Here is a 230,686-nt window from a genome sequence, read left to right as displayed (position 1 = left end):
ATAGAATTTAATTCGCTTTCTAAAAACAGTAAGCTTTTAGAAGTTTATTTGTAACGTGGGTTTTATGTAATGTATCGACTATATTACCCATTATTTTTATTTTTTTCAAAAGCAAAATTTTCAGACCTTTCTGGTTTTAAAAATATAAAAAACACTTTGTAGGCAATATGAACAAATACATAGACCTCATAAAAAAATCTTATTCCGATTATTGGAATTATCTCAAAAATTCTGTTTTGATGGAATTAAACTGGGAAAATTATTTTTATGGTTTGATTATTATTTCGCTAGTTGTTTGGGCTTTAGAAGCTATTTTTCCTTGGCGTAAAAACCAATCGTTATTTCGAAAAGATTTTTGGTTAGACACTTTTTACATGTTCTTTAATTTCTTTTTATTAAACCTTATTGTGCTTGTTGCTTTGTCTAATTCAGCCGCCGAAATTTTTAATGATATTTTAGGAATTATTGGTTTATCTATTTCTAATTTTCAACTATTAGAAATTAATAAATTACCTTTTTTTGCAAGAATTTTTATCTTTTTTATTGTGGTAGATTTTGTACAATGGTGGACACACAGATTGTTACATCGATCTGAATTTCTTTGGAATTTTCATAAAGTGCATCACTCTGTAAAAGAAATGGGCTTTGCTGCACATTTACGCTATCATTGGATGGAACCCGTGGTTTACAATTCTTTACGATACATTCCTTTGGCAATTATTGGAGGTTTTTCTGCACAAGATGTGGCATTGGTACACTTTTTTAACATAGCCATTGGGCACTTAAATCACGCAAATATCAATTGGGATTATGGTTGGTTAAAATATGTTTTAAACAATCCTAAAATGCACATTTGGCATCATTCTAAAAAATTACCTGAAGAGAGAAAATATGGAGTAAATTTCGGGCTAACTTTAAGTATTTGGGATTATATTTTTAAAACAAATTACATACCGCATTCTGGAAAAGATATTGAGTTGGGTTTCGAAGGTGATGAGGATTTTCCGAAAGATTTTTTTAAACAAGAATTGTATCCTTTAAGTAAAAAATAAACCTGTTATTCCGAGCGAAACGCAGTATAGTCGAGAAATCTTGGAATGTAATTTAGATTGCTAAATTAAAGATTTCTCTACAAGTTAGAAATGACATTGAAATTGATAGATTTTTTTTATAACTTGTATTTACATTATTTATTCCTCCCTTTTTCATTAGGATATAAACTTGGCAATTTATCGCTTTGTACATATTGTTTTGTTGCGACATTCATCGCACAAATTTTTCCCGTAAAGGCAGCTCCAGTATCAACATTCCAAATATTTAGAGCATTCATTGGTGTTTCTACATTAAAATTTAAAGTAGGTGTATGCCCTATAAAAATTTCTTTATAATGTTGCACTCTTTTGGGATAAAAAGTAGAATTGCTATCTATTTTTTGATTTGCAGCCAAAGCCATTTCCCATAAAGTTCTATCGAAATAAAAATTTTCTTTAAAAATTTCTTTTTCAACGCCATGCATAGAGGTAAAACCTGCGTGTAAAAACAAACGATTTTTATCATCTAAATAATACAAGGGCATCTTCTCGAAAAATGCGAAATGTTGCTTTTTTTCTTCTGCCGAAAAACCTTCGTAGCTATCTATGGTTTCTTTTCCTCCATGCATATACCAAGTAGGGTTTACTTGATCTTTTTTTAACCAATTTTCACACCAAACATCGTGATTTCCCTTAATAAAAATACAATTAATTTTTTCTGATAAATCTATTAAAAACTCAATAACTTGGGCAGATTCGCTCCAACCATCTACATAATCTCCTACAAAAATTAAAGTATCTTCTTCTGTAACTTTAATTTTATTTAAAACTTGAAGTAAGGCTTTTAAACCTCCATGAATGTCGCCGATTACAAATGTGTTTTGCATACTATTTTTTTACAAAACTAAGTGTTTATTTTATAACTAAACTTGCGTTAGGGATAGAAATGGCATCCTTTTTAGTTGCTAGTTCGAGTGAATTTGTGAAGAATGAACAAATTTATATCGAGAACAAAACTAAAAAGATATAATGGATAGCCCGTTAAAACGCCCTAAAAATATTGACCAATTCCAAAAACCAAACCGCCTTTAGAGTTGTTTTTTGAGTTTAAAAGACTAAAACCATAATCGATTCTAAAGGTGGCATTGTATATTTTTTTGCTGATAAAACGCAAACCAATGCCAGAGTAAATTCTGATATTTTTTTCTTTAAAAAAGTCGTTTAATTCGCCTCCAGGATTTCTCCATGAACCTGCATCTGTAAACATATTGGTTTGTATGGCTAGCCAACCTTTGTCGTAAATTGTGTGCCGATATTCTGTATTTAAAACAATACTTCCTGTACCTCTATCTACTAAAATACCTACACCCCGTAAATTTATATTGTTGTCTAGGGCAAATGGTGCAAAAGGGGTTTTGTCATTAGAAGACAAACCAAAGCGAAGTCTATTGGCCCAATTGCCTTTTGCTCCTATTCTTCTGTAATAAAAAAAATCGTTCCAAGCAATTAAAAAATCGTTTTGAAAATCGTTTTCTGTAATTACATATTGGGCATATAAGACGCTTTTAAAACCAGTAACATATTGGAAAAAATAATTTAAACTATCGTAAGAATAAACCAGTTTTAAAAGAATTTTATCTAAATCTAAATTTTGAGGGATGGAAGCATCTGTAGCTCCTGATAGATATTTGTATTTTTCTGAAAAAAAGTTGAAACCAAAATCGAAGCTGTTTTTTAAATTGATTTGGTGCAAAGCTAAAACTTCAAAAGAAATATTATTGTATAAATAATTTGCTGTTTTGTCTCCAAAATACAGGGGTTCTTCGCTTTTCCAATCTTGATGATTTATTGCGACACCCCATTTTTTAGAGAATAGGTTGGGTGCTCTAAAGTTAATGGCGTACGAATCGAATCCGTTGTTTTGGTAAAAACCGCCAAAGGTAATATTTCTTCCTAAAAAGTTGTAATCATAAAGTCCTAATTTATAGGAAAACTGATTGTTTGTGGTGGTCCAAAGGTTAATTTCTGGAATTATTGTAAAGTTTTCTTCGATAGTAAATAATACTTCGTAATTGTTCTCTTGAATTTTGTTTACTTGATAAGAAACATTGCTAATTGCAGGCAATCTTTTTAGAAAAATAATGTCTTCTTCTATTTTTAAAGAGTCTAAAGGTTTATTTTTTTGGGTTAAAATAACACTCTGTAAATAAGAAATTTTTAACCTTTTATGACCTTTAATTTTAACTTTTGTAATTTGATTTTCTTGTGCGTGTATAAAACTTACTAAAAGCAAAAAGGGAATTATAAAAATGCTTTTATTAACCTTCATTACTGCACAATAAAAATTTTCTGAATTACTAAATTTACCCAATTATCTTCACTAATTCCGAATAAAGTAAGGGTGTTTTCATCATCTAAAACAAATGCTGGTGGCGTACTTTTATTTAAATTTTCGGTTACATTAGAAGTATCGTAATATTTAAATGTTTTTTCTGTTGTGTAAGTACCAGATAAAAAACTATCGTCTTTTTTCGTAAAAATTTGAAGGTATTTTACATTATCTGTATGTGTGCCATCTGTCCAAGTAAATCGTGGTTTTAAAGTTTCGGAATCGTCGATTGTAATTTCGCTTTTCCACTCTGTAGTTTTTGTTTGATTTTTTGTTTTAATAGGATCCGAAACATATAACTTATCGCCAGAAATAAAGGTAACTATGCACCAAACTTCTTTAGAACTATTGTTAGAAAATCTTCTAAACTTATTTCCTAAAGCTGGTGTAGATGTAAGGTTTTTTCTTCTGTAGTTAGAGAAATCTGTTTTAAGAACACTTGTATCTTCTGTTTCGTAATATCTAAAATCGTAGGCATCTGCAACTGGCTGGTAATAAATATAGGTAGTTTCTTTATTGCCATTTGCGTTTGCTGCAAAAGCTCTTGCTGTATTGATTGTTTTATCTGTATGTACAGCAATATATTCCTCTAAACTTCTTGGTATGAATTGTTTTTCGATAATTAAGTTTACCCAATTGTCTTCACTTACCCCCATTAATGTAAAATTGTAAATCTCGTCTTCTACTAAATCTTTTGGTTTTGTGGTATTTATATTTAAAACTACATTAGAAGTATCGTAATATTTAAATGTTTTCTCTTTGGTATATGTTCCAGAAATAAAGTTGTTTTCTTCATCGGAAATTACCTGAAAATAAATTTCATTTTCTTGGATAGTTCCATCTTTCCAAGTAAATCGTGGTTCTAAGGTTTTGGTATAATCGATAGCTACTTCCGAGTTATACTCTGTATCTTTCGAGGCGTTTTTTAAACGAATAGGGTTAGAAATATGTAATTTACCTTCTTTTATATAAGTTACCAGACACCATGTTTCTGTGGCACCAGATCGCAAAAATCGTTGTAATTTTCCTCCAAAAACATCTTCTTGTCTTAACGTTTCTCTTCGGTAATTAGAGTAGTCTTTCTCGTTAACATTTACATCTTTAGTTTCGTAGTAACGAATATCTGTTGCGCCAGCTTCTGGGTAATAGAAAATATAATTTAAGCTTGTATTTCCATCTGCATTTGCAGCGCAGGCAATTAAATCGTCTAATTCTAGGTTCGAATTTTCATCTACATATTGTTGCAAATTTCTAGGGACGATAACATCACTATCCTCTGAACACGAAAAAAATGTTGCAATAAAAATAAAAAAGAATAAAAAACGCTTACAATTCATTAAAAATCTAAATTTTAAAAGTCATAATTGGTAAAGTAGCATGGTTGCTTAAATCTTCGGAAATGCTTCCAGAAAAAATATGCGACAATCCTTTTCTACCATGTGTTGCCGTTGAAATTAAATCGGCACCAACTGCATTCGAAAAAGTTAAGATACCATCTTCTATCGATCTAGAACAAACAAAATGAACGTTTATCAAACGGTCTGCATTTCCTTCGGCTTCCATTAAAAATTGGTAAGCCAATGCATCCATTTCTGGTGTTGTTTTAAAGTTTTCGTTTGGTAAATTTACGTACAAAATATGTTTTTTTGCATTAAATAATTCTAAAGTTTTAAGCATTTTTTTAAATGCAGGAATCGATTCTTTTGAAAAATCGGTTGCAAATACGACATCTTTAAAGTTTACGTCGTGCAATTCGTTTTTAATTACCAACACAGGAATTTCGGAATAACGAACTACTTTTTCTGTATTTGAGCCCATAAAAAACTCTTTTAAACCGCTAGCACCATGTGAGCCCATAATAATTAAATCGGCATTTACCTCTTTGCCAACAGCATTTATTTCGCTAAACACTTTGTAATGTTTTATAATTGGCACTACATTTACCTCTTTTAAATAGTCTTTTTCTAAAAAGGTTTTAAATTTTTTTTCTGCTAATTTTAAGAAAAAAATGGCTTTTTCTTGCTGATAACTAGGGCTTTCTGCTAGATTAACTTCTTGTATATCTAACATATGCAATGCAATTATAGATGCATTTGTTTTTTTTGCCAATTGTGCTGCAGTTTTTAATGCATTTTCTGAGTGATTTGAAAAATCTACGGGTACAACTATTTTTTTCATAATGATTATTTTTAATTTACTCAAATTTACAATCGATTTTTTGAAAAGAAAACGATAATTATCATGTTTTATTGAGCATATAATTTTCTTAGCAATTCTTCTGCAGGTTTGTTTTGTGGTGTAAATCGGTTGTTTTTTTCTCCTCCAACTCGATCGTGGCTATGAAACCATTTCCAAACGAAACCGCCTGCAAACCACTCTTCTTTCCAAAACTGATTGTGTATTGCCTGCAAGCCATTTACTTGTGCTTCTAAATTTACATTTTCTGTTACTCGATTAGAATTCCAAGGTTCTTTTCCTGAAAAATCGATGCTTCTATAACCGAACTCTGTAAATAAAATAGGTTTTTTAAATTGTTTTTGTACCTGTTTAATTTCGTTTTTATGTGGTTTCCATCCTGCTTCAAAATCTGCAACTGATGGTGTTTTTTTATCTGTTAAAGGAAAATAAGCATCAATGCCTATGTAATCTAATGCACTCCAAAAAGGCACTCTTTTAAATTCGTCCCAATTTGCTGCGTATGTAAGTTTTCCTTTGTAAACCTTTCTAATTTCTTTGATTAATTTTTGCCAATAAACGGGCCTATTCATTACAAATTGCTCTAATTCTGTTCCAATGCATAAAATGTCTGCTTGTAAATTTTCGGCGGCTTTTGCATAGGTTAAAATAAATTCTAAATAAGAATTTTCTAAAATTGTCCAATTTTTTTCAGAAGTCATTTTTATATTTCCAGTAAACTCTCCATGATATACCCAAATATGTGGTTTTACCATAATTTTTATGCCTTCTTTTTGAAACTTTTTCGCATATTGTAGCAAGCCATTTTTGGTTTCTCCAAACCATTGCCTGTTTGTATTATAAATTATTTTGGGCGTAGCTAATTTTCTAATAAAGCCAAAAGGCATCAAAGCAACATAATTGCTTTGTGCCTTTAGTACAGGTTTTATATGTACTTTGTGTATGGTATCTCTTGATGCTACAAAACTAACACCATTAATTTTTTTAGTTTGACTTTTACAGGAAAAACATAACGATATTAAAAGAGATAAAAGGAAGTTTTTTGTTTTCATAAAATCTCCCTAAAAATAGTTCTTTTTGTTAAAACAATGCTCTTAAACCAATGTTAAAACTTTGTCCTAAGCCAGTATTTTCTCCTCTTACAAACTTACTATACAAAACTTCTAAGTTTAAAACCTCGTTTAATTGATATTTGCCTCCAAAACCCAATGCTGTAAAATCTTGAGTAAAATCTCCAAAACGTTGCGAATGTTGTACAAAACCTAATACTGTAGATTTATCTGATGGAAAATAACTCATAAAAATTCCTGGAGCTAGTACAAATGTATTGTTTGCAAAACTTGCCTCTTCTCCAAAATGATACTCTGTATTTAGTTCTGTAAACAACTGCCAATCTCCACTTGGCAACGTATAATCGTAGAAAAATCTATTCTGAAATGTGTATGCTGTTTGGTCTAAAAAGACTCCGTCTGTATTTTTCTCTCCTTCAAATAAAGGAATATGAAAAGCACTCTGAATAGAAAAATTACCAATATTTTCTATTGGTTGAATTTTAATCGCTGGTGCAAAAGAAGATAATCCTTTTCTTGAATTAACATCATTTCCTAAATCAAAAACGGCTAAAGCACTTCTTCCATTTATGGTATTTGAACGATATTCTAAAATTGCACCAACATTTATTCTATTATTATCGGAAACACCAGTAAAAACCTCTATCGTAGATGTAAAATAATTTTCTCTTGGCTTATCTTTTTTAACTCCTTCAAACTTTCCTTTTGTTTCTGTATATAAATTATTAAAAAATTTAATGTCCCACTGGCCTTTATTTAATAATTTAGAAGGTGTGTAGGTTTGAATGTTACTTTTTGCGTCATCGTCTTCTTGAGCAAATGATTGCAAGCTTATAATTAAAATAGCTGCAAATACGAGTTTAGAAATTGTTTTGTTCATTTTTTTGATTGAATTTAATTTTATTTCGATATTAAAAATTTTCTAACTAAGTCTTTACTTCTTTCGATAACTTACAAAAAAAAATAATTCCTTATTTAAAATAATTCTAAACTACATTTAAATTTTAAGTTCTTAACTTTAGCTTCGACATAAAAGCAACAATCAATTAATTATGGAACACATCGTTATTATTGGTAATGGAATTTCTGGAGTAACTGCAGCCAGACATATCAGAAAAAATTCTGATAAAAAAATTACCATTGTCTCTGCAGAACACAAATATTTTTTCTCACGAACTGCACTTATGTATGTATATATGGGGCATATGAAGTTTGAGCATACACAACCTTACGAAGATTGGTTTTGGAAAAAAAACAACATCGAATTAAAAAAAGGTTATGTTGCAAAAGTAGATACCGAAAATAAAAATTTACAATTCTCTAACGGAACTTCTTTAACCTACTCTAAGTTAATTATTGCAACAGGTTCTAAACCCAATAAATTTGGCTGGCCAGGGCAAGATTTAGAAGGAGTTATGGGAATGTACCATAAACAAGATTTAGAAAAATTAGAAAAACATGCACCTAATAACAAAGTTTGTAAAAGAGCCGTAATTGTTGGTGGTGGTTTAATTGGTATAGAATTGGCAGAAATGTTAAGAAGTAGAGACATTCCTGTTACTTTTTTAGTGCGCGAAAATAGCTTTTGGAACGGAGTTTTACCAGCACAAGAGTCTGCAATGATTAACAATCACATTAAAGAACATCATATAGATTTGCGTTTAAATACAAATTTAAAAGAAATTAAAGCTGATGAATTTGGAAAAGTACGTTCTGTAATTATTGAAGAAACTGGCGAAGAAATTTTTTGTAACGTGGTTGGTTTAACTGCAGGAGTTACACCAAATATCGACTTTTTAAAAGATAGCAATATCGAAACCAAAAGAGGTGTTTTGGTTAACCGTTTTTTAGAAACCAATGTTAAAGATGTTTACGCTATTGGCGATTGTGCAGAACAACACGAAGCGATAGGTCAAAGAAGAAATATCGAAGCAGTTTGGTACACAGGACGTATGATGGGAGAAACACTTGCACAAACGATTTGCGGAAATAAAACAGAGTACAAACCTGGGCATTGGTTTAATTCTGCAAAGTTTTTAGACATCGAATACCAAACTTATGGTTGGGTTTTTAGCGAAAAAAGCAAGCAAGAAAACGAAGCTTATTTTCAATGGAAACACCCAAAAGAACATAAATGCATTACCATTTCTTTTGATAAAAAATCCAACAAGTTTTTAGGAATAAATACTTTTGGCATTCGAATGCGTCACGAAATTTTCGACCAATGGTTAACCGAAAACCAGTCGATTGAACATGTATTGGAACATTTAAAAGATGCCAATTTCGATCCTGAATTTTACAAACTACATGAAGCTGAAATTGTTAAAAAATTCAACAAAGAAAACAATACAAACATTCAACTAAAAAAGAAAAGTTTAAAAAGAATTTTTAGCAAAAGTTACTAAAAAAACCATATCAAATAATACTTAATTCCCACAAAAAACTATCATTTTGAAAATCATAAAAAATCTAGGTCTAATTATCTTTTTAACAGGATTGGCCATATTTATAGGAACTATTTTTTCGGGCTCATTCAACTTAAAACAAGCCGAGTTAAATTCTTTTTTGAAGGAACAAAATTACAAAAACGCACTAATTAAAGAGGCTTTACAAGAAGCTGTTGTGACAGATGAAGCGTTAAACATCTTCGAATTTTCGAGTCGTGTGCGAAAAGCATATCAAAAATCTAACGATTATTACGATAAGCAAATTGCAAAATACGATGCAGAAAAAAATTGGGACGCGAAAGGCGAACAATATCAATATAAAATTAATGGAAAACCACATACATTAAGTTTTAATTTGGCAAAAAAAGCAGGAAAAGGTTTTGTGACTAAAAATCCTGGTTTGGCTTGGTTTTTAACTTTTGGCTTAGGTATTATTGGAGCTTTATTATTTATTCTTCCGAACTTTATTTTATTAGGAAAACCTGGAATTAAAAACGATCATATTTACCACGAATCTGCAACAAACAGAGGTTTTATTGCATGGTTAGTACTTATCTTTTTAGTTGCCTTTTACTTGGTTTTATATTTCTTTGCAGATTATGTAGTAAATTGGACCTTTATTTTAGATCCAATAAGCCAGTTTTTAGCAGATCGACCTGCAAGCCAGTGGTTTGTTTATGGTTTTTTATACTGTACAGTAATGCTAACTATGGGTGTTCGAATGTTTATAAAATATCGACACAATAAGTATCAAATTGTAAGAACCATTTCTGTTTTATTCTTTCAAATAGTGTTTGCTTTTTTAATTCCAGAAATAATGGCAAGCTTACAAATGCCAGAATACGATTTTAAAAATGCGTTTCCTTTAGATTACGATTTTTTCTTTGAGTGGAATTTAAAAAGCTTAACAGAATCTGGTGGCATTGGAATTTTTATCTTAGTTTGGGGTATTGTTTTAACCCTAGTTATAGTGCCAGTGATGGTTTATTTCTTCGGAAAAAGATGGTATTGTAGTTGGGTTTGTGGATGTGGTGGTTTGGCAGAAACTTTAGGAGATCCTTACAGGCAGCATTCTAATAAAAGTTTAAATGCATGGAAACTAGAAAGATGGTTAATTCATTCTGTGTTAGTTTTCTCTTTAGTGATGACGCTAGTAACGCTTTATTGTTATTTTACAGGGACACAATCGTTTTTAGGAATCAATTCTCAATGGATTAAAGACAGTTATAGCTTTTTAATTGGTGCGTGGTTTGCAGGTGTAATAGGTACCGGTTTTTACCCAATTTTTGGAAACAGAGTTTGGTGCCGTTTTGGCTGCCCTTTGGCTGCATATTTAGGTTTGGTACAACGTTTTAAATCGAGATTTAGAATCACTACAAATGGTGGGCAATGTATTTCTTGTGGAAACTGTTCTACTTATTGCGAGCAAGGAATTGATGTAAGAGCCTACGCACAAAAAGGAGAAAATATCGTTCGTGCAAGTTGTGTAGGGTGTGGAGTGTGCTCTGCAGTTTGTCCAAGAGGCGTTTTAAAATTAGAAAACGGTCCTGAAAATGGAAGAATAAATTCGACTGAAATTTTGCTTGGAAATGATGTAGATTTAATGAAATTGGTAAATGAAAAATAATAAATTAGGTTTCAGTAACAGTTTCTAGTCTCAGTTATGGTTTTAGTTTGTTGTTTGCGGTAGAATTTAATATAGAATAATGAAAAACAGTAAATTTATTCGTAAACTTTTTCAAAAGAATAAAAATTTTGCACCTTTGCGATTTTGTATAACTCTTTTATTAACAATCGCGTTTTCAACAAACATTCTTGCTCAAAAAAAATACCATAAAGAATACTACAAAAATGGGCAACTAAAGCAAGAAGGCTGGCTTTTAAATGGAACAAAGGTAGATTACTGGAAGTATTATTACAAAAATGGGAGTTTAAAAAAAGAAGGACGTTTCAAAAACAATTTTGAAGTAAAATATTGGTATTTTTACCGCCCAAATTCGAATGTAGAAAAAGAAGGGCATTTTAAGAAAGGCAAAAAATATAACTGGTGGTTATTTTATGATGAAAAAGGAAATATAAACCATAAATGTCAACTGAAAAATAATCAAAAAAATGGATATTGCTTAATATACAACAATAAAAAGTTAGTAAAAGCAAGCAAGTTCAAAGATGGAAAAAAAATAAAAGAATGGACAGATTTTTCATCCTTTAAAGATGAAAACAATCTAAATGATTTAAGACAATGACCCCAATTATAAAAGTTATTATACCTGCTTACAACGAGCAAGATTCTATTGAAAATGTTATAAAAGATATTCCTAAAAACGTACAAGAAATTATTGTTATTAGTAATAATTCTACAGATAATACAGAAGAAAACGCCTACAAAGCTGGTGCTACTGTTTTATCTGAAAATAGAAAAGGGTATGGCTATGCTTGTTTAAAAGGAATGGAATACATTGCAGACCAAGAAAAAAAACCAGACATTGTTGTTTTCTTAGATGGCGATTATTCCGATTATCCAGAGCAATTAACAGAAATTATTTCTCCAATTATTAACAAAAATATCGATTTTGTAATTGGTGCTCGTGTAAAACGACTGCGTGAAAGCGGTTCTATGACTCCACAACAAGTTTTTGGAAATTGGCTTGCAACCTTTTTAATGAAATTATTTTTTGGTGCAAAATTTACAGATTTAGGTCCTTTTAGAGCCATTAAATATAATAAATTACTAGCCTTAAATATGGAAGACAAAACCTATGGCTGGACCGTAGAAATGCAATTAAAAGTATTAAAACAGAAAATGTCTTATGTAGAAATTCCTGTAAAATACAGAAATAGAATTGGTGTTTCTAAGGTTTCTGGAACCGTAAAAGGAAGTATTATGGCCGGAATTAAAATTTTAGGCTGGATTTTTAAATATAGTTTTAAATAATGATATTAGATATTATCATCTTCATAATAATTACAATTTATTCAATTTCGCTATTGCTTATTTTTATGTATGCTTTGGCACAATTAAATCTACTTTTTAATTACTTAAAAGCAAAAAAAGAAACAGATACTTCAAAAAAATTCGATTTTACAAACCCTAACGAAATTCCGTTTGTAACCATACAATTGCCCGTTTATAACGAGTTGTATGTAATGAAACGTTTGTTAAAAAATATCGCAAAATTAAAATATCCTTTAGACAAATTAGAAATTCAGGTTTTAGACGATTCTACAGACGAATCTATTGAAACCACAGCAAAAGAAATTCAAAAAATTCAAGAAAAAGGAATCGACATTACGCACATTAGAAGAAGTAATAGACAAGGTTTTAAAGCAGGTGCATTAAAAGAAGGCTTAAGAATCGCAAAAGGAGAGTTTATCGCTATTTTCGATGCCGATTTTTTACCTCATAGCGATTGGTTATACCAAACGGTTCCTTATTTTAAAGATGAAAAAGTAGGCGTAGTTCAAACACGCTGGGGGCATATTAATAGAAATTATTCGACCTTAACTAAAATTCAAGCTTTTGCTTTAGATGCGCATTTTACATTAGAACAAGTGGGTAGAAATAGCAAAGGACATTTTATAAATTTTAACGGAACTGCTGGAATTTGGCGTAAAGAATGTATTTACGATGCAGGCAATTGGGAAGGAGATACACTTACAGAAGATTTAGATTTAAGCTACAGAGCACAACTAAAAAAGTGGAAGTTTAAATATTTAGAAAATGTAGAAACCCCTGCAGAATTACCCATTGTAATTAGTGCAGCAAGATCGCAACAATTTCGCTGGAACAAAGGTGGTGCAGAAAATTTTCAAAAAATGATGCATCGTGTAATTCGCAGTAAAAACATTTCTTTTAAAACCAAAATACACAGTGTTTTACATTTGCTAAACAGCTCTATGTTTACCTGTATTTTTTTAGTTGCTGTTTTAAGTATTCCTATGTTATACATTAAAAATGAATTCGAACATTTAAAAATTTATTTTTATGTAATGAGCTTTTTTGTAATCAGCTCTTTTATATTTTTTGTATGTTACTGGCACATGTATAAAAATATTTATGGAGGCGGATTCTTAAATTTTATAAAATATATTGGTGCATTTTTTACCTTCTTTTCTATTGCAATGGGCTTTTCTTTACACAACACAATTGCTGTTTTAGAGGGGCATTTTGGCAAAAAAAGCGAATTTGTAAGAACACCTAAATTTAATATAAAAAACATTAAAGACGCTTGGAAAACCAACAAATACATTAAGAAAAAACCATCTGGTAATGTAATTATAGAAGGTATTTTAGCCATTTATTTTGCTTACGGAATGTACAGTGCTTTTGTTGTTGGCAACGAAGATGGCGATTTTGGTCTTTTTCCTTTTCATCTAATGCTATTTATTGGATTTAGCTATGTGTTTTTTAAATCTATTTTTTCTAAAGCATAATGTCTTTTTCAGAAAAAAATAAAGCCGTTTTTTTAATTAGCATTAGTGTAATTCTGTATTTTTTCTTTGCCTATTTTTTAGAAAGAACGGCTTTTTATATGCTTTTATTTCTTTGGCTTTCTTTGTTTGCTGCTTTTTATTTTTTAGTAAAAAATAAAAGTATTTCTTTTGCCACTTATGTGGCAATTATGTTGCTTTTTAGAATTGTTTTCTTATTTTCGATTCCGAATTTGTCACAAGATTTTTATCGATTTATTTGGGATGGGCGCATGATTCTTAATGGATTTAACCCCTATTTATCGCTACCAGAAACTTTTATACAGCAAAACTTAACACCAGTTTCAAATACGGTTGAATTGTATCGTGGAATGGGCGAACTAAATGGAAGCCATTATACAAATTACCCTCCACTAAACCAGTTATGTTTTTTAATTGCAGCCCTTTTTGCAAGCAAAAGCATTTTTGGCTCTGTAATTGTGCTTAGAAGTATTATTATTTTGGCAGATATTGGTATTTTATACTTCGGAAAAAAATTACTCGAAAGGTTAAATTTACCAATTAAAAATATTTTTTGGTATCTTTTAAATCCGTTTATCGTTATAGAAATAACAGGCAATTTGCATTTCGAATCTGTCATGTTATTTTTCTTCGTTTGGGGTTTGTACAAATTACACCAACAAAAATGGATTTGGGCAGCGGTTTTAATCGCTTGCTCTGTTTCTGTAAAATTAATTCCTTTGTTGTTTTTGCCCTTGTTTTTTCAATGGTTTGTGCCACTTTTCAATTTTAAAAAAGAAGAAAATAGCGAACACAAATTAATGTCTGTTCGAGCATTATTGAATTTAAAAGATCTTTTAAATGAAGATAGTAAGCCAAGTTTATCGAGAACGACACAGTTCTTAAAACTAACTGCTTTTTACACAATAATTTTGGCAACCACACTCTTATTATTTCTTCCTTTTTACTCTTCAGAATTAATAGCAAATTATTCCAACTCTGTTGGTTTGTGGTTTCGAAATTTCGAGTTTAATGCTAGCTTTTATTATATTTTTAGAGAAATTGGCTACTTGTTTAGAGGGTATAACGAAATTGCAATTATTGGAAAGATTACACCAATTTTAACAATTTTGGTCTTAATTTACATTTCTTTTTTTAGGAAAAACAACAATTTAACACAACTAATAACAGCCATGTTGTTTGGGTTGTGTTTTTATTATTTTACAGCCACTACAGTGCATCCTTGGTATTTGGCAACACCTTTAATTTTATCTGTTTTTACAAAATATAAATTCCCAATCGTTTGGACCTTTGTGGTTATTGTAACCTATCAAGCCTATGCCAATAATCCTTGGAAAGAAAATTTATGGTTGGTTGCTTTAGAATATTTAATTGTATTTTCGGTCTTAATTTTAGAACTTCAACAAAATTATAAGATAAAGAAAATGTAAAATCTTTAGACGATTCTCTATTTCTAATGAGATTTTTGTATTTTAGTCGCTTATATTTTATTATATATGAAAAGACTTACCATAAAAGACATTGCTAAAGAATTTGATGTTTCCATTTCAACAGTATCTAAAGCGTTGAACGATAGTTATGAAATTAGCGTAAGTACGAAAGAGAAAATTCAGAAATACGCTAAAGAGAACAACTACAAACCTAATTTTAATGCGCTAAGCTTAAAAAATAGACAAACAAAAACAATTGGAATTTTAATACCGAATATGTTAAACTATTTTTTCGCACAAGTTTTTAACGGAATGGAAAAAGTAGCCAACGAAAAAGGGTATAAAATTATTTCTTGCATTTCTAACGAATCTTTTCAAAAAGAGGTAGAAACCATAGAAATGCTTTCTAATGGAAGTATAGATGGTTTTATTTTATCGCTTGCAGAAGAAACCGTATTAAAAAACGACTTTAAACATTTAAAAGAATTAATAGATAATGGCACTCCAATTGTTATGTTCGATAGAGTTGCAGAGTCTATAAATTGCGATAAAGTAATTACAGACGATTTTGATGGCGCTGCAAAAACCGTAAAATATTTAGCAAAAGCAGGAAGCAAAAACATCGCTTTTATTTCTACCATTAGTAATTTAAAGGTAGGTAAAAAGAGACATCAAGGATATTTAAAAGGTTTAGAAGACGCAAATTTAACAGTCGATAACAATATTATTATTAATATTATTGATGAAGATTATAAAAAATACGAAAGCATTTTAGAGCCAATTTTCGACAAAAATAAAATAGATGCCGTAATTGCAACCGACGAATCTTCTGCAATTGCAGCGATGAAAGTCGCGCAGAAAAAAGGACATAAAATACCAGAAAACTTCGCTGTAGTTTCTTTTTCGAACGGAATTTTAGCAAGACACTCTAGCCCAAAACTAACAACAGTTAGCCAACATGGAGAAATTATGGGAGTGACTGCTGCAGAAATGCTAATTAATCGATTAGAAAGTAAACCCGAAGCAAAACAAGCACCACAAACAGTAATTATAAAAACCGATTTGGTAGAGCGTAACTCTACAAAAAAAACTTAGTTTTCAACTAATTTTTGTACTAATAAGAATAAGAATTTTATTTATGAATTTAGAAAAAATAAAGTTAGTTGTTACAGATATGGATGGAACTTTACTAAATTCTAAAAATGAAGTAAGTTCACATTTTTTTAAATTATTTCAGAAATTAAAAGAAAAAAACATTCATTTTTGTGCCGCAAGCGGAAGACAATACAACAGCATTGTAGATAAATTAGCCCCTATTAAAAACGAAATTTATGTAATTGCAGAAAATGGTGCAATTGCCAAAAAAGGAAACGAAACTTTGCTTTTAAATTCTTTAGACGCTCAAAAAATTATAAATATCATTCCTGTTTTACGAAAAATTAATGGCGCAAATATGGTTTTGTGTTCGCAAGATGCTGCTTATATCGAAAGTAAAGATGCGCGATTTATCGATTTATTTCAAGAATATTACTACAGTTATCAAGCGGTTGACGATTTAATTGAAATTGCAAAAACAACACCTATTTTAAAAATTGCTGTCTTTCATTTTAACTCTTCGGAAGCATTTATTTACCCTGAAATAAAACACTTAAAAAACAAGTATCTCCTAAAAGTCTCTGGGCAAAATTGGTTAGATATTTCTACAGACAAAGCCAATAAAGGAAACGCTTTAAGAGAAGTTCAAAAAATATTAAATGTAACCAAAAAAGAAACCATGGTTTTTGGCGATTACCACAATGATATTGAAATGCTAAAAGAAGCCGATTTTAGTTTTGCGATGGAAAATGCACACAAAGACATTAAAGAAATTGCAAATTTCGAAACCAAAAGCAATAACGATTTTGGTGTTGAAAATGTTTTGGAAAAGTTGATCGAAAGTAAAATCAAATAACCAGGGTCTTCTTAAGCGCAGTCGAGAGGTGATTTAAGATTTATAACACCTTCTAATATAACAAAACATTTTTGGTCTTCGACAAGTAAAAACCAACAGACGTTTTTATCAACGGAACGTATAAGAATAGTAGCGGATTTCTAAGCACTTACTTTTCGGTTTGCAACTGTCGTTCGATTTATAAATTTCATTTCGTTTTAGCGATTAAACCGCCATTATTTTTATACAATGTTGTAAATAGTGTTTTTCTCATCGTTCCACCCAGTTTTCAATTTCGATATCAGATATTCGCTTGAATTCTTTTACGTTTTCCGTAACCATAATCAATTCGTTTGCAATTGCGGTTGAACCAATTAATAGGTCAAAATCACTTATCATAATTCCTTTCTTTCTCAAACGGACTTTTTCCTTTGCATAAATATGAATTGAATTAAAAATCGGAAGTATTTTAACTTGCTCCGAAAACTGGTCAATAATTTTGGAGTTCTTTTTTGGGTTTGGACTGTTTTCCGCACCAAATATTAATTCGGCAAGGGTAATTTCCGAAATGGCGCAGTCATCAAGTTTTACTTCCTGAAATTTTTCTATCAAATTATATTTACCTCGAAAAAGGTGAATACAAATATTTAGTATCTAATAAGTATTTCATACGAAACTTGGATTATCTCGTTTTTCAATTCGTGAAGATTTAATTTCGTTAATTATTTCATCCGAAGTTCTATCATCTTCCCACGCACCGAATATTGATTTAATGTCAAACGCTTTTTTCGATTTGGTTTCGATGGATTTGGTTAATTTAATAATCAAGCTCTTTTTGGCATTATTGTCTAAATTCTTTAAATAACCAAAATACTTATCTAGAATTTTATTTGATATGACTAAACTTCCCATTTTATTCTTTTTTTGCAATATACAAATTTATAGTACATTTTTTTTCGCATTATTTGCAACAGACATTATTAAAGTAAACTAAAATTACGTAAACTTACAATATACGCTAAGCATTTCGATAACCTCAGCATAGGCCTGTAGTACGTTTAATTGTCATAAGAAACTGTACTTTGCCTCTCTCTATTTACGTGCAACTTAGTAACATCTGGTCTTGAATAATGCCCAACAGCATCAAAATTTTGTCTTTCTTCTAAAACACGATTAAAATCGAGCGTTTCTATAATTAAACCTTCTTTATACAAAACTGGGGCTACCAACCATTCTCCATCTGGAGACGCAATACAAGAGCCTCCATTTGCTAAAATATCTGGAGCATCTTTTACAATTTTATGATAATGTGGTATTTCTTCTGGAAAATCGGTTTTTGCCATTAAACTAGAAACAGAAATTACAAAAGACCGAGATTCTCTTGCAATAAAACGTGTAATATCTTTGGTATTATGTTCGCTTCCAGGCCAAACAGCAATGTGTAAATTTTCACCTAAACCATATAAAGCTGTTCTTGGCAAAGGCATCCAATTTTCCCAACAATTTAAACCACCCACAGTAAAATCTTTTAACGAATGCACTTGCAAACCATTTCCATCTCCTGGAGCCCAAGTTAAACGTTCTTCGAAAGTTGGTTGTAATTTTCGATGTACAGATTTTATTTCTCCTGCTTCGTTTATATACACTAAAGAAGCGTAAATGCTATGTCCGCCTCTATTTTGTGCACGTTCCATCATACCTAAATAAATAGCAATTTTATTGTTTTTTGCCAATTTACAAATGGAATTTAATTCGCCTTTTTCTATGGTAATTGAATTTCTTACGTAATGCGCATGAATTTCTTTTTGTGTTTTAGAATTCCACGCTGCACCATTGGTTAACGAAATCCAAAATGGATATCCTGGCAATAATGCTTCTCCAAAAACAATTAATTCGCAATTTTCTTTGGATGCATCTACAATTGATTTCTCGATTTTTTCAATTGTTTTTTCCTTATTTAACCAAACTGGAGAAATTTGCGCTAATGCTACTTTTAATAAATTGTTTTTCATGTTTTTTTAATTATTTCTCTGTAAACTTTTGTGGCGTTATTTTACAAAGTTGTAGGTATTAAACCTCAATCCTTACCACCAAACCTTCATTACTTCTAATATTAAAAACGGTTTCATCTTCAAAAATTAAATATTGGCCTTTTATTCCGACTAATTTTCCTGAATAATTGGGTGTTTTTATCAAATTTAAACTTTTGGGTTTAAGTGGATATTTTTTAACTGGAAAATTTAAATTCGTTTCAGCATTACTATTAATAAAATAGGCTTTGGCCTCTTCTGGAATGTAAGGTTCCAATTTGTTTCTCCATTCCACTAAGTTTTCATCATCTACATCGTTCTTTAACATTTTTCGCCAATTGGTTTTGTCTGCAACATGCTCTTTTAAAGCAATTTCTGTAATTCCTGCTAAATACCTATTTGGAACCTCTACAATTTCTATGGCTTCATGTGCGCCTTGATCTATCCATCTGGTTGGAATTTGCGCTTTTCTGGTAACACCCACTTTAACGTTACTCGAATTTGCCAAATATACAATATGTGGTTGCAATTGTACCGATTTTTCGTACACCAAATCTCGGTCTTCTTGGTCTAAATGTGCTGTGCTTAACTCGGGTCTAATAATCCAATCTCCTGCAGAAGGAATCTCAAAAAAACACGATTTACAAAAGCCTTGTCTGTATATTTTTTTTTCTAAATGACAATTTAAACACTCGTATTTTACGAAAGAAATCGTAAACGTTTTATTTAATAGCTGATTCATGTTTAAAAAATCAGAATTCATGTCTAGGTAATACTGAATTTCTTCTGCATTTTCCGTTTTCATTTTTTTTAAAACTCCTTGGTAGGTCATCTCACAAATTTTAGTATTTTTAAACTTCGGTTTTAAAGCGCTTTTTGTTTTAAAACTCAACTAAACAAACTTACGAATTTCTATGGCGTTTCAGATTATCAATTCTATTATTTCTTGGTTTTTAAAGAAGCGAAAACATCAAATAGAGCTTTTTCTTAAATATCCTATTGATGTTCAAAACGAACTGTTGTTAAAACTAATTAGTTCTGCTAAAAATACAGAATTTGGAAAAAAAAACGAGTTTTCGTCCATAAAAAGCTATCGAGATTTTATAGATAGAGTTCCCATTCAAAAATACGAAACTTTCGAGCCCTTAATTGAACGTTGCAGAAGAGGAGAACAAAACCTTTTTTGGTCTTCGCCGATAAAATGGTTTGCAAAATCGAGCGGAACTACAAATTCGAAGAGTAAATTTATTCCTGTGAGTGACGAAGCTTTGGAATATTGCCATATGAAAGCAGGAAAAGATATGTTGTGTTGGTACATTAACAACAACCCCAAAACACAATTATTTACTGGCAAAGGCCTGCGTTTGGGCGGAAGTTCGGACGTTTATAGAGACAACGATTCTTATTTTGGAGATTTGTCTGCAATTATTATAGAAAACATGCCTTTTTGGGCAGATTTTAGTTCTGCACCGAGCCAAGAAGTTGCTTTAATGAGCGAATGGGAAACCAAAATGGATGCAATTATTGACGAAACCATTCACGAAAACATTACCAGTTTGGCAGGTGTACCAAGTTGGATGTTGGTTTTATTAAACCGAATTTTAGAACGAACTGGAAAAGACAACATTCTAGAGGTTTGGCCAAATTTAGAGGTTTATTTTCATGGTGGTGTAAACTTTAACCCTTATCGAGAGCAATACAAAAAAATAATTCCCAAAAAGGAGTTTAAATATTACGAAATTTACAATGCTTCTGAAGGCTTTTTCGCAATTCAAGATCGAAATGGCTCTAAAGAATTGTTGTTAATGTTAGATTACGGAATTTTCTACGAATTTATTCCTATGGATAGCTATGATGGCGAAAACTCGGTGGCGATTCCACTTTCTGAAGTAAAAAAAGAGGTAAATTATGCCATTGTAATTACTACAAATGGAGGTTTATGGCGTTATTTAATTGGTGATACTGTAAAATTTACAAATTTACATCCGTACAGAATTAAAATTACGGGTCGTACAAAACATCATATTAATGTTTTTGGCGAAGAATTAATTATTGAAAATGCTGAAGATGCTTTGCGATTGGCTTGCGAAAAAACCGAAGCAACCATTAAAGATTATACTGTTGGCCCAATTTTTATGGAAGGAAAAGAAAAAGGGGGGCATGAATGGATTATCGAATTTGAAAAATCGCCAGAAAATCTTTTATTTTTTACAGAAATGTTAGACAATGCTTTAAAATCTATAAATTCTGATTATGAAGCAAAACGCTATCAAAACATGACGTTGATGGCGCCAAAAGTTCACAAAGCAAAAAAAGGGTTATTTTACAGTTGGTTAAAGAAAAAAGACAAATTAGGGGGGCAACACAAAGTGCCACGCTTGTCTAATTCTAGAGAATTTGTGGAAGAATTGTTAGCGTTATAAATCTATTCTTTAACACAATTCTCACAATAAGTAGCTCTTAAATATTTGTTTTCTAATAATTGAAAAGTAACTCCTTTGTTTAAAGAAGAATTAAATAATTTACAGAAACGTTCTTTGTTCATTTCAATGGCATTTAACATTATGGTTCTGTAATTTTGTGTTTCTACTGCGTAAGAATCAATTAAAGTTAAGTTTAAATAATAGTACAACAAATCTTCATCTACTGTAATGGTTCTTACTTTTTCGTCTAAAAGTTCGGTGGCTTCGTCTGTATTTGCGTAGTAAGCTAAAAATTGTGCCAAACTTAAATAATCGAAATTAGAAAGGTTAAAATTCTCGTACGTATCTATAATAAATTCTATAGATTCGTCTTTTGCCTCGTACTTTCTTTCTCGCATATTTTTTTCTGCTTTTACGATGTGAAAATTTACCAACATTCTGTCGATTAAATTTTTAGTAATTCCATAGTTTTTTAAGGCTAAAATTTGTTTTTTAAAATCGGTCTCATTTATTTTTTCCCAATTGTTTCTCCATATAATAAACTTTACAACTACAATATTGTACTTAATGCCTTTGTTTTTGGGGTCGATTTTCTCTAACTTTTTTAATTCTGCATATGCAATTTTCGCATAACTTAAATCTAACACATATTTAATAATGCTATTTTTATTTAAAATTGGCGAAAACTTTAATTGTTTTGGAACGTTTAGTTTGTTTAATAAATCTGGCGATTTCTCTTCTTTTAACTTATCGAAAATCGAATTTTGTACCACCAAAGCCTTATCTACAAAGCCTTTTAACACAAAATCATTAAAAATTTCTACTAATTTTTCTTTAGACATGTCTTTATATCGATCTTTCTTGTCTAAATCTAAAATAACAACTGCTTTTCTATGATTTTTTAGGTACTTTTCTAAATCTTTAGAAGTTGCTCCAACTACTTTTTGCTTGATTTCTTTCTTCGATAGTTTCTTTAAATCTTTATATTTTGTGTTAGAAATGTCGTTTAAAAACTCTACCCAATTTTCCGAAGAAGAAATCTCGGTAACAATGTTGGGTTTCTGAAAAGATTGTAACGATTTTGCAATACTATTGGCACGTTTTTCTTGCAATTCTAAGTTCCTCTTTAAACTACCTTCTATGGAAGAATAGGCTTTTATGTGTATTTTTTTGATGTTAAAATCGGTCAGTTTTAAACTGTCGTACAAAGGTTTTATATCTTCCTTAGAATATACTGCTTTATTTTTCTCGAAAGGAATTACAAATTTTAGGGTTTTATATTTTGTTTCAAACCTGTCGGAAGTCGTTATTTTCTTATTTTTATAAGTCAGCGAATCTAAATAAACACCCATGTCTAACAAATCCCAAGCATAAGCTTTTAAGTTATAAATACGTTGATAACGACACAACGTTTTGTTATTTAAAAACAAAATATTAAACTCTAATTCTTCGTCTTTTAAATTTGTAGGAATCGTTCCAATAAATGTTTGTACTCGATTAGACCTAGGCGTTTTTTTAAAACCTCTTATTAATTTTTGAGCAAAAACAGGTGGCAAAACAGTGCCTTTTATTTGAGATTCACTCACTTCTTTATCGCAATTGTATATCGATTTCGGTACCACATCTATGGCAACACCATCTCCAGAATTTTTAAAAACGTTCGAAAACCAATTTTTATCGTTGGTACTAAAAAAGAGTTTGTTACCTTCTTTTACAATGCTAAACTGAACTTCCTTTGGTTTTTGTTTGAAAGCATTTGCAAAATAAGTACATTTTTGAGTTCTCTCTGCGTTTGAAGTCGGCAAAGTAAACCCTAAGTGATTTTGTGAAAATGTAAAATTTGAAAATAATAAAGCAATAAATAGGATTGAAAACTGGGCAATCTTCATAGTTTTTTCTTTTATTAGAAATCCAAAAATAGAAAAACTTAAGTAGTAAAAAAACTAAATCTTGCGTGCTACCACATAATCTATCATTGTAAGTAATGATTTTTTGTATTCAGATTCTGGATAATCATCTAAAATAGCCAATGCTTTATTTTTGTAGTCGTTCATTTTGGTGGTTGTATATTCTATTCCACCATTTTGTTTTACAAATGCAATTACTTCTTTTACACGTTTTTTATCTTTATTGTGTTTTTTAATCGAATTAATTAACCAAGCCTTTTCCTTTTTAGAACAGTTATTTAAAGTATGAATTAAAGGCAAGGTCATTTTTTGTTCTTTGATATCAATTCCTGTTGGCTTTCCAATTTTATCGTCGGTATAATCGAATAAATCGTCTTTAATTTGAAAAGCCACACCAATGTATTCTCCAAATTTTCGCATTTGTTGCACACAATCTTGATTTGCACCAACAGAAGCAGCTCCAATGCCACAACAAGCCGCGATTAAAGTGGCTGTTTTTTTACGAATAATATCAAAATAAACAGTTTCTGTAATGTCTAATTTTCTAGCCTTTTCGATTTGCAATAATTCGCCTTCACTCATTTCGCGAACCGCGATAGAAATGAGTTTTAACAAATCGAAATCTTCATTATCAATCGATAATAATAAGCCTTTAGACAACAAAAAATCGCCTACAAGCACAGCGATTTTATTTTTCCACAAGGCATTTATAGAGAAAAAACCTCTGCGCCTGTTGCTATCGTCAACCACATCGTCGTGTACCAAAGTTGCTGTGTGAATTAACTCTACCACAGATGCGCCTCTGTAAGTTCGTTCATCAAAACCGCCATTAGAAACCATTTTTGCTACTAAAAAAACAAACATTGGGCGCATTTGTTTTCCTTTTCTGCGAACAATATAATAGGTAATTCTATTTAACAACGGAACTTTAGAAAGCATCGATTCTTTGAACTTTTCTTCAAAGCGCTCCATTTCATTTTTAATGGGTAGTTTTATTTGCTCTACAGGCTTCATGTATGCTGAAGTTATTTTCGGTATGGAACTGCGAAAATACGAAATTTAAACAAGAAGTTATTGGATTTTGATGTTGGAAAAAAAGACGCAGATTTTACAGATTTGAATAGATAAAATTGCACAAAAAATCCGTGAACTCTGTGTCTATATTTTATCCTTTATTCGCTAATTGCCCGCAAGCAGCATCGATATCTTTTCCTCTTGAACGTCTTACATTTACGGTAATATCGTTCATTTCTAAATTAGAAATGTAATTATTTATGGCAGATGCACTTGCTTGTTGAAACTCGCCATCGTCAATTGGGTTGTATTCTATTAAATTGATTTTGCAAGGCACATATTTACAAAATTCAACCAAAGCTTTTATGTCTTCTTTTCGGTCGTTAATGCCACCCCAAACAATATATTCGTAGGTAACTGCTCGTTTTGTTTTTTCGTACCAATATTCTAAAGATTCTCTTAAATCTGCTAAAGGAAAAGTGGTGTTAAAAGGCATAATTGAGGTTCGAACTTCGTCTATTGCTGAATGTAGCGAAACTGCTAAGTTGAATTTTACTTCTTCGTCTGCCATTTTTTTAATCATTTTTGGCACTCCAGAAGTAGAAACCGTTATTCTTTTAGAAGACATTCCTAAACCTTCTGGCGAAGTAATCATTTCTATCGATTTTAGCACGTTTTTATAGTTCATTAAAGGTTCTCCCATTCCCATAAAAACAATATTGGTTAGCTTTTTATGGTAATACAATCTGCTTTGTTTGTCGATTACAACGACTTGATCGTAAATTTCATCTGGATTTAAATTTCGCATTCTTTTTAAACGTGCAGTTGCACAGAATTTACAATCTAAACTACAACCAACTTGGCTAGAAACACAAGCTGTGGTTCTTTTAGGTGTTGGAATTAAAACAGATTCTACAACCAAACCATCGTGTAATTTTATGCCATTTTTTATGGTACCGTCTTTACTTTTTTGCATAGAATCTACCTTAATATGGTTGATTACAAAGTTTTCTTGCAACATTTCTCTGGTTTCTTTAGAGATGTTTGTCATTGCTTCGAAAGTATGTAAAGACTTGCTCCAAAGCCATTCATAAACTTGATTTCCACGAAATGCTTTATCGCCATTTTTTACAAAAAAATCTCTTAATTGCTCTTTTGTTAAGGCTCTTATGTCTTTCTTTTTGGTCAAGTTTTCTATGATTTTGAAAAGTTAAAATAATACAGCTGCAAAAATACGCATATAATTTGAAGTTATGTATAAAGCTGGCAAATAGGTGCGTTAGCGATTGAAATGGCATCCTTTTTAAATGGGGAAATAATGGGTGCATTTTAATAATAAGATCGCCACATAAAGCAAAAAAAAGGCCGTCACGAAGGCAAATGTAACTGTTATTTTAAGCGAAGTTGAAAAAATATAAAATACTGAAATACAGTAAATAAGATTTCTCTATTACAGTCGAAATGACAAATGTTAATACTTTCGAGACAGCTTCTTGATTGTAAGATTTTCGTTTTTACTGAAAATGACAGTTTTAACGGTTACTTTCAAAATTAAATTTTGAAGAACATTGGTTAGATAATTAACATTGCGTCTCCGTAAGTTGAAAATTTATAACCTTCTTTTATGGCTTCTTTGTAAGCTTTCATTAAAAAATCGTATCCTGCAAATGCAGCAGATTGCATCATTAAGGTAGATTTTGGTGTGTGAAAATTGGTAATCATTGCATTGGCAATACTAAAATCGTGAGGTGGAAAAATAAATTTATTGGTCCAACCTTCAAATGCATTTAATTCTTGTTTCGAAGAAACCGAAGATTCTACGGTTCTCATAACTGTGGTACCTACAGCACAAATTCTTCTTTTTTCTTTCTTTGCTTTGTTAATTTTATCTGCAGTTGCAGCCGGAATTACAATTTGCTCAGAATCCATTTTGTGCTTCGATAAGTCTTCTACTTCAACTGGGCTAAAAGTTCCTAAACCAACGTGAAGTGTCATTTCTGCAAAATCGACTCCTTTAATTTCTAAACGTTTCATTAAATGTTTAGAAAAATGCAAACCTGCTGTTGGGGCTGCAACAGCGCCTTCGTGTTTTGCAAAAATAGTTTGGTAGCGTTCTTCGTCGAGTTCTTCTACCTCTCTATTAATTTCTTTTGGTAAAGGGGTTTCTCCTAATTCTAACAATTTAGCTCTAAATTCTTCGTAAGAACCGTCGAATAAAAAACGTAATGTTCTACCTCTTGAGGTGGTATTGTCTATAACTTCTGCAACTAAGCTATCGTCTTCTCCAAAAAATAATTTGTTTCCAATTCTAATTTTTCTTGCTGGATCTACTAAAACATCCCACAATCTGTTTTCGGCATTTAATTCTCTTAAAAGAAAAACTTCGATTCTGGCACCCGTTTTCTCTTTATTTCCATACATTCTTGCAGGAAAAACTTTGGTATTGTTTAACATCATAACATCACCTTCGTCAAAGTAATCTATAACGTCTTTAAATTGTTTGTGTTCTATAGTTTGCGTTTTTCTATCCAAAACCATTAAGCGAGATTCGTCTCTGTGTTCTGCTGGATAGACTGCTAACAACTCTTTTGGTAAGTCAAATTCAAAATGCGATAATTTCATATGTATATTTTGCTATAAGGATGGCAAATATACGATATGGAAATAGGGGTTGTCAAGTGTTTCGACGTTTAATTTATAGTTTATCTATTTTAATACCAATTTGTTGCATATCGTCCCAAAATTTTTGATACGATTTTGTAACCACTTCTGCATTTAATATCTTAATAGGAACTCTTAAAGCCAAAGGCGCAAATGCCATAGCCATTCTATGGTCGTTGTAGGTTTTTATAGAAATATTTTCTTTAATTTCTGATGATTTTTGTAAATGCAAACTTTTGTTTGTTACTAAAATTGAAGCTCCTAAATTGGTTAATTCTTCTTTTAAAGCTTCTAATCTGTCGGTTTCTTTAATTTTTAAAGTATGTAAACCTGTTAAATTACAAGCAATTCTTTCAGAAAAACAAGTTACTGCGATGGTTTGTGCAATGTCTGGTGCATCTCTTAAATCGATTTCTAAAATATTTTTACGGGTTTCTTTTTCTTTTTTAAGGATGATAAAATTCTCTCCAAAAGTTGTTAAAACCCCAAAATGTTGATAGATTTCCGCCAAACAAGAATCGCCTTGTAAACTTTCTTTTTTATAGGCAGATAATTTTATAGACGAACCAATTTCTGAAGATGCCATAATCGAATAAAAATAACTTGCAGAAGACCAATCGCTTTCTACGACAACTGTTTGATGATCGACTTCTTTTTTCGGAAATACGTTTATAATAGTTCCTTCGAAATGGGCTTCAATACCTAATTGATGTAGCAAACTCAACGTCATATTTATATATGGAATTGAGGTAATTTCTCCTACCAACTCAATTGTGAGTCCATTTTCTAATTTTGAAGCAATTAATAATAAAGAAGAAATATATTGGCTACTTACATTTCCATTTATTTGTACTTTATTTGCTGTTATTTTTTTTCCTTTGATGCGAATGGGAGGGTACCCAACTTTGTCTTCGTAAGAAATAGTTGCGCCTAAATCTTTTAAGGCATTTACCAAAATTTCAATCGGTCTGTTTTGCATTCTTTTAGAACCTGTAAGCACAGTTTCTCTGCCTTCTTTTACTGCAAAATAAGAAGTTAAAAACCGCATTGCGGTTCCTGCATGCCCAATATCTACAGTTTCTTTATCTGTAGAAAGTGCATGTTGCATATGAACAGAATCGTCTGAATCTGATAAGTTTTCAATTGAAATTTCAGGAAATAAGTTTTGTAAAATTAGCAATCTGTTCGATTCGCTTTTAGAACCAGAAATTGTTATTTCTTCTGTTATTTTTCTATCCTTTAAAACATTTAACAATATATCCATTCTAAAAACTGATTTTAATTCTTACTTTTAAACTCCTAAATTACAACTTACCAAACATGAAAAAATATATTTTTCTAGCCATTTGTATGATTTCTTTTGCGAACGCCAAAGTTAACGCACAAAAAAATGCTAACAAAGTTTCTAACGAATATTTTAGTGAAATAAAATGGCGAAATATTGGTCCTTTTCGAGGAGGAAGAAGTGCTGCTGTTACTGGTGTTTCTGGCAAATTAAATCTTTTTTATATGGGCGCTACTGGTGGTGGCGTTTGGAAAACTACAGATGCTGGTAACACTTGGCAAAACATTTCCGACGGATTTTTTGGAGGTTCTGTAGGGGCTGTAGCCGTTTCTGAATCGGATAATAATGTAATTTATGTTGGAATGGGAGAGAAGACCGTTCGTGGAAATGTTTCTTCTGGAGATGGAATTTGGAAATCGGAAAATGCAGGAAAAACATGGAAACATATGGGTTTAAAAAACTCAAGACACATTCCAAGAATGAGAATTCATCCTAAAAACCCCGATGTTGTTTTTGCAGGAGTTTTAGGAGATTTATACAAACCAACACAAGAAAGAGGGGTTTACAAATCTATTGATGGTGGAGAAAACTGGAAAAAAGTGCTGTTTTCTGATGAAAACTCTGGAGTTGTAGATTTAATAATCGACCCCAATAACCCAAGAATTTTATATGCAACTACTTGGGATGTTCGCAGAACTCCTTATAGTTTATCTTCTGGCGGAAAAGGTTCTGCTATGTTTAAAAGTACCGATGAAGGAGAAACATGGACAAACATTTCTGCAAATAAAGGTTTGCCAAAAGGCATTTGGGGAATTTCTGGTGTAACTGTTTCACCCGTAAATTCCGATATTGTTTGGGCTTTAATTGAAAATGAAAAAGGGGGTGTGTACAAATCTACAGATGCTGGAAAAACATGGAAACTTATCAATTCTGAAAGAAAATTACGTCAAAGAGCTTGGTATTATACACGTTTGTATGCAGATACCCAAGAGGAAGATATTTTATATGTATTGAATGTGAATTATCATAAATCTACAGATGGAGGAAGAACATATACCACTTATAATGCACCTCATGGAGATCATCACGATTTATGGATTGCTCCAGAAGACAACCAAAGAATGATTATTGGAGATGATGGAGGAGCACAAATTTCTTTTGATGCTGGCGAAAATTGGAGTACGTATATGAATCAGCCAACTTCGCAATTCTACAGAGTAACTACAGACAATCATTTTCCATATAGAATTTTAGCTGCACAACAAGACAATTCAACAATTCGAATTCCTCATAGAACTGCTGGTGGTTTTATTACAGAATCGGATTGGGAATCTACTGCAGGTGGAGAAAGTGCACACATTGCTGTAGATCCTTTAAATGATGATATTGTTTATGGAGGAAGTTATGGTGGTTTGCTAACCAGAAAAAATCATAAAACAGGAGAAACTAGAGCCATAAATGTATGGCCAGACGATCCTATGGGGCATGGAGCCGAAGATTTTAAGTATCGTTTTCAATGGAACTTCCCGATTTTCTTTTCGCCAAATAATAAAAAACGTTTGTATGCAGCTTCCAATCATTTACACGTTACAGAAAATGAAGGACAATCTTGGAAATTAATTAGTCCAGATTTAACAAGAAACGCCCCAGAAACTTTAAAATCTTCTGGTGGCCCAATTACACAAGACAATACGGGTGTAGAATATTATGGAACTATTTTCGCAGCTACAGAATCGCCTTACGAACCTGGTTTAATTTGGACGGGTTCAGATGATGGTTTGGTGCACATTTCTAAAAACAATGGCGATTCTTGGGACAATGTAACTCCAAAGAAAATGCCAGAATGGATGATGATAAATTGCATTGAAGTAGATCCGTTTACAAAAGGTGGTGCTTATATTGTAGGTACAAAATACAAATCTGGAGATTACAAACCTTACATCTACAAGACAGAAAATTACGGAAAATCCTGGAAATTAATTGTAAACGGTATTGGAAACGAAGATTTTACAAGAGCTTTAAGAGCAGACCCAAAACGTAAAGGTTTGTTGTATGCTGGAACAGAAAGAGGCATGTATATTTCTTTTAACGATGGAAAAGATTGGGAATCTTTTCAACAAAATTTACCAATTGTACCGATTACAGATTTGGCCATTAAAAACGATAATTTAATTGCGGCAACACAAGGTCGTTCGCTTTGGATTATTGATGATTTAACGCCAATACATCAATTAAATTCTTCAACTTTAAAAGAAAAAATTGTTTTATACAAACCAAAAGACGCTTATAATATGGGTGGTGGTCGTGGAAGAACTTCGAGAACTGCTGGAACAAATCATCCTGGAGGTGTTGCTGTAAATTATTTCATCAAAGAAAATGGAGAAAATGATGTGGTTTCTTTATCTTTTTATGATGCCAATGATAATCTCATTAAAAAATATGCTACAAAACCAGATAAAGAAAAGAAGGAAGAAACTTTAAAAGTAAAAGACGGAAATAATATTTTCTATTGGAACATGATGTATCCTGGAGCTGAAACTGTAAAAGGAATGATTCTTTGGTGGGCTTCTTTAAGCGGACCAATGGCATTGCCTGGAAATTACAAAGTTGAATTGGCTGTAAATGATAAAAAAATGACTCAGAATTTTAATATTTTAAGGAATCCAACTTCGGAAGCTACAGAAAGCGATATGAAAGCTCAGTTTGATTTTATTAACGATATCAACACAAAAATGACAGAGATTCATAAAGCATTAAAAAATGTAAAGAAAGTTAGAAGTCAGGTTGGGTTGTTAAAAAAAGCGATCAAAGATAAAGAAAAACACAAAGCATTGTTGGAATATGCTGATAATTTGGTAAAAGACATGACTAAGATTGAAGAAACCTTGTATCAAACAAAATCTAAGAGTAACCAAGACCCTTTAAATTACCCTATTCGTTTAAATAATAAATTGGCGCATTTAAACTCGTTAACCAGAATTGGAAATTACGCACCCACGCAACAAGCCATTGATTTTAAAAAAGAAATTACCCAAAAAATTGATGCTGAATTGGCAAAATTAAATGCTTTGTTTGTAAACGGAGTAAAAGAGTTAAACCAAAAAGTAAAAGAAAGCGATATCGATTTGATTCAGTTGGATTAAAAATTATATTTTCAGTTTATAAAAAAAGTCAGTTCTAAAAATTTAGAACTGACTTTTTTTATGTCATTCCTGCGTAGGCAGGAATCCATAATTGATAAATAAACAAAACTGTAAAACTTCAATTAGAAAGTTACTTTTTTAAGAAAAAGGTTTTTGAATGTTTTGAAAGACTATTTTTAGATTCCTGCCTACGCAGGAATAACAAAAACCTATTTCATTTTCTTATTCGTTACCCAAATACCATAAAAAGTACTAATTACCAATTTTAACCCCCAAAAAGTTTTCCACTTTCCATTGGCAAAATTCACTTCGTTTACTTTTGTAAAATTACCCGCAAAAATATCTCGCCAGCTATTCATAAATAGTGAAATTAAGGTTACTAAAATAAAAAAAGGAATGGCAACTTTGGCAAAATTCGTCCAAAAAAGGGGCTGTTTTATTTTTTCTAAAAAAGTCATTTTATTTTAATTTTTGGTTGTTGTGATGGCGATTGTGATCACGTTTTGTTTTAATGTTTAACTTCTTCTCAAAAGCATCTTGCAAATCGATTCCTGTTTGATTTGCCAAACATAAAACAACGAATAAAACATCTGCCAATTCTTCGCCTAAATCTTTATTTTTATCCGATTCTTTTTCACTTTGTTCTCCATAACGTCTTGCAATAATTCTTGCCACTTCACCAACTTCTTCCGTTAATTGTGCCATGTTGGTTAATTCGTTAAAATAACGAACTCCGTGATTTTTAATCCAATCATCTACCTGTTTTTGTGCGTTTTCTATGTTCATTTTTTGTAGTTTCAGAATTACAAAGTTACAAAGTATAAAAGAGAGTTTTAGCAGAATAATTTAGTTTGTATTTAATTATTTTCAACTAAATTTGTTAATGTATAAGTCGTTAAAACGACCAATAAAAAACATAAAATATGGCAATTTGGCTTTTCAGAGCAGGAAAATCAGGAGAATATGAAAATAAGTTTTTGAATGATGAAAAAATTTACTTGACGTGGGATGAGCTCAATATAGATTTATCAAAACTATCTGATAGACAAGAATTACTCGACTATTTACTGAATCTCTACTCTGACGCTAAACGAAATACTGTCAGAAATTGACTTGGTCAGATATATCCGATTGCTCACAGAATAAAAAAAGGAGATTGGATAATACTGCCAAGCAAACTTAAATCTGCTATTCACATCGGAAAAATTTTTGGAGAATATGAATATCACCCAAATGCCAACAACCCCTTTTTTCACTCAAGGAAAGTTAATTGGTTTGCTAAAGACATTCCTCGTTCAAAATTCGACCAAGATTTACTCTATTCATTTGGAGCATTTATGACTGTCTGCCAAATAAAGCGAAATAATGCTGAAGAGCGTATTAAATTTATGTCTAAAAATAATTGGAGTTCTAAACATTCTGACATATTAACTCATCAAAATGAAATGATGGAGGATGATACAGCAATAGATTCTTCGCAAATTGACCTTGAAGAATTTGCCAACGACCAAATAGCAAAACTTATCATTCGTAAGTTTAAAGGTCACAGAATGGAGTTCTTAATCCAATCTATTTTACAAGCAAAAGGTTATACAACATATCATTCACCAGAAGGAGCAGATAAAGGAATTGATATTTTGGCAGCTCCTCAACCAATGGGTTTCGGACAACCAAGATTATGCGTTCAAGTTAAATCAAGTGATTCTCCAATTGATCGACCAACCTTAGACCAATTAATTGGAGCAATTCATAATTTTGGAGCCGACCAAGGATTATTAGTCTCTTGGAGCGGATTTAAAAGTTCAGTTGAAAAAGAAAGACCAAATCAATTTTTTAAGGTTCGACTTTGGAGTCAAAAAGAAATAATAGATGAATTTTTAAGAAATTACGACAAATTAGATGAAGAAATTAAAGCAGAAATTCCGTTAAAGAGAATTTGGGCTTTATCAATACCAGAAAACGAATAAAAAAAATTGCGCAACGATGCCAGTTCTCGACTGCTTCTAAAAATCTACTCAGCAAAATTTAAACAAAACCTATGATGAAAAAAATTAGACTTTTACTATTATGCTTTTTCTGCATAACAATTACTATGTGTACCGATGATAATCAAATCGAAAAAACAAAAACTGAAATAGAACTATTGACCCAAAAAAAATGGAGTTTTAATTATTTTGATTTTACAAGTTCGCCATCAACTAATTTCAACTTTACAGACAAAGAAGTTGAACAACATGTTAATAATTTAGCAAAAAATTGGTTCATTAAATTCAACGATGATATGACAGGTTATATGGAATACCCTGATGGAACAAAAAGTGTTTTTAATTGGAAAAAAAATCAAGAAATTTTAAATTTAGAGCACCCGAATGAACCCAACAGAAGTACTGAATATGTATTAAATTCTGTTAAAGAGAACGAATTAAATATAACTTATAATCATTTTGCAGTTTACATTATTAACGGAATTGAAACGGATATATTCGGTAATTATATATTTAAGTAAAACTATTTATAACAACGAAAAAATTAAATACTTTTTCGAGCCTGCTCACAAAAATCCTTTTAAATTTTCTATTCGGTTTGTATTTGCAAATTTAATTATTGAAACACACAACAAAACCATAGGCAAAAACGTTAACAAATATCAAAAAAAACAATATTATTAATTTAAAAACCCAAAAAATGATTAAAAAAACAATTTTATTATGTGCAGTATTACTAGCTTTCAGTAACTTAAAAGCTCAAGAGAATATTGTAAAGGCTGGTGCTATTCTCGGAAATTTAGGTGTCCAATACGAACGTTCTCTTTCTGACCATTTTTCTGTAATTGGACAATTAGGTTATTCTAATATCAAAACTACTGTAAATAATGTCGATTCGAAATCAGATGGTTTGGGTTATTATTTCGAAGGAAGGTATTATTTTTCTTCAAATAAAGATTTAATGGAAGGATGGCACATAGGACCATATTATAACAGTATAAATACTAAAAACGATAATGATGTAAAAACGAACATTTCTTCCTTTGGTCTTGCTACTGGATATCAATGGGTTTTAGATTCTCAGCTAACAATAGGAATTATATTCGGAGGAGGAACTTTAAACATCGATAGCGATAATTCTGATATCGAATTCTTGGGCGATATTGGGTTCCTTCCCCATTTAGGATTTACTTTAGGATACAGTTTTTAATAAAAACATTTGCCAACACCATACAAAATAATGGTGGTTTTCTACAATAAAGGTACTTGTAGTGTTAGAGACAAAATACCTAATTCGTCGAGCCTTAAAAAGGTGTTTTTCCTTTTTTAAGGCTCGATTATAAAATAGGAAAACAAAAAATAACCTTCTTACGGTTTCTTTTTTATAATGAAATCGTAAGTAACTTCAAACAAGAAAAAGTCTTATATTTTACTTTCCTTCGAAAAATTCTCACACGCAAACCTGCAACTTTCCATATACATCATTTCCACTTAATACCGCAACCAACGCTTGGTTTTTGGTTTTCTAAAACAGGTTTATTTTGCAATAAATTATCTAAAGCATTTCTTATATCTTTTCCTGTTAATGGCACTCCATTATTGGGCCTGGAATTGTCTAATTGTCCATGATAAACAGATTGTAGGTTTTCATCAAACACATAAAAATCGGGTGTACAAGCAGCATCGTAATTTTTTGCTACTTCTTGAGTTTCATCAAACAAATACGGAAAAGGATAGTTTAACTTTTGGGCAACTTGCTTCATGTATTTTGGCGCATCTTGTGGGTAATTTTCTATCTCATTAGAGCTTATTGCGATAAAACCAATACCTTTTTTTTGATATTCATTCGCCATTCTTACCAACTCATTATTTAAGTGAATTACAAACGGACAATGATTGCAAATAAACATAATTACGGTTCCTTTTTCGCCTTTTGCCTCGGTTAAAGAAACCATTTTATTGTTTACTGTATTTCGTAAAGTAAAATCGGGTGCTTTTGTTCCTATTGGAAAATTATTGGATTCTGTTAGTGCCATAAAAATGGGTTTTAGTTTTTTATTTTCAACTTTATTATTGCATGTCATTTCGACTTTATAGAGAAATCTAATATAAAAAAAAATAATTTTTAGATTTCTCAATTCCGTTTCATTTCATTCGAAAAGACAATATTATTTTTTAATTTTCAGCCAAAGCTTTTGCACAGATAAAACCACCTGTCCATGCATTTTGGAAGTTGAAACCACCAGTAACAGCATCAATATTTAAAACTTCGCCTACGAAAAATAGGTTTTTGTGTTTTTTACTTTCAAAACGCTTAAAATTAATTTCTTTTAAATCGATTCCGCCAGCAGTTACAAATTCATCTTTAAACGTAGTTCTACCATTCGCATTGTACACTCCCTTTGTTAATTGATTTGCCAAATTTTCTAATTGACGAGAATTTAAATCTGCCCAATTCTGGTTTGCATCAATATCTGAAAACTTTACAAAACGTTCCCACAATCTTTTAGAAATTTCCGCAAAAGGCGATTTTAATATTACTGTTTTTCGAGGTTCTTTCTTTTTCAAATTCAATAAAATATTTAAAATTTTATCAGTAGGTCTTGAAAGCCAATTTACTTCAATATTATATTGGTACTTTTTATCCGCCAAAATTCTTGCGCCAAAAGCAGAGAGTTTTAAAACGGCTGGTCCACTCATGCCCCAATGTGTAATTAACAAAGGTCCTGAAGCTTCTAATTTTGTGCCTACGATATTTACAGTTGCATTTGGAACAGAAATACCTAATAAATCTACAATTCTTTTATCGTTGATATTAAAGGTAAACAAAGACGGAACAGGCTCAATAATAGAATGCTCTAAGTTTTCGCATAATTGCCACATTTTTTTAGAACTTCCTGCAGCAACAACCACTTTATCGGCTTTAAACACTTGTTCTTTTGTGTTAATAACCCATTGATTATCTTGTGGATAAATAGAATTTACACCATGGTTTGTGAACACTTTAATACCTAACTTATCAACAGCTTTTTGAAAACAATCTATAATTGCTTTACTTGTATTTGCTTCTGGAAAAACACGATTATCGCCTTCTATTTTTAATGGAACTCCTCTACTATCAAACCATTCAAAAGTATCTCCCGTCATAAATTGATGAAAAGGACCTAACAGTTCTTTTTCTCCTCGTGGGTAAAATTTTACCAATTCTTTGGGTTCAAAACAAGCATGAGTAACATTACACCTTCCACCTCCAGAAATTTTAACTTTCTGTAAAACATTTTTTCCTTTTTCTAGAATTGTAATGTCTAAATTAGGGTTATTTTCTTTCGCGTTTATCGCTGTAAAATATCCTGCGGCTCCACCTCCAATAATTATTATTTTATTCATTTTCTGCATAAAACCTCTCGACTGCGCTCGAGGAAACATTTAGTAAGTTAATTGTCAGGTCGAACGCAGTCGAGACCTAAAAAATCTTTTATAAAATCATTTCTGAATACGAAAAAAATGTTTCAAACCCTTTATTTTTAAAATAAGCTGGTGTTGTTGAGTTTCCTGTAGCTAATACAAAATCGCCACCCCAAGCTCCCAAACTTTTAATTTCTCCAAAATAATCTGGAAATAATTTTTCTTTTACAGGTTGTAATTTGATGATTGAACTGATAATTTGTTCGTGTTCAACAATTAAATTGTTAAATTCTGAAATCGTTTTTGCAGTTAAAAATTCATCAGAAATTGTAGAAATTCTTTCTATTTCTTTATTAAAATTATTACCCCTTTCTCTAAATTTTGCAATCCCTTCTTTAGAATCTTGTTTCTGATTCAAATACACAAAAAACAAATTTTCTTTAAAGCTGGGATTAAATTCAACTTGTTCTACTTTCGGTGTCATTTCGAGCATTTCGACTTCGCTCAATACAGGCTGCGTTGAGAAATCTCTTTTAATTTGATAAAAAATGGGCGTATTATTTTGTGCACAAGCAATATCGTAACCACTTCCTTTAAAAGAATTCCACAATAGTTGAAATGCATCTACTTTTGCCCAATTTGCAATCGAATTTATTAAGGTTGATGAGCTTCCTAAACCCCAATCTCTTGGAAAAGTAAGTTCCGTTTTTACAAGAAAACCGTTTTCTGTTTCTAAGAAATTAGGGTTCATTTTTTTGGCTTCCTTTAAAATATCTAACAACGTTTCTGCAATTGTATCTGCACTACCTTCTTTATTAGAATTAAAAGTTGCAGATGTTAATCGTAACTTTTTTAAATCGAAAATTGCTTCAAACCAACATTTGCCTTTGTTTGTAAAACTTCCCCAAATGATTTCTGGTTCTTTGATGCTTTCTACAATTAAATTTTGCCCAAATTTGGTGGGTAAAGCCAACGATTTAGCACCATCTAAAACAAGGTATTCGCCTGTTAGTAAAAGTTTTCCGTTCGAGTAATAGTTTTTCAAAATAATTGTCTGGTCGAGCGCAGTCGAGACCTAATTTAAATACGTAATATTATTAACCTCTCGACTGCGCTCGAGGAGACATTCTTATACCAACCCAAATTGTTTAAAATGATGTGTAAAATGCTTTACATGAAATTTCTGCCAATATTCATAATCTAGCTCCCCAAAAAATGGATGATTTTCAATTTTAGCAGTTTTAAAATGCTCCGTAAAATCTTCAATTTGTAAAATTAAATCATTTATCGACTCTTCAAAACTTGCAAACTTTACTGGAATTGGCTCTTCAGACAACATAGGCGCTTTAAAACCAACTTGCAATTCGCCTTCTGTATCTAAAAAAGCTTTTCTTCTTGCCGATTTTTCATCCTCTACAAAGAAGTCTGCATGTACTTTTCCGTTAGAAACTTTCATTAAAAAAGCCAAATGCTCTACCATTTGTTGTCCGTTCATTTTTCCAAAAAGAGGTTTTGCATCTGCTTTTAAAGCTGAAAGTGTGTGTTTTAATTCATCGAAATTTAAAAAATTTACCCAATGTACTTTTGAGGCTCTTAATGCTGCAAACTTTGTTTCAACTGCACTATGAGATATCGTTTTGGTATCGAAATATTTTTCGATAGCTGCTTTTTCGGCATCATTTGCACCTAATTGGTTTAAGATATTTTGCAAGTGCATTTTCATATGCCCATGTTGTATTCCTTTTGTTGTTAATGCTCTTAATGCTGCAAAATTCTGAGCCAAACCAGCAGCAGCCATAATTTGCATTAATTCTCTTGCAGACGGTTTTTGTAACATTTCTAACGATAGTTTTGCCATCGGGTGCAAGGCTGTTAATCCGCCTACGGTTCCTAAAGCCAAAGGAAGTTCTATCCAAAATTTAAAAATTCCGTTTTCTATGGAACAATGAGACAAACTTGTGTATTCTCCAGATCTTGCAGCATATGCATGAACGCCAGCTTCAACCGCTCTAAAATCGTTTGCAGTGGCTAAAACTACGGCATCTACCCCATTCATAATTCCCTTATTGTGTGTAACTGCTCTATAGGGCTCTACTTCTGCAATTTGCACTGCTTGGTAAAATTTCTCTGCAAATTTTTGAGGGTTTTCTCCACCCAAATCTTCTATTTTACAACTTACTTCTGCTCTTACCAAACACTCTGGAACGTAGTTAGAAAGGATGCTCATAACCACTTCAATTTCTTCGTTTTTAAACGCATTTGCCATCGCCTCTAAACACGAATTTATAAAGTTTGCCCCCATAGAATCTTTGGTTTCAAACGTTACATGAAGCTGATAATAGTTAGGAATTTTATCGGTTTTATCTTTTAATTCTATATCTAAAATGCCTCCACCACGTTTTTCCATATTTTTAGTAATGGAAGCTGTTGCTGCGAATAATTCTGTTTTATTTTTATTAAAATAAGTTTCTAAATCGGCTTTTTTACCAGCATACATAAAATGGATTTGACCTATTTTGGTTGTCGAAATTACCTCCGTTTTAAAACCGCCTCTTGTACTCCAAAATTTTCCTACTAACGAAGCTGCAGCCACTACAGAACTTTCTTCGATTACCATTGGCAAAACATAGGTTTTATTGTTAATTACAAAATTGGGCGCCACACCAAATGGTAAATAAAAATTTGTGATGGTATTTTCTATAAAATCGTCGTGCAGTTGTTGTAAATGCTGTTCTTCGTTCCAATATTGCGCTAAAATAGATTTCGCATTGGAATTCTCCTGTAAATAATTCTCTGCTAGCCAATTAATTTTTTCCGCTTTTGTAAACTTGGAAAAACCTGATATTTTTTTGCTCATTTATCTTTCTCTAATCTATATTGAACAAATATAAATGAATCCTCTAAAACATCGTACAATATTCAACTTTTCTCATTTTTTAACCTATATTTTGCCGATTTTTCCGTAAACTTGGCAAACTTTTATTAAATATTAATGTCTGTAATGAAAAAACTATTCATTTTAGTTACTATTTTACTTTTATCTAGCTGTAAAAAGAAAGAAACAACCACTTTAAACGATGCTGTAGGCACAAAAGAAATATCCTTAGAAGAAATTTGGGATGGCACTTTTTCTACAGATAGAATGAATGCTTTAAATTCTATGAATGGCGATTTTTATTCGCTTTTAAATTACGATAAAGAGACCAAAGAAACAACTGTAGATAAATATAGCTACCAAACTTTAGAGAAGGTAGAAACGATTGTAAATAGTAAAAATTTACAAGACTTAGAGGATTTTTCTTCTTACAGTTTTAATAACGATGAAACCAAGCTGATTTTAGGAACCGATTTCGAAAAGAAATTTAGACGCTCTTTTAAAGGTACTTTTTATGCCTATGATATTGCTTCAAAAAAATTAAGTTTAATTGGTAAAGGCATTCAAGAGCCTATTTTTTCTCCTGATAACAAAAAAGTTGCCTACGCTAAAAACAATAATATTTTTATTAAAGATTTCGCAAATAATGCTGTAATTCAAGTGACCAAAGATGGCAAAAAGAATTGTATAATTAATGGAATTACAGATTGGGTTTACGAAGAAGAGTTTGGTTTTGTAAGAGCTTTTGAGTGGAGTAAAGATAGTAGAAATTTGGCTTTTTTACGTTTTGATGAAACCAATGTACCTACTTTTTCTATGGATATTGTAGGCACAGGAAATTACCCAACGCAGCAAGTTTTTAAATATCCAAAAGCAGGAGAGAAAAATTCAGAGGTAACCCTACACATGTTTACACTTTCTTCTAAAAAAACAAAGAAAATTGGTTTGGGAGATTATGAGTATATTCCAAGAATTAAATGGTCTAATGATGCAAATATTTTAGTTGCTACGACTTTAAATCGCCATCAAAACGATTTAAAGCTATATAAGGTAAATGCCTTAAAAGGAAATGCCACTTTGCTTTTAAATGAAACGGATAAAGCGTACGTTAATATAGATGATAATTTAACTTTTTTAGCCGACAATAGTTTTATTTGGACAAGCGAAAAAAGTGGTTTCAATCATATTTATCATTACGATTTCTCTGGAAAGTTAATCAACCAAATCACAAAAGGAAAATGGGAAGTAACCAATTACTATGGTTTTAACAAAGATAAAAAAACGATTTATTATCAATCTGTAGAAAATGGCTCTACAAACAGAGGCATATATTCTATTGATTTAGATGGAAATAACAAAAAACTTTTAAGCAAAAAAGAAGGCACAAATCGCGCTGCTTTTAGCACCAACTTACACTATTTTATAAACACGTACTCATCAGCAAAAACACCTCCAATTTATTCTTTATATACTGCTGAAGGAGAAATGCTAAAGGTTATAAAAGAGAATTATAAACTCCAAAAGAAATTATCGGATTATAAAATGAGTCCGAAAGAATTTTCTACTATTACAATCAACGGAAATGAGTTAAACATGTGGATGATAAAACCTGTAGATTTTGATGAAAATAAAAAATATCCATTATTAATGTATCAATATTCTGGTCCTGGTTCGCAACAAGTGGCAAATCGTTGGAATGCTAGCAACGATTATTGGCACAATATGCTAGCCCAAAAAGGAATGATTGTGGCTTGTGTAGATGGACGTGGAACTGGTTTTAAAGGAAGTGATTTTAAAAAATCTACTTATTTAAATTTGGTAAAATACGAAACCGAAGACCAAATTGCCGCCGCAAAAAAATTAGCAGAACGTTCTTATATCGATAAAAATAATATTGGAATTTGGGGTTGGTCTTTTGGCGGTCATATGAGTACCAATTCGTTATTAAAAGGAAACGATATTTTTACTACTGCAATTGCTGTTGCTCCTGTTACTTCTTGGCGTTTTTACGACACTGTTTATACAGAGCGTTTTTTAAGAACTCCACAAGAAAATCCGGCTGGTTACGATGAGAATTCTCCAATTAATTATGCCGATAAATTACAAGGTAACTATTTGTTAGTGCATGGAACTGGGGATGATAATGTGCATGTGCAAAACTCTTATAGAATGACAAATGCTTTAATTGAAGCCAATAAACAATTCGACCAATTTATTGTACCAGATAGAACACATGGTATTTATAAAGGAAAAAACATGCGTTTGAATTTATATACAAAAATGACAAACTTTTTAGAAGAAAATTTGCTGAATAAAACAAAATAACAAACCGAAATAAATAATAATTATGTTAGACAAAGGAGTTAGTACAACCATAGAAGAACCACAAATGTTTGGGCACCCAAAAGGGTTATTTTACTTGTTTTTTGCAGAATTATGGGAACGTTTTAGTTTCTATGGAATGAGAGCGTTGTTAACGCTTTATATGGTGCAAGAAATATTTAAAGCAATTGTAGAACGAGATGCAGCAACAGCAGCTGTGTATGCTTCTTATGGTTCTTTGGTTTATGCCTCTACAGTAATTGGCGGGCAAATTTCTGATAAAATATTAGGAATGCGTAGTTCCATCTTTTTAGGAGGAATTTTAATGGCAATTGGTCATTTTGTACTAGCAATCGAAAACGACATTGCTTTCTTTTTAGCCTTGGCATTTATTATTGTTGGTAATGGTTTCTTCAAACCAAATATATCAACTTTTGTTGGTGCTTTATATAAAGAAGGTGATATTAGAAAAGACTCTGGTTTTACCATTTTTTATATGGGAATTAATATTGGTGGGTGGATAGCACCACTTTTATGTGGTTGGTTAGCTGCAGAATATGGTTGGCATTATGGTTTTGGTTTGGCAGGAATAGGAATGATGGCTGGTTTGATTTTCTTTTGGAGTGGAATTAAAAAGCATGTTTTTGGAGACAAAGGTATGCCACCTAGCAAAGAAGTTTATGAAAAAGCAATAATAGGTATTCCACAAAAAACTCTTATTCCTATAATAGCAGTATTATGTGTACCTGTAATTGCTTTTGTCTTATCTTCATATAAATCTATAACTTCAGAAGACACCTTTTTAATTGGAGAAAAAAACTTAGTGGGTATTATATTTTTAGCGATAGGTATTGCTATAGGTGTGTATCTAGTTAATATTTTAATTAAAGTTACTTTAGAAGAACGTAAAAAATTAATTATGGCAATTTTAATTACTTTTTTTATGACTCTTTTCTGGGGTTTCCATGAATTATCTGGAAGTGTAATTACTTTATTTGCATCGAGAAATGTAGATTTAACGTTTATGAATGCGAGCCAAACTAATTCATTAAACTCTATGTTTATTATTATTTTAGCAATTCCAATTTCTATGCTTTGGGCATATTTAACTAAAAAGAATATGAACCCAAGAACACCTTATAAATTCGGTTTTGGTTTAATTTTAGCAGGTTTAAGTTTTTATATACTATCTATAAGTAAAGGAAGCGCAAATGCAGAAGGCATGGTGCCTTTTGCATATTTAATTGCGATGTATTTAATCATTTCTATTGGAGAATTATTTATGTCTCCTGTTGGCTTGTCTAAAATTACAGATTTATCTCCGAAAAATATTGTTGCTTTTATGATGGGGATTTGGTTTTTATCGTCTGCATACGCATTTCAAATTGTAGGCTTTATATCTAAGCAACTAGCTGTCGAAAGTACAGATGCAAATGTTGGTGGTTTAGACACATTAGATATTTACACAGACGGATTTTTACTAATCGCAAAATATGCTTTAGGAGCAGGATTAATTGTAATTGTATTCTCTCCTTTAATGAAAAAATTAATGGGTAAAGTTCATTAATTAAAATATTTTAAAAACTCATAAATTTAATTTTATGAGTTTTTTCTTACATAAAATTTTAAAAAATGAATACAAAAATTGAACATAAAGAGTTTAGTTTATTAGGGCATAAACCTGCACTATTTGTCCTATTTTTTACAGAAATGTGGGAACGTTTTTCTTATTATGGAATGCGTGCTATTTTCGTGTTATTTTTAACTGCTTCTTTCTCTGATGGTGGCTGGGAATGGACCAGAGAAAGAGCTTTGGGGCTGTTAGGAATTTATACTAGCTCTGTATATTTAACCCCTTTAATTGGTGGTATTATTGCAGATAAACTTTTAGGCTACCAAAAAGCAGTTGCACTAGGTGCTTTTGTTATGACTTTAGGGCATGCAGCAATGTCTATGGAAACAGAAATTACTTTATACATTGGTATTGGTCTTTTAATTATTGGTAATGGATTATTTAAACCAAATGTAACCTCTATCGTTAGCGGTTTGTACGACAAATACCCTGAACGTAAAGATGGCGCTTTTACTATTTTTTATATGGGAGTAAATGCTGGCGGATTTCTAGGAGTCTTGTTATGTGGGTTCTTAGCCAATAATTTAAGTTATTCTTGGGGATTTGGTTTAGCTGGTGTTTTTATGTTTTTAGGAACGCTACAGTTTTGGTTTGGTAGAGAAATTTTCGAGAATATAGGAATTTTACCAAGCAAAAAAGTAAATTTATCAGATGCTGTTGCTAAAATCGAAATTACAGCAGATAAAGTACCTGATAATATTCAAACTCATAGATACATTGTTGTAGGAATTCTAGCATTCTTTACAGTATTCTTCTGGTGGGCTTTTGAGCAAGCTAGTGGATCTATGAATATCTTTGCCAGAGATTATACACAAAGGGCATTAACTGGCAACGCTGCACTGGTATTTAAAATTGTAGACATTTTAGTGTCAACAGTGCCATTACTTATAATTTCTTGGGTTTTATTTAAACTATTTTCACAAACTCTAAAAAAAATCACACTCTCTAATACTGTTCTAGGAATAAGTTTTTTAAGTATTTGGGCAATTGTTATCTGGAAATTAAGTGTAATAATTCCACAACAAAATGCAGAAATTGAAGCTTCTTGGTTTTTAATTTTGAATTCGTTATTTATAATTTTTCTAGCTCCTTTATTTTCTAAGTGGTGGGAAAGTAAGTTCAACCCTTCTGCTGCTGTAAAGTTTGGTATAGGTATGATTTTGTTAGGAATAGGTTTTGGCGCATTAGCTTATGGTGCTAGTTCTATTCCTCAAGGTGCAAAAACTGCTTCTGTTAGTTTAATATGGTTAGTTTTGGCATATTTATTTCACACAATGGGAGAGCTATGTGTCTCTCCAGTTGGTCTTTCTTATGTTTCTAAATTAGTTCCCGCAAAAAAAATAGGAATGATGTTTGGAATATGGTATTTGGTAAATGCTTTAGGAAATTATTTGGCTGCAAAAACAGGAAGTTATATAGATCCAATAGTCGAAGAACATTCCATGTCTTATTTCTTTTTAATTTTTACTATAATACCAGCGTCTGTTGGTTTAATTTTCTTGCTAATAAACCCTATCATAAAAAAATTAATGCATGGTATTAGATAATATTTACAGTTTAATGTAAATTACAATTATTAAGAAAAACAGTCTTTTCTTAACGCATTTTAACTAACGTTATAAAAAAAGCACAGTTATATATTGTTTTATTTTTTGTAAGTTTGGCATACGATTTGCGAACCAAAATAACATGAAAAAATTAATAACACTTATAGCAATTATTACTTTTGCTTTTCAAACAAAAGCGCAAGAAATAAATTGGATTACCTTAGAAAAAGCGGTAGAACTGCAAAAAACAAATCCTAAAAAATTATGATGGATATGTATGCGGTTTGGTGTGGTCCTTGTAGGATATTAGATAAAAATACTTTTCAAAATAAAAGCGTGGCAGCATACGTAAATAAAAACTATTATGCTGTAAAGTTTAATGCAGAGGGAAATGACGAGGTTTCTTTTAAAGATAAGGTTTTTAAAAATCCAAATTACGACCCTAAAAAAGCAAAAAGTAGAAATTCTGGACACGAATTATCTACCTACTTTGGTGTAAGAGCCTATCCAACAATTGTTTTTTTAGATGAAAAAGCAGAGTTTATTGCTCCTATTCCTGGTTATAAAACACCCAAACAATTAGAGTTGTTTTTAAAACTTTTTAAAAATGACGACTACAAAGAAATCAAAAGCAAAGAAGATTTTGTTAAGTATCAAGAAGCATTTCAATTCGAGTTTACTGAATAATTTTTCTTAAAAAGAATTAATTTTTTAAAACATAAGCTCCATTTTTACCAGTATAATAAAATGGAGTTTTTTGTTTTCTAGACGTTTCTTTCCACCTAAATATATAACTTTTGTAATTAGACCCGTCTGCAATTATCTGCCTTGGTTTTAAAGCCCTAATGAGCCTTTCTAAATTTATTTTTGGCGAATATTGTAAAATAATAATTGGGTTTTCTACATGTTTTAATGCATACACCCCTAAACTATCTACCAACATAATATTCTTGTTTTTAAACCGAGTAAAATGTTGAAAGTTTACAGATTTTATTTCCGAAATTCCCTCAGAAATTCGGTAAGATTTAATGCTAAAATCATCTTTAAAACCAATCGAATCTAAATTGTGTTGCAATAATAAATTACTTCCTATTCTTTTTCCGATAATAGAAGATTTACTTTTATGAAAAACAATAATTTCTTCTTTATTTAGGTTGATTTTCTTTTCAAAAAAATAGATGCCTTGTACTCCTAAAATAACGATTAAAACAATTATTAATTTTTTAGCTTTTTTGTGCATTAAAAAATCTACCCCTAAAATAATAAAAGCATACCAAGCCAACATCCATAAAAAAGACATAGATATTTCTTTAAATAAAAAGGTTTCTTGTTGCGAAATCCAGCGTACAAAACTATTCATCCAAGAAATTACAACTCCATATAAATCTGCCAAAAATTGCGGTAAAATATTTAATAAAGAAGTAAAAATTACTAAAATGCCACCAATTAAAATATACATCAAAACAGGGATAATTACCAAATTCGAAACCAAAAACAATCCAGGAATTTGTTCAAAATAATAGATACTTAAAGGTAAAATACCTACTTGAGCAGCTATAGAAACTGTAAATAACTGCCACATTTTATCTAAAATTTTTAGTTTGGGTTGCATTAATTGATACAATTTTGGTTGTACCCAAATAATTGCAAAAACAGCCAAATAACTTAATTGAAAACCAACATCAAAAAGAAACATTGGTTTTATAATTAGCAATAAAAATAAAGAAGAAACTAAAGAAAAGAAAACAACATTTTTCTTTTTAAAAGTGAAACCAACCGCTAAAAAAGTAAACATGGTAACCGCTCTTAATACAGATGCAGAAAGACCCGCTATAAAAGCAAACATCCATAAAAATAAAATAATGATAAATAGTTTTAGGTATTTTCCGTTTTTGAATCTTTCTAGGGGCTTAAAAATAAAGGAAAGGATTAATAATATTACACCAACATGTAAACCTGAAACCGCTAAAATATGAATGGCACCTGCTTTGGAATAATTTGCAATTAATTCTTTAGAAATATCTTGTCTTTGACCCAAAAGCAATGCATTTATTACAGACAATTCATCTTCTTTAAAATGATATTTCTTTAACGAAGCTTGTACCAAACCTCTAAATTTAGCAGACAAACCTAAAGGCGAAAAGTTTTTTGATTCTAATTTTAAAAAGCGATTATTTTCTGTAAATATTTGTTGATGAATGCCTTGTTTTGCCAAATATGCTTTATAGTTAAATTGATGCGGATTTAAAGGTAGATTTATTTCTAAAAACTCTGGCTTTAAGCAAATTAAATCATCGACATTTAGCAGCTTACCAAAACTATCTTTTTGCACGTTTAATAAAACAGTGCCCATAGTTTTTTGCTGTTTTATTTGAATTACTTCAGCTTTGTATTTATTTGAATAATTACCAGATTTTAATACCTTTTTTATTTTAAGAACAACGCTTTCTTCCTCTTTTAGATGATGCTGATAATAGTTGTCGTAATTTACATCATCTGTAATAAAAACAGCAAAAACACCCAAGTTAAAGAAAATAAATGCGGTTAAAATAGTGGTAAAAAAACGGTTTTTAATCAATAATAGAAGTGCAAAAAACAAGAATATTAGAAAAGATTCCTGAAAATTAAATTGCCAAAATTGTGTGTAAAATTGGACGAGGATTCCAATAATTAAAAACACAGTAAAATGCATTGGCAAATAATTCTTTAGCTTTCTCATGGCTAGCTAAAAGTACTATTTTTTTTTCTAAATAACTAATAAGCAGTAAATTAAAAATAAGTCAATCTATAAAATAGCCATTGCTTTTACAAATGCTTTTTTCCAGTATTTTTCTGATAATGAAGAAATTATAACTCCTCTAGAAGTTGTAGAGTGTATAAATCGAATACTCCCTTTATTTACAGAAACGATTAAACCAACATGGTTTATTCTTCTTCTTGTTTTAGAGGTTTTAAAGAAAAGCAAATCTCCTTTTTTGGCTTTTTCAAGCGGAATTTTCTTTCCGCTTTTTGCCATATCTCTAGAAATTCTTGGCAGCTGTACATTCTCTTCTCCAAAAGCAACGTAAACAACTCCAGAGCAATCCATTCCTCTTTGGGTAGTGCCACCAAATTTATACCTTACACCTTTATATTTTAGCGCATTTGCAACGATTTTATCTGCTTTTGAGGCAGGTTTACTAGTAGTTTTTACAACTTTTTTAGAAGACGAGCAACTCATCAATATAGAAAAGAAAAGTACTAAAAATACACCTTTTTTCATCTAATTAAATTGTTTTACAATTTTTGTGGCGACCTTTTTAGAAGCTCCTTTTCCGCCTAATTTTTTTTCTAAATCGAAATACTGTAAAAATAATTCTTCTCGATGTTTTGTTTCTAGAATTTTAGAAAGCTCTTTTCGAAGGTTTTGGGTTGTAAAATCGTTCTGAATTAATTCTTTAACCACCTCTTTGTCCATTATTAAATTTACTAAAGAAATAAATTTTAGCGTTATAATTCTTTTTGCAATTTGATAAGAAATTGCACTTCCTTTATAACACACTACTTGTGGTACTTTAAACAAAGCGGTTTCTAAAGTTGCAGTTCCTGAAGCGACCAAGGCAGCATAAGAAATGCTTAACAAATCGTGTGTTTTGTTATTGATAAATTTTACTTCTTTGCCTTTAATAATATTTTGATAAAAACTTAAATCTTGACTCGGAGCTCCTGCAATTACAAATTGGTAATCTTCAAAATCATCAACAATCGATAACATTACAGCCAACATTTTCGAAATTTCTTGCTTTCTACTTCCTGGTAATAACGCAATAATGGGTTGTTTACTTAAATTATGTGCTTTTCGAAATTCTATTTCTGATACTTGATTTCTATCTGCAATTGCATCAATTAAAGGATGCCCTACAAAAGAAACTTTATAGTTGTATTTTTTGTAAAACTCTTTTTCAAAAGGAAGAATTACAAACATTTTATCGATGTCTCTTTTAATATCTTGTACTCTTGCAGCTCTGCTTGCCCAAACTTGTGGCGAAATATAATAATTGGTTTTAAAACCAGCTGTTTTTGCCCATTTTGCAACACGTAAATTAAAACCAGAATTGTCTATAAAAATAATTACATCGGGTTTAAAATTTGCAATGTCTTTTTTACAATATTTAATAAAACCTAAAACTTTACTTAAATTTCTTAATACTTCTACAAACCCCATAAAAGCACGTTCTTTGTAGTGAGTTACCAAAGTTCCGCCAACCGCTTGCATTAAATCTCCACCCCAAAAACGAATGTTTGCTTTTGTATCTATTTTGTACAATTCTTTCATTAAGTTAGAACCGTGTAAATCTCCAGAAGCTTCGCCTGCAATTATATAATATTTCATAATAATTAATATGTCTGCTCGAGCGCAGTCGAGACTTAATTAAACTCTCGCAAACTGCTCTATTATCTTTAAATTAAAAAAACTTTAAAATTAAAGTGGTTAATGCAATTAAAATGGTAGCTATTAGAACTCCTTTTGCTCTATTATCTTGTTTCTTTTTAATGAAAACAAAAAACACAAATAAGTTTGGTATTGCAGCTAAAGAAAGTACTTTCCCGTATAAATTTCCTTCTTTTATCATTTGTAGAGTATCTGCAAAACTGTATTTAGAAAAATATTCTAAGTACAAGAAAATGCCACCAAAAGTGGCAAATAAGGCGACTAAAATGCCAATTAAAACATCTTTTTTTACAGTTCCCAAGAATTTAATTTTTGAATCATGTGGTGTGCAGTCATATCAAATTGAACAGGTACCACAGAAATATACCCATTTTCTAAGGCATAAATGTCTGTATCTTGTCCTTTGTCTTTATTTACAAACTCGCCAGAAAGCCAATAATATTCTTTTCCGAACGGACTTTTACGTTTGTCGAAAATTTCTTTCCAATAACCATTTGCTTGCCTACAAATTTTTACTCCATTAATTTCTTCTTTTTTTAAATTAGGAATATTTACATTTAAAACAACACCATCTGGTATTCCGTTTAAAAGTGCGTTTAAAGTTATATTTTTTACAAATTCTTCTGATGGTTTAAAATCTGCATGCCATTTAAAATCTAATAAAGAAAAGCCAATTGCAGGAACCCCTCAATACCAGCTTCAATTGCAGCACTCATGGTACCAGAATAAATAACATTTATAGACGAATTTGCTCCGTGGTTTATGCCAGAAACACACAAATCTGGTCTTCTATTTAATATTTGATTAATTGCCATTTTTACACAATCTGCAGGAGTTCCAGAGCAGGTATATTCTAATTGTGGTCCCTCGTCTATAGTAATTGGGTTACAAGTAAGCACATTATCAACAGTAATGGCATGTCCCATTCCGCTTTGTGGACTGTCTGGAGCAACGACTACAACATCTCCAATTTTGTTCATTATTTTAATTAAAGCTCTTAATCCTGGAGCTGTTATTCCATCGTCATTGGTGACTAAAATTAATGGTTTTTCTTGCATTCGAATTGTTTTAAATACAAATGTAATTTATTTTTACCGATTTTGTTTTTAACATTTTGTAAAGAATGTTGTATTACATTTTTATGTAACATTGTAAGAAACTAATTTTTAATGAAATGAATCGTCTATTTTTAAAATTAATAATAGTTTTATCGTTCTTTTTTTCAGATAAATTTACAGCGCAATCGAGCTCAAATAAACCTTGTGCTGGAGTAGTATACAATCAATTTGATTTTTGGATAGGAGATTGGAAAGTCTATGACACAAAAGGAAATTTAATTGGAAAAAACAGCATTTTAAAAATACAAGAAAATTGTGCTTTACAAGAAAATTGGGTTTCTAACACTGGTACTAATAAAGGTACAAGTTATAATTTTTACAATAAAGTTGATAATACTTGGAACCAAGTTTGGATAGATAATACCGGATTTTCTTTAATTTTAAAAGGGGGGCTCGTAAACGGAAAAATGGTTTTAAAAAGCAAATTAATTGAATCTAAAAAAGGAAATTATTACAATAAAATTACTTGGAGTAAAAACAAAGACAATTCTGTCACTCAAATTTGGGAGTATGTAAATGAAAATGGAAAAGTACTCTCTGAAGTATTTAAAGGAATCTATAAAAAATAATGTAAAAATCAATTTTTTAAATTTTTTGGCATTATTTTAGTAATTTAGAAGTTAAACATATTATTATTCAATACAAATCACGATATATTATTTTATGAACAAGAAACAAAAAATTAACATTTCGATATTGGCATTTTTTATGCTGTTATTTAGCGTAGGGTTTCAAGCGAATAACGACGTTGAAATTAAAGACCCCAACAAAGACAAAATTCTTATTTATGTTTTAAAAAATATACTTACAAGAGGGCATTTTGTTGTAAAAGACATGAATGACGATTTCTCTGAAAAAGTATATAAAAACTTTATAGATGGCTTAGACCCTAGTAAACGCTATTTTACACAAGAAGATCTTAAAGAATTTTCGAAATACAAATACGAAATCGACAACCAACTTCTAAAGGACGATGTTTCTTTTTACAATTTAGTATATGGTCGTTTTTCAGAGAAAATAAAAGACGCAAAATTATACTATGCAGATATATTAGCGAAACCCTTTAACTTTAATAAAAAAGAAGTTATAGATGTCGATTACGATAAAGTACCATTCGCAAAAAACGAAAACGAATTGATTGATTATTGGAGAAAGCAATTAAAATTAAGTACACTAAGCAGAATACAAGACAAGCTAGAAAAACAAAATAGTAAATTAAAAAAAGATAAAAAGTACAAGACAAAATCATTTAAAGAATTAGAAAAAGAAGCTAGAGCAGAGGTTCTAAAAAATATGAACGAATTGTACTTAAGAATCGAAGAATTAGAACACGAAGACTGGTTTTCTACTTTTTTAAACAGTGTTGTTGGGGCTTTTGACCCACATACAACATATATGGCTCCAAGAACAAAAGAACGTTTCGACCAAGACATGTCTGGAAAATTAGAAGGAATTGGAGCTCGCTTAGTAAAAAAAGGAATTTATACAGAAATTTTTGAATTGGTTTCTGGCGGTCCAGCATGGAAACAAGGAGAGTTAGAAGCAGGAGACATTATTTTAGAAGTTGCCCAAGGAGATAAAGAACCTTTAGACATTGTAGGCATGCGTTTAGATGATGCCATAAAATTTATCAAAGGTAAAAAAGGAACAGAAGTAAGGTTAACTGTTAAGAAAAAGTTAGACGGTTCTACCAAAATAATTTCAATTATTAGAGATGTTGTAGAGTTAGAAGAAACGTTTGTAAAATCTACAATTGTAGAAAAAAACGGTAAAAAATACGGTTTAATAGATTTGCCAAGATTTTACATCGATTTTTCTGACAGCAATGCCAGAGATTCTGCCAAAGATATGGAGAAAGAAATTGAGCGTTTAAAAGAAGAAAATGTTGCTGGCTTATTAATCGACTTAAGAAATAATGGTGGTGGTTCTTTAAAAACGGCCATTGAAATTGCTGGTTTATTTATTACAGAAGGCCCTATTGTTCAAGTAAAATATCGTGGCCAAGACCCAATTGTAAAAAATGATGTAGATCCAAAAATGCAATGGGATGGTTCTGTTGTAATTTTAGTAAACGAATTATCTGCTTCTGCTTCAGAAATTTTTGCAGCAGCAATGCAAGATTATGGGCGTGCCGTTATTATTGGAGGAAATCAAACCTATGGAAAAGGAACCGTACAAAGTGTAATTCCTATTAACAACTTTTATCCAAAATTTGAAGATGATTTAGGCGCAATAAAAATGACCATTCAAAAGTTCTATAGAGTAAATGGAGGTTCTACCCAAATTGAAGGAGTTTATTCTGATATTGCTATGCCAGACAGATATAGTTATATGAAATTTGGAGAGCGAGATTTAGAAGGTGCTTTAACTTGGGACAAAGTTCCGCAAGCAAAATACACACGAACAAATTCCTACGAAAACTTTTCTGAAGTTGTAAATAACAGTAAAGAAAGAATTGCAAATAATCCAAAATTTAATTTAATAAACGACTATGCAAAATGGTTAAAACAAAACCAAGACAATACTTCGTTTTCTTTAAATTTTAAAGAGTTTTCCAACCATAGCAAACAACAAGAAAATTCGGCAAAAAAATACAAATCTGCTTTCGATTACAAATCGAATTTAAGTTTTAACTCTCCAAAATACGAACTACCTTTATTAAAAAAAGATTCTATTTTAGAACAAAAAAGAGAAGATTGGCATAAAAATCTCTCTAAAGATGTTTACGTTGCAGAAGCACTAAATGTTTTAAGTGAGCTAAAGCTTAAAAATAATAGACAAATTGTAAAAAACTAAATTAAAACACCTTATTTACCTGATAAAATTTTAAATTTTATCAGGTTTTTTATACTACAAACCATGAACTTTAAAATTGAATTTGCAACAAAATGGTCCGATTTCGACCCGAACAGACACATGCGTCATACAGCATATAACGATTATGCTGCAGAAGTGCGTGTTCGTTTTTTTGCTGCTTATAATTTTTCTATCGAAGAATTTACAAAACACAATATTGGTCCGATTTTATTTACCGAAGAAACTTCATTTCGAAAAGAAATTCATTTAGGAGAAAACATTACTGTAAATTTAAAAGTATCTGGTATTTCTAAAAACAACGAACGTTGGAAATTAGTACACGAAGTTTTTAATGAAGCAGGACAATTATCCGCAGTTATTAAAGTTTATGGTGCTTGGATAGATTTAACAAAAAGAAAACTAACAGTTCCACCTAAAGAAACCGAAAGCTTGTTTTTATCTGCAGAAAAAACCGAGAATTTCGAAATTATTTCTATAAACTAAATTATAAACCTGATTTCTAGATAAAAAGTACACATAAAAACAGCACATCTTGCATTAAATTACCGAAAAGACCCTTCAGGTTTTTAAAAACCTGAAGGGTCTGAATAAAAACCTGAAGGGTCTGAAAATAAAAATAACGAATGTTGGAAATTAGTACACGAATTTTTTAATGAAGCAGGACAATTATCCGCAGTTATTAAAGTTTATGGTGCTTGGATAGATTTAACAAAAAGAAAACTAACAGTTCCACCTAAAGAAACCGAAAGCTTGTTTTTATCTGCAGAAAAAACCGAGAATTTCGAAATTATTTCTATAAACTAAATTATAAACCTGATTTCTAGGTAAAAAGTACACATAAAAACAGCACATCTTGTATTAAATTACCGAAAAGACCCTTCAGGTTTTTAAAAACCTGAAGGGTCTTAATAAAAACCTGAAGGGTCTGAAAATATATTTACCTGAGTTCGATTAATAAATTGTCAACTGATTAGACTTTACAGTCTGATATTTTATAGCAGGTTTTTTTGGTAAAAAGCTATATGCAATAAGACCTGCGATTATGTTTGACAAGAAATTAGTAAAACTTCTATGTCTAGAATGTTCAATTTGACAAATATTTTTGAGTTCGTCATTTACGGTTTCAATAACAGAGCGTTTACGCAGTAAAATTTTATCACTCATTGTCATTAAAGAATTCTTCATATTGTTTTTAATATGAGTAATTAAATGCAATCCATCAGCAAAAAGTAACTGCATTAAATCTTTTCCAACATAACCTTTGTCCGCATATAACTTACCATAAATTTTATCTAAAAAAGACTTCTTTTTTAATGGCGTTCTATCATCAACATTAGCTTGGGTTATGCAGAAGTTTAGGATTTCACCTTTATCATTTATAACGATATGCAATTTAAAGCCATGGAACCATCCTATAGTGGATTTTCCAGTGGTTGCAATGCCTTTAAATACTTTATTATTCTTAATTCGTTTGGGGCTGCAAACTCTAACAGGTGTAGAATCTACAAAAGAAATACCCGTAGAATTACCTAAACAACATGTCTTTAAAAATAAAGTCATTGGCATGAGGTTTTGCTGCATGAGTTCTGTAAATCTATTGTATGAAACTGTAGCAGGGAAATCATCTTGCATATGCTTTTGCAAGTAATACACGTAAAAGTGTTTAAAGGTCCTAAAACCACTAAGCTGAAACAAAATGGTAATGGTAATTACCTCGCTATTTGACATAACACTGGGACGTTTTGATGGATTGCCTAAAAGGTGTTTACTTACTATTTGGTCATATTCTTTACAAAATTCATCAACAAGACAGAAAATTTCAGTAATTTTAGAGTAGATTATCATAGATAGATTTTTAGATTAATAAATTGAAATTCAATACTTTAATTTACTGAAAATCTATCTTTTTTACTAGAAAAAAATGCCTAAATTTTAATCGAACTCAGGTTATTTACTCCAAAAAAAGTTGTTTATTCTTGTTGTTAATAAAAACTTTTCTTTGTTCGTGAGTTGAAATAAAGTTTTCAAGTCCATCAAACAAATCTAAAACTTCATTTCTATCGAGACTTGTCTCTTTTGAAGATAAAAAAGATTGGTATGATGAAAATTTATAACGACTAAAATTATTAGAAATTTGATGGTTTTCAGGATTCAAATGAATATAAATAATTAATGTTTTTAAATAATTTTCATCAGTAATGTTTATTCTTTTAAACGGTTTTTCTAACAAACTTCCAGTTCTTTTGTATTTCTTATTTATGGCTTTGGTGTAAGCATTAAATAAGTTAGAAAAGTATTTTGATGGTTTCTCACAATCATCATTAATTCTTAAAAGAATGTGAAAATGATTTTTAAGTAAACAATAACAATAAATTTTAGAAATTGGTAACAAATATTTTTTAATTAAATTGAGAAAATAATCATAATTTAATTCTTCAAAAAAAATATCTTGACTATTATTACCTCTATTGTAAATGTGATAATAAAATCCGGAATTTATTTTTTCTATTTGCATATTTTCTAAAATAAGCCCCTCAGGTTTTCAATACACTATATCACTTTAATCGCTTCTTTAAAAAGTGTTATCATTTTTGGTTCTGCTTCATTAGCAATGGCAATAATTTCTGAAATATTTACAGGTTGTAGATTTTCAGGATCGCACTCGTCTGTTAACACAGAAATAGCTGCACAAGGCAAATTTAGTTGTTTGGCAACAATTACTTCTGGCACTGTGCTCATTCCAACAGCATCTGCTTCTAAAATTTGCAACATTCTGTATTCTGCTCTGGTTTCTAATTGTGGTCCTAAAACACTTGCATAAACCCCTTTATGTAATTGAATTTTTTGTTTTGTTGCAATTAAATTTAGTTTTGTGTTTATTTCTTTTGAATAGGGTTCTAACATATCCGCAAAAATATTTCCAAAATTATTGGCTCCGTTAAAAGCTAATGGAGAAGTTCCTTGTAGGTTAATATGGTCTTCAATTAGCATTAAGTCGCCTTTTTTATAATCGAGATTTACTGCGCCTGCTGCATTTGAAATCAGTAAAGTTTTAATTCCTAAACCCTGCATTGTTCTTATTCCGTAGGTAACTTCCCAAGCATTGTAGCCTTCATATAAATGAAAACGACCCGACATTACCAATACTTTTTTGCCAGATAATTCGCCATAAATTAATTTGCCAGAATGAAACTCTACAGTTGCCTGCGGAAAATGTGGTATATCCGCATATCCAATTTCTAATTCGGTGGAAATCTCATCAACCAATTTCCCCAAACCTGTACCTAGAACAATTCCTATTTCTGGAGTTGTAATTCCCTTTGATTTTAAAAAATCGATTGTTTCTTGTAATTGTTGCTTTTTCATTAATACTGAATTTATTTTATAATAATTCAGCATTAAAAAATAATTACTGAATCACTAATTTTTGAGTTTTAGATGCATTTTCAACAGAAACATTAATCATATAAATTCCTGGTGGTAAGAAAGAAACATCTATGGTTTTTTCTTGTTTTTCTTTTGATAGAAAACTTGTTTTCCTAAAACATTAAAAATACGAATTTCTGCAGAATTTGCCTCTATATTTTCAATATGAATTTTGTTTTTTGCGGGGTTTGGGTAAACTTTCGTTTTTTCTAAAACAGTATTTTTTACAGATAATACAGAACAGGTATTATTATTAAATGGCGTTATAGAACCAAAATCCCAAAAAGCATTAAATTGAAGGCAGTAAAAGAAAACAGTATCGAATTTTGTAATGTCTTTTCCTGATGGAATTGCAACCGTAAAAGTTTGTGCCCCACTAGAATTAATTAATCCGAATTGAAAATTATCTAAATTATTTATCAAAGAATTTCTTAATTGTGCATCTGTTTTTCCATTTCTGTTTACCAAATACGCTCTAACATCTGGTCCAGAAGCAGTTTTAAAATTGCTTGCTAAATTTAATGTAACTGTATTATTTGTATTTAAAGTAACAGATACATTGCCAGAAATATTATAAGAAGTAATGGAGGTGTTGTTGCCAAAGTTTGTGACATTTTCGGAACATTGCCCATTTATTTGAGAAAAAATAAGCGAAAAAAACAGTGTAAGTAATGTTGTTTTCATGGAAAGCTATTTAGAGTTGATAAACGTATTCATAATTTCTGGGATATTTTCAATATCCCCATATACATCTATGTCGTTTTTAAACTCCAATAATTTCACTTTTTTGTTTTTTAAATCTGCTAGCGTATTTTTTAGAACCGTTTCTGTACCCCATTTTTTATTTTTGAAGATATTTTCTTCCAAAGAATTCATTCCTAGTAAATAATAACCACCATCTACTGCAGGGCCAATAACTACGTCGTTGTTATCTAATTCATGAAACGCTTTTTCAATATTTTTAGACGATAAATCGTACAAATCGCTTCCAATAATTAATACTTTTTTGTAGCCAGCATCAAATCCGTTTTTGAAAGCATTTTTCATTCGAATGCCTAAATCTTCGCCAAACTGTTGATATTTTTGATAAATTTCTGGATTCCAAATATCGTTTTCTCGAATTTTTACGGAGTAATAAACGGCTTTGTCTGCAGTTTTTACTTCCGAAGAAATATTTCTGGTTCTTTCTAATAAAAATTTATAAATTTCTAAAGCAGTTTCGTCTCCAACCCTTTTTGCCAAACGTGTTTTTGCTTTGCCTAATTCAGGATTTCTTGTAAAGATTAGTAGTAGGTTTTTGTTCATTTTCAATAAGATTATTTGGATTCGTTTATCTGAATTAAAGATTCTTTAAGAATAAGGTTTAGCAAATAAATAATTAAAAGAAATGACAAGAAAATCAAGATTGCTTCATTTAATTAAGGTTTATAATGTTTTTTCATTGCAGTGAAAACTGCGACTGCCAACTGAAGACTGAAATACTGCCAACTGAAGAATTACTCATAAACTTTTTTTCCTTTTTTAAGCCATTTGCTCCAGCTTTTACTAAAAGCATGTACCTTTTCAGTTTCGTTCCCTAAAGTGTCAACCACTTTAAAATCGGCATTTTTCCATTCAAAAATACCTCCATACAAATTGTAAACATTTGTGTAACCTTCTTGTATTAATTTATGAGCAACAGTTTCCGAGCGAATTCCTAAAGAACAATACACCACTATTTTTGTGTTTTTATCTTTTGGTATTTTTTCTAAGGTTTCTTTTAATTTAAAATCGTCATAACCCACACGAATTGCATCTTTTAAATGACTAACATTAAATTCTTTTTCTTCTCTAGCGTCTAGTAAAATAGCTTTTGTTTTTGGTAACGCAAGTGTTTCTACAGAAATGTAAGGTACATTTCTGGTATTCCATTTATCTAATAATTTATCTAGTTTTTTTTGTGCAGAAATTGTTGAAGGAACCAATAATAAAAGGATGAATATTTTTTTCATTTTTTAAATTTTAAAGTTGAATACCAAAACCTTGCAAACCAGTTTCTATGGGTGGTAAAATTTCTGTATTATCCCAAATACCTGTAACAATCGTTCTTGAATATTCTTCTGGAAGCAAACCATTTTGCATTAATTTGCTGGTTAATTTGTAATTGTATTCTAGTGTTTTATGTGTAAAGTTAAAACTATTATTTGAATCATTTAAAATTGCATACCAAACAGTTGGGTTTCCATCATTAGCTGGCATTCCAATTACTCCTGCATTCAACCAAAGTTTGTCTTTTTCTTGATGATTGAAAGGCAAACCACAATGTCCGCCAATTATAACATTAGCATTTGTTGCTTCAAAATTGGGTTCTTTTATGGCCCAATCTGTAGATTTAAAAATAAATTCTGATACATTAAAAAAAGAACCATGTACAACAGTTACTCTCTTTTTTGCATAGTTAAATGAAATGTTGTTCGGAATCGTTTTTAAAAATTCCATCGAATTTTCAGACAATTTACTTTGTGCATAAGGGTACCATAGTTGAGAAAATTCATCACAACGTGAACCTTCTCTAAAATCGCAACCACAATCTTCTGCATTTTCTCGTAACTGAATTTCTACATTTCCAGCAATACTTCTAACTCCCCATAATTTAAAAAGTTGCACTGTTTCTTCGGGTTGTGCACAATACCCCACAATATCTCCAGTGCAAATACAATTTTCTGGCGGGATATTTTCCTTTTCAGCAATTTGTTTTAAAGCTTCTAAAGCTTGTAAATTGCTATAAACACCTCCAAAAACGAGTATTTTACCAGATATTTCGCCTAAATGCGTTATTTTTTGATCCATTTTGGAATAAAATATAAAATGATACAACTTAAAATTCCCCAAAGATTTACCCAAAGCAAATCTGCATATTTTCCTTTTGTAAAAATTAATGATTCTGGGAACGACTTCAACACTAATAAGATTCCAAAAATTAAACCACAAATTACGCTTGCATAAAAACTAATTTTTGGCACTTTTACCTTCCAAAAGATAAAAACGGGTGTTAGCCCGATAACCATGGTTCCAGAAATGGTGGTTGCCGATAAAATTTCTGCACCAAAAAATACGGGTAATGTTCCTAAAACGGCAACAATTATCATCGAAATTCTTCCGAAAGAAACCGTTTTTCCTAAATTTAAATCCACAGATAATAATTTAGAAAATGAAGAGAAAGTAGAATCTAATGTGGAGGCTGCAGAGGTGATCATAATAAAATTAATCACCAGTAAAATTACAACACCCAAGGCTTTACCTACTTCTACAGCTGCTTGTCCTTTCATGCCTTGTGATTGTGCATACACACCAATTACACTAAATAAAATAATACAAATTGCACCTAAAATACTTGCCCATAAAAAACTTTTACGCGTTACTTTTGGTGAACTTATAAAACCTCGATCTGTTAAAACAGGATCGTGAAAAGGATAACTAAAAGATTGAATAAGAGCCGCAAAAAAGAGGTTTAAACCCAGTTCGAAACTCCATGTTCCTGACGAAATGATTTCTTTTGTAGTAAATTCTTCCGCAGAAAAAATAGTTGCTAAAATAATAATTAGCAAAACAGAAAATAAAACCATTTGAATTACATCTGTAAAAATAGAGCTACTCAAACCACCTTTTAAAGCATAACCTAAGGTTAAAATTGTAAACACAAGAATCGACCAATAATAAGATGCGCTTTCTTGTTCACCAAAATAACTTCCAATAACCATGGTGTTACTCCAAACTTCATTAAAAAGCCGAAAAGCTATTAGAATAGAGAAAACAGCCACTGCTTTTTTTCCGAATCTAGATGTTAAAAATTGATGAATACTTGTAAAACCACCTTTTACTCGTAATTGATAAATAATAACACCAGCAACTGCAAAAGAAAGATAATAACCAGCATAAGCAACTCCACCAACAATACCAAAAGACAACCCTAAATTTGCGGCATTTGTAATGCTTTTTGCAAAAATCCAAGAAATGATTAAACTTCCAGTTAATACTAAAGTATTAGGTGCTTTTTTTTGGTTTACAGCCTTAAAAAACTGGTCTGTTGTTTTTGCGAGCGGAGATAAAAAGAACAAGATTAAACTTGAACTTATTACCAAAAGCCATTGCCAATTAATTACATCCATATTTTTATAGATACTCCTTTAGATTTAAAAACAAAAAGAATTTATTTTTACTCGTTCCACCAAACTTTTACATCTAAACTATTTCCGTTTGTTGCGGCTTCTGCAACTTTATAATTCTCTGCATTTAATGTAGCTGCATCAGCAGGATAAGGCATTCTTACAGGAATTAATCCATTATTTAAACTGGCAGCAACATTTTTTAAAGCTGGAAATCCTGTTCTTCTGAATTCAATCCAACTTTCGTAACCGTTAATTGTATTTGCAATCCATTTTTGCGTGATAATTTGCTCTAATGGTGTTTTTCCTACTGCGTTTAAATTGGCATTTCCAGCTAAATATGTTGCTGGTAAATTTGTATTCCAATACTCAAAAGCCAATGTAACTGCATTGTTGTATAAAGTTTCCACATTTGTGGTAATCAAACCTTTTTGAGCAGCTTCTGCTAATAAAAAACTGGTTTCCCAAGCAGTCATAAAATTTGCGTCTAAAGTAGAAGTATCTTCTCTAAAAATTTTACCCACTAAAGAATAGTCATTTGGAGATGGAGTAGTGGTAGAGGCATTAATTCCGTTAATTAAACCATTAAATTCGTTAGAATTAGAGTTTTTAAAAGGTTGATAAAAAGTAGCAACTCTATTGTCATTTAAATCAGCAAAAATTTCTTCAGCAGTTTCCGACATTACAAAATTTGTAAAATCGCCATCTCTTAATTGTGCAAATCTAAAATTATTTGGAGCCGTATTTGTAAAATCGAAAGTGGCGTTTTCGCTATTATTTTTGATGTAATTTCCACTCGTAAATATGGCTTGTAATTGATTTGAAACATCAACTTTATTAGAAATACGCATTAAATATTTAATTTTTAAAGAATTTGCAAAACGTACCCAAGCGTTTAAATCGCCATTAAATAGAATATCTCCTTCCAAAGGAATTGCAGCTGTATATGCGTTAATGGCAGCAATTGCTTTATCTAAATTATCTAAAATTCCGTTTTCTTTTTGATAAATGTCTTCCTGTAAATCGTATTTTGGAGTTACAGTGCCTCCAACACCATTAAATGCTTCAAAATAAGGAACATCACCAAAAATATCTGTTAATGCTGCTGCCATATAAGCTTTTAAAATTAATGCGGGTCCTTCATAAACCGCAAAAGCTGGTGCTTCACGAGATTTTTTGAGTATAATTTCATTGTCACGTAAATTGGTAAAAAATATGGGCCAAGGATTTCCACCTAATTGTGGAGATTTTAAATCGTGCCTGTCAAATAAATTAAAATCTAAAAGTGCATAGTGTTGTGATAATAAGTTTCCTGCTGCAAAACCTTCATAACTCATTTGTTCGCCATAATCGTAAATAACTTGTCTTAACAATAAGCTTGGTTGTACAGAAACTGGCGAATTTTGGTTGGTATTAATTTCTTCAAAATCTTTGGTGCAACTGGCAAACGTAATTGCAAAAATTGCGATGATATATATAATTTTTTTCATTTTTTATGTTTTCTGTCATTTCGACCTTGTGGAGAAATCTTAACGTATATAAAAGATTTCTCCACAAGGTCGAAATGACAAATTTGTTATTAAAAATTAAACCCTACTTTAAATCCTAAACTTCTACTGGTAGCATAACTCATATCTTCTACACCACTTACAAAACCATTTCCTTGAACCGCTAATTGTTCTGGATCGAAATGAGGGTTTTCTGTAATTACAAATAAATTGTTACCAATAACAGAAAAGTTTAGAGTTGAGGTATCTTTTAAACCTAAAAAACCTTCTTTTAAGTCTAATTGATAACCAATGGAAAACTGACGTAATTTTAAATAAGAAGCGTCATACACATTGTTTTCTTCGTGATTTCTGTCGTAAAATTGTCTGTAATAACTTTCTGCACCAACTGCAACTGTGTTAGGTCGTCCTGTATTTACATTAATTCCTTGGGCTACAATTCCAGCATCTGGTCTAAAAGCAGTTTCTGCCAATTGTCCACCAACGTTTCCTAAAGCACGTGTTCTAGATACGATTTCTCCACCATGTCTCCAGTCGAATAAGAAACTTGCATTCCAATTTTTATAGTTGAAATTATTGTTCCATCCTAATGTAAAATCAGCATTGTAATTTCCTATTTTCTTTAAAGTATTATCAGCAATATAAGTTCCATCATCATTTATTAAAAAATCTCCGTTCTCGTTTTTTAAATATCCAGTTCCGTACATATCTCCAACTCTGCCACCTTCTTCAACTTGAAAAAATACAGTTTGGTTAGCACTATCGTAAATTCTGCTATAAGCTAATGTTAAACGACCATCTTCTTGAGGTAAATCTTTAATAATAGCCCTGTTTGTTGCAAAATTAAAAGTGGTATTCCATCTAAAATTTTCATTTTTAATGGGGGTTCCTCCTAAAATAACTTCAACACCTTGTGTATTTACACGCCCACCATTTACAACTTGTTGATTGTAACCTGATGAGATTGCAATTGGCAAAGAAATAATTTGGTCTTTTGTTGTGGAGTTGTAATAGGTAAAATCTACATTCAAACGATCCTTAAAAAATCTTACATCAGCTCCAATTTCATATGAGGTAGTAATTTCTGGTTTTAAATTTGCATTCGGAATAAAATCTTGATTGCTAAAAGTAGGCTGTCCATTAAAAGGAGTTTGCGATACAAAAGCACCAGAAGTTTGGTACGGATTTGTATCATTACCAACCTGAGCAACACTGGCTCTCAACTTTGCAAAAGAAATACTTTCTGGCAATTCTGTTGCGTTCGATAAAATAAAACTTGTAGAAACTGAAGGGTAAAAGAAAGAAACACCATCCACAGAAAAAGGAGTTGCCAAAGCACTCGACCAATCGTTTCTTCCAGTGATATCTAAATATAAATAATCTTTATATCCAAATTTTGCAATTCCGTATAAAGAGTTGATTCTTTTTTTAGAATTAAATTGAAAAAACTCAACAGGCGAAGCAGCATTATTTAAACTAAAAATACCAGGTTGTGCCAAATTGGTCGTTTGTGCTTGTTTTGTAGATGCAGTTTGGTCTAATCTGTTTCCTCCAAAAGAAGCATCAAAAGAAAAATCTCCAAAATTATCGGTATAATTTAGCAAGAAATCTGTGTTTATTTCTCTGTAAAAAACATCGTGTTCTGCATAGGCTCCATTGGCAAAGCGGTTTGAACTAAAATTACGTTTAAACTGTCTTTTTTCTGAAGAATAATCCATTCCAGATCGTAAAGAAACACTTAATTTATCGGTAAACTTATGATTTACAGCAATGTTTCCAAAAACACGATCTCTATTAAAAGAGTTGGTATTTTCTTTTAAAATGAAAAAAGGATTGTCAAAAAACCTATAGTTAAAATTGTATTGTTGCACGCCTTCTAAACCAGGTTGCCAATAATCTCTTAAACTATCGATATTTAAAGATCTTGGCCCCAAGCGACTAAAGAATAATTTACATTTTCGCTACCATAACCGTTAGAGGGTCTATTATCGCTGCTTGAATTTACATAATTTATGGTAGAAGTAATTCTTGTTCTTTCTGTCGGATTAAAATTTGCTTTTAAAGCGACCGTTTTACGTTCTAAATTCACACCAGGAATAATAGATTCGCTATCTAAATCTGTAAAAGACAATCTGTAAGAACCTTTTTCGAAATTATTATTTATAGAAATATTATTGATGGTGGTCACGCCAGTTTGATAAAAATCTTTTAAATTATTGGGGTTCGATTTGAATAATGTTGGCGTAATTGTATTTCCACTATATAAAGAAGTATCGCCACCACGAACCACAGTTCCATCTGCTAAAGTTACAGGAGAATCGAATTGAGGAATTAAATTTCCAATATCTAATTTAGGACCCCAAGAGTAGGTAATTTCATCATTAACTCCAGCTCCATCTCCGTTTGCATATGCAAAATTTCCGCCATTTCCTTGCCCATATTTATTTTGAAATTTCGGCAAACGAAAAGGACTATCTAAGGTTACAGAAGAATTGATACTAATTCCCAAACCTTTTTTCTTGCTTCCATCTTTTGTTTTTATTACAATCACTCCGTTAGAAGCTCTTGTACCATATAAAGCAGCAGCACTTGGTCCCTTTAAAACAGTTACAGATTCAATATCATCTGGATTTACCTCCATGGCTCCGTTTCCAAAATCAATTTCTTGAAAACCATTTGCAGATTCATCTGTAAAGTTAAAAACTGTATTGTTATTTATTGGAGTTCCATCTACAATAAAAAGCGGATTGTTATTAGAGAACGAAGCTTCGCCACGAATGGTAATTTTTGATGAAGAACCCACACCTGTTGCGCCTTGAGAAATTGTTACACCCGCTAATTTCCCTGATAAATTATCTAAAAAATTCGCAGTTTTAACTTCTGTTAATTCTTTCGCTTTTAATTCTTGAACCACATATCCTAATTCTTTGGTTTTTCTATTTAAACCCAATGCCGTAACAACGATTTCGTTTAAATTTGTTTCGTCTTCTTCTAAAGAAATATTGATAACAATTCGATTGCCAACTGTAGTTTTTTTGGTTTTATAACCTAAATAAGAAAAGGTTAAAATATCTGTAGATGAATTTACGTTGATGGTATAACTCCCGTTTTCATCTGTAGTGGTTCCATTGCCTTGTTGGTTGGTAACACTTACCACTGGTAATTTTTCGCCAGAATTTTTATCAGTAACTGTTCCAGTAATTTTGATTTGTGAAAAAGTTATGCTAGCAAATAGCATAAAAATCCACATAAAAATATGTTTCATTTAGGTTTGATTTTTTGTGTAAAATAAATTTTGAAATTTTAGTATTGAATTTTATCAATACAATGGCTATTTACGCAAAAACAATAGGTGAACCTTTATTGAAGTTTGGAGCATGAAATACTTTTTTTATGTTGAAAAAAGTAGAAAAAACAAATATTTTTTGAAGTTTTATATATCTTTTTAAAAGATGTAAAATTGAAGCTGAAAGTGTTTTAAAACTATCGATTATTAATTGAACATCTTCTAGTTTGTCGATATCACTTAGAATTTCTAAAAAAGTAATTTCTAAATTTTTAGATTTTGAAATCGTGGAAATACACTTCTGTAAACGACTGGTTTGCCAAGGTAGTTTTAAAAAGGTTTTTTTATTGAAATGAGCCTTTTTAATTCCCATTAAATAAAAACCACCATCTTTTGAAGGACCTAAAACCAAATCGTTAGAAACTAAACTCTTTTCAGTTTCTAATAAATGGCGAACTTTTAAGTGAGGTGTGTCACTACCAATAGTAATTACATTATCGAAACCTTTATTAAAAAGGGTTTCGATGGCATTAGAAAAACGTTCTCCAAAATTGTTTCCAACTTGTTCTTTTTCAGAAAAAAGAAAGTATTTAATTTTAGACTTTTTAACTATTTTTAAAGTTTGCCTATTTAACGCAGAAAAAATTTCAGTAGAAAGAAACGATTTTCTTTCCACTTCTTTTTCAGCAGAGTTTGCAAAAATTAATATGGCAGTTTTGTTTCTCATTTTATTTATGCAAGGGGTTTAAACCCCTTGTTGTATTCAATTTTCCCCTTTAGGGAAATGTCCGAAGAACAAAGGGGATTTAAGCTACAACACCTTGACAACTACTTCCTGCGCCAGCAGTGCAACCATAACAATGTTGATTGATAATAATGTTTCTGTCTTGTAACAATTCTTCGTTATAATCTTTAATGTGTTTTACCTTACTTGCTACTTTTAAATTTAGCATTTGGTTAAAATCACAGTCAAACAACCAACCATCCCAACTTACGGATAATGTGTTTGTACACATTACATTTTCTACAGCTGCAGGATTGTATGCGTCTAACAAAGAGTGCATATAATCTTCATAATTATCTGAAGCAATTAAATAATCTAAAAAACGGCTAATGGGTAAATTGGTAATTGCAAAAAGACTATGAAAATCGATATCAAAATCTTCTTTCAATGCTTTTTTAAAATCATTTTCTAAAGCCATTTGATCTCCAGGTAAAAATGCTCCTGATGGATTATATACTAAATCTAATTTTAGATGAGATCCTGGCATTCCATAACCCACTGCATTTAATTCTTGCAATGCTTTTATAGATAAATCGAAAACACCTTTTCCACGTTGTTTGTCGGTTTTTCCGCGAGTCCAATGTGGCATAGACGAAACTACGTGTACATTGTGTTTTTTAAAAAATTCTGGTAAGTCGTAGTATTTTTTATTCGCTCTAATTATGGTTAAATTAGATCGTACAATAAAATCTTTAATTCCGGCTTTAGATGCTTCTTCTACAAACCATCTAAAGTTAGGGTTCATTTCTGGAGCTCCACCAGTTAAATCTAACGTGTGTGCTTCTGTTTTTTTGATGACTTCCAAACACTGCTTCATGGTCTCTACAGTCATAATTTCTTTTCTGTCTGGTCCAGCATCTACATGACAATGTTCACACACTTGGTTGCACATATACCCTAAATTTATTTGTAAAATTTCTAGTTTTTTAGGGCGCAGTGGAAAGTGACCTGTTTCTTTAATTTTTTCTGCAAATGTTGGTAATTCTCCGTTTGCAAAAATTCCGTTAGAAAGAATTTCCATTTGGCGAGACGTATTTGCAATATCGTTATTTCTTGCTTTTAATGATTTTGTAGCCATGTATTTTAGTATTCAGCTGTGCAGTTACAATTTTCAGTTAGCTGGTTTATGGCTACTGAAACTGTAAACTGTTTGCTTTTTTTACTTCTTTTTAAAATAATTACTTTTTAATTTAAAAATAAATGTATTTATAGTATTTACGAAGAAATTTGTGTTTTGGTTTTTTTGAAATTAGAGATTTCGCTAAAAAACGGGATAAGCGACCTCTAAAATTTTTTTCAAAAAGCAAAATTCACTTGAACTTATAGATACCCACTTTCGTTGGCATAAGCGATTCACACATTTTTTGCAAAAGCAAAAAATGGTTCTCTGTTTACATTTCTAATTTATTTACTTTATTCATCATTTGAACTCCATGCACCAAAGTTGCACCACTTTTAATGGCTGCACCCACATGAATTGCTTCCATCATTTCTTCTTTGGTAATACCTCTTTGTAAGGTGTCTTTAGTGTATGCATCTATACAATAAGGGCATTGTTCTGTATGTGCAACTGCCAAAGCAATTAAAGATTTTTCACGAGCAGTTAGTGCACCTTCTTCAAAGACTTTTCCATAATAATCGAAAAACTTGTTTCCAAGTTCTTCGCTCCATTCAGTTATTTTTCCAAATTTTCTTAAATCTGCAGAATCGTAATATGTTTTAGACATTATTTTTTTATTATGATTAAAAAGTGAAAGATAATAAATTTATTTTCCGTTCAAACTCCAATCGTACTTCAAATAACTTATTCTTGCATTTTTATTAATTTCTGTATTGGAATATTTGTTTAAATAATCGATTACAGAACCATTTTTAGTAAAATCTTTTTTAAACCAATCGAAAATTGAAGAAATTTGAACTTTTTTATTCGATATTTTATTTCTTGAAGAATCGTTTACGAATTCTTTCATTAATTTTTCTAAAGTAGCATCTACATTTTCTTCTGTAAACGCCATGTTTCCTAATTTCGGACAAGAACCAGATGCACAATTTACACCTACATGAATTCGAGGATCAAACAATTTCTTGCGTAAAATTTCATGTTCTATATGATCTAAAGTATAGGTTTTTCCACCAACTTTAGCAAAAGGGATTTTCCAAGCGGTTTTTCCTTTTTCTTTAATATTCATAATGCTTTTTAGTGGATAGTTTTCTAAAATAAGTTTAATGGTATAAGCATTGTACGCATTAATCCAAAAAGCTTTTTTCTTGTTTTCTGACCAAGAACTCTCTGGAGAGGTTTTTTCTAAATAAGAAATGTAACTGTCTAATTTAGCTTTGTCTTCTTTAAAAGCCTTGTAATCTACAACACCATCTTCGGTAACGTGCTTTTGAAGTAAATTGTTAAATATAGATGTTTGTGCGTTTGTTTGTGCGAATGTAAAAACGGTAATTAATGTTAAAAGTATTTTTTTCATTGTATATTTTTATTTGTTGCTCTTTTAGACGAAGGTTTTTTAAGTTGATTACAATAATAGTTCCAAAAGTTGTTAAATATACTGTTTGAGCTAATTTTTCTTTTGTTTTTTGAGAAAAATTAGCTCAAATTGAATCTTTCGCCTTCAATAAAGCCGTTAACCTACCTGTTGACTAGCAGTTACCTTCAAATAAAAATGATTATTTTTGCCGACAACTAAACAAATAAAAATACTAAAAATGAAAGCATATATCTTTCCGGGTCAAGGAGCACAATTTACAGGAATGGGGTTAGATTTGTACGAAAAATCTGCATTGGCACAAGAATATTTCGAAAAAGCAAACGCTATTTTAGGGTTTTCTATTACAGATGTTATGTTCGAAGGAACTACAGAGCAATTAAAAGAAACGAAAGTTACTCAACCTGCTATTTTCTTACATTCTGTAATTTTAGCGAAGGTTTTAGGAGATTCTTTTCAACCAGAAATGGTTGCTGGACATTCTTTAGGAGAATTATCGGCATTAGTTGCAAACGGTGTTTTGTCTTTTGAAGATGGTTTAACCTTAGTTTCTAAACGTGCTTTGGCCATGCAAAAAGCATGTGAAGCAGCACCATCTACAATGGCTGCAGTTTTAGGTTTAGAAGATCATGTTGTAGAAGAAACCTGCGCAGAAATAGATGGAGTAGTAGTCGCTGCAAATTATAATTGTCCTGGGCAATTGGTAATTTCTGGAGAAATTGAAGCAGTTGAAAAAACCTGTGCAATTTTAACTGAAAAAGGAGCAAAAAGAGCCATTTTATTGCCTGTTGGAGGTGCATTTCATTCGCCAATGATGGAGCCTGCAAGAGAAGAATTAGCAGCTGCAATCGAAGCAACTGAGTTTAAAGAACCATCTTGCCCTGTTTACCAAAATGTAACTGCTAGTGCTGTTACCAATGCAAATGAGATTAAGAAAAATTTAATGCTTCAATTAACTGCGCCTGTAAAATGGACCCAATCGATCCAGGCAATGATTGCTGATGGAGGTACCGAATTTATAGAAGTAGGACCAGGAAAAGTGTTGCAAGGTTTAATGCGTAAAATCGATAGAAGTGTGGCTGCAAGTGGAGCTTCTTTCGAGTAATTTTAATGATTATTGTGTCTGTTCGAGTGCAGTCGAGAACTATAGTTTTCGTTACATAATAAACCTTTCTTTAAATTACGTTTAGCTACTTTCAATTAGAATTATTCTAAATTTCAGTAATGCTCAAGGAGGCATTTAATAATAAAAAAAATCCCACTTTCTAAACTAGAAAATGGGATTTTTTTGTGAGATTTAACTCATAACTCATAACTCATAACTCATAACTCATAACTCATAACTCATAACTCATAACTCATAACTCATAACTCATAACTCATAACTCATAACTCATACTCTTAATTCTTAATTGGTTTCTGCGTTTCATTTAACAAGATAGGTTCTCCATATCCTAATTGTTTCATCCTTTTTAATTGTGTTTCTGCATCACCAACCACTAACCAAATCATTTTATCTGGATTTACATATTTATTTGCCAATTCTTTAATTTGCTCTTTGGTCATGTTATTTACAATGGCTTCTCTATCTTTTACATAGTCTGGCTTCCAACCATAATCGCTAATATTAGCGAGCATTCTTAATTTTGCACCAGCAGTTTCAAAAGCTCTTGCATTGCTTTTTATTAAGAAGCTTTTTGTAGTTTCTAAATCTTTATCAGAAAAAGTTTCTGGGTATTCTTCTAAAATTTTCTTTATTAATTGTGCAGATTCTAATGTTACATTGGTTCTTACTCCGCTAGAAATCGTAAAAGCACCTTTTGCTTTCGAACCAGAAAATCCAGAACGAATTCCATAGGTATATCCTTTTCCTTCACGTAATTCTTGTGTTAAGCGAGAAGCAAATCCGCCACCACCAAGAATGTAATTCATCACAGAGGCTGGATAAAAATCTTTCTCTGTAGCCGCTAAAGCTGGTGTACCAAATTGTAAAATAGATTGTTTTGCATTTGGAATGTCGTAAAAATAAACTGTAGGTTTTGTTGGAGCATCTGGAGTTTTATATTCAGGAATTGTTACTTCTTTACTTTTCCATTTAGAATTTAAATTGTCTAAAGATGTTATTAATTCTTTTTTAGAAATGTCTCCTACCACTAACATTTTGGCAACAGAAGGCGAAATATAATTGTTGTAAAAATCTTTTACGTCTTGTAAAGTAATCGATTTTACAGAAGAAACGGTTCCTAAAGTATTTTTAGAACGAATGTTGTCTTTTCCGTAAATTAACTCGTTATAAACATTTCTAGCTACAGAATTGGGGTTTGCTTCTTGTTGATTTAAGCTTGCAATGGTTGCTTTTTTAAGGAGATCGAATTCTTCTGCATCGAACCTTGGTTCTAATAACATTTCTTCGACCAAAGCTAATGTTTTGTTGTAGTTCTTAGAAAGTGTTATTCCGCTAATTGTTATTTCTTCTTTTCCAGAATAGATATAAATAGAGGCTCCTAATTCTTGAATGGCTTCTTCTAATTCTTGTACAGTTTTGTTTTTTGTACCTTTATTTAATAAATCTGCTGTTAAATTAGCGACCCCTAATTTATCCATAGATTCTAATAATTGCCCACCATCAATAGTAATATTAAATCTAACCAAAGGAACTTCGTTGTTTTCTATTCCGTATATTTTTAAACCATTCTCTAAGCTACTTTCATACACTGTAGGCACTGCTAAAGAAGGTGTTTTTCCGTAAGGAGGTTCTATACTTCTATCAAAAGAAGAAGGTGTTTTTTGGTATGTTGCAGCGATTTTTGGATCGAATTTTTCTTCTGCACCTTGTACAATTTTTTCTTCTACAACTTCGGCTAATTTAGAACCCTTTAAGGCCAGTGCTGCACTGTTTTTAGGTACAAAACTAGTGGCAATGTAATTTTTGTCTTTAATATAGGTATTATAAACACGCATTACATCTTCTGTGGTAACTGCTAGCGTTTTTTTAATATCTTCGCTTACATAACCTGGGTTTCCTGTATAGGTATTGTAAGAAGCTAAATTGGTTCCTTTTCCTAAAACGCTAGATAAACTTTGATAAAACTCGGTTTCTTGGCCTGCTTTTATTCTTTTTAAATCTTTTTCTGAAATTCCTTCTGCTTCAAATTTTGCAAACGCTTTTTCAACTCCTGCTTTTACTTCATCTAGACTTACATCATTAAAAGCTCGAATAGAAAGTTGCGTAGAGCCTGCTAATTCAGAAATATAGTTATACATAGAAGTGTAGGAAGTAAGTTTTAAATCATCTACCAAAACTTCATTTAAAGGAGCCGATTTTCCGTCAGATAAATACTGTGTTAATACTTCTAAAGCGTAAGAATCTGGATGATAAGATTCTACAGTGGGCCAAACCATTGTTAATTGTGGTACTCTTGCAAAATTATCTTCGTAGTATAAAAGTTTTGTTTCTTTTACAACCCCTGGTCTTTTATTTAAAGGAGGAATGTCTTCGCCTCTTGGAATTTCATCAAAATATTTATGTACCCATTCTTTTGCTTGAGCAACATCGATATCTCCAGATAAAACCAGAGTAGCATTATTAGGTACATACCATTTTTTAAAGAATGTTTTTACATCGTCTAAGGTAGCGTTTTGTAAATCTTCTAAAGAACCTATTACTTGCCAATTGTATGGATGATCTTTTGGATACAGGTTTTTTCCAATAACATATTGGTTGTGCCCATAAGGTGCGTTATCTACTCTTTGTCTTTTTTCGTTTTTAACCACTTGTTTTTCTTTCGCTAGCACTGGCTCTGTAACTGTGTTTATAAACCAACCCAATTTATCGGCTTCTGCCCAAATCATTTTTTCTAAGGCGTCTTTTGGCACGGTTTGTAAATAATTTGTTCTGTCTCTAGAAGTTGAACCATTTGCTCCAGAACCACCAATTCTTGCACTCATTTTATCTAAACCTCCTTTTCCTAAATTCTCAGATTCTAAGAAAAGTAAATGTTCAAATAAGTGGGCAAAACCAGTTCTGCCTTCAATTTCTCTGGCAGATCCAACATGTACCATTAGCTCTACAGCTACAACTGGGTCTGATTTATCTACGTGAAAAATAACATCGAGTCCATTGTCTAACTCTATTTTTTCATATTTAATACTTAGCTCTTTTTCTTTGGAACTAGTTTTTTTGGTTGAATTATCGCAAGCAATAAATAATAAAATACTCGCAAATACAAGGGTGATTTTTTTCATTTTTATGATAGATTTTAAAGACTAAAATTACTAAAATGAAATGAATAATGCTTTGGAATAGTGTTAAATAAAGGCAAAAAAAAACCTGAACTTAAAATTCAGGTTTTCGATTAAATTATTTTGCTAAAACGCACTCTTCGCAATCTTTTATTTCTCCGTAATACGTTTCTCTATATTTGTGTAAAGTTGCTAACGGAATTAAATTGAAGAGCATTTTTTTTATATACGTTACGTTGGTGGTTAGAACGCCCATTTCTCGGGTATGACGTTGTTCTAATTGAGTCTTTCTTTTAATGTTAATCAGTTTCATTGGTGTTCTTTTATCATTAATAATATCGGTTACAAAGTTAAGGTTGATATGTGTTGATGTCAATTTAGAACTGTTAAAACCTTAAAAATGAGCAGAGAAATGTAGAACTAAAAATGATACTGAGGTATCTTTAACAATTTGATAATTCAAGTACCTTATCATTATCATATAAAAAATAAAAAAAGATCTTTTTTAGTTGAAAAAAGCAAAAAATCACTCAAAATTAACTAAAAACGAGCTAAAATTGAGTGATTTCTGCGTAAAAACGACTTGTGATTTAAAATGATACAAGACTTAAATTTGACTTAGGACTTAGGACTTAGGACTTAAGACTTAGGACGTAAGACTTAAGAGGTAATGAAATGACCTAAGACGTAAGACAAAAGATGGCTTATAGTTTTAAATGCACTTGAGCCTAAAGCTAAAAAAAACGGTGCCCACGACTGCTAACTGAAGACTAAACACTGCCAACTGACTTACTGTTTCAACTGCCATTGCCAAGCAGAAGCCAAAGCTTCATCTAATGTTTTTTCTGTTTTCCAGTTTAATTCTTTATTTGCAATGGTTGTGTCTGCATAGGCAGCTGTAATGTCGCCTTCTCGTCTTCCAACAATTTTATAATTTAAAGGTTTTCCAGATGCTTTTTCGAATGCTTTTATTACTTCTAAAACAGAACTTCCTGTTCCTGTACCTACATTAAAAAATTCGAAACTTTTTTTATTTTTTTTGTTGATTAAACGCTGCAATGCTGCAATGTGTGCTTTCGCCAAATCTACCACGTGAATGTAATCTCTTACAGCTGTTCCGTCTGGAGTTGGGTAATCGTCGCCAAAAACCGATAATTCTTTACGAATTCCTGCTGCAGTTTGTGTAACAAATGGAATTAAATTTTGAGGCACTCCTAAAGGTAATTCACCAATTTTTATACTTTCATGAGCACCAATCGGATTAAAATAACGCAAAGCAATTGCGTTAATTCCATGTGCTTTGCTGGCGTCTTCAATAATTTCTTCACCAATTTGTTTGGTATTTCCATATACAGATTCTGCTTTTTTAACAGGTGCTTTTTCTGTAATTGGCAATTCATCTGCTTGCCCATAAACGGTGCAAGAAGAAGAGAAAATAAAATGATCTATTTTTCGATCTCTCATTTCTTGTAAAAGATAAACCAAAGCACTTAAATTATTTTCGTAATAATCTAAAGGCTTTTGCATGCTTTCTCCTACAGCTTTAAAGGCTGCAAAATGTATAATTCCATCTACTTTATTAGTATCGAAGAAGTTTTTTACATCATTTTTAATACGCAAATCAATTTGATAAAAATCTGGTTTTTTACCTGTAATTTCTGTAATACTATCTAAAACTTTTAAGGTTGTGTTCGATAAATCGTCTATAATAACCACTTCGAAACCTGCATTTTGCAACTCTACAACGGTATGTGAACCTATAAAACCTAAACCTCCTGTGACTAATATTTTTTTCATACTATTTTATAAATTGATTGATTGTTTCCGTTATAAACTCTAATTGCTCTTTTTCTAATTCTGTATGCATTGGTAAAGAAATTACTGTTTTTATCAACTCGTTTGTTACAGGAAAATCACTTTCTTTATAACGAGTGTCTTGATATGCTTTTTGAGCATGCAACGCAACTGGGTAATAAATGGCATTCGGAATTTCTTTGTCTAACAAATGTTTGTGTAATTCGTCTCTCTTGCCATTGGTAATTTGCAGTGTATATTGATGAAAAACATGGCAATCGCAAGTATCGCAAATTTCGCCACAACTGTTTGTTGCATTCGATTTTGTGGTTGGTGTAATAATATTTGGGTTATTTTTAAACGCATTATTGTAAAAACGAGCGGCATTTCTACGAGCATTACAATACCCATCTAAATGCGGTAATTTTGCTTTTAAAACTCCAGCTTGTATCGAGTCGAGTCGAGAATTTACTCCAACTACGTCATGGTAATAGCGAGTGTACATTCCATGATTTACAATGCCTCTTAACCTGTGTGCTAATTCATCATCATTTGTAAAAATAGCACCTCCATCTCCATAACAACCTAAGTTTTTTGATGGAAAAAACGAAGTTGTACCTACATTTCCAATGGTTCCTGCTTTTTGTTTTTTGCCATTTTTAAATGTGTAATTGGCGCCAATTGCTTGTGCATTGTCTTCAATTACAAATAAATGATGTTCTTTGGCAATTTCTAAAACAGCTTCCATATTTGCCACTTGACCAAATAAGTGAACTGGTACAATTGCTTTTGTTTTTGGCGTAATTGCTTTTTTTAAAGCATCAATATCTATGTTAAACGTATCTTTTTCAACATCTACCAAAACTGGGGTTAATTTTAATAAAGCAATTACCTCTACTGTGGCTGCAAATGTAAAATCGGCAGTAATAACTTCATCACCTTGTTTTAAACCTAAACCCATCATTGCAATTTGCAAAGCATCTGTTCCGTTAGCACACGGAATTACATGTTTTACGTTTAAATATTTTTCTAAGTCTGCTTGAAATTCGTGCACCAAAGGGCCATTTATGTATGCAGAAGAATTTAAAACTTCTTGAATTGAAGTGTTTACGGTTTCTTTTATCGGTTCATATTGACCTTGTAAGTCAACCATTTGAATTTTTTTCATAAAGAAAATTTTGAACCTCAAAAATACAAACAAACTTTCATTGTTTTTGTATGAAAACAGAAATAATAAATCGTTTATCTTTGGTAAAAATCAATATTTATGAAGATTTTAAAGAATTTATTAAAAATACTTGTAATTCTAATGATACTAGTCGTTGCTTTTGGATGGTATTATAAAACAACTTTAGAGCCCCAATATGCAGGAGAATTAGAAATTAAAAATTTAAAAGAAGAGGTAACTGTTTATTTTGATGAAATTGGTGTTCCGCATATAAATGCGAGCAATCAACAAGATGCTTATGTGGCTTTGGGGTATGTGCATGCGCAAGATAGATTGTGGCAAATGGAGTTGGTTCGTAGAATTGCAGCAGGAAGATTGTCAGAAATTTTTGGAGAAAAATTAATAAGAACAGACAAACTTTTTTCGGGTTTAGGAATCGAAGAAGCCGCCGCAAAAACAATCGAAAATTTAGATAAAAACTCAGAACCCTACAAATTGGCAACTGCTTATTTAAAAGGTGTAAACGATTATATAGAAAATGGAAAAACGCCTATTGAATTTACTTTAGTAGGTGTAAAAAAAGAGAAATACACACTAAAAGATATGTACAATGTTTTGGGGTATATGGCTTTTAGCTTTGCAGTTGCTCATAAAACAGATCCAATGTTAAACGAAGTGAAAGAAAAATTAGGAGATGCTTATTTTAATGAATTAATTGGAGTTGAAAAAGAGAATTTAACCCTTATTAAAAACGAGAAAAACCCCGAAATTACAGGGGCTTTTTCTTATGCAATGCATCGTTTAATGGAAACTTTACCAATTGCGCCATTTATAGGAAGTAATTCTTGGGTTCTTGGCGGAGATAAAACCAAAAACGGAAAAGTAATTTTCGCAAACGACCCTCATATTGGCTTTTCGCAACCTTCAGTTTGGTATCAGGCACACGTAAAAACACCCCATTACGAAATGTACGGTTTTCATTTAGCTTTGGTGCCATTTCCATTATTGGGCCATAATAAAAACTATGCTTATGGTTTAACAATGTTCGAAAACGATGATGTTGATTTTTATATAGAAGAAAATAACCCTAACAACGAAAATGAATACAAATACAAAGACTATTTTTTGAATTATACTATTGTTGAAAAACGTTTAAAAATAAAAGATAAAAAAGATTCGCTTTACACAATTAAAACAAGCAAACACGGGCCTTTAATGAATGGAATTGTAGCGCATTTAGAAGACAACCGCCCAATTGCAATGCAGTGGATTTACACCAAATTAGAAAATAAAATTTTAGAGGTTGCTTATGAGATTTCACATGCGAAAAACTTAACAGAATTTAAAAATGGGGCCAGTAAATTACACGCTCCAGGCTTAAATATAATGTATGGCGATTCTAAAAATAACATTGCTTGGTTTGCTTCAGGAAAATTGTATAAATACAGAGATTCTTTATACACAAAAACTTTTTTAAATGGTTCTTCTGGTAAAGATGAAATTGTAGAATATTTAAACTTTGACCAAAATCCACAGGCTATAAACCCAAGTAATAAGTATGTGTATTCTGCAAATAATCAGCCAGATTCTATTGCAAACATGTTGTATCCTGGTTATTATTTGGTAGAAGATAGGGCAAAAAGAATTGTAGAGTTGCTGGCTCCAAAAAACAATTGGACAAAAAACGATGTTGCTAAAATGTTGTTAGATAATACTTCGCCAAATGCACCCAAAATTGCTAAAAATTTGCTAAATTCTTTAAACAAAAGTAATTTGTCTGCAAGTGAAAAAACAGCCATACATATTTTAAAAAATTGGAAAGGAAATTTCGATAAAAATGAAGTTGCACCCGTAATTTACAATCGTTTTATTTACGAGTTTCAGAAAAACACTTTTGCAGATGAAATGGGAAAAGGATACAGTCAATTGATAAATACTCCTTTTATAGAAAAAGTTTTGCCAGTGCAAGCTAAAAGAGAAAATTCGGTTTGGTGGGATAATGTTTCTACAAAAGATAAAATTGAAACCAAGCAAGAAATAGTTACAAATTCTTTTAAAAACGCGTTTTCGTTTTTAGAAAACCAATTAGGCACCAATGTAGAACGTTGGAAATGGGAGCGCGTAATTTCTGTAGAATACAAACATGCAGTTGGCGAGGTTGCCGTTTTAAGAAGTTATTTTAATGTTGGTCCATTTGTAACTGCGGGTGGAGATCAAGTAATTAACAATCAAATTTACAATATCGATTCTACAGGAGTTTATAAAGTGCTTGCTGGGCCTTCTACAAGAAGAATTGTCGATTTTTCTGACGTAGATAATAGTTGGGCAATTGTACCAACAGGACAATCTGGGCGCGTTTTTAGCAAGCACTACAAAGACCAAGCTAAACAATATTTAAATGGAGAATTTGTAAAAATGAATCTCAATAAGGCAGATGTTGAAAAAAGCAAGAATGTTTTAATTTTGAAGCCTAAGAAAGAATAGTTGCAATTACTGCTATAAATACCACTGTAATTATTAAATTATTGAATTGATGCCCATGAACATCAAAATGATTTTTAGAATTTTCGACGCCAAAAACGTACTCATTATACCTGTATTTTGACTTGTTAAAAATGGTTCTCCAAATGGTTCCGTAAACCCATCTTAGAGTTCCTCCAATAAAATTGCACAATAAATACATGATTTCTAACCCCAAAAAATCTCCCATTTTTAAATTTCTCTATAAACTTCATCAAAAGGAATTCTAAACCGCTCTCCGTAAACACCTTTTTCGTCTCTAATTCCGCAAGAAACAATCATATTTATTTCAGAACCAAAAGGTAAATTCAGTAAATTTTTAACTCGTAAAGTGTCAGAACCTTCCATTGGGCAAGTATCATAACCTTCTGCAGCCATAGAAATCATAAAATTTTGTGCAGCCAATCCACAACTTTTATGGGCAACAATTCTCATGTCGCTATTTCTTACTTGCCTGTATATGGGTTTAAAAATTCCAATACTAATAACTAGTAAATATTTTAGAAAACCTAGAATTCTTAAAAAATCTGCATACGCAAACGGAATGATTTTTCCATAATAATTTCTAGCTACTTTTTCTCTGCTACTTTGTTTTTCTTTTGGATTGTTTTTACCAAAAACAGCATCCATAAATTGTAAGTTTGCTTTTGCTCTTTTTTTCCATAAATCTTTTCTGGTAACAAAAATAACCAATTGTTGTGCGGTTTTTGCTGCATTTTGGTTGAAGCAAAATGGCGCAATTTTATCGATGGTTTCTTTAGAAACCTGAGTTCGATTAAAATTTAGGCATTTTTTTCTAGTAAAAAAGATAGATTTTCAGTAAATTAAAGTATTGAATTTCAATTTATTAATCTAAAAATCTATCTATGATAATCTACTCTAAAATTACTGAAATTTTCTGTCTTGTTGATGAATTTTGTAAAGAATATGACCAAATAGTCAGTAAACACCTTTTAGGCAATCCATCAAAACGTCCCAGTGTTATGTCAAATAGCGAGGTAATTACCATTACCATTTTGTTTCAGCTTAGTGGTTTTAGGACCTTTAAACACTTTTACGTGTATTACTTGCAAAAGCATATGCAAGATGATTTCCCAGCTACAGTTTCATACAATAGATTTACAGAACTCATGCAGCAAAACCTCATGCCAATGACTTTATTTTTAAAGACATGTTGTTTAGGTAATTCTACGGGTATTTCTTTTGTAGATTCTACACCTGTTAGAGTTTGCAGCCCCAAACGAATTAAGAATAATAAAGTATTTAAAGGCATTGCAACCACTGGAAAATCCACTATAGGATGGTTCCATGGCTTTAAATTGCATATCGTTATAAATGATAAAGGTGAAATCCTAAACTTCTGCATAACCCAAGCTAATGTTGATGATAGAACGCCATTAAAAAAGAAGTCTTTTTTAGATAAAATTTATGGTAAGTTATATGCGGACAAAGGTTATGTTGGAAAAGATTTAATGCAGTTACTTTTTGCTGATGGATTGCATTTAATTACTCATATTAAAAACAATATGAAGAATTCTTTAATGACAATGAGTGATAAAATTTTACTGCGTAAACGCTCTGTTATTGAAACCGTAAATGACGAACTCAAAAATATTTGTCAAATTGAACATTCTAGACATAGAAGTTTTACTAATTTCTTGTCAAACATAATCGCAGGTCTTATTGCATATAGCTTTTTACCAAAAAAACCTGCTATAAAATATCAGACTGTAAAGTCTAATCAGTTGACAATTTATTAATCGAACTCAGGTTAGAAGTGATGTGATAAAATTCCCACAACTGCATATTGCTACTGTTGGGAGCCAAAGTAGCTTGCTTTAAACATTTTTTTACGAGGGTTTTATCAATAGATTTTTTAGCATTGTATATTCTAACAGAGCGTCTGTAGTAGATTGCTTCTGAAACCGTTTTTTCTGTATTCATAGTTTTTAATATGCTTTTGTATTTAAAAAAAGAAGATAATTTCTTCCTTTTAAAATTAATTATTTCAAACAAGCGTTCCAAATAACTTCTGTTGGTGTAGGGGCTAAAACATTAATTTCTTTCTTTGTAACAGGATGCATAAAATTAATTTTTCTGGCATGTAAAGAGATGCTTCCATCTTTATTACTTCTATCAAAACCATATTTTAAGTCGCCTTTTATAGGGCTTCCAATATGCGCTAATTGTGTTCTAATTTGATGATGTCTTCCTGTTTCTAAATCGATTTCTAATAAACAATAATGGTCTAATTTTTTAAGAACTTTGTAATGTAAAATGGCTTTTTTACAACCTTCTATCTCTTTTTTATAAACAAAAGATTTATTGTTTTTAGGGTTTTTCTTTAGAAAGTTAATAAGGGTATCGCTTTGTTTTTTGGGCGTATTTTTTACAATTGCCCAATATGTTTTTTTAATGGTTTTTTTACGTAGCATTTTGTTTAAGCGTTCTAGCGCTTTAGAAGTTCTTGCGAAAATAATAATTCCAGAAGTAGGCCTGTCTAACCTGTGAACAGTTCCTAAAAAAACATTCCCAGGTTTGTTAAACTTGTCTTTAATGTACTCTTTTACAACATCACTCAAAGGTGTATCGCCAGTTTTATCTCCTTGGGTAATATCGCCAGCGCGTTTATTAACAATTATAAGATGATTGTCTTCAAATAAAACCTGTAAGTTGTTTTTTGTAGATTGCATTTGTTGTGTCGAACGCAGTCGAAAGGTTATTTAAAATTATCTTTTACATCTTCGTTAACACTATTAATAAAATCTAAAAACTCTTTTCTTCCAAGTCCTGTTGAAGATGATGTTAAAAACGTGTTAGGTAAAGACTCCCAGTATTGCAATAGTTTTTTCTTATAAGAAGTAATTTGTTTGTTTAATTTAGAGCTTCCTAATTTATCTGCTTTTGTAAAAACAATACAAAACGGAATTTGGTTTTCGCCTAAAAACTGCATAAATTCTAAATCTATTTTTTGTGGGTCGTGCCTAGAATCAATCAGTACAAACGTACAAACGAGTTGTTCTCTTTCTTTAAAATAATTTTCTATAAAATATTGAAAAATAACTCTTTTTTTCTTTGAAACTTGTGCATAGCCGTAACCTGGTAAATCTACCAAAAACCACTCGTTATTAATTAAAAAATGATTGATAAGTTGTGTTTTTCCGGGTTTTCCAGAGATTTTTGCCAAATCTTTTCGCTCCATTAGCATGTTAATAAGAGAAGATTTACCAACATTAGAACGCCCAATAAAGGCGTATTCTGGTTTTCTGTCTTTTGGAGCTTTTGTAACATTACTGTTACTCATTACAAAGTCTGCAGATTTAATTTTCATCTTACTGGGTTCAATTTTTTCGATAAATTTCTCGTTGAGAGAATTATATTTTTCTTGCAGTAAACCAGTCCATTAGAATTTTATTAAACTCTTCTGGTCTTTCCATCATGGCTGCATGGCCACATTTATCAATCCAAAATAAATCGGAATCTGGCAATAAATTATCAAAATCTGTAGCAACTTCTGGAGGTGTAACTGTGTCTTGTTTCCCCCAAATAAGGCAAGTAGGCTGTTTCATATCTGGTAAATCGTTTGCCATATTATGTCTAATAGCACTTTTTGCAATCGATAAAGTTCTAATTACAGCACTCCTGTTATTTACAATTTTAAAAACATCATCTACCAACTCTTTGGTGGCAATTGTTGGGTCGTAAAAAACAGCCTTGGTTTTCTTTTCAATATATTCGTAGTTTCCTCTTTTTGGAAAACTATCACCCATGGCTTTTTCATACAGTCCAGAACTACCTGTAAGCACTAAAGCACTAACTTTTTCTGGATAATGTTTTGTAAAATACAAACCAATATGCCCGCCTAAAGAATTTCCTAATAAAATTGCTTTGTCTAGTTTTTTAAATTCCATAAAATCTTTTAAAAAAGAAGCCATGCTTTTTACATTCGTTTTTAAAAGTGGTAAAGAATATAGAGGCAATTCAGGAATTAAAACATGATATCCATTGTTAGAAAAATGATTAAAAGTTGCACCAAAATTACTTAAAGCCCCCATTAATCCATGTAAAACAATGATTGCAGGTCCCTCTCCAGCTTCTGCATATGTAAATTTCCCTTCGGTTTTTAACTGGTCAGTCATTGATTTTTTTTTCATTTCACTTAAACGCAAATGTAATTCTTTTTTATTAGAAAGTTGGCGTTTTTGTAAATCACTGGTATTCATTTTTTAAGGTCGAAATGAATCTCTTTTTTTCAAAATAAAGAAAATTTATTAACAATGTGGTAAAAAGTGGTAAAAAGTGGTAAATTTTATATATTTTTGATTCTTAATTAAGACCTAAATTTCTTGTGATTAATTTAATTGGTACATACGAATGTAAAGCAGATGCAAAAGGTAGAGTGATGTTTTCATCGGCTCTAAAAAAGCAATTGCAACCAGTTTTAAATGAGGGTTTTGTAATTAAAAGAGCTGTTTTTCAACCTTGTTTAGAGTTGTATTCGATGAAAGAATGGAACTTGATGATGGAGAAAATAAACAAGTTAAACCGTTTTGTAAAAAAGAACAACGATTTTATTCGAAGGTTTACAGCGGGTGTAAAAATGGTAGAATTCGATGCGACAGGAAGAATTTTAATTCCAAAAGATTTGTGTGAATTTGCGTCCATTAAAAAGCAAGTGGTTTTGTCTTCGGCAGTAAATATTATTGAAATTTGGGACAAAGATAAGTACGAAAAAGCGATTGACGATGCAACAGTAGATTTTGCAGATTTAGCAGAAGAAGTAATGGGAAATACAGATTTCGATGAATTATCATAATCCAGTTTTATTGCAAGAAAGTGTAGATGCACTGGCGATTAAAGAAGATGGTGTGTATGTAGATGTTACTTTCGGAGGAGGAGGGCATTCTAGAGAAATTTTAAAAAGACTAGGAGAAAAAGGAAGGTTGTTTGGTTTCGATCAAGATCCAGATGCTTTAGAAAATGCAATCGATGATGATCGTTTTACATTAATTCCAGAAAATTTTAGATACATAACAAGGTTTTTAAGATTTTATGGAGTTCGTAAAGTGGATGGTATTTTGGCAGATTTAGGGGTTTCTTCTCATCAGTTTAATGAGGCAGAAAGAGGGTTTTCAACACGTTTCGATGGCGAATTAGACATGAGAATGAATCAAAAATCGAAAGTATCTGCGCAAGAAATTATCAATACATATTCCGAAGAAAAATTAGCGAATATACTGTTTATGTATGGAGAGTTAAGAAATTCTAGAAACTTGGCAAAAACCATTGTAGAAGAAAGAGAGAAAGCAAAAATCGAAACGAGTTTTCAATTAAAACAAGTTTTAAAACGCTATTTACCAAATGCAAAAGAGCATAAAATATTGGCTCAAATTTTTCAAGCGATAAGGATAGAGGTAAATGAAGAATTGGATGTTTTAAAAGAGTTTTTAGAGCAAACACCAAATTTATTAAAAGAAGATGCAAGGTTAAGTGTAATCTCATACCATTCTTTAGAAGATAGATTGGTAAAAAGATTTATAAGAACAGGAATGTTTAGTGGCGAGCCCGAAAAAGATTTTTTTGGAAATACAAGTGAGCCGTTACAAAAAGTTGGAAAGTTAGTAGTGCCTACCCCGCAAGAAATTAACACAAACAACAGGGCTCGTAGCGCTAAATTAAGAATTGCAACTTTAAAAGTTAAAAAGTAATTTAAATAGAAAATGTCTAAAGTTAAAAAAGGTATTTACGGTTTTTTACGAGGTAGTTTTCTTACAGACGAATCGGCTTTTAAAAATTGGCGAATCATCATTTTTGTGGTTGCGCTTTTGTTAATTATGATTTCAATGGGGCATAGTGCAGAAAAAAAAGTGTATAAAATTTCTGAACTAAATAAATTAAAAAGAGAGTTAAGGGCAGAATATGTAGATGTAGGAACCATTTTAATGAGAATGAAAATGGAATCGAATATCAGAGAAAAAGCAAAAGCTAGAGGACTAAAACCTTCGCAAACCCCACCAAAAAAAATAAAAGTAACCTATAAAAAATAAACAAATTGGCAACTCATAAAAAAAGCATACTTACAAAATTCTACTTGGTAGCTGCTTTTATGACGCTTTTATTGTTGGCTGTTATATTTCGTATAATAAACCTACAATATGTCCAAGGAGATAAATATAGAAAGTTGGCAACCGAGCTTACAATTAGACCAGATACTATTTATGCAAATAGAGGAAATGTATATGCAGCAGATGGCAATCTTCTCGCAACATCCATGTCTAAATTTAATATTTATATGGATTTGGTTACTGTAGATAGTAAAGTGTTTGAAGAAAACATTGCTGGTTTGTCTAAAGAGCTTTCTAAAATGTTGGGGCGTTCTGTAAATTACCACCAATCGAGATTGCGCAATGCTAAAAATAGAAAAAAACGTTATTTTTTAATTGCCAGAGATATTGGTTATACCGATTATTTAAAAATGAAGAAGTTTCCAATTTTTAATTTGGGAGTTTATAAAGGTGGTTTTATCGCAAAACACAGAACAGAGCGTGCGCATCCAATAGGTAAAATCGCAGAAAGAACAATTGGGTATGACGATTTTAGAGGAGAGGCTGGTATAGAAGGAGCCTTTGCAGATTATATGCAAGGGAAAAACGGGTTAAGATGGGTGCAAAAAATCGCAAAAAACCAGTGGAAACCAATTAGCGATTATAACGAAAAAGAACCCATTGACGGCGACGATATTATAACCACCATAGATGTTAATATGCAAGATATTACACACCATGCTTTGCTGGCTCAATTAGAAAATTACGAAGCGGACCATGGTTGTGCAGTAGTTATGGAAACCAAAACCGGAGAAATTAAAGCAATTGCGAACTTAGGAAGAACGTCAAAAGGAAAATATTACGAAAAAAGAAATTATGCAGTTTGGGAAAGTCACGAACCAGGTTCAACATTTAAGTTGGCGAGTTTAATGGCGGCTTTAGAGGATAAAAAAATAGATACATCTACAGTCGTAGATACAGAAAAAGGAAGAATTTTTATTCATGGTTCTAAGGTAGAAGATTCTCATAGAGGAGGTTATGGAAAAATTTCTGCGGCAAGAGTTTTCGAAGTCTCTTCGAATGTTGGTATCGTAAAGTTAATTCAAAAGCATTACGACCATCAACCAGAAAAATTTATCGAAAAAATCGAATCTTATGGTTTTACAAAACCGATTGGTTTTAAAATTAAAGGAGAAGGCATGCCAGTGGTACCAAAACCATCAGACAAAAGATGGAATAAAATTTCTTTAGAATGGATGTCTTGGGGTTATGGAATTTCTATAACACCAATGCAAACATTAATGTTTTACAATGCTGTTGCGAATAATGGAGTCATGGTAAAACCACGTTTTATTAAGGAATTAAGAAGACAAGAAAAAACAGAAGAAGTTTATGAAACCGAAATTGTAAATCCTAAAATAGCTTCAGAAGAAACCTTAAAAAAGATTCGAAAAGTAATGGAAAATGTAGTTATTAAAGGAACTGCAGATAATATTTACTCTCCAAACTTCTCAATGGCAGGAAAAACAGGAACTGCTAAAAAGTTTTTACCAAAACATATAGACGAAAACGGAAAAACAGTAAATGCAGGGTATTCAAACAAACACTATGTCGCTTCTTTTGCGGGCTTTTTTCCTGCAGATAAACCTAAGTATTCTTGCATTGTGGTAATTCATGACCCTAAAAAGGAAAAAGGATATTATGGAGCAACCGTGGCTGGACCTGTGTTTAAAGAAATTGCGCAGAAAATTTATACAACAACGCCAATCGATAATCAATCTGTAGAAGATAAAATTCAGTTTGCACAAATCGATAAGGAGTTTGCGGCATACCATTCAAAATTAAATAAAAACTATACAAAAATTCCTAATGTAAAAGGAATGTCTGGAATGGATGCAGTATCTCTTTTAGAAAATTTGGGGTTAAAAGTAAAAATATCTGGAGTAGGTAAAGTGCAATCTCAATCTTTAAGCAAAGGAGAGAAATTAGAAAAAGGAAAAACCATCGTTTTAAAATTATCGTAGTCTGAAAAATTTAAAAGACATATTATATAAAGTTTCTATAAATCAAGTATTTGGTAGCACCAATATTGCGATAAAAAATCTTGTTTTCGACTCAAGAAAAGTAGAAGAAAATGCTGTTTTTGTTGCACAAAAAGGGGTTTCTGTAGATGGACATTTATTTATTGAAAAAGCCATTTCTTTCGGGGCAATTGCAATTATTTGTGAAGATTTTCCTGTTGATAAAAAAGAAGGAATTACCTACATTCAAGTTTCAGATGCAAACGAAGCTTTGGCGATTATGGCTTCTAATTTTTACGATTGTCCTTCCGCTAATATTCAATTAGTGGGTGTTACAGGAACAAACGGAAAAACAACAATAGCATCACTTTTATATCAATTATTTAAAAAAGCAGGTTACAAAGTTGGTTTGCTTTCTACAGTAAAAGTTTTGGTAGATGAAACTGAGTTTAAAGCAACACACACTACTCCAGATTCTGTAACCATAAATCGTTATTTAGATAAAATGATTGATGCTGGTGTAGAGTTCTGTTTTATGGAAGTGAGTTCTCATGGAATTCATCAAAAAAGAACAGCGGGCTTAACATTTTCGGGAGGAATTTTTACAAACCTTTCTCACGACCATTTAGATTATCATAAAACTTTTGCAGAATATAGAGATGTAAAGAAATCGTTTTTTGATGCTTTGCCAAAATCGGCATTTGCATTAACCAACATCGACGATAAAAACGGTGTTTTTATGTTGCAAAACACCAAAGCAAAAAAAGCAACTTACGCTTTAAAAACCTTGGCCGATTTTAAAGTAAAAGTTTTAGAAAAACAACTTTCTGGAACGTTAATCTCTGTAAATAATACAGAAGTTTGGACGAAGTTAATAGGTGTCTTTAACATCTATAATTTAACCGCAATTATTGCAACTGCAACATTATTGGGCTTAGAAAAATTAGAAATTTTAACCATAATTAGTGAACTAGAAAGCGTAAGTGGGCGTTTTCAGTACATTGTTTCAGAAGACGGTGTTACTGCAATTGTAGATTATGCACACACACCAGATGCTTTAAAAAATGTATTAGAAACCATTAATGATATAAGAACAGGAAACGAAAAAGTAATTACCGTTGTTGGTTGTGGTGGAGATAGAGATAAAACAAAAAGGCCTAAAATGGCACACATTGCTTCGCAATTAAGCAATCAAGCCATTTTTACTTCAGATAACCCAAGAACAGAAAACCCACAAACGATTTTAGATGAAATGGAAGCTGGAGTTTCTCCAGAAAACTATAAAAAAACAATTACAGTTTTAGATAGAAAGCAAGCAGTAAAAACGGCTTGTAAATTTTCTGAAACAGGAGATATTATTTTAATTGCAGGAAAAGGACACGAAAATTATCAAGAAATTAATGGTATTCGAACTTATTTTGATGATTTAGAGGAAATACAAAAATGTTTCAATCAACTAAAAAAGAACTAGAATGCTGTATAATTTATTCGAATATTTAGAAAGTCAGTTTAATTTTCCAGGAGCGAGTTTGTTCCAGTTTATTACATTTAGAGCAACAGCAGCTTTTCTTTTATCACTTTTAATTAGTGCCATTTATGGAAAAAGAATTATCAACTATTTAAGTAAACAACAAGTTGGAGAGTCGATTAGAGATTTGGGTTTAGAGGGGCAGGTTCAAAAAGCAGGAACCCCAACTATGGGTGGTTTAATTATCATTTTTGCAACTTTAATACCAGCGATTTTATTAGCAAGGCTAGACAATGTTTATGTAATAATTCTGCTAATTACCACAGTTTGGATGGGTTTAATTGGTTTTTTAGACGATTATATTAAAGTATTTAAAAAAGACAAAGGAGGCTTAAGTGGTAAGTTTAAAGTTTTGGGACAAATAGGTTTAGGAGTTATTGTTGGTGCCATGCTATATTTTAACGAAGATGTTGTAATTAAAGAGCAATTGCCAATAGAACAACAAATTGTTCAAGAAAATGGAAAGAAAAAAGTTTTTGGAGAAGCGCATAAATCTACAAAAACAACAGTTCCTTTTTTTAAAAATAACGAATTAGATTATTCCAAAGCATTGAGCTTTTTAGGAGATGATTACGAAAAATATGGGTGGATTGTTTTTATATTCATCGCAGTTTTTATTATAACCGGAATTTCTAACGGAGCAAACCTAACAGATGGCATTGATGGTTTGGCAGCAGGTTCTTCTGCAATTATGGTGGTTACACTCGCCGTTTTTGCATGGGTTTCTGGTAACATTGTTTTTGCAGATTATTTAGATGTCATGTACATTCCGAATTCGGGTGAAATGACAGTTTTTATTCTTGCTTTTGCAGGGGCATTAATTGGTTTTTTGTGGTACAATACCTATCCAGCACAAGTATTTATGGGAGATACAGGAAGTTTAACCATTGGAGGCATTATTGCTGTAATCGCAATTTCTATTCGTAAAGAATTATTGCTTCCAATTTTAGCAGGAATTTTTGTGGTTGAAAATCTATCTGTAATCCTGCAAGTTTCGTGGTTTAAATACACTCGAAAGAAATTTGGTGAAGGAAGAAGAATTTTTAGAATGTCGCCATTGCATCATCATTATCAAAAATTAAGTTATCACGAAAGTAAAATTGTTGTTCGCTTTTGGATTGTAGGAATTATGTTGGCAGCACTAACGATTGTTACCTTAAAATTGAGGTAAATGAAGAGGCTGGTAATACTTGGTGGAGGAGAAAGTGGTGTGGGAACTGCAATCTTAGGAAAACAAAAAGGATTTGATGTTTTTGTATCTGATAAAGGTAAAATATCAAAAAAATATAAAGAAGTTCTTTTACATCATAAAATAGATTTTGAGGAGAAAAATCATACAGAAAGCAAAATTTTAAAGGCAGATGTGGTGATGAAGAGTCCTGGAATTCCAGATAAAGTTGCTTTGATTTTAAAGTTGAAAGAAAAATCAATTCCAGTAATTTCTGAAATTGAATTTGCAGCTACATATACAACAGCAACAATGGTTGGTATTACGGGTTCAAATGGAAAAACCACCACAACTATGTTAACGCATCATATTTTAAAAAAAGGGAATTTAAATGTTGGTATGGCTGGAAATATTGGAGACAGTTTTGCGCAACAAGTTGCAGAAAAATCTTACGAACACTACGTCTTAGAATTAAGTAGTTTTCAGTTAGATGGTATTGAAAAGTTTCGACCACATATTGCCATAATTACAAACATTACACCAGACCATTTAGATAGGTACGAGTATGATTTTAATAAATATATCAATTCAAAATTTAGAATTACAAAAAATCAAAAAACCACCGATTATTTAATTTATGATGCAGATGACGAAGCAATAAATAATTGGTTATCAAAAAATAAAACAGAAGCAAAATTAGTTCCGTTTTCGCTCGAAAAAGAGGTAGCATATGGAGCGTTTATAAAAAATAACAATATAATTATCAACCTTAACAAAGATAAAATTAACATGCCAACATCAGCTTTAACACTAAAAGGAAAACACAATACAAAAAATGCTATGGCTGCAGCTATGGCTGCACAATTATTAAAAGTAAGAAAGCAAAAGATTAAAGAGAGTTTAGAAGACTTCGAAGGAGCAGAACATCGTTTAGAAAACGTAGCGAAAGTCTATGGAGTAGAATACATAAACGATTCTAAAGCAACAAATATCAATGCAACTTTTTATGCTTTAGAATGCATGGATAAACAAACAGTTTGGATTGTTGGTGGTGTAGATAAAGGAAACGATTACAGCGATTTGTTACCATTGGTAAGAGAAAAAGTAAAAGCAATTGTGTGTTTAGGTTTAGATAATCAAAAAATAATTAAAACGTTTGGCAACGTGGTTGATATTCTTGTGGAGACAGCTGGCGCAGAAGAGGCTGTTAAGGTGGCTCGTAAATTATCAGAAAAAGGAGATGCAGTTTTATTGTCTCCAGCATGTGCAAGTTTCGATTTATTTGAAAATTACGAAGATAGAGGCCGTCAATTTAAAAAGGCGGTTAGAAGCTTATAAAATGTTTAAACTGGTAACTGTAAACTAAAAATATTTAAGAACAAAGAACAAAGAACAAAGAACAAAGAATTAAGAACAAAGAATTAAGAACAAAGAATTAAGAATTACGAATGAAAACCATTTTTCAGCATATAAAAGGAGATAAAGCTATTTGGGCAATTGTTGCTGCTTTGGCAATATTCTCATTTATGCCTGTCTATAGTGCAAGTACAAACTTGGTATATGTAGTTGGTAATGGTTCTACTTTAGGGCATTTGGCAAAGCATGCAGCGTTGTTAATTTTTGGGTTTTTAATTATTTATGGAGTTCATAAAATTCCTTATCGATATTTTTCTGGAGGTTCTGTTTTAATGCTGCCAGTTGTATTTGTTCTATTAATTTTTACCTTATCACAAGGAACCACCATTGGAGGTGCAAATGCCAGTAGATGGATTCGTATTGGAGGTATTGGTTTTCAAACATCTACTTTAGCAGGCTTGGTTTTAATGGTATATGTAGCAAGATATTTAGCTAAAAATAAAGAAAAAGAAATAAAGTTTAAAGAAAGTTTGTGGCAATTATGGTTGCCAGTAAGTTTGTTACTAATTTTAATTTTACCAGCCAATTTTTCTACCACAGCAATTCTCTTTTTTATGATATTGGTAGTTGCTTTTATTGGAGGTTATCCACTAAAATATATCGGAATTATTGTAGGAGCTGGTATTTTAGCACTCGCATTTTTTGTGTTAATAGCAAAAGCATTTCCAGATGCAATGCCAAATCGAGTGCAAACTTGGCAAAATAGAATCGAAAATTTTTCGCAAGAAGGAGGCAAAGAAGCTTATCAAGTAGAAAAAGCTAAAATTGCAATTGCAACAGGTGGTCCCATTGGTGTTGGACCAGGAAAAAGTGTTCAGAAAAACTTTTTACCACAGTCGTCATCCGATTTTATTTATGCAATAATTGTCGAAGAATATGGTTTGGTTGGAGCCGTTTTGTTAGTAGCCGTTTATTTTTTATTGCTATTTAGAATTTTTGTTGTGTTAAAAAAAACAACAACAATTTTTGGAACTTTATTAGTAATTAGTGTGGGTTGCCCTATTGTTTTTCAAGCAACCATAAACATGGCAGTTGCCACGAATTTATTTCCAGTTACAGGACAAACTTTACCATTAGTTAGTAGTGGAGGAACTTCTATTTGGATGACCTGCTTCGCATTAGGAATGATTTTAAGCGTAAGCGCTTCCAAAGAAGAAACAGAAGAAGATATTTTAGATGATAATCCTTTAGATATTTTGCATGAAACACTGGACTAAAATAAAAATAGAAAAGAGGGTATGAAACAATCGATTAACATACTAATTTCTGGCGGAGGAACAGGTGGGCATATCTATCCTGCAATTGCGATTGCAAACGAAATAAAACTGCGATATCCGAATGCTAATATTTTATTTGTAGGTGCAAAAGATAAAATGGAAATGGAAAAAGTTCCGCAAGCGGGATATGAAATAGAAGGCTTATGGATTTCTGGTATTCAAAGAAAAATCACAAGAAAAAATGCAAGTTTTCCTTTTAAACTTATAAATAGTTTATGGAAAGCAAGAAGAATTATTAGAAGGTTTAAGCCTGATGTTGCTATTGGAACTGGTGGTTTTGCAAGTGGCCCAACATTAATAATGGCAAACAGAAGAAAAATACCAACTTTAATTCAAGAACAGAATTCTTACCCAGGAATTACAAACAGATTATTGGGTAAAAGAGTACAAAAAATATGTGTTGCGTATGATAATTTAGAGCGATTTTTTCCAAAAAATAAAATCGTAAAAACAGGGAATCCTGTTCGACAAGATTTATTAACAATTCATTCTAAATTACAAGATGCCAACGATTTTTATCAATTAGATAAAAGTAAAAAAACATTGCTTGTTTTAGGAGGAAGTTTAGGAGCCCGTAAAATAAATCAATTAATAGAAAATAATTTAGGCTTTTTTAAAAACCAAAACATCGAATTGATTTGGCAATGTGGAAAACTGTATTTCGATGAATATAAAAAATACAACAGCCATAAAAATGTGCAAGTACACGCGTTTTTAAATAAAATGGATTTAGCCTATGCAACTGCAGATTTTATAGTCTCAAGAGCAGGTGCAAGTTCGGTTTCAGAATTATGTATTGTTGGTAAACCTGTAATCTTTGTACCCTCGCCAAATGTCGCAGAAGATCATCAAACAAAAAACGCAAAGTTTATTGTAGATAGGCATGCAGCTTTAATGATAAAAGAAAGTGAATTAGAAACATTTTCTGTAGTTTTTGAAAGTTTATTAAAAGACATTGGCAAACAACAAAGCTTATCAGAAAATATAAATGAATTAGCATTGCCAAGTGCCACAAAAAACATTGTAAACGAAGTAGAAAAATTAGTACCCCATCTTTAATCTTCCCATTTCGTCTGTAATCAATGCAGGCTCAAGGAAGAAACACGGTTGTGTTCGTTAAAGGTTCTAAATTAGATTGATAAAAAATGAGTAACTTATATCAAAATACCAATAAGAATAAAAAAGTCCTTCCTAAAGGAAAGGATTTAAGATGGGCTTCTTGCGTATTTTTTATTGGAATTGGTGGTATAGGAATGAGTGCAATTGCACGTTACTTTGTTGCCAATGGAAAGCAAGTTGCGGGTTACGATAAAACAGCTTCACAGATTACAAAAGATTTGGAAGGTTTGGGTGTAGAAATTCATTTTGAAGATGCTGTAAAAAATATTCCGATTTCGTTTTTAGACTCAAAGAAAACATGTGTTGTTTATACACCAGCCGTTCCAAAAAATCACGAAGAGTTAAATTATTTTAAAAATAATAATTTTAAGATTTTAAAAAGGGCAGAAGTACTCGGTTTAATTACAGAAACTACGTTTTGTTTGGCAGTTGCAGGAACACATGGAAAAACAACAACTTCTTGTATTTTAGGGCATATTATGCAACAAGTAAATGCAACTTCTTTTTTAGGTGGCATTTCAGAAAATTACAATTCGAATTTAATTTTAGGAGAAGATAAAATAAGCGTTGTAGAGGCAGATGAATTTGATAGATCTTTTTTGAAGCTGAGCCCGAATATTGCTTGTGTAACTTCTATGGATGCCGATCATTTAGATATTTACGAAAAGCCAGAAGCGCTAACAGAATCGTTTGTAGAGTTTGCAAATAAGGTTTCAAATACATTAATTGTCGCAAAAGGGTTGCCTTTAAAGGGGTTAACATATGCTATTGAAGAAGAGGCAGATTACAAAGCTTTCCATTTAAAAATTGAAAAAGGAGCGTATGTTTTTGATGTACAAACACCTTCAGAAATTATAAAAAACATTAAATTTTATTTACCAGGAAAACATAACGTTATGAACGCTTTAGCTGCGTTTGCAATGGCAAATGTTTACGGGGTTTCATCAACAGTTATAAAACAACGTTTAGAAAGTTTTAAAGGTGTAAAACGCAGGTTTTCTTATAAAATTAAATCAACAGATTTTGTGTTGATAGACGATTATGCACATCATCCAACAGAAATAAATGCTGTGGAAAATGCAGTAAGAGAAATGTATCCGAACGACAAAATTATGGTTGTTTTTCAACCACATTTATTTTCTAGAACAAGAGATTTTGTAGATGATTTTGCTGCTGCTTTATCAAAATTTAATGAAGTTTTGTTGTTAGATATATATCCTGCAAGGGAAGAACCCATTTTAGGGGTTACCTCTAATTGGTTGCTAGAAAAAATCAAAGGCACGCATAAAAAAATAACACAAAAAAATAATTTGGTAAAAGATATTAAAAACTCAACTGCAAAAGTAGTGGTTATGTTAGGTGCAGGCGACATTGGCGTATTGGTAAACGAGGTTACAAACAAACTTTTAAAACTCTCCAAAAATGAAGTTTAAAAAGTTATTAAAATATTTGTTATTTGCAGTGTTAACAGGGTGTTTAGCATTTTTGTATAGTTTTTCTTCAAAGAGAAACGAACGAAAAAAAATATCGAAAATAGAAGTTGAATTTGAGGCTGGAGACAATCATTTTTTAACACACGCCATGGTTAATAAATTGTTAATACAAAATGATACCACAGTGAAAAACCAAGCAAAATCTGTGATAGATTTATACAAATTAGAGAATAACGTATCCAAAAATCCTTATGTAGAAAAAGCGGCAGTGTTTTTAAGCATCGATGGCGTGTTAAAATCTACCATAAAACAACGTACGCCAATTGTAAGAATTATTACAGATAAGGGTTCTTATTATGTTGATAGACAAGGGGTAAAAGTACCGTTATCGAGCAATTATTCTGCAAGAGTATTGCTTGTTTCTGGTGTAAAAAGCGATAAAGATGTAAAAGAAATTTTGCCTTTAGTTCGCTATATATTAGCAGATAATTTTCTGCAGAAAGAAGTTGTCGGAATTCAAAAATACGACACTAACGAGTATGAATTTTCTGTTAGAAGCGGAGATTATAAAATCGATTTTGGAACATTAACTAACGTCGAAGTGAAATTTAAGAAGTTAAAAGCATTTTACAACACGACATTTAAAGACAAAACGATTCAAGAATATAAAACCATTAATGTAAAATATCACAACCAAGTTGTGTGCACAAAATAAATCAAAATGGAAAACAATAAAATAGCTGTTGGTTTAGACATTGGTACAACCAAAATTGTTGCCATGATTGGTCGTAAAAACGAATACAACAAAATAGAAGTTGTTGGTATTGGTAAAGCGAAAAGTTTGGGTGTAAAACGGGGTGTTGTAAGTAACATTACACAAACAATTCAATCGATTCAGCAAGCAGTAGATGAAGCAGAAAGTGTATCAGGAGTTAAAATAGAAGATGTTGTTGTAGGTATTGCTGGCCAACATATTAGAAGTTTACATCATTCAGATTATATTACAAGAAACAATGCAGACGAGGTAATAGAAGATTTAGATATCGAGAATTTAGTAAACCAAGTTCATAAGTTAGTAATGTTGCCTGGAGAAGAAATAATTCATGTACTACCACAAGAATTTAAGGTAGATTCTCAAGCAGATATTAAAGAACCCATAGGCATGTATGGAGGCCGTTTAGAAGCGAATTTTCATGTAGTTGTTGGGCAAGTTTCTTCTATTAGAAATATAGGGCGTTGTGTAAAAAGTGCAGGTTTAGGGTTAAGTGACATTACTTTAGAACCTTTGGCTTCTGCAGATGCCGTTTTAAGTCAAGAAGAAAAAGAAGCAGGAGTAGCATTGATTGATATAGGTGGTGGAACCACAGACTTGGCCATTTTTAAAGACGGAATTATTCGTCATACAGCAGTAATTCCGTTTGGAGGAAATGTAATAACAGACGATATTAAAGAAGGCTGTTCTATTATAGAAAAACAAGCAGAGTTGTTAAAAATTAAGTTTGGTTCTGCTTGGCCAGGAGAAAATAAAGAAACAGAAATCGTTTCAATACCAGGTTTAAGAGGTAGAGAGCCCAAAGAAATTACACTTAAAAATTTATCTAAAATTATACATGCGAGAGTTCAAGAAATTATAGAACATGTGTATTTAGAAATAAAAAATTATGGACACGAGACCGCAAAAGGAAAATTAATTGCAGGAATTGTGTTAACAGGTGGTGGTTCTCAATTAAAACATTTGCGTCAATTAGTAGAGTATATCACAGGTATGGACGCAAGAATTGGTTTTCCTAACGAACATTTGGCAGGAGATTCCGATGATATTTTATCGAGCCCTGCTTATGCAACTGCAGTTGGTTTGCTAATGGAAGGTTTAAACAGACATACCAAAGAAGAAGAGGTAGAAATAGAAGAAGCAATTGAGCAAATTATAGAGGTAGAAAGTTCACAAACTTTAGAAGAAGAAACCCCGCCAATTGTAGAAGAACCAAAGCCTAAAAAGAAAAAAAAGAAATCTTTTTTCGAAAAATTTACAGAAGGCTTAAAAGATTTCTTAGACAATGCAGAGTAGAAAAAAGTTTACAGTTTTCAGTAACAGTTTTCAGTTAAAAATGTAACGTTGAAAAGTTGGAAGTTTGAAATCTGAAACAGATTTATAAGAAAAGAGTAAAAAGAAAAAAATATTAAAATTACGTTATTATGAGCGCAGAATTCGATAACATTTCATTTGACATGCCCAAAACACAATCGAACACCATTAAAGTAATTGGTGTTGGTGGTGGTGGAAGCAATGCAGTAAACCATATGTACACACAACAAATTAGAGGGGTGGACTTTGTAATTTGTAATACAGATGCACAAGCTTTAGAGAACAGTCCAGTGCCTAATAAAATTCAGTTGGGGGCTAACTTAACTTCGGGTTTAGGAGCAGGAGCAAATCCAGAAATAGGTGCACAAGCAGCCAAAGAAAGTTTACAGGAAATTCAGCAAATGTTAAATACCCAAACAAAAATGGTGTTTATTACTGCAGGAATGGGAGGTGGAACAGGAACAGGAGCAGCACCAATTATTGCCAAAATTGCAAAAGATATGGACATTCTTACGGTTGGTATCGTAACAATGCCATTTGCTTTCGAAGGTAGAAGACGTTTAAAACAGGCCCAATTAGGTATCGATCAACTGCGACAAAATGTAGATTCTTTAATTGTAATAAACAATAATAAATTACGTGAAGTTTACGGAAACCTTGGTTTTAAAGCAGGTTTCTCGAAAGCAGACGAGGTTTTATCTACAGCTTCTCGTGGAATTGCAGAAGTAATTACACATCACTACAAACAAAATATCGACTTGCACGATGCAAAAACCGTACTTTCTAATAGCGGAACTGCCATTATGGGGTCTGCAAAAGAAGAAGGCCAAGACAGAGCGAAAACAGCCATTATAAAAGCATTGGATTCACCACTATTAAATGACAATAAAATTACAGGCGCTAAAAACGTATTGCTATTAATTGTTTCTGGTTCTAACGAAGTTACTTTAGATGAAATAGGAGAAATAAACGACTTTATACAAGATGAAGCTGGTTACGATGCCAACATTATTATGGGTATTGGAGAAGACGAAGAATTAGGAGATGCCATTTCTGTAACAATCGTTGCGACTGGTTTTGCAGCCGACCAACAAAGTAGCATTACAAATACAGAAGTAAAGAAAATTGTACACACGCTAGAAGACGAGCAAAAAGCAACATACGATTTTGGAGAGAAAACAATCACAAAAGCGCCAACATTAAATCAGCCAATTTCTAATGCTCCAGAACAGAAAATTATACACACTTTAGAAGATGATGTAGAAACGGTTGCAAAGCCAAATTCTCCGCAAATGGAATTAGTTCCAACTTCAGAAATTATTGCAAATATGCCAGTCTCTTATGATGAAATTTCTTTAGAAACCCTTTCTGATGACGATTTTATTATTACAGATGTTACATCAATTAACACCAGTTCAAACGAAGTCGAGAAAGAGGAAGCTCCACAACAAATGCAGGCAGATTTATTGTTCGATTTGCCTTTAAATTCTTCTAAAACAGAAGCAAAAGAAGAAGATGAAATTAAATTTGACTTACAAGAAAAAGAGGCAATAAAAGCACTAAAAGTTTCTGAGCCTGAAGAAATAAAGGTCGAAAAAAGATACGTTTTAGAAGATTTTGATGCACAACCAACTATTGGAAAAAGCTCTCATATCAAAGAAAATAAAACGATTGTAGAAGAAGAGGAAATTCGTTTTGAATTAAAAACAGCAACTTCGCAATCGGAAATAAACCCAACTGAAACGAAAAGCGAAGAAGTTTCTCCTTTAGATTTAACAATTTCGGAATTACAACAAAGAGCTGAAGAAAGACGTAGAAAAATGAAAGGTTTCAACTATAAATTTAACGATCAGTTAAATAAAAATATAGACGAAATTGAGCGTCAGCCAGCCTATAAAAGGCAAGGTGTAGATTTAAATGTAAATGCTCCAATTAGCCAATCTAAAACAGCAATTAAAAAAGAAGACGACCCAATAGATTTTAAATCGAACAACTCTTTTTTACATGATAATGTAGATTAAACTCATTTTTCTCATTTAAAAATAGTTCGATTTTTTTTCTCGCTTCAGATAAGCAAGCTTTCTAAAAAAAAAAATCGAACTATTTTATTTTTAAAATAAGCCCCAACAGCAGTTTTGTGTACTGTTTTTTAAGGTACTAATATCTAAGAAACTCAGCTGTATAATTGTTAAAAAGCAGAATAAAAATTTTATTAATTATTAGATTCAATTGGGTTTTCATTCGTAAACTCTGCCAATACTTTTTCTATAGAATTGGCAATTCTTTCTTTGTCTGTATTGTATTTTGGCAATAACCCATTTTTCTCTGGAAACTGTTCTATGGTTACAGTAGTAGAAGGAAAAGCAAAATCGACCCCCAATTCTTTTGCTAATTTTACAATGGCAATGTGTAATCTATGTTTCGAAGATTGCTCTACACCCCAAGCTAAACTTTTAAAGTAAACGTTTACCATTATTAACAAAGCAGAATCTCCAAAACCTGTAAACTCTACATTGTAAGAATCGGACCTTGTTTCTGGATGCGCAATTACAATTTCTCGAACTCCTTTTACAAAAGCTTCAATTAATTCTGGTGGTGTATCGTAACGCAAACCTAAATTGGTATTATATCTTCTAAACAATCGTAAACCCTTATTATTTATAACAATTTCCGATAATTTACTGTTTGGTATTTTATATACAGACGTATCTGCTGCGCGAACGCTAGTAGAACGAAAACCTACTTTTTCGACAGTTCCTACAACTTCTCCAGCTTCAATCCAATCTTCTATATGAAAAGGTTTGTCAAGAAAAATCATTAAAGTTCCTATTAGGTTTTTAACGGTGTCTTGAGACGCCAAAGCCACAGCCAAACCACCAATGGTAGCTCCTGCCAAAATTGTGGTTGTATTTACGCCAAATAAAGTAAGCAATTTAAAAATACCAAGTACAATAACCAATCCAGTAAAAAAATTATTTACAATTGGTACCAATTGGTCGTCTAATCTACTATGTGTTCTTTCTGTAAACTCAGAGTAAATTTCCATAATCACTTTTACAAGCTTTAAGAAAACGTAAATCCAAAATACGGTTTTGGCAATATTTAAAGCCAAAAACACCCAAGTATTTATTTCTAAACCAAACTGTAAAGAAGGAAAAACTTTATCGATAATTGCTACTATAAACAACAAACTTATAGGATGAGCCAGTTTTTTAAGTACAGCATCTACTTTTAAGTTGGTGGTTTTATTTACTAGATATTTTATTTTTTGTAAAATAAAAAATGCAATCTTTTTTGAGATTAAAAAAACAATATAAGACAAAACGAAGAGCAATAACAAACCCACAAACTGCCATAATTCTATTTCTAAAAATTCTTTATGTCCGGCAATTGGAATTATACTTTGTAATTTTTGAATGTACCAAGGAAAAGTCTCTTTGTATAAATTATCTATTTTAGCTACGGTTTCCGAAGAGTAATACCATTTATCTCCTATTTTTTCGACATAAATCTCTGGCATTCTTTCAGGAAAGATTACATATCTATAATAAGAAGTATAGCCAATGGTATCTTTAAAATTATTGTTTGTAGGAACCTTATTTAAATCGACATACAATCCCTTACCATCTAAAACTTTTTTTATTTTTATAGCCTTTTCTATGGCTTTCTCTTCGCTAAAGCCTAAAATAGTTTTTGCAGCTTTTTTAGGCTCGTAAGAATCGGATTGTAAAAAATACAAATGGGTGTAAATAGTAGCATGAGGATTGCTTAAGTTTACCTTAATAGAATCTTTCTCTTGTTCTTGTGCTACTAAAGAAGATGTAATAAAAAATAAGAATAAAAATAGGTTGCGCATCATTAATTTCTTAAATTATTGTTAATCGATTTTGCAAATTTAAACCTTTTCATTTTTTAATAGTCAAAGAAGTATAAATAATAAAAATAATAAGCATATTTTGGTTTTAAGAGTTGTATTTTCTGCTGAAGCTTGAAAAAAATCGGAGATTTAAAGTTTATTTTTTGCGAAACAAAGTAAAACTAAACCTTATGGATTGCTCTAATTGCCTATATAAAATAAGACGAAGCAAAGTAGAAAAGCAATAAAAGAGTTAAAAAAGGCGAACTAAGGAAAATAAAAAAAGAAACAGTAACTAGTTTTTTGGGTTGATTGATTAGTTTATTGATAGGCTCAGATTCTTGATTGAATCTGGGCTTTTTTTGCGAATAAAAATCACTTAAATAATTGTTAATTAAGCAAATACAATTAAACCTTTCTTCTTTTTAAATGTCTTAGTAGCATAAAATAATCACATTAAAATTTATAAAAGATGAAAAAATTAGCAAGTATTTTAGTTTTCGCACTTACTTTTTCGACACAAGCACAAAGAAAAAGAAATCAAGAAAGACCACAGTTAACCGTGGAGCAACATACAGATTTAGCCATTAAAAAAATGACCTTGGCTTTAGATTTATCTGAAAAGCAACAAAATAGAATTAAACCTATTATTGCTTCAAAAATGGCAGAAAGAAAAGCTTTTATGGAAAAAAGAAAAGAAGCTATAAAAGAGAAAAAGAGACCCACTGCAAACGAGATTTATGCCATAAAAAGCAAAATGTTAGACCACCAAATTGCATTAAAAAATAACATGAAAGAAATCTTAAACAAAGAGCAGTTTGAGAAGTTTATTAAAATACAGAAAAAAAGAAAAATAAAAGGAAAGAAAATGATGCGGAAAATGAAAAAGAGTAAAAAGGAGAAAAAAGTAAAATAATTTTGGTTTATTGATATCGCCTAAAAATAAACATATTTTTAGGCGATTTTTTGATTTTATCGTTTGGTTTAGAAATAAACTGTCACGAGTTTTTAAATTCACTCTTCCAGTAAATATTAAGATAGCTTTAGAAATTTTGATTCGGCAAGTTCAAATAAGAATATTTTTATTAAGAAATTTTCTTTAAAAAAGACTCGTATGAAACACTTTTGCTTTTATCCAATTCTTAAATATCTTGTTTTATTTCAGACTGCTTTGGTAAGGTTAATTCATCCCAAAAACCAACTTTTTCTTTTTTACAAAGTCAGCTACCTTCTGGATGAAATCAGTATTTTCAGTCTCCAAAATCGTTTTTAGCAGTCCAAGTTTTGTTGTTCGAATATCCATTAAAAAAAACTTTTAATAAATGTACATAAAATACGATTCAGTTCGATTTTTCTTCAGAATGAAGCCAACGTCTTTGTTTATAGAAATTTACGATTTTGTCTGCGAGGAATTTTCGAAGGAAAATTAAACAGTAGGCAAAAGTGCAATTAACTTTAATAAGGCTAACTGTAGCAATTTTGCATAAAAGGTATTGGGTGTAATTTGGAAAACTTACCAATTTTTGGTATTTTTGAGTAAATGTTCGAATTATGAGTAAAAATACATCAATATCACTCGGAAATTATTTTGACCAATTTGTAAGTAGCCAAGTTTCTGCTGGACGATATAAAAATGTAAGTGAAGTAATTAGAGCTGGACTTCGACTTTTAGAAAACGAAGAAAGTAAAGTCATTGCTCTGAGAAATGCAATCCAAGAAGGAATTGACAGTGGAATTGCACACGATTTTAACCCTGAAAAACATCTTCAGGAATTAAAAGCTAGACATAAAAAGAATGGCTAAATATGAACTGACTAACAAAGCTGTTGAAGATTTGACTGGAATTTGGGAATACACAATTGAAAAGTGGTCTGAACAACAAGCTGACAGATATTATAACTTGCTTTTAGATAGTTGCCAAGACATTGCTAATAATCCTGATTTAGGAAAAAATTACGAGGGAATACCAATGACTTATTCGGACTTAAAACAAGCAGACATATCATTTTTTATCGAAAACGAGTTAACCTAACGATTGAAATTACGAGAATTTTACACGGACAAATGGATTTAAAAAATAGAATAACTGAATAAAAAACTATACCCAACAATGTATAACCGTAATTACGGCGGATTCGACTACGTCCGAATCCACTCGGAATTGCTAACGTCAGTGCTAAACCGAAAATTGACGCATATAAACCCGTAACTGAAGGTTGTACGAGACCGTTGGTTCTTTTTTAGTTTATAATTCAGTTTAGAGTAATTCAGCCAGTTTTTTACAACGGTTGATGTAAAGCGCGTTTTAATACGCTTTACATTTTGTTATTTTTTGTCATCTGATGGTTCATATATAAAAGTGTTTCCTGCTTTTATTTTAATTGGTTCTACTTTGTTCTTGTAAACCAAATTGAAATTGATATCGTTCTTAGAACTGATTATTGCTTTGTCTAACTGATGATTGCTCCAAAAAACATCTAATGTTAAGCCACCTCTAGCTTTCAACCCTTTTATATGGCCATTATCCCAACTTTTGGGCAAAGCAGGTAGTATTCGAATAGTGTTTTCTTCGTGCGATTGCAAAAGCATCTCTGAAACACCGGCTGTATAACCAAAATTTCCATCAATTTGAAATGGAGGGTGTAAGTCAAAGAGATTATTGCTCATCGATTTTTTTAATAAAAGTTGAATATGCTCGTACGCCATTTCACCATCTAATAATCTGGCACTACAATTAATTAACCAAGATCTACTCCATCCTGTACCAGCTCCGCCATTGGCCAATCGATAATCTAAAGTTTTTTTAACAGCTTTAAATATATCTGGATTTTTATCTTTTGAAACACTAGTTCCAGGATGAAATCCGTATAAATGAGACATATGTCTGTGTCCGGGTTCTGGTTCTTTATATGCTCTATCCCATTCAAGAATTCTACCATGATCACCAATAACAAATCCAGGACGTAACCTACTTTGCTGTTGTTTTACCTTTTCTACAAAATCGTTACTAATATTTAAGATGTCACATGCTTTTATATAGTTGCCAAATACCTCATAAATAATTTGCTGATCCATTGCACTGCCCAAACAGGTGGCAACAAGCTTTCCTTCTGCATTAACAAATCTGTTTTCAGGTGAGGTGGAAGGTGCAGAAATTAATGTTCCATCTCTAGGATCTTCAATAATCCAGTCACTATAAAATTTAGCGACTTCCTGAATGGCAGGAAAAGCTCGCTCTTTTAAGAAAGTTTTATCTCGAGTAAATTCATAATGTTGCCAGTAATGTTGCATCATCCAACCACCAGCTCCTACCGAACAACCCCAATAAGCTGTTGGTGCTCTTAGCCATGTAGGTGCCCATAAATCTGTTGCATGAGGGATAAACGTACCACTACAACCAAAATTTTTGGTGGCTGTTACTTTTCCATTTTCAACTAACCTGTCTATGTAATCAAATAGTGGATTGTTGAGTTCCCCAAGATTGGTAACATCGGCAAGCCAATAATTCATTTGTAGATTGATATTGAGATGGTAATCGGCATTCCAAGGTGCTTCAATGTGTTCGTTCCATAATCCTTGAAGATTTGCAGGGTTAGAACCTTGTCTAGATGATCCAATAAGAAGATAACGACCGTACTGAAAAAGTAAAGCTTGTAACCCTACGTCATTAGCACCATTTTTTACTCTTTCTAGTCTAACATCTGTAGGAATTGTATCTAAATTTGCAGAATTTGCAGAATTTGCAGAGTTGAGTTGTAAATCTACTCTTGAATATAAACGTTGATAATCTTTAACATGTTCTTTTTTTAGAGCATCAAAACTTTTTGAAGCAATGGCTTCCATATCGAGTTTGTTCTGTTCTTGATATGATTTAAAGTAATAAGATGAATTAGAAACTATATAAATGGTTGCTTTTTTTACATTTTTTAATTCAAGATATTTTTCGCCTCTTTCTACTAAACCGCCTTCATTATTTATCTTTAAAGATGTTTCAAATTTGACTCCATTTAAAATTGGATAGGGTTCTGAATTGAATTTTCCTCCTCGCTGAGTTACTTCTCCTTGCATGAGTAGAAGATTCTTTTCGGTTGAAAGTACTTTTACGGTCTCAAATCCTTTGTCTTTTGGTCTGCTTAGCCTAATCTTAGCATTTAATCCTTCTGGAGCTTCTGAAGTTAGTTGAATTATTATTGCTTTATGAGGATGGGAAACAAACACCTGTTCAGTAACTAGTGAGCCATTTGTTTTGTAAGAAACCGTGGAAGATGCATTACTTATGTTTAACTCTCTTTTATAATCAGAGATATTTTGATGATCGAAATCGATGTATAGATCACCTAAAGTTTGATGAGACCGAATTACACTTTTGCGTGAAAACTTATCTACAAATAACTTATCGGCTTCTTCGTTTTTTCCGTTAAATAATAATTTTCTAATCTCTTTGAGGTCGTTTTTATCCCCTTCAGGCTCATTCCAATTTTCATTATCAGCAGGCCACATTGAATCATCATTTAATTGAATACGCTCGTTGCTTGTATTGCCGAAAACCATTGCACCAATCTTTCCATTGCCTAGTGGTAGCGCTTCGTTCCAATTGTTGGCGGGTTGTTTATACCAAAGTGTAATATCTTTCTTTAATTTTTCTTTTGGGGAACAAGTAACAAATAAAAAAGTGAATAAGATACTGGCGCAGTTAATAAGTAGTCGATTGTAGTTTTGCATTATTATTAGTTGTGAATTCTAGGCACTAAAGTTAGCAAATAAAACACAAATAGAAATGATGTGCACCCAAAAGTTTAGACAAATTTATAATTAATTTGATAATAATGAGCTCTATATTCGATCGGGCTCATTCCTTTTAATTTTAGTTTAATTCTCTCATTATTATAATAGTTTATATACTCTTTAATATCCTTTTTTAATAGAGATACTGAATTGTATTTATTTAAGTAAAACAGTTCAGATTTTAAGATTCCAAAGAAGCTTTCTATAACAGCATTGTCTAAACAATTTCCTTTACGAGACATGCTCTGTGTGATTCCTTTTTCTTTTAATAATCTTCTATATTGTTTCATTTGATATTGCCAACCTTGATCAGAATGTAATATTAAATTAGTGTGATTAGGTACTTTCTTAAAAGACTTTTTCAGCATTGAAACTACTTGCTTAAAGTTAGGTGTTTCAGAGAGTTCATAACTTATAATTTCTCCGTTAAACAGATCAATTATTGGAGATAAATACAACTTATTTCCTAATACTTTAAATTCTGTAATATCAGTCGCCCATTTTTTATTTGGCTTTAATGCTTTAAAATTACGCTTTAATATATTGGGAGCTGTTTCTCCAACTTGACCTTTATATGACTTGTATCTTTTAACTCTGATTAAACTTTTAATTCCTAATTCACGCATTAATTTCAACACAGTCTTATGATTAATTAAAAAACCTTTTTTATTGATTTCTAAAGTAATTCTTCTATAACCAAACCTTCCTTTATGGTAATGATAAATTTTAAAAATTAGCTGTTTAATCTCTTTATATTTATCTACTAAAAGACTCTTTTTTGATGATAATAATAACTACTTCTTGCCATTTTAGCATGCTTTAATAATACTTCTAAATCATACTTATGCCTTAATTCTGTTACGGCTTGCGCTTTTTGTTTTGATCTTCTTGAATTAAGGCTTGAAACTTTTTTAGCAAGTCCAGTTCTGCTCGTAAAGATTCATTTTCTAGTAAAAGTTCCTCTTCTCTTGTTAAAGGTTTATTAGATTTCTTTTTTGCTCTCTTAAATTGCATTATTTTAGGTTTTCCTCTTGGTTTAATATTTAAGCCTACAATACCTTGTTTTTTATAACTTCTCTGCCATTTGATAATTACAGATTTTGTTGGAATATTAAATTCCAAACAGGCTTGGCTTAAAGATAACGAATTTGTTTCGATAGCTTCTACAACCTTAAGCTTGAACTCCAAACTATAGATTCTATTTTTTCTTGGTAATAGCGCTTTTTTACCATATTTTTCATAAAATCGAATCCAATCATGTAAAGTTGTATGATGACAACCATTTAACTCTGAAACAGCTTCTACTGTTTGATGACGACTTAAAACTTCTTTTACACAATGAAGTTTAAATTCATAACTATACTTAGCTTTTCTTCCCATAAAAATACCCTCAAATAGTGTCTAACTTTTTGGGGCAGTTCAAAATCCGCGAGGATTTTTGTAAGTAGGCGAGAACTAGCAATAAATTATATACGGCTTAAGTTTGTAATTCATTAAATTTGAACATAATTAAGAAAAGACAAAAGAGAGGAGTAAGGTTAATATACACGCAGAAGCATAGACTTCGTCAACATTGAAAATCCCCTCTCTTTTCTACACAGATTTCGTACAGTTCTATGAGGCTTTTAGACCTCGCTTTTAAGTCGTTGAAACTCGCGTAGTATGTCCTTTCGTAAAAACATTTACTTATGAATAAAGATATTAAATATTTTGGAATAGACATCAGTCATTTATTTTTTGATGTCACAGATTCAGATGGCAATTATTACCAGTTTAAAAACAATTTAACAGGCTTTAAAAAGTTTGTAAAATTATTAGATTTAAAGAGTCATTGCGTGATGGAAGCTACCGGTTATTATCATTACCAATTAGCCTATTATTTACAAGAAAAAGGTTTTAAATTGTCGGTAGAAAATCCATTATCGGTAAAACGTTTTATTCAAATGAAATTGTCTAAAATAAAGACAGATAAGAGCGATTCTAAACTAATTTGTGAGTATGCAAAGCAGGTTAAATTAAAGTTGTGGAAAGGCAATTCTAAACATCAGCTGGAATGTTTACAAATGACAAGAACCCTTTCAGCATATACAAAGCAGAGCACTATGCTGAAAAATAAATTACATGGCGAAGCCGTTTTAGGTACACCAAGTAAATCTGTTGTGAGGTCTTTAAAACGCAGTTTAAAACATGTTGAGAAAGAAATAAAACGATAGAAGAAGATCTATTGATTTTAGTAAAAGAAGTTCATAACGATGTTTTAACACGTTTAAAAAGCATCCCAGGCATTGGTCCCAAAACCTCTTTAATGTTAGTAGTTTTAACCGATGGATTTGAGCGTTTTACGAGTGGTAGTGAATTGTGTAGTTATGCAGGTCTAACGCCAACAATTAGACAAAGTGGTAGTAGTGTAAAAGGACGATCGAGAATAAGTAAAATAGGGAATCAAAAACTAAGAAATTTATTGTTTATGTGTAGTTTTAATGCATGCAAATACAACAAGGCTTGTCGAGATCTTTATCAACGAATCGTAGCCAAGGGAAAGAGCAAAAAATTAGCCTTAATCGCAGTCTGTAATAAACTACTAAAACAGGTCTTTGCAATAGCAAAATCAGGATTAATATATGATGAAAATTATAAAAGTACTTTCGTAAAAAATTAATGAGTTTTTACTTGTTTTTTACCACAGTACTTTGTTGTAAGTAGTGCTTTTCACGTTCTGCTTGGTTTTCCGATGTTTGTTATTTAGTTCGAATGTGAGCGTTGGCAAGACATACTCTTTTGCAATTTTTGGTGTAGCGTTGGCTGTAGCGAATTGCGAATGTGTATGGCTTTGAGCGTTGGCTTTTTCATCCTTACTGTTTGTTATTTTCATTTCAAAGAGTTTAGTAATTCATTTAGTATATTTTTACCTAGACTTAAGAATTTATCTGCTTCTCCATTTTCTATTTGGCTAATATGAGCTGCTTTGTTTCTATAATCGTCTGTTAATGTTTTCAGGTTACTAATGAATATAGAATTTAATAATCGCTCTCCAGAAACAGAGGTAATATGTTTACGAAATTCTTGCAGTAAACTGGAAGATTTGATTGTTTTTCCATTTTCGTCTGCAACATATCCGAGTATGAAAACCATTGTTCCTAAGGTGAATTTATCTGTTTTTTTACTTAATAATTTAGCAAAAACCTTTGTTTTATTATTCCCAAATTCTTTTTCTAAAACATCAGAATCTTTTTCTAATATCCTTTTTAAACTTGAATAAAAAGAAAAGAATACTTTATGCAATAATTCATTTTCTATTGCTCTAGAAAATTGTAAAATAAATGGTGAGAAATCAACCACATCGTTAGTCTCAAATTTATCTTTTAAGAAAAAAGCGGACGCTAAAAACATTTTGGAATTATCAATTAATAAATCATAGTTTTCTATGCTATTTTCAACATTTGAATAATAAACTTGAAGATTACTTGATTTAGAATTCTCATCTAAAATTTTATAAATAGTCTCTATTCTATCGTCCCTTTCAATTGATGATTCTTTTATTTCATTGAATTGTAAAGAAAGTTTTGAGAAATAGCTTTCTACGGTATTTCTTAATTGGAAAACAACGGTTGTTAATTCCTTTATCTCATTTAGAGTTTTTTCTTTTGATTTTATTTCAAATACTTCTTCAATAATTTTTGCGATATCTTTTGCTGATATTCCGCCTTTTGCATCATCCTTAGTAATTATCAAAGAACCATTATCGCCACCACCTTCTTCAATTGGAAGTATATTTTTGGATTTATACCAATCTAGTTTTTCATTCCATTTTTGAGCATAATTTGAATAATTTAACATTCCTAAATGCTCCCAATAGTAATCGATACCACTATCATCATCTACAATGTAAAAATCAGGTCGTTTTATTTGACCGTCAATTTCTAACTTATATTCATATTCTGGTTCTAAATCATTTTTTAGAAGTAATTCATAAATTATAACTTCAGATTTTGAACGCAAGAATTTTCCATCAGATGCACAATGAATTAAATTCTTTTCAAATAAAATCTCTTTGTATTTAGTAATATTTGGTTTGTAAAATAGGTTGGTTATTCGTTGTAAATTTGCTGAATGAGAATCATTAGTATAGTTGAAGAGCATTTGCGAATTACCTTGGTAAAGTAATATAACTTTATCTTCTTGTCTAGTCATTGCTGTATAGAGAAGTTCACGAGACAATAAAACGCAAGGTTCTGGAATCGCCAATATTACAGTTTTAAACTGACTACCTTGTGCTTTGTGGATTGTTAAAGCATAAGCCAATTCTAAAAAACTCCCATTTTCTTCATCAAAATCTCGGGAAGTAAATTGATATTTATATCCAATTTGAGAAGAAAATTCTACTTCTAATTGATAAGGCTGTTTTCCTTTCCATTTAGTATTCTTCCAGTTTGTTCGACCAACTGCAACTCCTATTTCTCCATTTGCTAAATAATTTATTCCATCGTTTGGATATGTTCCTTTGTCTCTTTTACCATTTTGAAGGTTAATTACTTTGTCGCCATAAATAATATTTTCTATTCCAAGAGGTTTGGGCGTTTTTTTTCCATTATAAGCCCAATGCAAAGCATCTTTTTTAAATTTTTGATGAAGACCTCTGTTCAATTGATTTGTTCCAAAAACTTTTGATTTTATTGGGCTAAGTAATTGCCAATTTTCAACACTTTTTACTGATTCTCTCCAATTAAAAAAACCTGCATCATTTGCTCCAATAGATTTGTTAAAAGATGCTTCGTCTGTAATTCCTAATTCATTTTCCAATACATCAAATAACACATTTTCAAAATCGGACTCATTATTCCAATTAAATATTTTTATGTTTTCACTTTTACCGCTAATTACTTGTTCAAAAATGCTGTCAGCATTATTTTCCTTAATATTCCCACCGAAAAGATTCGCAAAATCAGTATCAAACCTTTTTTCTTTATCCACTTGTACCTGTCTGGCAGATGCGGTTAGTTCAATATATGATTCTCCTATTTTCGGAAATTGATTTTCAATTCCTTTAGGTTTAATATAATTAATGATGTCAAAGAATGGTCTTCCAGCACCAATTGGCGGAAGTTGTCTATAATCTCCAACAAGAATAAGTCTTTCAACTCTTTTTAAATGTTGTAAAGTTGCAGCCAACATTTCTTCTGTCAACATAGAACACTCATCAATAATGACTGTTTTATAACCCATTTCTTTATCAGCATCATTTAAGTGAAAAGTTTGTGTCGAGCCCTTAAATCTTCTAGATTTAAATAAAAAACTTGCTATCGTTTTTGCTGTAACTCCGTGTTTTTTTGCTTTTTCTTCCATTCTAACACGAGCTTTACCAGTAGGTGCTAGAAAGAGAATATTACCTTGTTTAATTTTTGGAATAGATGCCAACGCTGACAATAAAGTTGTTTTCCCTGAACCAGCTTGCCCAATTAAAACAGAAAAACGAGAATTAGCCATTACTTCTAAGGCTTTAATCTTTTCTTCTTTAGCTTTTTTATCAGCTTCTGTGTCTTTAAATGAAATTTCATTTAAATATTGTTCCCAATTTTCTTGAAAATTATGTTTTTTAGCCTTTAATCTTTTTGTGATTACTGTGTTTATTAATTCTGCTGTCTCATCAAACCTTGATAATTGATATGCTTTTTTGTTATCCGCTGTGTAGTGAGTTATTATACTTTTATCAAAAATTGAAGATGCCAGATTAAAGTAATCAGCATTTAGGTTACATTCTGGTTCAATCGGTAAATTGGCAATGTTTTTAATTATTTCATCTTCTGGAAATAGTGTATGCCCATTATTTGCTTGCTTTTCCAATTGCATTACGGTCAATGCCTTTATTCTTTCCTTACTTAATTTAGAAAACTGTTTTGTTTGACTTGGTTCAAGCTTTTTATTTCTATTTAACATTAAACCAGTATCTATTACTGAATAATTTATTGGCTCTGTTGAATGTATAGAGATTTCATATAGCAAGTATGGATTTTCAATTATCTCCTTGTCAGTTTTATATTGATATTTTTTTCTTCGTTGTTCAATGTCAAATATTACATTTGCTTGAGATTCACTTAGATTAAATCTACTTATCAATTGTAAAAGGGATAAGCGATTTGTTTGTTGTTTTTTATAGTAATTCCATATTTCTACATTTTCTATAGAAACACTATCTTTTAAATTGTCTGGTAACAGATTTAAATTAGACAAAACTTTATCTAAAAAAGCCCAAGGACAATCTCCTTTTTTAATATTGTTAAAAATATACTGTGCTAGAAAATGACCTCTTTCTATTCCTAAACTTGTTAAAGCAACTCCAAAACCTGGATAATCGCCTCTTAGTTTTTTTACAACAATTAATTTTTTACTTAACCATTCTAAAATGTTATCCCAATTACTTCCAATTTCCAACTCTTTTGCTAGTTCTATTTTTTTAATAGATTCTCGTATAATATAAATTGCAAAATCGTGTGATACGTGTTCGGTTGCATATGAAAATTCAGACCTAAATTCATTAGGAATTATTACAGCAATACTTTTTGGGTCAAAATTGGGATGCTCCTTTTGGTACTCTATTGCTTGATGATATGGGAATAAAAAACCTTCTTTACAATTTGGTCTTATACTGTGATTAACCATATGTTCCCAAGGCATAGAGATAAAACCTGTATCGTCTGATGTGTTAAAAGCCTTTTGCTCAATTATAGAAGTTATTTCGCCTAGACCAACTAGAACTCTATTGTTTTCTTCTACAAAAGGCACTTCTTTTGCGTAGAAAAAACTTAAAGATTCAATAGGATTGATATGTTCAAAAAAACAATTAAATACAGACTTTTGATTTATGTAATCTTGTACCCAATTCGTAGTAAATCTTAACGATTCGTCATTCGTTTTTTTATAAGGTTCTCGATTTGAATCATAATCTAAGTCATATTGTTCGGCAAATTCCTCAGCGTTTTCGGGCATTCCCCATCTAAATGGGATGGCAGTTGCACTATATTTTGGAAAAATTACTGGTGTAGGTTGAAGATGTTTGTAGTAGTCATTATAACTTGTTGCGTATGGATGTTTAAGGTTTTTGGTAAAATCAAAATCCGCCATAAACATTGCACTTTCAGAAATACAAGGTGGTAGTTTTGTTTCATCTTTAATATCACAAATCCTTTTACCTGCGAGCTCTTTTTCTATGTCGTCATTTCTATTCTCAGCACAATTTTTCAGAGCTAAACAAGCATCATTATTCTTTGCGTTTTTACAAATTGTTCCATTCCAAGCGTTGTCGTGCCAAGGAACTCTAATAGATAAATGCTTTTTTATGTATTTGGGATTGTAATTTATTTTCATTCTTATGTTCCTGTTTTTCGGGAATTTGAGCGTTGGCAAAAAACAGCGCTTTTGTTTTTTTTAGCGTTGGCTGATGTGTCGGCAAAAAACAAATGTGCTGTTTGTGTGTTGGCGTTTTTAGTTCAAATGTTGATGTTTAGTACGATTTTCCGCATTACTTACAACGGCTCCGTATATGAAAAGTAGCGCAGTAAAGAAGCGATAACTTTTCGGATTAAACACAAGCCGAATTTTTAAATTTTACTATTTATTTTTTTACTTGGAAATCGTCAAATTTAAAAATTTGGCGACTTTCCAAAATTGCCCAAACCTTAGTGTTAGCAATGACTTGCGCTATTTTTTATATACATTGTTAGCCCTCGTTTTTTTCCGCTGTTGCATTCAATTCGGGATATTTAGCAAAAATGTCATTTACTAATTTACCTGTTCCTTTTCCGTGTTGATTGCTAAAAACGTATGTCTTTTCATTATGCACCAAAAGTTCGCTGTCATCATTGAACCAACGACTTGGGTCATATTTTCTTTGATTGGTTGCTCGATATTCCGTTTCAAATTCGGCACTTGATTGGCAAACTTTATTAACCCAAAGCCATCTACTTTTTCCTGTAAATTCCATTAATTCGGTTGGCGAAATTCCATTTTTTACACACATTTTCATTGTTAAAATCATTGTTTCTCTTTTGTTGAGATTTGAATGCTTAACTCCATTAAATGTCAAGTCGAATTTTGAATAATCTCTTTGGCTTTCTCTTCTTGCCTGTCTTTGTTCGATTGCTTTTTCTCTCAATTTTACTTGATAGTCAGCAGTCTCTGGAAGAGGAATAATTTGTTGAATGTCAAAATATAATGTTTCTCCGTCTTTTTGCGGTTTAATTCGGATACACTTTATATCAATTCCTCTTTCGATAAGCCACAATACCGAATTAGTAATTTCAATTGAAAAGTCAGCAGAAACCAGAATAATTCTAACGTCATTGCCAAAATCATCTTCGTTGTTCTCGTCCCAACCTAAATATTCCAAAATATCTTCTTCTGCATTTCGTTCCGCAATTCCGACTTTGGTCAAATATCTTTGATGGGCTTTAACTGCTTTTTCGAAGGTCATATTCGCAACCATAGAAGCATAACGGATTGATTGTAATTCCATATGTCCACCATCTTCTGTTCTTTTGAGTTCAACGACCACAATATTTGCATTTTTGTCGATACACAGAATGTCAATTTTTCTACGACTATCTTCCCAATCTCCGAATTCGCTGGATAAAACGAATAGGTCTGTTTCAATTGCATTAATTGAATTAATAATGAATTTTTGTAAATCCCTTGCCTCTAAAATTCTTTCGTTTGCAAAAGAAGTCGGACTTAATTCGGATATTCTATCTCCTTGTAGTTTGTAAATTGCCATTGGTTTTTTTCAAATGAGGGCTAACGTATTTGTTTATGGAAAGTTGCGATTTTGTCTGCGAGGAATTTCCGAAGGAAATTCAGCAGTAGGCAAAAATGCAACTAATTTTGATGAGGCTAAAAGTAGCAATTTTTTATAAGCGGTGTTAGCAAATGCGTGTTTTTATGTTTTTTTCAACGTTTTTTTTATTTTCCGCAAAGATTTTAATTCCGCATTTTGCTTAATTCAAAAAACGTTTTAAACTCAAAAGTTGAGTAAGAATTTCGCGTTTAATTTTTTCAGAGTTTGAGTAAATTCACACGTTTTACAATTCCAACTATTTGCAAAATTCCGCCTGAATTTTGCGAGCGAGAGAGTGTTCCACATTTTAAAAATTCCTTTTTCTTTCGTTTTAAAATTCAGAGTTTAAAATCACAATTTTGATAAAAAACCAGGCTTAAAGGGCTTATGCTTTTTTTGCGCAAATCAGCAGTTTTTGCTAACGTTAACGTATAAGAATAGTAGCGGATTTTATGCGCTTACCTTTCGGTTTGTTACTGTTGTTTGATTTATATATTTCACTTTGGTTTTAGCGATTAAACCGCTATTATTTTTATACAATGTTGTGCGCTGAGCTGTGTGTCCTGCGTTACTTGGGGATACAATATATGATTAAGTTCATTGAAAAGCAAGTAACAAAACTGTAATTGAGATGAGAGGCTCATTATTTTATTCAGAAACGAGCTTGGGAAAAAAAAAAACAAGAAGGACTCACGCAAAGGATAAGTAATGAGGATTGGTCTCTCGGCTGGGATGTATAGGCAAATCAGTCAAACCGCCTTATGGGGCTTAGTTTTCACGACTTGGTCTTGAGCGATAAGGTTAAAGGCACTACTGCCGTTTGTATGGTAAGTAGGAAGCTATGGTGGGAGTAAAGAAGCTGAAAGAGACGAGATTGAACCCTTGTAGAAGTGTCGTAAACAACTTTAGTATTGTCAAAATCGGGGATGGGCGGTCTTACGAGATAGAATTTGACGGGCGTAACCTAATTTACTGGTCAAATGGCAATCGGCATAAAGAGGGCAGGAGCTTTACCAGACGGCTCAATTACGGAACAGGAGAAGCTAATTGATAGTGCAAAAATACCACAACCCCGAAGGGCAAGGTAGAAAGTAGCTATACTATTAATTAGTGGCGGATTAGTCCGTAGTAGCGATGAAGTTTCTGTAATGGAAATGGAGCGAAGGGACTGGCTTAACAGTTTTAAATTGTATTACAACTAAAGATTTTTTTTTTTAGGATGATTTTCAGTGAGAAACAAAAGTCGCAACCGATAGAAAAGCGACAGGTAATGGATGCCTTTAAAAAGGTACGTAGTAACAAAGGTGCATCAGGAGTTGATAAATTATCAATTCAGGAAGTGCATTCACGCCCTATGAAATACTTGTATCCGGTATGGAATAGATTGGCAAGTGGTAGTTATTATCCAAAACCTGTACGCGAGGTAGAAATACTCAAGACCGATGGACGTATCAGGAAGCTAGGTATTCCAACGGTACAAGACCGAACGGCTCAAATGGTAATCCGAGAAGAGTTGGAGCAAATTGTAGATAAACAATTTAGCAAGAATTCTTTTGGCTATCGCCCAAACAAATCAGCGCATCACGCCATTAAACAATACAGGAAAAACTGTATGGAGATGGATTGGGCAATAGATTTGGACATCAAGAGTTTTTTTGATGAGATAGACCACGATTTAATGCTTAAAGCGTTAAATCATTTTACCAAAGAAAGGCACATTCACTTGTACGTAAAACGTTGGTTAGAAGCCCCTGTCCAAAAGAAAGATGGAAAGATTTATCCACGAAGCAAAGGCACACCACAAGGAGGCGTTATAAGCCCATTATTGGCAAACATTTTCTTGCACGTGGTATTTGATAAATGGATAGAAATCCACCATCCCGAAGTAAAGTTTGAACGCTATGCCGATGATATTATCATTCATTGCAATAATTTCAAACAAGCCCTGCGGACACTGGAAGCAGTAAAAGCCCGCTTTAAGCAATGTAAATTGCAAATAAAAGACGGCAAGAGCAATATTGTGTATTGCAAACGCAACCAAAAGAAGCATCCACCATTTAAGGTACACTATGTAACGTTTGATTTTCTCGGCTTTACATTCAAACCCCGAATGGTAAAGGGTTACTACGGAAATTTTCATTTGGGGTTTACGCCCTCGATTAGTCGTAAAAGTCAGAAACGTATCAATCAAACCCTGTTTAAGTTAAAACTCCATCGTATGGTTCACTTACGTTTGCCCGATTTGGCAGGCATTATAGCGGAAAAAGTACGAGGTTGGATTCATTACTATGGCAAGGTTCGAATGAGCGAATTACATTGTGTATTCCGTTTCTTGAATATGCGACTGGCAAAATGGGTACGCAATAAATATCGAAGATTTAGGCGAAAACATTGGTTCTATGCCTACAAATGGTTACGGGAAACTGCAAAGCATTATCCCAGCCTGTTTGTGCATTGGCAATATGGTTTTACGCCTTAGACTTGTTAAGAAGAGCCGTATGATGGGAGACTATCACGTACGGTTCTGTGAGAGGTTTAGGGGGGAAATTCCCCTTTACCTACTCGACTTTTTGATCATCTCATCAAAATTTTTGGGAGTTTTCTATACATTTTTTAATAAAAGTTTCCTCTTCCTTTTTATTTCTTACATAGTTAGGAAAAAATATATCTTTGACTTCACTATCATTATTCAAAATGATAAAAACAGGAGTGTATATAAATTTTAATTCTTTCCTTATTAAATCTTTTTCGTCATTGAAAACAAAATTTTTATAGTTGTTTTTTAATTGGTCTCTTCCAACATTTGAAGAAGATGAAATGATGTTTACAAGTTTACCATTATTTATTGAATCTATTTTTTTCCCTATTTCATAACCTATATCTATACAGACTTCACAGTCAAATCCGTTATATAAGAAAAATACTTTATTAGAAGTATTAATAGTATCTCCTACAATTTTAGACAGAGAACTGATTTTTTTTCCTTTGATAAATGACATTTGTTTTTCTAATTTTTTCACAAATTCATCATTGTTTGATTTATCTATTATGACTTCACTATTTTTTATGCTTTTTTTACATGAAAAAATAAGGGAAATAATCATAATTAAAATAACTGTCCTTTCTTTTACCATAAGAAGAAATTATTTTAATTTAAATTCTACTAGAGAACCATTTGAAGCCAATAAAGTACCTTTTGTAATACAAATAGATTCAAACCAGTCATTGCCTAAATCTAATAATCTAGATGCTCTAAAAGCAGTATTGTTTATTTCAATCTCTAGCACTTTATTTGAAAACATCTTATTCTGATTATAAAAAAGAGTTAATAAATAGAGCTTATCTGAAAACAAATATGCATCTGAAACAAACTCATAATAACTATTTTCTTCCTGTTTTTGTTTTTCAATATAGTCCATAGTATTTGAAACAGATTTGATACTTCTGTAATCAAATTCTAAAACAAAGTCACCTGTCATATTATACATTTCTAATTTTGGTTTATTGTCTGAAACAGCTATAATAAAATCCTGATATTTTAAAATATATTTACCGTTCTTTATTCGGGTTTCTTTTTCTGTTCTATACTTTTCTATTAACCCAAATTGTTTGATATTCTTGTTATATGAATTGTATCTACTTATACTTCCATGGGAATTTACATTTGACAAATAAAAATAGTTATTTGATTTAACAAACTTTTTCTCAGCTGATAATCTAATTTCTTTGGGAGGAGAAATTGTTTTTTGATGTTTAAAAAAATCAAAAGCTTCAATAGTTCTGTGTCCGTCGTTCATTACGTAAATTGTATCATTATCAATAAATAATTGCGAAGGACCAATAAATTCCCCAGGACCTTTTCCTGCTGAACCTAATGTTTTTTTTAGTTTTAATGATTCATCTAATACAATTACTTGATTTCTTTTATAATCTGATAAATAAATATCTTCATTATAATTAATAATAGCTCGAACATCATAAATAAAAGAAGAATCCGAAAGTCGCTCAATAACTCTCTCTTTTTTTAATTTAGAAATTTCAATTCCTTTGTGTTTCGAACAAGAAGATATAATAATGCAAAATACACATAATAGCAGTGCTTTAATTCTCATATATATTTGTTTATAAAACGTAGAGTTGCCACAGCAACTCTACGTTGGTTTAGGTCATAAATTAACATTCCGTTTTTTTTCCATCACATTTTACCCATTCAGAACCTCTTGAACAAGTACTGCCACTACAACTTACTGAACCACTTACAGTACCAAAACCCATGAAACAAGTACTAGTTACAGTACATGAATATCCACCTTCAGCGTTAGCGGTATTTAGACTTATAAAACTAGCTAAATCTAAATTAGATTTGTTGTCATTGATAGAATTTGTGTTTAAAAATAATGCCATGGCAATTACGGCTATTCCTAAACTTGTTAAAATTTTTGATTTCATTTATGAAATTTTTAATTGTTATTGAGAGCTTTACTCTCTTAAAATAAGTTTGTGTTATTTTTTTAGTTCAGCGAGGAGTTTTACTTTTGCAAAACAAACAGAATTTTAAGGCTGTAATCTCAAATAACAAAGATTTCCTCTGAGATGTTTTTGTTAATCTATTTCATAGGTTTTCATTTTTTAAGTTAAACATTGTGATATATTTTAATTTTTTGTCTCAGAGGTTTTATAGATTAATTATTCTTACAAAATAAATATGTTTGAGGGACAAATTTTGTCCGTTTGCTATTTTTTTAACTCTATTTAGACTTATTTCTGGACGGGTCATAATGTGGCATAACGTATTTGTTTATGGAAAGTTGCGATTTTGTCTGCGAGGAATTTCCGAAGGAAATTCAGTAGTAGGCAAAAATGCAACTAATTTTGATAAGGCTAAAAGTAGCAATTTTTGGCTTAATAGCCAAAAATAGTTGGTAAAATCTTTTGAAACCCTTATAAATACTGTGCAAATTAAAAGTTTATTGAAACTGGTTTCAATAAACTTTTTTTGTATGATGAAAACATCAAAAAAAAGCGTTGTTGGGCTTGCCAAAGTCTCGACACAATTAAATGGGGGTAAACAAAAAAACAAACAACGTTATAAGTGCAATTCTTGTAGCATATTATTTACATTTCACAACCAATCAGTACAAGAATCTAATCGATTTATTTGGTTCGAAAAATGGATTATAAAAAGAAGAACAATACAAGAAATTTCAAAAGAAAGTGGTTATTCAGTAAGAACGCTTAAACGTTATTTTGACAACTATTTGTCAAAGCCTCCAAGGCTCTCCGTTTATCCATCAGAGAAAGTAAACTTATTGATAGACGCAACTTATTTTAGCAATGGAATTTGCCTAGTTTTGTACAGAGATGCAACTATAAAATTCACACAACTCTACAGACTAACAAATGGTGAACATTATTTGGAAATTAAAGAGGATTTAGAAAATTTACTAGCACTAGGTGTACAGATTGAAAGTATTACAAGCGATGGGCACAAATCTATATTAAAGGCAGTAAAAAAAGTAATCCCAAATGTCATTTTACAACGCTGTTTAGTACATATACAAAGAGATTGCAGGATATGGCTAACCAAACACCCCAAGAGTTTTGCAGGTCAAGACTTAAAGAAAATAACTTCTGAAATGCATTTAATTACGTCACATTTTCAATTAAGTTTTTGGCTATTAAAACTTCATAATTGGTATGAGAAATACAAAGGCTATATCAATGAAAAAAGCTATAATTTAGAAACTGGAAGGTACTGGTATACCCATAAAATGGTTCGTCGATCTTTTATGTCCATAAAGAGAGCATTGCCTAACATGTTTCATTATTTAGATAACCCTAGAATACCTAAATCTACCAACTCTATTGAGTCTTTTTTCGGACATATGAAAGGACATTTAAACATTCATAGAGGATTATCCTATACACATAGAAAACAATATATAATGTGGTATTTATACTTTAAAAACAAAACGTAGGTTTTTTAAGCCATACAACTTACCAGAAATAAAAAAAGGACTCTGATAAAAGTCCTTTTTATTTCTGTATAAGATTAATCTTATTGCTAATAAGTTGCTCCTCAGCAGAGCTTATCTCCTCTTCAGATTAATGCCGATAAAATAGTAAATGTTTTTGAAAAAAACACCAACTATTTTTGGCACCATTACCCAATTTTTTATAAGCGGTGTTAGCAAATGCGTGTTTTTATGTTTTTTTCAACGTTTTTTTTATTTTCCGCAAAGATTTTAATTCCGCATTTTGCTTAATTCCGAAAACGTTTTAAACTCAAAAATTGAGTAAGAATTCCGCCTTTAATTTTTTCAGAGTTTGAGTGAATTCACACGTTTTACAATTCCAACTATTTGCAAAATTCCGCCTGAATTTTGCGAGCGAGAGAGTGTTCCACATTTTTAAAATTCCTTTTTCCTTCGTTTTAAAATTCAGAGTTTAAAATCACAATTTTGATAGAAAAACTGGCTTAAAGGACTTATGCTTTTTTTGCGCAAATCAGCAGTTTTTGCTAACGTATTTGTTTATGGAAAGTTGCGATTTTGTCTGCGAGGAATTTCCGAAGGAAATTCAGCAGTAGGCAAAAAAGCAACCAACTTTGATAAGGCTAAAAGTAGCAATTTTTTATAAGCGGTGTTGGCATTTCGTAGTTTTTTTTAGTTTATAATTCTGTTTTTTAGTGATTATTCCGCCAAGTTTTTGATTCAGCATTAGAATGAATTTTCCGCAATTCTGATTTTCCGCATTTACTCAATTCTGCAAGTTTTTTAAATTCAGCGTTTGAGTAAGCATTCCGCCAAACTGATTTTCAGAGTTTGAGTAAATTCAAGCATTTTTTGGCTCATTTTTTCTCAATTTTTCAAAGTTTTGCGGGCGAGAGAGTGTTCCGCATTTTTCAGTTTTTCTCATTAAAATTCAAGTTTTTCCAAGCTATAAATTCACTTTTCGGAGTTTGAATGGGCTATGAATGCCAACGTTGTTGTATATGGTTTGTTGCGTGTTTTAAGCAACTAATTTAGTAAATAATTACCAACCAAGAAAGTCCGCGAGGACTTTCGCAAGTAGGCTTTTACCAGCAATTTTTTTACACGTCTTAAGTTTGTAATTCATTAAATTTGAACATAATTAAGAAAAGACAAAAGAGAGGAGTAAGGTTAATATACACGCAGAAGCATAGACTTCGTCAACATTGAAAATCCCCTCTCTTTTCTACACAGATTTCGTACAGTTCTATGAGGCTTTTAGACCTCGCTTTTAAGTCGTTGAAACTCGCGTAGTATGTCCTTTCGTAAAAACATTTATTTATGAATAAAGATATTAAATATTTTGGAATAGACATCAGTCATTTATTTTTTGATGTCACAGATTCAGATGGCAATTATTACCAGTTTAAAAACAATTTAACAGGCTTTAAAAAGTTTGTAAAATTATTAGATTTAAAGAGTCATTGCGTGATGGAAGCTACCGGTTATTATCATTACCAATTAGCCTATTATTTACAAGAAAAAGGTTTTAAATTATCGGTAGAAAATCCATTATCGGTAAAACGTTTTATTCAAATGAAATTGTCTAAAATAAAGACAGATAAGAGCGATTCTAAACTAATTTGTGAGTATGCAAAGCAGGTTAAATTAAAGTTGTGGAAAGGCAATTCTAAACATCAGCTGGAATGTTTACAAATGACAAGAACCCTTTCAGCATATACAAAGCAGAGCACTATGCTGAAAAATAAATTACATGGCGAAGCCGTTTTAGGTACACCAAGTAAATCTGTTGTGAGGTCTTTAAAACGCAGTTTAAAACATGTTGAGAAAGAAATAAAAACGATAGAAGAAGACCTATTAATTTTAGTAAAAGAAGTTCATAACGATGTTTTAACACGTTTAAAAAGCATCCCAGGCATTGGTCCCAAAACCTCTTTAATGTTAGTAGTTTTAACCGATGGATTTGAGCGTTTTACGAGTGGTAGTGAATTGTGTAGTTATGCAGGTCTAACGCCAACAATTAGACAAAGTGGTAGTAGTGTAAAAGGACGATCGAGAATAAGTAAAATAGGGAATCAAAAACTAAGAAATTTATTGTTTATGTGTAGTTTTAATGCGTGCAAATACAACAAGGCTTGTCGAGATCTTTATCAACGAATCGTAGCCAAGGGAAAGAGCAAAAAATTAGCCTTAATCGCAGTCTGTAATAAACTACTAAAACAGGTCTTTGCAATAGCAAAATCAGGATTAATATATGATGAAAATTATAAAAGTACTTTCGTAAAAAATTAATGAGTTTTTACTTGTTTTTTACCACAGTACTTTGTTGTGCAACGTTTTTTCTCCTGTTATAGTTGTTTGTAAAGGTTTCAATCAAAGTAATCACGTAGCAAATTCTTTGTATTTATATTTTTAATGTATGAATTTTCGATAGGCGTCACCGGTTTATTTAGTCCGGAGTTCAATCATCTCGGGTATTCGGTCATCTTTTTTTAATCTATCAATGAATTCGTCGAATTTTTTGTCCGTTTCCGGTTCTTCTCTTGATTGTAGGTAGTAAAATGAATTGTCTTTGTTCGGAAATATTATGACCGTCTGCCCAAAGCGCAAGTCAAATGTTTTGAGATTTACCAAAATGTAACCCGAATCCTCTTTGACGCTTTTGATACCGATAAAGTCAAATACATTTTCTAGTCCGATCTGTCCTTGACCTAATAAATATGGGTAATTGCGGGAAGATGCCTGACCATTGATTTGGATGTCTTGTTCTCCGGTATGAAAAATTATGGCCATTTCATGTTTAAATTCGTATTTGCCCTTCGATATCTCTCTATTTTCTCCAAATGCGATTCCGGAAAAATGTGAATCTCCGATTTGAAAGTGGAACGGTTTGGTAAAAACATAGTAGTCATATTCCTCCACGGGGAAGGCGAAGTCATGCAGGGGCTCCGTTTTTTCGCCCTCGGCATTTTCTTTGTACATCTCCAAAAGTTCCAGATTCCATTTTTCGGGTTTCTGATTATTGATGGCCTTTGACTCGAGACTGTCAATTAAATTCTGTCCGGTGGATAAAATCGGAATGGAAATAAGTATCAATGTTGAAATTACCTTATTCATTCAATCTTGCTTGAAATGTTGCACAACGGTCTCGGCTATGAGTAGTTGCGTGGGTTAGTACTTAACTTTACAAGTACACACCAAACTGAAAATCCGCGCGGATTTTCAGAAGTAGGCGAGAACAAGCAATTACTTATAGCCATTGTTAGCCGTAGTTTTTATTTCGTTATCAATTTTTGCTATTTTTTCAATCAAATATTCCCCAAATTCAGGTGTCAGTCTTAATTTGTCTGCACCACGCATTAAACTCCCAAAACTATTTTTCCCGCTTGGTGTGACATTGAATTTTCCTTGTTTAATCACTTCATTCTTTTGGTTTGTAATTGTAATGTTTTGAGAATTCCAATTTTGTCCATAAAAAGGTGTTAGATTTTCTCCAATCACATAGTATGGCCATCTGTCATTTTCATTTCCGGTATATTTTACTTCTGATTTGACCTTATAGATTGAAAGAATATTTGAATGTCCAACTGCATAGCAAATGAGAATGTCATTCTTTTTAACTCCTTTTGGTCTCAATTTGGAAAAATGTAAATCGCTGTCAATTTCATCAAATTCCCTATCCCAAGGAATTATGTCTCCACTAACTCCAATCGGTTTAAGCCAGTAGTTAACATTTTTTTCAACTAAAAACGGATTCTCTTTTAATTCTATTTGCTTGCTTAAATCTAAATCTGTTGGATTACTATTAGTTCCCTTTTTCGGGTTTTTAGCAATCAGTTCTAAAAAATGGTCAATATCTTTTTCTTTTAATGGCTCCAAAATTACCTTGCTTAAAATTCCATTTTCAAGTTCGGATATTTTTTCTTGGTTACTAATTTTAGTTCCCCATTCGTTATTTAATCTTAAACCATTGTTTGTAAAATTTGCTGAAGTTATTATAGCTTCTGAAGCTCCATTTTCATATTTTGAAATATAAACTTTTCCGTGCAATGAGTTTTCAATCAAAAGATTCAATTCAATATTAGAGTTATTACAAAATTCAAATAATTGTTTGAAAAAAGGAACTTTAGAGTATTGGTCTAAATCTTTAGGTTTAAGAGTTGTTATTATTGTCAACCGTTTAATTCTTTTCAATTTTGCAAAAGGGAAAAAGTCAAAAGAGTTTGAAATGAATGGACTAACGATAAGAATATCAATTGCATTTTCAAAACTCATTAATAGTTTTTGCAAATGATTGTCTCTTGTTAAATTGTTGATTATTTCGTTCATTTCTTAAATTACGGCTAACGGCTCCGTATATGAAAAGTAGCGCTGAAAACAAACTGTTACTTTTCGGATTAAACACAAGCCGAATTTTTAAATTTTACTATTTATTTTTTCACTGGAAATCGTCAAATTTAAAAATTTGGCGACTTTCCACAAATGCCCAAACCTTTGTATTAGCAATGACTTGCGCTATTTTTTATATACATTGTTAGCCACTGGCATTTTTGCCGAATATATCATCAAAGTTCAAATTTGGCTTTATGTCAAATGGTTTTTCTTTTAAAGAAACTATGTCGTCTAATAACATTATTGTCCTTAATAGACATCGTCTGGTTTCGGCTCGAAATACTTCACTATGCACTCCTTTATTCGCTAAACTATTCAGTTTATCCCATTGTTCAAATAAAGTTTTGGTTGTGGCGACAATCAAATCAATGTTTGTACTGCTCTTTCTCGAAGTATCTGCATATGCAAAAAGGCGATTCTTATATTTATCAGCTTTTAAAGAATGACCATCCATTTTTTCATCTGATGGTGGGAATATACAATCGACTACATATTCGAAAATTCTTCGGCAAGAAGCGGTTACTTGGGCAAGCTGTTCATTAGTTTCAGAATCCTCAAATGTTTTAAGTGCAGACCATAATTTGTTGCCAATATCAGGCGCAATGTCAGAAAGTTTTGAAACTATTTCATCCGCAATAAAAGCTAAAAGCCCGCCTGAATTTCTTTTCCATTCCGCTATTCTTCTTGCCTCTTCAAAATTCGAATAAGTATCAAATATTGTGTAACGTCCATTTAAGGATTCTGGATTTATTTTTTTAAAACCAAAGGTTTCGTAATCGTTAATCAATAAGTCCTCTGTGTCATCTTCTGGTTGATGAAATAAGTTGAATTCATCGTTGTGAATTCGACCTAGTGCAATTAATGATTGACTATAAAGAATCCAATGAATTTCGGATGAGTCATCAACTTCGAGAGCTCCGAGGTAAGCTGGATTATTTTCTAGTTCAGTATTAAGATATTCAGCAGTTTTTAGGTCTATACTTTCAAAGCAAATCACGTAAATATCTTTTCCGAAAGAATGTTCAATATTTTCTTCAGAGTATCTTTTCCACGTGACATTTTGAGGATTTGCCCAATGATAGAACACATTCAAATATTTTTCTTCATTAAACGAGTATGAAAATTGAGTTTCGCTGATTGTTGTTTTATCTCTTGCTATCATCATCATTAGCAAGTCTCCAACAAAAACTTTTGAGTTGGCAGATAGGTTTCTATGATTTAAAATTAGTCTAAAAATTTTTTCTTGTAAATCGAGTCCGTAGAAAGTCGCTAGCGATTCGTGTTGTGAGTCAAAATGGAACGCTATTTTCATAAGGTCTTGGTTTGCTTGTGGCTAACGTATTTGTTTATGGAAAGTTGCGATTTTGTCTGCGAGGAATTTCCGAAGGAAATTCAGCAGTAGGCAAAAAAGCAACTAATTTTGATAAGGCTAAAAGTAGCAATTTTTTATAAGCGGTGTTGTAAAAAGCGGGTTTAATTTTCCGTAATTTATTTTTCAGTTTTTAAAATTCTCACTTTTTCATTCAGTTATAAATTCCGTTTTGAGTGATTTTTTCACGCTTAGGATTTTTCAGATTTTGCTCAATTCAGCCAACTTTCTAAATTCAGCGTTTGAGTAAGCATTCCCCCAAAATGATTTTCAGGATTTGAGTAAAATTTCTTTAGTATTTGATTTTCAGTATTTTATAGTTTTAATCGTTTGCAAAATTCCGCCTGAATTTTGCGAGCGAGAGAGTGTTCCGCATTTTTGGATTCAATTTTTTTTCAGATTTCGAAACGGTAAAAAACTAAAAGTTATTTTTGGAGAACTGATTTGTTTTTGGCGCGATTCAGCCAGTTTTTTACAACGTATTTGTTTATGGAAAGTTGCGATTTTGTCTGCGAGGAATTTCCGAAGGAAATTCAGCAGTAGGCAAAAAAGCAACTAATTTTGATAAGGCTAAAAGTAGCAATTTTTTATAAGCGGTGTTGGCATTTCGTAGTTTTTTTTAGTTTATAATTCTGTTTTTTAGTGATTATTCCGCCAAGTTTTTGATTCAGCATTAGAATGAATTTTCCGCAATTCTGATTTTCCGCATTTACTCAATTCTGCAAGTTTCTTAAATTCAGCGTTTGAGTAAGCATTCCGCGAAACTGATTTTCAGGATTTGAGTAAATTCAAGCATTTTTTAGTTCATTTTTTCTCAATTTCTCAAAATTTTGCGAGCGAGAGAGTGTTCCGCATTTTTCAGTTTTTCTCATTAAAATTCAAGTTTTTCCAAACTATAAATTCACTTTTCGGAGTTTGAATGGGCTATGAATGCCAACGGTCTCGGCTATGAGTAGTTGCGTGGGTTAGTACTTAACTTTACAAGTACACACCAAACTGAAAATCCGCGCGGATTTTCAGAAGTAGGCGAGAACAAGCAATTACTTATAGCCATTGTTAGCCGTAGTTTTTATTTCGTTATCAATTTTTGCTATTTTTTCAATCAAATATTCCCCAAATTCAGGTGTCAGTCTTAATTTGTCTGCACCACGCATTAAACTCCCAAAACTATTTTTCCCGCTTGGTGTGACATTGAATTTTCCTTGTTTAATCACTTCATTCTTTTGGTTTGTAATTGTAATGTTTTGAGAATTCCAATTTTGTCCATAAAAAGGTGTTAGATTTTCTCCAATCACATAGTATGGCCATCTGTCATTTTCATTTCCGGTATATTTTACTTCTGATTTGACCTTATAGATTGAAAGAATATTTGAATGTCCAACTGCATAGCAAATGAGAATGTCATTCTTTTTAACTCCTTTTGGTCTCAATTTGGAAAAATGTAAATCGCTGTCAATTTCATCAAATTCCCTATCCCAAGGAATTATGTCTCCACTAACTCCAATCGGTTTAAGCCAGTAGTTAACATTTTTTTCAACTAAAAACGGATTCTCTTTTAATTCTATTTGCTTGCTTAAATCTAAATCTGTTGGATTACTATTAGTTCCCTTTTTCGGGTTTTTAGCAATCAGTTCTAAAAAATGGTCAATATCTTTTTCTTTTAATGGCTCCAAAATTACCTTGCTTAAAATTCCATTTTCAAGTTCGGATATTTTTTCTTGGTTACTAATTTTAGTTCCCCATTCGTTATTTAATCTTAAACCATTGTTTGTAAAATTTGCTGAAGTTATTATAGCTTCTGAAGCTCCATTTTCATATTTTGAAATATAAACTTTTCCGTGCAATGAGTTTTCAATCAAAAGATTCAATTCAATATTAGAGTTATTACAAAATTCAAATAATTGTTTGAAAAAAGGAACTTTAGAGTATTGGTCTAAATCTTTAGGTTTAAGAGTTGTTATTATTGTCAACCGTTTAATTCTTTTCAATTTTGCAAAAGGGAAAAAGTCAAAAGAGTTTGAAATGAATGGACTAACGATAAGAATATCAATTGCATTTTCAAAACTCATTAATAGTTTTTGCAAATGATTGTCTCTTGTTAAATTGTTGATTATTTCGTTCATTTCTTAAATTACGGCTAACGGTCTCGGCTATGAGTAGTTGCGTGGTTTAGCAGTTAACTTTGCAAGTACACACCAAACTGAAAATCTGCGAGGATTTTCAGAAGTAGGCGAGAACAAGCAATTACTTATAGCCATTGTTGGCGGTAGTTATTTTATTTTTTTAGTTCCTGTGTAATATTCAACAGTTTTACCATTGTATAACCAAATTCCATCTCCACCACCTATCCATATATTACCTTTTTTATCTTCCACTATTCCAAAAAACATTTTTTCTGATTTAAAAACCTCCGTCACATCAAAATCGTTATTGTTTATTGTGTCTCCTTCAATATGCTTGAGCGTCGAAGCTCCTCCATTAAGCATTCCTGTATGCCAAAAATCACGTTTCGAATCCTCGTAAATTTTCCAAACATTTTGTTTTTTATAAATAAAGGTCTCATTACTATATTTCCAAAGACCACTACTATCAACTAACCATACATTATCTGATTTGTCCTCAATGATTGACCAAACATTGAAAAATGATTTGCCCTCATTATTTTTTAATTCAGAAAATGTATGTCCATTGAAAAGTCCCGCATTTCCTCTTGTCCCAAACCAAATATTTCCTTTATTATCCTCAAGAATTGTGTTAATGTCATTATGAGGTAATCCGTCTTTGATTGTAAAATTCCTAAACTTTATTCCGTCATATTTACTCAAACCTCCTTGGCCACCTACCCAAATATTTCCATCCTTGTCTTCATAAATGCACATATTTCTTAAATGGCCGAGTCCATCTTCTGTCGTAAAATTTTTAACAGTACCAGTTTGAGAATCAATCCGAAATACTCCTGATTGGTCACTTGCTATCCAAATATTCCCTTTACTATCTTCTAAAACATCAAATGCATACCAGCTTTTTAAACTCTCGGGTTTGTTTAATAGACTAAATGAATCTCCATTGTATCTAATTATATCGTCATAAGCTGCAATTAGTAAGTTTCCTTGACTATCCAATTTGATATTCCTTGTTATTCTTTTAGGTGCATTGGTGTCAAAAATAGTGTCAACTTTTGAAATTAGAGATAGCGATTTATCTGTATCAATTTCCAAATCAATCTTACTTTCTTTTCTATTCGTATTATCCTTGTCTGTTTTGCAGGAAAGAGCAAAAATTAAGATTAAGAGTATGCATTTATATTGTGACATTTTTCAGTTTTTAATTACCGCCAACGTATTTGTTTATGGAAAGTTGCGATTTTGTCTGCGAGGAATTTCCGAAGGAAATTCAGCAGTAGGCAAAAAAGCAACCAACTTTGATGAGGCTAAAAGTAGCAATTTTTTATAAGCGGTGTTGTAAAAAGCGGGTTTAATTTTCCGTAATTTATTTTTCAGTTTTTAAAATTCTCACTTTTTCATTCAGTTATAAATTCCGTTTTGAGTGATTTTTTCACGCTTAGGATTTTTCAGATTTTGCTCAATTCAGCCAACTTTCTAAATTCAGCGTTTGAGTAAGCATTCCCCCAAAATGATTTTCAGGATTTGAGTAAAATTTCTTTAGTATTTGATTTTCAGTATTTTATAGTTTTAATCGTTTGCAAAATTCCGCCTGAATTTTGCGAGCGAGAGAGTGTTCCGCATTTTTGGATTCAATTTTTTTTCAGATTTCGAAACGGTAAAAAACTAAAAGTTATTTTTGGAGAACTGATTTGTTTTTGGCGCGATTCAGCCAGTTTTTTACAACGTATTTGTTTATGGAAAGTTGCGATTTTGTCTGCGAGGAATTTCCGAAGGAAATTCAGCAGTAGGCAAAAAAGCAACTAATTTTGATAAGGCTAAAAGTAGCAATTTTTTATAAGCGGTGTTGGCATTTCGTAGTTTTTTTTAGTTTATAATTCTGTTTTTTAGTGATTATTCCGCCAAGTTTTTGATTCAGCATTAGAATGAATTTTCCGCAATTCTGATTTTCCGCATTTACTCAATTCTGCAAGTTTCTTAAATTCAGCGTTTGAGTAAGCATTCCGCGAAACTGATTTTCAGGATTTGAGTAAATTCAAGCATTTTTTAGTTCATTTTTTCTCAATTTCTCAAAATTTTGCGAGCGAGAGAGTGTTCCGCATTTTTCAGTTTTTCTCATTAAAATTCAAGTTTTTCCAAACTATAAATTCACTTTTCGGAGTTTGAATGGGCTATGAATGCCAACGGTCTAGTATAAGAATAGTAGCGGATTTTAAAGCACTAACTTTTCGGTTAAACACAGACCTTCTTAATATTTACTAACTTTCATTTTAGCGATTAAACCGCTATTATTTTTATACATTGTTGTAAGCTGGCTTTCTCCGTTCTGCTTGGTTTTTCCGAGGTTTTTCTGTTTATTCAGAAGTGAGTGTTGGCGTGAAAGCTCTTTGCAACCGCAGGAACGAGGATTGCAATGTGCTTGAGCATTGCTGTTGGGATTATAACGAAGACGAATAAGGCAATGATTTTATATAGTCTTCCATATATTTCCAATTCGGTTTTCCATTTTTGTCAACCGGCAATGAAATCTTTTCTTTGTTTAGTCTGTAATCACTAATTTCTCTGGCAAAATTGTATTTGGGTTTAATCGATTCAATAATTGGTTTTAAGAATATGGCTATGTATTCATTCAATTCAATCTTTTCGTCAAGAATTGAAATAACGGTACAATGGTCTGAAGCCACAAAATCATAATTATGATAAAACACATAACCAACACTTCCGCTATTATTAATTGTCATAGAATTATTATAAACCGTCATATAATCAGGTGGTGATATGTAATTGTCAATTCCATTATTTTCTTTTGTAGAAGAAATGTATGCTATATCTCCATCATTTTGGTCTAGTTTGGTTAATCGTTTACCTCTTTGAAATTTAAATACATCGTAAAAATTAAATTCCTTCCAAGTATCAAATTCAAATGTTAATGACGACTTCAAAATTTCAGGTTCTCTTTTTATGCTATCATCCAAAAGTTCAAGTAAAGTAATTTCATCTATATCTTTATTAAGTAGGTTTAGCTTGAATTTTAAAGAAAATATCAAATACTGCTTGATACTTTTTACAAAGGATTTTTCACTTAAATGGTGGTAATCCGTTTTTGAATGGGCTTGAATTATCCATTCATCATTTGAAGATATTTTAGTTTGAACTAAAGTTAAATTATCTTGAAGGGATTTAGCATTGTCAATTTTATTGAGGACATCCTTTTTTATTGGATTCCATTTATTAAGAACATCTGTTCTTCCTCTGTTCTTAGAAAGAATAAATCCGTCATCCTCTAAATTGTAGAATACAACCTCTTTATTATTATGAGGAAAGTTAGTTTCGAAAACTGCAACAGCAGTATGCGTTGCAGCATTTGGTTGAAACAATTCCCCTGGCATATTGATAACGTATTTTAAGGTATGTTTCGACAGAATTCTATTCCTTATAACATCATCTTTAAAATAAGTAGAAAGAGGTGCTATAATTACTCCAAAACGACTTACGTTATCTAAGAGGGATTCAAGAAATTGAATCTCTTTTTTAGTTGGGTTTGTATTATTATCTTTTCCTCCGTATGGCGGATTAATGAAACCAATTGTAGGTGTAATTCCTTCTTGTCTTAAATTTATCAGTACATCTGTGGCTTTTTCAGAAAATGCATCAACGTGATAAATTCTAGACTTACCATCTCCTCTAAATAACATATTCGAAATTGCAAGAGAATACATTGTACTGCTATTTTCAAAGCCAACTAATTGGTTCTGCTTTAAGGTTTCAATTCGTTCTCTTTTATTAGTTAGGTTAGAGTTTTCAATTTCTTTAACTAATTTATTCATTCCTGATATGAGAAATGCTCCTGTTCCACAACAAGTATCAAAAATCACATCATTTGTACGAAAATCAACGAGTTCCGTAAACAATTGTGTGATATGACTAGGTGTTAAAACTATTCCTTTCTTAACATTAGCAACACCTGCATATCTCAAAAACTCTTCGTAAAATTTACCAATTATATCATAGTTGGTTTTTTTGTTGAATAATGGAATTACATTGTTTTCTAGCTCTTTAAGGATATCTTTCAAGATATCAGAAGAATTTAAATCGTTATCAGTTGTTATAAATGCAAGTTCATTTATAAGAGTATTTATTTTATCAGTATCTATACTTTCGTTAGTAAGAATATCAAGTATAGTTGTTGGAATATTTCTAATAATGTTTGCGGTTGACCAATTACTGTAACTTCTTTTAAAGTCATTTGCAACATTATCTTTGTCATAAAGACAAATCATTAGTGCACTTAAAAGTATAGGTCTCTTTTGGGAATCTAATGTTCTAAGAATTCTATTTATTTCACTAGAGGATTTCGAAATATTCTTCGAAATACTTTCAATATCAATATTCTCAAAAAAAGCTAAATAATCCTCTTCATCAAGAATTTCTTTGGTCTCAATATCTTTTAGTTCATTTTCGGAAATTATAAATGTTGTAACTAAATGATTGTATTCGTCATTTATGTCACCTGAAAATGCAATTCCGATTATTGACCAATCTTTAAAATGTTTCTTTAAAGAAGAGTTTATATTATCAAGGTTTTCTTCGAGAAAAAATGAGGTATAATGAATTGCTCCGTCTACAGCGAAATCTTTAGGTTTATTTCTTTTTTTCGATTCGTGGTCTCCAATCGAATCTTTATTTTCAACAAGAATTAAGATTTTCTTATTTTCATTTACATAAATCAAATCAGGTTCTCCACGAAATCCTGTTCCGCTTTTACTAGAAGTATCTAAAACAGTCTGAATGTATGAATTGGACGTTTTTTTTGTCTCCCAAGAATTATAATATTTCTTAGTATTTGACAAATAGTTGAATAGGTCAATATCAACTTTAGATTCGTTTTTTCTTTTTTTTGCCATTTTACAATCCTAATGTACCTTGTTTTACATTCTTGTTTCTTAAATATTTTGATTGGGATTCTGCAACTGAAAAAACAGAATCCGAACAATTATATTTATGCACTTCGTCAACTAAAATGTCCGCAACGTATAAGTTTTTTAATTCTTCAATATCTTTTTTTAAAAAGTCCGCAAGTCTTTGAAGATTAGCATAAGGAAATTTTTTATGTCCGTTCTCTATTTTACTTATGTCCGTCATTATAACTCCAACTTCTTGACCAAAATCACTTTGATTTAATCCCTTTCTATCTCTTTCTGACCTTAAAAATTCTCCGAATGTTGCCATTATTCTATCTTGCTATCTTTAATCTTGCTGATATTTAGCAAATATATGGAAATATTCCAAATTGCAATCATCTTATTTATGGGTGGCGGTGGGAAAGGGCAAGCTCTTTTTATTTTGTGAGGCACGAGCAAAATGAAATGTGCTTGCCCGTGTGGTGGCTTTTTTCAGCTTGCTTACAACGTATTTGTTTATGGAAAGTTGCGATTTTGTCTGCGAGGAATTTCCGAAGGAAATTCAGCAGTAGGCAAAAAAGCAACTAATTTTGATAAGGCTAAAAGTAGCAATTTTTTATAAGCGGTGTTGGCATTTCGTAGTTTTTTTTAGTTTATAATTCTGTTTTTTAGTGATTATTCCGCCAAGTTTTTGATTCAGCATTAGAATGAATTTTCCGCAATTCTGATTTTCCGCATTTACTCAATTCTGCAAGTTTTTTAAATTCAGCGTTTGAGTAAGCATTCCGCGAAACTGATTTTCAGGATTTGAGTAAATTCAAACATTTTTTGGCTCATTTTTTCTCAATTTCTCAAAATTTTGCGAGCGAGAGAGTGTTCCGCATTTTTCAGTTTTTCTCATTAAAATTCAAGTTTTTCCAAGCTATAAATTCACTTTTCGGAGTTTGAATGGGCTATGAATGCCAACGTATTTGTTTATGGAAAGTTGCGATTTTGTCTGCGAGGAATTTCCGAAGGAAATTCAGTAGTAGGCAAAAATGCAACTAATTTTGATAAGGCTAAAAGTAGCAATTTTTTATAAACGGTGTTAGCAAATGCGTGTTTTTATGTTTTTTTTCAACGTTTTTTTTATTTTCCGCAAAGATTTTAATTCTACATTTTGCTTAATTCAAAAAACGTTTTAAACTCAAAAATTGAGTAAGAATTCCGCCTTTAATTTTTTCAGAGTTTGAGTGAATTCACACGTTTTACGATTCCAACTATTTGCAAAATTCCGCCTGAATTTTGAGAGCGAGAGAGTGTTCCACATTTTAAAAATTCCTTTTTCTTTCGTTTTAAAATTCAGAGTTTAAAATCACAATTTTGATAAAAAACCAGGCTTAAAGGGCTTATGCTTTTTTTGCGCAAATCAGCAGTTTTTGCTAACGTATGCGTACATGGCAAGTGAATAGCGAAGCTCATTTGCTATGTGCGCTGTTGTGTGCAGTAAATATAGCAATTAGTTGGCTAATTTCATATTTACGTAGTCAGTCAAACGCTACGATAATTCGCTTTTCATATCTTATTAGTTTATTTTTTTATGAACTTTATACCAACTGTATAAGGTTACGTCAAAAAATAATCGGAATTCATTCTCTCTACCTTTTACTTTTTAAATCACTAAAATTCAATCTTTTATTTGACTTTCTCAAAAAAAAACCGTAATTTACAAACTTAATAACGTTTCAACGTTTTTGATAGTGTAACTCTCACACGATGTAATCGATAAGTTTGTAAACCGAAATTTCCTTCTAGTCAATTTCCGAATTGATTTAAAAAGTAAAACATTCCGCTTCTAAAAATTCCGAATAGTAAATATGAAAAAGCAAAAAGTTTGACTTATTGCTCACAACGTATTTGTTTATGGAAAGTTGCGATTTTGTCTGCGAGGAATTTCCGAAGGAAATTCAGCAGTAGGCAAAAAAGCAACTAATTTTGATAAGGCTAAAAGTAGCAATTTTTTATAAGCGGTGTTGGCATTTCGTAGTTTTTTTTAGTTTATAATTCTGTTTTTTAGTGATTATTCCGCCAAGTTTTTGATTCAGCATTAGAATGAATTTTCCGCAATTCTGATTTTCCGCATTTACTCAATTCTGCAAGTTTCTTAAATTCAGCGTTTGAGTAAGCATTCCGCGAAACTGATTTTCAGGATTTGAGTAAATTCAAGCATTTTTTAGTTCATTTTTTCTCAATTTCTCAAAATTTTGCGAGCGAGAGAGTGTTCCGCATTTTTCAGTTTTTCTCATTAAAATTCAAGTTTTTCCAAACTATAAATTCACTTTTCGGAGTTTGAATGGGCTATGAATGCCAACGTATTTGTTTATGGAAAGTTGCGATTTTGTCTGCGAGGAATTTCCGAAGGAAATTCAGTAGTAGGCAAAAATGCAACTAATTTTGATAAGGCTAAAAGTAGCAATTTTTTATAAACGGTGTTAGCAAATGCGTGTTTTTATGTTTTTTTTCAACGTTTTTTTTATTTTCCGCAAAGATTTTAATTCTACATTTTGCTTAATTCAAAAAACGTTTTAAACTCAAAAATTGAGTAAGAATTCCGCCTTTAATTTTTTCAGAGTTTGAGTGAATTCACACGTTTTACGATTCCAACTATTTGCAAAATTCCGCCTGAATTTTGAGAGCGAGAGAGTGTTCCACATTTTAAAAATTCCTTTTTCTTTCGTTTTAAAATTCAGAGTTTAAAATCACAATTTTGATAAAAAACCAGGCTTAAAGGGCTTATGCTTTTTTTGCGCAAATCAGCAGTTTTTGCTAACGTATTTGTTTATGGAAAGTTGCGATTTTGTCTGCGAGGAATTTCCGAAGGAAATTCAGTAGTAGGCAAAAAAAGCAACCAACTTTAATATGGCTAAAAGTAGCAATTTTTTATAAGCGGTGTTGTAAAAAGCGGGTTTAATTTTCCGTAATTTATTTTTCAGCTTTTAAAATTCTCACTTTTTCATTCAGTTATAAATTCCGTTTTGAGTGATTTTTTCACGCTTAGAATTTTTCAGATTTTGTTCAATTCCGCCAACTTTCTAAATTCAGCGTTTGAGTAAGCATTCCGCCAAAATGATTTTCAGGATTTGAGTAAAATTTCTTTAGTATTTGATTTTCAGTATTTTATAGTTTTAATCGTTTGCAAAATTCCGCCTGAATTTTGCGAGCGAGAGAGTGTTCCACATTTTTGGATTCAATTTTTTTTTCAGATTTCGAAACGGTAAAAAACTAAAAGTTATTTTTAAACAACTGATTTGTTTTTGGCATGATTCAGCCAGTTTTTTACAACGTATGCGTACATGGCAAGTGAATAGCGAAGCTCATTTGCTATGTGCGCTGTTGTGTGCAGTAAATATAGCAATTAGTTGGCTAATTTCATATTTACGTAGTCAGTCAAACGCTACGATAATTCGCTTTTCATATCTTATTAGTTTATTTTTTTATGAACTTTATACCAACTGTATAAGGTTACGTCAAAAAATAATCGGAATTCATTCTCTCTACCTTTTACTTTTTAAATCACTAAAATTCAATCTTTTATTTGACTTTCTCAAAAAAAAACCGTAATTTACAAACTTAATAACGTTTCAACGTTTTTGATAGTGTAACTCTCACACGATGTAATCGATAAGTTTGTAAACCGAAATTTCCTTCTAGTCAATTTCCGAATTGATTTAAAAAGTAAAACATTCCGCTTCTAAAAATTCCGAATAGTAAATATGAAAAAGCAAAAAGTTTGACTTATTGCTCACAACGTATTTGTTTATGGAAAGTTGCGATTTTGTCTGCGAGGAATTTCCGAAGGAAATTCAGTAGTAGGCAAAAAAAGCAACCAACTTTAATATGGCTAAAAGTAGCAATTTTTTATAAGCGGTGTTGTAAAAAGCGGGTTTAATTTTCCGTAATTTATTTTTCAGCTTTTAAAATTCTCACTTTTTCATTCAGTTATAAATTCCGTTTTGAGTGATTTTTTCACGCTTAGAATTTTTCAGATTTTGTTCAATTCCGCCAACTTTCTAAATTCAGCGTTTGAGTAAGCATTCCCCCAAAATGATTTTCAGGATTTGAGTAAAATTTCTTTAGTATTTGATTTTCAGTATTTTATAGTTTTAATCGTTTGCAAAATTCCGCCTGAATTTTGCGAGCGAGAGAGTGTTCCGCATTTTTGGATTCAATTTTTTTTCAGATTTCGAAACGGTAAAAAACTAAAAGTTATTTTTGGAGAACTGATTTGTTTTTGGCGCGATTCAGCCAGTTTTTTACAACGGTCTCGGCTATGAGTAGTTGCGTGGGTTAGTACTTAACTTTACAAGTACACACCAAACTGAAAATCCGCGCGGATTTTCAGAAGTAGGCGAGAACAAGCAATTACTTATAGCCATTGTTAGCCGTAGTTTTTATTTCGTTATCAATTTTTGCTATTTTTTCAATCAAATATTCCCCAAATTCAGGTGTCAGTCTTAATTTGTCTGCACCACGCATTAAACTCCCAAAACTATTTTTCCCGCTTGGTGTGACATTGAATTTTCCTTGTTTAATCACTTCATTCTTTTGGTTTGTAATTGTAATGTTTTGAGAATTCCAATTTTGTCCATAAAAAGGTGTTAGATTTTCTCCAATCACATAGTATGGCCATCTGTCATTTTCATTTCCGGTATATTTTACTTCTGATTTGACCTTATAGATTGAAAGAATATTTGAATGTCCAACTGCATAGCAAATGAGAATGTCATTCTTTTTAACTCCTTTTGGTCTCAATTTGGAAAAATGTAAATCGCTGTCAATTTCATCAAATTCCCTATCCCAAGGAATTATGTCTCCACTAACTCCAATCGGTTTAAGCCAGTAGTTAACATTTTTTTCAACTAAAAACGGATTCTCTTTTAATTCTATTTGCTTGCTTAAATCTAAATCTGTTGGATTACTATTAGTTCCCTTTTTCGGGTTTTTAGCAATCAGTTCTAAAAAATGGTCAATATCTTTTTCTTTTAATGGCTCCAAAATTACCTTGCTTAAAATTCCATTTTCAAGTTCGGATATTTTTTCTTGGTTACTAATTTTAGTTCCCCATTCGTTATTTAATCTTAAACCATTGTTTGTAAAATTTGCTGAAGTTATTATAGCTTCTGAAGCTCCATTTTCATATTTTGAAATATAAACTTTTCCGTGCAATGAGTTTTCAATCAAAAGATTCAATTCAATATTAGAGTTATTACAAAATTCAAATAATTGTTTGAAAAAAGGAACTTTAGAGTATTGGTCTAAATCTTTAGGTTTAAGAGTTGTTATTATTGTCAACCGTTTAATTCTTTTCAATTTTGCAAAAGGGAAAAAGTCAAAAGAGTTTGAAATGAATGGACTAACGATAAGAATATCAATTGCATTTTCAAAACTCATTAATAGTTTTTGCAAATGATTGTCTCTTGTTAAATTGTTGATTATTTCGTTCATTTCTTAAATTACGGCTAACGTATGCGTACATGGCAAGTGAATAGCGAAGCTCATTTGCTATGTGCGCTGTTGTGTGCAGTAAATATAGCAATTAGTTGGCTAATTTCATATTTACGTAGTCAGTCAAACGCTACGATAATTCGCTTTTCATATCTTATTAGTTTATTTTTTTATGAACTTTATACCAACTGTATAAGGTTACGTCAAAAAATAATCGGAATTCATTCTCTCTACCTTTTACTTTTTAAATCACTAAAATTCAATCTTTTATTTGACTTTCTCAAAAAAAAACCGTAATTTACAAACTTAATAACGTTTCAACGTTTTTGATAGTGTAACTCTCACACGATGTAATCGATAAGTTTGTAAACCGAAATTTCCTTCTAGTCAATTTCCGAATTGATTTAAAAAGTAAAACATTCCGCTTCTAAAAATTCCGAATAGTAAATATGAAAAAGCAAAAAGTTTGACTTATTGCTCACAACTAGTTATATCCAAACAAATATATGTTTTTTTTAATTATAATTACGGGATAACACAATATTTCTATTGTTGTTATTTACATTTTTTGTTTGCTGTAAAGCAACATCTAACGGATTTTGAATGTTCATTAAATCTTTACGCTTTACATGTGTATAAATCATTGTAGTTTCTGGTCTGGCATGTCCTAACAACAATTGAATATGGCGAATATCAACCCCATTTTCTAATAAATGTGTTGCATAGCTATGTCTTAATGTATGTGGTGTAACCGTTTTTCTAATATTTGCTTTAAAAGCACTTCTTTTTAAAAATTGCCGCACACTCTCGGCACTGTATTTTTTTCCACTTTGTCCTTCAACAAAATAAAATTTTGGTTTAAAACTGTTGTAGTAGCTAGATAATAAAGGCAAAAAACTATCTGCCAAACTTACATATCGATCTTTTCTTCCTTTTCCTTCTTTAACAACTAGTTGCTTTCTATCAATTTTAAAATCTTCTAATTTTAAATTTATCAACTCACTTATTCGTAAACCGCAAGAGTAAATTAAAGTAATAATGGTTCTGTGTTTTACGTTTTGTGTAACTTTAATAATATCTAAAACTTCTTCTTGAGAAAGCACATTTGGCAATTGTTTAGACTTTTTAGGTCTTTCTAAAGAAAGTTTGTTAATTTTTGTGTTTGGGCAAAAACAAATAAAAATTTTAACGGCACTTATAAATTGTCTTTGTGTGCTAATTGAATATTTACGTTGTATAAACACGGTTTCAATAAAAGATTCAACATCTTTACTGGTAAGACTTTCTAGGCTTTTAGAGGAATGAAAACTTATAAAATCTGCAATAAAAAAGGTATAAGTTCGTACGGTGCTTTTACTGTATCTTTTGCCTTTTAAATAAAGATAAAAATTGTTTAAAAGTGTTTTTTGGTTTTGTGTTAAATTTCTTTGGAAGGTTTCTTTTTTAGAAATTTTACTTGTATGTATTGTGGTAACATTTTTAAATGTTTGCCAAATAAGTAGTTTGTTTTCTCTAGAATTTTTTAAGTACCAAGCCTTATGGGTTTTACTCCACAGCGAACCTTTTATGTTTTTTACCAACCCAATTAAATAATCGTTGTATTTAAATTTGATAAAGATTTGTGGTGTTTTTCTATGAACTTTTTGTTCTAAGAAAATTTCTGGATACTTGTTCAATTTTATAATTTTACGAGTTCAAAAAGGTATAACAAAATACTTGATTTTAAAAACAATTATGTATTTTGTTATAATTTTTATATCGAACTTAGTTTTGTAAGAGATTGTTACCCCAAAAAAAAAGTGCCGTTTAAAAGTTTCTTTATTTTATTAATTGTTTAATTCCTGAGATTAAAAAGGGTTTTAAAGGTAGGGTTTTTATTATAGAAATATCTTCTACGAGCGAACTTTCGTTGCCTAAGAAAGCCAATATTTTTTCTGCAGATATTTTTTTAAACATTTTAGTAAAAATGTATTTTCCTGATAATTTTTTTGAAAGCAAAACATCAATTAATGTTCTATCGTACCAATTAAAGCGTTTTTGGTTGAAAGATAGGGGTTGTTTTGGGGGGGTATCTGCCTTTAAATTTGCCACAATTTTGGCAACATTTTTTTGAATGAACTGAAATGTATAACCACTACTGGCTTTTGTAAATCCGCCAGCTGTTCCTATATTCACAATATTTTCTTTTGGATTTTGCTCGAACTTTGCCAAAGACATGGGTATAACTCCAAATTCTTCGTGAACAATTTCGTAATTATTTATTTTTAATTCTTGGCGAATGTATTTTTTTAATTCTAAAGCATATTTTTCTTTGTGTAATAGGGTAGGGCTAAAAAGGGTGTATTCTACTAAAGCTTTGGTTGTAGAAGTTGGTAGAACATACATAAAAGTGGCGCCATTTTCTTGCGAAACTCTAAAGTCCATTAAACGCCCAACTTTAGCATTAAAAGAAGGTGTTTTTGTTTTAATAACCCAACCTTTAAAATGTTGTAAAAGTGAATTTTCTTCGGTTATTTTTGGATTGAAAAAATTGGTAGAATTAAAAATATAGTTTGCAGAGTAAACAGCGTTTTTTGTTGTTAGGGTTGCTAAATTTCCATCAGAATTTATAGAAAGAATGTTTTCTTGCAGCAAAGTTACGTTTTGGAATTTTTTCGAAAAATTAATTACAAAGTTATAAAAATCGATACCTTGTATCATTTTATAAGTATAGGTGCCTAAATCTAATTTTTTTTCGAAATTGGTAGATAAAAACTCTAAAGTATGCCATTTGGCATGTACAATTGCTTCAAATACGCCTGGTTCTTTTTCCCAAAAACACCAAGTTCTATCGTTGCTTTTTTTATCGTCTTTGTCTATCACTAAAATAGACCGATTTTGCAACACAGGGTCTTGTAAAAGAGAGTATAATAGGCTTAAACCTGCACAACCTGCACCTGCAATTATGTAGTCGTATTTTGTCATTCTTATCTTAAAAATCGGCCATACCAACTGTCTTCAATAGCAACTTGCCAATGGTTTTCGAATTCTTGTTTTGTGGCAATTAAGTTGTCGAAAATAATGGTTTTTGCAGTTATTGCTTTGTTTTTAAGCAATTTTTTAAAGTCTTTTAATTCTTTGTATTGTATATACTTTCCTTGTTTAAAACAAACATTCATTTTATCTAAAAGCGCTACTTTATAAGTTTCTTGTAATTCTAAAATAAAGGCAACAGAGGCATCTATATCTTTGTTAGAAAGTGTTGTTGTAAGATGGTCTGCCGCTAAAACAATAAAACGATTGTGTAAAATTTTATAGGAAGCTTTAAAGTTTTCGCTATCTGTTTTCCAAGTTTTAACGAAGTTTTTTACTTTTTGTTCAACTTCATCAATTTCATTGGCATAGAATTTTCTGCTAGATGGATAAATCCACACTTTTGCGTCTTCTGGAATCGAATCGAACTCTACTAACATTGTTTTTCTTTTGAAGCACAAATATAACCAAAAGAAAAACCGTAAGCTCTATCTGCCTACGGTTTTATAATTTAATGTGTTTTTGTTTTGCTAAACTTCTTTAGAAACAGCATTTTTTACAAGTGCCACAAAATCGTCTTGTACACCTTGCCCTTTGTCTTTATTGTACCAAATTTGCAAGTCTTTTTTAAACTGGGCATCTAAACTTCCATTTTCTGCTTTGTAGTCTGCGACCATTTTTGCAGCTACAGTAGGTCTTGGTCCCCAGGTAAAAATAACATTGTTATTTGCGTCTAAAGCAATTAATTTAGGAATTGCTCTACCTCCATTTGTTAAAAACAAATCCATCAACTCTAAATTTTCGTCTCTTAACACTATTTTTAAATCGATTTTCGAGTTTATTTCCGCAATTTTATTAATTACTGGTAAATTCTGTGCGGCATCTCCACACCAGCCTTCGGTAATTACCAACCAAGTTTGTGGTTCTTGTATTTGTTTAAATTCTTGAATGGTTTCGTTAGAAAGTTTAATGGTCTTGTCTAAACGCTTCATTCTTTTATCGTTTAACAAACTATAATTTGTTAAAGCTGCAGATTGTTGTGGTCCTGTAGATTTTCCTTCGGAAAGTAAATCGCTAACTAATGTTCTGTATTTTTTATAAGATCGTGTTTTAACGAAGCTTTTTTCTATAATTTCTTTCATAATAAATAATGCTAAATTCTTTGGTTTAGACGAAGTTTGTATAAAAACTTACAACACAGTTTTTAGATTCTTAAGAATGTCTGCGGTTATCGAAGGCAAATCGAATTTGTGTTTCCAGTTCCAATCTCTTCTTGCTTCGGAATCGTTTATAGAAGAAGGCCAGCTATCTGCTATTTGTTGCCTAAAATCGGGTTTATAAGTAATTTTAAAATCGGGAATGTGTTTTTTAATTTCTAAAGCAATTTCTTGAGGAGTAAAATCGATCGCAGCCAAATTATAAGAAGATCTAATTTTTACATCTTCGCTTTTTGCTTGCATTAATTGTATGGTTGCGTTTACAGCATCGCTCATATACATCATAGGTAAACGAGTTTTTTCTGATAAAAAACACTCGTAATTACCATCTTCTAAGGCTTTAAAATAAATATCTACAGCATAATCTGTGGTTCCTCCACCTGGTTTTGTTTTCCAAGAAATAATTCCAGGATAACGCAAACTACGAACATCTACTCCAAATTTTTCGTGGTAATAATTGCACCAAAATTCACCAGAAATTTTACTAATTCCGTAAACTGTAGCAGGTTCCATTATGGTTTTTTGAGGAGTGTTGTCTTTAGGTGTGGTAGGTCCAAAAACCGCAATAGAACTTGGCCAATAGACTTGTTTAATGTGTTTTTCTTTTGCCAAATCTAAAACCGCTAAAAGAGAGGTCATGTTTAAATCCCATGCTTTCTGCGGAAATTTCTCTGCAGTGGCCGATAACATTGCAGCCAATAAATAAACTTGAGAAACTTTATATTTTTTAACCATTTTTAAAATGGTTTGTTTGTCTGTGGCATCAATAATTTCAAATGGCCCAGAAGCCATCATCTCTTTATTTCCTTCTTTAATGTCAGAAGCAATTACATTATTGTTGCCATAAATAGCTCGCAATTTTTGGGTTAGTTCGTTTCCAATTTGCCCACTTGCTCCTAAAATTAAGATGGTTTCACTCATATCTATATTTAAATTAAAATCAATTACAAAGATAATTATTTAAGTATTCGTAAAAAACATTCGTTTCATTAAATATTTAATAATATTAAAGGTTCTTTTTTAAATTTGTTAGTATTTTCTTAAAATACATTGGTGTATTTTTAAATTATGTATTTTTACAACTAAAATTCAACTGTGAGACATCTAATTCTTTTACTGTTAAGTGTTTTTGTAATTTCTTGCGGAAATAAAACCCAAGATGTTGCAGATTTAGAAAAAGCAAAACCTTTAATGCGTGTTGTAAAAAAGCATAAAGCAACCGTAAATGTAAAATCTGCGTTTTTACAAGAAGTCGAAAATTGGCAAGAATTAAAAGCAGTCGATTCTTTTTTTGTGAAATTTAGAGAAATATCTCCCAACGAAGCTTTAAGCAATGCTTTAGAGTTAAAAGATTTGGTAAAGAATTTAAAAGATAGCGTTACACCTACTTTATTTGATACCCCTTCTTTTAAAACTCGTGTAAATATTTTATACAACGAAACTTTACGACTGGCAGATTTAACTTTAATTTCCGCGATTAAAGCCAATGAAGTAAACAAACAGGTAGATAAAACAATCGATGCATTTTCGGCAGTAAACACAAAAATAAATACGGTTTTAACAAAAAAAAGATTCGAAGACGAAATAGATATTAAAATCGATTATATTGGTTTAGATTCTACAAAAATCGATAGTGTTTCTAAAAAATCGATTCATTTACTTTCTAAAGAAAAACCAATTAAAATGCACGATTTAGAAGAAATTTCTAAGAAAAACCAATAACAATTATGAAAAACACAATTTTAGTTTCACTTTTTTTTATATTAATAATTGCTTGTAATTCTTCGAAAATTAAAAAACCTGTCGATCAAACAAAAATTAAAAACAAAATAAACACCATACTAACAAACTGGCACAAAGCAGCAGCAACAGCCAATTTCGATAATTATTTTGGAGCTTTAGACAGTGTTTCTATTTATATAGGAACTGCAGCCGAAGAAAATTGGACAAAAGCGCAATTTGCCAATTTTAGCAAGCCGTATTTCGACAGTGGCAAAGCGTGGAGTTTTACGGCTTTAGAACGTAATATTTATGTAAATAAAACCGGTAATTTTGTTTGGTTCGACGAGTTGTTAAATACCTGGATGGGAACTTGTAGAGGCTCTGGAGTCTTAGAAAAAACAGGTGATTCTTGGAAAATAAAGCACTACGTATTGTCGGTTACAATTCCAAATAACGATATTCAAAAGGTTATAAAGGCTAAGAAAAAGAACGATTCTATTTTTTTAAAAAATTTTAAGCAATAGTTTTTGAAGCTATTTCCAGCTTTCACTACTCGCTTTTTATCTCTTTACCAAGAGATAAAAGAGCTCAAACAAACCGTTCAATCTGGGCTAAGCCTATTAGCCAACTTTTTGGTTTTTAATTTGTCTAATTGCTAATTAAGAAACTACCTTGTTTACAACTTCGTAAATCAATTCATTTTCAAAACCTTTTCGCATTAAAAAGTCAATTAACTTTTTCTTTCTTTTGTATATATTTGGTTCAGAAATTAAGGCATTTCTATTTTCTGTTATTCTGTAAATGGTTTCGATATATTCGGTTTCGTGAATTTCTTTTAAAGCCGTTTTAATGTTGTAAGCAGAAATGTCTCTAAATTTTAACTCTCTAATAATTCGTTGTTTTCCCCAGTTTTTTATTCGAAATTTTCCGCGAGCAAAACTTTTCGAAAAGCGTTCTTCGTTTAAAAAATTATCTTTCATTAAACTTAAAAGAATAAATTCTCTAGCTTCAGAAACTAAATTGTATTCTCGTATTTTTTGTTCGACTTCTTTGTGACATCGATCTTGGTAAACGCAGTAATTTTCTAGTTTGCGTTTTATTTCATTAACCGTAAAAGATTTTTTCTTTTGTTTGAACATGGTTTCGAAAATACAAAAAGAGACTTAAATGTTAACAAATTTTAGCCTCTTTTTACGATTTCTCCTGCAAGGTTTTGTGTTTCTCTTGCAAGGTTTTTAAAACCTTGTGGGTGTAAATTACGTTCTTTTTAATACCCACAAGGTCGAGAAAACCTTGCAGGTAGTGTTCTAAGTCTAATGATTTTATGCATCGAGTCTTTTATCCATATTAAAAACCAATGCTTGTTTTTCTAATTGATGTGGTAATTGCCCTTTTATTCTCATCTTTAATTTGGTTATTAAAAAGAATAAAATAGGTACTACAATTAACGTTAAGAAAGTTGCAATTAGCAAACCATAAATTACTGTTTTTGCTAAAGGTCCCCAGAAAACAACGTTATCTCCACCCATATAAATATTGGCGTCAAACTCGCTAAACAGCGTAAAGAAATTAATGTTTAAACCAATTGCTAGTGGAATTAACCCTAAAATCGTGGTAATTGCCGTTAATAAAACCGGTCTTAAACGTGCTTTACCTGCTTTTACAACAGTCTCGTACAAACTAGTTAAAGGCAAATAATCTTCTTGCGAAATATCTTCTTGTATTTTTTTTCTATCAATTAATAACTGAGCGTAGTCTAACAATACAACTCCATTATTTACTACAATTCCTGCTAGAGAAATAATACCAACCATAGTCATCATAATTACAAAAGGTGCTCCAGAAATAACCAAACCTCCAAAAACGCCTATAAAGCTTAAAAAGATAGCCAACATGATAATTCCTGGTTTAGAAACCGAATTAAATTGAAAAATTAAGATGAAGAAAATTAATAATAAACCTGTAAAAAATGCGCCCATTAAAAAGGCCATTTGTTTGTTTTGTTCTTCAATTTGCCCTGTATAATCTATTTTAATTCCTTTGGGTAGGTCTTTAAAGCTCTTCATCGAATTTTGAATTCTACTAACCACAGCACCTGCATCTGTTTCGCCTGGAGACAATGCAGAGTAAACGGTTACCACTCTTTTTACGTTTTTGTGTTTAATGGCACTAAAACCAGAACTATTGGTTTGCGTTGCAACTGCAGAAACAGGAATTTCTTTAATTTTTCCGGTAGCTGGATCTCTAAACGTTATTTTTTGATTAAAAACGGCACTTTTATCGTACCTATCTTCTTCATTAAAACGAACATAAATATCGTAATCTTCGCCATTTTCTTTATAAATACCTGCTTTATTTCCAAAAATAGCAGCTCTTAATTGTTGCCCAACTTGCCCTGTAGAAACGCCTAATTCGCCAGCTTTTTTTCTATCAACCAAAACCTGCATTCCAGGTTTCGATTTGTTTACATCTATTTTTAACTCATCTACACCAGAAATACTTTGCGTGTTTAAGTAATCGCGCATTCTTTCTGCTGTAAAAATTAATTCTTCGTAATCTTCGCCATTCAATTCTATATTAATTGGTGGTCCTGCTGGTGGTCCGTTGGCATCTTTTTCTACAGAAATTAAAACGCCAGGATAAATGCCAACTAAAGCTTCTTGTACTTTTTGGCGTAAAATTTCACTATCTTCTCCACGTCTGTATTTATATTCGCGCATAGAAGCTGTAATTTTTCCTTTGTGTGGCATTTCTGCAGACGAGCCTCCATCTGTTTGCGGGTTTCCTGCTCCTTCACCCACTTGCGAAACCGTACTTTCTACCATAAAATTATAATCGCCATCTGTGTATTGATCTTGATTTAGAACACCATAAACCTTTTGTTCTATTTCTTTGGTAATTTGGTTTGTTTTCTCGATATCTGTTCCTTCTGGATATTCGATGTAAACAATAATTTGATTGGGTTTGTTGTCTGGGAAAAATTCAATCTTTGTTCTTTGAGTGCTCACAGACATGCCAAAACTCATAAAAGCGAGAATTAATAGAACAAAAGTTCCTGCAACTAAAATATAAGGCGTCCAACCAGAAAGTGCTTTTTTTAACTGTTTTTCGTACCAGTTTTCTAAAGAAACTAGGGTGTTTTTTTGAAAATAATTGGCGGCTTTTCTTAAAAATAATCGATACACCCACAGCATAATTGATGTAAAAATTATTAAAGTTCCTAAAGCATTGTATGCTCCACCAAAAAAGAAAATTAACAAGCCAATTATGGCCATAATACTTGTTAGCCTGATAATGTTTTTTAAAGGCATGTCTTTATCTTCTGTATTCATAAATTGAGAAACTAAAACTGAGTTAAAGAAAATTGCTACAAATAAAGAAGAGCCTAAAACAATCGATAAAGTAATGGGCAATATCATCATAAATTGCCCCATAATTCCAGGCCAAAGGCCTAAAGGAACAAATGCTGCCACTGTTGTTAAGGTTGATATAATTATGGGAAATGCGATTTCTCCAATTCCTTTTTTGGCGGCTTCAATTCGGGTCATTCCTTCTTCGTCCATTAAACGATATACGTTTTCAACAACCACAATTCCGTTATCTACCAGCATTCCAAGTCCCATAATTAACCCGAAAAGTACCATTGTATTTAAAGTTTGCCCAAATAAATTTAAGATCATTAAAGACATAAACATAGACATTGGGATGGCAAAACCTACAAAAATGGCATTTTTAAAACCAAGGAAAAACATTAAAACAATAACCACTAAGATAACTCCAAAGATAATGTTGTTTACCAAATCATCTACTTGCCCAATGGTTTTTGGAGATTGATCGTTTGCAATGGTTACTTTTAAATCTGGGGGGAAATGATCTTTCTTTGCTTGTTTTACTATTTTACCAATTTTATCTGCGGCTGCGACCATGTTTTCACCAGATCTTTTTTTAACATCTAGCATTACAACAGCTTCACCATTTTCTCTAGCGTAGGTTGTTTTATCTTTATCTCTAAAGAAAACTTTTGCGACATCTTTTAAGTAAATAGGATTTCCGTTTTCAGATTTAATTACAAAATCTTCTAAATCGGATGGTTTTTCTATTTCACCAATAATTCTAATGGTTCTTCTTTGCTGACTTGTAATAAAATTACCTGCAGACATGGTTACATTTCCACGGTTTATGGCATTTGTAATATCATCGAAACTCACTTTTGCAGCCATCATTTTGTAAATATCTACAGCAACTTCTACTTCTTTTTCTTGTGCTCCACGAATATCTACTTTTTTAATTTCTGTTAAATCTTCGATTTCGTCTTGTAAATATTCGCCATATTCTTTTAGTTTTGCAACAGGGTAATTTCCAGAAATATTAATATTTAAAATCGGAATTTCTTCAGACATACTCAATTCAAAAACATTGGGCGTTACTTTGGCACCATTAAAAGTTGGCCAATCTTCACCTGCAGTTTCTTGGTCTATTTCGTCTTTTACCTTTTGTTTTGCTTTGTTTACATCTATTTTTTCGTCGAATTCTACGGTAATTATCGAATAATCTTCTTGAGATGTAGAGGTAATTTTTGTTACATTACTTACCGATTTTAGCCTGTCTTCTAAAGGGTTTGTAACTAATTTTTCGATATCTTCTGCAGTATTTCCAGGATACACAGAACTTACATAAATTTTTGTTTCGTTTATTTCTGGAAAATTTTCTCTAGGCATAGAAAAATATGCCGAAATTCCTAAATAAAGAATCAAAAACATTAAAACATAAATGGTGGTTTTGTTATTTATTGCCCACGACGAAAGTTTAAATTCTTTATCTACTTGTTTGTTTTTCTTCGCCATTTTATTGCTTTTTATGAATTACTTTTACAGCTTGGCCATTGTTTACACTTCTTGCACCTTCTATAATAACTTCAGTATCTGCAGTAAGGTTTTTTGTTACCTCAATTAGGTCTCCTTGTGTTTTTCCGGTTTCGATAATTAATCTTTCTGCAATAGCTTCGTTATTTTCGTTTTTATCTTTTATTATGTAGATAAATTGCGCTCCTTTTGCATTTTCAGAAATGATAGATTGCGGAATTAAAACCGCATTCGGGTTTGTGTAATCGTTTAATTTTAATCTGGCAGTTAAGTTTGGTTTTACTTTTCCGTTTAAATTAGGAACTCCAATTTCAATTTTAAAAGACCTATTATTGGGGTTGATAAAATTACCAACTTGTCTAATTTTAGAGTTTACAGTTTCTCCTAAAACAGGAAAATTTACTTCGACATCTTTATTTTTTGTGATACGACCAATGTATGTTTCTGGAACTTCTGTTTCTATATACATGTTCGAAAGATTTACAATTCTAAAAATTTCTGAACCCATGCCTGGTGCAACCACAGTTCCTCTTTCTTTAAAAACATCGTCTATAATTCCAGAAAAAGGTGCTCTAATGGTAGCTTTGCCCAACTGACTTTTTAACTGTTTTACAGCATTTGTTTGCGATTCGTAATTTGTTTTGGCTTGTAAGAACTGAATTTCTGAACCAATTTTTTGATTCCACAGTCTTTTTTGACGCTCGTAAGTTGTTTTGGCCAATTGTGCATTTGCTTCTAATTGAGCTAATTGAGAAGACATTCCTCCATCGTCTATTTTTGCTAAAATTTGCCCTTTAGAAACTTTTTGCCCTTCTTTTACATATACGTTTTCTAAAATTCCAGGCATTTCTGGATATATTAAAACATTTTGTTTTGTTTGTACGTTTCCTTGCAATTCTATATAATGATTAAAAACTTGCTCTTTTACTTTGTAAGTAGTAATTAAAGGAATGTTTTTATCTTCATTTAAATCGTCTAATTTGTCGTTTAATTTTTTTAAATCGTTTGCGATTTCTTGCTGTTTTGCATCTAAATCTGCTTTTTTCGATTTAATTTTAGCAATGTCGTTTGTAGCGAGAACATCATCAACAGAAAGCTCTTTTTTGTCTCCACAAGAAGTTATTAGAAGCCCTATTAAAAGTAATAAATAGATGTTTTTCATAATAATTTGGTTATTTAGTTGGTAGGTTTAATGCGTTTTCTAGTGTTGCTTTTTTGGCAATTACATCTAACATAGATTGTATGTAATTTTGTTGTTGCGTATATAATTGATTTTGCGCTTGTAGCAAATCGAAACTAGAAGAAATTCCTTCGAAAAATTTAATTCTTTGTTTCTTTTCTATTCTTTCTGATAAAGCAAGATTTCTTTTTGAAGTTTGATAGTTTTCGATACTAAATTGATAATCGTTTTTTGCTTTTTGTGCTTGTAAACTTAAACGTTGCTTGGTTTCTTGTAAACGCAAATCTGCAGTTTCTAAATCGATTTTTGCTTGTGCAGTTTTAGCACTTCTGCCCAGACTGCTAAAAATAGGAATGTTTAAACTAACCCCTAATAAAGAAGAATCGAACCAACGTTGGTCGCTATTTAAAAAGGTAAAAGAATTGGCGTTTGCTTGTGCCCCATAATTTAAAAATGCGCTTAAGCTTGGCAATGCCTTACTTTGTTCTAATTTTACTAACAAACGTTTAGATTCACGATCGTTTTGGGCAATTTTAAAATCGATGTGATTATCGACATTAAATTCGGTTGCAATAATGCCTAAATCGATATTTTGCATGGTTAAAGAATCTAAACTATCTGTTAAAGTTAGTTTGGTATCAATTGGGTTTCCCATAGAAAGGTTTAACATTTGATAGGCGATTTCTTTCATTCGAACCACATTGGCAAGTTGATTTTTAAGATTTCCTAAAGTAATTTCTAACTGTTCTACATCTTCCTCTTCATTCAATCCGTTTTCGTAAATTTTCTTGGCGTCATTAAAATTTTTCTGAAGAACTTTAATATTTTTTTGTAAAATGGCAATGGTATTTTCACTCACTAAAACATTTCCGTAAGCATTTATAACAGCTTCTTTGGTAAGCATTTCTGTTTTAATATTTGCCTGTTCAGAAATTTTTAAAAAGGTTTTGGATGCCTGAAGTCCAACTAAATAAGAACCGTCAAACAAGAGTTGTCTTAAAGTTACAGAGGCATTCATGTTTTGTTTGGTTCCAAAAACCACAGGAATAAAGCCTTCAGGCGCAACAACTTCTCTGTTAGCTTGTAAATCGAAATAGTCTTCAACTGTATTTACAGTCGAAGAAGTATTGTCGAAAGCAGCAGCAGGCAATAAAGAAACAGGCTGTTTTAAAAAATTCTGATAATCTACTTTCGCATCAATTTGTGGCAAACCAATAGTGGTGGTTTCCCAAACTTTTTTCTGTGCAGAAAGAATGTCGTTTTGAGATGCTTTTGTATTGTAGCTGTTCTCTAAAGCAAAATCGATCGCTTCTTGAAGAGATAAACTCATTTGTTTTTCTTGAGCATTTGAACTCAAGTAAAATAAGCTGATAAAAAACATCAATAATATTTTTTTCATCTTTTTATTTCTGATTTAGTTGTTTTTTTAGTTCTTGTACTCCTTTTTCTGTGGCAATTCCTCTAATATGATATTCTAAATAGTGGTTCGTAAGTTCATTCATCGAAAAATAGGTAATCGGAAAAACTTCTTGGTCTTTAATACCATTAATTCCGTAGAAATAAATTCTAGAAATAAAATCGATGTTAATTTCTTTTCGAAACAAATCTAACTCAACACCTCTTTTAAGATTGTCTTTTATAGTTTCTTGCATCACTTGAAACTGTTTTTGTTTTAAAGATGCATAAATTTTAGGATAATATTTTTGAAGTTGATATTGTGGAGACGATTTTTCGTCTTTTAAATGTTTCATTACCATTCTTTTAATAGAAAATATTTCTTCTATAGGATTTAGGTTTTTCTTACAGATATCGTTAATTCCATTACAAATAATAGCAAACATATATTCTGTAACCGCAGTTACCAATGCTGTTTTATTTTTAAAATATTTGTAGATGGTTTTTTTGGAAACCCCTAGATTGCTGGCAATTTCGTCCATAGTAACGCTTTTAAACCCTAGGTTTAAAAACAAATCGTTTGATTTTTCTAAAATTTTATTTCTCATAATTTTCGGATGCAAATATACGCACGGAAACTTTAGAAACAAAAAAAGTTTCCAAAGTTTTAATAATTTTTTTACTTTTCCTTTAGAAAGTAAAATTTCTTTACATTATTTTTACAAAAAAATACAAATTTGGATATTTTACATTATCAAAAAGAGTTTCTGTCTTATTTAGAATCAAAAGAATGGATTCGAGAGCCTAAAAACTTATACGAACCCATAGATTATATTTTACAATTAGGAGGTAAAAGAATTAGGCCTATGCTTACTTTAATGGCTGCAGATATTTTTTCTGGGGAATTTAAAAAAGCATTGCCAGCAGCGTTATCAGTAGAGGTTTTTCATAACTTTACTTTAGTGCATGATGATATTATGGATGCGGCTCCTTTACGAAGAGGAAAAGCAACTGTTCATGAAAAATGGAATATCAATACAGGAATCTTATCTGGAGATGCAATGCTTATTTTGGCATATCAGTATTTCGAGAATTACGAGCCAGTTGTTTTTCAAAAATTGGCAAAATTATTTAGCAAAACGGCTTTAGAAGTTTGCGATGGACAACAATTAGATGTCGATTTCGAAACAAGAAACGATGTTGCGATAGACGAATACATAAACATGATTCGCTTAAAAACCTCTGTTTTAGTTGCTGCAGCATTAAAAATGGGGGCAATTGTAGCAGAAACAAATGATGAAAATGCAAATTTAATTTACGACTTTGGATTAAATTTAGGGTTGGCTTTTCAATTACAAGACGATTATTTAGACACTTTTGGAGATCCAGAAACCTTTGGAAAACAAATAGGAGGAGACATTATAGAAAATAAAAAGACCTATTTATATTTAAAGGCGCTAGAGGTTTCTAATAATCATGATAGAGGAAAATTAAAATACCTTTATAGAAAAAAACTGAAAGAAAATACGGTTAAAATTGCAGATGTTAAAAGAATTTTTCAATTGAACGACATTCCTTTATTAGTAAAAGATCAAATAGAAAACTATACTCAAAAAGCCTTTGATACATTGGCTAAAATGGATATTGATGCGACTGGAAAAACCAACCTTAAAAACTTTGGTTTGTGGTTAATGAACAGATCTGTTTAAGATTTTTATTTTTTCTTATTAGATATTTAAAATAAATAGTACATTTGCATCCAATAATTTTGGTCCCATAGCTCAGTTGGTTAGAGCACCTGACTCATAATCAGGTGGTCCTTGGTTCGAGCCCAAGTGGGACCACTTTTATTTTAAGCAAGTATTTAATTTAAAAATTATATATTTGCGACTATAAATATTTCAAAATTTTAATCTGGGGGGAATAAAATGAAGAAAAAAACTTTTTTAGTGCTGTTTACAGTGCTAATATTTACGTGTATTGTTAACGGTCAAATTGTGCCACCAGCACCAGGTCCACCACCACCACCACCAGGTCTTCCAGTTGATGGAGGGTTGCTATTCTTACTAATTTCGGGAATAATTTATGGAGTTAAAAAAGTTAGAGAATAAGATTTTATCTAACTGTTAACCTAGTTACGTACTTTCCAATAACATCAAATTCTAAATTTACTTTATCATTTAATACGATGTTTTTGAAGGAAGTGTTTTCAAAAGTATAAGGTATAATTGCGACACTAAAAGAATTCTTTTTAGAATTTATTACAGTTAAACTTACACCATTTACAGTAATAGAACCTTTTTCTATAGTAATATTATTTTTTTCTGAATTATAACTAAAGGTAAAAACGGTGCTTCCATGCTGTTTTTCGATGTTTGTACAAATGCCAGTCTCATCTACGTGACCTTGTACAATATGTCCATCTAACCGATCGCCTAACTTCATAGCACGTTCTAGATTCAGAATATCATTTGTTTTTAAAGATCCAATGGTTGTTTTGTCTAATGTTTCTTTAATAGCTGTAACTGTATATTTATCATTATTTATAGCAACCACAGTTAAGCACACTCCATTATGGGCAACACTTTGGTCTATCTTTAGTTCGTTTGTAATTGCACTCTTTATAGTTAAATGAACATTCTCTTGCTCTTTTTTTATATTTGTTACAACTCCAAGTGTTTCTATAATTCCTGTAAACATTCGCTAAATTTTGGTTACTTTTGTGCAAATCAAAAATACAAATATTAGAAGAGTTACTATGGATAAATCTGATAAAATTATCGTTGGAATTTCAATTGGAGATTTAAACGGAATTGGAATAGAAGTTATTTTAAAAACATTTCAAGATAAAAGAATGTTAGATTTTTGTACGCCAGTTTTATTTGGAGCTACTAAAGTAATTTCTTATCATAAAAAAGCCCTTGGTTTAGAAGTTCCAGTTTATGGAATTACATCTTTAAACCAACTAAACCACAATAAGGTAAATGTATTAAATATTTGGAAAGAAGAGGTTAATTTAGAGCTAGGTACATCTACAAAAGTTTCTGGAGAATATGCCGCAAAATCTTTAGCATCTGCTACAGAACATCTTAAAGAAGATCAAATAGATATTTTACTTACAGCGCCAATTAATAAAGAAAATATTCAATCAGAATCTTTTAATTTTCCTGGGCATACAGAGTATTTAGAAGCAAATTTAGAAGGCGATAGCTTAATGATTTTAATGACCGATAAATTAAAAATTGGTTTAATTACTGGGCATATTCCAATTTCTAAAGTGGCAGAGGCAATTACACCATCGATTATTAAAGAGAAAGTAAACATAATGTACGAATCTTTAAAGAAAGATTTCGCAATTAACAAGCCAAAGATTGCTGTTTTATCTCTAAACCCACATTGTGGAGACAAAGGAGTTATTGGAAAAGAAGACGACGAGGTTATAAAACCAACGATAGATGAAATTAAAGAAAATGGGACTTTAGTTTTTGGTCCGTATGCAGCCGATGGTTTTTTCGGTTCAGAAACCTATAAACAGTTCGATGGAGTGTTGGCAACTTATCACGACCAAGGTTTGGCACCATTTAAAGCACTCTCATTTGGGAATGGCGTAAATTTTACGGCAGGTTTACATAAAATTAGAACGTCTCCAGATCATGGAACCGGTTTCGATATTGCCGGAAAAAATTTGGCAAATCCCTCTTCTTTTAAAGAAGCTTTGTTTACAGGTATTCAAATTTATAGGAATAGAAACGAGTATTTAGAACTTACTAAAAACCCTCTACCAGTAAAGTAATCGATTCAAAGATTTTTTTTAAAAAGAAAGAGGTGTATAAAACATTTTTTTATATCTTTGCACGCTCAATTGATGTATGGTAATGAAAGACTTAAGACAATTCAACATATCGTTTGTAGGATTAAAAGAAGGAAAGCATTTATTCGAATATTCGATTGACAATACGTTCTTTAACGCATTTAATTACGACGAGTTTGAAAAATCTTCGGTAAATGTTACTTTAGAGTTTGTAAAAAAAAGCACTTTATTAGAGCTTCTTTTTAAGGCTTCTGGAACTGTACATGTTCCTTGTGATGTTACAAATGAGATGTTCGACCAAGAAATAACATCAGTTTTGCCATTAGTGGTAAAGTTTGGTCCAGAATATAACGACGATAATGAAGATATTTTAATATTACCTCACGAAGCATACGAACTTAACGTAGCACAATTTATTTATGAAATGATTGTGTTGGCAGTTCCAAACAAAAGAGTACATCCAAAAGTTTTAGATGGCACTATGGAATCTGAAGCATTAAAAAAGTTAGAAGAACTAAAAATAGAAAAAGTACAAACTGTTGAAGAAACAGACCCTAGATGGGATAAATTAAAGAATTTAATAACAGATAAAAAGACATAAAATGGCGCATCCTAAAAGAAAAATTTCGAAAACAAGAAGAGATAAAAGGAGAACACATTATAAAGCATCTTATCAGCAGATCGCTACAGACCCAACAACTGGTGAGGCACATTTATATCACAGAGCTCACTGGCACGAAGGTAAATTATATTATCGTGGTCAAATAGTATTGGAATCTGCAGTTGCAGAAGCTTAAAAAACAATTAAAATGTTTGAAAAACCCTCAAATTTGAGGGTTTTTTTGCGTTTTTATGCTAAAATTCACTGTTTTTGATAACTTTTTTCCTGAAAAGTGAAAATATTTTCATTACTTTGGATTTCCTTAACATTTGGATAATAAACCAAGAATTATGACTAAAATCACTGCAGCAATTACAGCAGTAGGGAAGTATGTTCCTGAATATATTTTAACCAATAAAGAGTTAGAAAGCTACGTAGATACCAATGACGAGTGGATCACTACAAGAACAGGAATAAAAGAAAGAAGAATTCTTAAAGGAGAAGGTTTAGGTACTTCTTACATGGCAATAAAAGCAACCGAAGAATTATTACAAAAATCTAATTGTAATCCAGCAGAAATAGACTTAGTAATTGTTGCAACAGCGACTCCAGATTTACCAGTAGCGTCCACAGCAGCCTATGTAGCTTCAGAAATAGGAGCAGTAAACGCTTTTGGGTACGACTTGCAAGCAGCATGTTCTAGTTTCTTATATGGTATGTCCACAGCAGCAAGTTATATAGAATCTGGAAGATATAAAAAAGTATTGTTAATTGGGGCAGACAAAATGTCTTCAATTATAGATTATACAGATAGAGCCACATGTATTATCTTTGGTGATGGTGCAGGCGCTGTTTTATTTGAACCTAACAACGAAGGTTTAGGCTTACAAGACGAGTATTTAAGAAGCGATGGAATTGGTAGAGATTTCTTAAGAATCGAAGCAGGTGGTTCTATAATGCCAACAACAAAACAAACAGTCGAAGATAAAAAACATTTTGTATATCAAGAAGGAAAAACAGTTTTTAAATATGCTGTTTCTAATATGGCAGATGTTGCTGAAAAAATGTTAACAAGAAATAATTTAACAGAATTAGATATTCAATGGTTGGTAGCACACCAAGCAAATAAAAGAATTATTGAAGCTACTGCAAAAAGAGTAGGGGTTTCTTCGGAAAAGGTAATGATAAACATTCATAAATATGGCAATACAACATCTGCTACTTTGCCACTTTTATTAGCAGACTATGAAAATGAATTAAAAAGAGGAGACAATTTAATTTTTGCTGCATTTGGTGGTGGTTTCACATGGGGGGCTGCATACTTAAAATGGGCGTACAATTCGTAATACTAAACAAACTAAATAATAAGAAAAATGGATATTAAAGAAATTCAAAATCTTATAAAATTTGTAGCTAAGTCTGGCGCAAGCGAGGTAAAGTTAGAAATGGAAGATGTAAAAATTACAATTAAAACAGGTTCAGAAAAAACAGAAACAACAATTGTTCAAGCTGCACCTATGCAACAAGTTCCTGCGACACCAGTAGCTACTGCTCCACAACAAACCTCGGCGCAACCTGTAGCAGCAACACCAACAGAAAGCAACGATAATGCTAAATACATTACTGTTAAGTCGCCAATTATTGGAACATTTTACAGAAAACCAGCACCAGAAAAACCTAATTTTGTAGAAGTAGGTTCAGAAATTAATGTTGGAGATACAGTATGTGTGATCGAAGCAATGAAGTTATTTAACGAAATAGAATCTGAAGTTTCAGGTAAAGTAGTTAAAGTTTTAGTGGACGATTCTTCTCCAGTAGAATTCGACCAACCATTATTTTTAGTAGATCCATCATAGGTTCATCCGAAAAATCAATACTATAATTTCGAGTATTTTTATTCAATTATATATTGATATATGATGTTTTTTCTAATGAACTATTTTCTAACGAAACGAATACTACAAAGATGTTTAAAAAAATATTAATTGCCAACAGGGGTGAAATTGCACTACGTGTAATTAGAACTTGTAAAGAAATGGGTATTAAAACGGTTGCAGTATATTCTACTGCAGATGCAGAAAGTTTGCACGTAAGATTTGCAGACGAAGCAGTTTGTATTGGCCCTCCAATAAGTTCAGAATCGTATTTAAAAATGCCTAATATTATTGCAGCTGCAGAAATTACAAATGCAGATGCAATACATCCAGGTTACGGATTTTTATCAGAAAACGCAAAATTCTCCAGACTTTGTGAAGAACACAATATTAAGTTTATTGGAGCCACTGGCGATATGATCGACCAAATGGGAGACAAAGCAAACGCAAAAGCAACCATGAAAGCTGCTGGAGTACCATGTGTTCCTGGAAGCGAAGGAGTAATTACAGATTTTGAAGAATGTGAAAAATTAGCATTAGAAACAGGCTATCCTGTAATGCTAAAAGCATCTGCTGGTGGTGGTGGAAAAGGAATGAGAGCCGTTTGGAAACCAGAAGATTTAAAAGATGCTTGGGAATCTGCAAGACAAGAATCTAAAGCAGCTTTTGGTAATAACGATATGTATATGGAAAAGCTTATTGAAGAGCCAAGACATATCGAAATTCAAATTGTAGGAGATGCATATGGAAAAGCTTGTCATTTATCTGAAAGAGATTGCTCTGTACAAAGACGTCATCAAAAGTTAACAGAAGAAACACCTTCGCCTTTTATGACAGACGAATTAAGAGAGAATATGGGTAATGCAGCAGTAAAAGCAGCAGAATATATAAAATATGAAGGTGCAGGAACTGTAGAGTTTTTAGTAGATAAGCACAGAAACTTCTACTTTATGGAAATGAATACTCGTATTCAGGTAGAGCACCCAATTACAGAAGAAGTTGTAAATTACGATTTAATTCGTGAACAAATCTTGGTCGCTGCAGGAGTACCTATTTCAGGTAAAAATTACTATCCACAATTACACTCAATCGAATGTAGAATAAATGCAGAAGATCCTTATAACAATTTTAGACCAGCTCCAGGAAAAATAACAACGTTACACACACCAGGAGGTCATGGAGTAAGAATGGATACGCATGTGTATGCAGGATATATGATTCCGCCAAATTACGATTCTATGATTGCAAAATTAATTGTTACAGCTCAAACTAGAGAAGAAGCAATTAATAAAATGAAAAGAGCTTTGGATGAATTTGTAATTGAAGGCGTTAAAACAACCATTCCGTTTCATAGACAATTAATGGATCATCCAGATTACATTTCAGGGAATTACACCACTAAATTTATGGAAGATTTCGAATTGAAATAGGCCGTATTTAGTTATTGCAATAATAATGATAAATAGAGAACATAGTTTGTGTTCTCTATTTTTTTTATCTTTATGCGAAAATATTTATAAATGAAAATTGACGGGATAGACAAAATAATTATCAAAACCTTGGTAAAAGATGCAAGAACGCCAGTTTTAAGTATTGCAAGAGAAGTAGGCATTTCTGGAGCAGCGATTCATCAACGATTAAGAAAATTAGAAAAATCTAAATTAATTGAAGGGTATAACATGAAGCTAAATCCGAAAGTTTTAGGATATACAACAACCGCTTTTGTTGGCATTTTCTTAGATTCTGTCGGAGAAATAACTTCAGTAATCAAACAAATAAAAAGAATTCCAGAAGTAGTAGAAAGTCATTACACAACTGGCAATTACCCTATTTTTATTAAAATTTTATGTAAAAGTAACGAACACCTTTTAAGCTTACTTCAAAACAATATTCAAACAATTAAAGGAATTTCGAGAACCGAGACTTTAATCTCTTTAAACCAACAAATAAATCGTCAAATTTCTATCTAAGTTGGAAAAACCGAACCTGAATTACATTCAACAAATTTCTGCAGGAGACAAAGATTTCGAATTGTCTATGCTCACAATTTTAAAAGACGAATTTCCAAAAGAACTTTATTTAATAAAGAAAAGTTTTAAGGAAGAAAATTATCGTAAACTTTCGTTTAGCATTCATAAAATAAAACATAAAATAAGTATGTTAGGCATGGAAAAAAGTTTCGATTTGGCTTCGGAAATAGAGCAAGAAATAAAAAATGGAAACTTAGAACAATATGCAAATTTGATAACTATTTTAGAGAGAATTAATGTATATTTAAACAATAAATAAGCCTCTAAAAAAAATGAATTGTATAATTATCGATGATGATGCCTCTGCTAGATTGATTATAAGGCAGTTGTGTAAACAAACAAAATTAAAAGTAAAAGAAGAATTTTCTTCTGCAATAGATGCTATAAAATATTTAAATTCAAATTCCATTGAAGTTATTTTTCTAGACATACACATGCCTACTTTTTCTGGGTTCGACTTTATAAAAACATTAAAAATATCTCCCCAAATTATATTAACCACCTCAGATAAAACATTTGCATTAGAAGCTTTCGAATACGATTCTGTAGTCGATTATTTGCTTAAACCCATAAAGTTAGAACGTTTCTTAAAAACGACAGCTAAATTATGTAAAACAAGCACTAATAAGAATGTTAATGAGTCTTTAATAGTTGAAAATAAGGATTTTATATTTGTTCACGTAGATAAAAGATTGGTGAAAATTGATGTTCCAGAAATTCTTTTAATTGAAGCAAAGGGAGATTATATTAAGATTAAAACAGCTAAGAAAAACTATATAGTGCACTCTACTTTAAAAAAAATAGAAGAGAAACTACCATTACAAATGTTTATGAGAATTCATAGGTCTTACATTATAAATACTTCAAAAATTATAGATATAGAAGACAATACAGTCTTAATAGAAAAGCATGTAGTTCCTATTAGTAGATCTCATAAAAGCAAATTAATGGAAAAACTAAATTTATTGTAAAACAAATAATCGAAAGAAAAATACCATTTAACGATTCTTTTATCCTCTTTGTCGAAATTACAATTTTAGCGCTTAGAAATATAGCTTCTTTGTAATTCACAATTATAAATTGGGGGATTTATAAGGTTGTATAAAAAGAGTTGAAAATTTTATTTTTGACTCTTTTTTTTAACTACCAACTTTTGGTATAAAATCTAAAACACCTACGCAAACCTTTAATAACAGCATTAAATTAACGAGAAAAAAGCTAATTGATAGCCAAGAGTTAGTCTTTGACAGTACACTAGAGAAAACGACCTTATTCAAAAAAAAGGCGAGTAAAATAAATTTTCTTCGGATAATAATGGTATGATTACACTTCAAAAAAAATTACTCCTCTTTTGTGTCCTCAATAATACCCATTCTTTTTGCACGATTTTCCCAAGACTTTCTTGCTAAGGCTTGTAAATCTGCTACAGAATCGGTTTCGTCCATAATTTCTAAACCTAATAAAGTTTCAATTACATCTTCTTGAGATACAATACCACTTATAGAACCATATTCATCTACAACTAATGCAATATGTTCTTTTTCTTTAATTAATTTATCAAACAAATCGGGTATAGATAATTCTCTATCTGTTACTAAAATATTTCTTTTTATAGAAGCTAAGGTTTCGTTTCCTTTTTTATTAATCATAGCCTCTAACATGTCGTCTTTTAAAAAATAACCAGTAACTGCATCAGGATTTTCAGAAAAAACAGGAATTCTAGAAAAACGTAATTTTTTATGTTCTTTGTAAAACTCTTCAATCGTTTGGGTTTCATCAGCAATTTCTAAAACGACCCTTGGCGTCATTACATCACTTACTTTTATCTCTTTAAATCCTAATAAATTCCGAATTACTTTGCTTTCATTTTCTTTAAAAACACCTTCTTTTTCTGCCATATCTGCCATTACTAAAAAGCTTTCTCTACTTAAAATACTTCCATGCCCTTTACCACCAATTAGTTTTGTGGTTAATTGTAAAATCCATAAAATACCGGTATATTTTAGTGGAAAAATCATTACTTTTAAGGCTTTAGAAGTAAAGTTTGCCAATTGTTTCCAATAAGTAGCACCAATGGTTTTTGGTATAATTTCTGAAGCGACTAAAATTAAAATCGTCATAATTGTAGAAACGATTCCAACCATTACATCTTCAGTAAATTTAATTCCTAAAATACTTTTTACATCTGTACCATACATTTCTGCATAAGCAACTTTTGCTTGTACACCTACTAAAATTGCACCCACAGTATGTGCAATGGTATTTATGGTTAAAATAGCAATTAAAGGTTTATCGACATCTTTCTTAAAAGTTTCTAGCTGGTGTGCATAATCTAACCCTTCACTTTTTTTTAGGTTGATAAAAGTTGGGGTAATACTTAATAAAACGGCTTCTAAAATAGAACATAGAAAAGAGAAAAATATCGAAATGGTAGCGTAAATTATTAGTAATGTCATGTATTATTCATTTTGAAAGGCAAAGTTACAAAATAAAAAACCTCAATACTTCTAGACTTCATTCTAAATACTTAAAATCTTTATTTTCTAACTTTTAAGGCTTAATTTATAGGTGTATTTAGAGTTAAAAATAGTCAAAAATGTTAGTCTAAGTGATTTTGAAGAAATAAAAACTGTATCGAGCACTATTTCAAATTATAAAAGATATTATTTTCGATACAAACTTTACTCATTTTAACCGTAAAATTTACTCGAATTGATTCAATTTTATCAAAATATAGATGCTAAAACGAGTATTTATAATTGCAAATAGTGTTTTTAAAATAAAAAATTACACCCTAATGCAAAAAAAGTATTAGATGAGCGTCATTTTGTTGTAGCATTATATTTTTATATTAATAAATTTGTAAGACATATTGCATTAAAGAATTAAAGAGATTTTATAAATGAGAAGCGTAGTAAAAATTTTAGTGTTATTTATGGCAACACAGTCTATGGTTTCACAAAGTAATTACAAGCCAACCAAAGAAAATTTAGAAGCCAGAAAATCTTTTCAAGACGATAAATTTGGAATGTTTATTCATTGGGGTGTTTACAGTATTTTAGGAGACGCAGAGTGGGTAATGACCAATCAAAATATAAAAATAAATCGTTACGAATTGTTACCATCTTTTTTCAATCCTATTGAGTTTGATGCAAAAAAAATTGTAAAATTAGCCAAAGATGCTGGCATGAAATACATTACAATAACCACCAAACATCACGATGGTTTTGCAATGTATCATTCTAAAGTATCGAAATACAATATTGTAGATAGTACACCATTTAAAAGAGATATCTTTAGAGAGTTAGAGCAAGAATGCGAAAAACAAGGCATTAAATTATTCGCTTATTATTCTCAGTTAGACTGGCATCATACAGATTATTATCCAAGAGGTTCTACAGGAAATGGCGTTGATAGACCCAATGCTGGTAATTGGGAGAATTACTTAAAATACCAAGACGCTCAAATAAAAGAATTGGCAGAAAACTATAACATTGCTGGCTTTTGGTTCGATGGTTTTTGGGATATTTTAAAAGAAAAAGGGCGCACACCAGAAACCAGAAAAGAAGGAAAAGATCGATGGAAAATAGAACAAACTTATAAGATGATTCACGATGTAAATCCAAAACTTTTAATAGGTAACAATCATCATTTAGCACCTTTTGTAGGAGAAGATTTTCAAATGTTCGAAAAAGATTTACCAGGTAAAAATACCACAGGTTTTGGAGGATTAAGTATTGGAGATTTACCTTTAGAAACCTGTGAAACGATTAATTATTCCTGGGGTTTTAATCTTCAAGATGGCAAACATAAATCTGTCGAAAATTTAATTAAATATGTTGTAAAAGCTGCTGGTAATAATGCCAATTTCTTATTAAATGTAGGGCCTATGCCAAATGGAGAAATTCAAAAAGAACACGTTACACGCTTAAAAGCAGTTGGAGCATGGTTAAAAGAAAATGGTGAAACTATTTATGGAACTCGTGGAGGAATTATTCCAGCGACCGATAATTATGTATCGACCCAAAAAAATAAGACGCTTTATGTACATGTTTTAAATAATAAAACAGAAACTTTAAAAATAAATAATTTTAAAGAACGTATTAAAAAAGTAACCTTGTTTAAAGATAAAAGCAACCTAAAATTTAAACTTAAAAAAAGACAATTAACTATTTATCTTCCTAAAATAAAGAAGGAAGCTGTAGATACGATTCTAGAAATTACGTTAAGATAAAACGTAAAAATATTGTTAGAAGTTGGTAAAAATTAAAAAATAAATAAAAGTATAATTATGAAAAAATATCTTGTGTTCTGTTTCTTTTTAGTAAGTATTATGTCTTGCAACACCTCAAAAGAAGAATTACCAAAAACAAGTTCAACCATATCAATAGATAAAGACGATACAAAAGATTCTATTATATACAAAGCTGCGCATGTTGTGCCAACTAAAAATCAATACGAAGCTTTAAAAAATGAATTCATAGCCTTTATTCATTTTGGACCAAACACATTTACTCGAATGGAATGGGGTAATGGAATGGAAGATCCTAAAGTTTTTAACCTTAAAAATTTAGATACAGACCAATGGTGTAAAGCGATGAAAGATGCACAAATGAAAATGGTTATTATAACGGTTAAGCATCATGATGGTTTTGTGTTATGGCAAAGTAGATACACAAAACACGGCATTATGTCCACTAGTTTTAAAGATGGAAAAGGAGATATTTTAAAAGAACTATCTGCTTCTTGTCAAAAATACGGACTAAAATTAGGCGTGTATTTATCGCCAGCAGATTTATATCAAATCGAAAACAAAGAAGGCCTTTATGGAAATTTAAGCAAGTACACAGATCGTGTAATTCCACGACCAGTTGAAGGGCGTCCGTTTAAAAATAAAACCACTTTTACTTTTAATGTAGATGATTATAACGAATATTTCTTAAACCAGTTATTCGAATTATTAACCGAGTATGGGCCAATTCACGAAGTTTGGTTTGATGGCGCACACCCAAAACGAAAAGGCGGTCAAAAATACAATTACATAGCTTGGAAAAAATTAATTGCTACCTTGGCGCCAGAAGCCGTTGTTTTTGGAAAGCAAGATATTCGTTGGTGTGGAAACGAATCTGGTGCAACAAGAGATACAGAATGGAATGTAATTCCGTACCAAAAAAATCCGCTCGAAATGAATAGTTTCGCAGATATTACAGGCAAAGATATTGGTAGCAGAGAAAAATTATACGATGCCAATTTTTTACATTATCAACAAGCAGAAACAAATACTTCCATTCGAGAAGGCTGGTTTTATAGAGATGAAGATACACAAAAAGTACGAAGTGCAGACGATGTTTTCGACATATACGAACGTTCTGTTGGCGGGAATTCTACCTTTTTATTAAACATTCCGCCAAATAGAGAAGGCAAATTCTCACCAGAAGATGTAAGTGTTTTAAAAGAAGTTGGGCAACGCATTAAAGAAACCTACGAAACCAATTTATTTGCAGATGCATCAGGTGCTAAAAATGTGTTAGACAATCATGCAAAAACATATACATTGTTAGATGCAAACCCAAAAGAAATCATTATTAAAACAAAAAAACCAGTAACTATCAATCGCTTAGTTCTTCAAGAAGCCATAGCGACACATAGCGAACGTGTAGAAAAACATGCTGTTGATGCTTGGGTAAATAATGCTTGGAAAGAAATTGTTTCAGCAACAAATATTGGTTACAAACGTATTTTACGTTTTCCAGAAGTAACCTCAAACCAGTTTAGAATTCGTATTTTAGCGTCTCGTTTAAACCCAGCAATTTCTAATATTACAGCGCATTATTATCATACGCGACCACCACAATTAAGCATCACAAGAAACTTAGAAGGTTTGGTAACGATTCAACCTAAAAAACACAAATTTGGTTGGAAACCACATGGCGAAGACGTTTCTAAAAACATCAATTCTGGAATAGAAATAAGATATACTATAGATGGAAGTACGCCTAATAAAATTTCTCAAATTTATAACGAACCGTTTTTTGTAGCTTCTGGTGAAATAAAAGCATTGGCTTTTTCTAAAGATGAAAAAGGAAGTATTGCTTCAAAAAAAATAGGAATTCTAAAAAAGAATTGGAAAATTCTTAATGAAGATAGTTGGTCATCAACTCATGTTGGAGAATTTGCCATAGACGAAAATCCAAAAACCTATTGGATGTCTGATGCAAAAAACAAACCACATTTTATTGAAATCGATTTAGGCAAAGAACATACCTTAAAAGCTTTTGGTTATACTCCGCAAACGAAAGATTCGAACGGAATGATAGAACAAGGAATCATTAAAATAAGTACTAATGGAAAATCTTGGAAGATTTTTGAGAATTTTGAATTCGGCAACTTAATAAACGACCCAACACCAAGAACACATTACTTTAAAAAAGCGTTGAATACACGTTTTATTCGAATAGAATCTAAAACCATTGCAGGCAATAAAAAACAAGCAGCAATTGCCGAACTTAATTTTTTTAAATAGCCGTTAGTACAAATGAAAATACTTAAATCGCTTCAGATATTATCTCTTTTATTTTTTTTTGTATTCGGTATTGCCCAAAACAACACAGATAATTTACGCCTGTATGATAATTTCGAGCCAATTGCTTCAGATAATATTTTTAAAACCGAAGGTTATTATAATTGGGGCACCTCGATTATCAAAGGAAAGGATGGCAAATACCACATGTTTTATGCAAGGTGGAAAAAAGAATATGGCTTTTTAAGCTGGTTAACCCATTCAGAAATTGCACACGCAACTTCTAAAAGCCCTTTAGGACCATGGAAATTTAAAGAAACAGTTTTACAAGGTGCACGAAAAAATAGGTGGGATGCCATTACAGCGCACAACCCTAAAATAAAATATTTCGATGGTAAATATTACCTGTATTACATTGCTACTAATTTTGGAGACAAGCCCTTTACAGAAGAAGAATTAATTGAAACCGCACGAACCGGTTATCGTCATCCTAACTGGAACATTTTGCGGGTCAATCAACGTACAGGTGTCGCCGTTTCAAACTCCATTAATGGTCCCTGGAAACTTTTAGACAAACCTTTAATAGAACCTTCGGGACCAATTACTACACTTACTGTAAACCCAGCAATAGATAAAGGAAAAGATGGTAGGTATTATTTAATTGTAAAAGGAGATAAACCGAACGAAAAACGATTTATTAGAAATCAAGCGATTGCAATTTCAAATTCGCCTTTAGGTCCTTTCGAAATACAAGAAAAACCAGTAATCGATTATATAGATACAGAAGACATGTCTATGTGGTACGATTCGAGTAGAGACCGTTTTTATGGTGTTTTTCATGCTCACGGATTTATAGGAATGGTTACATCAAAAGACGGTATTCATTGGAAAAAAGCCAACGAATATGTTTTAATGCCCAAAAAAGTAAAAATGGCAGATGGTTCGGAATTGATTCCAGATAGATTAGAACGCCCGTTTGTTTATCAAGAAAACGGAAAACCCAAAGTGCTAAGTTTAACTGTAAAAAAGGGTGACGAATCTTACAGTATTTTTATTCCTATAAAAGAAAATAAATATCCCGTTCCCAATAAAAGGCAAATAGCTTGGCAAGAGGCAGAATTGGGTGTGGTATATCATTACGATTTGCATGTTTTTGATGGTGAAAAATACAGGCAAGGCAGTAATAGAATAAATCCAATTTCAGATTATCAAATTTTTAATCCGAAACAATTAAATACCGATCAATGGGTAAAAGCAGCCAAAGATGCTGGTGCAAAATTTGCTATTTTAACAGCAACGCACGAAACCGGTTTTGCCTTGTATCAATCAAATGTAAACCCTTATAGTTTAAAAGCTTTAAAGTGGAAAGATGGAAAAGGAGATATTGTTGCAGATTTTGTGGCTTCTTGTAGAAAATACGGAATAAAACCAGGCATTTATTTAGGCATTCGTTGGAACTCGTTTCTAGGAGTTCATAATTTTAAAGTAAATGGAGAAGGTGATTTTAGAGAAAACCGTCAAAAATGGTATAACAAAATGGTAGAAGGTATGGTAAAAGAAATTTGCACTAAATACGGAGATCTTTTTGAAATTTGGTTCGATGGTGGTGCCGATCATCCAGAGAATGGAGCACCAGATGTATTGCCAATTGTAAGAAAATACCAGCCCAATTGCTTGTTTTATCATAATGGGCAATTGGCAGAAGCACGTTGGGGGGGTTCAGAGTCTGGAACGGTTGACTATCCTAACTGGTCAACTTTTCCATACATTTCAACAGGAACAGGTAAAAATGCACAAAAAAATATTTATAAAGACGATTATAAACTATTAAAACAAGGAGATGCTAACGGTAAATTTTGGGTTCCAGCAATGGCAGATGCACCATTAAGAGGTTATAATGGTCGCCACGAGTGGTTTTGGGAACCTGGTGATGAAGCACATATTTTTCCTTTGGATAATTTAATGGATATGTATTACAAATCTGTTGGAAGAAATTCAACTTTAATTATGGGTTTAACACCAAATCCAGAGGGTTTAATACCAGAACCCGATGTAAAAAGATTGAAAGAATGGGGTGATGAGATTAAAAGACGTTTTCAAAATCCAATCGCTTCAACCTCTGGAAAAGGAAAAGAATTGGTTGTAAAGTTGCATAAAAAAACACCCATCAATCACATAATTATTCAAGAAGACATTCAAAAAGGAGAACATGTTAGAAATTATATGGTTGAAGGTTGGGTCGATGGAAAGTGGATTGTTCTCACAAAAGGAGAAAGTATTGGACACAAAAGAATAGAGCAATTTAAAACAGTAAAAGTTGGTAAAATTAGACTTAAAGTTTTAAAAGCAAATCGAGAACCTCAAATAAAAAAAATAAGTGTTTATAACGTAAAACCTAAATTATGAGAAAAATTAATAAATTACATGTTTTTATGTTGTTAATTCCACTATTAATTTTTTGTGGTTTTTCTAAGAAAAAATCTAAAATTTTAATTATTGGAGATTCTATTTCTATTGGGTACACCCCTTTTGTAAAAGAAAATTTAAAAAATAAAGCGATTGTAAAACACAATCCAGGAAATGCACAGCATACAGGTACAGGGCTTCAAAAAATTAAGGAATGGGTTGGTACTGAAAATTGGGACATTATTCAAATTAATTGGGGTTTGTGGGATTTATGTTATCGCCATAATGATGCTAAAGTTTATGGCAATAGAGACAAAATTAATGGAACGATTACCTTTTCCTTAGATGATTATGCAAAAAATCTAGAAAAAATTGTACAATCTATTAAGCAAGTTTCTAACGCTAAACTAATTTTTGTTACCACTAGCTATGTTCCAAAAAACGAGGCAGGAAGATTTCGTAAAGACGCCCAAAAATACAATAAGGTTGCAAAGCGAATTATGAAAAAATACAACGTTAAAGTAAATGATATTTATAAAAAATCTAAAGCGATTCATAAAAAATATGGAAAGGGAGAAGATGATGTACATTATCAAGAAAAAGGTTACATGGCATTAGGAAAAATTATATCTAATTTTCTAGTTAAAGAAATTTAAAAAATACAAAATAAGATGAAGTTTGTTTTGAAAGTATTTTTAGGTATAATTTTAATATTTACGAGTTGCAAGCCAGCAAAGCAACCCATAAAAATAGCATGTATAGGAGATAGCATTACTTACGGAGCTGGTATGGACAATCGAGAAAAAAATGCCTACCCTAACCAATTACAAGAAATGCTTGGAAACAACTATCAAGTAAAAAACTTTGGTGTAAACGGAAATACATTATTAAAAAAGGGCGATTATCCGTACTGGAAATCTAATACATACCAAGAAGCTTTAAGTTTTGCCCCAGATGTGGTTTATATAAAATTAGGAACGAATGATAGTAAACAACAAAACCGCATCTATTTAGATTCTAATTTCGAAAAAGATTACAAAGCACTCATTCAATCATTTAAAGAAAAAAATAATCAGGTTCGTGTAGTTTTATTATTACCAGTACCTTCATTTTTAAACGATTCTACAAGTATTTGGAACCCTATAATTAAAAATAAAATCATCCCTTTAACTCAAAAAGTAGCTTATGACACTAAAAGTGAGGTAGTTGATTTATACCAGTTGTTTGCAAGTGACCAAAATATGTTTCCAGATAAAATTCATCCATCATCATTAGGGGCAACAAGAATTGCAAGACGTGTTTACGAAGATGTTATTTTTAAGGCAGAAGATTCAAGTTTACAATTGGATACTTCAAAATTATCAGAAAATAAAACGAGTATTTTTCATGGTTTTAAGCAAACCGATTTTAAATATAAAAATATTCCTTGTAAAATAGTAAGCCCAAAGCGAGTAGCCAAAGGAAAACCATGGGTATTGCGTGCTCGTTTTTTTGGACACGAACCGCAAACAGATATTGCTTTGTTAGAAAGAGGTTTTTATATTGCTTATTGCGATGTTGCTGGTTTTTATGGAAATAAAGACGCCGTAAACCGATGGAATTTTTTTTACGATTTTATGGTTAAAAACGGGTTTTCGAATAAGGTAGTTTTAGAAGGCATGAGCAGAGGAGGGCTAATTGTTTACAATTGGGCTGTTGAAAATCCAGAAAAAGTGGCCTGTATTTATGCAGATGCTCCTGTTTTAGATGGTACAAGTTGGCCAGGAGGAAAAGGAAAAGGTGTTGGAAGCAAAGCAGATTGGAACAAATTTAAAAAAATGTACCATATTTCTTCAGAAGATAAAATGGCCGATTTTAAAGGAAACCCGATTCATAAAACAAATGCGATTGCAAAAGGCAATTTTCCGATGTTTCATGTTTGTGGAGTTGCAGACAAAGTAGTTCCTGTTGATGAAAATACCCGAATTTTTGAGCAAAAAATAAAAGAAGCTGGTGGAAATATAGACGTTATTTACAAAGAAGGTGTAGGGCACCATCCACATAGTTTAAAAAATCCTTCGCCAATAGTTAATTTTATTTTAAGGGCAACTCGTAAAAAAGTAAATTTCGCAACAATTCCTGCTCCAGGTTCCGAGTATCGTTCAGGAGCTGGTTGGGTAGCAGGTAAAGGCTGGTGGTATCAGATGGAAGACATTAATAACTTATCTCAATCAACAAAAGATTTAGACATTCTATTCATAGGAAACTCCATAACCCAAGGTTGGGGTGGCAATCGAAATTTTACAACTTATAAACCTGGTAAAGCAGCAGCAAACACTTATTTTAAAGAGATTAACTATGTAAATGCAGGTATTTCTGGAGATAGAACAGAACACATACTTTGGAGAATAAGTAATGGAAATTATAATACAAATTCTCCTAAATTAATAACCTTGGCAATTGGCGTTAATAATTTTAGATTTAATACTGCTGATGAAATTAGCAAAGGCATCGTTAAAATTGTAGAATTGATGGAAAATGAATTTCCAAATTCTCAAATAGTGCTTTTGGGTCCACTACCAGTAGGTTTAAATGCCCATTCTCTTCGCAGGCAAAAATATAATAAAATTCATAAAGCGATAGCTTATTTAAATAAGAAACCTCAAATAAATTATTACAATCTTATTGATTGGTTTTCTGATGAAAATGGGAATTTAAAAGAGAATCTCTATAATGCAGATGGGATTCATTTAAAGCCAGAAGGATATCAAATTTGGGGAAAATTTATAAAAGAAAAATATAACGAACTCATAAAAAATAAAAATAATACAATTGAGAGCAAAAAGAAACCAAAAACTAGGAGTACAATTACGAAGCCATAAAATGGGGCATTAAGGCTTCAAAACAAGCTGTAAAAACATATCAAGTTTAATTAATATTGAAGTAAAATAATGTTAAAATATATTTTCATTTTAGTTGTATTTTTTTTAGTAAGTTGTAAAAGTTCTTCATCTAAAATTGTTGATGGATATCAATACATTCAAAAAGATACTGTTAAGGTAAAAGACTGGGAATTAGTTTGGAAAGACGATTTTGATGCACCAAAAATAGACACTACCAAGTGGACAAAAATTCCTAAAAACAATGCCGATTGGGGAAATTATATGACGAGCGATGCTAAATGTTACGCAATTTTAGACGGAAAACTATATTTAAAAGGCATTGTAAATACAGACACTATTTCCGATTCTAGACCTTTTTTAACAGGAGGTATTTATACAAAAGGTAAATTTGCTTTCCAGTATGGAAAAATTGAAATTAGAGCAAAATTAGAAAGCGCACAAGGTGCATGGCCAGCTATTTGGATGTTATCAGAAAATAATAAATACGGAAAATATCCAAGAAATGGAGAAATTGATATTATGGAGCATCTAAATTACGATGATTTAATTTATCAAACAACACATTCGTACTACACACTAGAGCTAAAACAAAAAGACAATCCGCCTTATTATAAAACCACCAAAGTCGATACAGAAAAATTTAATACATACGGTTTAGAATGGTATCCAGATAAATTGGTTTACATGTTAAATGGAGAAGAAACATATACCTATCCTAGAATTAAAAATGTAGATAAATCTCAGTGGCCATTTAATCAACCTTTTTATATTTTAATCGACCAACAATTAGAAGGTGCTTGGGTAGGTAAAGTTAATCCGAAAGATTTACCTGTAAATATGATTATAGATTGGGTAAAAGTATATCAATAATTAGTGGCTCCTTTAAAGAGTACGAGATGTATTTAATGACTCGTTATGGTAAAGTGAAAAACACTTATACCCGTTATTGTTTGAAATTACTGGAAAAGAAATGGATGATTTTTTTTCTTTATACAAAGAAGAAAACGAAAGCATGGCCTTAGCTACGGGTTTTTTTTATTCTGAAATAGACAGGAAAAAAAGGCGATTTATTACAGGATTTTAAAATGATAAATGTATTGCTTTAAAGACCGACAAAGCTCCAAAAATAACTTTATTCATACACGCAAACCACAACTTAGACGAGTCTATGGCACACAAAACATTCGATTTAAGAGCCAGAGAAACCATGGAGATTTCCAGAGGACTTTTGTGCATATTGGGTACAGCTTGGTTTGTATATGAATAATAGAATAATAAATAGTATTAATTAAAAGAAGCTGTCCCGAAAGTATTAAAATTTGTCATTTCGACTGTAATTTTGTCATTTCGACTGTAATGGAGAAATCTTATTTATTGAATTTCCGTATTTTAGATTTTTCGATAACTTCGTTAGCTACTTTCAATCAAAATATATTTTAATTTTAGTAATGCTCAAAAACGACAGTTAAATTTACTTTTGCGACAGTTTCTTTTAATTTTTTAAATTCAATTACTTAGAAAGAATAACTCAAGCCAAATAAGTAATAAGATTGTAATTTGTTGTCAACATCATTAAATGTTGCATCTGGGTTAGGGTTATTAGTTCTTGTTTGTAAATTGTCTAAAGCTTCTTGTTTGTTTTTACGCAAACCTAATTCGAAACCTACACCAATTCCTTTCCAAAGAGTGTATCCTAAAGAGTTTGTCCAAGTCCAGTTAGAAAAATCTGAAGATTTATAACTTTGGAAAACAGATAAATTCGATTTTACACTCAACTTGTTATATTTGGCGGTATAATCTGCAACAATTTTAGCTCCCAAAGAAGATTCGAAAACTGTTTCTCCACTGCTAAAAACAAAATTGTAGTTTCCAGGGTGAATAACAACTACCAAGTTGTCTGTTGGTGTCCAAGTTGCACCAGCACCAAAATCTAAATAACCAGGATCGTTAAAATTATCGATAATTGTAGTTCTGTATTCAGCTAAAGCAGATAGTGCCCAAGTTTTGCTTAATCTTCTACCGTATAAAGAGGTAATTGTAAAAACATCTGTAGCAGTATCAAAACCTTCGTCTCCAGAAACTCCTTTTTCATCTAATTTTACCCAACCTAAATTTATGGTAGAAGAATTTCTCCAAAAGAAATCTTTCTCGATTAAATTTGCAAAAGCATTTACAGTAATGCCTATATTTCCTGCAGATGCAGTTGGGGCAGACCTAGAATACCAGTTTTTAAAACCAGAAAGGCTTCCACCTACCGTACCAAAAGCACCGATTCTCCAACCTGGAAGTGCATCTATTTTAGCTTGAATCGCTTTTACTTCTTTTTGTAACTCTGCTATTTGTGCTTTTTTAGGAGCTAGTTCTTCTTTTAGTTCTTCTTTGGTTTGTGCATTTGAGGCAAAACCTAAAAAAATAAATAATAATAGGGTTGATAATTTTTTCATTTTAATTTCTATTTTAATTTTTGATTTAATTTTATTGTTAGACAATTTTATAATTAATAAGTCACTTTTTCGTGGAAGCTATAATTAACTCCCAAACCAAACAATTCTCTGTACTGAAATCTTCCAGAAGCGTTATCATCGAATATGGTATGTAATGTAATGTGCATTTTAATACTCTTATTTACTTTAAATCGAAGGTTTGCTTGATACTCTAAATCTATATTTTGTGGTTTGTCTAAGTAATCGGAGTAAACTGTAAGAATGTTTTCTAATTCAACATTGGTCATAACATTTGTTTTGTAGTAACTTGCTAAGTTAAAACCTAAACTCAATGCTGAATTTTTTCCTTCATCTACCCCAAATTTTCCAGAAAACATATCGTTTACAAAGGTAAGTCTTGCAGTCGCTGGAGCAATATTTATGTTTAAATTATCCGATTTTTTCCACAACATTCCAGGTCCAAAACTTAAATAAGCAGGAGATAGAAAGTCAGAGACAGATACTTCTGGTGTTTTCGAATAATCGAAACCTCTTGTGTATTGTGTTTTTATGTTTGTAAAATAAGAGAAAAACCAATATTTAGAAGATTTTAAACCTAAAAGAGAGTTAAAATCGAACCGATCGTTTGTTTTTCTATATCCTTTTCCACTTAAATAACTTAAGCCATAGCCTGTTATTAATCTACTATCCCAGTTCCATTTATTTTTTTTATAATTAAAATCGTAGTTAATACTTACATTACCAGCAACTGTATTTTGCCCTCCAGCAGCCCAATTCGAAAATGCAGATTGATTGAAAAGAAAGGTAAATCTGCCATGAATTTTCCACTTTGGTACAGGCGCTTTTTTCTTTTCTACTTTTTTCTGTTGGCAATTTGCAGCAATAGAAATTATAAGAAAAAACGTAAGAAATAAGTATTTTAAAAGAGAATTAAAATGAAACAAAATTGTATAATTTATTTTTTTGCTTTAAACAATGGAACTGTAGAACATGCTTCTCCAAACATAATCGATTTTGCAATCGGTTGTAATTTTTCAATTAAAAATGCGTATGCAGCGTTTGGAATCGGTTTGTTGGCACATCCTTTTATAATTACAGGAGCGTCTGTAAAATCTCTAAAATCTATAAACTGTAATAATTCTTGGTATAAAACAGTTTCTAACAACTCTAAATTACCAATAACTACTTTGTTTGCAAAAGGTGTTAATTCAGTCGCGACCAACATAAATGCCCAAGAAGGTATTATGGCATCAACAGAACAAGTAATCGCTACAAACTTATTTTTATATTGAGACCAATTGTGGTTTTTTACAAAGACTCTAAAATCTCTTTCTTTTAAAATTAACTCTTGAAATAACCAATCTTTCACATCAAACAAAACCCTTTCTCCTTGAGGGTAAATTTCTTCTAGATCAAACGTTTTTAGTTGGCTACTCGCTACTCTGTTTATGATTTCTTCTGCCATTTTTTAAATTTCAAAGTTTCAAAGTTTCAAAGTTGTACAACTTTTAACGGGTCACTTAAAAACTCAACATTTATAACTATTTACAACATTCCTAATTCTAACTTTGCTTCTTCGCTCATCATTTCTTGTGTCCAAGTTGGGTCGAAAGTAATTTCTACTTCGCAATCGTTAATTTCTTTTAAAGACTTTACTTTTTCTTCTACATCTCTAGGCAAAGATTCTGCAACTGGGCAGTTAGGAGAAGTTAAAGTCATTAAAATTTTGGCATCGTTTTCTTCAGAAACAAAAACATCGTAAATTAAACCTAGTTCGTAAATATCTACAGGAATTTCTGGATCGTAAATTGTTTTTAAAACACGTACAATTTTATCTCCAATTTCTTCTAATTCTTTATCAGTCATTATATTTTTTATTTTACAAGGGTTTTAAACCTCTTGTAGCTTGTAATTTAATTTCGAATTTTTGTTTGTTGCGCAATTGCGTACATTTTTATTTGCTTAATCATAGAAACCAAACCATTTGCTCTTGTTGGCGATAAGTGCTCTTTTAAGCCAATTTTATCTATAAAAGTAGTTTCGGCTTTTAAGATATCTTCTGGTTTTTGTTTAGAGAACACCCTCAATAATAATGCCACAATTCCTTTGGTTAAAATTGCATCGCTATCTGCTGTAAATTTTACTTTATCGTTTTCTAATTCAGAATATAACCAAACTTTAGATTGACAGCCTTTTATTAAATTTTCATCCAATTTAAACTTTTCGTCGATCATTGGTAAAGATTTTCCAAGTTCTATAATGTATTCATAACGCTCCATCCAATCGTCGAACATCGAAAACTCGTCAATAATTTCTTCTTGTATTTCTTTGATAGTCATTTTTAAAACTTATTTTTGCGCTGTATTAGAACAGTCTTTTTAAAAAAGGCAAAATTACACAAAAAATAAGGAATGAGTAAATTATTAGCAGTTGGAACTGTTGCATTTGACGCAATTGAAACACCTTTTGGAAAAACCGATAAAATTTTAGGAGGATCTGGAACTTTTGTTGGGTTGGCAGCAAGCCAATTTGGCGTAGAAACAGGCGTGGTTTCTGTAGTGGGTGGAGATTTTCCTACATCGTATTTAGAGATGATGAATTCTAAAGGAATAAATACAGATGGAATTGAGATTGATAAAGATGGAAAAACATTTTTTTGGAGTGGAAAATACCACAATGATATGAATTCGCGTGATACTTTAATTACAGAATTAAATGTATTAGAAACCTTTACACCAGTAGTTCCAGACGGTTTTAAAGATGCAGGCATTGTAATGTTGGGTAATTTGCATCCATTAACACAAGCCTCTGTTTTAGACCAAATGTTAAAAAGACCCAAATTGGTGGTGTTAGACACCATGAATTTTTGGATGGATATTGCTTTAGACGATTTACATACCGTTTTAAAAAGAGTAGATGTTATTGCCATTAACGATGAAGAAGCTCGCCAACTTTCTGGAGAATATTCTTTGGTAAATGCTGCTAAGAAAATTCATACAATGGGGCCAAAATATGTGGTCATTAAAAAAGGAGAGCATGGGGCGTTACTGTTTAACAAAGGAAAAATGTTTTTCGCGCCAGCTTTACCATTGGCAGAGGTTTTCGATCCAACAGGAGCAGGAGATACATTTGCAGGAGGTTTTTGTGGCTATTTGGCAAAAACAGAAGATATTTCTTTCGAAAATATGAAGAATGCCATTATTTACGGATCTAATTTGGCTTCTTTTTGTGTAGAGAAATTTGGTACCGAGCGCATGCAAGAACTTACAAAAGAAGAAGTTAAAGCACGTTTGCAAGCTTTTAAAGATTTAACACAATTTGATATAAAAATAGCTTAACTTTAATCCGCAGTTTCGACCGCGGATTTTTTTTTACAAAAACACAACAAAAAACTACAAATACCAATGAGTGACGCTATTAAACACGAATGTGGAATTGCACTTGTTCGATTAAAAAAACCTTTACAATTTTATAAAGATAAATACGGTTCTGCTTTTTACGGAATAAATAAAATGTATTTATTAATGGAAAAGCAGCACAATCGTGGGCAAGATGGCGCTGGTTTTGCAAGCGTAAAATTTAATGTATTACCAGGTACAAGATATGTAAGTAGAGTGCGTTCTAACCAATCGCAACCCATACAAGATATTTTTGCGCAAATTAACCATCGTTTAAATAGTGTTTTAGAACAAAACCCAGATAAAAAAGACGATGTTGCTTGGCAAGAAGAAAACATGCCTTACATTGGAAACCTGTTTTTAGGACACGTTCGTTACGGAACTTTTGGTAAAAATAGTATCGAAAGTGTGCATCCTTTTTTGCGCCAAAGTAATTGGAAACACAAAAACTTAATTGTAGCAGGTAATTTTAATATGACCAATTCTAAGCAAATGTTAGAAGAACTGGTAGAGTTAGGGCAACATCCAAAAGAGTTTACAGATACTGTAACAGTTATGGAAAAAATTGGTCATTTTTTAGAAGATGAAGTAGCGAAATTATATCAAAAAGCAAAGAAAAAAGGATTTACTAAAAAGAATGCTTCTCCGTATATCGAAGAAAATTTAAGTCTAAAAAAAGTATTAAAAAGATCTTCTAAAAACTGGGATGGTGGTTATGCCATGGCAGGTTTGGTAGGTCATGGAGATGCTTTTGTACTAAGAGATCCTAACGGAATTAGACCCACTTATTTTTATGAAGATGAAGAAGTGGTAGTGGTTGCTTCAGAAAGACCCGTAATACAAACCGTATTTAATGTTTCTATAGATAAAGTACAAGAACTAGAAAGAGGGCATGCATTAATTATTAAGAAAAACGGAAAAACATCCATTAAGCAAGTTTTAGAACCAAGAGAAAAAAAATCTTGTTCTTTCGAACGCATTTATTTCTCTAGAGGAAGTGATGCTAATATTTACGAAGAGCGTAAAAATTTAGGGAAACTCGTGTTTCCAAAAATTTTAAAATTAATTGATAGCGATATTTCCAATACCGTTTTTTCTTATATTCCCAATACTGCAGAAACTTCTTTTTATGGTATGACAGAAGCTGCAGAAGATTTGCTAAATCAACAAAAAACAGAAAAAATATTATCTGGAGGTAAAAACTTATCGGCAACTAAGGTTACCGAAATTTTATCAGAAAGACCTCGTTTCGAAAAAATTGCCATAAAAGATGCCAAATTAAGAACATTTATTGCAGACGATACTTCTAGAGACGATTTGGTGGAACATGTTTACGACATTACTTACGGTGTTGTAAAACCAACAGATAATTTGGTAATTATAGACGATAGTATTGTAAGAGGAACAACGTTAAAGAAAAGTATTATTAAGATTTTAGATAGGTTGCAACCCAAAAAAATAGTGGTAGTTTCTTCTGCACCACAAATTAGATATCCAGATTGTTATGGTATAGATATGGCAAGAATAGAGGCTTTTATTGCTTTTAAAGCAGCCATAGCACTTTTAGAAGAAAATAATAAAAAGCACATTGTTAAAGAGGTGTATGATAAATGTAAAGATCAACAAAAATTAGCCGATTCAGAAATCGTAAATTTTGTAAAAGAAATTTATGCACCATTTACAGATGATGAAATTTCGGCAAAAATTGCTCAAATGTTAAAAACCAAAGACATCAATGCAGATGTTAAAGTGGTATATCAATCTGTAGAGAATTTACACAAAGCGTGTCCAGATAATTTAGGCGATTGGTATTTTACAGGAGATTACCCAACTCCAGGAGGTATGCGTGTTGTAAATCAGGCCTTTATAAATTATTTTGAAGGGAATGATGAAAGGGCTTATTAGATATAAATTCTTATTTTAGTAAAAAAAGAAGCCGTCTCAAAAGTATTAAAACGTGTTATTTCGACTGTAATGAAGAAAATCTTATTTATTGAATTTCAATAATTTAGATTTTTCGACTTCACTCAAAACAACAGCTAAATTTACTTTCGAGACAGCTTCTTTAAGTTTATAAATTTTTTGAAACTTCACTTACATCAAACATAAGCTAAGAAGCAAAAAGAAACTGCATTGTTTATTTCGCTGCAGCATAACGTTTTTCAACTTCGTTCCAATTGATTACTTTAAAGAAAGCATCAATATAATCTGGTCTTCTATTTTGGTAGTTTAAGTAATAAGCGTGTTCCCAAACGTCTAAACCTAAAATTGGTGTTCCGCCACAAGAAACGTCAGGCATTAAAGGATTGTCTTGATTTGGCGTAGAACAAACCTCTACTTTTCCACCTTTATGAACACATAACCAAGCCCAACCCGAACCAAATTGTGTTGCGGCAGCATTCGAAAAAGCATCCATAAATTTTTCTTTTGAACCAAAAGCAGCTTCAATAGCATCTTTTAATTCTCCAGAAAGATATCCTTTGTCTTCAGGATTCATAACTGTCCAAAATAAAGAGTGATTGTAAAAACCACCACCATTGTTTCTAACAGCACTATTGCTCATATCTAAATTGGTTAAAATATCTTCGATAGATTTTCCTTCCAAATCGGTTCCTTCTATTGCTCCGTTTAATTTTGTTGTATATCCATTATGATGTTTTGTGTGATGAATTTCCATCGTTCTTGCATCAATATGTGGTTCTAAAGCATCATAAGCATAACCTAATTCTGGTAATTTGAAAGCCATTTTTTTATTTTTTAAAGTTAATATTAGTTTTCAGATGTAAATTTAATCAATATGTAACAGTTTCCCAAAATATTAAGGCTTTCTTAACTTATAGTAGTATAAAGAGTATTTATACCATTTGCCATTTGAAAATCCTGTAATAAATCGCCTTTTTTTCTTTCAGAATAAAAAAAACCGTAGCTAAGGCCATGCTTTCGTTTTCTTCTTTATATGAAGAAAAAAAATCATCCATTTCTTTTCCAGTAATTTCAAACAATAATGAGTGTTATTCACCAAATTCTTTCATAAAAGCTTCTAACTTTTCTACCATATTTTTGCTTCCGCAAATAAAAGGCACTCTTTGGTGTAATTCAGTAGGTTCTACATCCATTGTTCTTGTATAACCATCAGAAGATTTTCCATTCGCTTGTTCTGCAATAAAAGCGATAGGGTTGCATTCGTATAACAAACGTAGCTTTCCATTTGGGTTTCTAGAGCCTTTAGGGTACATATAAATACCTCCTTTTATCATATTTCTATGAAAATCGGAAACCAAAGAACCAATATATCTACTTGTATAAGGTCTGTCTCCTTCTTCTTCCTGGCAGTATTTAATGTATTTTTTTACACCTAAAGGAAAATCTAAATAATTTCCTTCGTTTACAGAATAAATGTTTCCGTCTTCTGGAAAAGTCATATTTGGGTGCGATAAATAAAACGAGCCAATTGCAGGGTTTAATGTAAAACCATTTACACCATTTCCAGTAGTGTAAACTAACATGGTAGAGGTGCCATAAACCACATAACCAGCTGCAACCTGTTCACTTCCTTTTTGTAAAAAATCTTTTAATTGAACAGGAGTTCCAACAGGAGTAACTCTTCTGTAGATCGAAAAAATAGTACCTACAGAAACATTTACATCTATATTCGAAGAGCCATCTAAAGGATCTATTAAAACAATATATTTGTTTTGATGATTTTCGTCTATACTATTAATACTAATAAAACGATCTTCTTCTTCACTCGCAATGCCACAAACAATATTTCTTCGAGTTAAAGTTTGTATAAATTTATTATTTGCATAAACGTCTAATTTTTGCTGGTCTTCTCCTTGAATATTGGTATCGCCATAAGCTCCAATAATATCTACTAAACCAGCTTTGTTTACCTCGTGATTTACCACTTTTGCAGCCAATCTTATCGAGTTTAAAAGGCTAGAAAGTTCTCCTGAGCTATATTTAAAAGCATGTTGATTTTCAATAATAAATTCACCCAGAGTTTGTTTTTTGACAGTCATTTTTAAGAATATAGTTTGCGTTACAAAGATGCCATTTATTTTTAAAACTACAACGTTTTCGTGGCTACTTTTAGAGAAGTTGTTTTATAAAATTCGATAATTTTTAAACAAATCGAAATTAATTGTGTAAAATATTTAAATATTTTTAGAAGGTAACAAAACAACTATCTTTGCCCCCAAATTTACAACAAATGAGTTTTATTATAAGAAAAGGCGAAGAGAAAGATGTACAATCTGTATTTGATTTAATTACAGAGTTAGCTGTTTTCGAGAAAGAACCAGAGGCTGTAGAAATTACTGTAGAAGATTTATTAAGAGACGGTTTTTCGGAGCCACCAAAATTTAATTTATTTGTTGCAGAACAAGATTTAAAAGTTATTGGAATTGCGTTGTTTTACGAACGATATTCTACTTGGAAAGGAAAAACAATTCACTTAGAAGATTTAATTGTTACCAAAAGCAAACAAAAAATTGGTGCAGGAAAAGCATTGTATTCTGCAGTTTTAAAATATGCATACGACCATGGTTTTAATAGAGTTGCTTGGGAAGTAATCGATTGGAATACCCACGCCATAGATTTTTATAAAAGTACAGGAGCGACCTATTTAAAAGATTGGTCTGTAGTACAAATGAACAAAGAAAATTTAGCAAAATTTATTCAAAAAAATAATTAAGAAAATGTCATTTCGAGTGATTTTCTACTTTTAAAGAAAATGGTATCGAGCAGTTTTACTATTTAATAATTCTGATATGAAAATATTTAAATTTGGAGGAGCGTCTGTAAAAGATGCAGCAAGCGTAAAAAACATTACCAATATTTTACAAAGCGAAGGAACAGAAAATACAGTTGTTGTAATTTCTGCAATGGGAAAAATAACCAATGCTTTTGAAGAAGTAATTGATGCATATTATCATAAGACCGATAAATTATCAGAAAAATTAGGTGTTATAGAAGATTTTCATAAATTAATAATGAACGATTTATTTGACACAAATGATGAAATTTATAAAGAAATAGACATTCTTTTAGGAGAATTAAGTTGGTTTTTGGCCAGAAACACTTCGCAAAGATTCGATTATGTTTATGATCAAATTATCTGTTTTGGAGAATTGTTATCAACCAAAATTGTAAGCGCATATTTAACAAAAATTGGTGTAGAGAACCATTGGTTTGATGTTAGAAATTATGTAAAAACAGATAGTAATTATAGAGATGCAAAAGTAAATTGGGAGTTAACGCAAGACATTATCAATGCAAAACTAGATGCATCTAAATTAAACATTACACAAGGTTTTATTGCTGCAAACGATACCGAAAACACCACCACTTTAGGTAGAGAAGGTTCCGATTACACAGCAGGAATTTTTGCCTATTGTTTAAATGCAGAAAATGTTACTATCTGGAAAGATGTTCCAGGAGTTTTAAATGCAGACCCGAGAGTTTTTAAAGAAACTACTTTATTAAGACAAATTTCGTACGAAGAAGCCATAGAAATGGCATTTTATGGAGCTTCTGTAATTCATCCAAAAACATTGCAGCCTTTAGAAAGAAAAGAAATTCCTTTATTGGTACGTTCTTTTGTGAACCCAAAAGAACCCGGAACAAGAATTTCTAAAGGATCGGATTTAGAACCCTTAATTCCTTGTTTTATTGTAAAAAAAGATCAAATTTTGGTGTCTATAGCTGCTTTAGATTTTTCTTTTATGGTAGAAAACAATATCAGTTATATTTTTCAAAAACTACATGAGTATCAGTTAAAAGTAAATTTAATTCAGAATTCTGCGATTAGTTTTTCTGTTTGTATCGATAATAAATTCAGACAATTCGATGCATTTTACAGCGACCTAAAAAAAGATTTTAAGATAGATGTTCAAAAAGGAGTAGATATGTTTACTGTGCGTCATTTCGACGACAAGGCAATTGCTACCATCGAAGAAAAAGGAACTTCTTTGTTAACACAAGTCAATAAAGAAACAATTCAAATTGTTTTGGCAACAAATTAATATTTCTATATTTCTTTTTTTAGTATGTTTGCAAATGCGTCTAATAAAAATTTATGGCATTAGTAACATCTAAAGAAATTGCACAAGTAATTGGTTTAGAGAAATTTGGTTTTCTTGGCACCTTTGTTGGTTGGCTTCTTTTAAGAATTCTTCGTATTTCTTCTATTAATAAAATTTACGACAACAATAAAAATAAAGCAGATTTAGATTTCTTAAATGGAGTTTTAGACGATTGCAATATAAGGTTCGAAATACCAGAAGAAGATTTAAAAAGAATTCCAAAAGATGGGGCTTTTATAACAATTTCTAACCATCCTTTAGGAGGTATAGATGGCGTTTTATTGTTAAAATTATTAATAGAAAAAAGAGCCGATTATAAAATAATTGCCAATTTTTTACTTCACAGAATAGCACCTTTAAAACCTTATGTAATGCCAGTAAACCCTTTTGAAACAAGAAAGGATGCCAAATCGAGTGTTGCAGGAATTAAAAGTGCGTTATCGCATTTAAAAGAAGGAAAACCTTTAGGGATTTTTCCAGCAGGAGAAGTATCTACCTATAAAGATGGAAAATTAAAAGTAGATAAACCTTGGGAAGAAGGCGCTGTTCGTTTAATTAAAAAAGCAAATGTTCCTATAATTCCTATTTACTTTCATGCTAAAAACAGTCGTTTGTTTTATTTTTTATCTAGAATATCAGATACTTTAAGAACTGCAAAATTACCTTCGGAAGTAATTTCTCAGAATGGAAAAGTGGTAAAAGTTAGAATTGGAAAACCCATTTCTGTCACAGACCAAAACGAATACAAAGACATTCCTACTTTTTATGAATTTATTAGAAAGAAAACATATATGTTGGCGAATCCTTTTGAGAAAGCACACAAATTAATTTCTACACAAAACATAAAAATTCCGAAAAAACCCGCTAAAAAAATAACATCTCAAAGAAACACCAATTTATTTGTAAAAGAAATAAATACGTTAAGAGAAAAAGAAGCTCGATTATTAGAAAGTAAGAATTACGAAGTGTTTTTTGCAAGTGCCAAAGAGATTCCTAATTTATTGCATGAAGTTGGCAGGCTGCGCGAAGTTACTTTTAGAGAAGTTGGCGAAGGAACCAATAAAGAAATCGATTTAGATAAGTTCGATAAATATTATCATCATTTATTATTGTGGGACAGAGAAGCAAGCTGTTTGGTAGGTGCTTACAGAATGGGGCTTGGAAAAGAGATTTATAAAAAGTACGGAATCAATGGTTTTTATGTACAAACACTGTTTAGAATCGAGCCAGAATTGTTTCCGATGATGGAAAAAACCATCGAAATGGGACGTGCGTTTATTATTAGCGAATATCAGCAAAAACCAATGCCATTATTTTTATTATGGAAAGGAATTGTGCATATAACCTTACGTTATCCAGAATATAAATATTTAATGGGCGGTGTTTCTATTAGTAATCAGTTTTCCGACTTTTCTAAATCTTTAATGATCGAGTTTATGAAATCGCATTATTACGACCCTTATATTGCGCAGTACATTTATCCGAAGAAAGAATATAAGGTTAAATTAAAAGATGGTGATAAAGATTTTGTTTTTGATGCAACACAATCAGACATGCAAAAGTTCGATAAAATTATCGACGAAATTGAACCTGGAGCCTTAAGAATACCTGTTTTAATTAAGAAATATGTAAAACAAAATGCACGTTTGGTAGCTTTTAATGTAGATCCAAAATTTAACAATGCAGTAGATGGTTTAATGTATATAAAAGTAGCAGATATACCAGACAGTACTGTAAAACCAGTAATGGAAGAATTTCAAGCAGAGTTAGAGAGAAAAGCTACTGAGTTACATAATAAATAAGTAAAGCCAAAACTTATATTTGTTTTGACTTTACAGTATTTTAAACATTAAAAGTCATCCATATCATCTTCATCATTGCTTAAGTTGTTGGTTGCTTTTTGAAGCCTCGCTAACTGAGTTAATTCGCCCAAATATGCTTGCTCGATTTGAGAGAATGCGACTCTTAATTTTGGAGAACCTCCGCCAAATAAAATTCCAATTATCTCATCAATCAGTAACAACAAACCATCAATCCATTTAGGAAGTTTAATTCCGAATATATTCAAAATTTCTTTCACAATTTTTTTAATTTCTTTCACGATTCCATCAATGCCAAGCTTACCAACAATAGAGCCAATGCTAGGCAAAGAAAGTTTCATATTGTTAATCATTAAATTAGGAGAAGCTATTTTTAAATACTGTTCTGTATCTAATTGAGCTTGTTTTGTTGTTTTTTGGCGCTGTTCTTCTATGTAATTAGAGAGTTCTTTAAATTGATTGTTTAAAGCAGAGGAATAAGTGTTTATTACATTTTTTTCGTCTTCATCGTCTGAGAATTTAATTAAACTGTCTGTTATTTGGTTGGGAATTTTCTCCATATTAGTAAGAAATTCTGAAAGCAAGCCTTTTTTGTTTTGATTTTTTTCCATTTTTTAGAAATTTTTAGTTTATATTTTATGCTGTAAAGATCATTTTTAAAAACTTATTTTAATAAGGAAGACACCCCAAATATGTAAAGGTTTTTTCTTTCATATAATAAGGTAATATCACTTAAAACCTGCCAAAAAAGCAGGCTTCTTAATTTGGTACACTTTTCGCTATTTGTAGAAAAATAAAATCAATTTATATGAAAACATTTTTAAAAATATTATTAACGGCTGTTGCAGTAATTGTTTTAGCAAATATTTTACAAGGAGTAGCAGTTACTGGTTACTTATCTGCAATTATAGTTGCAGCAGTAATTGCTTTATTAAATATGTTTGTAAGACCTTTGTTAATCTTCTTTACATTGCCAGCAACTCTAGTTACATTTGGCTTGTTTATTTTTGTAATTAATGCAATTATAATTATGTTGGCAGATAAATTAGTAGATGGTTTTGCAGTAGATAATTTTTGGTGGGCGCTGTTGTTTAGTATTTTATTGTCGATATTTAGATCTGCATTGTTTTCTCTTTTAAAAGACGATAAAAAACAGTTAGATAAATTATAAATGGCATTAGCCATAGTTATTAAAAAACCATTACGAACTGTTTTTTAACTCATTATTTTATGGCTAAAGATTTGTATCTGGTTTATGAAATCAGTGAATTTATTTGATGCTGAAATAGAACCACTTAAACATTTGTGCAATCAATTAAAAAGCGTAATTTTGCACTCGATTTTTTCAAGATAAAAGAACAAATAAATGAATATTACAAAAGAGAACATAGATGCGTTAAACGCAGTTGTAAAAGTTGATATTGTGGCAGACGATTATCAAGCAAAAGTAAACCAATTACTAACAGATTATCGTAAAAAAGCAGACATTCCTGGTTTTAGAAAAGGGCACGTGCCAATGGGAATGATTAAAAGGCAATATGGTAAATCTATAATGATAGATGAGGTAAACAAGCTTTTACAAGAGTCTTTAAATAAATTTATCACAGAAGAAAAATTAGATATTTTAGGAAATCCGTTACCAAGAATTCAAGACGATTTCAATTGGGATGCAGACAAATTTTCTTTTGAATTCGAATTAGGCTTAGTGCCAGAATTCGATATAGACTTAGACGCTATAAAGAAAGTAACACAATATAAAATTGTTACAACAGAAAAATTATTAGAAGAAGAAGTAAAAAATATTCGAACTCGTTATGGTAAAATATCTTCTTTAGAAGAAGTAACTAAAGATGCAAATGTTACAGCAACTTTTGTAAACGAAGCAAAAGAAATTAATAAAAAAGGTACTTTTTTAGTTAGCGATTTAGAAGATAAGAAAAGCGAAAAGAAACTTGTTGGGGCTAAAGTTGGCGATGTAATAGAGTTAGAAACAAAGAAATTATTTAAAGACGACCATAAATTACAACATATTTTAGGGGTATCTCACGAAGAAATTCACGATTTAGATATCAAAGTAACACTCACTATCGAAGACATAACAAAAACAGAACCTGCAGATTTAGACCAAGAATTGTTCGATAAATTATTTCCTGACGGAAGTGTAAAAACAGTGTTAGAATTAAAAGAAAAAATAAAAGAAGATGCAGAAAAGAATTTTGTAGAGCATACAGACCAACAATTGTTAAATGCAGTAACAGAACATTTAGTAGAAAATACAAAGTTCGATTTACCTGAAGAATTCTTACAAAAATGGTTGCAAACTGCAGGCGAAAAAGAATTAACACCAGAAGAAGCAAAAGCCGAATACGAAAAATCTGAAAAAGCGTTGCGTTATCAATTAATCGAAGGAAAAGTACTAAAAGATAACGATATAAAAATAGATTATGTAGAATTGATAGATTATGCAAAAGGGTTAATTCGTATGCAAATGGCACAATTTGGTAATATGAATCCAGAAGAAAAAGAGTTAGACGATATTGCTGCAAGAATTTTACAAAACCAAGAAGAAGCCCAAAAGTTACAATCGCAATTAATTAGTCAAAAATTATTAGATTTTTATAAAGAAAACATACATTTTAAAACAAAAGAAGTTTCTTATGTCGATTTTGTAAAAGAAGTTTATGACCAACAAGCTAAAGATCAGGCTTTAAATAAGTAAAATAAGTGGAAGCGATTAAGTATAATGCTTAAACAAATAGTTGTATTTTAACCATAAAAATTAATATTTTTTTAAGAAAGTTAGATTCTAATTAACAGGAAAAGTAGAATTAACTAAAAAAATAAAATTATTTAATTAGCTTCAACAATATAATGTTTAATAATTAGTTATTTGAATGTAAATTTTGCGCAAGGGCTTTAAAATTACATTCTCTATTATTTTAAAAGAACAAATCTAAAAGAATATAAAATATTATAATTCAAAACTTTAAATTATTTAAAATACAGAAATAAATAGAACTTAAAAAAAATATTATGAAACATTTCACTTTAAATAAAATAAAAACGATTTTTCTATTTGCTAGCTTTTTCTTTCTTTTATATGGTTGCGAATCCGAACCCGATTTAGAAATAAGAAGCCAAACATATACTACTGGAGGTATTGGAACTAGTTCTGTGAATGGAGCCATTTTATTTAGCTTTAATATACCTAGTTATTATTTAACATCTTACGTGCGAATAGTATTGCATGATGGAAATAATTCTACTAGAACTTCTTATGGAGCTGGTTACAAAGAGGTAAGATTTTCTAATTTAGAAGCAAAATCTTATGACTATTCTCTAGAGTTTTGGACAGAATCGGATAACGACCAAGGAGCTTATGCTAATTATACTTTTCAAAACGGAAAACTAATTAATACAAGTTCAGGGTCTTTTGTAAACTATAATCAAGTTTTAAATAAAACCGAGTCTATAAATGGCACTGTTACAGCAAAAGCAAACCAAACCCTTAAGATTGATGTAAAATTAGATTAGATTAAAAAAAATAAATTTATTTAGTTTTTTTACTTTTTCGAAAGCATTGGGTAAAAAGTAATTAATATAGAAACAAAAAAACCTGAATTGTAAAATTCAGGTTTTTTTATCGACAACTCAAACAAAGCTGTAACAAAATAGTAAGAAAATAGTTCTTATATTTACAGCACAAAACTTAAATAGAATCACGAAAATGAATTACGGAAAAGAGTTCGAAAAATACGCAACAAAACATCACGGAATTAGCAGTACCAACTATACAAAAATAACCAGTAGTTTAACCCCATATATTATGGAAGAACGTCAAATGAACATCACTCAAATGGACGTTTTTTCGCGGTTAATGATGGATAGAATTATCTTTTTAGGAACCGGTATTAACGACCAAGTTGCTAATATTATTCAAGCACAGTTGTTGTTTTTAGAAAGTGTAGATGCTAATAAAGACATTTCAATATATATCAATTCTCCTGGAGGAGGCGTGTATGCAGGTCTAGGAATTTACGATACCATGCAATTTATAAAACCAGATGTTGCCACAATTTGTACAGGAATGGCAGCTTCTATGGGAGCCGTTTTAATGTGTGCAGGAGAAAAAGGAAAACGATCTGCATTGCCACACTCAAGAATTATGATTCATCAACCTTTAGGAGGTGCTCAAGGGCAAGCTTCGGATATTGAGATTACTGCAAGAGAAATCTTAAAATTAAAAGACGAATTGTATGCAATTATCGCAAATCACTCAGGACAAACAGTAGAGAAAGTTCATAACGATTCAGATAGAGATTACTGGATGAAAGCAGATGAAGCAAAAGCATATGGTATGATTGATGAAATTTTAGTAAGAAAATAAATCGTATTTAGTTTTTGGTTGATGGTTTTTGGTAAAAATCTTATCAAAAACCATCAACTAATTACCAAAAACCAAATCAAAATGTCAAAAGAAGAAAATCTAGAATGTTCGTTTTGTGGACGAAAAAAAGCAGAAACCGACTTGCTAATTGCAGGAATGGATGCCCATATTTGCGATAGATGTATAGAACAAGCCCATGGAATTGTAGAAGAAGAAATTTTTGATGCAAAAACAAGTGGCTTGTCAAAAGATTTAACACTAAAAAAACCTTTAGAAATTAAAGAATTTTTAGACCAATACATCATTGGCCAAGACGAAACAAAACGCTCTATGGCAGTAGCTGTGTACAACCATTATAAAAGATTATTACAATCTAAAAACGATGAAGATGAGGTAGAAATCGAAAAATCGAACATTGTTTTGGTAGGAGAAACCGGAACAGGAAAAACCTTGGTTGCAAAAACAATTGCAAAAATGTTAAACGTTCCTTTTTCAATTGTAGATGCGACTGTTTTAACACAAGCAGGCTATGTAGGCGAAGATGTAGAAAGTATTTTAAGCCGTCTTTTACAAGCCGCAGATTACGATGTAGAAAAAGCGCAAAGAGGTATTGTTTTTATAGACGAGATCGATAAAATTGCCAGAAAAGGAGACAATCCATCAATAACAAGAGACGTTTCTGGAGAAGGGGTACAACAAGCTTTATTAAAATTATTAGAAGGAACCGTTGTAAATGTTGCGCCAAAAGGCGGAAGAAAACATCCCGAACAAAAATTTATAGAAGTAGATACCAAAGAAATTTTATTTATTGCTGGAGGCGCATTTTCTGGAATCGAAAGAATCATCAGCAAGCGGTTAAACATGCAAGCTGTAGGTTTTAGCGCTTCTTTGGACGACGACAAAGTAGATGAAGAAAACCTGTTGCAATACATCATTCCATCTGACTTAAAAGCATTTGGTTTAATTCCAGAAATTATTGGACGCTTACCAGTTTTAAGTTACATGAATCCTTTAGATGCAACCACCTTAAGAGCTATTTTAACAGAGCCTAAAAACTCAATTATTAAGCAATATTCTAAGCTATTTACAATGGACGATGTTGCATTTACAATCGAAGAAGAAGCCTTAAATTACATTGTAGAAAAAGCAGTAGAATATAAGTTAGGTGCAAGAGGGTTACGTTCTTTGTGCGAAGCAATTTTTACAGATGCAATGTTCGAGTTGCCGAGTTCTAACGAGAAAGAATTTAACGTAACCAAAGAATATGCAGAAGCAAAATTAACCAATACCACGTTAAAAAAATTAAGAGCAGCTTCTTAAAATATTTTTTTGGGCGTTTTAACAGGCTTTCCATTATATCTTTTTAGTTTTGTTCTCGATATAAATTTGTTCATTCTTCACAAATTCACTCGAACGAACAACTAAAAAGGATGCCATTTCAATCCTTAACGCATATTGCTAACTAAAAAGAGAAAGTTCTTAAAAATAATTATTAGCAAAAGACCCTTCAGGTTTTTAAAATCTGAAGGGTTTAAAACAGTAAAATAATAAATGATTTCAAGAAGTACAATAGACCGAGTTTTCGAATCTGCAAGAGTAGAAGAGGTAATTGGCGAATTTGTACAATTAAAAAAAGCAGGAAGTAACTTTAAAGGCTTAAGTCCGTTTGTAGATGAGAAATCGCCCTCGTTTATGGTATCTCCTGTAAAACAAATTTGGAAAGATTTCTCTACAGGAAAAGGAGGAAATGTGATTTCTTTTTTAATGGAACACGAACATTATACCTACCCTGAAGCCATAAAATGGTTGGCAAAAAAATACAATATAGAAATCGAAGAAACCGAACAAACATCTGAAGAAAAAGCGCAGATGAATGAGCGAGAAAGTATGTTTTTGGTGTCTAAATTTGCCAAAGATTACTTTCATGAAACCATGCTACATACAAATAAAGGAAAAGCAATTGGTCTTTCTTATTTCAAAGAACGTGGTTTTACAAACGATACTATAAAAACATTCGAACTAGGCTATTGTTTAGACGAATGGGATGGTTTTACAAAGGCAGCTTTGGCAAAAGGCTACGATTTAAAATATTTAGCATCCACAGGGTTAACCATCGTAAAAGAAAACAAACAATTCGACCGTTTTAAAGGACGCGTAATGTTTCCTATACACTCTATGTCTGGGCGTATTTTAGGTTTTGGAGGAAGAATTTTAACTGCAGATAAAAAAGCAGCAAAATATTTAAACTCTCCAGAAAGCGATATTTATCACAAGAGTAAAATTTTATACGGATTATATCAGGCAAAAAAAGAAATTGCAAAACAAGACAATTGTTATTTGGTAGAAGGTTATACAGATGTAATTTCTTTCCACCAATCTGGAGTAGAAAATGTAGTAGCTTCATCTGGTACAGCCTTAACTTCGGATCAAATTCGTCTAATAAACAGATTAACAAAAAATATTACAGTTTTATTCGATGGAGATGCTGCAGGTGTTCGAGCTTCCATTCGTGGAATCGATTTAATTCTCGAGCAAGGAATGAATGTAAAAGTGGTACAATTTCCAGATGGAGAAGACCCAGATAGTTTTGCCAAAGCCCATTCAACTGCCGAATTAAAAGAATATTTAAAAGAATCTGCACAAGATTTTATCAACTTTAAAGTATCGCTTTTATTACAAGACTCTAACAACGATCCTGTAAAAAAAGCAGGCGTAATTAGAGATATTGTAAGTAGCATCTCTAAAATTCCTGATGGCATTCAGCGTGAAGTATATGTACAAGAATGTGCAAGAATTATGGATATTTCCGAACGTGTTTTATTCAGTGAATTGGCACAAATTTTAAAGAAAAATATTCAAGAAAAAAATAAGGCTGCTAAAAAGCAAAGTTATTCTCAGCAAGACCCCAATGAACCACCACCAGAATATTTTTTAGAGCAAGAGCAAGCTCAAATGGGAGTGGTAAGAGGTAAAATTTCATCAGAAAAAATAGATCAACTGTCTATTTTAGAGAAAGAAATAATTCGAATTTTACTTTTATACGGAAATGAAGAAGCAGAATTTATCGAAGAAGTAGAAACAGAAGACGAAGAAGGGAAAGTAACCATTTCGAATAGAAAATACGACAACAACGTTTCTGCGGAAATTTATGTACACCTTCAAGAAGACGAAATAGAGTTTACAAATAGTGTTTTTCAAGAAATTTATATAGAAATCATTCACCAATTAAATCAGTTCGAAAAAGTAGAAATAGATGCTTTGGTAAATCATAAAAACCCAGAAATATCAAGTACAGTTACTTCCATTTTAATGGACGAAGAGAAATATTTGCTAAGTAATTGGGAAAGCAAAAATATCGAAGTAAAAAGAGAAGTAGAAGTATTGCCTAAATTGGTCATTGATGCAGTTTTTAATTTAAGAAGAATTTTAATTGGAAAAAAAATCGAAGAATTAATGAAAAATGCTACTCAAAATACTGATAATCAACCTTCTGTAACGGTAGATTTAGAAATCATAAAAAGCTATACAGGGTTAAAAATTAGATTGTTCGAAAAGCTAAATAGGGTGGTTTAATGTTATTAAATTGTAAAAACAGGTATTTTCCCCTACCCAAGTTTTCTTGTAATAAATTGTTTTTACGTATATTGCACCCGCTAATGAGAAAACCCAAAGCTATTATGAAAAGAATTTTACAACTACTAAAAATCGTTCAACTATTTATTCTTTTGCCTTTTGAAATTTCTAAAGGCTCCAAAAAAAGAGCTTATATGAGAATAAAAAAAATGATGATTGCAGCAAATTTATTGTAGTGTTCATCTAAATTTTTAGTTAAAGAAGGCTGTCACAAAAGTAAATTTAACTGTATTTTTAAGCATTACTAAAATCAAAAATATATTTTGATTGAAAGTAGCGAACGAAGTTATTGAAAAATCTAAAATACTGAAGTTCAATAAATAAGATTTCTCCATTACAGTCGAAATGACAAGTTTTAATACTTTCGAGACAGCTTCTTTTGTTTTAAACGAAGTTTTAAACCACTTATTTTAAATCCTCAGGAATTTTACAAACAGGAATTGGAACCATTTTATGTTGGTTGATTCTATTTAATCTCTCATAAATTTTAAAAACTTCCTTTTCTCTTCCTGTAAAATCATGTTCGGTTTTACCAGCATCTTGCATGTTCATTGCCCATTCCAATTCGTCATAAGAAGCTCCTATTTGATCTTCGTCTGTTCTGCTATCTCCAAACAAACCATCTGTAGGTTGCGCTTTTTGTATGGAATCTGGTACTTTTAAATAAGCTGCTAAATCGTAAACTTCAGATTTCATTAAATCTGCAATTGGGCTTAAATCAACTCCACCATCGCCATATTTTGTGTAAAAACCTACTCCAAAATCTTCTACCTTATTTCCAGTTCCTGCCACTAAATAACCATGCAATCCTGCAAAATAGTATAAGGTTGTCATTCGTAATCTTGCTCTTGTATTCGCCAAAGACAAATCTACTTTTGGCGACGACTTTGCAGCTGGAACCACGTTTTTAAAATCTTCGAAAGTAGAGGTTAAATTCACTCTTACTTCAGAAACATTAGCGTATGTATTTTTTAATTGTTTTATATGTTCTTCTGCTCTTGTAACCTGGCTTTGTGCTTGGTGTATTGGCATTTCTACACATAAGGTAGAGAAACCTGTTTTAGCACATAAAGTAGAGGTTAATGCCGAATCAATTCCACCAGAAACTCCAACAACAAAACCTTTTACGTTCGCATTTGTAGCATAATCTTTTAGCCACTTTACAATATAATCTGCCACTTTTTCAGTCTTCATTAATAAACTATTTTAGTATTTTTAACGTTCTATAATTCTATCTAGCAATATACAAAGTTTATGAGGTTTTATCAATTCGTTTTAATGGTTTTATTAAGTTTCTTTTCTTGTAAAAAAGAGGTTCGTAAAAAAGTTGATGTTTCTAATGTAAAAATTGATTTTTCTGTAGAGAGGTTTGACGAAGATTTTTATACTTCAGACAAAAAAAACCTTTTTAAATTGAAAGAAAAATACCCATATTTTTTTCCGAAGCAAATTACAGATAGTATTTCTTTATCAAAAATAAACAATACAGACGAGCAAGAATTGTTTGCAGAAACCCAAAAAATATATAAAGATATTTCTCCACTAAAGGAAAAATTAAAGTCGCTTTTTAAGCATGTAAAATATTACAATTCTAAATTTATTGCTCCCAAAGTTATTACCATGTTAACGAATATAGATTACGAAAGTAGGGTAATTTATGCAGATAGTTTACTAATTATTTCTTTGGATGTTTATTTAGGTAAAAAACATCAATTTTATGCAGATTATCCTAAGTACATAAAAGAAAATAACACAAAAGAACACATTATAGTAGATGTTGCAAATGCTATTATAGAAAAGCAAATTGCGCCATCAAGAGATCGAAGTTTTATTGGCAAAATGATTTTTGAAGGAAAAAAGATGTATCTATTAGATTTATATTTACCATTAATTTCCGACAGAGAAAAAATGGGTTACCAAGAAGATAAATTTAATTGGGTAGTTGAAAATGAAGCACAAATATGGGCGTATTTTATTGAAAAGAAATTATTGTTTAGTACAGATGCTAGTTTAAACAAACGGTTTTTAGAAATTGCGCCTTTTTCTAAGTTTTATATGGAGCATGACAATTTATCTCCGGGCAGGGTTGGCGTTTGGGTTGGTTGGCAAATTGTTCGTTCGTACATGAAACATAATAATGTATCTTTGCAAGAATTATTAAATAAAAACGAAGCAGATTTGTTTAAAGAATCTAATTACAAACCTAGAAAATAATGTCGGTAAAACATACTTCAGAAATAAAATTTAAAATTGGTTTAGACGAAAATAAAGTGCCAGAAGAAATGTATTGGAGTGCAAAAGATGGGGGTATTGAAAATGAAGCATCGAAAGCAATTATGATTTCTGTTTGGGACCATCAAAAAAAAGATACTTTGCGTATGGATTTGTGGACAAAAGATATGCCTGTAGATGAGATGAAACAGTTTTATCATCAAACCTTAGTTTCTATGGCAGATACATTTGAAAGAGCTACAGATGATCAAAAAATGAGTGCTACAATGCGCGATTTTTGTGATTATTTTGCAGAAAAACTAGAGCTTAAAAAATAATACCATTTACCATTTGAAAATCCTGTAATAAAACGCCAAAGCTACTTAAAAAATAGCTTTTTTTGTTTTATAATCAATGGTATAATGCTTCGTAAAATAGAAATTTTACATAAAAAAAGGAGGCTGTCACAAAAGTAAATTTAACTGTTATTTTAAGCATTACTAAAATCAAAATATATTTTGATTGAAATTAGCTAACGAAGTTATCGAAAAACCTAAAATACTGAAATTCAATAAATAAGATTTCTCCATTACCGTCGAAATGACAAAATTACCGTCGAAATGACAAATTTTAATACTTTCGAGACAGCTTCCTCTTTTTAATTTATTATTTTCTTAGTCTGTAGAACCTACTGGCTTTATTTCTACTCTTCTGTTTAATTGTCTTCCTCCTGGATTGTCGTTAGAGAATTTTGGTCTAGATTCTCCATAACCTTTCGACTCTAAGTTATTACTCGAAATTCCTTGTTGAATCATGTATTTCTTAACAGCATTTGCTCTTCTTTGAGATAAGTATAAGTTATATCGATCACTATTTCTATCATCTGTATGCCCTTCAATCACAAATTTAACATCTGGTACTTTTTTCATTAAGGCAATAATTTTATCTATGGTTGCAAATGATATATTTTTAATTTTATCGCTATTTGTATCAAAATAAATGCTTGCAGCTAATAAGCCAATTTGTTGCGTAACATTGGTTGGTTCTGCCTTATCTTGTTTAGGGCAACCTCTATTTTCTACAACTCCTGGTGTGTTAGGGCATAAGTCTTTGCCGTCCATAACACCATCTCCATCTGTATCTACATTTAATGGGCAGCCTTCATTTGACTCAGGACCATATTCTAACGGGCATTTATCTTTATAGTCTGGTAAACCATCTTTGTCTGAATCTACAGCTTTACCATTTCCGTAAACCATAACTCCAGCTGGAGTATTAGGTTCGATGTCTAATTCGTCCATTACACCATCTTTGTCGGTATCGATAATTTTAAATTTACCTTTACTTTCATCATCTTCCTCACCCCAAATAGTAAAAATTTTCTTCTTTCCTAATTTTACAGTAACCCCAATACTAGATACAAAGAATGTTTCCCAGTCTTGTTTGTTAGAAATGGCCGCATCTAAATGGTCTTCGTAATTAAAGTACATTCCTGTTCTAAATTCTAAATCTAAACGTTTATTAATTCTTCTTTTTAAGCCAAACTGAGCCGATAAATAAATAGAACTTGCTTGATTTACGCTATTTCTTGCGGGGTTTCTACCGAAGTCAACTAAAAGTTCATCAGGTCCGTTGGCTTCTCTTTCAAATAAAGCAGAGTCGTATTGATGATACCCAATTCCAAAATATCCTGCAGCATGCCATTTCGTTGCTGTGGTGTGGTATAAATTTGTAAAACTAAAAATTAAATTCAATTCAGCACCATAAGCATTTCCTTTAAAATACATATTGTCTTGTAAAACTACATTGTCTTCGGTATATAAAACTCTGTAGGCATCTGTGGTAGAAAAATATTGTGCTCCACCAGACATTTGCGTGTAAAAAGCTTTAATTTCTAAACCTAAAAGTGGGTTAAACATTTTGTCTAGATACGCGTAAGCTCCAACATTAAAATAGTTTGTATCGTCTCCAGAACCAATAGAACGTAAATCTCCATGCATGATAAAATTGCTAATACCACCACCAACAGCCCAGCTGTTGCTATTGTTTAAATCGATTCTTTTCCTGTAAGTAATTTCGTCTGTAGTAAATTGACCAAATATTGTAGTTGTTGTAAAACAACTTAAAATAGCAATTAAAAAAATTCTCCTCATTAGGTTATTTATAATCGTTAATCAAATAAGTTATGGGGGAATATCCAGCAAAAGTATAATTTTTTTTTTAATTACACTTTATTTTATTAATAATAAAGTTATAGTCTGCGCTACTATTTACAAAATCAATTTCAGATACATCTATGACTAATAAATTTAAATCTTTTTGAGTATTAATAAAACTTATGTAACCATCATGAATTTTTTTGAGGTACGATTTTTCTATATTTTTCTCATAAGATCGTCCTCTTTTTTTTATATTTTCTAACAAACGATCTGTATTTTGGTATAAATAAATATACAAATCGGGTTTGGTAATTTCTTTATAAATTAAATTAAAGACTTTCTTGTATAAAAAATATTCGTCTTTAGAAAGTGTTACTTGTGCGAATATTAAAGATTTGAAAATATAATAATCTGAAATAATAAAGCTTTTAAATAGGTCGAATTGTGCTAAATCGTCACTCAATTGTTGATATCTGTCTGCTAAAAAACTCATCTCTAATGGAAATGCATAGCGTTCTTTGTCTTCGTAGAATTTTGGTAAAAATGGATTGTCTGCAAAGCGTTCTAAAACTAATTTGGCATTAAAATTTTCTGAAAGTAAATTTGCCAAAGAGGTTTTTCCTGAACCAATATTGCCTTCAATAGCAATGTAATTGTATTTTTCTACCAAAGGAATAGGACGAATTAATTTTTCTTCGATTGTTACAATTTCAGAAGAGTCGTTTATATTTTGTAAGCAATTGATAATTTGTTTCTTTTCTGCTGGATGGGTTTTATTTGGTGCAATTTCTGCCAAAGGAATCATCACAAATTTGCGTTCTAACATTTTTGGATGAGGAATTGTTAGTGTTTTCGAAATGATAATTTCATCATCATATAATAAAACATCAATATCTATATTTCTATTTTGGTATTCTTTTGTATCGTTTCTTTGTCTTCCTAAATCTCTTTCAATTTGTAAAAGAGAGGTTATTAATGTTTCTGGAATTAGATTTGTAGAAACTAAAAGACATATATTGTAAAAATCATCGCCTTTAAAACCCCAAGCAGGTGTTTTGTAAATAGAAGATATTTTTTGAACATCGCCAATTTGGTTTGCAATTAAATAAATTGCTTTTTGGAGGTTCTCTAACTTGTTTCCTTGGTTTGTTCCTAAAGATAAATATGTATGATGTTGTATTTTCATAAAGAGTTACAAAGAAAATAAAAGCATTTTACAAAAAGCTTATAAACGCAAAAAATCGCTAAAATTAATTAGCGATTTTTAATATCGATTTAAAATACTGAAAAAAATTCAGTAAAAAAATTAATCTTCTTTTCTTGGTGCTCTTGGTTTTCTGTCTTCACGTCTGTTGTCACGTCCGCGATTATCTCTTCCGCCAGAACGATTGTTGTCTCTTGGTGGTCTTGTTACATAACCTTCTGGTTTTGGTAGTAATGCTTTTCGAGAAACTTTTTCTTTACGCGTTCTTGGGTCTAAACCAAAGTACTTTACATCAAAAACATCTCCCATGTTTACAACGTCAGAAACGTTTTCTGTACGTTCCCAAGCCAATTCGGAAACGTGCAATAAAACTTCGTTTCCTGGTGCTTCAACATATTCTACCACTGCACCAAAATCTAACATTTTAATTACTTTTACTTCGTAAACGCTACCAACTTGTGGTTTAAATAGCATCGAATCGATTCTAGCAATTACTTGTTCAATTCCTTCTGGTTTTGTGCCTAAGATTTCGATAATTCCTTCTTCGGTAGTGGCATCTTCTGTAATTACAATAGTAGTTCCAGTTTCTTTTTGTAATTCTTGGATATGTTTTCCTCCGGGTCCAATAAATGCACCAATCATATCATTAGGAATTCTTCTTGTAATCATTTTAGGAGCGTGTGCTTTCACTTCTGCATTTGGTGTTGCAATTGTATCTGTAAGCTTCTCTAAAATATGCAAACGACCATCTCTTGCTTGTTTTAGTGCGTTCACTAAAATCTCGTAAGAAAGTCCTTTTACTTTAATATCCATTTGGCAAGCTGTAATTCCGTCAGCAGTTCCAGTTACTTTAAAGTCCATATCACCTAAATGATCTTCATCTCCTAAAATATCAGATAAAACTGCGTAACGTTCTCCATCAGAAATTAATCCCATTGCAATACCAGAAACGGGTTTTTTTAATTGTACACCAGCATCCATTAATGCCATGGTACCAGAACAAACCGTAGCCATAGAAGAAGAACCATTAGATTCTAAAACTTCGGAAACGACTCTTACTGTATATGGGCAATCTGCAGGAATCATTCCTTTTAAAGCTCTTTGAGCCAAGTTTCCATGACCAACTTCTCTACGAGAGGTGCCTCTTAGGGGTCTTGCTTCTCCTGTACAAAATGGAGGAAAGTTATAGTGTAAATAGAATGTTTCTTCGCCTTCGTAAGAAGCCATATCTATTTGGTTTGCTTCTCTAGAAGTACCTAAGGTTACAGTTGCTAATGCTTGTGTTTCTCCACGAGTAAAAATTGATGAACCATGAGTTGATGGTAAGTAATCTACTTCGCACCAAATTGGTCGAATATCAGTGGTTTTACGACCGTCTAAACGCAAACCTTCTGCTAAAGTTAATTCTCTAACCGCTTTTTTTTGTGCCTTATTAAAGTATTTTCCAACTAAACCACCAAAGTCTTCTAATTCTTCTTCGGTAAAAGTCGCTAAAATTTCTTCTTTTACTTCTTCAAAAGCTGCAGATCGCTCTGCTTTAGAAGTTCCTTGTTTTGCAATTGCATAACATTTATCGTATGCTAAATCTTCGATTTTTTTAGCTAAATCTTCATCTTCTCTTTCTGGTTCGTACTCACGGGTTTCTTTTTTCCCAAAAGCTTCTGCCAAACGAACTTGTGCAGCACATTGTACCTTAATGGCTTCGTGTGCAAATTTAATTGCTTCTGCCATTTCTTCTTCAGAAATTTCATCCATTTCGCCTTCTACCATCATTACAGAATCTGCAGAAGCACCAATCATCATATCAATATCAGATGTTTCTAATTGTGCTCTTGTAGGGTTAATTACAAATTCTCCATTTACTCTGGCAACGCGTGCTTCAGAAATTGGAGTTTCAAAAGGAATGTCTGATAATTGTATTGCTGTAGATGCTGCTAAACCTGCTAAAGCATCTGGCATTACATCTTCGTCATGAGACATTAACTGAACCATTACTTGTGTTTCTGCGTGGTAATCTTTTGGAAATAATGGGCGTAAAACACGATCTACTAAACGCATTGTTAGTACTTCACCATCACTTGGTCTTGCTTCTCTTTTAAAGAAACCTCCAGGATAACGACCTGCAGCCGCAAATTTTTCTCTATAATCTACTGTAAGTGGTAAAAAATCAACATCACTTTGTTTGTAGTTAGAAACTACTGTACATAATAACATTGCTTTACCCATTTGAACAACAACAGAACCGTGTGCTTGTTTCGCTAATTTACCGGTTTCTAACGAGATGGTTCTTCCATCTCCAAGGTCTATAACCTCTTTAAATACTTTTGGAATCATAAAATTTAATTCTAATTTTTAATTTGTTTGTTGTTGTGTTGTTTTGGTTGTTGTGTGTTTTTTCCAATGGAAATTCGAAAATATTGTTGGTATTTTCGATTTTTTATATAAAATCTGTTTGTTAAGCAGAGAATATTTATTTTAAATCTCTTTCGGTGGTAGCCAAAAGAAAAAAAAGAGGCACGTTTATAGTACCTCTTTTTTTGTAAGAATTATTTTCTAATTCCTAATTCTTTAATAATTGCACGATATCTTTCAATATCTTTTTTCTTAAGATAGTCTAATAAACTTCTACGCTTACCAACCATTCTTACTAACGAACGTTCTGTGTTAAAATCTTTACGATTTCTTTTTAAATGCTCTGTTAAGTGATTGATTCTGTGTGTGAACAATGCAATTTGCCCTTCTGAAGTACCTGTATCGTTTTTTCCTTTACCGTGTTTTTCGAAGATGCTTTCTTTTACTTCTTTTGTTAAGTACATGCCAATATTATTTAAATGATTTTTATGTATTTCAACGAAATTTTTTTCATTGAGGTTGCAAATGTACTATTATTTTTTCGATTAAATAGTTTTTTAAAAGAGGTATTTTATATCGTAGATTCAAGTACCAAGTGCAAGTTTTTGATTTTGGTTAATAAATTGATAAAAAACCTCTTTAGGGGTTCTGTATCCTAACTTTTTTCTTGGTCTATTATTGAGTTTGTTTACCGTTTCAAAAATATCCTTTTGTTTGACATTATCCAAGTGTTCATTTTTTGGGAAATATTGTCTGATAAGTTTGTTCGTATACTCGTTAAGTCCACGTTCCCAAGAGCTATAAGGGTGAGCAAAATAGACATCACAATTTAATTTTTCTGCTATTTTTTTATGTCCTGCAAACTCTTTTCCATTATCATTGGTAATTGTTCGAACCCATTTTTTATGTGGTGCTAAAGTGTTTATAGTCATTTTTGTAATCATATCTGCTTTTTTTCCTGTCACATTTTCAATCCATAAAAAACTAGAATAGCGATCTACAATGGTTAATAAAGCTCCTTTATGGTCTTTTCCTATAATTAAATCAGATTCTAAATCACCTACTCTTTCTTTGAGTTCTACAATTTTTGGACGTTTTTCTATAGACACTTTATCGGGTATTTGTCCTCTATTGGATTTACTTCCATACCTTTTTTTATATTTTTTTTGACCTGTTCGTAGTTCTTTATAAAGCAATCCTCCTTGTCTTTTATCTTGCCAAACATATTGGTAAATTCGCTCGTGAGAGACCATCTGTATTGCTTTAAGTTTACACCAACCAACTATCTGTTCTGGAGACCATTGAAATTTAATCATTTTTTCTTTGATTATTTTTTTCATTTCCGTTGAAAAAATAGTCTTATAATGGCCTTCTTTTTTACGCTCATCAGCTAATTTTTGTGCGTGTTTAGCACTATAAGTCCTAGGTTTTGAGTTCCTTTTCAATTCTCTATAAAAAGTACTTTCATTAATACAAAGTGATTTAATAATCTCTTTTTTACTAATTTTTGCCTTAAGCATTAATTCTATTGAGTACCTTTGTTCGAAAGTTAATTGTTTGTAGTTCATATCACAAATCTTTGACTTTTTTTGGACTTTTCCTAACGGGGTAAAACCCGTAGGAAAATCCTATCAAAAACTTGCACTAGCATTTGAATCTAGGTATGCGATTTAATTATTTTTTATGTTGATTATCAGAGTAATTTAAGTTGTAAACTTATATTTTAACTTTTTTATTTTTTTAAATATATTATTAGTTCTCGTATTTGTAAAGAAATTCATAAAATGGAATAACTTTATAACACTATTTTTAGTGATATTTAAATTTTGTTGAAAAAAATATAATATTATTTGTTTATCTAAATTTAATCTTTAGATTTGTCACGCAAAACAAAGAGCACAAAATGTTACACAACAATTTTACACGTTTCTATTTTTACTTTTACTTTTTTAGTAAGAGGTGAGACTTTGTATCATGTTGTTAAGAAGCATAAAATATATATAAAGTCTCGAATTTACTTCGAGGCTTTTTTTTTGATATTTTTTTATCACAAATAAATGAGAAAAACAATCGCCATCCAAGGAGCAGAAGGCTCAAACCATCATAAAGTCGCACGCGATTTTTATGGAAACGATATTCAACTAAAAGAATGCATGTCTTTTGATGTGTTGGTGGATAGCTTGTTGGATAAAACAGCGAGTTTAGGAGTAATGGCTCTAGAAAATACCATTGCAGGTTCTATAATTCCTAATTATGCGTTAATAGATAATAACAATTTGCATATAATAGGAGAAGAATATTTGAATATTCATCATCATTTAATGTGTTTAGAAAATCAAACGATTAAAGATATAAAAGAGGTTTGGTCGCATCCAATGGCATTATTACAATGCAAGGAGTTTTTTAGAAATTACCCTCATATTAAGCTGGTAGAAGATGTAGATACTGCAGAAGTAGCCAAAAGAATATCAAAAGAAAATTTAAAAGGAATTGCGGCCATTGCACCAAAAATTGCGGCAGAAATTTTCAATTTAGAAATTATCGAAGATGAAATTCAGACGATAAAAGACAATTCTACAAGATTTGTAATTGTACAAACCGAGGAACCAACAATTAATGAAGAAGTAAACAAAGCCTCTTTTAAATTTCAATTAAATCATAAAAGAGGCAGTTTGGCAACCATTTTAAATGTGTTGAGTGATTGTAAAATGAACTTAACTAAAATTCAATCTTTGCCAGTGATAGAAACACCTTGGAAATATTCTTTCTTTGTAGATGTTACTTTCGACGATTATAAAGAGTACGAAAAAGCAACAGCAATTGTAAAAATAATGGCAGAAGAGTTTAAAATATTAGGAACTTATAAAAACGGAAGAAAATAATGTACAATAATATTTACAAAGTTCAAAACAATGTCCTTTTGAGCGAAATGCAATGGAGCCGAAAAATCTCTTCATTTCCATTCAATGTTTTAGATTTCTCAATTTCACTGCGTTTCTTTCGAAATAACAAATTAAATAACTTTTGTATAGCATAAATTATGATACAACCTGCAAAAAGATTAGACACCGTTCAAGAATACTATTTCTCTAAAAAACTAAGAGAAGTAAGAGGTTTAGCAGCCGCTGGAAAACCAATTATAAACATGGGTATAGGCTCACCAGATTTACAACCTCCTGCACAAGTTTTAAATGCCATTCAAGGAAGTTTAGGAGAAGCTTCTGCACACAAATATCAATCGTACCAAGGGTTACCAGAATTAAGAAATGCAATTTCCAACTTTTATAAAAACAAGTTTTCTGTAGATTCAAACCCAGAAAATGAAGTTTTACCATTAATGGGCAGTAAAGAAGGAATTATGCACATTTCTATGGCTTTTTTAAATGAAGGCGATAAGGTCTTAATTCCGAATCCAGGATATCCAACTTATACATCTGTCACAAAATTAGTAGGTGCAGAGCCTCTTTTTTACAATTTAAGTGCAGCAAATAATTGGCAACCAAATTTCGAAGAGTTAGAGCAACAAGATTTATCTGAAGTAAAAATTATGTGGGTAAATTATCCGCACATGCCAACAGGAACCAATGCAACTTTAGAGACTTTTAAAAAGTTGATTGCATTTGGGAAAAAGCACGAAATTTTAATTATAAACGACAATCCTTATAGTTTTATTTTAAACGATAAACCTGTAAGTATTTTACAAGTCGAAGGTGCAAAAGACATTGCTTTAGAATTAAACTCTTTAAGCAAAACCTTTAACATGGCTGGTTGGCGAGTTGGCATGGTTTTAGGAAAGGCAACATACATTAACGAGATTTTAAAAGTAAAATCGAATATGGATTCTGGCATGTTTTACGGAATTCAAAAAGGAGCTATAGAAGCCTTGCAATTAACAGACGCTTGGTTTACAGAGCAAAATAAAATTTATGAAGAACGTAGAAATTTAATTTGGAAATTGGCAGATAAATTAGACTGCGTGTATGATAAAAACTCCACAGGATTATTTGTTTGGGCAAAAATTTCTGAAGGAAAAAAATCAGAAGAAATTACAGATTCGGTTTTATACAATAAAGATATTTTTATAACCCCAGGCACTATTTTTGGTTCTCAAGGCGAAGGATATATACGATTTTCTTTATGTGTAACATCTCAAGTAATTAAAGAAGCGATTAGTAGGTTTTAAATTAAGTTGGCAGTATTTCAGTTGGCAGTTGGCAGTCAGTTTGTGGTAAAACTCTCTACAAGGTTTCAAAAACCTTGTAGGTATAAATAAATAATAACAAATAATCCCTGCGTTTTAAAGAATTTGCAGGAAATATAATAACACCTGCAAGGTCTTAAAGACCTTTTAAGAAGTAGAAAAGAAAAATGAAAAATATATTTTTTATTGGAGTTGGTTTAATTGGTGGAAGTTTCGCAATTGATATCAAAAAAAACAATCCAGAGGCTATTTTACACGGAATTAGCAGAAAAGACGGAACGCTAAATAAAGCATTAGAGTTAAAATTGATTGACAAAAAAGCAACCTTAGACGATTTAGAAAATGCAGATTTGGTAATTGTATCCATTCCAGTAGATGCTACTGTAAAATTACTACCAACAATTTTAGATAAAATTTCCGATAATACCTTGGTCATAGATGCAGGTTCCACAAAAGAAGCCATTTGTAAATCTGTTGAACATCATATAAGAAGACGCAATTTTTTAGCATGTCACCCAATAGCAGGAACAGAAAAATCTGGGCCAACAGCTGCGATTTCTGGCTTATATAAAGGAAAAACGAATATTATCTGCGAAGTAGAAAAAACAACTTTTAAGCTGCAAGAAAAAGCATTGCAACTTTTTACAGACATTGGAATGCGTATTCGTTACATGGATCCGGTTTCGCACGACAAACATATTGCGTATGTTTCGCACCTTTCTCACATAAGTGCGTTTATGTTAGGAAAAACAGTAATCAATAAAGAAAAAAACGAACGCGATATTTTCGATATGGCAGGTTCAGGATTTGCATCCACAGTTCGTTTGGCAAAAAGTTCGCCAGCCATGTGGGCACCCATTTTTAAACAAAACAAAGAAAACGTTATAGAAACCTTAGAAGAATACATTAGCAATTTACAACACTTTAAAGAGTTAATGCAACAAGATAATTTCTCGGAAATTTTTAACGAAATGGAAAATACAAATTATATAAAACAAATTTTAAACGGCATAAATTAAAAGCCAAAATCGTTGATTATTTTGTCATTTCGACCTTGTGGAGAAATCTCAAACTAAGCAACACAAATTAATTAGTAAAATGAAGAATACAGCAGCATTAAGAACATGGTTGGACGATATGAAATTAGATCATCCACTAGTAATAGCAGGGCCTTGTAGTGCAGAAACCGAAGAACAGGTTTTAAAAATTGCACACGAATTAAAAGATTCTGATGTAAATTATTTCCGAGCAGGAATTTGGAAACCAAGAACAAGACCAGGAAATTTCGAAGGCGTTGGCGCTTTAGGTTTAAAATGGCTTAAAAAGGTAAAAGAAGAAACAGGCATGAAAACCTGTACAGAAGTTGCAAACGCAGCACACGTAAAATTGGCTTTAGAAAACGATGTCGATTTATTATGGATTGGCGCACGTTCTACAGTTTCGCCTTTTATTATGCAAGAAATTGCAGACGCCTTAGAAGGAACCGATAAAATTGTATTGGTAAAAAACCCAGTAAATCCAGATTTGGCTTTATGGTTAGGTGGTATCGAAAGATTATACACAGCAGGAATCAAAAATTTAGGCGCAATTCACAGAGGATTTTCAACCTACGAAAAATCGAAATATAGAAACATTCCAGAATGGCAATTAGCCATCGAGTTTCAAAATAAATTCCCAGACTTGCCATTAATTTGCGACCCTTCGCACATTACAGGAAACAGAGAAATGATTTTCGACGTTTCACAAACAGCTTTAGATTTAAATTTCGATGGATTAATGATCGAGACTCATTTCGATCCAGACAACGCTTGGAGTGACGCTGCACAGCAAGTTACACCAACAAAACTAAAGCAAATTATGGAAGATTTAAAAATAAGAAAAGAAACCGAAACCGATTCTGGTTACAGAGATTCCTTAGAAAATTTAAGAGCTCAAATTAACGTTGTAGATGGCCAGTTAATAGATATGTTAGGTAAAAGAATGAGTGTTGCCGACAAAATTGGTCAACTAAAAAAAGAGAAAAACGTTGCCGTTTTACAATCTAGACGTTGGAACGAAATTCTAGGAAACATGATTTTAGAAGGCGAAAGCAGAGGTTTAAGCGAAGAATTTGTCTTAAAAATGTTCAAGGCAATTCACCAAGAATCCATCAATCATCAAGAAAAGATTATAAAAGGATAGTTTTTGGGCTTTACCAAGCAAAAAAGCTTGGTCAGGCTTATCGTTGCAATCTTTTGCCTTTTTTTTTAAGGCAAAAGGATTTCCACTGCAATCCTTAACGCGTATCGCAAACCTAAAAAACAAGTTATTAAAAATAGCTTTTAGATATATTTTTAGACCTCACAGGTTTTTAAAACCTGTGAGGTCTTTTTACAGGTTTAAAACTCCAATCTCTAAAGGTTTCAAACCTTTTCTGGGTAAATTCACCACAAACCATTTTAATTCGCGAATTCGCAACAATTTCCACCACAACTTTATGTTTTCTATATTCCTATTGTGCAAAAAAATAGTTTTTTTTAAAACCCTGTCACTTCGAGTGAAATTTCTTTTTCAGAAATTTTGTATCGAGAATTTTTCTTCATTCTAACAAGTTTTGGGTACAAATTTCTTAAAAAAAATCAAAAATCACTCGAACAGACATTATTGTAATTACTTAAAATTCTAACCTAAAAAGAAAGTTATAAAAAATAACTTTTAGACATGTTTTCAGACCCTTCAGGTTTTCAAAACCTGAAGGGTCTTTTCGTTAACTTCCAGCTCAATCTCCATAACAATTCTATGTTTTTTATGGTCCTATGTGGTAAAAATAAAAACCGCTCATTTTCCACCAATTTTTCATAATTCAATTTTAATTCTGCATCTTTGTAATAATGATAGGAACCGTTTACAAATCTACAGGAAGTTGGTATCAAGTAAAAGCCAATCATGGCGAGTTTTACAAATGTAGAATTAAAGGAAAATTCAGAATAAAAGACATCAAAAGCACCAACCCAATTGCAGTTGGCGATAAAGTTGTGTTCGATTTAGAAAAAAAAGGAGACGAAGAAACAGGCGTTATCAAAACTATTTTAGATAGAGATAATTACATTGTTCGTAAATCTGTAAACCTTTCTAAACAAATACATATTATTGCTTCGAATATCGATCAGGTTTTTTTATTAATTACAATTAACAATCCACCAACATTTACTACGTTTATAGACCGTTTTTTGGTTTCAGCAAGAGCCTATAGAATCGATGTAATTTTAGTTTTTAATAAAATAGATGCTTACGAAATAGAAGAAAGAGCAGAAATTTTATACTTAAAAGACATTTACCAAGCCATTGGTTATAGATGTGTAGAAGTTTCTGCAACCCAAAATAAAAACGTAGCTACCATTAAAGAAATAATGTTGGGCAAAACATCGATGTTTGTAGGGCATTCAGGAGTAGGAAAAACCACTTTGGTAAATGCAATAGACCCTTCTTTAGACTTAAAAACTAAAGAAATATCCGACCAACACAATCAAGGAAAACACACTACAACTTTTGCAGAAATGTTCGATTTAAGCATCGAAAACAAAAACGATACAAAAATTATAGACACACCAGGTATTAAAGGTTTTGGAGTAGTAAATATCGACAAATACGAATTAGGAGATTATTTTCCAGAGTTTTTCGCGTTAAAACAAGACTGTAAATTTAATAATTGTATTCATACAAAAGAACCAAAATGCGCTGTAAAAGAAGCTTTAGAAGAAGAAAAAGTATCTTGGTCTCGTTATAAAAGTTACTTACAAATTTTAGAAGGCGAAGAAGAAACAGAGCATTTTAGAACAGATGTTTGGAACGAAGAATAACCCGCTTTAATTTCCCAAAGGAAAAAATCTCTCTTAAAAAGAATAATTTAAAAAAAATAAGAATAGTAATTATTTACGAAGTAGATGTTTCGTTTTAAAAGAAAGAAAAGATTTAAAGTAGTCGTAAAAGTTTATAAAAATTCAAAAAGTAAAAGTTCCTTTTGGAGATTTAGGTAAATATGAAAATTGTAATTCAAAGAGTTTCAAAAGCAAGTGTAACTATTAACGAAGAAAAAGTTGCAAACATTAAAAACGGACTCTTAATTTTATTAGGAATTGTTGCAGAAGACACACAAGAAGATATCAATTGGTTGGTTCGAAAAACAGCAAACTTGCGCATTTTTAACGACGAAAATGGAGTTATGAATAATTCTTTATTAGAAAGCAATGGAGATGCGATTGTTGTAAGTCAGTTTACCTTGCAAGCATCTACCAAAAAAGGAAACAGACCCAGTTACATAAAAGCAGCAAAACCCGATATTGCCATTACTTTATATAACAACTTTGTAAAAACGTTAGAAAACGAGTTGGGTAAAAAGGTGCAAACAGGCGAATTTGGTGCAGACATGAAAGTCGAGTTATTAAATGACGGTCCAGTTACTATTATTATCGATTCAAAAAATAAAGAATAGTTATTTTGACTTTTATCGACATTCATACACACCAAAAGTCTTTCGCAGAAAACGTTTTTTCTATAGAAAATAAATACCCAAATTCAGTAGATTTTTCCTCGCCTTTTTCAATCGGAATTCATCCTTGGTATCTCAATAAAAATAATATAGAAGAAGAACTTTTATTTGTTGAAGAGCAACTTCAACATAAAAACTGTTTTGCAATTGGCGAATGTGGCTTAGATAAAATTACAGAAACAGACTTTAAACTTCAACAAGAAGTTTTCAGAAAACAAGTCTTGCTTTCAGAAAAACACAACAAACCTTTAATTATCCACTGTGTAAAAGCATTTCAAGAAATTATTGAAATTAAAAAAGAAATAAAACCAAAACAAAAATGGATTTTACATGGCTTCAATAAAAATGTACAAGTAGCCAAAAGTTTATTAAAAAATGGAATTCTATTATCATTTGGAGCAGCAATCATCAAAAATAAAAAATTACAAAAAGTAGTTTCAGAAATTCCTTTGAATGTGTTACTTTTAGAAACAGACGATTCAGAAATTAAAATTCAAGAAATTTATCAAAAAGCAGCAAATTTAAAAAGAATAGAAGTTGAAAAGCTTCAGCAAATAATAAAAGAAAATTTTAATTTTTTGTCTCCTCGAGCATTACTTTCAATAAAAAGAGATTTTTGTTAAAAGTAACGAACGCAGTTCTCGAGAGGTTAAAAGAATTAATAAGATTAAAAATTAGTTCTCGAGTTTAGCCTGTCTCGAGCGAAGACGAAAGGCTCGAACAGACATTAATATTTTATAAGTTTAGTATGAGTTGGTTAGAAAGAACCGAATTATTGGTACAAAAAGAAGGGATTGAAAAATTACAAAAAGCCAATGTTTTAGTCGTTGGTTTGGGAGGAGTTGGCAGTTATGCTGCAGAATTTATTGCAAGAGCAGGCGTTGGAAAAATAACTATTGTAGATGGAGATGTTTTTGATAAAACCAATATCAATAGACAATTACCAGCCTTACAATCTACCATTGGTAAAGCAAAAACAACAGTTTTATCAGAAAGATTAAAAGACATCAATCCAGATTTAAAATTAACAGTTTTAAAGGAATTTTTATCTCCAGAAAGAGCGTACGAAATCGTATCAAAAGAGTTTGATTATGTGTTGGATTGTATCGATAGCATTACACCAAAAATTAATTTAATTGTTGCTGCAAGAAGAAAAAAAGTAAAAATTATTTCTTCTATGGGAGCAGGAGGAAAGTTAGATGCTACTAAAATTCGAGTAAAAGACATTGCCAAAACAAAGAATTGTACCATGGCAAGAGTTTTAAGAAAACGTTTAAAAGAAAGAAAAGTAGATAAAGGTGTAAAAGCAGTGTATTCAGAAGAAGTTCAAAGAACAGAAAGTGTAAAAATTACAGATGGAACCAATTTTAAAAAATCGTATTATGGCACCATTAGCTTTATGCCTGCTGCTTTCGGATTGCAGGCTGCAGCTCACGTAGTAAACTATTTAATAAAAAAGTAAAAAATAGTTTCCAAGGAAAATAAATTAATTGTATATTTGCCATGGAAAATAAATACCCAAAAAATAAAAACGAATTTTAAACTAACAAAAATGAAAAAAATAATTTTATCAATAGTAGTTGCAGCATCAGTTTTAACTGCATGTAAAAACAAAAAAGAAAAAGTAGAAGTTAAAGAAGCGGTAAAAGTAGAAGTAAATGCTGCAGATTTAAACAATGTAAATACAGAAGCTTCTGTAATATCGTGGAAAGGGACAAAACCAACAGGAGCACATGACGGAACTGTTGCTTTAAAAAGTGGAGGTTTAGTTGTTGAAGATGGAGAATTAAAAAATGGTGTTTTTGTAATAGATATGACTACAATTAAAAACGAAGACATGAAAGGTTCTGAAGGAGCTGGAAAATTAGAAGGGCATTTATCTTCTCCAGACTTCTTTGATGTTGCGAAATATCCAACCTCTAAATTTGTAATTACAAGTGTTAAAGAAAATGAAGGTAAATTAGCAGTAACAGGTAATTTAACTTTAAAAGACATTACAAAAAGCATTACAATTCCGGCGACGATTTCTACAGAAGGCAACATTACCACTTTTAAAAGTGAAACATTTAATGTAGATAGAACAGATTTTGGCGTTACTTATAAATCTAAAAAAATAGATGCTGCTTTAAAAGACAAATTTATCGACGATATTATGGAGTTACAATTTACAGTTGTAACAAAATAAATATTAAAAAATATTAAGTTTTTGCAAAAACCCAGAACGAAAGTTTTGGGTTTTATTTTTCCATATTCTTAAGAAGGAAAACCCAACATATTTCCCATACCAACAGTAAATAACCAGCAACCATAAATAGCGTGTTCGATAGAAACTAAAAAAGTGGACTTTGTTTTTTTATAGGTAATTGCAAATAAAAGACCGCCTATAAAAGTAATGATAATAACAATAGTATTTCTAAAAAATAAATGAGCCACAGAAAACAAAACTGCATTTATAAAAAGAAATAATTTCTCGTTTTTAAACAGATTTTCATAGCGTTTAAAGAAGAACGTTCTAAATAAGACTTCTTGCGGATATACAGATAAAAAAGCATAAATAAGTAGAAATAGCATCCACATAAAAGGTTTGTTTACAACAACAGTAAAAAAACTTTCTTTATCAGTAAACCAAACAAAAACGGCTGTAAAAACAGCAATTACCAGAAATTTTAAAAGTGTTGTTTTCCAAAAGTTTTTCCAATTGATATCCTTTCTAATTGTAAGTTGAATTTTCTCTACCTTTAAAATAACATACAAAATATACGCAAAACCCAAAAGACCGATAATCAGTTTTAAAATTGGTGAATATTTAAAGCAAAAACTAATTGGAATCAATATAAAAAAAATAAAAAGTTCGGTAAGTTTATAGTTGGTAGTTTGCATTTAAGATAAATGTATAGCAGTCGTATTTTTTACTTTTTCGATGGTAAAAGTACTCTGTGTACTTCCAATATATTTTATAGCTGTTAGCTTGGTTACCATAAAATCTCGGTATTCGTCCATATCTTTAGCGTAAATTTTTAATATATAATCGTAATCTCCACTTACGTGAAAACATTCCGAAACTTCTTCGAGTTTTAAAATTTCACGCTCAAAAGTGGTTACATATTCTTTAGAATGTTGCACTAGTTTAATATGGCAAAAAACTAAAAAAGACTTTTCAATTTTATTTTTATTGATGATGGCAACATACTTTTCAATCACCTTTTCTTTTTCCAATTTTTTAATCCGTTCATAAACCGCAGTTACAGATAAATTTAACTGTAAAGACAGTTGTTTTGTAGTCTGTTTACTGTCTTTTTGCAGTAAATTTATCAGTTCTTTATCGATTTTGTCTAACATATACACTAAAAATTATCTAAAAACAGTAAATAACGAATCGGTTTTTAGTTTTTAAAACTATTAATTAAATCAAATATAGAAATAAAAACTATATTTTATATGTTATGTTGATTAATTATCTGTATATGTATAGTTTTGTGCTAAATTTAAAAATAGTTACAAATGAAATTCAATCCAGCAGATAAAATTCAAGATTTACAATATTTTGGCGAATTCGGTGGTGTAAATCCATCCATTTCAGATTCATCTACCTATACCTTTTTATCCGCAAAAACAATGTTCGATACGTTCGAAGGCAATGCAGATGGTTGTTATTTATACTCACGCCATTCTACACCTTCAAATTTATATTTAGGCGAAGCATTAGCAGCGATGGAAGGCACAGAAACCGCCAATGTTACAGCATCTGGAATGGGTGCAATTACACCGGTTTTAATGCAGTTGTGTGGTGCAGGAGACCATATTGTTTCCAGCAGAACCATTTACGGAGGAACCTATGCTTTTTTAAAGAATTTTGCACCAAGATTTCATGTAGAAACAACTTTTATAGACATTACAAAACTAGATGTTGTAGAAGCTGCAATTACAAAAAACACCAAAGTTTTATACTGCGAAGCTGTTAGTAATCCGCTTTTAGAAGTTGCAGATATCGCAGGTTTATCCGCTTTAGCGAAAAAATACAATTTAAAATTAGTGGTAGATAATACCTTTTCGCCATTGTCGATTTCGCCCGCAAAATTAGGAGCAGACATCGTTTGCCATAGTTTAACAAAGTTTATCAATGGCTCTTCAGACACAGTTGGTGGTGTGGTTTGTGGTTCACAAGAATTTATTAACGATTTGCGAAATGTAAACGATGGCGCTTGTATGTTGTTAGGTGCAACAATGGATAGTTTGCGAGCTGCATCTATTCTAAAAAATATGAGAACCTTGCATATTAGAATGAAACAACACAGTTTTAACGCCGCTTTTTTAGCAGAAAAATTCGAGAAAGATGGTTTAAAAACGGTTTATCCAGGTTTGGCATCTCACCCATCTCATCAATTATTTACAACCATGATGAATCCAGAATACGGTTTTGGAGGCATGTTAACCATAGACGTTGGCTCTTTAGAAAAAGCCAACGAATTAATGGAATTAATGCAGCATAAAAATTTGGGGTATTTAGCCGTAAGTTTAGGTTTTTATAAGACATTATTTTCTGCACCAGGAAGTTCTACATCCTCAGAAATTCCAGAAGACGAGCAAAAAGAAATGGGGCTTTCAGATGGTTTAATTCGTTTTTCAATAGGCTTAGACAACAACATAGAAAGAACCTACGAAATGATGAAATCGTGTATGCAAGAAGTAGGCGTTTTATAAAAACAGCAATTTAAATGAACGAAATAATCGCATTCGGTATTTTATCATTCACGTCATTTTTTACGTTGATAAATCCCTTTGGTACGATGCCAATTTTTATGACAATGACTGCAGATTTAGATGCAAGTCATAGAACCAAAACCGCCAGAAAAGCATCAATAGTAAGTTTTATAACCATTATAATTTTTGCTTTTTCAGGGCAATTATTATTTAATTTTTTTGGTATTTCAGTAAACAGTTTTAGAGTTGTTGGTGGTGTAATATTCTTTTTAATGGGCATGGACATGCTACAAGCAAGACTAGGAAAAGTAAAATTAAAAGAATCGGAAGTTAAAACCTATGTAAACGATATCTCTGTAACACCCTTAGCAATTCCTATGATTTGTGGTCCAGGAGCACTCACAAACGCCATTGTTATGATGGAAGATGCAGATTCTATCGAGAAAAAAGCAATTTTAATTTTTGCCGTATTTGTAGTTATTTTACTTACCTATATAATACTTTACAGTTCCTCGAAAATCATTAAAATTTTAGGGCAAACAGGCATAAATGTAATGATGCGTTTAATGGGCTTAATTGTAATGGTAATTGCTGTAGAATTTTTCTTTAGCGGATTAAAACCCATCTTATTAGATATTTTTAAAGCAGTTTAAAAGCGAAGATTTTTTTGGGCGTTCCCAAGCAAAAAAGCTTGGTCAGGCTTTTCGTTATATCTTTTTTCTGAAAAAGAAAAAAGGATGCCACTACAATCCTTAACGCATATCGCAAGCCCGAAAAGGAAGTAATTTAAAAATACAATTAGATTTCCAGACCTCACAGGTTTTTAAAACCTGTGAGGTCTATTTTTTTGATTCAACTCGATAAAATTATTTCAATCGAATCTTTAAATTATCAAATAATTCTTTTTTAAGATTTTGAAAATTTTGTTCGCAAATTGATTTATCTTTTTTGGTAGTTTTCTTTGAGTAGTATTTTTCAAGTATAATATCAAACTTATTTTCGTATTCTTTAATGCTTAAAATAATATTCTTCGCATCAAAAAATGTTTTTGGTTCAGATAAAATTTGTTCCCCAATATTTATTCGATACTCAAACAATGTTAGTGGTTCATGTGTGGCATGATTAAATCTAAATAATTGATTATCATTATACCCATTATCTTCCCATTCACATATGCTACAAACCTCATATGATGCAGGTTTATTTATAGTTGGGTAGCCACAAGAAGCACAAATAAAAGAGAGTTCTTCATATTGTTTTAAATAAGATTCAAACAAGTTTTTTCTATCTTCATAATTCTGAAGTATCTTTAGTTCATGAGAAGTTTTAGCACGATTTTTTAATTCCTTTTTCATATTTAAAAATCTTCCTAATTAAATCCCCCAAAAACGTTCTGTAAACTTTGCAAAATCTTCTTTAGTTGGCGAATCTCCCTCAAAAGGTAAAATGTCCCATTCGTTATTTTCAAAAAAAACAGTAAAATTAAAAAGAGACGTATTGGCATCATTAGGGTTTATCATTGGATACCGTAAATCTGTGTATTTATAAGTACCTACTTTTTCTTTTTTATAAACATTGTAATAACCATTACTAAACCACGCTAATTTTTTTAGATTTTTGTCAGTCATATCTATCAAACTGTGCTGTTTATCAACCGTAATAATTTTATTTGCAGTTTTACTTTTATCAAATAAAGAATAAAAGGTAAGATGATATTTATCTTTAGTTTCAGCAACTGCATACCATAAAATATTGTTTAAAATAGTAGGTTGTGCAGAAAAACGCTGGTACTTAATTCCTGCTTTTTTAAAAGATTTTTCAAAAACAGCATCCATATACAGTTTATTGCCAATCGTAAAAATCATGTATGCAGAACTGATGTAAATGCCTGCCTTAGTCCATTTTAATCTTTTAGGGTTTGTTCTTTTTAAAAATAAAACAACCATGATACAAATTAAAAAAGGCAATGTATATAAAGGATCTACCACAGAAATGTTATTAAAAGCAATTCTGTAGTGAGAAAAAGGCGCAAAAAGTTGTGTTCCATAAGGTGTAAAACAATCTAAAATAGGATGCGTAAAAAGTGCTAGAAAGAACAGCCAAATCCAATCTTTTTGGATTGTGGTTCCTAACCTTTTCCCAGAATTATAGAGTTTGTAAGTAATTCGCCCAAAGAGAAAAGCACCCAAAATTGAAAATAGAATAGAATGCATAAAACCACGATGAAAAACCATGGCCTGAATTTCGTTAGAGTACAAAAACCTGCCAATAAAAACATCTAAATCTGAAATTGTGCCACCAATTGCGCCAAATAATAATGCCTTGTTTCCAATCTTTTTTCCAAGAATAATTTCGCCACAAGCAGCCCCTAAAACAATTTGCGTTAATGAATCCATGAAAACAAATGTAAGATAAACTGTTTTAACAAATTAAATTCCTGCAAGGTCTTTTTTCGACCTTGTAGGTATAGAATTGATGTTAAAAGATACCTACAAGTTTTTTTTGAAACCTTGCAGGATGTTTTTGAAACTTTGCAGGAAGATTAATTATTTTAAGAAGAAATTAAATCAAATAGTGTAATACCAAATCAATTTGCATAACTTCTTCTAAAATCGTAACATTACAGTGCAAAAAAAATATCAAATGTCAAACGAAAAAAATCTCTCAGAAATACATATCGAAGACCAAAAAATTATCGACAACAAAGAATTAAATCTTTTAGAATCTTTAATTCCTGTAGTAATTTTAATGTGCTTATTGGCATATAACATCTTTTTTGTAGAAGATCAAGAATGGTTTGGGGCCTATACAAATCAGTATATTTTATTAATGGGAGGTTTGGTGGCTGCTGCAGTTGGTTTTTTTAATAAAGTATCTTTTTCTAGCATGATTGCAGAGGTTTGGGAAAATTGGAAAAGTGTTTTTGTACCTATAATGATTCTTTTTTTAGTAGGAGCTTTAGCAGGAACTTGGCTCGTTAGTGGTATTATTCCTGCAATGGTTTATTACGGATTGCAAGTTTTAAGTCCCGAAATATTTTTACCAACATCTGTAATAATTGCAGCCATTATTTCTATTGCAACAGGAAGCTCTTGGACAACGTCTGCAACTGTTGGTATTGCTTTAGTAGGCATTGGAAGTGCCTTAGGAATTGCCCCAGGAATGATTGCTGGCGCTGTAATTTCTGGCGCTTATTTTGGCGATAAAATGTCACCACTTTCCGATACTACAAATTTAGCACCAGCAATGGCAGGTACAGATTTGTTTACGCATATAAAATATATGGCAATTACAACTGTGCCAACGATTATAATTACGCTAATTGTTTTCGCAATTATCAGCGGAAATATAGATACTACAGGAAGTGCAGATATTAGTAATTTATTGGCTTCGATAGATAATACATTTTATATTTCCCCTTGGTTATTTTTAGTGCCAGGAATTGTAATTGCAATGATTTTAATGAAAACAAAACCATTAATTGCTTTGGGAATAGGAGTTGTTTTAGCTGCAATTTTTGCATTTATTTTTCAAGGAGATGTGTTGGCCAATTTATCTGATTCGAAATTCTCGTCAATTATAAACTCCATTTTAACGGATACAAATATTGAAACTGATAATGAGAAATTATCAGAATTATTCTCTTCTGGTGGAATGAATGGAATGATTTGGACAATCTTGTTAATTATTTGTGCCATGGTTTTTGGGGGTATTATGGATGCAGTTGGGGCTTTGGCAAAAATTACAAAGAGTTTGTTGGCTGTGGCAAGTTCCGTTTTTGGACTTTTTGCAAGTACAGTGGTAAGTTGTTTGGGGTTAAATGCAATTGCATCCGACCAATATTTGGCAATTGTAATTCCAGGAAAAATGTTTAAAAAAGCCTATGAAGACAAAGGTTTGGCTCCAGAAAATTTAAGTAGAACTTTAGAAGATTCAGGAACTGTAACATCTGTTTTAATTCCTTGGAACACCTGTGGAGCCTACCAATCTGGAGTTTTAGGGGTTTCCGTAGCCGATTATTTTGTGTATGCTATTTTTAATTATCTAAGTCCGTTTACGACGTTGCTTTTTGCGGCTTTAAATATTAAGATTAGGCAGTTGGTTAAAAAATAGATTTTTACAAAAGAAGTAAGAAGGAAAGAATTTCACGCAACCTAGCGCGCTTTTGTAGAAAAGACGCTTCCAGCGTGACAAACTGTGTGAAGAAAAATAAAAAATAGATTATACAAATTGTTTCGTGAGGTGTTTGTAACATTATAAATTTGTTGAAGAAGCAAATTCCATACAACTATCTGTTTTTTGAGTGCCTATGTTTTTAAATTATTTTTCCGTCGAACTTATTCCACACAGTTTGTCCTCCTGAAAAGATTTCACGCAACCTAGCGCGCTTTTGTAGAAAAGACGCTTCCAGCGTGACAAACTGTGTGAAGAAAAATAAAAAAATAGATTATACAAATTGTTTCGTGAGGTGTTTGTAACATTATAAATTTGTTGAAGAAGCAAATTCCATACAACTATCTGTTTTTTGAGTGCCTATGTTTTTAAATTATTTTTCCGTCGAACTTATTCCACACAGTTTGTCCTCCTGAAAAGATTTCACGCAACCTAGCGCACTCTTGTAGAAAAGACGTTTCCAGCGTGACAAACTGTGTGAAGAAAAACAAAAAAAATAGATTTTACAAATTGTTTCGTGAGGTGTTTGTAACATTATAAATTTGTTGAAGAAGTAAATTTCATACAGCTCTCTGTTTTTTGAGTGCCTAAGTTTTTAAATTATTTTTCCGTCGAACTTATTCCACACAGTTTGTCCTCCTGAAAAGATCTCACGCAACCTAGCGCGCTTTTGTAGAAAAGACGCTTCCAGCGTGACAAACTGTGTGAAGAAAAAACAAAAAAATAGATTTTACAAATTGTTTCGTGAGGTGTTTGTAACATTATAAATTTGTTGAAGAAGCAAATTCCATACAACTCTCTGTTTTTTGAGTGCCTATGTTTTTAAATTATTTTTCCGTCGAACTTATTCCACACAGTTTGTCCTCCTGAAAAGATTTCACGCAACCTAGCGCACTCTTGTAGAAAAGACGCTTCCAGCGTGACAAACTGTGTGAAGAAAAAACAAAAAAATAGATTTTACAAATTGTTTCGTGAGGCGTTTGCAACATTATAAATTTGTTGAAGAAGTAAATTCCATACAGCTCTCTGTTTTTTGAGTGCCTAAGTTTTTAAATTATTTTTCCGTCGAACTTATTCCACACAGTTTGTCCTCCTGAAAAGGATCTCACGCAACCTAGCGCGCTCTTGTAGAAAAGACGCTTCCAGCGTGACAAACTGTGTGAAGAAAAACAAAGAAATAGATTTTACAAATTGTTTCGAGAGGTGTTTGCAACATTATAAATTTGTTGAAGAAGCAAATTTCTTGCAACTCTCTGTTTTTTGAGTGCCTAAGTTTTTAAATTTATGATTGATACTAAAATAGTAGGATTCTACTTTTTAAAACAGCCAAAAGAAAATTCGATAGCGTTAGAAATGCTATTTGTGTTGCCTAACTTTGTAAACCAAGGAATTGGAAAGTAATTATTAACACATTCCTTTGAAAAAGCAAGGTCTTTACTCAAAAAAAATGATTTTATTAGCAGACCCAAATGCAGTATCTTTTTATAATTCACAAGGGTTTTATAAAGTTGATGAAAAAGAAAGTACAATAGTAGGTCGTTTTTTACCAATGATGCAAAAGGATTTATAGTAATATTTTTCAATTTCTTGATTCATCTTTCATTCTTATTAAATTATGCAAAAAGAGATAAAACTTATTATTAATAAATCTCGAGAATTCTTATCGAAAAAATTTCCAAAATACAACGAGAAATTGCCTTATGCAATTACAGTTTTAATCACTTTAATTGTTGTTATTTCTGGAATAAAAATCTTTGTGGAACTTACCGAAAATATTCATACAGATGTTTTAGGAACGTTTGATACAAAGATTACCGAGTATATTATTTCTTTTAGAAACCCTTCTTTAACTAATTACTTTACGTTTGTAACAGAAGTTGGAGATGCATTAGGGTATTTGGTTGTTTTTACTTTATGTTCCCTAATTTTTTACTTCGTTTTTAAAAGATTGAAATATATTGGGCAGTTGGTTTTTGTATTATTTTTAACCTTAACTTCAAACCTAATTTTAAAGCAAATTGTAAACAGAGCCAGACCCACATTAGAGCATTTGGTAACCGTAGAAACATTAAGCTATCCAAGTGGCCATGCCATGACAGCCATGGCTTTTTATGGTTTTTTAATCTATTTAATTACTACATTTAAGATTAAAAAAGTATTTAAATTCATTTTAATTACACTTTTAGCAACTCTAATTTTAAGTATTGGAATTAGTAGAATTTATTTAGGCGTGCATTTTCCTTCAGATATTTTAGGAGGATTTATAGCTGGTTTTGTTTGGGTAATTTTCTGCATTTTATTATTGAATCTTTTAAAAGTATTTAAAACAGATTCTAAAACGTAATTTTAAGTCAAACATATATCAATAAAAAGAAATTTTACTTTTTTATATTGGTTGAAAAGAGGTTTAAAATAACTGAAATTAGCAATAAAATCCAAGGAGTTCCATGTAGTAAAACATCAAACCAATCTGCGAATTTCATTCCTTTTTCTGGAGAAAAAGCATTTCCGCCTAAAAGCCATTGGATTTTACCCCAAATATGTGGCGGATTAAAGGTGCTAAACCCAAAGTTAAGCTTGCCAAAAGGAAAAGTTTCCAGTTGTTTTTTAATTGATTTTTCATATATAAAACTTTTGTGCTTTCTGCCACATTGTGGTTATATAAACCAATTCCAAACCAAGCCAAAACGAATTACAAAATCTCTATAAGGGTAATTGGGTGCAGAAAAATAGTTCTTTTTAGAAAAACTCGAAGTTGCATTGTCTATTTTAAGGTACAAACGAGTTCTTCGTACTTGCGCATTAAAGAAAACATCGAACGTTGGAAAACCTATTTGCTCGTTATTCTGTATTTTAAATTCCGATAATAAAGGGTCGTAAGTATTTGCATTATATTTTGTAAAGTACTTAAAGGTAATTCCAATATTTACCAACATTGGCTTTCCTTTAAACCAATAATCAGCATAATACAAAGTGTTTCTCGTTACAAATTCGGGAACTCTAAAAACAGAGCTTCCACTACTAACATTTTGATACATTAACGTATTGTTCAAAGCAAATTTCTTGTAGGTAAACTCACGACTGGCTTTTACTTTTAAGTAAGTAATTTGTCCAGAAAATTGTTTAGGTTGGCTATCTTCATCAAAATAGGTGTAATTATCGATATTGGTAAAATTTAAAGAAGCATTTAACCATTTAGAAGCAAAGTTAAAACCTAAATCTCTAGTATTTACATTACTAAAATTATCGTTTTGCCAATTGTAATTGTCGTATTCGCTTTGGTGTAAAAGCGTATTAAAATTTGGCGATTTAGAACTAATTAATAAAGTACCTTTTGCACTAAAAACACTGTCTTTTGCATATACAGCTTCACCTTTTAAATAATTGCCAGAAAGTCGTCCAGAACCCGGTGTTATAGAAGCATCTGCATTTAGTTGAAAGTTTTTAATTTTGGCATTCCAATCGGCTCCAAAAGAGATGGCTTTTCCTTCTAATTTTAATTTATCAATATTACTTTTACTGTTTAAAATGGTATCGTAACTATAAGAATAATGGGTAATATTTGTTTTGGCTTTAAACTTTCCTAAAACGTATTTAGAGTTGAATTCTAGATTTAATTCGTTATTGGTAATTTTATTTGCAACCTTCGAATTTCTGGGCAGAGAAGAGTTTGATGTTCCAAAAAAGTCTGGTGTAAGTGTTGATTGAATAAAATCGTACGTTTTATTTTCGTTATTAAAAATATGCCCAATTTTTAAATTGCTAAAATCTTTGTTATTAATGGTGTCTTTGCTGGCGAGTAATTTGTAACTATGCTCTAAATACACTCTATTTCCATCGAATTGAGTTTCTGTTCCGTTTAAATTTACATCTAAACGCGCTCTAGTTTCAAAATTAGGATCTTCGTTTTTAAAGTTTTCTAAAGCACTTGGAGTTAAACCTCCATTTTCTTGATGAAAGAAATCTTGCGTAGTTAAATGACCTCGAATTTGATATTGATTTTTTTTCGTTCTATAATGAAAAGTACCTCTAAAATTACCATTACTAACCAAAGCTCGCCTGTAAGCTCCTAAAGAACGAATGCCTTTGTAAGAGAGAGAAACATTTAATCTTTTAGAAAAATTTAAGGTAAATAAAGCATCTAAAACCTGCCCTTGTTCTAAACCAGTTCTGTATAAAATTTCTGAAGTTGGTGTAGGAACTTCGTAATACTTAATATCTTCGACCTCTAAATAACTAACTTGTTTTGCTGTAAAACCAATGTCTGGCAGCCTATTTATCGCATTAAAATTATAGCCTAAATTATTTAAAGTTTGCCCTTGGTTATGAAAAGGCAAAAACTCGAAAAGATCTTTTCTTAAAAAATTAAACCTGTATTCTTTTTTAATATTTAAAGTAGTATCTATATAAGTGGTGTCTCTTTTGTGAGAAAAAACTTTATAATCTGTATATTTTGTTTTTCCAGAAAGTGTAACATTAATTTCTCCGGTGTTTAACGAATCTCTACTTGTAAAAGAACCACTTTCGTTTTGTCCAAAACGCAAATTTGTTCCTAAATTTCTTTGAGAAAAAAGGACATTCGTAGATAAAAGAATACTTATAAAAAAGAAAAATACTTGTTTATTCATACATAAAATGTGCAGCAACAAATGTAAAATAATAAAACGAAAATAATAGCCAATAATTACTTGGAAAACTGTTAATTATTTTGTGTGATTAAAATTTAAAGAGAAAGATTTCTTTTCTTTGTAAAATGTTACAATTAAATTACAGTGGTTTTTCTTTAGAAGCAGGAACAGACGAGGCTGGTAGAGGCTGTTTGTGTGGTCCAGTTGTTGCAGCTGCAGTAATTTTACCAGAATATTTTTCACATCCTTTTTTAAACGATTCGAAACAATTATCTAAAAAAAAGAGAGACGAAGTAAGAATTTTTATTGAAGAAAATGCCCTAGCTTTTGGGGTTTCTTTCGTTTGGCAACAAGAAGTAGATAAAATTAATGTACTACAAGCTTCCATTACAGGAATGCATCGCTCTATAGAAGCTTTAAAAATTACGCCAGAATTTATAATTGTAGATGGTAACAAATTTAAAAACTATAAAAACATTCCACACGAAACCATTGTAAAAGGCGATTCGAAATACCTAAGTATTGCAGCAGCTTCTGTCTTAGCAAAAACATATAGAGACGAATATATGGCTAAAATTCATCAAGAATTTCCAATGTACAATTGGGCAAGAAACAAAGGTTACCCAACCAAAGAACATAGAAATGCAATTCGCAAATTTGGCTCGACAAATTATCACAGAAAAACGTTTAAACTACTGCCAGAACAGTTAAAGCTAAAACTCTAAAATTATTTTTAGGAGTTATTTTCTACTTGGAATTTATCTTCAGCAAAGTCGAAAAGGTTATCTTTTTTTTAGAAAAACAAAAAAAGGATGCCACTTTAATCAAGGCTAAAACTATTTATAAACTTTTTTAACAAATTTGGTGCAATAATACTCATATGCATGAGTTACTAGGGAAATAATTTTAAATCTTAAATAAAAATGAAAAAAACAAACCATTTCAATCTGATTATTTGTGCCTTTTTATTCATCGCTTTTTCCTCTTGTAATAAAGATGAAGATATTACACCTAATGCATTCGATCAAATTTCAGAGATTGCTACCTTCCATGGGAATTTAGAAGCAGACATTGTAGTCGTTAATACTCAAGGAGGTCCCATTACTCAACTTGAAGATGAACTATTAGATGAACTTATAACAGGAACAGGAACCCAATCAGCGTTATATGTGAATGTTCATCAAGAACAAACAAAAAATCCTGCAAAATTCACAAGTTCAGATATTACTTTCGAACAAGCAAAGCAATACGATTTGCAAAGTGTAGTTAATTTGAAACGTGTTGTTGATTTTTTTAAAAACCAGAAAGGAAAAACGGTTTATGTGCTTGGCATTTCATTTGGTGCTTTTATGACGCAAGAATTAATTGCGACACATGGTATTGATGTTGCAGATGGCTATCTTATTATGGTTGGACGTCTTGATATCGATGAAGGCACTTGGCAACCATTTAGTCAAGGAAAATATACACAGTATATTTACGATAATAATGGTAATTATACCATTAATTCATTGGGAGATGGATCTGATGCAGAGGAAAGAAATATGGCGAGATTAGCTGCGGGTTTAGGATATAATCGTTACACAGACAGACTAAGTAGTATAAGCGATTTGTCAAAAATTACCTATATATATGGCAACAGAGACGAACAAGTAGGACCACTTTCTGTCCAAGAAATTCAATTTTTAAAAGGAAAGAATGCCAATGTGATTCTTTCTAATGGAGGAGATCATGATGGCGCCATAGACACAGGCCTAAATCTATTAAAACAAATATTTGGAATAGAATAATAACAGTTGGTTGCAATAAGCAGTGTATAAAAATAGTAGTTAAGTGCAAAGTACAAAATTTGCATTTAACTACTGTTTTTGTTTTTAATTGAAAAAATTACACTTTTAAATCTGCTACTTTTCATATACTAGATTAGTAATTGGTATTATAATTTTAAAAACTCATTCGTTTATTAAAAAAACTTCAACTATTTTTACGCCCTTAATTTTACAAGATGATTAAAAAAACACGCGCAGAAATAACCAAATGTATTCTTCATAAAGTTGCCAATAAATTTAACAGTGGCCAGAATGTTTTTTCTGATGATTTAATTCGTTTCGACCAAGAAAGTTACGATTTAATGAAAAATTTTCTACTAAAACCATTTGGCAGTTTAACACAAAGTTATCGTTTTACGCATCATGCAGATGTGCGTTTAAATGAGTTAAATAACTACGCTTCAGAAATATTTAAAGAAGAAACTTCTTTTGTAGAAAATTCTAAAAATATGGTAAACCATTTATTCGAGCAATCGAATTCGGCACAAATAAAAACCGGAGATGTAATTGTGGTTTTTATAGAAGGCATAGAGTATAAAGATATTTTAACAGAAGCGGTTGGTATTTTTAAAATCGAAAATAAAGTAGATTTCTTTCAAACGTATTTAGATGATAATGAAAGTTTTGATGTTGTAGTTCAAAAAGGAATTTCAACAAAAAAAATAGACAAAGGTTGCTTAATTTTAAATGCCTCAGACACAGAAGGAACTGTTGTTTTTTCTGTAGATAATAACAATTACGATGCACAATATTGGATTAAGAATTTTTTAAGTGTAAAATTGGCAGACGATTATAATTCGCATACACAGAGTTATTTAGAGATGTGTAAAGAGTTTTCTGAAGAAGTAATTAAGCCAGAGTTGGGCATGCAACAACAAGGAAACTTCTTAGCAAATACAGTCGATTATTTTAAAGAGCATGAAACGGTAGATTATCACGATTTTAAAGACGAAGTTTTCGAAGACGAAAAACACAAAGAAAAATTCGACGAGTACAAAAAACATTTCGAAAACTTAAATGATGTTTTAATTCGTAATAATTTCGATGTTTCTGGAGTTGTATTAAAGAAAGAAAAAAGCAAACTAAAAACAGAAATTAAACTCGATACAAACATCAATATTAAATTAGATGTAGATGCTCCAGAAGCAGCTTCAGAATATTTAGAAAGAGGTTATGATGAAGAAAAGAAAATGAAATATTATAAAGTATATTTTAACGAAGAGAAGTAGATTTCTGCTTTAGCCTTTAGCCTGTAAGCTGTTCATCCTGCATTTATCCTGCAAGGTTTCAAAAACCTTGTAGGTCTAAAACTAGGGTTAAAACTCAACAAACTGTCTGCGAATTATGTGTAGTTCTCTAAACCACAAACTCTTCTACCTCAAAAAGATTTTTAAAATGCTTTAAGATTTTTTCTTTTACTTCTTCTACATCTATTTTTTTACCTAGTTCTGCTTCCATCGAAGCTACCGATTTTCCGCGAATTCCACAAGGAATAATATTATCGAAATAACCTAAATTGGTATTTACATTTAATGCAAAACCATGCATAGTTACCCAGCGAGAAGAACGTATGCCCATCGCACAAATTTTACGAGCAAAAGGTGTACCAACATCTAGCCACACCCCAGTTTCGCCATCACTTCGTTCTCCTTTTAAACCATATTCTGCAATGGTTAAAATAATGGTTTCTTCTAGTAAACGAAGGTATTTATGAATGTCTGTAAAAAAATTTTCGAGATCTAAAATTGGGTAACCAACTACCTGTCCAGGCCCATGGTAAGTAATATCGCCACCTCTGTTAATTTTATAAAAAGTAGCTCCTTTTTCTTCAAGCTGTTTTTCATTCAATAACAAATTACTTAAATCGCCACTTTTCCCTAAAGTATAAACGTGTGGATGTTCCACAAAAAGAAAGTGATTTTTTGTAGCTAAGGCAAGATTTTTTCTTCGATTATTTATTTTAAGATCTACAATTTCTTGAAGCAGTTTTGTTTGATAATCCCAAGCTTCCTTGTAGTCTTTTCTTTTGAGATCTTTTAAAAGTATATTTCTGTTCATAATTACGACCACAAAGATAAATAATTGATTATATTTGAGGCTACATAAGTAACAGAATAATAGAATTACTTGATGAAAAAAATTAGCTTAATACTTCTATTTTGTTTTTCTTCCATTGCTTTTTTAGCACAAGAAGAACAATGGAAGAAAATACCAGACAGTGTAGGAGAAATATCTGAGAAAAATGTAATGGTTAGAAATGATATGCCTAAAGAATATCAACTTTACTCATTAAAAACAGAAAGTTTTAACAAGAAAATAAAAACAGTAAAAAGTTCTAAAAAAGAAACTATTGAAGTACCAACAAGAAACGGATTAAAGAAGTTTTATATAGAAGAAACCTCTAATTTTAATAAAGAATTGGCTTCAAAATATAGCAATATTGTATCGTATTCTGGTGTTCAAGTAGATAATTCTTCGATTAAGATGAAATTTTCTAAAGGTGTAGATGGATATCATTTTTCTATTTACGAACCAGGCAAAAATACTTTTTATGTAGATTCTTACACAAAAGACCATAAAAAGCTAATTGCTTACAATAGAAAAGACTTAATAAAAGAAGCAAAAGATTTTACATGTCAAGTAAAAGAATTCAATAAAGATGTACCCTCTTTTCAATCTAAAAATGCAAACGATGGTTTATTAAGAACTTATAGATTAGCACTTGTTTGTACTGGAGAATATGCACAATTTCATTTAAATCGTTTGGGAATTTCTCCAGCCGAAACAGAACAAGCAAAAAAAGCAGCAGTTTTATCTGCAATGAATACAACTCTTACTAGGGTAAATGGTGTTTTTGAAAGAGATTTGTCTGTAAGAATGGAAATTGTAGCAAATAACGATGCCATTATATTTTTAGATGCAGATACAGACAATTTAACAAATGATAGTACAAATGAATTGATAGATGAGAGTCAGGCAATTTGTGATAGTGAAATAGGAAACGGAAATTACGATATTGGGCATACTTTTAGTACTGCAGCTGGTGGTTTTGCAGGAGCTGGAGTTGTTTGTATAACAGGTCAAAAAGCCTCTGGAGTTACAGGAATTGCGCAACCGTTTGGCGACGAATTCGATATTGATTTTGTAGCACATGAATTTGGGCATCAATTTGGTGCACATCATACATTTAATGGAACAGCTTCTAGTTGCTCTGGAAATAGAAACAATCCTACAGCTGTAGAGCCAGGAAGTGGTACTACAATTATGGGCTATGCAGGAATTTGCGCTCCGCAAAATATTCAAAACGATAGCGACGATCATTTTCACTCAGTAAGCATAGACGAAATGTGGAACATTATTACCACAACAGGCAATTGTGCAGCGCAAACGCCAACAGGAAATACAGCCCCAAGTGCAAATGCTGGGTTCGATTATTCCATACCAAAATCTACTCCATTTGTTTTAAAAGGAACAGGTACAGATGTAGATGCAGGAACAACACTACTTTATAGTTGGGAACAAATAGATAACGATGTTGGTTTTTCAATTCCGCCATCAGCTACAAGTACAGGTGGTGCCGTTTTTAGGTCTTTGCCATTGTCTTTATCGCCCAATAGATATATGCCTGCTTTGCCAACAGTACTTTCTGGAAGTACGCAATCTACTTGGGAAGTAGTTCCGTCTGTAGCTAGAGAATTAAATTTTTCTTTGGTAGTAAGAGATCAAAATTCTGGAGGAGGAAGCAGTGCAAGAGACGATATGAAAGTTACAGTAACAGATGCAGAAGCATTTACAGTTTCTGCACCAAATACAGCTGTTGTGTGGGATACAGGATCTACACAAACGATCACTTGGAATAAAGGAACTACAGATGTAGCTCCAATTAATTGTGCAAATGTAAATATTAAATTATCTATAGATGGAGGGGTAACTTTTCCTATTACTTTAAAAAGTAATACACCTAACGATGGTTCAGAAGAGGTTACAGTTCCTAACAACCCAACATCACTAGCAAGAATTATGGTAGAAGCCGCAGATAATATTTTTTACAATGTAAACGCATCGAATTTCACAATTAATTCTATCATACCTACATTTTTATTTACCGATGAAAGTGGTGGTACTCAATTTGTTTGTAATTCTGGAGGAAACAATGCTGTTTACAATTTAGATTTAGATTTTGTGAATGGTTTTTCAGAAAATGTAACTTTTACAACTATTGGGCAACCTTCTGGAGCAAATGTTTCTTTTAGTCCGGCTTCCATAAATTCAGATGGAAAAGTAACGATGACGGTTTCTAATTTAAATGGAAAAACAGCCCAACCTTATACCATCAATGTAGTGGCTTCTACAAACACGGTTACACAAGATTTAGAGGTTCAATTAGTAGTAACAAAAGCAGATTTTAATGCAGTAACCTTGGAGACTCCTTCTAATGGTGCAACTGAGGTGCCAGTTTCTCAAGAACTAAGCTGGGTTTTAGACCAAAACGCAGTCACATACGATATTGAGATTGCAACAGACAGCGATTTTTCGAACATTGTAGCGAGTGCAAATACTCCAAAAAATACATTTAAACCTAATAATTTAATTTCAAATACTACTTATTATTGGAGAGTAAAACCAAAAAATAGTTGTGGAGAAGGCGCTTTTTCGAATGCCTTTAGTTTTAAAACAGAATTGTGTTT

At 31.4% G+C, this 230,686-nt stretch carries 188 protein-coding genes, 1 tRNA gene and 9 pseudogenes (2 of these 198 running past the window's edge); 98 read left to right on the top strand and 100 right to left on the bottom strand.

Features of this window, described 5'->3' with window-relative positions:
• Both JL193_RS06305 and JL193_RS06300 read left to right on the top strand, forming a co-directional pair.
• A protein-coding gene (locus JL193_RS06305) for a type I phosphomannose isomerase catalytic subunit (RefSeq protein ID WP_207972979.1) crosses the window boundary here: on the top strand, positions 1–54 show its 3' portion. 921 nt of this gene lie to the left of the window's left edge; the window shows 54 of its 975 coding nt (coding positions 922–975); the start codon falls outside the window, past its left edge; it ends in the stop codon at positions 52–54.
• 113 nt (positions 55–167) lie between these two features.
• Positions 168–1,052 (top strand): sterol desaturase family protein, encoded by an 885-nt coding sequence (locus tag JL193_RS06300; RefSeq protein ID WP_207972978.1) that lies wholly within the window; start codon positions 168–170, stop codon positions 1,050–1,052.
• 134 nt (positions 1,053–1,186) lie between these two features.
• Here the strand turns inward: JL193_RS06300 and JL193_RS06295 are convergent, their stop codons facing one another.
• From JL193_RS06295 to JL193_RS06270, 6 genes are all read right to left on the bottom strand, one after another.
• The gene (locus JL193_RS06295) at positions 1,187–1,918 is read right to left on the bottom strand and encodes a metallophosphoesterase family protein (protein ID WP_207972977.1); all 732 of its coding nucleotides are present in this window, start codon (positions 1,916–1,918) and stop codon (positions 1,187–1,189) included.
• Positions 1,919–2,082: 164 nt separating this feature from the next.
• Complete coding sequence (locus tag JL193_RS06290) at positions 2,083–3,360, bottom strand: POTRA domain-containing protein (protein ID WP_207972976.1); 1,278 nt, start codon at positions 3,358–3,360, stop codon at positions 2,083–2,085.
• A complete protein-coding gene (locus JL193_RS06285) occupies positions 3,360–4,757 on the bottom strand; it encodes a hypothetical protein (protein ID WP_207972975.1) in 1,398 nt (465 codons plus the stop codon). The genes JL193_RS06290 and JL193_RS06285 overlap by 1 nt, the downstream gene beginning before the upstream one ends.
• Before the next feature lie 7 nt (positions 4,758–4,764).
• Positions 4,765–5,598 carry a universal stress protein gene (locus JL193_RS06280; protein ID WP_207972974.1) on the bottom strand — a complete coding sequence of 278 codons (834 nt, stop codon included), beginning with the start codon at positions 5,596–5,598 and terminating at the stop codon, positions 4,765–4,767.
• Positions 5,599–5,666: 68 nt separating this feature from the next.
• Positions 5,667–6,668: a glycoside hydrolase family 113 gene (locus tag JL193_RS06275; protein WP_207972973.1), complete on the bottom strand. Its 1,002-nt coding sequence runs from the start codon at positions 6,666–6,668 to the stop codon at positions 5,667–5,669.
• Positions 6,669–6,696: 28 nt separating this feature from the next.
• Positions 6,697–7,566, bottom strand: coding sequence for a hypothetical protein (locus tag JL193_RS06270; protein ID WP_207972972.1), 870 nt, complete (start codon positions 7,564–7,566; stop codon positions 6,697–6,699).
• A gap of 172 nt (positions 7,567–7,738) precedes the next feature.
• Here JL193_RS06270 and JL193_RS06265 point away from each other — a divergent pair, with 172 nt between their 5' ends.
• The 8 genes from JL193_RS06265 to JL193_RS06230 all read left to right on the top strand — a co-directional run bounded on the left by JL193_RS06265 (position 7,739) and on the right by JL193_RS06230 (position 16,966).
• Positions 7,739–9,091 (top strand): NAD(P)/FAD-dependent oxidoreductase, encoded by a 1,353-nt coding sequence (locus JL193_RS06265; RefSeq protein WP_207972971.1) that lies wholly within the window; start codon positions 7,739–7,741, stop codon positions 9,089–9,091.
• Between the two features lie 46 nt (positions 9,092–9,137).
• A complete protein-coding gene (locus JL193_RS06260) occupies positions 9,138–10,760 on the top strand; it encodes a 4Fe-4S binding protein (protein ID WP_207972970.1) in 1,623 nt (540 codons plus the stop codon).
• Positions 10,761–10,839: 79 nt separating this feature from the next.
• Entirely contained in the window at positions 10,840–11,379 is a 540-nt protein-coding gene (locus JL193_RS06255; RefSeq protein ID WP_243456856.1) for a toxin-antitoxin system YwqK family antitoxin, read from the top strand.
• Positions 11,376–12,068: a glycosyltransferase family 2 protein gene (locus tag JL193_RS06250; RefSeq protein ID WP_207972969.1), complete on the top strand. Its 693-nt coding sequence runs from the start codon at positions 11,376–11,378 to the stop codon at positions 12,066–12,068. The genes JL193_RS06255 and JL193_RS06250 overlap by 4 nt, the downstream gene beginning before the upstream one ends.
• A complete protein-coding gene (locus JL193_RS06245) occupies positions 12,068–13,567 on the top strand; it encodes a cellulose synthase family protein (protein ID WP_207972968.1) in 1,500 nt (499 codons plus the stop codon). Before JL193_RS06250 ends, JL193_RS06245 begins: the two co-directional genes overlap by 1 nt.
• Positions 13,567–15,015, top strand: coding sequence for an MptA/MptB family glycosyltransferase (locus JL193_RS06240; RefSeq protein WP_207972967.1), 1,449 nt, complete (start codon positions 13,567–13,569; stop codon positions 15,013–15,015). The genes JL193_RS06245 and JL193_RS06240 overlap by 1 nt, the downstream gene beginning before the upstream one ends.
• Positions 15,016–15,081: 66 nt before the next feature.
• Positions 15,082–16,110: a LacI family DNA-binding transcriptional regulator gene (locus JL193_RS06235; RefSeq protein ID WP_207972966.1), complete on the top strand. Its 1,029-nt coding sequence runs from the start codon at positions 15,082–15,084 to the stop codon at positions 16,108–16,110.
• A gap of 43 nt (positions 16,111–16,153) precedes the next feature.
• On the top strand, positions 16,154–16,966 hold the full coding sequence (locus JL193_RS06230; protein WP_207972965.1) for an HAD family hydrolase: 813 nt from the start codon (positions 16,154–16,156) through the stop codon (positions 16,964–16,966).
• Positions 16,967–17,215: 249 nt separating this feature from the next.
• Here JL193_RS06230 and JL193_RS06225 read toward each other — a convergent pair whose 3' ends face one another.
• The 4 genes from JL193_RS06225 to JL193_RS06210 form a co-directional block, all read right to left on the bottom strand.
• Positions 17,216–17,557, bottom strand: a complete 342-nt coding sequence (locus JL193_RS06225) for a PIN domain-containing protein (RefSeq protein ID WP_243456855.1) — start codon at positions 17,555–17,557, stop codon at positions 17,216–17,218.
• Positions 17,558–17,611: 54 nt separating this feature from the next.
• A complete protein-coding gene (locus JL193_RS06220; protein WP_207972964.1) occupies positions 17,612–17,857 on the bottom strand; it encodes a hypothetical protein in 246 nt (81 codons plus the stop codon).
• A 146-nt stretch (positions 17,858–18,003) separates the two neighbouring features.
• Complete coding sequence (locus tag JL193_RS06215) at positions 18,004–18,957, bottom strand: carbon-nitrogen hydrolase family protein (protein WP_207972963.1); 954 nt, start codon at positions 18,955–18,957, stop codon at positions 18,004–18,006.
• 58 nt (positions 18,958–19,015) lie between these two features.
• Positions 19,016–19,807 (bottom strand): DUF2797 domain-containing protein, encoded by a 792-nt coding sequence (locus JL193_RS06210; RefSeq protein ID WP_207972962.1) that lies wholly within the window; start codon positions 19,805–19,807, stop codon positions 19,016–19,018.
• Between the two features lie 82 nt (positions 19,808–19,889).
• On the opposite strand from JL193_RS06210, the gene JL193_RS06205 reads away from it, so the two are divergent.
• The gene (locus JL193_RS06205) at positions 19,890–21,398 is read left to right on the top strand and encodes a GH3 auxin-responsive promoter family protein (RefSeq protein WP_207972961.1); all 1,509 of its coding nucleotides are present in this window, start codon (positions 19,890–19,892) and stop codon (positions 21,396–21,398) included.
• Between the two features lie 2 nt (positions 21,399–21,400).
• Here JL193_RS06205 and JL193_RS06200 read toward each other — a convergent pair whose 3' ends face one another.
• The 5 genes from JL193_RS06200 to JL193_RS06180 all read right to left on the bottom strand — a co-directional run bounded on the left by JL193_RS06200 (position 21,401) and on the right by JL193_RS06180 (position 28,244).
• Positions 21,401–23,287, bottom strand: a complete 1,887-nt coding sequence (locus JL193_RS06200; protein ID WP_207972960.1) for a hypothetical protein — start codon at positions 23,285–23,287, stop codon at positions 21,401–21,403.
• Between the two features lie 54 nt (positions 23,288–23,341).
• Positions 23,342–24,319: a polyprenyl synthetase family protein gene (locus JL193_RS06195; protein ID WP_207972959.1), complete on the bottom strand. Its 978-nt coding sequence runs from the start codon at positions 24,317–24,319 to the stop codon at positions 23,342–23,344.
• 151 nt (positions 24,320–24,470) lie between these two features.
• Positions 24,471–25,508 carry a dual-specificity RNA methyltransferase RlmN gene (gene rlmN, locus JL193_RS06190; protein WP_207972958.1) on the bottom strand — a complete coding sequence of 346 codons (1,038 nt, stop codon included), beginning with the start codon at positions 25,506–25,508 and terminating at the stop codon, positions 24,471–24,473.
• A gap of 383 nt (positions 25,509–25,891) precedes the next feature.
• The gene (gene queA, locus JL193_RS06185) at positions 25,892–26,941 is read right to left on the bottom strand and encodes a tRNA preQ1(34) S-adenosylmethionine ribosyltransferase-isomerase QueA (protein WP_207972957.1); all 1,050 of its coding nucleotides are present in this window, start codon (positions 26,939–26,941) and stop codon (positions 25,892–25,894) included.
• 73 nt (positions 26,942–27,014) lie between these two features.
• On the bottom strand, positions 27,015–28,244 hold the full coding sequence (locus JL193_RS06180; RefSeq protein ID WP_207972956.1) for a 3-phosphoshikimate 1-carboxyvinyltransferase: 1,230 nt from the start codon (positions 28,242–28,244) through the stop codon (positions 27,015–27,017).
• A 56-nt stretch (positions 28,245–28,300) separates the two neighbouring features.
• Between JL193_RS06180 and JL193_RS06175 the strand changes: the two genes are divergently transcribed.
• Positions 28,301–31,408: a VPS10 domain-containing protein gene (locus JL193_RS06175; RefSeq protein ID WP_207972955.1), complete on the top strand. Its 3,108-nt coding sequence runs from the start codon at positions 28,301–28,303 to the stop codon at positions 31,406–31,408.
• Between the two features lie 209 nt (positions 31,409–31,617).
• Here JL193_RS06175 and JL193_RS06170 read toward each other — a convergent pair whose 3' ends face one another.
• Both JL193_RS06170 and JL193_RS06165 read right to left on the bottom strand, forming a co-directional pair.
• Positions 31,618–31,866 carry a hypothetical protein gene (locus tag JL193_RS06170; protein ID WP_207972954.1) on the bottom strand — a complete coding sequence of 83 codons (249 nt, stop codon included), beginning with the start codon at positions 31,864–31,866 and terminating at the stop codon, positions 31,618–31,620.
• Between the two features lies 1 nt (position 31,867).
• Entirely contained in the window at positions 31,868–32,194 is a 327-nt protein-coding gene (locus tag JL193_RS06165; protein ID WP_207972953.1) for a nucleotide pyrophosphohydrolase, read from the bottom strand.
• Between the two features lie 335 nt (positions 32,195–32,529).
• On the opposite strand from JL193_RS06165, the pseudogene JL193_RS17600 reads away from it, so the two are divergent.
• From JL193_RS17600 to JL193_RS06150, 4 genes and pseudogenes are all read left to right on the top strand, one after another.
• Positions 32,530–32,694 (top strand): annotated as a pseudogene (locus JL193_RS17600) (DUF8426 domain-containing protein); the annotation flags it as partial.
• A 102-nt stretch (positions 32,695–32,796) separates the two neighbouring features.
• Positions 32,797–33,375: a restriction endonuclease gene (locus JL193_RS06160; RefSeq protein WP_207972952.1), complete on the top strand. Its 579-nt coding sequence runs from the start codon at positions 32,797–32,799 to the stop codon at positions 33,373–33,375.
• 71 nt (positions 33,376–33,446) lie between these two features.
• Positions 33,447–33,914: a hypothetical protein gene (locus JL193_RS06155; RefSeq protein WP_207972951.1), complete on the top strand. Its 468-nt coding sequence runs from the start codon at positions 33,447–33,449 to the stop codon at positions 33,912–33,914.
• Positions 33,915–34,093: 179 nt separating this feature from the next.
• Positions 34,094–34,603, top strand: coding sequence for a DUF3575 domain-containing protein (locus JL193_RS06150; protein ID WP_207972950.1), 510 nt, complete (start codon positions 34,094–34,096; stop codon positions 34,601–34,603).
• A gap of 271 nt (positions 34,604–34,874) precedes the next feature.
• Here JL193_RS06150 and JL193_RS06145 read toward each other — a convergent pair whose 3' ends face one another.
• The 5 genes and pseudogenes from JL193_RS06145 to JL193_RS06130 form a co-directional block, all read right to left on the bottom strand.
• Positions 34,875–35,429 (bottom strand): thioredoxin family protein, encoded by a 555-nt coding sequence (locus JL193_RS06145; RefSeq protein WP_207972949.1) that lies wholly within the window; start codon positions 35,427–35,429, stop codon positions 34,875–34,877.
• 139 nt (positions 35,430–35,568) lie between these two features.
• On the bottom strand, positions 35,569–36,780 hold the full coding sequence (locus JL193_RS06140; protein WP_207972948.1) for a BaiN/RdsA family NAD(P)/FAD-dependent oxidoreductase: 1,212 nt from the start codon (positions 36,778–36,780) through the stop codon (positions 35,569–35,571).
• Positions 36,781–36,868: 88 nt separating this feature from the next.
• Positions 36,869–37,843 (bottom strand): GYDIA family GHMP kinase, encoded by a 975-nt coding sequence (locus JL193_RS06135; protein ID WP_207972947.1) that lies wholly within the window; start codon positions 37,841–37,843, stop codon positions 36,869–36,871.
• 84 nt (positions 37,844–37,927) lie between these two features.
• Positions 37,928–38,353, bottom strand: a pseudogene (locus tag JL193_RS17595) (DUF1569 domain-containing protein); the annotation flags it as partial.
• 36 nt (positions 38,354–38,389) lie between these two features.
• Positions 38,390–39,655, bottom strand: a pseudogene (locus tag JL193_RS06130) (hydroxymethylglutaryl-CoA reductase, degradative); the annotation flags it as partial.
• A 144-nt stretch (positions 39,656–39,799) separates the two neighbouring features.
• On the opposite strand from JL193_RS06130, the gene JL193_RS06125 reads away from it, so the two are divergent.
• From JL193_RS06125 to JL193_RS06110, 5 genes are all read left to right on the top strand, one after another.
• A complete protein-coding gene (locus tag JL193_RS06125) occupies positions 39,800–41,998 on the top strand; it encodes a S9 family peptidase (RefSeq protein WP_207972945.1) in 2,199 nt (732 codons plus the stop codon).
• Positions 41,999–42,020: 22 nt separating this feature from the next.
• A complete protein-coding gene (locus tag JL193_RS06120; RefSeq protein ID WP_207972944.1) occupies positions 42,021–43,562 on the top strand; it encodes a peptide MFS transporter in 1,542 nt (513 codons plus the stop codon).
• Between the two features lie 65 nt (positions 43,563–43,627).
• The gene (locus JL193_RS06115) at positions 43,628–45,175 is read left to right on the top strand and encodes a peptide MFS transporter (RefSeq protein ID WP_207972943.1); all 1,548 of its coding nucleotides are present in this window, start codon (positions 43,628–43,630) and stop codon (positions 45,173–45,175) included.
• 142 nt (positions 45,176–45,317) lie between these two features.
• Positions 45,318–45,443 carry a hypothetical protein gene (locus JL193_RS17475; RefSeq protein WP_367890033.1) on the top strand — a complete coding sequence of 42 codons (126 nt, stop codon included), beginning with the start codon at positions 45,318–45,320 and terminating at the stop codon, positions 45,441–45,443.
• A complete protein-coding gene (locus JL193_RS06110; protein ID WP_367890032.1) occupies positions 45,440–45,862 on the top strand; it encodes a thioredoxin family protein in 423 nt (140 codons plus the stop codon). Before JL193_RS17475 ends, JL193_RS06110 begins: the two co-directional genes overlap by 4 nt.
• Positions 45,863–45,878: 16 nt before the next feature.
• On the opposite strand, the gene JL193_RS06105 is transcribed toward JL193_RS06110, so the two are convergent.
• From JL193_RS06105 to surE, 5 genes and pseudogenes are all read right to left on the bottom strand, one after another.
• Positions 45,879–47,867 carry a ComEC/Rec2 family competence protein gene (locus tag JL193_RS06105; RefSeq protein WP_302849926.1) on the bottom strand — a complete coding sequence of 663 codons (1,989 nt, stop codon included), beginning with the start codon at positions 47,865–47,867 and terminating at the stop codon, positions 45,879–45,881.
• A gap of 93 nt (positions 47,868–47,960) precedes the next feature.
• Positions 47,961–48,437 carry a C40 family peptidase gene (locus tag JL193_RS06100; protein ID WP_207972941.1) on the bottom strand — a complete coding sequence of 159 codons (477 nt, stop codon included), beginning with the start codon at positions 48,435–48,437 and terminating at the stop codon, positions 47,961–47,963.
• Positions 48,438–49,547: a lipid-A-disaccharide synthase gene (gene lpxB, locus JL193_RS06095; protein ID WP_207972940.1), complete on the bottom strand. Its 1,110-nt coding sequence runs from the start codon at positions 49,545–49,547 to the stop codon at positions 48,438–48,440. It lies immediately after the preceding gene.
• Positions 49,548–49,620: 73 nt separating this feature from the next.
• Entirely contained in the window at positions 49,621–49,908 is a 288-nt protein-coding gene (locus tag JL193_RS06090) for a hypothetical protein (protein WP_207972939.1), read from the bottom strand.
• Positions 49,896–50,665: pseudogene (surE, locus tag JL193_RS06085) on the bottom strand (5'/3'-nucleotidase SurE). Before surE ends, JL193_RS06090 begins: the two are co-directional and overlap by 13 nt.
• Before the next feature lie 116 nt (positions 50,666–50,781).
• Here surE and JL193_RS06080 point away from each other — a divergent pair.
• The 3 genes from JL193_RS06080 to JL193_RS06070 all read left to right on the top strand — a co-directional run bounded on the left by JL193_RS06080 (position 50,782) and on the right by JL193_RS06070 (position 54,025).
• Positions 50,782–51,294: a hypothetical protein gene (locus JL193_RS06080; protein WP_207972938.1), complete on the top strand. Its 513-nt coding sequence runs from the start codon at positions 50,782–50,784 to the stop codon at positions 51,292–51,294.
• 139 nt (positions 51,295–51,433) lie between these two features.
• A complete protein-coding gene (locus JL193_RS06075; RefSeq protein WP_437440090.1) occupies positions 51,434–53,521 on the top strand; it encodes a carboxy terminal-processing peptidase in 2,088 nt (695 codons plus the stop codon).
• 63 nt (positions 53,522–53,584) lie between these two features.
• Complete coding sequence (locus JL193_RS06070) at positions 53,585–54,025, top strand: acyl-CoA thioesterase (RefSeq protein WP_207972936.1); 441 nt, start codon at positions 53,585–53,587, stop codon at positions 54,023–54,025.
• Between the two features lie 468 nt (positions 54,026–54,493).
• Here the strand turns inward: JL193_RS06070 and JL193_RS06065 are convergent, their stop codons facing one another.
• The 14 genes and pseudogenes from JL193_RS06065 to JL193_RS05995 form a co-directional block, all read right to left on the bottom strand.
• The gene (locus tag JL193_RS06065; RefSeq protein ID WP_207970412.1) at positions 54,494–55,387 is read right to left on the bottom strand and encodes an IS982 family transposase; all 894 of its coding nucleotides are present in this window, start codon (positions 55,385–55,387) and stop codon (positions 54,494–54,496) included.
• Positions 55,388–55,493: 106 nt separating this feature from the next.
• Positions 55,494–56,057, bottom strand: coding sequence for a transposase (locus JL193_RS06060; protein ID WP_207972935.1), 564 nt, complete (start codon positions 56,055–56,057; stop codon positions 55,494–55,496).
• A 35-nt stretch (positions 56,058–56,092) separates the two neighbouring features.
• On the bottom strand, positions 56,093–56,908 hold the full coding sequence (locus tag JL193_RS06055) for a purine-nucleoside phosphorylase (RefSeq protein ID WP_207972934.1): 816 nt from the start codon (positions 56,906–56,908) through the stop codon (positions 56,093–56,095).
• A 43-nt stretch (positions 56,909–56,951) separates the two neighbouring features.
• Positions 56,952–57,652: pseudogene (locus JL193_RS06045) on the bottom strand (T9SS type A sorting domain-containing protein).
• A gap of 6 nt (positions 57,653–57,658) precedes the next feature.
• Positions 57,659–58,273 (bottom strand): TIGR04282 family arsenosugar biosynthesis glycosyltransferase, encoded by a 615-nt coding sequence (locus tag JL193_RS06040; protein ID WP_207972932.1) that lies wholly within the window; start codon positions 58,271–58,273, stop codon positions 57,659–57,661.
• A gap of 191 nt (positions 58,274–58,464) precedes the next feature.
• Complete coding sequence (locus tag JL193_RS06035) at positions 58,465–58,959, bottom strand: rhodanese-like domain-containing protein (RefSeq protein WP_207972931.1); 495 nt, start codon at positions 58,957–58,959, stop codon at positions 58,465–58,467.
• A 10-nt stretch (positions 58,960–58,969) separates the two neighbouring features.
• Complete coding sequence (locus JL193_RS06030; protein ID WP_207972930.1) at positions 58,970–59,797, bottom strand: metallophosphoesterase family protein; 828 nt, start codon at positions 59,795–59,797, stop codon at positions 58,970–58,972.
• Positions 59,782–61,116, bottom strand: a complete 1,335-nt coding sequence (locus tag JL193_RS06025) for a sodium:solute symporter family transporter (protein ID WP_207972929.1) — start codon at positions 61,114–61,116, stop codon at positions 59,782–59,784. Before JL193_RS06025 ends, JL193_RS06030 begins: the two co-directional genes overlap by 16 nt.
• 47 nt (positions 61,117–61,163) lie before the next feature.
• Complete coding sequence (locus tag JL193_RS06020) at positions 61,164–62,603, bottom strand: SusD/RagB family nutrient-binding outer membrane lipoprotein (protein ID WP_207972928.1); 1,440 nt, start codon at positions 62,601–62,603, stop codon at positions 61,164–61,166.
• 89 nt (positions 62,604–62,692) lie between these two features.
• Positions 62,693–65,886 (bottom strand): annotated as a pseudogene (locus JL193_RS06015) (SusC/RagA family TonB-linked outer membrane protein).
• Positions 65,887–65,956: 70 nt separating this feature from the next.
• Positions 65,957–66,634 (bottom strand): TIGR04282 family arsenosugar biosynthesis glycosyltransferase, encoded by a 678-nt coding sequence (locus tag JL193_RS06010; RefSeq protein ID WP_207972927.1) that lies wholly within the window; start codon positions 66,632–66,634, stop codon positions 65,957–65,959.
• 79 nt (positions 66,635–66,713) lie between these two features.
• A complete protein-coding gene (gene arsS / locus JL193_RS06005) occupies positions 66,714–67,769 on the bottom strand; it encodes an arsenosugar biosynthesis radical SAM (seleno)protein ArsS (RefSeq protein ID WP_207972926.1) in 1,056 nt (351 codons plus the stop codon).
• 313 nt (positions 67,770–68,082) lie between these two features.
• Positions 68,083–68,418 carry an arsenosugar biosynthesis-associated peroxidase-like protein gene (locus JL193_RS06000; RefSeq protein ID WP_207972925.1) on the bottom strand — a complete coding sequence of 112 codons (336 nt, stop codon included), beginning with the start codon at positions 68,416–68,418 and terminating at the stop codon, positions 68,083–68,085.
• 39 nt (positions 68,419–68,457) lie between these two features.
• The gene (locus JL193_RS05995) at positions 68,458–69,168 is read right to left on the bottom strand and encodes a DUF547 domain-containing protein (protein WP_207972924.1); all 711 of its coding nucleotides are present in this window, start codon (positions 69,166–69,168) and stop codon (positions 68,458–68,460) included.
• Positions 69,169–69,406: 238 nt separating this feature from the next.
• Here JL193_RS05995 and fabD point away from each other — a divergent pair, with 238 nt between their 5' ends.
• A complete protein-coding gene (gene fabD, locus JL193_RS05990) occupies positions 69,407–70,291 on the top strand; it encodes an ACP S-malonyltransferase (protein ID WP_207972923.1) in 885 nt (294 codons plus the stop codon).
• A 296-nt stretch (positions 70,292–70,587) separates the two neighbouring features.
• Here fabD and JL193_RS05985 read toward each other — a convergent pair whose 3' ends face one another.
• The 4 genes from JL193_RS05985 to JL193_RS05970 form a co-directional block, all read right to left on the bottom strand.
• The gene (locus tag JL193_RS05985) at positions 70,588–73,431 is read right to left on the bottom strand and encodes a M16 family metallopeptidase (RefSeq protein WP_207972922.1); all 2,844 of its coding nucleotides are present in this window, start codon (positions 73,429–73,431) and stop codon (positions 70,588–70,590) included.
• Between the two features lie 115 nt (positions 73,432–73,546).
• Complete coding sequence (locus JL193_RS05980; RefSeq protein ID WP_437440086.1) at positions 73,547–73,804, bottom strand: hypothetical protein; 258 nt, start codon at positions 73,802–73,804, stop codon at positions 73,547–73,549.
• A 413-nt stretch (positions 73,805–74,217) separates the two neighbouring features.
• Positions 74,218–75,225, bottom strand: a complete 1,008-nt coding sequence (galE, locus tag JL193_RS05975) for a UDP-glucose 4-epimerase GalE (RefSeq protein ID WP_207972921.1) — start codon at positions 75,223–75,225, stop codon at positions 74,218–74,220.
• A gap of 1 nt (position 75,226) precedes the next feature.
• The gene (locus JL193_RS05970; RefSeq protein ID WP_207972920.1) at positions 75,227–76,390 is read right to left on the bottom strand and encodes a DegT/DnrJ/EryC1/StrS family aminotransferase; all 1,164 of its coding nucleotides are present in this window, start codon (positions 76,388–76,390) and stop codon (positions 75,227–75,229) included.
• A 99-nt stretch (positions 76,391–76,489) separates the two neighbouring features.
• Between JL193_RS05970 and JL193_RS05965 the strand changes: the two genes are divergently transcribed.
• A complete protein-coding gene (locus tag JL193_RS05965; protein WP_207972919.1) occupies positions 76,490–78,874 on the top strand; it encodes a penicillin acylase family protein in 2,385 nt (794 codons plus the stop codon).
• On the opposite strand, the gene JL193_RS05960 is transcribed toward JL193_RS05965, so the two are convergent.
• On the bottom strand, positions 78,861–79,100 hold the full coding sequence (locus JL193_RS05960; protein ID WP_207972918.1) for a hypothetical protein: 240 nt from the start codon (positions 79,098–79,100) through the stop codon (positions 78,861–78,863). The two genes, JL193_RS05965 and JL193_RS05960, sit on opposite strands and share 14 nt — an antisense overlap.
• Before the next feature lie 2 nt (positions 79,101–79,102).
• Positions 79,103–79,720, bottom strand: a complete 618-nt coding sequence (locus JL193_RS05955; RefSeq protein ID WP_207973403.1) for a nitroreductase family protein — start codon at positions 79,718–79,720, stop codon at positions 79,103–79,105.
• 56 nt (positions 79,721–79,776) lie between these two features.
• On the opposite strand from JL193_RS05955, the gene JL193_RS05950 reads away from it, so the two are divergent.
• On the top strand, positions 79,777–80,670 hold the full coding sequence (locus JL193_RS05950) for an IS982 family transposase (protein ID WP_207970412.1): 894 nt from the start codon (positions 79,777–79,779) through the stop codon (positions 80,668–80,670).
• Here JL193_RS05950 and JL193_RS05945 read toward each other — a convergent pair.
• Genes JL193_RS05945 through JL193_RS05930 form a run of 4 tightly spaced genes read right to left on the bottom strand, consistent with a single transcriptional unit; the run spans position 80,648 to position 83,049 of the window.
• Complete coding sequence (locus tag JL193_RS05945; RefSeq protein ID WP_243456853.1) at positions 80,648–80,854, bottom strand: nitroreductase family protein; 207 nt, start codon at positions 80,852–80,854, stop codon at positions 80,648–80,650. The two genes, JL193_RS05950 and JL193_RS05945, sit on opposite strands and share 23 nt — an antisense overlap.
• A gap of 59 nt (positions 80,855–80,913) precedes the next feature.
• The gene (locus tag JL193_RS05940; RefSeq protein WP_207972917.1) at positions 80,914–81,603 is read right to left on the bottom strand and encodes an RluA family pseudouridine synthase; all 690 of its coding nucleotides are present in this window, start codon (positions 81,601–81,603) and stop codon (positions 80,914–80,916) included.
• A gap of 26 nt (positions 81,604–81,629) precedes the next feature.
• Positions 81,630–82,241, bottom strand: a complete 612-nt coding sequence (yihA, locus tag JL193_RS05935) for a ribosome biogenesis GTP-binding protein YihA/YsxC (RefSeq protein WP_207972916.1) — start codon at positions 82,239–82,241, stop codon at positions 81,630–81,632.
• 43 nt (positions 82,242–82,284) lie between these two features.
• Positions 82,285–83,049: an alpha/beta fold hydrolase gene (locus tag JL193_RS05930; RefSeq protein ID WP_207973402.1), complete on the bottom strand. Its 765-nt coding sequence runs from the start codon at positions 83,047–83,049 to the stop codon at positions 82,285–82,287.
• A gap of 209 nt (positions 83,050–83,258) precedes the next feature.
• Here JL193_RS05930 and JL193_RS05925 point away from each other — a divergent pair, with 209 nt between their 5' ends.
• From JL193_RS05925 to ftsZ, 13 genes are all read left to right on the top strand, one after another.
• On the top strand, positions 83,259–83,726 hold the full coding sequence (locus JL193_RS05925) for a division/cell wall cluster transcriptional repressor MraZ (protein ID WP_207972915.1): 468 nt from the start codon (positions 83,259–83,261) through the stop codon (positions 83,724–83,726).
• The gene (rsmH, locus tag JL193_RS05920) at positions 83,713–84,618 is read left to right on the top strand and encodes a 16S rRNA (cytosine(1402)-N(4))-methyltransferase RsmH (RefSeq protein ID WP_207972914.1); all 906 of its coding nucleotides are present in this window, start codon (positions 83,713–83,715) and stop codon (positions 84,616–84,618) included. The genes JL193_RS05925 and rsmH overlap by 14 nt, the downstream gene beginning before the upstream one ends.
• A gap of 12 nt (positions 84,619–84,630) precedes the next feature.
• On the top strand, positions 84,631–84,957 hold the full coding sequence (locus JL193_RS05915; RefSeq protein WP_207972913.1) for an FtsL-like putative cell division protein: 327 nt from the start codon (positions 84,631–84,633) through the stop codon (positions 84,955–84,957).
• A 59-nt stretch (positions 84,958–85,016) separates the two neighbouring features.
• Positions 85,017–86,978, top strand: coding sequence for a penicillin-binding protein (locus JL193_RS05910; protein ID WP_207973401.1), 1,962 nt, complete (start codon positions 85,017–85,019; stop codon positions 86,976–86,978).
• 1 nt (position 86,979) lies between these two features.
• Complete coding sequence (locus JL193_RS05905) at positions 86,980–88,446, top strand: UDP-N-acetylmuramoyl-L-alanyl-D-glutamate--2,6-diaminopimelate ligase (protein WP_207973400.1); 1,467 nt, start codon at positions 86,980–86,982, stop codon at positions 88,444–88,446.
• Between the two features lies 1 nt (position 88,447).
• Positions 88,448–89,674 (top strand): phospho-N-acetylmuramoyl-pentapeptide-transferase, encoded by a 1,227-nt coding sequence (mraY, locus tag JL193_RS05900; protein WP_207972912.1) that lies wholly within the window; start codon positions 88,448–88,450, stop codon positions 89,672–89,674.
• Positions 89,675–91,009, top strand: a complete 1,335-nt coding sequence (gene murD, locus JL193_RS05895) for a UDP-N-acetylmuramoyl-L-alanine--D-glutamate ligase (protein WP_207972911.1) — start codon at positions 89,675–89,677, stop codon at positions 91,007–91,009. It abuts the gene before it with no gap.
• Between the two features lie 110 nt (positions 91,010–91,119).
• A complete protein-coding gene (locus JL193_RS05890) occupies positions 91,120–92,304 on the top strand; it encodes an FtsW/RodA/SpoVE family cell cycle protein (protein ID WP_207972910.1) in 1,185 nt (394 codons plus the stop codon).
• 21 nt (positions 92,305–92,325) lie between these two features.
• The gene (gene murG / locus JL193_RS05885) at positions 92,326–93,423 is read left to right on the top strand and encodes an undecaprenyldiphospho-muramoylpentapeptide beta-N-acetylglucosaminyltransferase (RefSeq protein ID WP_207972909.1); all 1,098 of its coding nucleotides are present in this window, start codon (positions 92,326–92,328) and stop codon (positions 93,421–93,423) included.
• Positions 93,424–93,509: 86 nt separating this feature from the next.
• Entirely contained in the window at positions 93,510–94,916 is a 1,407-nt protein-coding gene (gene murC / locus JL193_RS05880) for a UDP-N-acetylmuramate--L-alanine ligase (RefSeq protein ID WP_207972908.1), read from the top strand.
• Positions 94,906–95,631: a cell division protein FtsQ/DivIB gene (locus JL193_RS05875; RefSeq protein WP_207972907.1), complete on the top strand. Its 726-nt coding sequence runs from the start codon at positions 94,906–94,908 to the stop codon at positions 95,629–95,631. Before murC ends, JL193_RS05875 begins: the two co-directional genes overlap by 11 nt.
• A gap of 6 nt (positions 95,632–95,637) precedes the next feature.
• The gene (gene ftsA, locus JL193_RS05870; protein WP_207972906.1) at positions 95,638–96,984 is read left to right on the top strand and encodes a cell division protein FtsA; all 1,347 of its coding nucleotides are present in this window, start codon (positions 95,638–95,640) and stop codon (positions 96,982–96,984) included.
• A gap of 128 nt (positions 96,985–97,112) precedes the next feature.
• Positions 97,113–99,023: a cell division protein FtsZ gene (ftsZ, locus tag JL193_RS05865; RefSeq protein ID WP_207972905.1), complete on the top strand. Its 1,911-nt coding sequence runs from the start codon at positions 97,113–97,115 to the stop codon at positions 99,021–99,023.
• A gap of 191 nt (positions 99,024–99,214) precedes the next feature.
• Here ftsZ and JL193_RS05860 read toward each other — a convergent pair whose 3' ends face one another.
• A complete protein-coding gene (locus JL193_RS05860) occupies positions 99,215–100,858 on the bottom strand; it encodes a mechanosensitive ion channel family protein (RefSeq protein WP_243456852.1) in 1,644 nt (547 codons plus the stop codon).
• A 472-nt stretch (positions 100,859–101,330) separates the two neighbouring features.
• Between JL193_RS05860 and JL193_RS05855 the strand changes: the two genes are divergently transcribed.
• The 3 genes and pseudogenes from JL193_RS05855 (at position 101,331) to JL193_RS05845 (ending at position 102,952) form a co-directional block, all read left to right on the top strand.
• Positions 101,331–101,774 carry a DUF4890 domain-containing protein gene (locus tag JL193_RS05855; RefSeq protein ID WP_207972903.1) on the top strand — a complete coding sequence of 148 codons (444 nt, stop codon included), beginning with the start codon at positions 101,331–101,333 and terminating at the stop codon, positions 101,772–101,774.
• Positions 101,775–102,409: 635 nt separating this feature from the next.
• Entirely contained in the window at positions 102,410–102,661 is a 252-nt protein-coding gene (locus JL193_RS05850) for a type II toxin-antitoxin system ParD family antitoxin (RefSeq protein WP_207972902.1), read from the top strand.
• Positions 102,654–102,952, top strand: a pseudogene (locus tag JL193_RS05845) (type II toxin-antitoxin system RelE/ParE family toxin). Before JL193_RS05850 ends, JL193_RS05845 begins: the two are co-directional and overlap by 8 nt.
• A gap of 231 nt (positions 102,953–103,183) precedes the next feature.
• Here the strand turns inward: JL193_RS05845 and JL193_RS05840 are convergent.
• Positions 103,184–105,580, bottom strand: coding sequence for a glycoside hydrolase family 95 protein (locus JL193_RS05840; RefSeq protein ID WP_207972901.1), 2,397 nt, complete (start codon positions 105,578–105,580; stop codon positions 103,184–103,186).
• A gap of 74 nt (positions 105,581–105,654) precedes the next feature.
• Positions 105,655–107,023: pseudogene (locus JL193_RS17560) on the bottom strand (IS3 family transposase).
• A 308-nt stretch (positions 107,024–107,331) separates the two neighbouring features.
• Here JL193_RS17560 and JL193_RS05825 point away from each other — a divergent pair.
• Positions 107,332–108,302: pseudogene (locus tag JL193_RS05825) on the top strand (IS110 family RNA-guided transposase).
• A gap of 18 nt (positions 108,303–108,320) precedes the next feature.
• On the opposite strand, the gene JL193_RS05820 reads toward JL193_RS05825, so the two are convergent.
• The 3 genes from JL193_RS05820 to JL193_RS05810 all read right to left on the bottom strand — a co-directional run bounded on the left by JL193_RS05820 (position 108,321) and on the right by JL193_RS05810 (position 114,410).
• Positions 108,321–108,515 (bottom strand): hypothetical protein, encoded by a 195-nt coding sequence (locus JL193_RS05820; RefSeq protein ID WP_207972899.1) that lies wholly within the window; start codon positions 108,513–108,515, stop codon positions 108,321–108,323.
• Entirely contained in the window at positions 108,512–113,005 is a 4,494-nt protein-coding gene (locus JL193_RS05815) for an ATP-dependent DNA helicase (RefSeq protein ID WP_207972898.1), read from the bottom strand. Before JL193_RS05815 ends, JL193_RS05820 begins: the two co-directional genes overlap by 4 nt.
• A 352-nt stretch (positions 113,006–113,357) precedes the next feature.
• Positions 113,358–114,410 (bottom strand): PDDEXK family nuclease, encoded by a 1,053-nt coding sequence (locus tag JL193_RS05810; RefSeq protein ID WP_207972897.1) that lies wholly within the window; start codon positions 114,408–114,410, stop codon positions 113,358–113,360.
• A 1,330-nt stretch (positions 114,411–115,740) separates the two neighbouring features.
• Here JL193_RS05810 and ltrA point away from each other — a divergent pair.
• Entirely contained in the window at positions 115,741–116,949 is a 1,209-nt protein-coding gene (gene ltrA, locus JL193_RS05805) for a group II intron reverse transcriptase/maturase (RefSeq protein WP_207972896.1), read from the top strand.
• A 103-nt stretch (positions 116,950–117,052) separates the two neighbouring features.
• Here the strand turns inward: ltrA and JL193_RS05800 are convergent, their stop codons facing one another.
• The 3 genes from JL193_RS05800 to JL193_RS05790 all read right to left on the bottom strand — a co-directional run bounded on the left by JL193_RS05800 (position 117,053) and on the right by JL193_RS05790 (position 118,919).
• Positions 117,053–117,604 (bottom strand): hypothetical protein, encoded by a 552-nt coding sequence (locus JL193_RS05800; protein WP_207972895.1) that lies wholly within the window; start codon positions 117,602–117,604, stop codon positions 117,053–117,055.
• Between the two features lie 9 nt (positions 117,605–117,613).
• Positions 117,614–118,582, bottom strand: a complete 969-nt coding sequence (locus JL193_RS05795; RefSeq protein ID WP_207972894.1) for a BF3164 family lipoprotein — start codon at positions 118,580–118,582, stop codon at positions 117,614–117,616.
• Between the two features lie 61 nt (positions 118,583–118,643).
• Entirely contained in the window at positions 118,644–118,919 is a 276-nt protein-coding gene (locus JL193_RS05790; RefSeq protein ID WP_207972893.1) for a hypothetical protein, read from the bottom strand.
• Between the two features lie 551 nt (positions 118,920–119,470).
• Between JL193_RS05790 and JL193_RS05785 the strand changes: the two genes are divergently transcribed.
• Both JL193_RS05785 and JL193_RS05780 read left to right on the top strand, forming a co-directional pair.
• Positions 119,471–120,448, top strand: coding sequence for an IS256 family transposase, variant Zn-binding type (locus JL193_RS05785; RefSeq protein WP_243456851.1), 978 nt, complete (start codon positions 119,471–119,473; stop codon positions 120,446–120,448).
• 1,335 nt (positions 120,449–121,783) lie between these two features.
• Positions 121,784–122,755 carry an IS110 family RNA-guided transposase gene (locus tag JL193_RS05780; protein ID WP_207970637.1) on the top strand — a complete coding sequence of 324 codons (972 nt, stop codon included), beginning with the start codon at positions 121,784–121,786 and terminating at the stop codon, positions 122,753–122,755.
• Between the two features lie 153 nt (positions 122,756–122,908).
• On the opposite strand, the gene JL193_RS05775 is transcribed toward JL193_RS05780, so the two are convergent.
• The 13 genes from JL193_RS05775 to JL193_RS05715 all read right to left on the bottom strand — a co-directional run bounded on the left by JL193_RS05775 (position 122,909) and on the right by JL193_RS05715 (position 143,882).
• Positions 122,909–123,580, bottom strand: a complete 672-nt coding sequence (locus tag JL193_RS05775) for a hypothetical protein (protein WP_207972892.1) — start codon at positions 123,578–123,580, stop codon at positions 122,909–122,911.
• A gap of 129 nt (positions 123,581–123,709) precedes the next feature.
• Entirely contained in the window at positions 123,710–124,792 is a 1,083-nt protein-coding gene (locus tag JL193_RS05770) for a restriction endonuclease PLD domain-containing protein (protein WP_207972887.1), read from the bottom strand.
• Positions 124,793–124,997: 205 nt separating this feature from the next.
• The gene (locus JL193_RS05765; protein ID WP_207972891.1) at positions 124,998–126,167 is read right to left on the bottom strand and encodes a hypothetical protein; all 1,170 of its coding nucleotides are present in this window, start codon (positions 126,165–126,167) and stop codon (positions 124,998–125,000) included.
• Positions 126,168–127,264: 1,097 nt separating this feature from the next.
• Positions 127,265–128,347: a restriction endonuclease PLD domain-containing protein gene (locus JL193_RS05760; RefSeq protein ID WP_207972887.1), complete on the bottom strand. Its 1,083-nt coding sequence runs from the start codon at positions 128,345–128,347 to the stop codon at positions 127,265–127,267.
• A gap of 147 nt (positions 128,348–128,494) precedes the next feature.
• The gene (locus JL193_RS05755; protein ID WP_207972890.1) at positions 128,495–129,538 is read right to left on the bottom strand and encodes a ligand-binding sensor domain-containing protein; all 1,044 of its coding nucleotides are present in this window, start codon (positions 129,536–129,538) and stop codon (positions 128,495–128,497) included.
• A gap of 1,247 nt (positions 129,539–130,785) precedes the next feature.
• Positions 130,786–133,251 (bottom strand): N-6 DNA methylase, encoded by a 2,466-nt coding sequence (locus JL193_RS05750; RefSeq protein ID WP_207972889.1) that lies wholly within the window; start codon positions 133,249–133,251, stop codon positions 130,786–130,788.
• A 1-nt stretch (position 133,252) separates the two neighbouring features.
• A complete protein-coding gene (locus JL193_RS05745) occupies positions 133,253–133,576 on the bottom strand; it encodes a helix-turn-helix domain-containing protein (RefSeq protein ID WP_207972888.1) in 324 nt (107 codons plus the stop codon).
• A gap of 4,073 nt (positions 133,577–137,649) precedes the next feature.
• Positions 137,650–138,732 carry a restriction endonuclease PLD domain-containing protein gene (locus JL193_RS05740; protein ID WP_207972887.1) on the bottom strand — a complete coding sequence of 361 codons (1,083 nt, stop codon included), beginning with the start codon at positions 138,730–138,732 and terminating at the stop codon, positions 137,650–137,652.
• 515 nt (positions 138,733–139,247) lie between these two features.
• Positions 139,248–140,408 (bottom strand): site-specific tyrosine recombinase/integron integrase, encoded by a 1,161-nt coding sequence (gene xerA, locus JL193_RS05735; RefSeq protein WP_207972886.1) that lies wholly within the window; start codon positions 140,406–140,408, stop codon positions 139,248–139,250.
• Between the two features lie 142 nt (positions 140,409–140,550).
• A complete protein-coding gene (locus JL193_RS05730; RefSeq protein WP_207972885.1) occupies positions 140,551–141,696 on the bottom strand; it encodes a lycopene cyclase family protein in 1,146 nt (381 codons plus the stop codon).
• Between the two features lie 2 nt (positions 141,697–141,698).
• Positions 141,699–142,184 carry an ABC transporter ATPase gene (locus JL193_RS05725; RefSeq protein WP_207972884.1) on the bottom strand — a complete coding sequence of 162 codons (486 nt, stop codon included), beginning with the start codon at positions 142,182–142,184 and terminating at the stop codon, positions 141,699–141,701.
• Between the two features lie 90 nt (positions 142,185–142,274).
• A complete protein-coding gene (locus JL193_RS05720; protein ID WP_207972883.1) occupies positions 142,275–142,886 on the bottom strand; it encodes a thioredoxin family protein in 612 nt (203 codons plus the stop codon).
• Between the two features lie 48 nt (positions 142,887–142,934).
• Positions 142,935–143,882, bottom strand: a complete 948-nt coding sequence (locus JL193_RS05715; RefSeq protein ID WP_207972882.1) for an NAD-dependent epimerase/dehydratase family protein — start codon at positions 143,880–143,882, stop codon at positions 142,935–142,937.
• Between the two features lie 174 nt (positions 143,883–144,056).
• On the opposite strand from JL193_RS05715, the gene JL193_RS05710 reads away from it, so the two are divergent.
• Positions 144,057–144,683, top strand: a complete 627-nt coding sequence (locus JL193_RS05710; RefSeq protein ID WP_207972881.1) for a hypothetical protein — start codon at positions 144,057–144,059, stop codon at positions 144,681–144,683.
• 5 nt (positions 144,684–144,688) lie between these two features.
• Complete coding sequence (locus JL193_RS05705) at positions 144,689–145,207, top strand: nuclear transport factor 2 family protein (RefSeq protein ID WP_207972880.1); 519 nt, start codon at positions 144,689–144,691, stop codon at positions 145,205–145,207.
• A 135-nt stretch (positions 145,208–145,342) separates the two neighbouring features.
• On the opposite strand, the gene JL193_RS05700 is transcribed toward JL193_RS05705, so the two are convergent.
• From JL193_RS05700 to JL193_RS05680, 5 genes are all read right to left on the bottom strand, one after another.
• Positions 145,343–145,822, bottom strand: a complete 480-nt coding sequence (locus JL193_RS05700) for a regulatory protein RecX (protein WP_207972879.1) — start codon at positions 145,820–145,822, stop codon at positions 145,343–145,345.
• Between the two features lie 183 nt (positions 145,823–146,005).
• Positions 146,006–149,527 (bottom strand): efflux RND transporter permease subunit, encoded by a 3,522-nt coding sequence (locus JL193_RS05695; protein WP_207972878.1) that lies wholly within the window; start codon positions 149,525–149,527, stop codon positions 146,006–146,008.
• 1 nt (position 149,528) lies between these two features.
• Complete coding sequence (locus JL193_RS05690; protein ID WP_207972877.1) at positions 149,529–150,707, bottom strand: efflux RND transporter periplasmic adaptor subunit; 1,179 nt, start codon at positions 150,705–150,707, stop codon at positions 149,529–149,531.
• A 10-nt stretch (positions 150,708–150,717) separates the two neighbouring features.
• Positions 150,718–152,124: a TolC family protein gene (locus JL193_RS05685; protein ID WP_207972876.1), complete on the bottom strand. Its 1,407-nt coding sequence runs from the start codon at positions 152,122–152,124 to the stop codon at positions 150,718–150,720.
• Between the two features lie 4 nt (positions 152,125–152,128).
• Positions 152,129–152,728, bottom strand: a complete 600-nt coding sequence (locus tag JL193_RS05680) for a TetR/AcrR family transcriptional regulator (protein ID WP_207972875.1) — start codon at positions 152,726–152,728, stop codon at positions 152,129–152,131.
• Between the two features lie 129 nt (positions 152,729–152,857).
• Here JL193_RS05680 and JL193_RS05675 point away from each other — a divergent pair, with 129 nt between their 5' ends.
• From JL193_RS05675 to JL193_RS05665, 3 genes are all read left to right on the top strand, one after another.
• Positions 152,858–153,829 (top strand): polyprenyl synthetase family protein, encoded by a 972-nt coding sequence (locus JL193_RS05675; RefSeq protein WP_207972874.1) that lies wholly within the window; start codon positions 152,858–152,860, stop codon positions 153,827–153,829.
• 61 nt (positions 153,830–153,890) lie between these two features.
• Positions 153,891–153,964 (top strand) — tRNA-Ile (locus JL193_RS05670).
• 84 nt (positions 153,965–154,048) lie between these two features.
• Positions 154,049–154,231, top strand: a complete 183-nt coding sequence (locus JL193_RS05665) for a PID-CTERM protein-sorting domain-containing protein (protein WP_207972873.1) — start codon at positions 154,049–154,051, stop codon at positions 154,229–154,231.
• A gap of 4 nt (positions 154,232–154,235) precedes the next feature.
• On the opposite strand, the gene JL193_RS05660 is transcribed toward JL193_RS05665, so the two are convergent.
• Complete coding sequence (locus JL193_RS05660; protein ID WP_207972872.1) at positions 154,236–154,820, bottom strand: riboflavin synthase; 585 nt, start codon at positions 154,818–154,820, stop codon at positions 154,236–154,238.
• 58 nt (positions 154,821–154,878) lie between these two features.
• On the opposite strand from JL193_RS05660, the gene pdxA reads away from it, so the two are divergent.
• The 9 genes from pdxA to JL193_RS05615 all read left to right on the top strand — a co-directional run bounded on the left by pdxA (position 154,879) and on the right by JL193_RS05615 (position 161,407).
• Entirely contained in the window at positions 154,879–155,913 is a 1,035-nt protein-coding gene (gene pdxA, locus JL193_RS05655; RefSeq protein WP_207972871.1) for a 4-hydroxythreonine-4-phosphate dehydrogenase PdxA, read from the top strand.
• Between the two features lie 82 nt (positions 155,914–155,995).
• Positions 155,996–156,532, top strand: a complete 537-nt coding sequence (locus tag JL193_RS05650) for a YceD family protein (RefSeq protein ID WP_207972870.1) — start codon at positions 155,996–155,998, stop codon at positions 156,530–156,532.
• Between the two features lies 1 nt (position 156,533).
• Positions 156,534–156,728 (top strand): 50S ribosomal protein L32, encoded by a 195-nt coding sequence (gene rpmF / locus JL193_RS05645; protein ID WP_088354910.1) that lies wholly within the window; start codon positions 156,534–156,536, stop codon positions 156,726–156,728.
• A 154-nt stretch (positions 156,729–156,882) separates the two neighbouring features.
• On the top strand, positions 156,883–157,878 hold the full coding sequence (locus tag JL193_RS05640; RefSeq protein ID WP_207972869.1) for a beta-ketoacyl-ACP synthase III: 996 nt from the start codon (positions 156,883–156,885) through the stop codon (positions 157,876–157,878).
• A gap of 27 nt (positions 157,879–157,905) precedes the next feature.
• Positions 157,906–158,388, top strand: a complete 483-nt coding sequence (gene accB / locus JL193_RS05635) for an acetyl-CoA carboxylase biotin carboxyl carrier protein (RefSeq protein ID WP_207972868.1) — start codon at positions 157,906–157,908, stop codon at positions 158,386–158,388.
• Positions 158,389–158,498: 110 nt separating this feature from the next.
• Positions 158,499–159,836, top strand: a complete 1,338-nt coding sequence (gene accC / locus JL193_RS05630) for an acetyl-CoA carboxylase biotin carboxylase subunit (protein ID WP_207972867.1) — start codon at positions 158,499–158,501, stop codon at positions 159,834–159,836.
• A gap of 90 nt (positions 159,837–159,926) precedes the next feature.
• The gene (locus JL193_RS05625; protein ID WP_207972866.1) at positions 159,927–160,376 is read left to right on the top strand and encodes an Lrp/AsnC ligand binding domain-containing protein; all 450 of its coding nucleotides are present in this window, start codon (positions 159,927–159,929) and stop codon (positions 160,374–160,376) included.
• A gap of 1 nt (position 160,377) precedes the next feature.
• Positions 160,378–160,695, top strand: coding sequence for an Hpt domain-containing protein (locus JL193_RS05620; protein WP_207972865.1), 318 nt, complete (start codon positions 160,378–160,380; stop codon positions 160,693–160,695).
• Between the two features lie 13 nt (positions 160,696–160,708).
• Positions 160,709–161,407, top strand: a complete 699-nt coding sequence (locus JL193_RS05615) for a LytR/AlgR family response regulator transcription factor (protein ID WP_207972864.1) — start codon at positions 160,709–160,711, stop codon at positions 161,405–161,407.
• Between the two features lie 369 nt (positions 161,408–161,776).
• Here the strand turns inward: JL193_RS05615 and JL193_RS05610 are convergent, their stop codons facing one another.
• Positions 161,777–162,892, bottom strand: coding sequence for a CNNM domain-containing protein (locus JL193_RS05610; RefSeq protein WP_207972863.1), 1,116 nt, complete (start codon positions 162,890–162,892; stop codon positions 161,777–161,779).
• Positions 162,893–163,338: 446 nt separating this feature from the next.
• Between JL193_RS05610 and JL193_RS05605 the strand changes: the two genes are divergently transcribed.
• The 6 genes from JL193_RS05605 to JL193_RS05580 all read left to right on the top strand — a co-directional run bounded on the left by JL193_RS05605 (position 163,339) and on the right by JL193_RS05580 (position 173,114).
• On the top strand, positions 163,339–164,670 hold the full coding sequence (locus tag JL193_RS05605; RefSeq protein ID WP_207972862.1) for an alpha-L-fucosidase: 1,332 nt from the start codon (positions 163,339–163,341) through the stop codon (positions 164,668–164,670).
• A gap of 57 nt (positions 164,671–164,727) precedes the next feature.
• The gene (locus JL193_RS05600; RefSeq protein WP_207972861.1) at positions 164,728–166,959 is read left to right on the top strand and encodes an alpha-L-fucosidase; all 2,232 of its coding nucleotides are present in this window, start codon (positions 164,728–164,730) and stop codon (positions 166,957–166,959) included.
• 12 nt (positions 166,960–166,971) lie between these two features.
• Complete coding sequence (locus JL193_RS17135) at positions 166,972–169,362, top strand: alpha-L-fucosidase (protein ID WP_243456850.1); 2,391 nt, start codon at positions 166,972–166,974, stop codon at positions 169,360–169,362.
• Positions 169,359–170,018: an SGNH/GDSL hydrolase family protein gene (locus tag JL193_RS05590; protein WP_243456849.1), complete on the top strand. Its 660-nt coding sequence runs from the start codon at positions 169,359–169,361 to the stop codon at positions 170,016–170,018. The genes JL193_RS17135 and JL193_RS05590 overlap by 4 nt, the downstream gene beginning before the upstream one ends.
• Positions 170,019–170,033: 15 nt before the next feature.
• On the top strand, positions 170,034–172,223 hold the full coding sequence (locus JL193_RS05585) for a GDSL-type esterase/lipase family protein (RefSeq protein WP_207972860.1): 2,190 nt from the start codon (positions 170,034–170,036) through the stop codon (positions 172,221–172,223).
• Positions 172,224–172,292: 69 nt separating this feature from the next.
• The gene (locus JL193_RS05580) at positions 172,293–173,114 is read left to right on the top strand and encodes a glycoside hydrolase family 16 protein (protein WP_207972859.1); all 822 of its coding nucleotides are present in this window, start codon (positions 172,293–172,295) and stop codon (positions 173,112–173,114) included.
• 644 nt (positions 173,115–173,758) lie between these two features.
• Here the strand turns inward: JL193_RS05580 and JL193_RS05575 are convergent.
• The 5 genes from JL193_RS05575 to JL193_RS05555 all read right to left on the bottom strand — a co-directional run bounded on the left by JL193_RS05575 (position 173,759) and on the right by JL193_RS05555 (position 177,027).
• On the bottom strand, positions 173,759–174,688 hold the full coding sequence (locus tag JL193_RS05575; RefSeq protein WP_207972858.1) for a DUF3078 domain-containing protein: 930 nt from the start codon (positions 174,686–174,688) through the stop codon (positions 173,759–173,761).
• 53 nt (positions 174,689–174,741) lie between these two features.
• A complete protein-coding gene (locus tag JL193_RS05570; RefSeq protein ID WP_207972857.1) occupies positions 174,742–175,632 on the bottom strand; it encodes a DUF3078 domain-containing protein in 891 nt (296 codons plus the stop codon).
• An 11-nt stretch (positions 175,633–175,643) separates the two neighbouring features.
• Positions 175,644–176,153, bottom strand: coding sequence for a DUF2480 family protein (locus JL193_RS05565; RefSeq protein ID WP_207972856.1), 510 nt, complete (start codon positions 176,151–176,153; stop codon positions 175,644–175,646).
• Between the two features lie 80 nt (positions 176,154–176,233).
• Positions 176,234–176,554 carry a DUF59 domain-containing protein gene (locus tag JL193_RS05560; protein WP_207972855.1) on the bottom strand — a complete coding sequence of 107 codons (321 nt, stop codon included), beginning with the start codon at positions 176,552–176,554 and terminating at the stop codon, positions 176,234–176,236.
• A gap of 47 nt (positions 176,555–176,601) precedes the next feature.
• Positions 176,602–177,027: a SufE family protein gene (locus tag JL193_RS05555; RefSeq protein ID WP_207972854.1), complete on the bottom strand. Its 426-nt coding sequence runs from the start codon at positions 177,025–177,027 to the stop codon at positions 176,602–176,604.
• A gap of 72 nt (positions 177,028–177,099) precedes the next feature.
• Between JL193_RS05555 and JL193_RS05550 the strand changes: the two genes are divergently transcribed.
• Both JL193_RS05550 and JL193_RS05545 read left to right on the top strand, forming a co-directional pair.
• The gene (locus tag JL193_RS05550) at positions 177,100–178,026 is read left to right on the top strand and encodes a PfkB family carbohydrate kinase (protein WP_207972853.1); all 927 of its coding nucleotides are present in this window, start codon (positions 177,100–177,102) and stop codon (positions 178,024–178,026) included.
• 66 nt (positions 178,027–178,092) lie between these two features.
• Positions 178,093–179,991: an amidophosphoribosyltransferase gene (locus JL193_RS05545; protein ID WP_207972852.1), complete on the top strand. Its 1,899-nt coding sequence runs from the start codon at positions 178,093–178,095 to the stop codon at positions 179,989–179,991.
• Positions 179,992–180,223: 232 nt separating this feature from the next.
• On the opposite strand, the gene JL193_RS05540 is transcribed toward JL193_RS05545, so the two are convergent.
• Positions 180,224–180,832 carry a superoxide dismutase gene (locus JL193_RS05540; RefSeq protein ID WP_207972851.1) on the bottom strand — a complete coding sequence of 203 codons (609 nt, stop codon included), beginning with the start codon at positions 180,830–180,832 and terminating at the stop codon, positions 180,224–180,226.
• Between the two features lie 265 nt (positions 180,833–181,097).
• Positions 181,098–182,108: a class 1 fructose-bisphosphatase gene (gene fbp, locus JL193_RS05535; RefSeq protein ID WP_207972850.1), complete on the bottom strand. Its 1,011-nt coding sequence runs from the start codon at positions 182,106–182,108 to the stop codon at positions 181,098–181,100.
• A 191-nt stretch (positions 182,109–182,299) separates the two neighbouring features.
• On the opposite strand from fbp, the gene JL193_RS05530 reads away from it, so the two are divergent.
• The 3 genes from JL193_RS05530 (at position 182,300) to JL193_RS05520 (ending at position 185,974) form a co-directional block, all read left to right on the top strand.
• On the top strand, positions 182,300–182,782 hold the full coding sequence (locus JL193_RS05530) for a GNAT family N-acetyltransferase (RefSeq protein ID WP_207972849.1): 483 nt from the start codon (positions 182,300–182,302) through the stop codon (positions 182,780–182,782).
• A gap of 76 nt (positions 182,783–182,858) precedes the next feature.
• Positions 182,859–184,112, top strand: coding sequence for an aspartate kinase (locus JL193_RS05525; RefSeq protein ID WP_207972848.1), 1,254 nt, complete (start codon positions 182,859–182,861; stop codon positions 184,110–184,112).
• Positions 184,113–184,165: 53 nt separating this feature from the next.
• Entirely contained in the window at positions 184,166–185,974 is a 1,809-nt protein-coding gene (locus JL193_RS05520; RefSeq protein WP_207972847.1) for a GNAT family N-acyltransferase, read from the top strand.
• 47 nt (positions 185,975–186,021) lie between these two features.
• Here JL193_RS05520 and JL193_RS05515 read toward each other — a convergent pair whose 3' ends face one another.
• Positions 186,022–186,603: a hypothetical protein gene (locus tag JL193_RS05515; protein WP_207972846.1), complete on the bottom strand. Its 582-nt coding sequence runs from the start codon at positions 186,601–186,603 to the stop codon at positions 186,022–186,024.
• Positions 186,604–186,800: 197 nt separating this feature from the next.
• Here JL193_RS05515 and JL193_RS05510 point away from each other — a divergent pair, with 197 nt between their 5' ends.
• The 6 genes from JL193_RS05510 (at position 186,801) to dnaG (ending at position 193,952) form a co-directional block, all read left to right on the top strand.
• Positions 186,801–187,163 (top strand): phage holin family protein, encoded by a 363-nt coding sequence (locus JL193_RS05510; protein ID WP_207972845.1) that lies wholly within the window; start codon positions 186,801–186,803, stop codon positions 187,161–187,163.
• Between the two features lie 195 nt (positions 187,164–187,358).
• A complete protein-coding gene (gene tig / locus JL193_RS05505; protein ID WP_207972844.1) occupies positions 187,359–188,711 on the top strand; it encodes a trigger factor in 1,353 nt (450 codons plus the stop codon).
• A gap of 314 nt (positions 188,712–189,025) precedes the next feature.
• Positions 189,026–189,526, top strand: coding sequence for a hypothetical protein (locus JL193_RS05500; RefSeq protein ID WP_207972843.1), 501 nt, complete (start codon positions 189,026–189,028; stop codon positions 189,524–189,526).
• Between the two features lie 193 nt (positions 189,527–189,719).
• The gene (clpP, locus tag JL193_RS05495; RefSeq protein WP_207972842.1) at positions 189,720–190,379 is read left to right on the top strand and encodes an ATP-dependent Clp endopeptidase proteolytic subunit ClpP; all 660 of its coding nucleotides are present in this window, start codon (positions 189,720–189,722) and stop codon (positions 190,377–190,379) included.
• Between the two features lie 81 nt (positions 190,380–190,460).
• Positions 190,461–191,699, top strand: a complete 1,239-nt coding sequence (gene clpX, locus JL193_RS05490; RefSeq protein WP_207972841.1) for an ATP-dependent Clp protease ATP-binding subunit ClpX — start codon at positions 190,461–190,463, stop codon at positions 191,697–191,699.
• A gap of 231 nt (positions 191,700–191,930) precedes the next feature.
• Positions 191,931–193,952 (top strand): DNA primase, encoded by a 2,022-nt coding sequence (gene dnaG / locus JL193_RS05485; protein ID WP_207972840.1) that lies wholly within the window; start codon positions 191,931–191,933, stop codon positions 193,950–193,952.
• Between the two features lie 465 nt (positions 193,953–194,417).
• Here the strand turns inward: dnaG and nadE are convergent, their stop codons facing one another.
• Positions 194,418–195,206: an NAD(+) synthase gene (nadE, locus tag JL193_RS05480; RefSeq protein WP_207972839.1), complete on the bottom strand. Its 789-nt coding sequence runs from the start codon at positions 195,204–195,206 to the stop codon at positions 194,418–194,420.
• Between the two features lie 60 nt (positions 195,207–195,266).
• Between nadE and gldB the strand changes: the two genes are divergently transcribed.
• Entirely contained in the window at positions 195,267–196,226 is a 960-nt protein-coding gene (gene gldB, locus JL193_RS05475) for a gliding motility lipoprotein GldB (protein WP_207972838.1), read from the top strand.
• On the top strand, positions 196,226–196,561 hold the full coding sequence (gene gldC, locus JL193_RS05470; protein ID WP_207972837.1) for a gliding motility protein GldC: 336 nt from the start codon (positions 196,226–196,228) through the stop codon (positions 196,559–196,561). Before gldB ends, gldC begins: the two co-directional genes overlap by 1 nt.
• 336 nt (positions 196,562–196,897) lie before the next feature.
• On the opposite strand, the gene JL193_RS05465 is transcribed toward gldC, so the two are convergent.
• The 5 genes from JL193_RS05465 to JL193_RS05445 form a co-directional block, all read right to left on the bottom strand.
• Positions 196,898–198,376, bottom strand: a complete 1,479-nt coding sequence (locus JL193_RS05465; protein ID WP_207972836.1) for an OmpA family protein — start codon at positions 198,374–198,376, stop codon at positions 196,898–196,900.
• A 67-nt stretch (positions 198,377–198,443) separates the two neighbouring features.
• Complete coding sequence (gene folK, locus JL193_RS05460; RefSeq protein ID WP_207972835.1) at positions 198,444–199,568, bottom strand: 2-amino-4-hydroxy-6-hydroxymethyldihydropteridine diphosphokinase; 1,125 nt, start codon at positions 199,566–199,568, stop codon at positions 198,444–198,446.
• 120 nt (positions 199,569–199,688) lie between these two features.
• Positions 199,689–201,920: a polyribonucleotide nucleotidyltransferase gene (locus JL193_RS05455; protein ID WP_207972834.1), complete on the bottom strand. Its 2,232-nt coding sequence runs from the start codon at positions 201,918–201,920 to the stop codon at positions 199,689–199,691.
• A 212-nt stretch (positions 201,921–202,132) separates the two neighbouring features.
• The gene (rpsO, locus tag JL193_RS05450) at positions 202,133–202,402 is read right to left on the bottom strand and encodes a 30S ribosomal protein S15 (protein ID WP_207972833.1); all 270 of its coding nucleotides are present in this window, start codon (positions 202,400–202,402) and stop codon (positions 202,133–202,135) included.
• Positions 202,403–202,522: 120 nt separating this feature from the next.
• The gene (locus tag JL193_RS05445; RefSeq protein ID WP_207970543.1) at positions 202,523–203,506 is read right to left on the bottom strand and encodes an IS30 family transposase; all 984 of its coding nucleotides are present in this window, start codon (positions 203,504–203,506) and stop codon (positions 202,523–202,525) included.
• A 489-nt stretch (positions 203,507–203,995) separates the two neighbouring features.
• Between JL193_RS05445 and JL193_RS05440 the strand changes: the two genes are divergently transcribed.
• From JL193_RS05440 to JL193_RS05400, 9 genes are all read left to right on the top strand, one after another.
• Complete coding sequence (locus JL193_RS05440) at positions 203,996–204,820, top strand: prephenate dehydratase (RefSeq protein ID WP_207972832.1); 825 nt, start codon at positions 203,996–203,998, stop codon at positions 204,818–204,820.
• Positions 204,821–204,978: 158 nt separating this feature from the next.
• Complete coding sequence (locus JL193_RS05435; RefSeq protein ID WP_207972831.1) at positions 204,979–206,121, top strand: pyridoxal phosphate-dependent aminotransferase; 1,143 nt, start codon at positions 204,979–204,981, stop codon at positions 206,119–206,121.
• Positions 206,122–206,306: 185 nt separating this feature from the next.
• Positions 206,307–207,158, top strand: a complete 852-nt coding sequence (locus tag JL193_RS05430) for a prephenate dehydrogenase (RefSeq protein ID WP_207972830.1) — start codon at positions 206,307–206,309, stop codon at positions 207,156–207,158.
• A 79-nt stretch (positions 207,159–207,237) separates the two neighbouring features.
• Positions 207,238–208,320 (top strand): bifunctional 3-deoxy-7-phosphoheptulonate synthase/chorismate mutase type II, encoded by a 1,083-nt coding sequence (locus JL193_RS05425; RefSeq protein WP_207972829.1) that lies wholly within the window; start codon positions 207,238–207,240, stop codon positions 208,318–208,320.
• A 689-nt stretch (positions 208,321–209,009) separates the two neighbouring features.
• Positions 209,010–209,978: a ribosome small subunit-dependent GTPase A gene (gene rsgA, locus JL193_RS05420; protein WP_207972828.1), complete on the top strand. Its 969-nt coding sequence runs from the start codon at positions 209,010–209,012 to the stop codon at positions 209,976–209,978.
• 179 nt (positions 209,979–210,157) lie between these two features.
• Positions 210,158–210,610 (top strand): D-aminoacyl-tRNA deacylase, encoded by a 453-nt coding sequence (gene dtd, locus JL193_RS05415; protein WP_207972827.1) that lies wholly within the window; start codon positions 210,158–210,160, stop codon positions 210,608–210,610.
• A 5-nt stretch (positions 210,611–210,615) separates the two neighbouring features.
• Entirely contained in the window at positions 210,616–211,290 is a 675-nt protein-coding gene (locus JL193_RS05410; RefSeq protein WP_207972826.1) for a TatD family hydrolase, read from the top strand.
• A 125-nt stretch (positions 211,291–211,415) separates the two neighbouring features.
• A complete protein-coding gene (locus JL193_RS05405; RefSeq protein WP_207972825.1) occupies positions 211,416–212,129 on the top strand; it encodes a tRNA threonylcarbamoyladenosine dehydratase in 714 nt (237 codons plus the stop codon).
• A 90-nt stretch (positions 212,130–212,219) separates the two neighbouring features.
• Positions 212,220–212,852 (top strand): YceI family protein, encoded by a 633-nt coding sequence (locus tag JL193_RS05400; RefSeq protein WP_207972824.1) that lies wholly within the window; start codon positions 212,220–212,222, stop codon positions 212,850–212,852.
• 68 nt (positions 212,853–212,920) lie between these two features.
• Here JL193_RS05400 and JL193_RS05395 read toward each other — a convergent pair whose 3' ends face one another.
• Together JL193_RS05395 and JL193_RS05390 are read right to left on the bottom strand one after the other, a co-directional pair.
• The gene (locus JL193_RS05395) at positions 212,921–213,439 is read right to left on the bottom strand and encodes a CPBP family intramembrane glutamic endopeptidase (RefSeq protein ID WP_243456848.1); all 519 of its coding nucleotides are present in this window, start codon (positions 213,437–213,439) and stop codon (positions 212,921–212,923) included.
• 108 nt (positions 213,440–213,547) lie between these two features.
• Complete coding sequence (locus tag JL193_RS05390; protein ID WP_207972822.1) at positions 213,548–214,006, bottom strand: Lrp/AsnC family transcriptional regulator; 459 nt, start codon at positions 214,004–214,006, stop codon at positions 213,548–213,550.
• A gap of 162 nt (positions 214,007–214,168) precedes the next feature.
• Here JL193_RS05390 and JL193_RS05385 point away from each other — a divergent pair, with 162 nt between their 5' ends.
• Together JL193_RS05385 and JL193_RS05380 are read left to right on the top strand one after the other, a co-directional pair.
• Positions 214,169–215,368 carry an aminotransferase class I/II-fold pyridoxal phosphate-dependent enzyme gene (locus JL193_RS05385; protein ID WP_207972821.1) on the top strand — a complete coding sequence of 400 codons (1,200 nt, stop codon included), beginning with the start codon at positions 214,169–214,171 and terminating at the stop codon, positions 215,366–215,368.
• A gap of 14 nt (positions 215,369–215,382) precedes the next feature.
• Positions 215,383–216,021 carry a MarC family protein gene (locus tag JL193_RS05380; protein ID WP_207972820.1) on the top strand — a complete coding sequence of 213 codons (639 nt, stop codon included), beginning with the start codon at positions 215,383–215,385 and terminating at the stop codon, positions 216,019–216,021.
• A 213-nt stretch (positions 216,022–216,234) separates the two neighbouring features.
• On the opposite strand, the gene JL193_RS05375 is transcribed toward JL193_RS05380, so the two are convergent.
• Both JL193_RS05375 and JL193_RS05370 read right to left on the bottom strand, forming a co-directional pair.
• Positions 216,235–216,723, bottom strand: a complete 489-nt coding sequence (locus JL193_RS05375) for a CPCC family cysteine-rich protein (protein ID WP_207972819.1) — start codon at positions 216,721–216,723, stop codon at positions 216,235–216,237.
• Between the two features lie 18 nt (positions 216,724–216,741).
• Entirely contained in the window at positions 216,742–217,764 is a 1,023-nt protein-coding gene (locus JL193_RS05370) for a metal-dependent hydrolase (protein ID WP_207972818.1), read from the bottom strand.
• A gap of 247 nt (positions 217,765–218,011) precedes the next feature.
• On the opposite strand from JL193_RS05370, the gene nhaC reads away from it, so the two are divergent.
• The 3 genes from nhaC to JL193_RS05360 all read left to right on the top strand — a co-directional run bounded on the left by nhaC (position 218,012) and on the right by JL193_RS05360 (position 221,885).
• Positions 218,012–219,481, top strand: a complete 1,470-nt coding sequence (gene nhaC, locus JL193_RS05365; RefSeq protein ID WP_207972817.1) for a Na+/H+ antiporter NhaC — start codon at positions 218,012–218,014, stop codon at positions 219,479–219,481.
• A 1,507-nt stretch (positions 219,482–220,988) separates the two neighbouring features.
• On the top strand, positions 220,989–221,111 hold the full coding sequence (locus tag JL193_RS17385) for a hypothetical protein (protein WP_302849917.1): 123 nt from the start codon (positions 220,989–220,991) through the stop codon (positions 221,109–221,111).
• A gap of 45 nt (positions 221,112–221,156) precedes the next feature.
• Positions 221,157–221,885: a phosphatase PAP2 family protein gene (locus JL193_RS05360; RefSeq protein WP_207972816.1), complete on the top strand. Its 729-nt coding sequence runs from the start codon at positions 221,157–221,159 to the stop codon at positions 221,883–221,885.
• 313 nt (positions 221,886–222,198) lie between these two features.
• Here JL193_RS05360 and JL193_RS05350 read toward each other — a convergent pair whose 3' ends face one another.
• Positions 222,199–224,169, bottom strand: coding sequence for a putative porin (locus JL193_RS05350; RefSeq protein WP_207972815.1), 1,971 nt, complete (start codon positions 224,167–224,169; stop codon positions 222,199–222,201).
• A 125-nt stretch (positions 224,170–224,294) separates the two neighbouring features.
• Here JL193_RS05350 and rnhB point away from each other — a divergent pair, with 125 nt between their 5' ends.
• From rnhB to JL193_RS05335, 3 genes are all read left to right on the top strand, one after another.
• Positions 224,295–224,894 (top strand): ribonuclease HII, encoded by a 600-nt coding sequence (rnhB, locus tag JL193_RS05345; protein WP_207972814.1) that lies wholly within the window; start codon positions 224,295–224,297, stop codon positions 224,892–224,894.
• A gap of 198 nt (positions 224,895–225,092) precedes the next feature.
• Positions 225,093–225,959: a hypothetical protein gene (locus JL193_RS05340; protein WP_207972813.1), complete on the top strand. Its 867-nt coding sequence runs from the start codon at positions 225,093–225,095 to the stop codon at positions 225,957–225,959.
• 215 nt (positions 225,960–226,174) lie between these two features.
• On the top strand, positions 226,175–227,227 hold the full coding sequence (locus tag JL193_RS05335; protein ID WP_207972812.1) for a nucleoid-associated protein: 1,053 nt from the start codon (positions 226,175–226,177) through the stop codon (positions 227,225–227,227).
• A gap of 127 nt (positions 227,228–227,354) precedes the next feature.
• On the opposite strand, the gene lipB is transcribed toward JL193_RS05335, so the two are convergent.
• Positions 227,355–228,056, bottom strand: a complete 702-nt coding sequence (lipB, locus tag JL193_RS05330) for a lipoyl(octanoyl) transferase LipB (protein WP_207972811.1) — start codon at positions 228,054–228,056, stop codon at positions 227,355–227,357.
• A 72-nt stretch (positions 228,057–228,128) separates the two neighbouring features.
• Here lipB and JL193_RS05325 point away from each other — a divergent pair, with 72 nt between their 5' ends.
• Positions 228,129–230,686, top strand: the 5' portion of a protein-coding gene (locus JL193_RS05325; RefSeq protein ID WP_207972810.1) for a zinc-dependent metalloprotease. 739 nt of this gene lie beyond the right edge of the window; only the first 2,558 of its 3,297 coding nucleotides appear in the window; its start codon is at positions 228,129–228,131; its stop codon lies beyond the right edge, outside the window.

This window comes from Polaribacter batillariae (assembly GCF_017498485.1).
In the GTDB taxonomy this organism is placed as follows: domain Bacteria; phylum Bacteroidota; class Bacteroidia; order Flavobacteriales; family Flavobacteriaceae; genus Polaribacter; species Polaribacter batillariae.
Note: the sequence above shows the minus strand (reverse complement) of the source record. Positions and strands in the feature narration are given on the sequence as shown.

Coding starts and splice junctions, on each gene's coding strand:
- JL193_RS06300 (WP_207972978.1), top strand. CDS start 168: ATGAACAAATACATAGACCTCATAAAAAAATCTTATTCCGATTATTGG.
- JL193_RS06295 (WP_207972977.1), bottom strand. CDS start 1,918: ATGCAAAACACATTTGTAATCGGCGACATTCATGGAGGTTTAAAAGCC.
- JL193_RS06290 (WP_207972976.1), bottom strand. CDS start 3,360: ATGAAGGTTAATAAAAGCATTTTTATAATTCCCTTTTTGCTTTTAGTA.
- JL193_RS06285 (WP_207972975.1), bottom strand. CDS start 4,757: ATGAATTGTAAGCGTTTTTTATTCTTTTTTATTTTTATTGCAACATTT.
- JL193_RS06280 (WP_207972974.1), bottom strand. CDS start 5,598: ATGAAAAAAATAGTTGTACCCGTAGATTTTTCAAATCACTCAGAAAAT.
- JL193_RS06275 (WP_207972973.1), bottom strand. CDS start 6,668: ATGAAAACAAAAAACTTCCTTTTATCTCTTTTAATATCGTTATGTTTT.
- JL193_RS06270 (WP_207972972.1), bottom strand. CDS start 7,566: ATGAACAAAACAATTTCTAAACTCGTATTTGCAGCTATTTTAATTATA.
- JL193_RS06265 (WP_207972971.1), top strand. CDS start 7,739: ATGGAACACATCGTTATTATTGGTAATGGAATTTCTGGAGTAACTGCA.
- JL193_RS06255 (WP_243456856.1), top strand. CDS start 10,840: ATGAAAAACAGTAAATTTATTCGTAAACTTTTTCAAAAGAATAAAAAT.
- JL193_RS06250 (WP_207972969.1), top strand. CDS start 11,376: ATGACCCCAATTATAAAAGTTATTATACCTGCTTACAACGAGCAAGAT.
- JL193_RS06245 (WP_207972968.1), top strand. CDS start 12,068: ATGATATTAGATATTATCATCTTCATAATAATTACAATTTATTCAATT.
- JL193_RS06240 (WP_207972967.1), top strand. CDS start 13,567: ATGTCTTTTTCAGAAAAAAATAAAGCCGTTTTTTTAATTAGCATTAGT.
- JL193_RS06235 (WP_207972966.1), top strand. CDS start 15,082: ATGAAAAGACTTACCATAAAAGACATTGCTAAAGAATTTGATGTTTCC.
- JL193_RS06230 (WP_207972965.1), top strand. CDS start 16,154: ATGAATTTAGAAAAAATAAAGTTAGTTGTTACAGATATGGATGGAACT.
- JL193_RS06220 (WP_207972964.1), bottom strand. CDS start 17,857: ATGGGAAGTTTAGTCATATCAAATAAAATTCTAGATAAGTATTTTGGT.
- JL193_RS06215 (WP_207972963.1), bottom strand. CDS start 18,957: ATGAAAAACAATTTATTAAAAGTAGCATTAGCGCAAATTTCTCCAGTT.
- JL193_RS06210 (WP_207972962.1), bottom strand. CDS start 19,807: ATGACCTACCAAGGAGTTTTAAAAAAAATGAAAACGGAAAATGCAGAA.
- JL193_RS06205 (WP_207972961.1), top strand. CDS start 19,890: ATGGCGTTTCAGATTATCAATTCTATTATTTCTTGGTTTTTAAAGAAG.
- JL193_RS06200 (WP_207972960.1), bottom strand. CDS start 23,287: ATGAAGATTGCCCAGTTTTCAATCCTATTTATTGCTTTATTATTTTCA.
- JL193_RS06195 (WP_207972959.1), bottom strand. CDS start 24,319: ATGAAGCCTGTAGAGCAAATAAAACTACCCATTAAAAATGAAATGGAG.
- queA (WP_207972957.1), bottom strand. CDS start 26,941: ATGAAATTATCGCATTTTGAATTTGACTTACCAAAAGAGTTGTTAGCA.
- JL193_RS06180 (WP_207972956.1), bottom strand. CDS start 28,244: ATGGATATATTGTTAAATGTTTTAAAGGATAGAAAAATAACAGAAGAA.
- JL193_RS06175 (WP_207972955.1), top strand. CDS start 28,301: ATGAAAAAATATATTTTTCTAGCCATTTGTATGATTTCTTTTGCGAAC.
- JL193_RS06170 (WP_207972954.1), bottom strand. CDS start 31,866: ATGACTTTTTTAGAAAAAATAAAACAGCCCCTTTTTTGGACGAATTTT.
- JL193_RS06165 (WP_207972953.1), bottom strand. CDS start 32,194: ATGAACATAGAAAACGCACAAAAACAGGTAGATGATTGGATTAAAAAT.
- JL193_RS06160 (WP_207972952.1), top strand. CDS start 32,797: ATGTCTAAAAATAATTGGAGTTCTAAACATTCTGACATATTAACTCAT.
- JL193_RS06155 (WP_207972951.1), top strand. CDS start 33,447: ATGATGAAAAAAATTAGACTTTTACTATTATGCTTTTTCTGCATAACA.
- JL193_RS06150 (WP_207972950.1), top strand. CDS start 34,094: ATGATTAAAAAAACAATTTTATTATGTGCAGTATTACTAGCTTTCAGT.
- JL193_RS06145 (WP_207972949.1), bottom strand. CDS start 35,429: ATGGCACTAACAGAATCCAATAATTTTCCAATAGGAACAAAAGCACCC.
- JL193_RS06140 (WP_207972948.1), bottom strand. CDS start 36,780: ATGAATAAAATAATAATTATTGGAGGTGGAGCCGCAGGATATTTTACA.
- JL193_RS06125 (WP_207972945.1), top strand. CDS start 39,800: ATGAAAAAACTATTCATTTTAGTTACTATTTTACTTTTATCTAGCTGT.
- JL193_RS06120 (WP_207972944.1), top strand. CDS start 42,021: ATGTTAGACAAAGGAGTTAGTACAACCATAGAAGAACCACAAATGTTT.
- JL193_RS06115 (WP_207972943.1), top strand. CDS start 43,628: ATGAATACAAAAATTGAACATAAAGAGTTTAGTTTATTAGGGCATAAA.
- JL193_RS17475 (WP_367890033.1), top strand. CDS start 45,318: ATGAAAAAATTAATAACACTTATAGCAATTATTACTTTTGCTTTTCAA.
- JL193_RS06110 (WP_367890032.1), top strand. CDS start 45,440: ATGATGGATATGTATGCGGTTTGGTGTGGTCCTTGTAGGATATTAGAT.
- JL193_RS06105 (WP_302849926.1), bottom strand. CDS start 47,867: ATGCATTTTACTGTGTTTTTAATTATTGGAATCCTCGTCCAATTTTAC.
- JL193_RS06100 (WP_207972941.1), bottom strand. CDS start 48,437: ATGAAAAAAGGTGTATTTTTAGTACTTTTCTTTTCTATATTGATGAGT.
- lpxB (WP_207972940.1), bottom strand. CDS start 49,547: ATGAAATATTATATAATTGCAGGCGAAGCTTCTGGAGATTTACACGGT.
- JL193_RS06080 (WP_207972938.1), top strand. CDS start 50,782: ATGAATCGTCTATTTTTAAAATTAATAATAGTTTTATCGTTCTTTTTT.
- JL193_RS06075 (WP_437440090.1), top strand. CDS start 51,434: ATGCTGTTATTTAGCGTAGGGTTTCAAGCGAATAACGACGTTGAAATT.
- JL193_RS06070 (WP_207972936.1), top strand. CDS start 53,585: ATGAACTTTAAAATTGAATTTGCAACAAAATGGTCCGATTTCGACCCG.
- JL193_RS06065 (WP_207970412.1), bottom strand. CDS start 55,387: ATGATAATCTACTCTAAAATTACTGAAATTTTCTGTCTTGTTGATGAA.
- JL193_RS06060 (WP_207972935.1), bottom strand. CDS start 56,057: ATGCAAATAGAAAAAATAAATTCCGGATTTTATTATCACATTTACAAT.
- JL193_RS06055 (WP_207972934.1), bottom strand. CDS start 56,908: ATGAAAAAGCAACAATTACAAGAAACAATCGATTTTTTAAAATCAAAG.
- JL193_RS06040 (WP_207972932.1), bottom strand. CDS start 58,273: ATGAACAAAAACCTACTACTAATCTTTACAAGAAATCCTGAATTAGGC.
- JL193_RS06035 (WP_207972931.1), bottom strand. CDS start 58,959: ATGAAAAAAATATTCATCCTTTTATTATTGGTTCCTTCAACAATTTCT.
- JL193_RS06030 (WP_207972930.1), bottom strand. CDS start 59,797: ATGGATCAAAAAATAACGCATTTAGGCGAAATATCTGGTAAAATACTC.
- JL193_RS06025 (WP_207972929.1), bottom strand. CDS start 61,116: ATGGATGTAATTAATTGGCAATGGCTTTTGGTAATAAGTTCAAGTTTA.
- JL193_RS06020 (WP_207972928.1), bottom strand. CDS start 62,603: ATGAAAAAAATTATATATATCATCGCAATTTTTGCAATTACGTTTGCC.
- JL193_RS06010 (WP_207972927.1), bottom strand. CDS start 66,634: ATGAGAAACAAAACTGCCATATTAATTTTTGCAAACTCTGCTGAAAAA.
- arsS (WP_207972926.1), bottom strand. CDS start 67,769: ATGGCTACAAAATCATTAAAAGCAAGAAATAACGATATTGCAAATACG.
- JL193_RS06000 (WP_207972925.1), bottom strand. CDS start 68,418: ATGTCTAAAACATATTACGATTCTGCAGATTTAAGAAAATTTGGAAAA.
- JL193_RS05995 (WP_207972924.1), bottom strand. CDS start 69,168: ATGAAAAAAATACTTTTAACATTAATTACCGTTTTTACATTCGCACAA.
- fabD (WP_207972923.1), top strand. CDS start 69,407: ATGAAAGCATATATCTTTCCGGGTCAAGGAGCACAATTTACAGGAATG.
- JL193_RS05985 (WP_207972922.1), bottom strand. CDS start 73,431: ATGAAAAAAATCACCCTTGTATTTGCGAGTATTTTATTATTTATTGCT.
- galE (WP_207972921.1), bottom strand. CDS start 75,225: ATGAAAAAAATATTAGTCACAGGAGGTTTAGGTTTTATAGGTTCACAT.
- JL193_RS05970 (WP_207972920.1), bottom strand. CDS start 76,390: ATGAAAAAAATTCAAATGGTTGACTTACAAGGTCAATATGAACCGATA.
- JL193_RS05965 (WP_207972919.1), top strand. CDS start 76,490: ATGAAGATTTTAAAGAATTTATTAAAAATACTTGTAATTCTAATGATA.
- JL193_RS05960 (WP_207972918.1), bottom strand. CDS start 79,100: ATGGGAGATTTTTTGGGGTTAGAAATCATGTATTTATTGTGCAATTTT.
- JL193_RS05950 (WP_207970412.1), top strand. CDS start 79,777: ATGATAATCTACTCTAAAATTACTGAAATTTTCTGTCTTGTTGATGAA.
- JL193_RS05945 (WP_243456853.1), bottom strand. CDS start 80,854: ATGAATACAGAAAAAACGGTTTCAGAAGCAATCTACTACAGACGCTCT.
- JL193_RS05940 (WP_207972917.1), bottom strand. CDS start 81,603: ATGCAATCTACAAAAAACAACTTACAGGTTTTATTTGAAGACAATCAT.
- yihA (WP_207972916.1), bottom strand. CDS start 82,241: ATGAAAATTAAATCTGCAGACTTTGTAATGAGTAACAGTAATGTTACA.
- JL193_RS05930 (WP_207973402.1), bottom strand. CDS start 83,049: ATGACTGACCAGTTAAAAACCGAAGGGAAATTTACATATGCAGAAGCT.
- rsmH (WP_207972914.1), top strand. CDS start 83,713: ATGAATTATCATAATCCAGTTTTATTGCAAGAAAGTGTAGATGCACTG.
- JL193_RS05915 (WP_207972913.1), top strand. CDS start 84,631: ATGTCTAAAGTTAAAAAAGGTATTTACGGTTTTTTACGAGGTAGTTTT.
- JL193_RS05910 (WP_207973401.1), top strand. CDS start 85,017: ATGACGCTTTTATTGTTGGCTGTTATATTTCGTATAATAAACCTACAA.
- mraY (WP_207972912.1), top strand. CDS start 88,448: ATGCTGTATAATTTATTCGAATATTTAGAAAGTCAGTTTAATTTTCCA.
- murD (WP_207972911.1), top strand. CDS start 89,675: ATGAAGAGGCTGGTAATACTTGGTGGAGGAGAAAGTGGTGTGGGAACT.
- JL193_RS05890 (WP_207972910.1), top strand. CDS start 91,120: ATGAAAACCATTTTTCAGCATATAAAAGGAGATAAAGCTATTTGGGCA.
- murG (WP_207972909.1), top strand. CDS start 92,326: ATGAAACAATCGATTAACATACTAATTTCTGGCGGAGGAACAGGTGGG.
- murC (WP_207972908.1), top strand. CDS start 93,510: ATGAGTAACTTATATCAAAATACCAATAAGAATAAAAAAGTCCTTCCT.
- JL193_RS05875 (WP_207972907.1), top strand. CDS start 94,906: ATGAAGTTTAAAAAGTTATTAAAATATTTGTTATTTGCAGTGTTAACA.
- ftsA (WP_207972906.1), top strand. CDS start 95,638: ATGGAAAACAATAAAATAGCTGTTGGTTTAGACATTGGTACAACCAAA.
- ftsZ (WP_207972905.1), top strand. CDS start 97,113: ATGAGCGCAGAATTCGATAACATTTCATTTGACATGCCCAAAACACAA.
- JL193_RS05860 (WP_243456852.1), bottom strand. CDS start 100,858: ATGCGCAACCTATTTTTATTCTTATTTTTTATTACATCTTCTTTAGTA.
- JL193_RS05855 (WP_207972903.1), top strand. CDS start 101,331: ATGAAAAAATTAGCAAGTATTTTAGTTTTCGCACTTACTTTTTCGACA.
- JL193_RS05850 (WP_207972902.1), top strand. CDS start 102,410: ATGAGTAAAAATACATCAATATCACTCGGAAATTATTTTGACCAATTT.
- JL193_RS05840 (WP_207972901.1), bottom strand. CDS start 105,580: ATGCAAAACTACAATCGACTACTTATTAACTGCGCCAGTATCTTATTC.
- JL193_RS05820 (WP_207972899.1), bottom strand. CDS start 108,515: ATGAAAATAACAAACAGTAAGGATGAAAAAGCCAACGCTCAAAGCCAT.
- JL193_RS05815 (WP_207972898.1), bottom strand. CDS start 113,005: ATGAAAATAAATTACAATCCCAAATACATAAAAAAGCATTTATCTATT.
- JL193_RS05810 (WP_207972897.1), bottom strand. CDS start 114,410: ATGGCAATTTACAAACTACAAGGAGATAGAATATCCGAATTAAGTCCG.
- ltrA (WP_207972896.1), top strand. CDS start 115,741: ATGGATGCCTTTAAAAAGGTACGTAGTAACAAAGGTGCATCAGGAGTT.
- JL193_RS05800 (WP_207972895.1), bottom strand. CDS start 117,604: ATGGTAAAAGAAAGGACAGTTATTTTAATTATGATTATTTCCCTTATT.
- JL193_RS05795 (WP_207972894.1), bottom strand. CDS start 118,582: ATGAGAATTAAAGCACTGCTATTATGTGTATTTTGCATTATTATATCT.
- JL193_RS05790 (WP_207972893.1), bottom strand. CDS start 118,919: ATGAAATCAAAAATTTTAACAAGTTTAGGAATAGCCGTAATTGCCATG.
- JL193_RS05785 (WP_243456851.1), top strand. CDS start 119,471: ATGATGAAAACATCAAAAAAAAGCGTTGTTGGGCTTGCCAAAGTCTCG.
- JL193_RS05780 (WP_207970637.1), top strand. CDS start 121,784: ATGAATAAAGATATTAAATATTTTGGAATAGACATCAGTCATTTATTT.
- JL193_RS05775 (WP_207972892.1), bottom strand. CDS start 123,580: ATGAATAAGGTAATTTCAACATTGATACTTATTTCCATTCCGATTTTA.
- JL193_RS05770 (WP_207972887.1), bottom strand. CDS start 124,792: ATGAACGAAATAATCAACAATTTAACAAGAGACAATCATTTGCAAAAA.
- JL193_RS05765 (WP_207972891.1), bottom strand. CDS start 126,167: ATGAAAATAGCGTTCCATTTTGACTCACAACACGAATCGCTAGCGACT.
- JL193_RS05760 (WP_207972887.1), bottom strand. CDS start 128,347: ATGAACGAAATAATCAACAATTTAACAAGAGACAATCATTTGCAAAAA.
- JL193_RS05755 (WP_207972890.1), bottom strand. CDS start 129,538: ATGTCACAATATAAATGCATACTCTTAATCTTAATTTTTGCTCTTTCC.
- JL193_RS05750 (WP_207972889.1), bottom strand. CDS start 133,251: ATGGCAAAAAAAAGAAAAAACGAATCTAAAGTTGATATTGACCTATTC.
- JL193_RS05745 (WP_207972888.1), bottom strand. CDS start 133,576: ATGGCAACATTCGGAGAATTTTTAAGGTCAGAAAGAGATAGAAAGGGA.
- JL193_RS05740 (WP_207972887.1), bottom strand. CDS start 138,732: ATGAACGAAATAATCAACAATTTAACAAGAGACAATCATTTGCAAAAA.
- JL193_RS05730 (WP_207972885.1), bottom strand. CDS start 141,696: ATGACAAAATACGACTACATAATTGCAGGTGCAGGTTGTGCAGGTTTA.
- JL193_RS05725 (WP_207972884.1), bottom strand. CDS start 142,184: ATGTTAGTAGAGTTCGATTCGATTCCAGAAGACGCAAAAGTGTGGATT.
- JL193_RS05720 (WP_207972883.1), bottom strand. CDS start 142,886: ATGAAAGAAATTATAGAAAAAAGCTTCGTTAAAACACGATCTTATAAA.
- JL193_RS05715 (WP_207972882.1), bottom strand. CDS start 143,882: ATGAGTGAAACCATCTTAATTTTAGGAGCAAGTGGGCAAATTGGAAAC.
- JL193_RS05705 (WP_207972880.1), top strand. CDS start 144,689: ATGAAAAACACAATTTTAGTTTCACTTTTTTTTATATTAATAATTGCT.
- JL193_RS05700 (WP_207972879.1), bottom strand. CDS start 145,822: ATGTTCAAACAAAAGAAAAAATCTTTTACGGTTAATGAAATAAAACGC.
- JL193_RS05695 (WP_207972878.1), bottom strand. CDS start 149,527: ATGGCGAAGAAAAACAAACAAGTAGATAAAGAATTTAAACTTTCGTCG.
- JL193_RS05690 (WP_207972877.1), bottom strand. CDS start 150,707: ATGAAAAACATCTATTTATTACTTTTAATAGGGCTTCTAATAACTTCT.
- JL193_RS05685 (WP_207972876.1), bottom strand. CDS start 152,124: ATGAAAAAAATATTATTGATGTTTTTTATCAGCTTATTTTACTTGAGT.
- JL193_RS05680 (WP_207972875.1), bottom strand. CDS start 152,728: ATGAGAAATAAAATTTTAGAAAAATCAAACGATTTGTTTTTAAACCTA.
- JL193_RS05665 (WP_207972873.1), top strand. CDS start 154,049: ATGAAGAAAAAAACTTTTTTAGTGCTGTTTACAGTGCTAATATTTACG.
- JL193_RS05660 (WP_207972872.1), bottom strand. CDS start 154,820: ATGTTTACAGGAATTATAGAAACACTTGGAGTTGTAACAAATATAAAA.
- pdxA (WP_207972871.1), top strand. CDS start 154,879: ATGGATAAATCTGATAAAATTATCGTTGGAATTTCAATTGGAGATTTA.
- JL193_RS05650 (WP_207972870.1), top strand. CDS start 155,996: ATGAAAGACTTAAGACAATTCAACATATCGTTTGTAGGATTAAAAGAA.
- rpmF (WP_088354910.1), top strand. CDS start 156,534: ATGGCGCATCCTAAAAGAAAAATTTCGAAAACAAGAAGAGATAAAAGG.
- JL193_RS05640 (WP_207972869.1), top strand. CDS start 156,883: ATGACTAAAATCACTGCAGCAATTACAGCAGTAGGGAAGTATGTTCCT.
- accB (WP_207972868.1), top strand. CDS start 157,906: ATGGATATTAAAGAAATTCAAAATCTTATAAAATTTGTAGCTAAGTCT.
- accC (WP_207972867.1), top strand. CDS start 158,499: ATGTTTAAAAAAATATTAATTGCCAACAGGGGTGAAATTGCACTACGT.
- JL193_RS05625 (WP_207972866.1), top strand. CDS start 159,927: ATGAAAATTGACGGGATAGACAAAATAATTATCAAAACCTTGGTAAAA.
- JL193_RS05615 (WP_207972864.1), top strand. CDS start 160,709: ATGAATTGTATAATTATCGATGATGATGCCTCTGCTAGATTGATTATA.
- JL193_RS05610 (WP_207972863.1), bottom strand. CDS start 162,892: ATGACATTACTAATAATTTACGCTACCATTTCGATATTTTTCTCTTTT.
- JL193_RS05605 (WP_207972862.1), top strand. CDS start 163,339: ATGAGAAGCGTAGTAAAAATTTTAGTGTTATTTATGGCAACACAGTCT.
- JL193_RS05600 (WP_207972861.1), top strand. CDS start 164,728: ATGAAAAAATATCTTGTGTTCTGTTTCTTTTTAGTAAGTATTATGTCT.
- JL193_RS17135 (WP_243456850.1), top strand. CDS start 166,972: ATGAAAATACTTAAATCGCTTCAGATATTATCTCTTTTATTTTTTTTT.
- JL193_RS05590 (WP_243456849.1), top strand. CDS start 169,359: ATGAGAAAAATTAATAAATTACATGTTTTTATGTTGTTAATTCCACTA.
- JL193_RS05585 (WP_207972860.1), top strand. CDS start 170,034: ATGAAGTTTGTTTTGAAAGTATTTTTAGGTATAATTTTAATATTTACG.
- JL193_RS05580 (WP_207972859.1), top strand. CDS start 172,293: ATGTTAAAATATATTTTCATTTTAGTTGTATTTTTTTTAGTAAGTTGT.
- JL193_RS05575 (WP_207972858.1), bottom strand. CDS start 174,688: ATGAAAAAATTATCAACCCTATTATTATTTATTTTTTTAGGTTTTGCC.
- JL193_RS05565 (WP_207972856.1), bottom strand. CDS start 176,153: ATGGCAGAAGAAATCATAAACAGAGTAGCGAGTAGCCAACTAAAAACG.
- JL193_RS05560 (WP_207972855.1), bottom strand. CDS start 176,554: ATGACTGATAAAGAATTAGAAGAAATTGGAGATAAAATTGTACGTGTT.
- JL193_RS05555 (WP_207972854.1), bottom strand. CDS start 177,027: ATGACTATCAAAGAAATACAAGAAGAAATTATTGACGAGTTTTCGATG.
- JL193_RS05550 (WP_207972853.1), top strand. CDS start 177,100: ATGAGTAAATTATTAGCAGTTGGAACTGTTGCATTTGACGCAATTGAA.
- JL193_RS05545 (WP_207972852.1), top strand. CDS start 178,093: ATGAGTGACGCTATTAAACACGAATGTGGAATTGCACTTGTTCGATTA.
- JL193_RS05540 (WP_207972851.1), bottom strand. CDS start 180,832: ATGGCTTTCAAATTACCAGAATTAGGTTATGCTTATGATGCTTTAGAA.
- fbp (WP_207972850.1), bottom strand. CDS start 182,108: ATGACTGTCAAAAAACAAACTCTGGGTGAATTTATTATTGAAAATCAA.
- JL193_RS05530 (WP_207972849.1), top strand. CDS start 182,300: ATGAGTTTTATTATAAGAAAAGGCGAAGAGAAAGATGTACAATCTGTA.
- JL193_RS05525 (WP_207972848.1), top strand. CDS start 182,859: ATGAAAATATTTAAATTTGGAGGAGCGTCTGTAAAAGATGCAGCAAGC.
- JL193_RS05520 (WP_207972847.1), top strand. CDS start 184,166: ATGGCATTAGTAACATCTAAAGAAATTGCACAAGTAATTGGTTTAGAG.
- JL193_RS05515 (WP_207972846.1), bottom strand. CDS start 186,603: ATGGAAAAAAATCAAAACAAAAAAGGCTTGCTTTCAGAATTTCTTACT.
- JL193_RS05510 (WP_207972845.1), top strand. CDS start 186,801: ATGAAAACATTTTTAAAAATATTATTAACGGCTGTTGCAGTAATTGTT.
- tig (WP_207972844.1), top strand. CDS start 187,359: ATGAATATTACAAAAGAGAACATAGATGCGTTAAACGCAGTTGTAAAA.
- JL193_RS05500 (WP_207972843.1), top strand. CDS start 189,026: ATGAAACATTTCACTTTAAATAAAATAAAAACGATTTTTCTATTTGCT.
- clpP (WP_207972842.1), top strand. CDS start 189,720: ATGAATTACGGAAAAGAGTTCGAAAAATACGCAACAAAACATCACGGA.
- clpX (WP_207972841.1), top strand. CDS start 190,461: ATGTCAAAAGAAGAAAATCTAGAATGTTCGTTTTGTGGACGAAAAAAA.
- dnaG (WP_207972840.1), top strand. CDS start 191,931: ATGATTTCAAGAAGTACAATAGACCGAGTTTTCGAATCTGCAAGAGTA.
- nadE (WP_207972839.1), bottom strand. CDS start 195,206: ATGAAGACTGAAAAAGTGGCAGATTATATTGTAAAGTGGCTAAAAGAT.
- gldB (WP_207972838.1), top strand. CDS start 195,267: ATGAGGTTTTATCAATTCGTTTTAATGGTTTTATTAAGTTTCTTTTCT.
- gldC (WP_207972837.1), top strand. CDS start 196,226: ATGTCGGTAAAACATACTTCAGAAATAAAATTTAAAATTGGTTTAGAC.
- JL193_RS05465 (WP_207972836.1), bottom strand. CDS start 198,376: ATGAGGAGAATTTTTTTAATTGCTATTTTAAGTTGTTTTACAACAACT.
- folK (WP_207972835.1), bottom strand. CDS start 199,568: ATGAAAATACAACATCATACATATTTATCTTTAGGAACAAACCAAGGA.
- JL193_RS05455 (WP_207972834.1), bottom strand. CDS start 201,920: ATGATTCCAAAAGTATTTAAAGAGGTTATAGACCTTGGAGATGGAAGA.
- rpsO (WP_207972833.1), bottom strand. CDS start 202,402: ATGTACTTAACAAAAGAAGTAAAAGAAAGCATCTTCGAAAAACACGGT.
- JL193_RS05445 (WP_207970543.1), bottom strand. CDS start 203,506: ATGAACTACAAACAATTAACTTTCGAACAAAGGTACTCAATAGAATTA.
- JL193_RS05440 (WP_207972832.1), top strand. CDS start 203,996: ATGAGAAAAACAATCGCCATCCAAGGAGCAGAAGGCTCAAACCATCAT.
- JL193_RS05435 (WP_207972831.1), top strand. CDS start 204,979: ATGATACAACCTGCAAAAAGATTAGACACCGTTCAAGAATACTATTTC.
- JL193_RS05430 (WP_207972830.1), top strand. CDS start 206,307: ATGAAAAATATATTTTTTATTGGAGTTGGTTTAATTGGTGGAAGTTTC.
- JL193_RS05425 (WP_207972829.1), top strand. CDS start 207,238: ATGAAGAATACAGCAGCATTAAGAACATGGTTGGACGATATGAAATTA.
- rsgA (WP_207972828.1), top strand. CDS start 209,010: ATGATAGGAACCGTTTACAAATCTACAGGAAGTTGGTATCAAGTAAAA.
- dtd (WP_207972827.1), top strand. CDS start 210,158: ATGAAAATTGTAATTCAAAGAGTTTCAAAAGCAAGTGTAACTATTAAC.
- JL193_RS05405 (WP_207972825.1), top strand. CDS start 211,416: ATGAGTTGGTTAGAAAGAACCGAATTATTGGTACAAAAAGAAGGGATT.
- JL193_RS05400 (WP_207972824.1), top strand. CDS start 212,220: ATGAAAAAAATAATTTTATCAATAGTAGTTGCAGCATCAGTTTTAACT.
- JL193_RS05390 (WP_207972822.1), bottom strand. CDS start 214,006: ATGTTAGACAAAATCGATAAAGAACTGATAAATTTACTGCAAAAAGAC.
- JL193_RS05385 (WP_207972821.1), top strand. CDS start 214,169: ATGAAATTCAATCCAGCAGATAAAATTCAAGATTTACAATATTTTGGC.
- JL193_RS05380 (WP_207972820.1), top strand. CDS start 215,383: ATGAACGAAATAATCGCATTCGGTATTTTATCATTCACGTCATTTTTT.
- JL193_RS05375 (WP_207972819.1), bottom strand. CDS start 216,723: ATGAAAAAGGAATTAAAAAATCGTGCTAAAACTTCTCATGAACTAAAG.
- JL193_RS05370 (WP_207972818.1), bottom strand. CDS start 217,764: ATGGATTCATTAACGCAAATTGTTTTAGGGGCTGCTTGTGGCGAAATT.
- nhaC (WP_207972817.1), top strand. CDS start 218,012: ATGTCAAACGAAAAAAATCTCTCAGAAATACATATCGAAGACCAAAAA.
- JL193_RS17385 (WP_302849917.1), top strand. CDS start 220,989: ATGATTTTATTAGCAGACCCAAATGCAGTATCTTTTTATAATTCACAA.
- JL193_RS05360 (WP_207972816.1), top strand. CDS start 221,157: ATGCAAAAAGAGATAAAACTTATTATTAATAAATCTCGAGAATTCTTA.
- JL193_RS05350 (WP_207972815.1), bottom strand. CDS start 224,169: ATGAATAAACAAGTATTTTTCTTTTTTATAAGTATTCTTTTATCTACG.
- rnhB (WP_207972814.1), top strand. CDS start 224,295: ATGTTACAATTAAATTACAGTGGTTTTTCTTTAGAAGCAGGAACAGAC.
- JL193_RS05340 (WP_207972813.1), top strand. CDS start 225,093: ATGAAAAAAACAAACCATTTCAATCTGATTATTTGTGCCTTTTTATTC.
- JL193_RS05335 (WP_207972812.1), top strand. CDS start 226,175: ATGATTAAAAAAACACGCGCAGAAATAACCAAATGTATTCTTCATAAA.
- lipB (WP_207972811.1), bottom strand. CDS start 228,056: ATGAACAGAAATATACTTTTAAAAGATCTCAAAAGAAAAGACTACAAG.